The following is a 230,686-nucleotide window of genomic DNA, read 5'->3' on the forward strand; positions in this document are numbered from 1 at the left end:
AAGCTTTTTGCTAAATCGCTCATGTCATTAATATCAGCTACACCACGTTGGTGTATCCACTGCATGAGTTGCTTCGCCCTAAAAGGCTTTTCATTCAACCCCGCGACATACGCTGCCATTTGGTCAGCGTCAAAATCTAAGAGATTTACGCGCGGGGAAGTCACTGCGCCTACTTATAAATTAAATAGGTTGTTCGTTAGCAATCGTTGATTAACGATTGAAAACATTCATGCCAGGGAAGAAGAATGCAACTTCCACAGCAGCTGTTTCAGGAGCATCAGAGCCGTGAACAGCATTAGCATCGATGCTGTCAGCAAAGTCAGCACGAATAGTGCCTTTTTCTGCTTTCTTTGGATCAGTTGCGCCCATCAAGTCACGATTCTTAGCAATAGCACCTTCGCCTTGCAATACTTGAATCATTACTGGACCAGAAATCATGAAGCTCACCAAGTCTTTGAAGAAAGGACGGTCTTTATGAACACCGTAGAACTGCTCAGCTTCATTTTGTGACAAATGCGCCATTCTGGAAGCAATGATCTTCAAACCAGCTGATTCGAAACGGTCGTAGATTTTGCCGATGACGTTTTTAGCGACAGCATCAGGTTTGATAATAGATAGGGTGCGTTCAATTGCCATTCAAGACTCCAATAGTGATTTCAAAGGTATTTGCTAGGTGAGGACAATAAGTCACCCCACTCCAGCGACCCCCGAATTATACATTGCCTGACCGTATTTACCCCTATGTCTGTAGGGCTAAGCCCTTGAATTTACAAGGCATAAGCCTTTAATTTGTAGGTCTTTTCTGTGGGGGCTTGAAATTAAGGCGTTTTGTCTATACTTAACCTCAATAGCCCTTCATGGGCTCTTGTATTCACTATGAAAAAGAAGGAGTCAATATGAGTGATCTGAACTCTTACGGCTTTGGCCAAACCGGCTCAATTAGCACTGTCCAAGTACGCAATCGCGTACTACGCAATACTTACGCCCTCTTGTCGCTCTCCATGGTTCCCACTGTGATTGGCGCATGGCTTGGAGTTGCTATGGGCTTAAACCTGTTTTCTGGCAGCCCTTTTATTGGCTTCATCGTCTTCATGGCTGTAGCCTTTGGCTTCTTCTGGGCAATTGAAAAGAATAAAGATTCTGGCGTGGGTGTTCTCCTGCTTCTGGGTTTCACCTTCTTCATGGGCATCATGATGTCCCGCTTAATCGGCTTCACCCTGAACAGCTATAGCAATGGTGCAACCCTCATCATGCTGTCTTTTGGTGGTACCGCTGCAATCTTCGCTACGATGGCAACTATTGCGACTGTAAGTAAGAGTGACTTTGCTGGCATGGGCAAATGGCTCATGGTTGGCGTACTGCTTCTGATCATTGCTTCATTAGCGAACGTCTGGCTACAGTTGCCAGCCTTGATGTTGACTGTGATGGTATTGGCTATTGCAATCTTCTCAGCCTTCATCTTGGTTGACGTACAACGCGTCATCAATGGTGGTGAGACAAATTACATCATGGCTACTTTAGCTATTTATTTAGATGTGTATAACGTCTTCACCAATCTACTTGCCCTCTTGGGCATTGTTGGTGGAAACAGAGACTAAGCAAGTGATGTCACGCTGAAGAAGTGTGACATTCTCATAAGGCGCCTGCGGGCGCCTTTTTATTTACTACTATTCTGTCTGTTCGTTTTAGCTAAATAATTAAGCTGCTACAAACATACTTACAGCGTAAGACAGTGCCATCAAAATTAATAAAATGGCAAAACTATCTGAGGCTTTCATGGCGCACTCCCGAAGGTAGAAAGGATGGGCAGCAATAGATCACTGCACAAGTTCAATCTACTCTTCTATAAGACATGAGTTTCAGAGCACCGCACCATCAATAGGCGAAATGCACTAAATTAGCGCCCTTTTGGTGCAAATATTAGGCAATCGGGATTCTGAAAACTTAAGAACTAGAAACGCCAACCCAAAGAAACGCCATAGGTATTGATATTCACCTTATCGGTTGAACCATCGTTCCATTGAATAGTTTTATAGTTTTGTTGTGACACCTCTACTCTAGTAAAAAGATGCTTGGTGAGCAGGTATTCGGCACCAATCCCATAACTAGGCCCATTCAACCATTGATAGTAGCCAGGTGATGAGTACTTGGACCAAGACCATCCAAGCTTGATATAGCCTAATAAATTTTCAGTAAACGCATAAGCTACTTTTCCGCCTGCTTCGATGGGGTTCTTGGCGTCAGGATCAGAGCCCGAAGTATCTGTTGTAGCCAAATCATAAGTACCGTAGACGCCCACTAGCCATTGATCGTTAATAGCCTTATATGCGTCAGCAGTAATACTGGGAATTCCGCTTCGACTGGTTGCTGATCCGCCGGGTGTTGATATGTCAGTAATAGAATTTAATGCATAGTCCACAGACAAACCAAAACCTTCAAAGTTTTGCGATTGACCATAAGCAATAGGCACAGCAAAAACCCATAACAAAATGACTATTTTTTTCATCCAACTACCCCTCAACACTTATTTTTAATTATTACTGGCTACTATATCAAAAGGCTAGGCTTTATCAAAAACTGCCATGGACTCCACATGGGAGGTGTGAGGGAACATATTAACGATCCCTGCGCTGCTTAATGTATAGCCTGCCTGGTGACACAGGATCTCCACATCCCTCGCCAAGGTTTTAGGATTGCAGGAGACGTAAACGATACGTTGCGGCAACAATTCACTTTGGGCAATATGTAACTCTGCAAGCGCCTTACAAATCTCCATAGCTCCCTCACGCGGCGGATCCATTAACCAGCGCTCCGCCTTACTCCATGACGCAATAGTTTCTGTTGTAACTTTAAATAAGTCACTTTGCACAAAGCTGACTTTATCAACAAGTTCGTTATGTTCTGCATTGGCCTTAGCTCGAGTCGTCAAACTCTCTAATCCCTCGATACCCAAAACTTGCTTTGCTTTTCTGGCGAGCGGTAATGTGAAGTTGCCAATGCCGCAAAATAAGTCAAGCACACGATCTGTAGCTTGGACCTCTAGCAAGCGAATCGCCCTACTGACTAAAGCACGATTCATCATATGATTTACCTGCGTGAAATCCGCAGGCTTAAATGGCATCTCGATCTCAAACTCAGGCAGCCGATAACAAAGCTTGCCAGTCTCAGGGTAAAACGGTGCCACAGTCTCAATGCCCTTAGGTTGGAGCCATATCCAAACCTGATGCTGATCAGCAAACTGTCGAAGGAGTTGCTCATCTTCCGTAGTTAATGGCTTTAGATTCCGAAACACTAATGCAGTGACCGGCTTTGATTTTTGAGGATCATCCGATTGCGCATCCTCCGGTTCACCAACCGCAATCTCAATCTGCGGCATACGGTCAACGATCGATAAGCCCATTACTAACTTACGCATCTCCGGCAACAGATCGGATACATGCTTAGGCAAAATCTCGCATGCCAGCATGTCGGCTACATAGCCGCTCTTGCCCTCATGAAAGCCAATCAGCACCGTACCTTTTTTAATAGAACGATTTACAGCGCTTAGGCGTGCTCGGTGACGATATTCCCAGGTAGGACCTCCCATTGGGCGGAGAATTTCTTCGGGCTTTACTTTGGCGATATGTTGCAAGTCATCTTCAAGAACACGCTGCTTCATGGCTACTTGCGCACGAATATCCAAATGCTGCATGGTGCAACCACCACACACACCGAAGACTTTGCACTTAGGTTCAGACCTAAATACTGCGGGCTTCAGAATCTCGCGTACTTTGGCTTTGCTAAAGCGGGCTTTATCGCTTGTGATGGTGTAAGTCACCAACTCGGTTGGCAATGCGCCTTTAATAAAGATGACCTTACCACTTTGACCTTGGGAAGACTCTTCCTCATTGGGAGCTAGGCGTGCAATACCCTGGGCATCTAAATCCAGCGCTTCGACTTTAATTGGCTCAGTCACTTCAATATTGACTGGCTTATCCCCCCTACGCATCTAGTGCAAAACCTTGCAGATATTCTTGCCACTGAGAGCCGTTGGGCTCTTTAGATTCTTTTTCTAAATACGCTTTAACGAACTCAATTTCTTCTTGATATTCGGCGTGAGAAAAGCCACCACGCAGCAACTGAAATCGGCAGTACATGAGATAGGTATTGACCACATCAGTCTCACAGTAACGGCGGATATCATTAATCTTGCCACCTTGATACGCAGGCCATACCTGACTACCATCCATGCCCATCTTGCCCGGGAACCCGCAAAGCTTTGCCAATCCATCTAGAGGGGCATTCGCGCGGCCATTGAATTTAGCCAACAGATCCATCATATCGAGATGACGCATGTGATAACGACTAATGTAGTTATTCCACTTAAATTCTCGACTATCGGAATCCTGGCTCTCGCCCATCTCCCAATAACGAGGGGCCTGTACATGATTGGCTAAGGCCCGATAGTGCAGCACTGGCAAATCAAACCCACTGCCATTCCAAGAAACGAGTTGAGGGGTGTATTTTTCAATGAGATCAAAGAAGGCTTGTATTAAGACCTTCTCGTCATCCTGTGGAGTACCTAAGGTGCCTACTTTAATTTGTGGCAAGCCTTCTTTAGTAGTTCTACGAATCACGCAAGAGATAGCAACAATCTTTTGCAGATATAAGGGCAGGAATTCACTACCCGTCTTTTCTGCACGATCAGCCATCACTTTGCTAGCGACTTCGGCATCACTCATGGAGTCTGGAAAATCTTCCAGACGACGCAATCCAGCTACATCAGGAATAGTTTCAATATCGAATACCAGAACGGTCGCCATGGCCCCTACCCTAGACCAACAACATTACTGCAAGTACGGCGTTGGATTAACCGGTTTCCCGTTAACGCGTAACTCGAAATGCAGCTTAGCTGCAGTAGTGTCTGTATCACCCATCTCGGCAATCTTCTGCCCCTTACGAACGGCATCACCCTCTTTTACCAAGAGCTTGCTATTGTGGGCATAAGCAGTGAGATAAGTGTTGTCATGTTTAACGATCACGAGATTGCCATAACCACGCAAGCTATTACCGGCGTAGACAACCTTGCCATCAGATGCAGCGAGTACTGGCTCGCCGACCTTACCGGCAATATCGATACCTTTGTTAGTTTCACTGAACTCACCGGTAACCTTACCTTTTGCGGGCCAAGATAAACGAATGCCTGGTTCAGCAACCACTTCCGTTTTTACCGGCTCAGGAGTGGAAGCTGCTGAATCTAGCTTATCAGCCGAAGGCTTTTTATCAGCTGCTTTTATTGGTTTAGATCCCGCAGGTGCTTTAACCATGATCAAATCACCAACTTCAATCACATTGGGATTAAAGCTAGGATTAGCTGCTTTATTCCATTGCACCACATCACGTGGCGCCTGACCATAGTCCAAGGCAATACGCGCTAAGGTGTCGCCTTTTTTAACGCGATAGTAACCAGGAGGAGCGGGCTCACTTGAGCTACCACTACGGTCAGTCACGCTGGCAGGCTTAGTCCGAGGCGTCGAGCACCCAACCACCAACATCAATGATGAGGACATGAGCACAACGAGGAAAAGCTTCAATAAAGTGTATGGCATCAAATTAGGTTCTGAATTGGTGAATTCATCATAAATCTCATACTACCCCTGATTGTAAGGGTACAAAAAAGACCCCGTCCAGCACAGTTCTTTGATAGCGCTGGGAACTCATTCTTTCAACCATTACCAATTGCTGCTCTTTGTCATTTTTGGCGACTGGGGCTACTAAGCGCCCTCCAATGGATAGCTGATCTAGCAAGGCATCCGGAATACCCAAGCCAGCTGCAGCCAAAATAATCCCATCAAATGGGGCAGCCTGAGGCAAACCTAAAATACCGTCGCCATATATCAAACGTAGATTGTTGATTCGAAATGGACGTAACTTAGCTCTTGCCATGTCATGTAGTGGACGAATACGCTCTATGGAGTAAACCTCATCAGCCAATAAACTCAATACTGCCGCTTGGTAGCCGCAACCGGTGCCAATCTCCAATACTTTGCCGAGCTTATGTTTAGGCTTGTGAAGCAACTCAATCATGCGCGCCACTACCGATGGCTTGGAGATGGTTTGCTCATGCCCAATTGGTAACGCGGTATCTTCATAAGCTTGTGCGTGCAATCCTGCATCCATAAAAGCGTGCCGAGGAACAGTAGCAATCGCCTCCAAAGTTTTACCGTGCTTTACTCCACCAGCATGGACTTTCGCTGCTAGGGCCTGCCGATAAGCAGCGAAGCGTTCGGTCGGAGCCCTCAACCGCGATCCCAACCATTCGCACGCATCGCCGCTAAACGAGCGTGGTGCGTTAAATCCAATTGCATTGGCGTAATCGAAATACATCCATCAGCAATCGCATGAAAGTCCGTGCCCTCTGAACCCTCTTTAACATCGCCTGCAGCACCGATCCAGTAGATCTTCTCACCGCGTGGACTATCCTGCACTACCACTGGTTGAGAGTGATGGCGATTACCGAGGCGCGTTACACGCCAGCGATACAAGTCAGCATAAGGTCGATTAGGAATATTGACGTTGAGTAGCGTTGCTACGCCATCAGCGTGATTTTGGCTTAAAGCAGAAACCAGCATTTGGGCTACTACATCATGCGCTGCTTTGGCAGCATCTTCAATCCGATTCCAGCCACGATCAATTTGTGAGAAAGCAATGCCTGGTACACCAAACATGACGCCCTCGACTGCGGCAGCAACAGTGCCAGAGTAAAGCGTATCTTCACCCATGTTCTCGCCTTGATTGATGCCAGAGATCACCAGGTCAGGCTTCTCATCCAAAAATCCAGTCATGGCAACGTGCACACAATCGGTTGGTGTGCCATTAATAAAGAAAAAGCCATCACGTTCGCCACCCGCTACTCGATGTATCGACAATGGTCTTGATAATGTGAGTGAATTCGAGGCACCGCTATGGTTCTGCTCAGGAGCAATCACGGTAATACGGCCCAAGGGACGCACCGCACTCACTAAAGCCAACAGGCCAGGAGCCAAATAGCCATCATCATTTGAAACCAAGATATGCGGTTGTTTTGACATGATTAAACAAGTCCCTGTTTACGTTTGCCACGCGCTCTCATTGCTGCGTAGATCACTGGCAATACTAGTAAAGTCAAAATCGTAGTAGTTACCATTCCGCCCACAATCACAAGAGCCAACGGACGTTGCGCCTCGGAACCGATCGAATGTGACAAAGCTGCAGGTAGGAGACCTAAGCCAGCCAACATTGCTGTCATCAATACAGGGCGAACGCGCAATGCAGCACCATCTACCATCGCATCTTTCATGGCGCCATGCTCTTCAGCTACGGTTTTATTAATATACGAGATCAAAATCACACCATCTTGAATCGCAATGCCAAAGAGCGATAGAAATCCAAATAAAGCGGAAATACTCAAGGTCTCACCACCAAGATGCAAAGCAATGATGCCGCCAATGGCAGCGAAAGGAACGTTAATCAAAACAATCACTGCATCGCGGAAATTACCCAAGGCAGTTACAAGCAATAAGAAAATGGCAACGAGCGTTAATGGAATGATAACCATGAGCTTTTGTTGTGCAGCCTTCATTTGGTTAAATTGACCATCCCAAGCAATGGTGTAATTCGTTGGCAAAGCTACGTTCTTTTCAACTAAATACTTGGCATCCTCTACAGCACTTCCCAAGTCTCGACCGCGCACACTAAAGATCACAGCGATGTAGCGTTTACCGGCTTCACGATAGATAAAGAATGGGCCATCGCTTAAACGAATATTGGCCACCATGCCTAAAGGAACCTTTTGACCATTAGGAGTATCAATCAATAAATTGGTGACATCCGGAATATCGTTGCGACTAGCCTCATTTAAACGAACAGCTATGCCAAAGGTTTTTTCATCTTCTAGGAAGTTTGAAACTGGTGCACCGCCAATCGAATTTGCAACAACCGTTTGAATATCACTGACATTCACACCGTAACGTGCGGCCATATCACGATCGATCTGAATATTCAAAGTGGGCTGACCCAATTCCTTGAGAATATTCTCATCTTCAATACCGCGTACTTTTTTGAGCTGAGTCACCACCTCATGCGCTTTTTGTGCAAGAACTTCTAAATCAGAGCCAAAGATCTTGACAGAATTTTCCCCTTTAACTCCGGATAAGGCTTCATTCACGTTATCTTGGATGTACTGAGAGAAGCTGTAATTAATGCCTGGGATCTTATCAAGCTCAGCCTGCAGATGCTGCAGCAGAATATGCTTGCTTGTGCCTTTTGGCATCTCCTCAGGAGACTTTAAATACAGGCCATACTCTTGATTAAATACCCCTGTTGAATCTGTACCATCATCAGGGCGACCAATCTGAACGGCAACCTTTTCTAATTCTGGCTGCTTTAAGAAAGTCTCGCGCAACTGATTGGCGACTTTAATGGAGTAATCAAGATCCACCGTATTGGGAAGTGTTACGCGCAACCAAATATTATTTTCTTCTAGGGTTGGTAAAAATGCTGTTCCCAATCGAGTGGCACTTAATAAAGTTACACCCAAAATGAAAATAGAAATTGCAATCACGTGACGTGGATGATCCATCCAATTACGTAATATTGGGCGATAACGCTCCAACATCCACGTAATAAATTTCGGTGGCTCATGATGAAAATTATCCCCAAAGACATACGACATCGATGCGGGTAGGAAGGTCAAACTCAGAATAATCGAGGCCACCAAAGCAAAGCCCATAGTGAAGGCCATTGGCTTAAAGATAATACCTTCAACACCGCCCATTAAAAACAACGGTGAATAAGCCACAATGATGATGCTGGTGGAATAAATCATGGCACGCTGGACTTCGCTAGTGGCCAAAATAATGCTTTGATTGACCCGCTTACCACCCTCTTCCATATGGCGCATCACGTTTTCCGTAATGATCACAGCCGCATCCACAATCACACCGAAGTCAATTGCTCCTAGCGAGATCAAATTCGCTGGCACATTGAATATATACATCATGATGAAAGAGAAACATAGCGCCAACGGAATCACAGCGGCAACGACTGCGGCAGCGCGGAAGTTACCTAAAAATACATAGAGCAATACCAGAACCATGGTGATACCAAAGAACATGGTGTGCTTCACAGTGCCTACAGTGATGTCCAGCAACACCTGTCGGTCATAGAAAGGCCTTACCTGAATACCGGGTGGCAAGATGTGATTATTGACGTTGTCAATTTTTTCACGCACGCGAGCTAAGACTTCTGAGGCATTTTCACCGCGACGTAGATAGACTATCCCTTCAACAGAGTCTGGATTGCTATCGAACTGAAACAGGCCCAAGCGGGGTGCATTACCAATAAGAACAGTAGCAATATCGCCAATTCGAACTGGTACGCCCTTATTGACTGCAACAACTACTTGTTTGATATCAGCAATATTCTTCAGTAGGCCCACACCGCGCACGACAAACTGTTGCTCGCCACTTGGCAATATGCCACCACCCGTGTTGTCATTCGCTTTCGTTAGTGCATCGATCACCTGAGGCACAGTCACCCCTTTGGACTGAAGGCTTTCTGGGCTAACAATGACTTGATATTGGCGAACTTTGCCACCAAAGGAAGAAACATCAGCAACCCCTGGAGTTTGCTTGAGTTCTTTATAGATTTCGTAGTTTTGTAAGGTCTTAAGACGTGTAGGTGACGCGTAATCAGAAGTCACCTGGTAACGCAAGATTTCACCAGTCGCATCTGAATCTGGACTAACACTGGAACTTACCCCTGGCGGAAACGCCACATTGCCTAAATTGGTAATGAAGATTTGGCGAACTTTAAAGGGGTCGGCATTGTCATTGAACTTCAACGTAACAACGGACAAGCCAAACAGGGATACTGAGCGAAACGCTTTAACCCCCGGAATGCCAGCTAAGGCATTCTCAACTGGAATAGTGACTTGTTGCTCGACTTCAGTTGTACTTCTCCCTGGCCATTGGGAAATCGCCTGAATCGTCAGCGGCGCCACTCCTGGGTATGGCTGAATCGGTAATTGTTTTAAGCTAAATGTGCCAAGCACCAACAGCACAGCAGCGGCAAATAAAATAATGACGCGCTTATCTAAAACTCCCCGAATGAAGGAGGTTACAAAACTCAATTATTCCTCCTGCTTGGCAAAACGGTCGTTCAATAGAACCGCGCCATCAGTTAAGACCAACATTCCAGGCTCTAGACCCTCAGTTACTGCGAAACGCTTGCCATCAAGATCGTAGCCTTTCACAGAAAAACGGCGAAAGGTGTCTTTAGATGTTTTGATGATGACATAACGCATCTCACGTACCCGCACAATCGCTGACTGCGGAACGACAACAGCCTCTGCCTCGCCTGTCTTAAGTTTTGCACTGACATACATATCAGGACGTAAGAAACCATCGGTATTTTCAACATCACAGCGTATGAGCAAAGCATGTGTCTCTGGATCAATTGCTGGCGCAATGTAATTAGCTTTAGCAATAAATTCCTTATCAGGATAGGACTCGGAACGTAGCACCATGGTCTGCCCTTTTTGAATCTTCCGAATATCCTGCTCGTACACATTACCTAAGAACCATAACTCTTTAGGGTTTGCCAAGGTCACCAAGACATCGCCAGCATTCACTATCGATCCTGGCTCGATAGAACGCTTTACCACCACTCCCTGTAAAGGAGAGCGCATCACCAGGTTGTATTGGGTTTTTCCACTTTTATCTAAAGTCTTAATATCTCCATCACTCGCCCCTAGATTACGCATCCGGTTAGCTGCAGCTTGCTGAGTAATTTGAGCATCGCCCAGCAGATCACTCATTGTCTTGTTTGCTTCAAGCACTTTAGCGGTCTTAGACGACAATAAATACTCTTGTTGCGCAGAAAGAAACTCAGGGCTATAGAGCTCCACTACTGGAGAGCCGACTTCAACTGGTGCACCATCAAAAGCATAGATACGCTCAACCCTACCCGAGGCTCTAGCGGAGAGCACTTTAGATTTTTCAGCATTAAATGCAAGGCGACCCGGAACATTTAATTCAACAGGTACTTGAGTTTTAACTGCATCTTGGAAAATATATATGTTGGGATTGAGATCTACACCTGGGAGCTTTAACTCCATTGCACCGGTGTTTTCAATCGATAAAGTCTTAGCTGTTTTTTCCAGCTTAACCGGACGGTTCACGTTAACGAATAAACCAATCACAATACCCAGCATCAAAATAGAAACACAAATAATGACTAAGCGGAGGCGCGCACGCGTCTCTGGTGGAAGCGCCCAGTATGAGCGATGAATCTCATTGGTATTGGCGGCAATGCGAGCAGTAAATTTATCCCTTAGCTTCTGAATCTCTTCGGAAGCTCGCTTGAGGATATTGGTTAGCTTGTCCTTCAAAACAACTCCTTAAAAAGGTTCTTTGCCAGCAGAAACCAGCAAGACTGCCTGGGATTGCATCAAATTTGCTTCAGCCAAAGCCAGTTGCACCTCTAAATTACGCAACTGCGTCTGTGCCGTCAATAAATCATTAAAGCCTTGACCGTTATTGGAATACTGAATTAATCCTACCTTGTAAGCAGCATCTGCTTGTGGTACTTGGCGATCTTTCAAAAACTGGGTTTGATTCTTAGCCTGCTCATAAGCAGCATAAGCAGTATTCACAGCAAGCACGATTTGCTGACGATTAGAGATATTGCCCGCCTCAGCAGCTGCTTGATTGCGCTGCGCCTGCTCTACCCCGTACTTTTCCTTGGTAAAGAAATACAAAGGAATGATGAGATCCAACTCTAACTGGTAGAACAGTGCGCCATTGTTTGCGGAAAATGGACCACGCGGTGTGTAAGATGAACCAATCACTTGGAAGTCTGGCAAATAAGCTTTCTTAGCAAGATCCACACCCTTACGTGCAGCATCCAATTGCAGCGCGGAACTCTTTAAAGCAGGATGACTGCTTTCAGCATAGTCTTCAAGCTCAATTAATGTAGGTACACCATTCATAGCACGACGCACATCACCACGGAGTACAAGCTTCTCACGGGAGTGGCGACCCACTAAGGTATTAATACTATTGATAGCAACTTGAAGTTGACGGTCAACATTAAATTGATCGGCTTCAGCAGCACTTTGTGCCACTTGCGCATTCAGATACTCAACATAAGCTGCAGCATTATTCGCATAACGGGCCTTAGCTACATTCTTAATCATCTCCAGTCGGATGACAGACTCTTTAAGAACCTGTAGTTGCTTTTGTGAGGCGAGTGCGCCATAGTAAAGACTGGAAAGCTGCGCACCTAACTGCAAATAGGTCGCTTCTGACTGAGCCAATAAAGCCTCTGCATTTGTATCGGCAATATTCGCTGCTAAGCTTTTTTTGCCTGGAAACTGAAAAGGTTGCGCAATCGAAATAGCATTGTTACTGCTGATACCTCCAGGGTATTGCTGTGATGGTGCATTTGCCCCACCTAAAGCAAGCGGAGAATTCACCGGCATACCTGACCACACCAATCCTACTTGCGGATTGGCTGGCGCATTAATTTGTGGAACAGTCGCCTTAGCAGATAAGTAAGACTCACGCAATGAAGATAATTGCGGATTATTCGCCTTGAGCTCATTCCAAAGCTGGCGCAAATCCATCTCCGTTGGTCCAGATGCAATAGGCTTGGTATAAATTTTTGGAGTATTTGCTTTTGTGACTGGAGCAAACATTTCGGCTGCCTTAGAGCTAGCGCCAAGTTGCGCACCAATGGATGGTGGCGCTGCTAATGAAGTATCGTTAGACTGAATGGTCACGCTTGCTGGAGCGCTATCTGCAGATGACTGAGAAAACGCTGAAATAGAAAAAGTAGAGGCGCAAAGAACAAAGGCTGCCATTGCAAATGGAGTCACTCTTTTGAGCGGTGTAGCTACGCTAGTTTTGTGTTTGCCGAGAATCAACAAAAGCGGCTGCCTCTAAATCAATAAAAATGCTGTTTTTATAGCCCCAGATGCGGATTTAGAACTAGTCCAACACCGTTTCCGAGGGTTTTAAGGATTATAGGGGACAAATGCCAAAAGTCGAATTATTGACAATTGCTATCTTATTGATTCTAAACATAATAATTATGGCTAAAGTCATTAAAACTCCTAAAACTCGGCGTGGATCCTAAAAGAGAGGATATTTACAGGTCCACGGGCCGCGTTATAGGCCGGATTATTGATGTGCTGGAAGTTCAAACCTGCCAGAACATTTTTAATCACAGTCGCGTTGTAATACACCTCACCAATACGCTCTGGACGATAAGAAATTGTCTGTCCTGGACCGGCATAGTCACCAATAAAGTAGGACACTCCGCCAGACTGTAAGTAATTCTTCCGATAGCTTGATAAGCCGTTTTGCATCATTGAAATACCAACGGTATCTTTTGGACGACTCCAACTTTCGCCATTCAGTCCCATACCTACCGATAAAGAATTATCCGCTTCAGTGAAGGACATGGTTTCGGTATGCCCATCCGATGTAAATGCGCGGCCATAAATCCCGAGATCTTTGGTTAATGCTTGCTCACCATTAATGCCAATACCCGTTTTGTATTGATAGTTGGTGCGCACATTATTAATGGCTTGTGTACCTTGCGCATTGTTGGCAATTACGTAATTAGTCGCATCAGAAAAACGCGCCAAGATCATTTTATTGCGATAAGCAAGCACACTCACCTTACCAGGCAAGTCGGCAATTTGATGTTGGCGCTCAACCTCAACTTGATCGCCGTAAGTATTAAAGATTTGCCAATTGAGATCTCTACCATTCGGAGTCTTTGGAGCAAGCATACGTCCAGCACGCATCACCCAATTACCCAGGTACCACTCGCCCGCCAAGCCAGTACTGTAGCCACGCGCATCGGCTGCATAGTCATAGGCTAGATAGGTCATATTGCCCCAGTTCATAAACTGCACGCGAGGATCCTTAGCGTAACGACTGTCGTCAAAAATATCCAATGTAGAAAACTGACCGGCGGTGACTACAACGCGATTACTGCTTACTGTTTGGGTAATTTGATTGGCTTCGTTTTCCAGAACAATCTTATCGCCCTCCTGATTAAAAGTCTGACGCAAAAAAGCACGGGCAGAATAAAACTTTGCTTGAGCCCCAGTCGCTTTGGTTGCTTCACCGTTGGTAAAACCGGCGAGACCTACCAAGCCTGAAAACGGTACGCCAGAAACAACTTCGGGGTTGAAGTAGATGTCGGTATTAGGAGCTAAGCGTGCACCAAAAAATAAAGTGCCAGACCAGGTATAACTCATCGAATTTAAGTCAGATAAACTATTTTGTCCTGAATAAGAGGATGTGAAGTTGTTATAACGCTGGTTGATATAGGTTGTTTGACCATGCACGTTTACCGGCAAACCAAGGACCTCGCCCTCGGTTGGCAAGCCCTCAATAGCTTCTGCAAAACTCGCAACTTGGTCGGCACCTGACCCTGCCCGCTGTGCATACACAGAAGCAGTGACAAAACTTAACAAGAGAATGAGCAAAAGCTTGCGGGTCATTCACGATTTCTGATGAGGTTGCTAAACCTAGTGGTTATGGCAACAGATTGAAGGAAAAATCTGTGCTCTCACGGCCTGGGATTGAAGCCCAAGGGTGGTGCAGCCCAAATTATCCCCAAAAAGAGGCAATTTACCTAGTCTTTATGTCCTAGAGATGACAGATCGAGGATCAATCACTGATAGATTGGGCTCGAATTAGTCTTTGGGTGTGCCCCGAAAACAACTCACCACCCGGAACGAAGAAGAATTAGCGGCGATCCATTAAGGCGCGAGCCAAGGTGCCGGCATCCACATACTCTAGCTCACCACCCACTGGGATACCTCGCGCGATGCGAGTGACCTTGATACCTTTCGACTTGAGTACTTCACCAATGTAATGCGCAGTGGCCTCACCTTCACTCGTGAAATTCGTAGCCAAGACCACTTCACGAATCGGTACACCGGTATCGGGAATCTCAATGCGATTGAGCAATCGATCAAAGCCAATTTCGTTTGGACCCATGCCATCGAGTGGTGAGAGACGACCCATCAATACAAAGTAATTACCTTTGAAACTGAGTGTCTGCTCCACCATCACCTGGTCTGCAGGCGTTTCCACAATGCACAGCAATGAAGGATCACGGCGACCATCGGAACAAGTACTACAAACCTGGGTCTCTGAAAACGTATTGCAACGCGCGCAGTGTCCAACAGTTTCTACTGCTTCACCCAATGACTGAGCAAGGACTGCTGCACCATTACGGTCATGTTGTAACAAATAGAACGCCATGCGCTGCGCTGACTTGGGGCCTACCCCAGGCAGAACGCGTAATGCCTCGATCAATCGACCGAGTGCATCTTGAGGAGCTTCTATGCGTGCCATTAAATATTCAGGTTCTTATTTAGAGTGGCAACTTAAAGCCAGGAGGCATAGGCATACCAGCAGTGGCGCCAGACATCATCTGGGCACTTGCCGCTTCCACCTGTTTGAATGCTTCTGTGTAGGCAGTCACGATGAGGTCTTCCAACATCTCACGATCGTCCATTGCACCCGGATCAATCTGCACGCGTTTGAGTTCGTATTTGCCAGAAATGCTTACTTTAACCAGACCACCAGCCGCTTGGCCAGTCACTTCCAACGCAGCCAATTCGGCTTGCGCAGTTTTCATCTTCTCCTGCATCTGCTGAGCCTGTTTCATGAGGCCAGCAAGTCCACCTTTCATCATCGCTTTATTTCCTTAGTGGTATTACTTATGATTTATGAAAATTGATATTGAATTAAAGAGGTTTCACAGAACCGCCAACTACCTTGGCACCAAACTCTTTTTCTAATTGTTGAATAAATGGATCGGCCGCAATCATTTGCTCCGCATTCACTCTCTTCTCTTGATGAATCTGGGCATCAACTTTAGCAACAGTCTTGCCTTCTACTTCGCCCTTCTCAATCACGATCTTGACGGGCTTGCCAAAGTGAGTGGTGAGCGCATCAGCCAAACGGCCAACAGAAGCGTCAGAAGCTAACTGCGGCATTGGCGTAACGATGGTTGCACGCACTCCAGCAGGTGAATCGCTCCAATCTTGCAACTCTGTCTGGAATGCTAACTGCTGCACCATCCCTTTAACGGGTAACTGACGCATCAAGGCATGCCAATCAGGACGCTCGGCAGAACTGGCTGCGGAAATTTGTGCAGCCGGTGCTGACGGTGTCGATACTGGAGCGGCAGGCGCAGCTGCTCTTGCAGCAGGTGCTGGTGCAGATGCTTTTGGAGCCGGGGCCACTGGACGAGCAGTATTTACTGGCGGAGCCGATGGAGATGATGGTGCTGAAGGAGAATTGCCTCCTCCACTGCTATTGCTTCCGGGACGAAACGCCAACATACGTAACAGCGTCATGGCAAAGCCAGTTTGCTCATCCGGTGCCAGCGATAAATCTGGGCGGCTAGTAATCGTGATTTGATAGAAGAGTTGCGCTTCTTCTTTTGTGAGCTGGCCAGCTAAACGACGAATCTCGCCTGCTTCTGGCCAATCTTCTAAAACAGATTCTGGAACAACTTGCGCTGCTGCAATTTTTTGCAACAGGCTTGAAAGATCTTGCAATGCTAATGAGAAAGACATACTGCGCTCACCCATTTCGTTTGCGACTGCGAGCAGGCTTGCACCATCTTTAGCAATCAAACAATCCAAAATGCGGATGAGATAAGCATCATCTAATGTGCCGAGCATGCCACGTACAGATTCTTCGCTAACTTTGCCAGCCGCATAGGCAATAGCCTGATCAGTTAGCGATAAAGCATCGCGCATTGAACCTTGAGCTGCCTTGGCAAGAACACGCAAGGCATTGACTTCGCATTCCACTTTTTCTGCAGCAAGCACTTTTTCTAAATGCTCAACGATGAGTGGTACTGGCATTTGCTTGAGGTTGAACTGCAAGCAACGAGACAAGATAGTTACTGGGATCTTTTGTGGGTCAGTAGTCGCCAGAATAAATTTGACGTGCTCTGGCGGCTCTTCCAAAGTTTTGAGCATGGCATTAAAGGCATGATTGGTGAGCATGTGCACCTCGTCAATCATGTAGACCTTATAACGCGCATTGCTGGGTGCGTAAGCTGCTTTTTCTAGGAGCGCAGCAATATCATCAACACCACGATTGCTTGCAGCATCCATCTCTATATAGTCAACAAAACGGCCCGCATCGATTTCCATGCAGGCTGGGCATTTTCCACAAGGCTCTGAAGTCATCTTGCCGGAACCATCGGATCCCGTGCAATTGAGGGCTTTAGCCATAATTCGGGCAATCGTGGTCTTACCTACTCCACGGGTACCCGTAAAGAGCCATGCGTGGTGCAGGCGACCCTGATCCAAAGCATGGGTTAAGGCCTTAACCACATGGTCTTGGCCGACTAATTCAGAGAAGGTTTTGGGGCGCCACGAACGGGCTAATGCCAATGCTGTCATGTCTTACATTCTAACAAGCTAAAATGGAATTGGATGGGCCTCCCCGCATGGTGGGTTGGATAACCTGGTCAGGTCGGGAACGAAGCAGCCAAACCCAATTTCTGCCAGTGCCGGGGGTTTGGCTCATCCACCCTATTTATAAGTCTTTGTTTGTGTTGGTTTTTATTTTGACAACAAAGATTTGTGTCACTTTGCTGTGTCACCCAGAGGCATTAACTGCTTTTTACTGGGGTAATGCATGGCTCATTCAAATGGTATTTTTAAACGTGGAAGCTCTCACTATCTTCGGGTAGCACTACCGCTATCTCACGCACTGCGTCATCAATATAAAAGTGGCAAAGTCATTATTTCACTAGGAGCATGCAGCTATCGAGAAGCGCTCACGGCAGCGGCTATTAAACGAGCACAGATTCTTGAGGCCAAGGAGCCAATCACAAAAAACTTAGCACCACTAAGCGGCATCCCATCCACATACTACCTTCGCGATATCTATGACCGTTGGATTAAATCAAAACCCCTTAGTAATGATGCAATCAACACCTGTATGCGGGCACTTCTCTTATATGAGGAGCAGACTAATAACCCTCCACTTCATTTGCTAACTAGAGCACAAGGCGATAACTTTAGGGCGTGGCTTCAAGAACCAGAGCGAAAAACCTCCAGCAAAACAGCCTATGACCGATTTACATGGGTCAAAACATTACTTAAATATGCCTACAGAGATTTGGAAGTCATTAGCCGCCACCCATGGGAAGGAATCATTCTCTTCAAAGAAACGACAAACCAACGCCGACCATGGAGCAATGCAGAACTTCAGACTCTGTTTGGGCAACCGCTATTTCAGAAATATGAACTACCCAAAGACTGGCGATGTGGCAAAGATGCTGCGTACTGGATCCCGCTGCTTGGACTATATACAGGAGCTAGATTAAGTGAGTTAGCGCAATTACGCACAGTAGATATATTGAGTGCGGGTGAAATATCCTCGATCTGCATTACCAACCTAGGAATCAATCAGCAATTAAAGACTTTGGCAAGCAAACGAACCATCCCTATTCACAGCGCATTAATAGAGCTTGGATTTCTTGAGTATGTAGAAAAAATAAAAGCGCTCGGCAGGGATTCATTATGGCCAGAGCTAAAACAACGCAAAAACAAGCCTGGGGGATATTTTTCCAATTGGTTTGGGGAATACAAGGCACAGATTGGGCTAGCGGGTTACCCAGACTTTCATTGCTTTAGACATACTGTCAGAAGTCAGCTTGGTGAAGCAGAAGTTCCAGAACATGTGATTGACTCAATTCTTGGGCATGAAATTAAAGGTAGTACGGGGGCAAAAATCTATACACACAGAACACTAAACACCCTTAAAAACGCCATTGAAAAGCTAAATTATCAGAAAATTCCTTGCGCCATCCATGTTAACGAGCAAAAAAATTTGGGTAAAAGCAACACGTTGCACGCATTTCAGCATGGGTTATAAATGTAAATTAAAATGTGCATGTGCGGCGGTATTGCACAGACCGTTGTAGGGGATGGCAGTCCCAGAATGCAATGCGCATAGAAACAGGCCAGCATGCTAATGCTCCAACAAGCACAGCAGCTACAAAAAAATGGTCTCCAACAGCGTTGGGGGTCTGCTATTTGTATCTCGATCTCCAACATTCTTAATAGTGTTTTGGAGATTAAAAAATGTCTTTCCTATATTCCCGTGGTACTGATATGTTTGATAACGCACCGGCTCAAATGGTAGCGGATAGTTTTAGTAATTTTGCTGAAGCTATTGCCAACGATAAAAGCTCTCGCAAAGGGCTAACCTATATATGCTCTCCTCTCTCTGAAGGCATTCATTATGAAAAGCCAGCGGAATATTTGGGCATTGCTAATTGGCGCCTAAAAAACTATGGTTTGCCACGTCAGTTTTTACCCTTTGATTTCGATGGGTTTGAAAGCCCAGAGATATTTGACCAAGTCTGTGAGTTATTGCGCGCCTATGACTGCCTCATATACACAACTGCCTCTCACTCAGAGGGTGCGCCCAGAGCGAGAGCAATACTCGCTCTTAACAGAGCTACAGAACCCGAAGAAGGAGAGCAACTTGGACGAGCAATGCAAATGCATATTGAATCTGAGATAGGTATTGGCAAAATTAAGTTTGACACATCTGTTTATCGAGCAACTCAACCCATCTTCACACCTGTAACTACCTCCGAAATCATTCGTCACAATGGTATGCCTCTAGATGTGGATAAAGTTTTGAATGACTGCCCCGCTACGAGAAGCCGATCAACAGACACAATTATTGAGACCCTAACTTCAATAAACAGACCTACATTTCAGCTACCTAACTCCGCCATAAGTGAGGGCAACAGAAATGAGATGATGCTTCGATACGTTGGGCATTTACGTGGGCGGGGTTTTAAAGAAGATGAGATTGTGGCTCTAGCAATGGCGCTGAATAAAGCCCAATTTTCTCCTCCGTTAGATCACGCCGAAATCTTGGATATTTGCAGTCGATATCAACATCAAAGTCGAGAACTAGGTAATGAATTAGGAAGCACACAATCTCCAATTTCAATGTATACATTTTTCAAGCAATCAGAAGGTGACCTCGAAATACAAGCCATGCCACCCCCAAAGCGTAGCTATGTTTTTTCCGATCAAGTTCCCATGGGTACGATGTGCGTTCTTGGTGGCTCTGGTGGCGTATCTAAAACAATGCTCGCTTTGCAAATGGCCATTGCCTCTGCTTGCGGTAAAGATTTAGGGCATATTCAAGTTGCAGAAGGTACGTCATTGCTTTTTTTAGGCGAGGAAGATAAAGCCGAACGAGACAGAAGGATCGGAGCAATATGTTCTTATATGCACGCAGACCCTAAGCTTGTGCAAAAAAGAGTTAAATGCTTTGGTGCCGCTGGAATTGATATGCGTCTAACCCAAAAAACAGATGGTAATGTGCAAGCCACCATCTTAGGCAACAAAGTCACTCAGATGGCACAAGAACATGCAGCATGGTCTGGATCCCCTTTAAGAATTATTGTCTTTGACCATGCGCGATTGGTACTCGGTGGCGATCCAAATGATGCGGAGGATGTAACCCAACTTACACGGGTCCTAACGCATATCGCCAAAGAAACAGGAGCAGCTGTCTTTTTATTAGCCCACAGCCCTAAATCGGTCATGGCAAAAAAGGGGGATGAAATGAACTCGGGTGATATTGCAGGCTCTTCAGCATTTGTTGACAATAGCCGTGCAAGCTTCATGATGTGGACTATGCGTGATGACGAAGCAAAAACTCACCATGTACCCTCATCTGAACGCACTGAATATGTAAGATTGGAAAATGTTAAGGCTAACTATGCACGCACTGGGGGTGGGTATTGGCTGAAAAGAGTTTACATGCCAGATTGGGATGTAGCCTTACTAGAGCCTGTTTATCTTCACTCTAAGAGCCTATTTCAAGCTAAGGGAATTAGCGACCTCCAAGATAAGATTTTGCGTGAGTTACGCAAAAGACATGGGGGTATTTCTGAGCGCAGGTTAAGGGATATGGCAGGTAAAGATGGCGTACTAAATGCATCCGATACCAAAGTGCGAGCAGCTATTGATGCAATGCTTGAAGAAGGCCTTATCGAAAGACGTCCACCAACAACCGAAGAAAAGAATTTACACAAGTTAGCGGGTCAAGTTCGTGAGGTTCTGGTTGCCTGTACACCCTAACTAGATAGGCAGTGGGGTACACCACAAGACTGGTTGCCCCACACTTTTCTCAATCTTTTCAGCAACTTAACATATGCATAAGAAGTACATAAAATACCCCCGAAAACCCCACATTTTCCACAATAAAAACAATCACTTATGTGGGATAAATACCCTTACGTCCCTAGCGGGACGATTACCCCGCATAGGACAGGTATGTATTAGCTGCCTAGGGGGCAATACGGTCATGACTTTGACGAAACCCCGTCATTCCACCCTGAACGACCCCCTAAATGGTCTTGCCATATGAGTCAAATTCAAAACCCAGAACCTATATTGATAACTGCAGGCGGCAAGATTGTATGTCGCAGATGCAAGGCACGGTCATCCAGAACCAAACTCCAATGCTCAAAACCAGCCTTAAAAGGCAAAGCGGTATGCGGTCATCATGGTGGCTATAGCACAGGCCCTAAAACCCAAGAGGGCAAAGATAGAATTCGTGCCGCTCACTGGAAAGATGGCAGTGAAACCCTTGAGGCTAAAGCTGAGAGAAAAAAGAAGTTTGCCGAGTTGAATCAGTTAGCGGCCGCTCTAGGATTGAAGCCCTAGAAAGAGTCGTCGTAATCATTCCATGCTGAAGTATCAACCACGAAAGTGTCGTCCATTAAAGTCAAGCTAACGGGACTGGCTACATCGCTAAACAATTGGCATTTAAATGAAAATTCATCAAACATCAGAATTCCATCACCCTTACGCACGTTAGAGTTAGATCCCCATTGCAATTCAGCAGTAATTATCCCTGTCGCCTGAAAAATAAGTCTCTCATGATCAATGGAGACTATCTCCACCCCATCAACATAGAGCTCATCGATACTATGATGCGGTGCAAGTCTATCAATTGATTCAATAGTTTCAGATATGGTTTGGTTGATCAAAATCATATCAACTTTTTCAATCACTGATTCAATGAGCTCATATCGACACTCTGCAATAGCGGTACACCATCCATTAATTGCACCTTCAATCTCCAAAACTAAATCATTGACCCGATCACAATCTATTGAAAACGTCTCGGGCTGAATATGAGTAAATTTACTTAATTCATCAATCGCCTTTATGAGCCTTCTATGCATTGATATTGTTTGGATGCCCAATACATTTTGTATGTACTCATCCGAAATTCCACCCTGAACAATGTAGTAAGCTCGTTGACCCCTGCTTATGCCACACTTTTTTCCCGTCACATTTGCATACCAACTCGATTTCAACACATTTTGATCGGGGGCTAATCTCATATTGAGATGGCGAATCAATTCTCTCAAGGCATAAGAAAAATTATTAAAACGTAATGGATTAGAAAAATCCCTCAGATTTTTATATGCCGCCTCGTACAAGCGCTCCTCAAAATCACCCTTAAGTAGCTTGCATAGTTGAGCCGTCATATGGTCTAGGCCTCGGGATCAAAAGTATCCTCATCATAGTAGTTCATGATGGTGTAGACCTTTGGTTGACCTTTAATTGTTTGAACTTTTACGTCGACTATGTATGCCAATTCATGCCACGGCTTGGAAAATTTTTCACTTCCAGCCATCATTGCTCTTTTTACAGCATTATTCTCAAAGATAACTTTAATTGGGGAGTCTGAAATTGCTTCAATAATCGCTTTATTTCCTGTATCCGAGCTATTGTCAAACTTAGCTTGATACCATGTCATAACACACTTTCGGTGAACGCTATTATCAGGCTCATCCATCAATTCAATTTCACGACGAATTCTATTTTGCACGGCATTTGCTTCGGAAGAAGATACAAATATCTGTTGAATTTTATTGTTATCGCCAGATACCGAAAGCACCATCTGAGAGCCCTGATCTTTTGCAACCGGCTCTAAAATATCATTCCATTGGCGTAAATCTTGCTTGGTAATATTTTTGGGGGCGATAGAAGCTTTGCCACTCAGCCAATCAATTACTGATTTCGAATAATTTAACCATTCTCCCAGCGAGCCACTGGACCATAAAAGTGAAACTAATGGTAACGATTGAGCTACAAGCTCAACAACTATCGATCCAGATCTAACTTCTTTAACAAATAACCCGCTACCTATTTCATCGCCCTTGCCCACTTCATTTTCAATAAATTTCTCAAACTGTTGAGAAACCCCTAAAAGCGCAACAGTTAAGTCAGCAAGCATCACTGGTTGCTCATTATTAATTCGTATTTCAAGTCTTTTACTAAAATCCAACTCTAGAATTGGTGTTTTTATGTTCACTCGTAACTCCTTGAATGATGGGGAAATTCAAGGACATTCTATCTTTAATCAGACATTTAATTATAGAAATTAAAGCTTATGGAGACTTTATTTCAAATTCCCAATTGTTTGGAGTGATTTAAACCAAGCTGGGTATTGTTCTGGTTTCATGCCAAATCTTTTAAATGCATCTTCCTCGATCACAGGGTCAAAGGGTTTATCACTTAAAAAAGGGTATAAATCCATCGGTCTGGGCTCAGGTTTTACGCCAGTCGCCAACGACACAAAAGACTTCCAAGCGCCGTAATTTCTCCTGGGGTTATCTTTAATTCCAATATGCAGAAATTCACTCAATGGCATTCGAATTGAACATCGTTGACACACCACCATATCAACTGGCATCTGAATTTTTGGGACAGGGCCTCTAAGATCAATCAAATCATAAATTGGTTGAATATGTCCCTGCCCACATCTGGGGCACTCATAATATTTATATGAAGAGATTCGAGTCATATCGAGCTAATTTGAATGCACAACAATCTAGTTGCCAAATATACTCTTATGAATGTCGGACATTGTGGGTGTATCTCTAAAAAATATTCCGTGACTTGGCAGCTCCTTAACTAGCTTCGAGAATTCGAATTCATTAATTGATCCGTCATTATTAGTAATTTTCTTTAATGAATTACGCAATTCGCTACTGAGCGCCATTACTGCACAAGCAGACGTAACCGCCCTTTCCTGCGAAGGGGAAAGCTTAATCTTCCCAAGGCGCAGTGTCTCATTGATTTTTCCCAAAATACTATCCGCACTCATTGCTGATGATAGTCTTTTATTCATCTCTGCAGCAGAAGCAATAAAGACAAACTCTACATCCTCCCAACCCATCTCTTTTTTAAATAAACCAAACATCTTTTCCCCTTTAATGCATAAGCTTCAATCTACCAATAGGTGTTTTAAGTGCCATCAGTTAGTTACAGCTGGTGTAATTTCCCTGTGTTGTACATGTGTAATTCCTGCCCCCGATGTTGTAGTTTCTTATCGCAGGAGCTGAGCTACCACCCCCACTGCCCATCATTGAGGTACCCATACCCATTAAGGCCATCCCCTTTTGCTGCTCTCGATTAATTGCTGACACATAGCAAGACGCATATTCATTGGTACCAATCTGAAGTCCAGCATTTCTGCAAGTCCTCTGGGCAATTTCAGCATTTGAGGCGCACCCAAATAGCATCAACGAGAAAACTCCTATTAATAAGTTTTTTTGCATGACCATCCCTTGTAAGAAATATATTTATTTGGGTATCATCTCCCGTGGTTTTAAATACGTCAATAGGGAAATATCTCCCTTATGGCAAAACCCTCTCCGACCTATAGCGGCTCAAAGCAACTTGTTGCCCTAGGCAAAACCATCAGGGCAATTAGACTAGAAAACGGCCTCTCCCAAGAGGCATTAGCCAACGAAATTGGTATTGACCGTAGTTATATGGGTGGTATCGAGAGAGGCGAGCATAACGTAGCCATCATGAATCTAAGCAAAATTGCCAAAACCCTCAAAATTAAGGCATCGGAATTACTTGCCGCAGCAGGTCTTTAGCCTAGAGTCAAATATTTGACATGACCTCATGAATTTTGTGATGTGGTTACAAAATCCTGATCCATATATATTAGAGGTCTTATCTGTATTTAGGCGGGTGCGGGATGGGTGGGGGTTCGATATTCCAATATGAAGAAGCAAAACCGCTTTGTGGGGATAAAAAGATTTGTCTGCCTGTGTCACCTAACTGTGTCACTTATCAACGAAATTTAGGTCTTTGAGAGATTAAAATTGCCTTTTTAAAAAAACTTAATTAACATATAAGCCCTATGCTGTATGGGTTTTCACACAAATTCGGGAACGAAGCAGCCAAACCCAATTTCTGCCAGTGCCGGGGGTTTGGCTCATCCACCCTCCTCCAGGAATTCAGAAGATCTTCAGAACCCTGAAAATTCCCCAAATTATCCAAATAATCAGCAAAACCAGAACAGTTCGTGCATCCAGCGAGATTCTGAATAACTGCAGCTGTTTATGGGAACACTCAATAGACACTCGCAAAGCTGATCCCCTCTATGTAGAAAGATTCAGCGTAGAGGTTTTAGATGACGATAAATAGTGAGTCCGGATGATTTAAGCGTAAGAAGAGAGCAATCTTGGTGCAGCATTACCTCCACCAAGAATTGAGCCTCTATTTAAATTGCATCAGTTGTTTTTATTTTTTAAAGCCTCTTCTAGCTGATTGATTTTATTTTGCATTGCAGTCATCTTTGCATTAAGCGCACCAACGTTTAAGAAAGTCTCATCGGCAACTGGCGCTTTGAGGTTGTTACCCCAGCCCAGCCATGAAGAGTCGTATACCTTGACCTTCTTAAAGCCCAAAGACTTCAGCACTGTGGCAGTCTCAGAAGCCCGCACACCACTTTGGCAATAGACCACGGTTTCTTTATCAGGATCGAGATTGGCATACAGTTTTTTTAGATCTGTTTGATTTTTTAGCGCCATGCCAGAGTTATCGGCAACTTGTTTCTTGCCTAGCTTGATCGCAGTTGCTGGGTCTTGCCAATTGTCCTCGAAGGGGATATTGGTGGCATTGGGAATATGGCCACCCCGAATCGTCCGCACATCCTTACCCGAGAACTCGTCGGGCGTTCTGGCATCAATGATTTGCACGGATTTCGACTGGGCAAGCTTGAGCATCTCCTCATTACTAACAACCAATTGAGGCTGCGGTACTAGCACTACCGATACTGGTGGTAAAGTTTGGCGCTCTTTTTGAATTGGTAGGCCAGCTTGTTTCCAGCCATCAATACCATCATGGTAAATCTGCGCGTCCTTTCCACCAAAATAATTAATGGTGTAAAGGCCAAAATAAGTATATGGATTGCCGCGTGCGCCATAAACCACAACATCTTTATTTACATCTAAACCAGCAGCGTTAAAAATCTTTTGAATTTGTTCTGCAGGGATGTAGTCTTCTTTATTTGGGTCCCGCAGTACATTACCGATCTCACCAATATTAATCGCACCTGGGATGTGGCCATCTAAGTAACTTTTTTCATCGCGTACATCCCAAATAATCGCACCGCGAGCAATTGCCTGCTGCATTTGATCTGTTTGAATGATGGCTATTTTTTGCTGGGCAAATGCCATGGAAAAAATGGACGCTAATACGATTGCCAATAGTGATTTCACGATACTTCCTTGGATTAAATATGAGTGAATAAGCGATAAATTGATGATAAACCAACGCCTACCCACAAGCGATCTCCGTAAAAAACGAGCAATTAATATGGTTTTGGGTATGTGGCTTTTATTCAATATCAATTGAGCAACTTAATTCGAGGCACAATAGTATGATTCAATCCCAATAGACCCCTATGCCCCAAGCCATTATTTTTGATGTAGAAGCAACCGATAAAAACGATGCCGTCATTATTGAAGCTGCTTCATTAGATGTCACCTCCCTTAATCCATTTGAAGTGGGCAATCCTTGGGTTCAACGTTACAACCCAGGTAAGCCTATTAGCCTAGGTGCACTTGCCACTCATCACATCATGGATGAGGAATTGATCAACTGTCCCGCAAGCAGCTCTTTTAGATTGCCGGCCGGAACTAAATATCTCATTGGCCACAATATTGATTTTGATTGGGTTGCGATTGGCAGTCCTGAGGTCAAGCGCATTTGCACTTTGGCACTGGCGCGTAGTCTGTGGCCTGATTTAGATAGTCACACGCAAAGCGCTCTGCTCTATTACTTTGAACGCAATACTGCTAGAGATCAACTGCGCAATGCGCATAGCGCCTTAGCCGATGTATGGATCTGCTCAAAAATTGTTGCTCAGATTATCGATAAGTTACACCCCGTTTCTTTGGATGCTTTATGGGAGATGTCCGAGAAAGCCAGAATTCCAAAGACCATGCCTTATGGCAAACATAAGGGTGAGCTCATTAGCCAAGTGCCCAGTGATTACAAGCAATGGCTACTACGCCAAGACAATGTCTCTGGTTATTTGCGCAAAGCTTTAGAAGCCAATTAATCAAGCCTTGTAGCACCCCATCAACCCGCCCATTTGACAGGCTAAATCTTCCTACATCAAATTCAGTAATTCCTGATGTAATATGTGTATCATTATTGGTACGCTATATGGATGAAGACCCCCATACTAGAAGTGCGTTTTTTTAAAACAGAAACAAATAACGAGCCCGTTAGAAATTGGCTTCAATTGCAGACTGTCAAGGATAAAAAGCGAATAGGTGAGGATATTAAAACCGTTCAATTTGGCTGGCCTCTTGGAATGCCTCTTGTCAGACACATTGATGGCGAAATTTGGGAGATTCGGTGCAGACTCAGTGGTGGTATTGCGAGAGTTCTTTTTGTACTAGAGAACAACATCATGATATTGATTCATGGATTTATCAAGAAACAGCAAAAGACACCCAAGCAAGATTTAGATTTAGCAAAAACTAGAGTAAAGCAGTTAAGGAGATCGGTATGAAGAAAAAGCATATTGGCAGCAATTTTGACGAATTCTTAAAAGAAGAATCCCTGCTCGAACACTCAACTGCCGTAGCAGTAAAACGTTTCATAGCCTGGCAAATTGAGCGTGAAATGGAGAAACAACAAATCACCAAAACCTCTATGGCTAAGAAAATGCATACCAGTCGCGCAGCTTTAAATCGCCTGCTTGATGAAAGCGACACCAGCCTCACATTAATTACACTAGCCAGTGCAGCGACTGCCCTGGGAAAGAGAATTAAGCTTGAACTAAAGGCCGCCTAAAAAGAATAAGGGAATAAGGAATCCGTGATTTCCTTATTCCCCTTCCAGGCCTACTGCTTGTTCTTTACTGATATTTACGATTAAAGACTTGTTTTGTTGCGCTTTCATGACGCTTAGTATTTTTCAATACTGCGCAGTAAGACAAAACCATGATAGCTACGAGAGAAATTCCGTTGAAGTTGTTTAGTAAGTCCATTTGCTTCTCCTTTATGCGTTATTACTTGTTATTTGCTAATTAATTTGTTACTGAATTTTTTACCTGGCTACCGGTAACTCATCCCACCTCGTGGTGTAGTTCGGCGACCGATTGTTTGATCTCATCTGCCACTCTTCTTTAGTGCCATTGGTTCCTGCGGCCGCAGATCTGATGAATGCATTGCCAAAGCGCGTGTTGATCTCATCTACCGCTTTCATCAAATGAGCAGACTTACCTTTAGTCTCGATATCCTCAAACAAGGATTGCTGAGCTGTTGGCTTATCGCTAATCAGATTGAGGATGACGCCCGCCTTCTTGTAGCGGAAGTTGGCTTGATAGATTTGCTTGAGGCCTGCCAATGCTGCATTGGTTAAGGTCAGAGTGTTATCTGTTGGATCCGCTAATGGAATCGTGACGCTTTGATGATACTGTGGCTCGTTTTGCTTAAACGGATTGGTCTGAATAAACACAGTGAGCGCGCCCGTAGTGCTATTTTGGGTTCTGAGCTTTTCAGCGGCACGTGCTACATGGGTAGCAACCGATTCAGCCAACTCTGCTTGACTAGTAACCAGCTTTCCAAAACTACGTGAGGCAATAATTTGCTGTTTGGCTGGCGCCACTTCTTCTAGTTGCAAGCAGGATGTACCGCGCAACTCATAACAGAGACGCTCCATCACTACCCCAAACTGTTGACGCATGGTTTGTGGTGAGGCTTGCAAAAGGTCAAACACACTCTGAATGCTTTGGGCTTTAAGTTTTTTGGCGATTTGTTTACCAACACCCCAAACTTCACCCACTTCGGTCTCACTCATCCACTGGTAGAGCTCTTCTTTGGCCATAGCATTGACATCACACACGCCAGCGAACTGCTTGTGTTTCTTGGCCAGATGGTTGGCAAGTTTTGCTAAGGTCTTGCTGGCACCAATGCCCACACAGACTGGCAAGCCAGTAGTATCTTTCACTTGTTGCTTGATCTTTTGACCCAGTTCAATTGTGTCCTGATACTGTTTTAAGACGGTTTCGATTTGCAAGAAACTCTCGTCGATGCTGTAAACCTCTAGGTTTGGGGTGAACCCTCTGAGTACCTGGACTACGCGACTACTCATATCGCCATATAAGGTGTAATTGGATGAGTAAGCCTGAATGCCATGCTTCTTAGCAAGATCTTTCATCTGAAACCAAGGTGTTCCCATCTTCACGCCAAGCGCCTTGACTTCAGCACTACGCGCTACAGCACAACCATCGTTATTGGAGAGCACCACCATCGGCACCTCTTCTAGCTTAGGCTGAAATACACGCTCACAAGAAACATAGAAGTTGTTTACATCCACCAGTGCGAAGAGAGAATTTGAAGTGTTTTGGATATTCATCTCACTTCCCATTTCTGCCACTGGCATTGCTGTACTTGCGCACTACCCCGACCACTACACCCCAGATTTGCAGCTCGCTGCCTTCATTAAAGGTAATGGGTTGATAGTTTGGATTTTCCGGTTGAAGCTCAATGCGGCCACGCAACTGATAAAGGCGCTTGATGGTGTACTCGCTATCCACTACAGCAACTACGATATCTTTATGTTTTGGCTTAAGGGCCTTATCGACCACGACCTTGTCGCCATCGCAAATCCCCGCACCCAACATTGAATCCCCTTTCACGGTAAACATGAAGGTGGCTGGCTTGTTCTGGACGAGGTAATGGTTTAAATCTAGGCCATCTTCGGCGTAATCTGCCGCTGGACTAGGGAACCCAGCTGATATCCGGTGGCTTAGGAGCTTGAGCTCATAGGCGGCAAAATGACCGGCCAAGGCTTGTGGTGCCTGGCTTAGGGTTGCTTTTGCGGAGTTCATTGCTTGCGTCATAGTCATTAATATACTGTATGTTTATACAGTATATGTAAAAACCGCAGAAATGAGGCTATTTTTGTTGTTTTGGGGCTATAAGCCCCCTCTCAACCCCTCTTTTTTCTCCCCCTCCCTAGTCATAAACCCCGAGTTCACCCCACTCATATTGAGCCCTAAGGAATTGCATAATGGCTCTAGAAGTTGCTGCGGAAATGATCCAGTAGTTCATATAAAAAGAACAGTAGGAGACACATGAAGACGTATAAAATCGCATCCGTCCCAGGCGACGGCATTGGCAAAGAAGTAATCCCAGAATGCGAAAAGGTATTGAATGCCTTAAGCAAAAAACATCCTGAGGTCGCTTTCCAATTCGAGCACTTTGATTGGGGTGGTGATTACTACCGCAAGCACGGCATCATGATGCCCGAGGATGGTCTTGAGCCCTTGCGTTCCAAAGATGCCATCTTATTCGGCTCTGCTGGCGACCCCAAGATTCCAGATCACATTACTTTGTGGGGCTTGCGCCTCAAAATCTGCCAAGGCTTTGATCAATATGCAAATGTGCGCCCCACTCGCATTCTTCCTGGCATTGAAACACCATTACGTAATTGCAAACCAGGCCAGCTCGATTGGGTGATCGTGCGCGAGAACTCCGAAGGCGAATACTCTGGTGTAGGCGGTAGAGCCCATCAAGGTCATCCCATTGAAGTGGCCTCTGATATGAGCATCATGACTCGCGTTGGGGTTGAACGCGTCCAACGTTTTGCTTTTAAGTTAGCACAGTCACGCCCTCGTAAGCACCTCACTGTCATTACTAAATCCAATGCACAGCGTCATGGCATGGTGATGTGGGACGAGATCGCCAACATCGTTGCTAAAGATTTCCCGGATGTCACTTGGGATAAGGAGCTGGTTGATGCTGCTACTGCACGCATGGTCAATCGTCCCGAATCTTTAGACACTATTGTCGCCACCAACTTACATGCCGATGTTCTGAGTGACTTAGCGGCTGCACTAGCCGGCAGTTTAGGCATCGCTCCTACTGCCAACTTGGATCCAGAGCGTCGCTATCCATCGATGTTTGAACCGATTCATGGCTCTGCTTTTGACATCATGGGCAAAGGGCTTGCCAATCCGATTGGCACCTTCTGGTCAGCAGTGATGATGCTCGACTTCCTGGGTGAGAAAGCCCTTGGCGCAAAGTTAATGGCAGCCATTGAAAAAGTGACAGCCAATCCAAAGTTGCACACTCGTGATTTAGGCGGTACGGCCATGATGAGTGATGTTACCAATGCAGTCATTGAGGAGATCTCCAAATGAAGCGATTTAAATTACTGAATACCTTGCTGTGTGCATGTTTAATTTCCTTTGGATTACTATCGGGCGCAAATGCTCAACCTTTCCCCGATAGAACTATTCAGTACATCATCCCCTTCCCGCCCGCCGGGGAATCTGATTTAGTAGCGCGCTATCAAGCCGATATCTCCGCCAAGAAGTTCAAGCAGCCGATGGTGGTGATGAATCGTGCTGGCGCTGGTGGCGCATTAGTATGGAGCACCCTCAACACCTACCCTGCCGATGGCGCAACAGTAGTGGGCGTCAATATTCCGCACACTATCTTGCAACCACTCCAAGAAGGCATTCAGTACAAGACAGAAGACATTAATGCCATCTACTACTACCACTTTACGCCAGACGCCTTAATGGTATCTGCAGATAGCCCTTACAAGACCTATCAAGAATTTATTGCCGCAGCTAAAAAGGATCCCGGCAAGATGACGCTTGCTGGATCCGCACAATTCTCAGCTAACCATATGGCAGTCGAGCGCCTCAATAAACTGGCTGGCGTCAAAATTACATATGTGCCCTTTAAAGGCACAGGTGATTTAATTACCGCTTTGATTGGTATGCACGTTGATGGCGCTATGGGTTATCTACCTTTGGCGATCCAGCAAAAAGGCAAGGTACGCACGCTAGCGATTGCAACCGAGAAACGCAATCCCGCCCTGCCAGATGTTCCAACCTTTAAAGAGTTGGGCCTGAACTGGGTGGATGGTGCATATCGTGGCGTTGCTGTGCCTAAAGCAACCCCACTAGTGCTCCAACAAAAGATGTCTGACTACTTTGCGCAACTCAATGCCGATCCCGAGACTAAGAAGAAGTTAGAGGACGCTGGATTTATTTTGGTGGATGTTCCTCTGGCAAAGATGCCGGCATTCATGAAAGAGAAAACGGCTCAAGCCATGGATGATGCCAAGAATGCTGGGATGATTAAGTAAAGCTTTTGAGGCTTTCTGATTCTTTTACCTTTTTAGCCTCAAATAAAAAACCACCGAATGCGGTGGTTTTTTATTTGGCGCTTACTTTCTGTTTTAGCAAAAAGCAAAAGCGAGAATTGCCGGATCATCCAGAAAAGCATTGGATAGGTAAATGCTGGCGCGGTAAAGCCAAGGATTCACTTCATTAATGATTTGTGAAAAATATTCCATAAGCCTATTGTAAGGGCTATTTAGCCGCCTAGGTAATCCGACTTGCCAACCTCTACCCCGTTATGACGCAGGATGTCATAAGCCGTAGTCACATGGAAATAGAAATTAGGGATGATCCAGGTCAATAGATATTGCTCGCCGACAAACTCAAATTTCCATTCTTGAATTGAAAACTTAATCTCTTTCGCTTCAGTGCCATCAATCTGTTCTGGCTTGAGGCTATTGGCAAAAGCAAGCGTTTTGGCAATCCGGTCTTGTAGCTGAGCAAAAGTAGTTTCGCTATCTTCAAATTTAGGCGGCTCAATGCCAGCTAAACGAGCCATACCATTTTTCACTTGATCGCAAGCAATTTGGACTTGCTTGGATAGCGGAAACATATTTGCAGCAAGGCGACCTTCTACCAATGCTTTGCTATCAAGGCTCTGGGCGCTTGCAAACTCTTCCCCCTTTTTGAGGATATTGGAAAGATTGGTGAGCATCTTTGTCAATTGTGGAATTGACGCTTGGTACATTGAAATGGCCATGGGATCTCCTAAAGAGTGAAGTAAGGTGCGATTGCTAACCTACTCAGGTCAGTTTACTGGATCTCTTTGATCTTGCCTTGTGCAGAAATCAAGTAAGCCTTGTTTGGCTTATCTTTTCTGATGCGTGTGAGTTCAGCCTGGTAGCCTTGTAATTGCTTGCGGTACTTTTCGTACTTCTCGCTACCTAACTCTGGAATGGTAAGTTTGTAATCGATAATTGCCAGATGGTCATCTAGCTCTACTAAGCGATCCATCCGATAGCTCTTACCCTCCTCGCTAGCAACATCCAACTCATTCCAAGCCTGCACCCACTCTCCCGAGGTGAGATAGCGTTTTAGCTCTGGAGCTTCTAGCACCGCCTTAGCGCGTGCCATTAAAGTTTTCGCCTGTTCCTGATCAACACCAAGCCAGTTCATGAGCTCTTGCTCACTTGGCATGGGTGGCTTTACTGAATTACTGGAGTCTGGAGTGAGGAACTCGAGTAACTGATGGAAGTTCGTACCCTCTTCTAGAATTTCTGGATCAGGAGTGCTCGCTTGCTCATCTTCGCCTGCAAACACTTCAACTGTCACGCCGCTTTCGATGTCAGATAGCATTTGCCTATGACTTTCTTGCGCAGGACTCCAGTCCAAGACAAAATCTTCGACTGCGTTTGCTTGTATAGGCTTGATAGCCTCAACCTCTTCTGTGGCTACCACCAGCTGATTTAATTGATACACAGTCAACCCAGCATTCCTCGCCTTCCCATACCAGGAGGCCTTATCTAAGCCGCTAGGATTATTGGCGGTTGGTTTCTGAGAATCACCGCTAATCCACAAGCCTTGACGGGCACGGGTCATTGCGACGTAGAGCAAATTCCAGTTTTCTTTTTCGCCGATTTGCTTCTCCGCTTCATTGATTTCGCTACGCGGGCTTGTCAATGTTTTGGATGTAAATAGCGATAGATGTGATGGCTCCTCTTCTTGTGGCGCCCAATCTATCAATACTCCGCTGTAATCCACATTGGTATCAGTGTTGTTTGCATCGAGAATAATGACAAAAGGTGACTCCAATCCCTTGGCGCCGTGAATCGTCATGAGGCGCACACGCTTATGGCGATCCTCCTCTGACATCTCACTCTCTTCATCTACTTCGGCCAAATTGTCATCGCTTGCCGCATCTACATCACCTTCGTCGGGCGTTTCATCATCATCCCCACGGCGCTTAATATTGATTTCCTGAATAAAGCGACTCAAGCTTGGGTACTGACCGCCATCTTGATTGAGTGCCACCTCCAAAAAGGCGTCTAAATTTGCCAAGACCTGAGGTCGGTCGAGATCCTGACAGACTGCAGCGTATTTCAGGCGCACATCACCCTCTTGGTAAATACGATCGAGCAAGTCATGAACCGGCAAGCGCTCACCCAAAAGATGCCAATGTTTAAGATAACGCGCAGCCACTTGTAGCTTTGCGTCCTTACTATCTTGCAATGCATCCCACCACGAACGATATTGGCCCGAAGTCATTGCTACCGCTAATTGCTGCATTTGTTTTTCTGTAAAACTAAAAATCGGGGTTCTGAGAACCTGTGCTAATGGCAAGTCGTGACGAGGCGTTACCAGTACAGTAAGTAAAGCAATCAGGTCATCTATCTCAAGGGTGTTGAGCAAACCACCTAGGCGGGGACTCTCATAGGCAAGCTTCACATCACGCAAAGCCCTTTCGTATTGAGGCAAGTATTTGCGGCGCTTTACTAGCAACAGGAAATCACTCGCCCTGGCCTCACGCCATATTTCCTTGCCACCCTCTTTGTCAGCGACCTTTCGGGTTGCGATCACCTCTTGAATGAGGCGTGCCACTAACTCGCCCTCATGCTGGCGCTGAATCACCCCAACAGTTGCGCCGGTATCAGCAATGGCTCCATCAAAAGCACTTCCCTCTCGTAACGCATGCATCCGCTCTTCATAAGGTATCAGAGGTAATAAATAGATCTCACCTTGCTGGGCATAAGCATCGGCAGGTTTACCCTGTTCAGGAGCGGTCCAAAGTGTTTGCTGTTCTGAATACGGGTAATCGGGGGGAACTTGCTCGCCCTGAAAGATCGCATTCACTGCTTGGTTAATTTCACCCGCGTTACGGCGTGTTTTGTCTTGCTCAATGTAAGCAGCTGCATGGTATTGATGCAAAAACTGGGCTGCACTCACAAATAATCTTGGATCAGCTCGGCGGAAGCGATAAATCGACTGCTTGGGGTCGCCCACAATAAAGACTTTTGGTCTTTCGTCACCATCGCTATAGCCCGCTAACCAAGCTCGCAGAACTTGCCATTGCAGCGGATTGGTATCTTGAAACTCATCAACCAATATTTGCTTGTATTTAGCATCTAAGCGAGATTGGAGGTAGGCGGCATTAGCAGCATCGTTCATCAGCAAACTAACACCAAGCTCTAGGTCATCAAAATCACGTACACGCATATTTTCTTTTTGAGCATTGGCGTGCGCCATCATGGATTGATTTAGAGCAAACCAGGCTTCATTGATTGCAAAGATATCCTGCTCCGCTTGCCAGAGTAGGTATTCCTCAAAAGCGTGACCCCAGTTTTGTTTAATAGAGATATGCTCATCGATACGATGAGTTTCATTCATCTTCTCGAGATATTTCTTCGCCTCACCTAAGGCCTTGTCGTTATTGCTACGATATTTTGGCTCTTTAGTTAAGAAAGTAGTTTGAAAGTTACTTGCGATCTCCATCACATCGCCGGCATGCTCTTTGCAGGCGATGGCAGGTAGCAAGTATTTCAAAAGATCGCTATCTTTTACGCTGCTATTTTCAAAACAGCGTGCTAAGAACTGCAAGTCTGCCAGCGCATTAGGCGCATTCCACCGAGCGAGCAATGGATTTGGTGTGTTTAGCTTATGCAAGGATTGCTTTAAGCATTCTATTGGGGTGATACCCGTTTGATTGCATTTCTTTGCAAAGAAGGTCCATGCACCTCTTTGCTTAAAGAGACTACTTTTACCCATTAAGAGTTTTTGCGTTTCATGTGAACCCAAATACTTCAACAAGACGTCGTAGTGCGCTTTTAGATCTGGAGTGAGATCGCCCCACCAATCATCAAGGCACTCATCTTGCAGACGCTTGGCATCTTCGCGCAGCTTAAACCCTGGTTGGACGCCCATTGATACCGGAGCAGCGCCCAGTAATCTGCCAAACCAACCATGAAAGGTATCAATCACAATCGGCTGCGGATTTGCCAGCACCTGCTCATAAAGTGCTTTAGCCTTAGGCAGACATTTTTCAGCCTGCTCTTTTTCCATACCTCGAGCGATGAGCTCTTTTATCAGAGAGACATCGTCACTTTTTGAAAATTGCTCGAGCAATCCATATAAGCGGTCACGCATTTCTTGCGCCGCTTTACGTGTAAACGTTAATGCGAGAATCTCTTGCGGTTTCACATCATCGAGCAATAAGCGTACCATTCGCGCAACTAGCAACCAAGTCTTGCCACTTCCTGCGCAAGCCGAAACAATGACCGAGCGCTGTGGATCACAAGCAAGCCGTTCTGAATAGGGTTGCCTCTCTGGAAGCTTATTCATCTGATCGCTCACCAAATCCCCTTTCTGCAAATGCCTCTTGCTTCGCAATATTGACATACCCCCTCAGGAGCAAATGCTTGCATGGGCTTTTTAGCCCAAAGCTGCTCTACATCTTTTGTAATTTGTTCAGAAAATTGTTGCATCATTTCTGGCATATCAACCACCTCTTGGCTGCGCAGTGCTTTTTGCTCACCCTTAGAAATATCTGCCTTCAATGCTACCCACTCCGCTTGCTGCACACGATGCCCAGCCAGCTTATGGTTTTCTTGGCCTTCATTGGCGGCCCGAGCGTAAATTAATAACTGCGGGTCATCCAGGAGATGCTCAGCCCTGACTTTGACTCTCTCAAAGCGTTGATTTTTGTAGTCAATCACTGAGGCAAGATTGATGTTATCTATATTGACGTCATAGCGATCGGCATAACCCTCAATACGAATGATCTTGGGATTGCCATCCATATCCTTGAATGGCAAATCAAAGCCAACTTTGACTTCGCCATCAAAATATTCCCAACCCGCCATCTCACGTTGCAACTGCCAATCGACAAAACTAGGGATTTGTTTTTGCCAATCCCTTAATGCGCCCATCACTCTTGCGTCGCCCTCAATCAAGGCAGCAAACTCTTGCTCCGAATAAACACTTAAGACTTGCTCCATCCAAGCACGTCTTTGCTCTGAATTGGTTTTTAGCGTTGGATTAGTATGTTCTTGAGTTTTGAGTGCTTGGTAGAAGCGCTTGAGTAGTTTGTGTAATGTCTGTCCTGCCAACGAAGCATCAAAGCCCTCATCAAACTCTTTGTTCTTGCGTAAACCCAGCAGACTGCGGACGTAATAACGGTATGGGCAATCCCGCAGGGCCTTATAGGCACTGGGGCTCATTGATAACGGCATGGGCAAATCTTCTTCAAAATGCGCAACCGCCATCTTCATTGGCGCAGCTTCAAAAATACGCTTGCTTAATTGAGTCGAAATCGCTTCCCACTCCGTTTGATTTTGCAAACGCTGTATCCAGGCGGAAGGTCTCAGCGGCTCACCATTATTACTTTTACTTTGCCAGAGTAAGTCAACATCACTACATGAGACTAGAAGCTGCGAGAGATCTCTAGCCTGCTGTACAAACTGCATTGCTATCGTGGAAGTCTTTAATAGCTGATTGAGTGCATCTGAGAAAAATAATGGTGGCTCAGAATACGCTGGTAACTGCTGTTCGTCACAACCTACAACAACTACAACTTCAAAGTCACGCATACGTGTAGAGCTTAGTGGCAGAATGCTCAGAGTGGCCTTGGCTTCTTTGCCAGCCTCTTGATAACTAGCGCCCTCAATGACGGTTTTAAGCAAACTGAGCCACTCACTCAAACGAATGGGCGCCTCCTGATACTGCGTCTTACTTAAATCAAATGTCTTGAGTACTTCTAATAACTGTTTGCCAGCGGAGTCTTTCTCAAGGCTTTGCGCCATACCAGTCGACTGAAGATTAGTCTGCAGTTGGGCATACGCTTTACTGCAATCCACCTTAAGTCTTAACCACTCATGATGACGCTCTCTGACAAACTGCAATAACTCAAACAATGCAGCGCTGGGTAGTGCGCTAGATGTTTTTGCAGCATTTTCTTGCGCACCCTCGATGGCTAGATGAAAAGTTTTCCAACCAGACTCCGCCTTGCTACCAACCAAGATATCTTCAAGCTCTGCAATCAGCCCAATACAGACTTCTGCATCACGATTCAAAATCTTTCCAAGATCTAAAAAAGGATTTTGCAAAAACTCAAGTAAGGTTTTTGCACTAGGCCCATCTTTTGGCGCCTTAATGAGTTCTAGCCAACTATTGAGCGCAGCTGCAGCGCGCGTAGTGGATAACTTCCAACCGGTTTCATCTCGAATGTTAAGCGCTGGCCCCAATCTTGAAAGCAGTGCACGCGCCCTTCTGGCCACTAGACGATCTTGCGCAACAAGTGCTAAATTGGTTTTGCCATCAACCAAATGTTGCTCTACTGTTTTGGCAGCAGCCCACGCCAACTCTTCAAAACGTTTAGCGGCAATCAGGCGCCAACCCTTGCTATCAGCTTGTTTAACATTGCTTAGCGCCTTTGCCTGTGCATCACTTGTGCCAATAGCCTCTCCCCATAAGCCCACATTACTCCAGCTCATTCTTGCTTCTACAACAGGCGCATATTGAGCATACTCGGCCAATAGGGTGCCGATGATCTCTTGATCGATCGGGGTCGGATCAGCAGTCTCTACCCAAATCAGAGGTCTTGCGGGAGTTGCATTCTTAGCGGCCTCGAGATGAGCGGCCATTGCAAATTGATTGCGAAACGCAGAATCGCTCACGCTCGCGGTATAGCGCCAAAAGGTTAGCAAGACCTTAGTCTCTTGATCAACTACCTTGCGCGCCATTCCCGAATAGACTTTAGCAACAGCACCATCTAATAAAGTTTGCGCTCTCTGAAGACAGATCTCGCCGAGATTGTTTTGTTCACTCTGATGAGTTTGAATGAGTTCATGAATCTGTTTTTGCAGTTGTGGACTCACAGCAGTTGATAAGGTGTCACATGCCTCAATGATTGCTTGCGCCAAACCCCATGCGCCAGATTCAGTTTCGGCTTTAAACCATGACTGCAGATCTCTGTGCTTGCGCAAAGTGGCATAGACGCCCAACCATCTCTCTAAATCACTGTGCTTTTTCGGAAACTTCCATGCACCTGGTGCAGCTTCTAACCAATCGGTAAAACTAATGACTTGGGGCAGGAATGCAATGTTGCTTGATAGATCCTTTGGCCGATTGAACTCAAGAGCCGCCCTGACACCGATGAGCGGTCCCGCTGTACTCAGAACCACCAAAGGGCGCTGATTGGTTTGCACTGCACAATCCCAGATACCTTTTGCCAATTGGGTAAGCGCACCAGCATTGGGCGTAATCGCCCACTGTTGCACTTGCTTTTGGTCAGAAAGAATAGGGAAAGACTGGGACATTAATGAAGTAATTTATCTATTTTGAGCAGAACGTTCCGCTTATTGCTAATATAAGCGTTGTAACGTAATAACTAAATAACTCGCTAAATAAGTCTAAATAAGGAATTTTCATGAGTGCCGGCATTAAATATGTAACTGACGCCTCTTTCGAACAAGACGTCCTCAAGTCCGATAAACCTGTTCTGCTCGACTTCTGGGCTGAGTGGTGCGGTCCTTGCAAAATGATTGGCCCGATCCTGGAAGAACTCTCCGGCGAGTATGGCGATAAGCTACAGATTGCAAAAATGAACGTAGATGAGAACCAAGGCGTTCCTGCCCAGTTCAATATTCGCGGCATTCCTACCTTAATCCTCTTTAAAAATGGCACAGTGGCTGCTCAAAAAGTAGGCGCTTTGGCCAAATCCCAGTTGACTGCATTTATTGATAGTCATCTGTAAATAGTCTCAAACCACAGGTTCACCAGCTGAGCCTGTGGTTTTTACTGCTTTAAACGCTTGTCACACCCGTTTTTTGGTGTAGTATTACTCAAACGCACTAGTCAGTGCTCCGATTTTCAGCAATTTATCCCCCCCTTCTTTTAGCAAATCTCCCAAATTCTGTTTTTCCACATCTGCGTGATCTAAATCAGCGCAGCGATACCCCAAAACAAATTCCCAAATTCAAATTTATCTTCATCAACACCCGAGAACCACATGCAATTAACTGAACTCAAAGTCCTCCACGTATCCGCTCTGCTTGAAATGGCAGCTAGCTTGGAGATTGAAAATACTCAACGGATGCGCAAACAAGAATTAATGTTTGCCATTTTGAAAAAACGTGCGAAGGCTGGTGAAACCGTTTTCGGCGACGGAACCTTAGAGGTGCTGCCTGACGGCTTTGGTTTCTTGCGCTCCCCCGAAGCCTCTTACATGGCTTCTCCCGATGATATTTATATCTCCCCTGCGCAGATTCGTCGCTTTAACTTGCATACTGGTGACAGCGTTGAAGGTGAAGTACGTACACCTAAAGATGGTGAGCGTTACTTTGCATTGGTAAAGGTAGACAAGATCAATGGTTTGGCTCCAGAAGCCCTCAAGAACCGCATCATGTTCGAGAACTTAACGCCGCTGCACCCGAATCGCGTGATCAGCCTAGAGCGTGATATCAAGGCTGAAGAAAACCTCACTGGCCGCATCATCGACATGATCTCCCCTATTGGTTACGGCCAGCGTGGTCTGATCGTGGCTTCACCAAAATCCGGTAAGACCGTGATGATGCAGCATATTGCCCACGCCATTGCAGCCAATAATCCTGAAGCGATTTTGATCGTGTTGCTCGTTGACGAGCGTCCTGAAGAAGTGACTGAGATGCAACGTTCCGTTCGCGGTGAAGTAGTTGCCTCTACTTTTGATGAACCAGCAGTGCGTCACGTTCAAGTTGCCGAGATGGTCATTGAAAAAGCAAAACGCTTAGTTGAGATGGGCAAAGATGTGATCATCTTGCTTGATTCGATTACTCGTCTTGCGCGCGCATACAACACGGTTGTTCCTTCATCAGGCAAAGTACTCTCTGGTGGCGTGGATGCCAATGCATTGCAACGTCCGAAACGATTCTTTGGTGCCGCTCGCAATATTGAAGAAGGCGGTTCATTGACCATCATCGCTACTGCCTTGATTGAAACTGGTAGCCGTATGGATGACCTAATCTATGAAGAGTTCAAAGGTACCGGCAATATGGAAGTTCACCTTGAGCGTCGCCTGGCTGAACGTCGTGTTTACCCATCCATCAACCTCAATAAGTCTGGCACCCGTCGTGAGGAACTCTTGGTTAAAGCTGAGAACCTCCAGAAGATCTGGGTATTGCGTAAATTGCTGGCCGATATGGACGATATCGAGGCGATGAACTTCATCGTAGATAAGCTCAAATCAACCAAAAATAATGGTGAATTCTTCGACTTAATGCGTCGCGGAGGCTAATGAAGTCACTCTTAGGAGTGCTTTAAAGCAAGAATTAATGCAAAAGGGGCTGTTTTAGCCCCTTTTTGCACACCTAAACAGCGCTTTGTTGTTGATTTCATGGCATAATTTCGCCTTTACTGCTTTTAAAACCTGGGAAAGTATTTCAGCCAATTTGGCTCAAACGGCTCCCCGCTCATAGGACTCAACATGAAACCTGGCATTCACCCCGAATATCGCGAAATCGTCTTTGTAGACGTTTCCAATAACTTCAGCTTCAAGACTCGCTCCACTATGTCTACTAGAGAGACAATCAAGTGGGAAGATGGCAATGAATATCCATTGGCCAAGATCGAGACTTCATCTGAATCACACCCTTTCTACACTGGTACCCAGAAAATTATGGATACCGCTGGTCGTGTTGAGAAATTCCGTCAGAAATTTGGTACTAAAGCTGTTGCTAAAGCTACCGGTGATGGCGCTGCTAAAACAGCTGAGAAAAAAGCTGCTGCTGCAGAAGCTAAAGCTGCTGAAAAGCCAGCTAAGAAGAAGGCTTAAACCACTTCTATTCGCGGGGTATGTTAAGTACCTGCTCTGCGAGATAATCAAGGCAGCGTTTGCTGCCTTTTTTATTTTGAACTTTACACATGGTCAAACTTACTGCCGCCGCCACTAAATCGATTCCGCGCATTATTATTTTTGTGCTGACCTTGGTTTATGGTTTTGCTGGCCTCTTCTTTCGGGACCCCTGGAAGAATGAAGATGCCATTGGCTTTGGTGGTATGTGGACGCTCTTTCGTGGCAACTCTATAGACTGGATAGTTCCTCACTTAGCTGGACGTGATGCCTCCCTTGGCGCGCCTCTGCCGTATTGGATGGGTGCCACACTCATTGAATGGTTTGGTCCATTCATTGGCGCTGCAAATGCTGCACGTTTATATGCAGCCATCTGCTTCTTCTCTGCCGCACTGGCAATTTGGTACGCTACTTATTTGCTAGGTCGTCGTCGTGAAGTTCAGCCAATGGCATTAGCTGTTGGTGGACAGCCAGATCTGAAGAGTTACGGCATGACCTTGGCCGATGGTGCACTGCTGATTTTCTTGGCGTGCGTGGGTCTAGCTCAACGCGCTCATGAAACAACGCCAATGATGGCGCAGCTCATGGGTATCAGCATCGTTCTTTACGGCACAGTGCGCGGCTTAGATAAGCCTTGGCAAGGCGGCTTATGGACCGGCCTTGGTATTGCCATCGTCGCGCTCTCGAGCAATCTCACTCTCAGCCTAATTATTGTTACCTCCACCATTATTGCGGTCATTGCTAGCAATGCAAAATTGCGCTTTCGCTGGACACTGACTAGTACTGTTTTAGGTTTAATCGGTTTTGCTATTTGGCCTCTGATTTGGTATGTAACTGATCTTCCATTGCAGTGGCGTCATATCGCAGAAGAAGGCTGGCGCAATGTACCCGAAATGCGCGCCACCCCTTCTATCGAATCACTGGGTTTCTTGAGTGTGAACTTTTGGGCATATGCGTGGCCGGTTTGGCCGCTCGCAATAGTTTCTCTAGCACACTGGGGTCGCATTAAAGAATCGGGCGCATGGCGCGCACCACATCTTTGCATTCCTCTGAGCTTATTCATTGGTAGCTTAGTTTATGTTCTGTTCCGCCTCGAAGCTAACGAACATGACTTAATGATCTTGATTCCGAGCCTTTCGATCATTGCCGCATTTAGCTTGCCTATTCTCAAGCGGAGCGTCATTAGCTTCATTGATTGGTTTGCGATGTTCAGCTTTACGCTGATCGCTTTGGCTATTTGGATTATTTGGCTCGCAAAAGTGACTGGCTACCCAGAATCTACGGCCGCCAATATTGCACGCCTACTACCTGGATTTACAGGTCAATTTAATGTCTTAGCCTTTATCGTGGCCCTTGCTACTACAGGCGTATGGCTTGCAGTAGTCCGCTGGAGAACTTCTCGGGCCCCGAAAGAAATTTGGCGCTGCCTCATCATCTCGGCATCAGGGACTACTTTGATGTGGGTGCTGCTGATGTCTTTATGGCTACCAACTATTAACTACGCCAAAACCTATCGCCAGGTTTCTGGGCGATTGGCGCAAGTGATCCCTACCGGCGGTGGCTGCATAGATACCAGCAATCTAGGTCCCGCACAGCTAGCCTCTTTTGAATACTTCTCTAAACTCAATTTGCGAGATGACTCTAATTGCCCATGGATGCTGACCCACAGCCAATCCGAAGCAAAAGCATACGCAGAGCTGAATAATAAAAAGCTAACACTGCTTTGGGAAGATCGTCGTGCTGCTGACCGCGATGAACGCCTGCGCCTCTACGAAGTTATTCCGGAATAATTTGTGCTGCACTTTAAACTATCGCGCCTGCGCGAGGACATCCCCTCTTTACTAAAATTAGCTGGCCCTCTATTAGTTGGTCAGCTTGCTGTAATTGCATTTGGCGTACTAGATACCGCGATGACTGCGCGGTATTCGGCTGATGATTTAGCGGCGCTGGCAATGGCTTCAGCCATCTTTATCAGCATTTACGTAGGCCTCACTGGAGTGATCTCGGCACTTGCACCAATCGCAGGACAACTCTTTGGTGCCAGGCGCTTTGGAGAAATCGGCGAAGAAGTACGGCAAGCAGCTTGGCTTGCCTTAGGTCTCACTATTTTGGGCTGTTTCATTTTGCTCAATGCAGATCACTTGCTAGCCATTTCCAGAGTCAATGATCTTATTGAAGGTAAAGCAAAGTTATATCTCAACATCCTGGCAATCGGCTTACCAGCTAGCATGGCTATGCGCGTGTTGATGGCCCTACACAATGCGGTCTCACGACCTACTGTTATCACCGTTGTGCAAATTATTGGTTTAGGACTCAAGCTGCCCTTGAACCTACTCTTCATTTATGGGGGCTTAGGTATAGAGGGCATGGGTGGACCAGGCTGTGCTGTAGCTACCGTCATCATTAACTGGTCGTGGCTACTAATGACTCTAGGTTTTGTTTTGTTTGATCGTTTTTACAAGCCATTTAAGATCTTTGCTCGCTTTAGCATGCCGGATTGGCATCGCATCTGGACATTATTAAAGCTTGGCGCGCCGATTGGCTTTAGCTACTTGATTGAAGTAACCTCTTTCACGTTTATGTCCCTGTTTATTGCTCGCCTTGGAACTACGGCCTTAGCTGGCCATCAAATCGTAGCCAACATGGGAACTGTCATCTACATGGTGCCGCTATCCATCTCAATTGCAACCATGACCTTGGTGTCTCAATCTATTGGCGCCAATAAGCCTGAGCGCGCTGAAGAGATAGGTTGGTCATCGGTATTTTTTACCACCACGCTTTGCATCACCATTGGTATCGCAGTTTGGATTTTCAGAATACAGCTATTGGATTTATACGATCCGCCGGCAGAGGTGAAGGCGTTCTCTATTCCGCTCTTCTTATTTATTGCCTTCTATCAAGTATTTGATGCGCTACAAGTTACTGCTGCATTTATCCTGCGAGCCTATCGCATTGCTTTTTTACCTATGGTGATTTATGCAGGCTCGCTCTGGGGCGTAGGTCTTGGTGGTGGCTATCTCATGGGCTTTAACGTATTTGGCAATACGCCAGCATTCCTACAAGGCGCCAATGGCTTTTGGGCTGGCAACAGCTTAAGCCTAGGGCTGGCAGCGTGCTTTTTGCTCTATCTATTTAGAAGAACAGCGGAGCGCTATGAGAAGACGCATCCGCCGGTGCGGGTTTAAGACAAACTACTTTGAGCCTATTACTTGTAGACCTTCAAGGTAGCGGCATCATCATTTAAACGGGTTTTGAGGTTACGCAACTGCCCTGCCGAACCGGGGTTATTGGTGATGAAGTTTTGATCAGCCAAGTGCTTGCGTACATCTTCAGCCAAGTCCAATGAAGCCAACTTCATTAGCTTTGCATTGCTTGGTTTATAACCAGTATCCCTGCCATCGATTTGGACATCCTTGCCTTCACCCGAAGCTACAAATGAAGCAATGATTTGCGTGGTCTTGGTATCAACAATATTAAAGTCTACCGTTACTTCAAGCGTCATTTGCTGCGAAGTAGATTTGGTTCCAGGAATATCAGAGACGTTATCTGTGCTGGAAACTTCAGCTAACACCCCATATAGAACATAGTCTGCATCACCAAAATCGCCAGACTTAATCCGCTTGACGATATCAAAGTACTCGTCGCCCTGGTTAGGCGCAGCAACACTAGGTTTCGCTTGAACCACCTTATAGCCAGACTTAATCAATAGGCCGCGAATCGGGTTGGCAAGGTAACGCAACTCGCCATACTCATTATTGGCTTGATATCCTGACCTCTTCATGCTTTGGGTATTAGCGCTTGAAGAGCTGTTACTTGGGCTAGTAGCTTCTACTATAGGTGCCGGAGCTGCGCCCGGGCTAGTTGCTGTGGGATCGGCCAAATTAGTGAACTTCACTGGATAAGCTGAAGAGTTTGCCCCGCCAGTAAGGGCCGATGCATTGGCTTTATCAGCATCCACCTCAATCGTCTTCGGCACAATCGTAGAAGAAATATTGTTATCCGTTGTTGTTCTAGTTTCTTCGACAAACGTTAAGTTTTTTCCCTCTTTCTTAAAGTAGATATCAGTCACTGCAATTGACTTTGAATCCGCTTTTAAGCCCTCCGCACTGATCACGGGGTTTTTTGGTGGATCTGCTGGAACTTGTCCAATAAATGCGGACTCCACTGGGGCAGGCGGCTTGCTAGCGCAGCCAGCCAAGAAAATCAGACTCAGCCCCGCGCAAGCTAATAATGTTTTTTTCATGTGTTACTCAATTCTTTATGGTGTTGATTTGCGTATTAGCGTGTAGCAGTTTTACGAATCTCTTTTTCATCAGCCCACTCGAGCAAACCAGATTCGTTGTTAATGAGATTTAGATTAAATACGTAATAAACGTCTTTAACATCCTTGGTATTTTTGACAATAGAAGCAATCGATCCTTCGATACGATATTGAGCTCCCTGCATATTGCCTGTCTTGGCAATCGTGCTGTTTTTATACAAACCCGACTGATTCTGGCGCTTGAGCTCTTCGGTTTGATTTTGCATTTCAGAAACGCTCACTGCGAATCGTACTTGCCCACTCTTCATTAACTGCGTACGAATCTTGTCGGTAATCACACGCGTATCAATATATTCAGAAGTCTTATTCTTCACATCTGCGAGCGTCACAATCGGCGCATCCTTGCTTCCAGAGATAGCCTTAGACTGGAGCAGAGATCTTGTCATTGCTTCGGCGATCATCTGGAGATCAGTAGATCCATAGTTAGCATTAACGGTCTCCACCGATTTGGCATCGCCATAACGTACCTGAGGGCCAGAGCATGCGGCAAGCGCTGCCACAGCTAATGCAATAGCAGATAAGCGAATAGTTTTAGTGTTCATGATCATCCTTAATAAGCCTAAATCTTTTTAATATTAAATAGTTGATTAATTTTTATTTGTATTGATTTAATTCAAAACGAAAGTCAGTAGCATCTGGTGTTGGGGCGATTCCCATAATAACGGTCGACTGCCCCTTGCCCACGGTTACAGGCTTCCATGCCTCTTCATCTGTTACCGCCATACCGTTTTTACCGATCCACTTGAATCGATAAGAAACAAGATTGGATTTGCTGTCATTCTGAATAGTTACCTGCGCTGTCAACACACCATTGCGCATCAAACTACGCATATCAGTAATTTGAATGCTATCTGTATCACCCATACGCACCGTCATGTCCTTCATGGATGGCGTTGAGCTGCATGCCACAATGGCAAGTGTCGTCATCAGGATTGCGAGGTATTTTTTCATCTGGGTCTTTCTTAATTAAAAAGCTGTTGAAAGCTATTCAACAGATTGGGTGGCTCGTAAGGCTTCACCCCTTCCATATTACCGCTAGCGGGGATGGTATTGGGGGTAGTACTGGAGCTTGAAATTGGTGCCGCAAGCACGGGGGTCGCCGGAACGACAACCGGCACAGGCGTTGTGACTGTTGGGGCAGACTCTTCGGGCTGTGGTTCCTGAAATCCTCCCCATAGCTTCTTCAATCCAGCAAAAGCGCCTTCAGATGGCTTAGGCTCAACGAGAGCAGGCAATGGGCTCACTGGTGAGATGAGTGTCGTAGATAGAGTGGCCGGGGATACGGCTATTGGGATACTTACGACAGGATCTTTAGGGGGAAGTGCCGCAGGATCATTCGAGGTCAGTACAGTTGCCCTGTTTCTGAACATGCGGATATAAACCACGTTGTACCCGCCTACTAAGTTAACGGTTTGAGATGCAGTTACTCCCGATGGCAAAGTATATTTGAGAACAGTAGGCCCAATCGGCAAACCCATTCTGGCCATGTATGTCTGTGCGGGCAAGGTTGACCAATGGCGCACATCAGTCACATTGATTGCTTGCAAACTATATCCCGTAATCATTCCTGCAATAGCACCAATCAGAGCAGCGCTACCATTATTCTGATTGTTCTGGTTATTTTGACTCCGCTTATTAGCCGCTTGCTGTGCAGCTCGATCTGCTGCGTATTGCGCAGCGAGAGAGACTAACGCTCTAGAGGATGCTCTTAATACATAAGCTGGCATCTCATCACGTAAGTTCTTGCGCGCCATAGCATCAATGTTGGCAACCAACTCTGGGTTAGCCACCCTGTCGCCTAACTGCACCATGGTTGGCCTGAAACGCTCAGTAGACTTTTCGATCACCGGAAAAGTTAAGGTCACTAACTTTGGGTTGCCGCCTAGATTAAAAGACTGGCTGATTTGATAAGGGGTAATCTTGGGCATGTAACCCGTATCAATAATGATCAGGGTATCGGCAAATGATTTTTTACCTTGATTGGCAATATTGGAGTCCAACTTAGCAATGCTAGTTTTAAAGAAGTTCACTTGTGGACGCAACTCAATGGCCAAGCGATAACCGGGCGCTGCTAGACTAGCCTCACCTTGCGACTCATGAATAAATCCAGACAGATAATATGCCGCAGGGTTCTGATAAGAATTCTTAAGGCTACGCGTTTCCTCATCATCCAATAGATTGATTGGATAACCGCTGATATTTTCAATGCGACTAGATGCGCCTTGAGTATTTGGGTTATTTTGTTGCTCCTGTTCTACCTTAGAAACTGCGGCCACCCTACTCTGAATAAGCTCTTCAATGACCTTCTCACGCTGGGCCATCTTTTTGGCTTCCACCATGGCATCATTCCAGCGTCCTTGAGAGATGTGGTTTAAAGCGATAGTCTGACTTAATAAACTCACTTCATAAGGCTTAGGGTCATACTCACTACTAAAACCTTCAGAGAGAACATAGGCGCTCGCACCTGAAAAAGAGCGTCTGAGTTTGTCGCTGGTAGTTACCTCCCAACGACTCACCAATTGATCTGCAGCTAATAAGTTTTGGGTGCTATTGGGAATCCGGGCGGGACCTTGTAGCCTTTGCACTTCACCCAACTCCATGTAGTACAGCGTATTTTTATCCTTGAAGGCGCCCTGAATGGCAGCTGTTGTATTTTGCAGATCACCATTTTTAAACTGCTCCTTAGACTCATTCATCTTCAGTTGCTGGGTTTGCGTAGCGCAACCTACCAACAAACAGACAGCCAAAGTCATGCCGAATTTAGAAAAGTCTAATGCTGAAAATTTAGGCAAATTGAGGGGTTTATAAAGAAGGGAGAGAAATGAGGGCCACACACCTTTAACGCTTAAAAATATGCTTGGGCTGACAAGAAAATAAGGATTTATTAGTCTAATTTTGCACCTGATTGCTGTACTACCCTTCCCCATTTGCTGGCTTCGGAGGCAATCAACTTGGAAAGGTCTTTTGGGCTGCCTGGAGCGGGGTCTAGAGCACCAGCCAAGAGCTTCGATTTGACCTCGGGATTGCTCAAAGTTTGGCGAACCATTTGATTTAAGCGTTTTTGGATATCAGGCGGCAAGTTTGCTGGTGCCATTAAAGAAAACCAAGATACCGCCTCAAAACCCGTTAAACCTTGCTCAGCTAAAGTCGGGATCTCAGGAGCGGCATGTGAGCGCTTCAGCGTGGTCACACCCAAAGCCTGCACCTCTCCCGCCTTAATTAAGGCCAAGGAAGAAGAAAGGTTATCAAAAAGCATAGAGATGCGACCACTGAGTAAGTCAGGTAAAGATTGCGCACGCCCCTTATAAGGAATATGACGGATTTGAACGCCGGCCATCTGTTTAAATAATTCACCCGACATATGCAATGAAGTGCCAATACCTGAAGAACCGAAGGTGAGTTGATCTGGTTTTGCCTTTGCCAATTCAATTAACTCATGAAGATTATTAACACCTAGTTTTTTATTAACGATTAATACATTTGGCGTGCTTGCCAAAAAACTAATGGGTGTGAAATCTTTCACGGGATCGTATGAGATCTTTTCATACAGCACGCCATTAATCGCATGAATGCCTACCGTACCAATTAATAAGGTGTAGCCATCAGGATCACTCTTGGCAACCAGGTCAGCGCCAATATTGCCGCCATAGCCTGGACGATTTTCTACTAGCACTGGCACACCTAAATTCTGCTGCCAACTTTCAGCTAAAACGCGCGCCAATATATCTGGAGCCCCGCCTGGTGTAAAGGTAACGATGATGCGAATAGGTTGCTTTGGCCAGGTAGCGTTTTTCTGGGATGTACTTTGCGCATAAACAGGAAAGACAATGGCCCACAACACAGATACCAGCAGAAAGCTCTGTAGAACTTTAGAGAATTGCATGCTTAAAAATGAAGAACTAGACCAGGCGGTCTAAGTTAGAAACCAAAGCGAGAGCGTAGCCACAACCAGCCCTCATACTTCACTGGGTCGTCAGCGCAGGGGCCGATACCGCATTCCAATAGTGTAGATACAAGGTTGCCCAAAACCAAGAGAATGAAAGCAATAATCAAGGCATTAGCAAACCAGGAGCGAGATCGAACTTCACGGTTTGGCAGCATTAAGAGAATTGCCAAACCCATTAATAGCCCTGTGTAACCAACATAAGCCCAGGTATAAAAATGCAACTCCAAAAATGTTTTTCCAAATCCTTTATCACCCGGCAGAATATGCAAGAACACCTGGCGAAGAGAAACCATCATTCCGACCAGGCCGCCAATGATGCCCCAGCCATAATGAGCTGAGTAAGCGCCACAACGAATATTGAGTACTAAAGCAAAACCAATGATGACAAATCCAACGCGCTGCATTAAGCACAAAGGACAAGGTAGCTCACCAAAGTAGAGTTGATCTACAAATGCATAAGACAGCATGCCAACAACAGCTAGCAATGCAAGCTGATTACCAAGCGCAGCTAAGGAAGGTAGAGAATGTTTGCTCACAATCAATTACAGACTGATGTTGAGATGGTCGGTTGCATGAAAACGGAACCAAACCAGAAGAATGGCAACGGTAATTGCCAAAACTGTCAGCCCCGCAAGACGCTTCTCAAACCAGACTAAGACAAGTCCGATAAAAGCCGTCAGGAAAGGTAGAAACATATACATAAATGAATTCTAGCGCAGGACACTTTGCTTGTGGTCAATTCTGTAAATTCAGGGCCCGGGGAAAGGTCTTTTGTTTAGAATGTGCTCATGACTACCAGCTACTCCCCGCCCCGCTTAGATCTTCAGATGGATGGGAATGTGGCACGGGTTACCTTTAATAACCCCGCTGCGCGTAATGCGCTCACTTGGCCAATGTATGAAGAGCTCAAAAGGATTTGTGAATCCTTAGCCAAGAATCCTGAAATTCGAGTCGTCATTTTTCGAGGGGCAGGAGATAAAGCATTTGTCTCTGGAAGTGACATTCAGCAGTTTATTGACCTCAAAGAGAATGAGGCATATGAAGTTGCAGTTGATTATATTTTCTCCTCGCTGCAACAACTACCCATGCCGACTATTGCCATGATCGAAGGTTTGGCTGTGGGTAGCGGTTTATTGATGGCAACTTTCTGCGACTTTCGCATCTCAACGCCGGATGCGCGTTTTGGTATACCTGTAGCAAAGACTTTGGGGAACTGTTTATCACCAAGTAATCTATCTTGGATCGCAGCGCATCTTGGAGTTCCGACAGTCAAGAGGATGCTACTTACCGCAGAACTCATTAAGGCACCAGAGTTATTAGCATCAGGCTACTTGCATCAAACAGCAGAACCTTCCGAGATTGTTTCCGTGACAAATGCACTAGCGCAAAAGTTAGCCGCATTAGCGCCAATCACGCAAAAAGCCAGCAAGATTGCTTTGGCACGCTTGCTCCAAAGCAATCTTCCAGACTGCACAGAGCTCATGCGAGAAACCTACAACAGCAAAGACTTTAGAGAGGGTGTGAACGCCTTCCTGGAAGGTCGTCCACCCCAGTGGATTGGGAAATAAGTAAGGCTGCTGGACTAGCCCTTAGAGTTTAAAAACTCAACCACGATTTTCAAAAACTGATCGGGCACTTCAACGTGAGGTACGTGCCCAACATTCTCAATCGGAACTAGCTTTGCATTCGGAATAGCCGCTTGCGCTTTCTTACCTAACTCCGGGAAGTTACCCAATGCCTTCACTGCCTCTGGTGGAGCAAAGCGTCGACCAAAGACCGTACGGTCCTTTTGGCCAATCACCAATAGCACCGGCATCTTCAATTGCGGCAAATCATTGACCACTGGTTTCTCAGCAATCATTTGGTAAGTCAGAACCGAAGTCTTTGCATAAGCAGGATAGTCCGGACCCTTCTGAACGCGCACGTAGACCTCTACAAACTTTTCATAGCTGGGTTGCCAGTTTGGAAAATAACTCTGTAGAAAACGGCGATAGCTCGCTTCAGTTTGGGCCATCTCTAGCTTGAGCAATTCATCATTCTGCTGCGGAGGAATATCCTTGGAGTAATCCTCAAGTCCTAGAGGATTCTCTAGCACTAGCTTTTGGACAGCTTGCGGATATAGGCGGGAAAAACGAATACCCACCATACCGCCCATTGAGTTAGCTATAACTGAAACCTGCTTGATATTAAGTGACTTCAATAATGCCTGGGTATTGGCAGCCAGATCGTCAAAGTGGTAAGCCACATCTGGCTTGGAAGACTTGCCGAAGCCAATCTGATCGGGAGCAATCACTCGATAGCCAGCCTTAGAAAGACCGGTAATCGTTGTGGCCCAGTAATCGCTGGAGAAATTCTTTCCATGAAATAACACCACAATACCTTTTTGCTTCCCTAAGGCAGCAACATCCATATACATCATGCTGGCTGGCTGCCCTTGCAAAGAAGTTTTAAATTCTTTGAGCGGGTATGGGTAAGGCAATTTACTTAAGTGCAGATCCAAGGGAGCAGCATCGGCATAAAGACTTGCGGGTGGAGTTGAAGCGGTTTTCTCAGTGCTAGCACATGAAACCAAAAAAATGGGTGCAGCTATTGTTACAGCAACCAGCAATATTTTCTTGATAAAACTTGTCATCAATCCGACCTTCTTTTTTATTTAGAGAATTTTTGTTTTTAAGTTTGGTAAGCCGGCAACACTACCCTCGAGTACATCGCCCTTTTTAACTGGCCCGACTCCTGCTGGAGTGCCAGAGTAAATTAAGTCGCCCGGTTCTAAGGTAAATAAGGTAGATAAATATGCAATCGTGTCAGGAACATTCCAGATTAGCTGATTGAGATCGCCCTCTTGACGAACTTCACCATTCACTAAAAGCTTAACGGCACCACTGGCAGGATGGCCGCATTGACTCGCTGGCGTGATCTCACCACAAGGAGCGGATTGATCAAATGCTTTACCAGTGTCCCAAGGGCGCCCCATCTTCTTGGCCTCGCCCTGTAGATCACGTCGAGTCATATCCAAGCCAACTCCGTAGCCATACACATGCTCTAGGGCTTTATCTGCAGCAATATTTGCGCCGCCTTTACCAATGGCAACCACCATTTCAATTTCGTGATGAACATCCTTCGATAAACTTGGGTAAGCCATATCTTTACCATCGGTCACGATCGAATTGGCAGGCTTCATAAAGAAGAATGGCGGCTCACGATCGGGATCATGACCCATCTCACGCGCATGATCGGCGTAATTTCTACCAACGCAGTAAATGCGATTCACGGCAAAGCGACGAGTATCGCCAGTCACAGGCAATGAAATCACTGGAGGTGGATCAATCACAAATGCTGAAGACATAAAAACCTTTCTAGGAATTTTGATGAATAAGGGGTTTATTTCTGATGTTTAGAAGTATGACGCAATTTCAACGATAGGATGCTGAGCGCCAAGGCAAAGGTCAGCGCATTGGCCAAAATGAGGGGCCACTTTTCAATAATGAGGCCATAAACCAGCCACAAACCCACTCCCACCGTAAATAAGGAATACATCCCCAAGGAAATGCCCGAGAGGTCTCTGGTGCGCCAAGACTGTATTGCCTGCGGCAAAAAGGCAATGGTGGTCAAGAATGCAGCGCAATATCCAATAATCTCTATTTGGTGGGGCTCTAGGTTCATTTCTTCATTGTAATAAGGGAAATTTGCAGTTCATTGACGCAGCGCATGAATTTTTAATCTGTAGATAATAGAAAATCGTAACTCAACCCACCACTAAAAATACAAAATGAGACAACACCTAATTCGAGGCTTTGGCCTACTACTTTGCAGTAGCCTGATTTCTGCTCCACTGCTAGCGCAAACTAATAGCTCTGCAATTAAAAACTACCCTGACAAGCCTATTAAGCTGGTCATTCCATACCCACCAGGTGGTGCTACCGATGTGATTGGACGCATCATGGCACAAGAACTCTCTAAGTCACTAAACCAGCAAGTGGTTCCTGATAATCGCGCAGGCGATAGCGGCAATATTGGTGCCGATATGGTTGCCAAGTCTCCTGCTGATGGCTATACGCTGTTAATGGGCGCCCTGACCTCGCACTCTATCAACGCAAATCTTGATAAAGATAAGATTCGATACAACCTTGAAAAAGATTTCACACCAGTGGACGTGGTAGGAGTAGTGCCTCTGGTTTTTGTAGTGAACCCTTCAGTACCCGTCAAGAATATGAAAGAGTTCATTGCCTACGCAAAAGCAAACCCAGGAAAACTCACTTTCGCCTCATCCGGAGCTGGTGCCCCACAACGTCTTGCAATGGAAATGTTTCGTTATCAACTAGGCTTGGACCTGTTGCATGTGCCTTACAAAGGCAGTGGTCCTGCTATGACCGATCTAGTGGGCGGACAAGTGCTCACAATGTCTGAGACGGTTCCAGCGGCTCTGCAATTTATTCAAGCAGGCCAGTTAAGACCACTAGCTGTGACAACTGCTAAGCGCATTAGTCAATTGCCGGATGTGCCAACCGTGACTGAAGCCACTGGCCTTCCTAACTTTGATGTGGTGAGTATGTTTGGTATTTTGGCTCCAGCAGGAACACCTAAGCCAATCATCGATAAGCTCAGCGCAAATATTAAGGTTATTTTGCAGCGTCCCGAAGTACAAGAACGTATGCTGGCAGCAGGCGTCTATGTGAACTACCTTTCACCTGCAGATTCCAGCAAGCGCATTACACGCGAAATGAATATGTGGAGCAAGGTCATTAAAGACGCCAACATTAAGCCTGATTAAGGCTAATGGCGTTAATTGAATGGAATGGAAAAAATCGCTTTAAGCGTTAACGAATCCGTACTGTTAGAGAAGCCCTTACCTACCCCAGCCTGAAAAGAAATTGGTTTGCCTTCGTAGTACATCATCAAAAAACCCAGTTGCTGGGTATTTTGATAATTAATGGGCTGACCAAGTTGATTCAGGTTGGAGTAATACTCCACCCCCAACGCTAACTCAGGCATCACTTCTCTAGACAAGCGAGTTGCTGTAGAAAAATATGGCGATTGATGTATGTAAGGCTGCGAGAGCGGCATTTCCACAATTGGATTAAACGAGAAAAGCCACTCATCAAAATGCTTACCAATAATGAAACGTATTTCGCTGTTGTATCTAGACTCATCAAACTGTGGTTGTACGTTGGATAACTCTAGATTTGCACCAGCAAAGAAAGAATCCCCTTTATCTTCGCGAATTGGCAACCATTTCATGCGCACCTTAGTGGCAGCATATTGAAACTTGTTGTCGTAGCTCACATAAGAGATATATAAGCCAGCTTCTAAATCGTGGCCTAGCCCATATGCAAACTCTGGGGTCACCCGCACACCGTTGTTGCTCATCACCTCTCCTGGATAGGAGGGGCTTTGAATGCCTCGTGGAGTGCTGTTTAAATGCACCTCTAAACTTGCTTCGCCCTTGGCATTAATTTCATCGTCGTAAACCTGAATCTCATCCTGCAGAGCCGCTATACCGATCGATGGCGAGAGGATTAATGCGGTTAATAGAAGCCCCTGAGCGAGCGTTTTCTTGAAGGGGCGAGCTTGCATCTGCATGATGCGTGAGTTTAACAAGGATTAGGGTTTTTTGACGCGCTCACTCCAAAGCTGCCATGGGCGTCCAATGGTTTTCTCAATCGTTTCCTGCGAAGCGATAGCCTCACCAGGACTAAGGTACTGCACCTGCCCCATCTTCATTGCTTCAGACTGAATGCTCGCATTCTGAATTGCGTACACCGTCCTAAAGACTGCTTTCTTGATGGAGTCTGCGCCTGCAGCATATCCGTGGCCACGCATCAAAACAAAATATTGCAAACCCATGGTTTTGGATAAAGCATCGCCCAAATCTCCACTGCTAACAAACATATCCGTATCAGGATTTGGCTTAGCAAAATTTCGGATTTCGAAGACAGGTGCACCCTCACCCAAAAATGCACTCATGTGATAAACAGGCTTGAGTGTGATACCTGTTAATCCATACGGCAGAATGGGTGCGGCATGACCATGGATAACTGAATTAATATCTGGGCGATTTTTTAGAATGCCGCTGTGAATAAAGCGCTCTCCATATGCCACTCGCGTATCGCCATTTAAAGCTTTGCCATTCATATCAAATTCCATGATGTCTTCAACTTTAACAACCGATGGAGCAACACTTCTTGCCAGAAAGAAGGTGTTGGGATTAACTGGATTACGAACACTAATGTGGCCATAGCCATCTACTGCATTTTGGTCATACAAAATATGGTTTGCTAAAACAAGCTCCTCAATCGCGGTCTTGACTGCTGGATTTTGATCCATTTGCTCCTGAACGGTTGCGGCATTTACTTGGGAAAAAAGTAGAATCAGAAAGGACGAAAATAATTTATTTTTCATTACTCAACCTTGCCAATTTTTCTCACAACTTCACCCATCTGGGTGGATTCCTTATCCCAGTAAGTCTTAAATTCAGGCGCATCCATATATTGAATTGGACTTCCCGCTCCATTGATCACAGCGCGCACCCGCTCATCATTCGCAGCCTGCCTTGCAGCTTCACGCAACTTATTAGTAATGTAGTCAGGGGTTGCGCTGGGCACAAATAAACCAGCCCACTGAGAGAACTCAACCTTGACGCCCATTTCCTTAAAACTAGGTACTTCAGGCATGCTGGCTAACCTGCCATCACCCCAATGAGCCAATGCGCGAACTTTGCCCGCCTTCATTTGCTGAACGATTGATGAAGGTCCAGTTGCAATCGCATCTACTTGCCCACCTAATAAACCCACAATCGCTGGCCCTGCACCTGTATACGGAATATGAACCATATAGAACTTCTCGGAAGACTTGAGCATCTCCATTGGTACATGCATTGTTCCGTAATTACCCGACGATCCAAAATTGTATTTGCCAGGATTGGCTCGCATGGCCGCTACAAAAGATTTGTAATCTTTCCACGGGCTATCTGCCCTCACTACTAAAACTGTTGGATCCGCAGTAAAGCGTGCAATCGGCTTAAGTTGATTGAGCTGAAAAGATTGGTCTCTGCCCACCACTTTATCTGCCTCTGGAATAATTGAAATAGACGATAGGGCCATCAAAATCGTATACCCATCAGGTTTTGCTCTAGCTACTGCTGCCATGCCAATGCCACCACCGGCCCCAGCTTTATTTTCTACAATCACTGGCTGACCCAAGCTACGAGAAAGTGCCTCAGCAACGGGCCTGCCTACCGTATCAGCAACCCCACCCGGTGGGAATGGCACAACCATAGTGATGGGCTTTGTAGGCCAGGGTTCTGGTGCCTGCGCAAAAGCGCCCAGAGAGGCCAAGCAAGCGCATAAAAAGGCTAAGGCAGTGGCAAATGAATATTTTTGTCTCATTTTTTGTCTCAAATACGTAAATTAGTTATTATTTATGCTCTTTATCCTACTACAAGATTCATCACAATAAACAGGGGTTAGCGTAGACAAAACCCCAGCCGGAGATAGTAATCATGAGATATGCCGCATTTGTTTTAGCCAAAGAACCCGCCAAAACTCGCGTCGGAATTGTGTCTGCTGATGGTGAGACAGTTCAAGAGCTCGATTTAGGCGTTGACGTTAGTGAAGATGGCATTGTTGCCATTCTCAAATCTGACCTCGCGGGCAAGCTCCCAAAACCTACTGTCACGCATGCATTTAGCGATATCCGTCTGCTCGCTCCAGTGCCTAGACCGCGCCGCAATATTTTCTGCGTCGGTAAAAATTATCACGAGCATGCTAAAGAATTTTCCAATAGCGGATTTGATGGTAGCGCCAAACCAGGTGAAGATATTCCAAGCCATGCAATCTTCTTCACAAAGCCACCTGAGTCTGTAACTGGACCCAATACTAACGTCATCATTCCCACTGCCGTATCAACCTGCATTGATTACGAAGCGGAACTCACTATTGTGATTGGCAAAGGCGGCAAAGGTATTAGCGAAGCGGATGCCATGAAGCATGTCTGGGGCTATACCGCCATCAATGACGTAACTGCGCGCGATTGGCAGCATAGACATAAACAATGGTTTTTAGGTAAAAGCTTTGACACGTTTTGCCCTATGGGCCCCTGGGTAGTGACAGCTGATGAAGTTGATGCTGAAGATATTGCCGTTAAGTGTTGGGTCAATGGTGAATTACGCCAAAACTCTAATACCAAAGATCTAATTTTTGATATCCCTAATATGATCGCTACGGTCTCTGCTGGTATCACCCTATACCCAGGAGATCTGATTGCCACTGGAACTCCGGTCGGCGTTGGTATCGGCTTTAAACCCCCCAAGTACTTGGTGAATGGCGATGTTGTAGTGGTTGAGATGGGCGGCATTGGAAAGCTGGAGAACACTTTTATTGCTGAGTAAAGCGGGTTAAGCATTTTAAAAACACTAGCCACTGATAAGAAAAGCCACCCTAGGGTGGCTTTCTTTTTGATAAAAAAACTCTAGAGTGATCAAGCCAGCGTGAACTTTAAATCTCCAAGCTTTTCTACTGAACTTACGATCTTATCGCCCTTCTTCAGCCATACCTGCTTGTCTTTTGGCATACCAGCAATAACGCCTTGCGGTGTGCCGGTGAAGACGATATCTCCCGGCTCTAATGTCCAGTAGGTGCTAATGTAAGACAACATTTTTTGAGTGTTGTGAATGAAGTCTGCAGTATTGGAGTTCTGTCGTAACTCGCCATTAACCCAAGTCTTCACCTGAAGCTTATTAGGATCACCTACTAAGTCAGAGGTCACAAAGTAAGGCCCAATTGGCGCGTATTGGTCTAAGGTCTTACCAATCATCCATTGACCGCTTGGCAATTCCAGTTGCAAATCACGTGATGAGAAATCATTTGAGGTGCAATAACCCGCCACATAATCCAAAGCAGCGGATTCAGGAACGTTACGCATCTGCTTACCAACAACAATCAGTAACTCAGTCTCATAATCTAACTTATAAGAAACTGATGGCGGTGGAATTTGCAATAAACAGTTGTGAGCCGTAAGACTATTGTTGTACTTATTAAATAGTGGCGGCACTCGTGGGTGTGCCATACCTACCTCGTCCGCATGTGCGCGGTAATTTAAACCAACGCAAACAATCTTTCCAGGGTTTTTAAACAAACACCCGAAAGTAATGTCAGATTCTTTTAAGTAGGGCACGCCAGACTTATCGGCACTTGCAACCACCTTATTGAATCCTGCAGCATTACCCTCTTGCAATAATTGATCTAAGGTAATCGGTGCTGCAATCTTCATTTTCTTAGCTACAGCACGAACATCGATGATGCCTTTGGGGGTAACCACACCCAGGGTTTCCGTCCCATCCGCATTTTGGATCGAGAGAACTTTACTGTTCCTCACCATTTCGCGTGGACCGGTGTAAACCTCCCCTCCCCATACCGAGGTAGGATGAGCTGAAGCTTCCTTCATCACGCCCATAGCAGAGGCAGCTACTAAACCAGCCCCAGCAGCTGAAGCAGTCTTCATAAATTGGCGACGAGAACCCATCTAAATCTCCTTTTGTTGTTATCTATTTTTTAACTACAAAAGGAATACTACCGCACCCATTTATGCGGTGCTGCAGCAAATATAGACGCCAGTAGATTTAACCTAGGCCCAGAAAAATAGCCAGGCGATAGGTAATAAATGAGGCGATATAGGCCAAGCCAAATAAGTAGCTCAGCATGATGATTGGAATCTTCCAGCCGCCAGTCTCGCGCTTCACTGCAGCAATGGTAGATAAACACTGCGGAGCAAATACAAACCAGGCTAATAGAGATAAAGCTGTAGCCAAGGACCAGCCACTAGAAATTAAAGGAATCAAAGCATCAGCCGCGTCGACACTTGAGCTAGATAGCGCATATACCGTTGCCAATGAACTCACCACAACCTCACGAGCAGCCATCCCTGGTACTAGAGCAATGCTGATTTGCCAGTTAAATCCAATGGGTGAAAAAACATGAGCCAATGCTTGCCCCATCATCCCAGCAAAACTATATTGAATCGGTGATCCTGTGGCGCCCTCAGGAGGAAATGGAAAGCTAGATAACACCCACAAAGCAATGGTCATTAGCAAAATAATTCCGCCAACACGGCGCAAAAAGATTTCTGCTCGTTGCCACAAGCTAATAGCTAAATTACTTAAGCGAGGCAAGTGATAGCTCGGTAATTCCATCATGAGCGCGTTCATCCTAAATTGCTCACTCGTAAAGCGCTTCAGAATCCAGGCCACTGCCATCGCGCCCAAAATTCCAGCGAGATAAAGTAAGAATAAAACCAGGCCCTGCAAATCAATACCAGCCCATAGCTTGCGCTCTGGAATGAATGCTGAGATCAATAAGGCATACACCGGCAGGCGTGCAGAACAAGTCATCATCGGCGCAATCAGAATCGTCACCATACGATCGCGTGCATTAGAGATACTTCTGGTGGCCATAATTCCAGGGATGGCGCAAGCAAAACTAGAGAGCAGTGGAATGAAGGATCTACCAGATAAGCCAACAGACCCCATCACTCTATCTAACAAATAGGCAGCTCTCGGAAGATAACCAGACTCTTCCAACAGAAGAATGAAGAAAAACAAAATCAGGATTTGCGGCAAGAAAATCACTACACCACCCAAGCCCGCCAAAATTCCATTGATTAATAAACTACGTAGCCATCCATTTGGCAATACTTCAACAATCTGGGCGCCAATAAAATCTACTGCAGACTTAATCAGATCCATGGGTACCGTAGCCCAACTGAATACGGCTTGAAAAATGCAAAAGAGCAAGGCCACCAAAATAATGGGGCCAACAACCGGATGAAGCAATACCGCATCCAAACGATCACTCAATTGATCGGGAATAATTTGATCAAGCTTGAGGTTTTGCAAAATTCTTTGAACTTGAATATTGTCAGATTCTGTATGTGCAATATGAGAGGCAACATTCTCTAAGGTCGCATCGCTAGTGCCCGTGCGAAGTCCATTGAGATTACGCCAGTCCAGATTCGATAAGAACCGCTTAATGTCATCCGCACCATCAGACTGAATACCAATGCTGGTAAGCACCGGCAAACCCAATTCATTAGAAAGTGCGGCGGCGTCTATTTTTAAGCCTTGACGCTTAGCAATATCAAGCATGTTGAGCACCACAATGCAAGGCAAGCCCAAGCGTTTTGCGGCCAATACTAGGCGCAAGTTACGACGCAAGTTCATGGCACTCAATACGCAAACGACAAGGTCAGGCCGCTTTTCACCTTCAGCTCGACCAAGCAGTACATTGCAGGTCACGCGCTCATCCAAGGATCTTGGATAAAGACTATATGCACCAGGCAAATCGAGTATGCGAATATTCTTGCCAGACTCGAGGGACAGACGCCCTTCTTTGCGCTCTACAGTGACGCCTGAATAGTTCGCTACTTTTTGACGGCTGCCAGTCAGCAAATTGAATAACGCAGTTTTGCCACAATTGGGATTACCCAATAAAGCTACGAGTGGCTCACTCGAGAAAAAATGAACTTTAGATTCAGGCATGTGAAATGGCATCGACCGTAATCATGCGCGCCTCTGATTGACGCAATGCGAATGTAGAGGCTCCGACGCGAACCATATATGGCCCCTTACCAAGCAAACCTTTACGCAAAACCGTTACTTGTTCACCAGGTAAAAACCCAATATCTTCCAGTTGCCCTTTTATTTGAGGGGCGCCCTTAGGCGCGTTAACCGCGCTCACTCGGTAAAGAACTTCCAAATCAACCTGGTCCAAATGCATGGAGGATTGTCACTTTTATCAATAAATAGGAACGATTCTCATTATATACCTTATACTTGAGAATAGTTCTCATTTATATATACCCTAATACATGAAAAATACTCATACAAAACAGTTACTTATCGGATTTTTCTTGTTGTTAAATTTGACAAATATCTCCATTGCAGCAAGCAATGACATCCAGATTTCAATTAAAAATGGGCGATTTTCACCATCAGAAATCGATGTCCCTGCCGACACCAAAGTAAAACTGACGATTGAAAACCTGGATGACACTCCAGAGGAATTTGAAAGCTACGACCTCAACAGAGAAGTATTAATCAAAGCCAACAGCAAAGCCTCTTTCTACATCGGACCTTTAAGTCCTGGCGTATATAAGTTTGAAGGTGAATTTAGCCCTGAAACCGCTCAAGGCGTAGTGAGGGTTAAATAATGAAGCATCAATATTTACTGTCGCGATATTTATGGATCGCCCTCTTCTGCGCAAGTACTTCTGTTTACGCTGGCGAGTACTTAAGTGGGCCAGCAGATTACATCTACACCCCAAGAGTGGAAGAAGGTGAAAGAGAGATAGATACGAAGTTTGGAACTCAAACTCCAAGAAGCGGAGAAGACAACAGACAATCAGGCGCCTCCATTGGCTTTGGTTATGGCGTGAACTCATGGTGGTTCACTGAGATCTATGGGAAAGTTATTTGGGATGGCACTAACTCCCAATTTGATGCAGTGGAATGGGAGAATAAATTTCAGTTAACAGAAACTGGAAAATACCCAGTCGATATTGGCTTCCTGCTCGAGCTAGAGCGCCCCCAAAACCGCAATGAAGGCTATGAAGCGAAATATGGATTCTTATTTCAAAGCGAATGGAAAAAGTGGGTTGCCAACCTGAACATCCTAATGCAAGGACATTACACAGGCACCGAAAATCAAGGCACCTATTTCGGCTATCAGGGTCAGGTGAAGTATCGCCTTCAGCCAGAGCTTGAGCTTGGAGCACAGATTTATTCGTGGCTGGGACAGGTTAACAACTGGAATACCAATGAACAACAACAATCTAGTGCGGGGCCAGCCATTTTTGGGAAAACCAAACTGGGTCGCAAGGAGGCCTTGAAATACAACGTAGCCTACCTTTGGGGAACCACCACAGCATCACCAAAAAACACCATCAGAATGCAGGTAGAGTACGAATTTTAAGAAAAAGGCCTCAATCTCTGCTATGTTCTTATTAAATACAACCATTTACCCATTCTGCTTAAACCCTTATGTACTTACCAAAACATTTTTTAGTTGAAGATCAAACCGTATTAGCGCAGCTGATTTCTGAATACCCATTAGCGACTATCGTTGCGAATCTAGATGGTCATTTTGAAATTAACCACCTGCCCCTCATGTTAAGCGCAGACAAAACTAAGCTTTATGGACATGTCGCCAAAATGAATCCGCTCGTTAAAGTTGCGAGCAGCAGCAACACATCTATTACAGCAATTTTTAATGGGCCGAACGCTTATGTGACCCCATCTTGGTATCCATCGAAACAAGAAAGCGGGAAAGTGGTGCCTACATGGAACTATGCTGCAGTTCATGCAGAAGGTAGCATCAAACTGATTGAGGATGCGCAGTGGCTAAGAAGCCATGTCTCACAAATGACCAATCTTCATGAGCCTACATATCAATCGACATGGAAGCTAGATGATGCCCCAGAAGAATACGTGCAATTGATGCTCAAAGCCATTATTGGCATCGAGATTGAGATCAGCAGTTTGGTTGGCAAATTTAAGCTAAGTCAGAATCGTCCAGCCCAAGACTATGATGCCGTGGTGGAGCAGCTAGAGAAGTCGCCAAAAGAAGCTTTACAAGAGATGCTCCAATACATGAGGGCACCTAAGTAATCAGCAACTAAGGTGTGGTGTAGCCATACCTTAGTAAGATAGATTTGGCCTGAGGCCCTTGTATAAAACGATACAAGTCCACTGACTCTTGAGGCGCGCCCTTTATTAACACCATGCGCTGTTTAATGGGCTCATACAGCCTTGTATCAACTAAAAAGAAGCTCGTTTGCTTCGCCACCTCAGGCGACTTAGCTAGAGAAAGTGCAGTAAAACCAATATCCGCTGCACCGCTCATTACATAAGCTGTAGCTGCACCAATATTGTCTGCATAAACCAGCTTATCTTTAGCTAGCCCCCAAAGTCCCTCCGCCTTTAAATACTCAACTGCCGCCTTACCGTAAGGTGCAAGTTCAGGCTTTGCGATAGCTATCTTATTTGCCTTTCCAATAGCCTTGGCAATTTCTGTCTTGCTATCTAGCAAACGAATATCAGAAGAAGTTTTAGTGATGATGGCCAACTTACCAATAGCGTAAATTACCCCTTCATCTATTGTTCTGCCATTCCTAAATAGCTCTAGTGGGAACTGCTCATCAGCAGCAATAAATAAATTAAATGGCGCCCCATTCATGATTTGTGTGGCGAAGTTACCGGATGATCCATAGACCACCCTGGGCTCGGACTTACCCGTGGCTCTGTATGCAGCAGCAATCTCTATAAATGCATCTTTCATATTGGCGGCGACTGCAATAGTGGAAATCTGCGCAAAGGCAGTGCCAATGGAAAAAAGGAATGCCGAAAATAAAGCCAGTAGGCGCGTGGTTCTCATGAAATCCATTCTAGTGGATTGATGTTTCTTTGACGGCCCAAAATAAAACTATAACCATTCCTGAATTTGTCTATTTAAACTGACCGCCTTATATCCCGGCGTCTCTCCAGAGGAACTTCGAATCTTACGAATCAACTTAGATGATTCCGATTGTGCGGCCATCTCCTTGTTCATGGCAATAAAGAAAATTTCATCCTTGAGTGGCACAAAACCAAGGCCATTTTCTAAGGCAATATTCTTTACCCCCAAACCTACATCCGCTTTTCCAGCCAAAATGGCATTAGCGACAGCAGAGTGAGTAAATTCTTCGGCCAGATATCCATCAATCTCCAATGGGTCAATGCCCTCTTCCATGAGCAAGGTATCCAATAGGAGTCTAGTGCCTGAGCCAATCTGGCGATTAATAAAGCGCACTTTTTTACTAACTAAATCTTCTATAGATCGAATATGCAGGGGATTCCCCTTCCTCACAATCAACCCCTGGGTTCGCTTCATTACCGGATAAATTTCAATACCATTTTTTGATAAGCGCTGATAAATTGCTTTTGAGCTCTTCTGATTAGAGACGTGGTAGCCAGCAATATGCGCTTCATTATTCAGCAGCCTTTCCAAAGATTCACCTGAACCGGCAATTTTTAGATCTATCCCACTTACTTCAGTAGCCGCCTTTTGAATCACCGAATCACTACTAGAGAAAAATTTCCAACGAAGACTTTCTGACTTTTGTATTTTCTTAATTTCTTTTTGCAGCACGTCATGGTATTGAGCTTCATGCTTTGAATATCCTGCCTGCATATCCCCAATAAACTGAATTAAAAATTTACCAAACTCAGTCAATATTGATCCATGACCCTTGGTTCTAACAATCAGCGGCATACCCAAAGCTTCTTCGGCCTGATTCAGCTTGCCCCAAGCACCCCTATAAGAGGTGCCCGATTTTTTGCTGGCAACCACCAAGGATCTGCCCCGACCAATGTCTTTTAACAACTGAGATAGCCATATCAGGTCAATGGAGCTTTTTCCATCAACTTTGGTTTTAACAATGAGAGTTGGTCGTACTTCGATTTGCATGTGTAATATTTTGCATATTCAATAAGTAATAATGTATACGATCATAAACCTTTAATCAACTACTTTGAGCCATGCTATGAACAACTTGATTCGCAAACTACTCCCCGCCATTTCCATTGCCCTCTCCATTTTTTCCGCCCAGGTTTGTGCCCAAGAAAAAAGTATTGTGGTCTCATCCACTACCTCCACTGAACAATCCGGTCTTTTCAATTACATATTGCCCATCTTTAAGATGAAGACAGGTATTGAAGTCAAGGTAGTAGCTGTTGGAACAGGGCAGGCATTAGATATTGGCCGTCGCGGCGATGCGGACGTGGTGTTTGTTCATGACAAACCTGCTGAAGAAAAGTTTGTTGAGGAAGGCTTTTCAACTAAACGCTACGAAGTGATGTACAACGACTTCGTCCTCATTGGACCTAAATCAGATCCAGCAAAAATCGGTGGTGGTAAAGATATTCAAGTAGCCCTACAAAAAATTTCTTCAGCTCAAGCCCCGTTTATATCGCGTGCAGACAAAAGTGGGACTCATGCTGCAGAACTTCGTTACTGGAAAGGTGTGGGCATCACCCCTTCCTCCAGTCAATCTTGGTATAAAGAAACAGGCTCCGGTATGGGCCCAGCCCTTAATACTGCTTCTGCCATGAACGGCTACATTTTGGCTGACCGCGCTACTTGGCTCAGCTTTAAGAACCGCGGTGATCTAGTCATTCTTGTTCAAGGCGACCCAAAGCTATTTAACCAATATGGTGTGATGCTAGTAAACCCAGCAAAGTTTCCTCATGTGAAAAAAGCTCAGGGTCAAGAATTTATTGACTGGCTCATTTCCAAAAACGGACAAGATGCTATTGCCAGCTACAAGATTGATGGCGAGCAACTCTTTTTCCCGAATGCCAAGAAATAATCCTGGCTCCATCAAGAAAAAAGCCCGCATCTGCGGGCTTTTTCATAACTAGCGTACTACCCAGTTATTCGTTACTTGAAGACTTATTTCTTTGGTGTTACGAAACCAATAGCTGTGTCGTCAACAAACTCAACCATGACGTCATCACCAGCTTTGAATTTCTCAAGACCTAAAACAGCTGGGTCTACCTTAACTTTTTGCTTCTCGCCGCTTGGCAATGTGAAAGTTACGATACGTGTCTTTTGATCAATTGTTGAGATCTTTACAGTTGCGTAAACAGTTTCTGTAGTCTCTTCGAAAGGCTTAGCAGAACCTTTGCCAGCGATCACAACAGAGCGCACACCTGAAACACCTGGCTTCTGATCTTTACCAACAGCAGTTAAGCCAACAGCAACTGCCTGTGCATGCTCAACCAAGAATACGTCGCCCTTCTTAACCTTATCTAAATCATTGATAGATTTAGCAACATTCATCTGCGCCAAATTACCATTAGCATCTTTCAATACAACGATGCGTTTTTTAGCATCTACTGAATCAACTGTTGCACTCAAAACTACAACATCAGCAGCTAAAGGCAACATCTTTGCGGGCAGTTGTGCAAAAACAGAACTTGCAAAGGTAACGCCTACTGCAGCAAACAAACTAGCTAATAAAGATTTCTTCAAGATAACTCCTAATTGAGTAAAAGGTTTTGGACGAGCTCAATCTAGAGCCACAATTCATTGTAACCATGGAATGGGGCAGTTTTTGTATGGAATCGAACCATCCTCACTCCCGTCGATATTTGGTAAATTAGGTTGAAATTGGCACTTGGAGGCGCTGGGAATCTTGGAAATACTGACTAAACCCTGGAAAGAAGCTGAGGAGGACGCCTTTTTGGTGCGTCAAGAGGTCTTCATACGGGAGCAAAAGGTTCCAGCAAAGCTTGAATTAGACGAATTTGACCCCTCTGCGGCCCATGCCCTAGCCTACCAAGCAGCGCACTGTATTGGCACCGGCCGATTGGTTGATTTAGGCGGCGGATTATTTCAAATTGGACGCATGGCTGTCTTAGCCCAATTCAGAAATCAGGGGGTAGGAAGGCAAATCCTAGAGAGGTTAGTTCATCTAGCCCGATCTCAAGGAGCGGAGTCTATCGTCTTGCACTCCCAAGTAAACGCTATACCCTTCTATGAAAAACTAGGCTTTCAGACACAGGGGTCTACTTACAGCGAAGCTGGGATTACTCATCGTAATATGATTCTCTTATTGCCCAACTAGTTTTACCGATCAATGACAACCATCCACAATCCAAATCCCGCCGTCTCTACTTATACCCATCGAGTCTGCTACTCGGATACAGATGCAGCAGGCTTTGTCTATCACGGCCGTTATCTAGAGATTTTTGAACGCAGCCGTGCAGAGTGGCTTGCACAAAGAGGCTTAAGCCCTACCAAACTAGTTAACGAACTCAATATCGTGATGCCTGTGCGTGAACTCACCATGAACTTCTATAAGCCAGGTCGCTTGGATGACATTCTTTACATTGATCAGGTAATTGAGCATCGCGGTCGCACTCAGATATCAGTAAAACAAACTGCGCAGAGAAAAGTTCTTGGGAGTGATGATTTAGAAACCATTGCCAGCGCGGTATTGCATATCGTCTGCGTCGATACCAATACCCTTAAACCTAAGGCATGGCCTGATGGATTATTTCTTGCTGAGTGATATTGGCAATGGAGAGCAATATGTCTAATGGAAAATTACTGACCTTTGTTAAAGAACTCAGCCTGCTACTTGAGCAAAAGCCAGGCGAAGAGATTATTTTTACGAAAGGCAAGAAATTATTAGAGAAACTAATTGCAGTGGATGATTGGTTACCAGAAGAGTTCACCAAACCCCATCCGCAGTATTACCAGCAATACCTTTTATATGCCGACCCCTTGGATCGATTCTCTGTGGTGAGTTTCGTTTGGGGACCAGGCCAAAAAACACCGCTACACAATCACACGGCATGGGGAATGATCGGTCAGTTGCGTGGCCAAGAAACAGGCACCCCATACTATCGACAAGCTGATGCCAGCTTTAAAGCGGGTAAGGCATGCGTTAGTTTGCCTGGTCACGTGGATACCGTATCTCCAGATACGCACGACATTCACGTAGTCGAAAATAGCTTAAGCGACAAGACTTCGATCAGCATTCATGTGTATGGAGGCAATATTGGCCGTATTCATCGCTCGGTATTTGATCCTGCAACTGGTGCAGAAAAGTCATTTGTCTCCGGTTATGCCAATACTCTCGTGCCCAACCTCTGGAATCCAGCGTAATTCTCTAATTAATCAGCTTTTGGGGTTGATGACTTAAAATAGGAGCTCTTACTGCAAACGCCCTAGCGTGGCAGCTCACCCCATTGACCGGGATAGTCGTTTAATTGAATACGGGTCAATACTTTATTGGCCCCTATGTTATTCACAGATCTTGGTTTATCAGAACCCATTCTTCGCGCTATTGCTGAAGAAGGCTACACCAGCCCCACCCCGATTCAAGCAAAATCGATTCCCGCTGTCTTAAAAGGCGGCGATCTTTTAGCTGCCGCACAAACGGGCACAGGAAAAACTGCCGGTTTTACACTCCCCATTCTGCAGCGCCTCACCTCTTCAAAGCCTAGCTCAGGCAAACGTCTGTTACGCGTACTCATTCTGACGCCAACACGAGAATTAGCCGCTCAAGTCCAAGAGTCTGTTGTGACTTATGGCAAATACACTGGCTTGAAGTCCACTGTGATTTTTGGCGGTGTTGGCGCTAATCCGCAAATTAAAGCGATTGCTGGTGGCTTGGATATTTTGGTAGCCACACCTGGTCGCCTATTGGATCTCATGTCACAAAATTGTGTCTCACTCAATGACATCGAAATTTTAGTGCTCGATGAAGCCGACCGTATGCTTGATATGGGCTTCTTACGTGATATTAAAAAGATCTTAGCCGCCTTGCCCAAGAAGCGTCAAAATCTTTTATTCTCAGCAACCTTTTCTACTGAAATTAAACAATTAGCAGACGGCTTGCTCAATTCGCCTGAGTTGATTGAGGTGGCTCGTAGTAATAGTGCTAATGAAGCCATTGCCCAATTGATTCATCCGGTTGATAGAACCAAGAAACACCCTCTACTAGCCCATCTCATTAAGACCAACGACTGGAAGCAGGTACTGGTCTTTACGCGTACCAAGCATGGCGCGAATAAGCTGGTTACTCAGTTAGAAAATGATGGCATCACTAGTATGGCTATTCATGGCAATAAAAGCCAAAGCGCTCGTACCAAAGCATTGGCTGATTTCAAGGCTGGTAAATTAACTGCATTAGTTGCTACCGACATTGCTGCACGCGGTATTGATATTGACCAACTCCCTCACGTAGTGAACTACGACCTGCCAAACGTTTCTGAAGATTACGTACATCGCATTGGTCGTACTGGTCGCGCAGGCTCAAATGGTGTAGCAGTCTCTCTGGTGTGCGTTGATGAACATCAGATGCTCAGAGATATTGAGAAACTCATTAAACAAAAGCTACCGCAAGAAGTGATTGCCGGTTTTGAACCAGATCCAAATGCCGTGGCTCAACCGATTCAGCTGCGCAGTCAGCAACACCAGCAATCTCGCAAACCAAGACCTGCTGGCGCAGGCGGAACTCAAGCGAAGAAAGCTCCTGCCAAGCGCAGCAGTCAACCCAAAAGAAGTTTTAGTCGCTAAAACAACTTGTGTTTAGCTTATTGACATGATCCAGACCTGATTTGGTTGATCTACGAAGGGTCTCATTATTTATTTTTTAAATTAAAGACGCTTGAGAAATCCAGCTGGCCATTACCTGCTTTGCTGTGATTATCGTAAAGTTGCTGCGCTAATTTTCCGAGGGGAATACTAGCATCGAGATTTTCTGCATTCTCTACCGCCAAGCCTAAGTCCTTAAGCATGAGATCCACACCAAAACCACCGGCGTAACCTTTTGAAGAAGGCACGTTTTCCATTACGCCGGGACAAGGGTTATATAGCTCCAAAGCCCAGTTGCGGCCCGAACTCTTGGACATGATGTCAGACAGTACTTTAGGATCCATGCCGTTCGCGATGCCCAAACGCAGCGCCTCACTCGTTCCTAACATCTGAATGCCTAACATCATGTTGTTGCAGACTTTGACGGTCTGACCCGCTCCATTGCCCCCGGCATGAAAGATATTCTTACCCATCTTTTCTAATAAAGGGCGCGCGCACTCAACAGCACTTTCTTCGCCGCCAACCATAAACGTTAAAGTGCCTGCTTGCGCACCTGCAGTCCCGCCTGAGACTGGGGCATCAATCATGGCAAAGCCTTTTGCCTTAGCAGCGATAGCAACTGCTTGAGCCACCTTAGGTGAAATCGTTGAGCAATCAATCAGTAGTGTTTTAGGATTTGCACTTGCCAATAAACCAGCATCACCAAGATATAAACCCTCGACATGGCGAGAAGCTGGCAACATGCTGATCAATACATCGGCATCTTTTGCGGTGTCATTGGCGTTAGTTGCAACACTACCCCCTGCGGCTGCAAAGACATCAAGCTGACTCTTCACTAAATCAAAGCCTGTAACTTGATGCCCTGCTTGTAATAAATTCAGAGCCATTGGTAAGCCCATATTGCCAAGCCCAATAAATCCAATTTTCATATCATTCTCAATTTCTTAATATTGTTTATTGTTTATTGTTTTCTAGAGGCCAGGTATTTCACTCCCTCAGGTCCATAGGACTCAGAATGCACCTCTTTAAATCCTAGCTCAAAAACATCACCAGTCTTGTAGGCACTACTCTTTCCATTAATGGTGATTTCAATACTACCCTCAATTACTAGCGCCCTCACTTCAAAAGGATGCTCGTGATTGCCAAGCTGACCGTTAGGGACTTGCTGCACCTCTACCGGCTCAGGAAATCCGTCCTGCTGAAGCAGCAGCTGAAATTGCTCAGTATTCATGTCCTAACTATAGCGTGGATATACTCTCTTAGCATTCGGCAATCTATTTAAGGAGTCGTGATGGTAAAAGTTATTGGATTAATGGAGCTCATGGATCAAGGCGCATTTGAACAATATCGCTCCCAAGTGGGTCAAACAGTTGAACTCTATCAGGGCTCCATCAAAAACCGCGGTTCAGTTGCGGAACAGTTTTGGAATGAATTGGGGATTGCACCCTTTAGTACTTTTGTGGAACTCGAGTTTCCTGAAGTACAGGATGCTCATGCTTGGGCTACTAGCCCTGAATATCAAGCGCTAGTACCCATTCGCAGCAAGGCAATGAAGCTAACCCTGTTTAGCGTTGTCATCTAAAAAGAATATTGAATATGTAATTTGCCAATAAAAAAGCCTAGCTCGAAAAAGCTAGGCTTATCAATCAGTCTGGAGTGAGAATTACTTCTTAGCTTCCATCGCTTCTTTAGCGGCCGTGATTTCTTTACGACGCTCCTTGCAGGCACCAGCGATTTCTTGCAAGGCCTTACGTGCGCGAGCAGCAGATGCCTTAATACCTTTTTCAATAAATTTTTCGTTTTCAGCTTTGTAAGTTTCAAAAGCAGCCAACAATGTATCGTGTTGTGACATCTCATCTCCTATTAACAAATGAATATTTATACTGACAGCCCGGTCAGTATATCCCTATAAAAACCATAGAAAATCGCTCCCTAAATCAGGGATAACTCTTATATTGCGGGGTTAAGCCAAAATAGACCTATAAATCTTATAAATACACTGGAGACACATAATGTTCAGAAATATCCTGGCAATACTGGTCGGGAGCCTCATTGGGCTGTCCGCTAGTGCCCAAACTAGCTCTTGGCCGGCCCCTAACAAGCCAATTACCTTTATTAACCCCTTCCCACCAGGCGGGGCTGTGGATGCCTTTGGACGCCCTTTAGCAAAGCAGCTCTCAACACAGCTAAATGACGCGATCGTGGTTGATAACCGGGGCGGTGCAGGTGGAACCTTGGGTGCCGCAGTTGCAGCAAAAATGGCACCGGATGGCTATACCTGGCTTCTTGGTGCAGTGCATCACTCCATTGCCCCAAGCATGTATACAAACCTCTCATATGACATCACCAAGGATTTTGAGCCAGTCGCAATGATTGCTAGCGTTCCTCATGTCATTGTTGTGAACCCAAACAAGTTTCCAAAAAATGATTTGAAATCCATCATGGCGGAGATTCGGAAGTACCCAGGAAAATATAACTACGCTTCTACAGGCAATGGCACTTCGCAGCATTTAACAGGCGAACTCTTTAAGCTGCAAAACAAATTATTCATCACCCACATTCCCTATCGCGGAACAGGTCCTGCCCTTCAGGATCTTGTTGCAGGTCAAGTGGATATGATGTTTGATACCTTGGCAGGTGCAGCACCATAAAAATGGTCAGCTTATTGCAGTTGCTGTTGCAACCCCCAAAAGAGTGGATGCATTTCCAAATGTCCCAACTGCTCAAGAGTTGGGAATCTCTAATTTCATCGTATCTAGTTGGTATGCTTTGTGGGCAATCAAGGGAACACCCAAAGACATTGTCGACAAGATGAGTGCCGAAACGCAGATAGCGCTTGCTTCACCTGATATTAAGGAGCGCTGGGCAGCTATGGGTGCAAGCGTGCCTAAGATGACGCGCCCTGAACTGGCCGCCTACATCAATCAAGAGGTGGTGCGCTGGGGTGAGGTAGTCAAAAAATCCGGCGCCAAGTTAGACTAAAAGATATTCATTAAATTAAAAATTCAAGAGACAGCATGACCATTCAAACCAAAAATTATTCCTTTGTTCGCAACAAACTTCTCAATAAAGAAGAGATTGCATTTTTAGATGTGCGCGAGGAAGATCCTCACGCACAAGAGCACCCCCTCTTTGCTGCCAACCTCCCCTTTTCTAGAGTAGAGATTGATGCTTATGCAAAGCTGCCGAAGAAAACCACGCCCATCGTCACTCTAGATGATGGCGAAGGTTTTGCTCAATTAGCCGCGCAACGCTTTATCAATCTTGGCTACACCGATGTATCTGTTTTCGATGGTGGCGTTCAAGGCTGGAAATCGGCTGGTGGTGAGGTATTTAAAGACGTTAATGTTCCCAGTAAGTCATTTGGTGAATTTGTGGAGTCCAAGCGTCACACCCCCTCCCTATCGGCACAAGAAGTAAAACAATTAATCGACAACAAGGAAGATGTTGTGGTTGTAGATGTGCGCCGTTTTGATGAATACAACACAATGAGTATTCCAACAGGCATCAGCGTTCCAGGGGCAGAGCTAGTGCTGCGTCTCCCAGAATTAGCGCCTAATCCAAAGACAAAGGTCATTGTGAACTGCGCAGGCAGAACCCGTAGCATTATCGGCACGCAGTCGCTGATTAATGCCGGCATTCCAAATGAAGTGAATGCCTTACGTAACGGTACGATTGGCTGGACACTTGCCGGCCAAGAGTTAGATAAGGGGCAAAGCAGAAAGTTTCAGGAAGTCAGCGACGACACTAGAAACGAAGCAGCGGTCCGCGCTCGCAGTGTTGCTGATCGGGCAGGTGTCAAGCGTGCCAGCCTTAGTGATGTACAGACATGGAAGGCGCAATCTGATCGAACTACTTATTTCTTTGATACGCGCACCCCTGATGAATATGAAGCAGGTCATCTTCCTGGCTTTAGATCAGTGCCAGGCGGGCAGCTCGTACAAGAAACTGAGATGGTTGCCCCAGTTCGTGGTGCTCGGGTAGTTTTAGTAGACCCTAGTGGTGGCGGAGTACGCGCCAATATGCCCGCATCTTGGTTGGCGCAAATGGCTTGGGATATTTACGTTCTCGATGGAGTCAATGTCTCCGATCTCACCGAAAAAGGAGTCTGGAAGACCCCCCTGCCCAATCTTCCAACAATAGAGAGTGTTGACGCAGTGACGGCATCCAATTGGCTTAAGAGCGATAGCAATACGATTGCAATCGATTTCAGCACACATGCCAACTACGTTAAAGGACATATTCCTGGAAGCTGGTATGCCCTACGCTCACAACTGGCTGAAGCAATGAAAAAAATTCCTCAGGTAGATCGCTATGTCATTACCAGCTCACCAGCTGAATTAAGTCTTTTTGCTGCCCAGGAAGTGCAAGCGTTGACTGAAGCCGAGGTACTCGTTTTAGAGGGTGGCAATGCCGCCTGGATAAAAGCAGGCTTAGATCAGGAGAAAGGTCCGAGTCATTTAGCATCCCCTCCTTTAGATCGCTATAAGCGCCCATATGAAGGCACTAGCGTAGATCCTGCAGCGATGCAGGCCTATCTTGACTGGGAGTTTGGCTTAGTGGAACAACTGGGCAAGGACGGAACCCATCACTTCTGGGTTCTTTAGGTCCTTGCTGTTGTTCTGAATGCCTACTGAGTTATCAGTTAAGCAATCTTGTTGCGGATGATGCCGATGCCGGTGATGTTTGTTTCCATGACATCACCCGGCTTCATAAACTCCTGAGGAGTTCTTCCTGCGCCAACCCCAGATGGAGTGCCGGTCGCAATGATATCGCCAGGTAGCAAGGTTAGGCCACGCGATAGCTCAGCAATAATTGCTGGGATCTTGAAATACATTTGCTTGTAACTAGCGTTTTGTTTTTCAACGCCATTCACACGGCAAATAATGCGAGTGTCCTCCAAATTGACGCCACCTGCAGTAACAACCCAGGGACCCATCGGGCCGTGACCATCTATACTCTTGCCTTTAAACCATTGACCGGACTGGCGTTTTTGCTGAATATCACGCGCTGTAGTGTCGTTGTAGGCAGAATAGCCAAAGACATAGTCCATTGCATTTTCTTCAGAAATATTCTTACCCTTTTTACCAATCACCACTGCTAGCTCAGCTTCCCAGTCAATCATGGTGGAAATGCCAGCGTCATAAGGAATGTTGTCGAATGGGCCATTCATGGTTTGCGTACCTTTAGTAAATAGCACGGGAACCTTTGGATACTCTTTTACAGCAGTATCAGCACGATGCTTGAGACCCTCTTCAAAGTGGTCAAGGTAATTCCAGCCCACACAATAAATATTGCTTTGTGGCTTGGGAATAGGTGACAACAAAATCACTGTATTTACATTTGCCAAATTACTACTACGACCTTTAAATAATGTCGCCAACTCTAGCAAGCCTTTGTTGCCAGAACTAGCTAATGAAATCATTGAAGTAGGATCAAATGAGAGCTGCACCTTTTGACGAGCAGCTTCCGCAGGGATATCAACCACCATGCCGTCATTGGTGACCAAACCCAATCTTGAGGTGGCGCCCATTTTTGGCAGATAGTTGGCAATTCTAAGGCCTGCTTTACCAGTCAACGGCTCCACCACAATCGGCGGCTGGCCATCAGCAGCAGCAAGTGCATTAGAAATAAACATGCCGCTCATAGCAGCAGATGCACCCAATTTAAGCGCATCTCTCCGATTTGTATCCACAGCGTCTCCTTCAATATTTTTTTTAATGTTTTATTAATACTAATACGTTGTTTATTAAACAATCTGCCGTAAATATTAATACCAAACCCAGTTCTTAGGCGAAATATTGGAAATATCGCTATCCTCTAGTGGTGAGACCCTTGAAAATCCCCTCCCTAATTCACCTAGTAATCTACTTTGCGACCCTTCTTGGGCTAAGCGCCTGTGGACGAGAGACGTATACCACTTGGAGCTGTAACTCCCCTTCTGAATCCAAGATTCCTATGGTGCTTCGAAAGGCCCAAATGGAATTTAAGGGGGCAGTACTGGATTATTGCGGCAGTTTGGGTGCTCAAAGCTACTTTGACGAAAAATGCTCAGGCCAAACCGATCAATCGAAGACTGTATTTACAACCTCCTCAGGACTGCTTCTGACCAAAGGTCAAGAATATCAGTGCACTGCCTTATAAAAAGCATAGGAATGCATCAACGATGAATCGACTCAGCCCCAAGAAATTACTCCTCACCAAATGGACTGCAGTTAAACCGATTGCCAAGCAAAAGCATTTTCTCGTCAGTAAAGTAATCCTACCCGAGCCACCAAACGAAAAAATTGAGTTCGTCGAAATTGAGGCGGTCTACTCTAAGCAAACTACGCAAATTGCTTGGCGTGATCTCACCAATAGCGAATTATGGTTGCAGGGCTGGAAATAAAAAACCGCCCCAATTCTGGGGCGGCCTTCTGTTTTGCAATATTAGAGATCGATACTATTCAGATTTCTTCTTGCCTCCGGATTTTTTAACTAAGTCATCGATATTCTTTTCAGCAGTCTCGGCAACTTGGTTAACAATGCGGCGCCCTTCTTTAAACATCTTCTGCCCGGTTGTAGACATTTCGTTTACAACCTTAGAGAGCTTATCTGCGTGACTTGGTAATTTATTTTCAGCATCCTCCAGCCAGCCCACTAAAGAACTGCGAACCTTTTCCAAATGCTTTTCAGTTTCATCGGCAGCACTCTCGCCAATATCTTTGAGAACTGACTTCACCTTCTTTTGATAGACTGCAGCACGCTTGGCGGTTTCTTTTGCTGCCTCTTCTTGTAGGTCTTTTAATTTAGCTAAATCGTTCTTAGCGGCTGACTTGGCGCTATCAAGGGCATTTTTCATGCCCCACTCCATTTCAGCAATATGATGCTCGCCCAACTGTTTGGCGGCATCCAGTAGCTTATGTGAGTATTCAAACAGCTCCTTAGCTTTTTCTTGTTGCCACTTTTGAAGATCTTTTGCATCCATTTTTACACTCCTGTAAACAAGGTTTAATAAGGCTTTGATGTTTAACTCTATACCGAAATAGATGAACTGCCAATGCCCCTAAATTCAGGCATTAAAATGAGGGTATGACTGAGAGACAATCCATTTATGACGCTATCGGCGGAATCGACAAGGTTGATGAATTAGTAGATCGTTTTTACGATTTAATGGCTTTAGAGCCCCATTTTCAGGATCTACGGTCCATGCACCCCCAGGATCTTTCAGGATCTAGAGAAAAGTTGAAATTTTTCCTTACCGGCTGGATGGGGGGTCCCGATATTTACTCTCCCAAGTATGGTCACCCTATGCTTAGGGCACGACATCTACCATTCAAGATTGGCTTAAAAGAGCGAGATCAATGGCTTGCGTGCATGTATAAAGCAATGGAAGAGTGCGGGATATCTGGCAATGCTGCGAAGCAACTCGAGGAGTCTTTTCTAAACACTGCAGATTGGATGAGAAACCAAGCCAACTAATCATTCGATTAGTCGAGCTTTGCTCCCGCTTGTTTAACGGCTTTTGCCCAGCGCGGCATTTCCGCCGTAAGAAACTTAGTAAATTGTTCGGCGTTTAAATAAGCTGGATCAGCACCCTGATCAATCATTTTTCTCTGAACCTCTGGAGATTCGAGTGTTTCCTTAAATGCTTGGCTCAGTTTATTTACAGCCTCCGGTGGCGTTCCCTTGGGCGCTAAGACCCCGTAAAACCCGACAACATCTAGATTGGCAACTCCAGTTTCAATTACCGTGGGGACGTTAGGTAAAGCAGGATTACGTTTCGCACTAGTTACAGCTAATGCCTTTACCTTCCCCTGTTTGGCGTAATTAGCTGCTTGCGGAACAGACTCCGCCATAAATTGCACATGACCTGCAATCAAATCGGTAAAGGCAGGGGCGCTTCCTTTGAATGGAATATGCACCATAAAAATTCCAGTCTCACTTTTAAGCATCTCTGGAACTAAATGAGAAATTCCGCCATTACCAGCGGAGCCATAGTTCAGTTTTCCTGGATTTGCTTTTGCATAAGCCACAAACTCCTTCAGGGTGTTAGCCTGAACATCCTTGTTCACAATTAAGGCAAGAGGTTGCTGAGCTGTTCTAGCAACAGGTTGAAAATCTTTTAAGGTGTCATAGGGTGACTTGGTGTAGATCGCAGGATTAATGACCATCGTTCCCGTATTTGCCAGCAGCACGGTATAACCATCAGCCGGAGATTGAGCAACAAACTGAGCGCCAACCGCACCCCCAGCCCCAGCCTTGTAATCCACAATGACGGTTTGACCTAAAGAAGATTGCAGCTTGTCAACCAAAAGACGAATATGAGCATCCAGGGGGCCGCCCGCAGGGAAGCCAATAATGATCTTGATGGGCTTATCAGGATATGCCCCATTAGCTGGATTAATTACTAAAAATGCGACTGCAATCAGCAAAAATATCCTGATAACTTGTATGGACTTGTACATAAAGGGCTGCATTGAATTTACTTGGATACACTTTACCTTAAGACCACATTTGTAAAGTAGAAAATGATTGAAAGTTCTATGCAACTCCTGAGTGATCCCAATACTTGGATTGCCTTTCTGACTCTCTCTGCCCTTGAAATTATTCTCGGCATTGACAACATCATTTTTATTAGCGTTATCGCCAACAGACTCCCCTCTGAAATTCGGGAGAAAGTTCGCCGCTTTGGCCTTTTATTTGCATTGGTCACCCGCATTCTTTTATTGCTTAGCTTGTCGTGGGTAATGGGCCTCACCAACCCCCTCTTCAGCATTTCTGACCACCTGATTAGCGGTAGAGATTTAATCCTATTGCTCGGTGGATTCTTTCTCATCTGGAAAGCCTCTAAAGAAATTTATATTGAAATAGAAGTGGGTGAGCATGGTGACGAGCAAAGCGACTCCCCAGGGAAGGACGGCGCCAAGTCAATGTTCTCTTTATTTATTGGCTCTGTTTTACAAATTGGCTTACTAGATATTATTTTCTCTCTGGATAGCGTGATTACAGCTGTAGGTATGGTTGATCAAATTAGTGTCATGATCGCAGCAGTCCTTGCTTCGGTACTTATCATGCTCATTGCCGCTAAGCCCATCGGAGATTTTGTTCAGCGCCACCCCTCTATTAAAGTGCTGGCCTTGTCATTCCTGACTGTTGTAGGCGTGGTACTCATCGCAGAAGGAATGGGTGTTCACATTCCTAAAGGCTATGTCTACGTTGCTATGGCATTTTCTTTATCGGTTGAGCTTTTAAATATCCGCTCACGTGAAAAGAAAAGACAGTCGAAGTAAGCCCTGATTTGCGGGCTTTATAGGGATTGTGCGCAAGCAAAACCGCTTGCCCAAGCCCACTGAAAATTGTGTCCCCCCAAATGACCAGTGACATCCACGCACTCACCAATAAAGAATAATCCTGGATGCTTGCGCGACATCATCGTTTGCCCGTCGAGCTCTTTGGTATCCACCCCACCCAACATTACCTCTGCTTTTTTCCAGCCCAGGGTACCTGCTGGCTTTACAGACCAGTTCGTTAGTAGCTCCTTAAGAGCTTGGCGATCTTTTTTGGAGACCTCAGCCCATTTACGGCCCATTAAATTACGCTGCTCTGCAAATGCTTTAGCTAATCGCTGAGGAAGTACAGAAGCCAAAATCGTTTCAGTTAGCTTTAAGCGATTCTCATCATTGTTAAAGAGCTCATCGCAATTAAATCCTCCAGGACGCTCAATTGCCCCAAGCCAATCAATATGAATGGGTTCGCCCTCTTCCCAATAACTGCTTGCCTGAAGAACCGCAGGACCTGATAGGCCTTTGTGCGTCAGAAGCAAATCCTCATTAAATCTACAGGCGCCGTATCGATGGCCCTTAGAGCCAGAGGCAATTCTGACTGGGACAGCTAGACCGGCTAATTCACTGAGATCGCCGAAATTATCCGCAGTAAATGAGAGCGGTACTAATGCGGGCCTAGGATCAATCACATTCATGGAAAATTGCTTGGCAATATCCAATGAATAGGGCGTTGCTCCAATGGCAGGCACCGGCAACCCTCCAGTTGCCATGACTACTGACTTGGATTTTTCAGTGCCAGCGTTCGTTTGAATTAACCAGCGATCGCCTTCTTGCTCAATTGATTGCACAGATACCGGATGACGAATAGTCACATTTCCTTTGGCACATTCTGCAAACAACATATCAATGATTTGTTTAGCAGACTCATCGCAAAATAATTGGCCTTGGTGTTTCTCATGGTAATTAATGCCATGGGATGTGACCAGTTTGATAAATTCGGATGAGGGATATCTAGCAAGCGCACTTTTAACAAAATGCTGGTTGAGAGATAAGAAGTTAGCCGGGCTGCTGTGTAAATTAGTAAAGTTGCAACGACCACCACCACTAATGCGAATCTTCTCACCCAGAACCTCTGCGTGATCCAGCACAAGCACTTTTTTTCCTAACTGTCCTGCAACTCCTGCACAAAATAAGCCGGCTGCTCCGCCACCGATAATGATGGCATCCCAAGTTTTACTCATAGATTACTCAAAACGATCAATGATGTCAGATGAGATATTGAGTTTTCTCATGTGAAGCTTGGTATAGGCTTGGCGAAAGTTCTTAGTCATTGAGATCATGACTGATGCAGTCCATGCAAAGGCAAACATTCCAGAAAAAGCGATGATAACTGCCAGCATCTTCCAGCCATCGGGCAGAATATCCTCCATGAACCCCATTGCTGTATATGTACTACCGCTAAATAGAATGCATTGCCCCAGTGCAGGTAGCAACTTGAATACATACAAAGCAATGCCCCAAATCAGTATTTCAGCGATATGAGTTAAGAATAAGCAGAAGACGCTCACGTAAAAACAGAAAGCTACTGCAGAGTATTTTTTCTCAGTCAAATATAGAAAAGTTTTGACTTCATAGCGCTTAGCAACCTGTAGCAGCACTACTCCATGAAAAACCATAACCAATGAGAGCATGACCCCACCCAAGAGATAGCCCGGAAGATCTAGAGATGTAGCGATGCTAGTTTGCGAAGGATTCATAAGGGGGATTTTACAGGGGAGCGTGTATTAACCCAATTGATACCAATCCCGAATTACCTGCCAAGCATCCTGGGCCGTCTCAGAGAAGTGAATGGTTTGCATATCCTCCTCATCAATCACTCCAAATTCCACCATATGATTGAAGTTAATCACATCATTCCAGTAGGCCTTACCCACCAATATCACCGGGATGCGGACCACTTTCTTAGTCTGCATGAGGGTGAGTACCTCAAACATCTCATCAAAGGACCCAAAGCCTCCAGGGTAAACAACGATCGCCCTAGCACGCAACATAAAGTGCATCTTGCGCAGCGCGAAGTAGTGAAAGCGAAAACTTAAGCCGGGAGTGAGGTATGCATTGGGTTGCTGCTCTCTGGGTAGGCTGATATTAAATCCAATGGTTTTATCGCCCGCCTCAAATGCACCTCGATTAGCGGCCTCCATAATTCCAGGGCCACCTCCAGTGCAAACATGAAGCTTATTAGCGCTGCTCTCTTGAGTGGCGTTGTAGTGAGCTACTAATGCCCCGAACTCTCGGGCTGACTCGTAGTACCTGCTGTGTAAGAATGCTTTGTTGGCAGCCGTAATCTCCTCCGGAGTCTTTGCTTTTTTCTTTAGAGTCAATGCCTCAGCATGACTAATAAATCGAGTTGAACCAAAGACAGTAATCGTATGCTCAATACCTTGCTCATTTAGCAGAACATTAGGCTTAAGTAACTCCAACTCAAAGCGAATGCCCATAGTCTCTCTTCGAGCTAAAAAGGCTTCGTCATCAAAAGCAAACTTATAAGAATCTTCTGAATCATCTTCTGCTATTTGACTCTTGTGAAGATTTAAAAAATCAGTAATGGTCTGTGAGTTATTAATCGGGAGTTTCGGACTCATATTCCAACCTTCGAGGGTATCTATAAGCTAATCTTAACCTGCACACTAAGTTAGTGTTAATACCTAGTTCTATCGAAGATAAGGTGCTCTAGGGATTATTGGGATTTACCTGGTGCTAAAGGCGAGTTACTATTGCTAGAATCTCAACTAAATCGAAGGAAAAGCAATGAGCAACCGTTCAATCATCATTATGGTACTAGTCTTAATTGGTGCCACTGCCTACTTACTCCTCAAAGGCGACGGTAACGTTGATATGGGCGGCGAAAAGCATGGTGCAGAAGCTGCTCATATGGAAGAAGCAAAGAAAGATGCTCCTGCAGCTGCTCCAGTAGCGCCTGCTGCGGCTCCTGCGGCTGACGCTAAGAAGTAATCTCTTCTTTTGCTTATAAAACCGCGGTCCGCCGCGGTTTTTTTATCGCCATATTTTAATGAAGCTGATATTTTCCTCGCTCCTATATTTTGCACTTTTGTGTGTATCGCAACTTGCTATTAGTCAATCATCTAAGACCATGAAAACTATTGATCAGCCCACTCTGTCTTCCTTTGCACCAACCGGTATTCTGCGTGTTGGCATTAATTTAGGCAATCCAATTCTTGCCAATGAAGATCCAAGCTCAAAAAATTTATATGGCGTAACGATTGATATCGCTAGTGAGATCGGGAAGCGCACTTCATTGCCTGTGCAATTAATTCCCTTCAAAACGGCGGGGTCAACAGTCGATGCCGTAAAGACCGGTGAAATCGATTTAGTATTTGTGGCGATCGATCCAGTTCGTGGCGCTGATATTAGCTATACCCCAGCCTATATTCAAATTGAAGGGGCCTATATGGTGAAAGTCTCATCCCCATTAAAGCTGAATGATGAAGTGGATGCCGCTGATAATGAAATCGTAGTTGGCAAAGGCAGCGCCTATGATCTCTACCTTACGCGTGAGATTAAGAATGCTGCCCTACTCAGAGCCGCAAGCTCACAAGCAGTGATTGATGACTTCATGTCTGGAGCAGGAAATGTCGCAGCGGGCGTAAAACAACAGCTAGAAAGTGATGCCAAGCGCTATGAGGGCTTACGCATGCTACCCGGTCGTTTCATGGTGATTAATCAAGCGATTGGCATACCGAAGGCTAGGCCCAACTATCAAAGTACTAGCGCCTACTTAAGCAACGTCATTACAGAGTTAAAGCAATCTGGCTTTATAGCGGATGCCATGAAACGTCATAATATCCAAGGCGCAAAAGTAGCCGACTAAATAAGCTAATTAGATTAGCACTGATAAGCATGTAAATGCTCAGGGATAATGACGTTTTCCCAATGCAATTCATCCCTGATGCATTTAGCCAATACAGAAGATGATTCAGGCTCACCGTGCACTACAAAAACGGTTTTTGGCGACCGCTCAAATCCCCTAAGCCAATCTAACAAGCCTGCTTGATCAGCATGGGCAGACAATCCACCAATCGTATGTATTGAGGCCTTAACAGGAACATCCTCACCAAACAATCGCACTTTCTGCACTTTGTCCACTAAACGCCTACCGAGACTTCCGTACGCCTGGAATCCAGTGATCACAATAGCATTTTGCGTGCGAGGTAAATTACTAGCTAAGTGATGAACTATGCGACCAGCATCACACATACCGCTCGCTGAAATAATGATTGCCCCACCCTTAACTTTATTCAGAGCTTTTGACTCTTCCACGTCCGCAATGAAGCGAAGATCTACAGCATCTTGGTTATTTTTAAACCAAGTAAAAGTTGCCTGTGAGCTCCCATCCAATTGCGAGAAAAAATGTTGGGTTAAATGAGTGGCTGCAGTAGCCATTGGTGAGTCCACCCAAATACTTAAATGAGGTAAACGCCCTCTTTTAACTAAGTCAATCAAGAGAAATAAAATCTCTTGGGTACGCCCTACCGCAAAGGCGGGCATCACTACATTGCCGTGCGCGGTCATAGTTGAGGAAATCACCTCAACCAACTCGTCTTCAGTATCTTGCAAACTACGGTGTAGACGGTCGCCATAGGTCGATTCAACAACAACTACATCAGCATCCTTAACCAAATCAGGATCAGGCATTAAGACCTTACCCTTCATACCAATATCACCGGAGAAGACGCAACGCTTTTTCTTGGCACCATCCTCCGAGATATCCATTATGGCGATGGCAGAACCTAATATATGACCTGCATTACGAAACTCTAGGGATACTCCCGGCGCCAATTCCGTCACCTGCCCATAATCGAGCGGCTGAAACTGATTCAAGGTCATTTCGACCTCTTCAATAGAATATAAGGCAACAGGAATCTCTCCATGCCACTTGCCTGCCCTGATCTTTCTCTCTGCCCTCTCTACATCTGAGCGCTGCAAATGGGCGCTATCCAGCAAAAGAATTTTCAATAATTCAAAGGTGGCATTTGTACAATAAATAGCGCCTGAAAAACCTTGAGCACATAGACGGGGTAATAAACCGCTATGGTCGATATGCGCATGTGTTAGCACCACGCAATCAAGATCCTTTGGCGAAAATGGTAATGGCTCAAGATTCTTATTTGTTGCCTCGCGCCCACCCTGAAACATTCCGTAGTCAACCATGAAATGTCTTAGCCTTCCAGACAACATGACCTCGACCGAATGGCGTGAGCCCGTTACCTCTCCTGCTGCACCAAAAAACTGGATCTTCATAGGTTTAGCATACTCTTTCCTATAATTAGCTCAATACCCCTGAAATCAGAGCGATACTATTTAAATGAATCCGCAACCTGTGACCTTAGACACCTTCAAGCAAGTGAAGCTGCTGCGGCGCCAGCCGTCAGAACATAAAGGTAGCGCAGGCAAAGTCGTTTTAATGGGCGGTGCACCAGGAATGGCTGGCGCCCTGATTTTGGCGGGCAATGCATGCTTACATCTAGGTGCCGGCTGGACGATCTTAGAAATATTAGATCCTGCCTCAGCACGCGCAGATCTTGATCACCCAGAGCTCATGATTCGCCTTGCTACAGGAGATGTTTATGAAACACTCAATGCTACTCAGCCTGATGTTGTTGCTATTGGCCCAGGTCTTGGCAAGTCAACTTTAGCAATTCAATGCTTGCGTGCTTCACTCTTGTATCCAAACACTCCATTGGTGATTGATGCTGATGCGCTGAATTTAATCAGCGAATCCACTGAGTTGCTCGAGCAACTACAAGCTCGTAATCGAGCGCTTCCAGAATTAACCGTACTTACCCCTCACCCCGGCGAAGCGGCAAAACTTTTGAAGACCACAACAGAAATTGTGCAATCAGATCGTGTGGGTGCAATTAAACAGTTGGTTGAGCACACGCAATCGATTGTGGTTCTCAAAGGACAACATACTTTGATTGCCTCCCCACAGCATTCACTGGTGGAATGTCTTGCCGGCAACCCCGGAATGGGCACAGGTGGCATGGGAGATATTCTGACGGGAAGTATTGCCGCTATCGCCGCTCAAGGAATTCGACATCAACTGGATCTATGGCAAGCCACTGGCATTGCAGTTGAGCTACACGCCAGCGCGGCAGATAGCTTAGTGAACAAAGGGATTGGCCCAATAGGCTTAACACCCTCAGAGACCATCTTGGAAATGCGAGCGCTACTCAATAAGCTGTTATAAATCGTTATGCATTCAGCAAGAGCAGCACATCTTCACCAACGCTACCTCTATGGCATTTTGATGGCCGGAGTGGGCTCAATGCTATTTTCCGGCAAAGCTATTTTGGTAAAGCTCGCTTTTGGTTATGGCGCAAATGCAGAGACTCTTTTAGCCTTGCGCATGCTTATAGCACTCCCCTTATTCTGGGGAATCTTCTGGTGGGAGTCCCGTCGTAAGGCGATGAACCCCATCACCTGGCTTGATAGGGCTAAATTATTTTTCCTCGGATTTTTAGGTTACTTTTTATCAAGCTATATTGATTTTTTGGGACTGCAATACATCTCAGTTGGCTTAGAAAGAATTGTTCTTTACCTCACCCCAACCATTGTTTTATTAATCTCTTATTTTGTTTTAAAGAAACCCGTATCTCAACTGCAGTGGTTCTCGCTCATCGTTGGCTACATTGGGGTTTTTATCGTCTTTATTCAAGATGCCAGCTCCACTGGCATTGGCGCCTGGTTAGGCATGGCCCTCGTATTTGGTAGTGCTTGCTCCTATGCGGCCTACATGATTGGTGCAGGAGAAATGGTTAAGCGTATTGGCAGCGTACGCTTGGTTGTCTATGCCAGTTCAGCCTCGGCATTTTTGAGCATCGCGCAGTCAACTATCCACAACCCACTAGCTATATTTGAGCAGCCCATACCAATTTATTGGTTTAGTCTACTCAATGCCAGCTTATGCACGGTCATTCCAATGCTGCTGATTATGATCGCAATCAACCGCATCGGATCTCCACTAGTGGCTCAAGCTGGAATACTAGGTCCAGTCTCCACTATCTTTATGGGATATCTCATTTTGGCGGAGCCAATCACTTGGACGCAAATTAGCGGTATGACTTTGGTGATGGCTGCAATGTGGTTGCTGGTACGCAATGATGCGCCAACAAAAAAGTCACCAGACCCCAAAAGATCTGATGACTTTGATGGTGCAGAACCTCTTAATTAAGAGGGGATGATTTCTGTGGCTTACTGAGCTGCAGCGTCAGCTGCTGCTTTAGTTTTCTTTTTAGACTTCTTTTTCGCTTTTTTCTCAGCCTTCTTTTCTTTCTTTGCTTTTTTCTTGGCTTTTTTCTCAGCAGACTTCTCAGCCGGAGTTGCGGCAGGGGCGGCCACTGGAGCGGCCACTGGAGCGGCAGCAGGTGCAGGAGCTGGATCAGCAGCCATCACAGAGATAGGGGCAATACCGATAGCAGCAGAAATCAGGGTTGCCAAGCTCAAGCGCGCGATACGAGAAATCATGTAATTCTCCAAAAGAGTTTGTGGATAATTTAATAATACTCAAATATTTGAGAAAAATGCTTCATTTTTAAAAGGTTGCTCATGAGTGATTTTCCGGACGACATCTTTACTGAGCCCCAAGGCTACTCAGTCAACACCCTGGAACAACTTGGGCCCTTGACTGGTATGGCTGGGATCTGGGAAGGTGTTCGTGGCCTAGACGTAAAGCCCAAAGCCGAAGGACCAAAGAAGCAAGCTTATGTGGAGAGAATTGAGCTCCAGCCAATTGATCCCCAAACCAATGGCCCTCAGCTTTTTTATGGCTTGAGATACCACACCCACATCACCAAGCCCGATCAAGTAAAGACCTATCATGACCAAGTCGGATATTGGTTATGGGAGCCCGCAACTGGCAACATCCTTCATACACTGAGCATTCCTCGAGGCATGATTACGATGGCTTCTGGTAAGGCCGCTGCAAATGCTAAACAATTTGAATTATTCGCAAAAGAAGATGATCGCTGCGCAGGTATCTCGTCTAATCCATTTTTAGATTACGCATTTAGAGCAGTAGAGTTTCGTATCCAGGTGTCGATCAATGATGATGGCACTTGGTCTTATGAACAAGACACGGTAATGAAGATTAAAGATCAAGCAGCGTTATTTCATCATGTTGATAACAACACTCTGCACAAGATCGGGGAAGCCACTCCCAATCCCCTTGCTAGATAGTTGCAGCAATGCCTTGTAATGTAATAAAGGCCATCAAATGATGGCCTTTATTACATAATGCTGCACTACTTGAGTTGATTACGCAGGCTGCGCTTCAGTCTCAGTAATTTTTTCTAATGCGGCAGCAAGAAGACCAACAGTGCGATCTACGTGCGCCAATTTTTCTAGGCCAAACAAACCAATGCGGAAAGTACGGAAGTCTGGTCTTTCATCGCACTGCAGAGGCACGCCAGCTGCAGTTTGTAAGCCCAGTGCAATGAACTTCTTGCCAGACTGAATATCAGGATCTTTGGTGTAGCTTACGACTACGCCAGGAGCCTGAAAGCCCTTTGCAGATACAGAGCTATAACCTTGAGAGACCAATAGGTTGCGTACTTTTGTGCCCAACTCTACTTGTTTGTCTTTTAATGCTGCGAAGCCAAGGGATTGCGTCTCTTTCATCACATTACGCAAAATCTTTAAGGCATCAGTCGGCATGGTGGTGTGATACACATGACCACCCTTTTCGTATGCCTCCATAATCTGAAGCCACTTTTTGAGATCCATAGAAAAGCTGCTACTTTGGGTTGCATCAATGCGCTCACGTGCACGATCGCCAAGAGCGATTAATGCACAGCAAGGGGAACTGCTCCAACCCTTTTGAGGCGCAGTAATTAATACATCAACATTGCAGGCCTTCATATCAACCCACATTGCGCCAGAGGCAATGCAATCCAATACAAACAAACCATTTACAGAGCGTACTGCCTCACCAACTGCTTTGAGGTAATCATCTGGAAGAATGATGCCGGCAGAAGTTTCTACGTGCGGCGCGAATACCACTGCTGGTTTTTCTTTCTTGATGAACGCAACCACTTCCTCAATTGGAGCTGGTGCAAATACACCCTGCGTTGAATCTTCTAACTGATGGCCTTTGATAACCGTCACATCTTTAGTAATGTTCGCTAAATCAAAGATTTGTGTCCAGCGATAGCTAAACCAGCCATTACGCAAGACCAAGCATTTTTCATTGTTGGCAAATTGGCGGGCTACTGCCTCCATGCCAAAAGTTCCACTACCGGGAACGATGACTGCAGAGCTAGCGTTATAAGCATCTTTAAGGATGCTAGAAATGTCGACCATCACGCGCTTGAACTCTTCAGACATATGATTCAAGGAGCGGTCGGTATAAACAACCGAGAACTCTAATAAACCGTCTGGATCAACATTGGGGAGTAAGCCTGGCATAGTAATTTCCTAGGGATTTCTGTGATTAGCCCTAAATGATACTGATTTAAGGCTTTCTTGGGGGCTGGAACCCAAAACCCTGCTTAAAAGGGCATTTTTGCCTGTTTTGCTGGGTTTACCTTCCTCTTTTAGAGGAGATCACTATGCCCGCAACAATTAGAGCAAAGGCGAGTCCATGAAACAGTTGGGGAGGCTCACCCAGCATGGCAGCCGATAAAAGTGCAGTAAATAAGGGTATGAAATTAGCAAAAAAGGCGGCAACTGTAGGCCCCGCTCCATTAACTCCTAGACCCCAGCAGCGATAGGCAATCAAGGAGGGTCCAATGGCCACGAAGACAATCAAAGAGCCAGTCCACCAATTGAGGTCCAGAAAAGCATGGCCAGCTGCAATTTCAAAACCATCAAAAAATCCCGTCCACAGCAGACCGACTGTTACTTGCGCCATTAAAAATTCAGCCCATGGCCATTGACGTTCTGTGCTGGATCCTGGGCGACTTAGCATCCAACTATAAAACGCCCACAAGATAGTGGCCAACATAATTAAAAGATCGCCCACTACCATTTGCATAGACAGCAAGGCCGACAGATCTCCACGGGTAAGCACAATGCCAACACCCAGCAAACTCACGACTGCGCCAATCATCTGCAAGATACTGGGCTTTACTTGATAAAACACCGCACCAATGAATAACATCCAGATGGGCATGCTGGCGCCGATAAGGGTAACGTTTATGGCAGTGGATGTTTGAAGAGCGAGGTATAACAGTACGTTGTAGCTGCCTACCCCGAATAAACCCAAAAGCAGGAAACGCTTCTTGTTTTGCCACAAGGCACTTCCCGGCATGAATACACGCCAACCCAAAGGAAATAAAAGCAAAGCAGCCAAGCCCCAGCGAACTGCGCTTAAGGTAATGGGGGAGATACTTCCCACCAATACCCTCCCAGCGATTGCGTTACCTGCCCACAAAGCAGTAGCAGTGAGCAAGTAGGCGATTGTGGCGAAATTGAGCTGGTGCATTCAGTGGCTTATTGGGGAAGCAGTAATTTGAGGTCCCCAAGCAAGGGATACCCTAGCATTGTAGAAACAAATCCCCGGTATTGCTAAGATAGAGCTTAAATTAAGCATTTGCTTCAACAAAATAGCATCAAACAGAAGGATACATCGTGGCAATCATTACCAATATAGAAGACTTGCGGGTCCTCCATCAAAAGCGTACCCCCAAGATGTTCTACGACTATGCAGACTCAGGATCATGGACCGAGTCAACATACCGTGCCAATGAATCCGATTTTCAAAAGATTAAATTGCGTCAGCGTGTAGCGGTCAATATGACTAACCGCACCACTAAGACAACCATGATCGGTCAAGAAGTTGCCATGCCAGTGGCACTTGCACCGACAGGTCTTACTGGCATGCAGCACGCCGATGGTGAAATTTTGGCAGCCAAGGCCGCTGAAAAGTTTGGTGTGCCATTCTGCTTATCCACTATGAGCATTTGCTCAATTGAAGACGTAGCAGAACACACTACAAAACCATTTTGGTTTCAACTCTATGTCATGAAAGATCGCGGATTTATTGAACGTTTGATTGAGCGCGCTAAAGCAGCCAAATGTTCTGCACTGGTTTTGACTTTGGATTTGCAAATCCTAGGTCAGCGTCACAAGGACTTAAAGAATGGCCTCTCTGCCCCTCCTAAGCTCACAATTGCCAATATGATCAACATGGCAACTAAGCCACGCTGGTGCTTGGGCATGGCTATGACGCCGCGTAGGACCTTCCGCAATATTGTTGGCCACGCTACTGGCGTTGGCAACATGTCCTCACTGTCCTCTTGGACTGCAGAGCAATTTGATCCAGGCCTCAATTGGGGTGATGTGGAATGGATTAAAAAACTCTGGGGTGGAAAACTGATTATTAAAGGCATCTTAGATGAAGGCGATGCACGCTTAGCAGCAAACTCCGGCGCGGATGCATTAATTGTTTCCAATCACGGTGGCCGTCAACTAGATGGTGCGATTTCTAGCATTCAGGCTTTACCTGGAATTGTGGATGCTGTTGGTAAAGATATTGAAGTGTGGATGGATGGCGGTATACGTTCAGGTCAAGATGTTTTAAAAGCATGGGCCTTAGGTGCGCGTGGCACGATGATTGGTCGCCCTTTCCTATATGGCTTAGGTGCTATGGGTGAGGCCGGTGTAACCAAGTGCTTAGAGTTAATTCACAATGAGTTGGACATCACCATGGCATTTACAGGCCATCGCGATATTCAGAATGTGACTAAAGATATTTTGTATCCAGGAACCTTTTAAATTTTCCCCCTCCTCAACCACCCTCTTGCTGTATTTGGCATCTCACTTATCGTATTTGCCTTCTCTGTTTGGTTTGGATATGCCGCACTGAGTCGCTATCGTACAAAAGATACCGAGACGTCTGCAGATCTCGGCATCATTCAGACGGCAACCTTAACCCTACTAGCCTTAATTATTGGCTTTACCTTCTCAATGGCTATTAATCGCCATGATCAGCGGGAGATCTTTGAGGAAGGCGAGGCAAATGCCATTGGTACTGAATTCTTAAGAGCTGATCTGCTACCCCCAAAAGCTGCTGCCGCCACCAAGGGTCTTTTACTGCAATATGTAGATCAACGTATTTTGTTTTATTCCAAACAGCCCCCAGAAAAGATTGAAGAGATTCATAGCAAAACAGATCAATTACAAACTGCCCTCTGGAACGAGATTCTGCCAACTGTTCGCACGCAACACACCGCTTCTATTGCCTTGGTTGCCTCCGGCATGAATGATGTTTTGAATTCTCAAGGCTATGTTCAAGCGGCATGGTGGAATCGCATCCCTCTGACAGCCTGGGCATTGATGGCAGCAATTGCTATTTGTGCCAATCTCTTGGTTGGATTTGGCGCACGGAATTTTGAGAAGAACATCGGCCTATTCATGATCTTCCCTTTTGTTATTTCAGTATCTTTCTTTTTGATTGCCGACATTGATAGTCCAAGGGGTGGCGTTATTCGTATTGAAGCTAGAAACTTAGTGGCGCTAAAAAATAATCTAAGCCAACAGATAAACATTGCCAACCCATCCATAAGCAATCAATAAGCTTCACCATAAAGGCGGTCCAGATGAAACGAGTAGTGGATGTTTTTAAAAACCGTGGTCGCGAACTGGTGTGGACTTATGTCATCCATCTCCAGAATGATGAGGAATTTCATCCTGGGCAGCTAGATTTTGAAGTTGAGGCTCTTAGACTCTCGCAAATCGATAAACGTGGCTTAGCAAACGAGCTGAGCGCCAAAGTAAGGCTCAATAACTGAGGCTGAATTACCATCTTAAAGGGTAAAGCCCCTGGCGTTAATGCTGTTAATGAGATTCATTATCATTTATGATGAATACTCATAACATTTAACCGCAATGCCGAAAACCAAATACCACACTGCCTCTATCTTCTTTCATTGGCTTGTTTTCTTCCTAGTTATTGCTGCTTTTGCAGTGATTGAGCTCAAAGGGCAATTCCCTAAAGGAAGCGAGCCTCGTGAGCTATGTAAAACGGTCCATGGCGTTATTGGTCAGCTCATTTTTATAGCCATGGCTCTTCGCTTGATAGTGCGCTTTACTTATGGCGTTCCTAAGCCTACAAATCCAAAACCTTTATTTGTCTCATTGGCTACGGCAATGCATTGGATGCTGTATGCCCTGCTCTTGATATCACCCATCTTTGGTATCTTATATTTCCAGTATGGTGGCAAAGAAATTCACTTCTTTGGTTTGGTATGGCCTCAGCTAGTCACCCCCAATCCAGAGATGAAAAAGGTGGTTGAGGGGATCCATGAGTTCTTAGGGAACTCGCTCTACTTTTTGATTGGCATTCATGCTTTAGCAGGCTTGTGGCAACATTACGTCCTAAAGGACGCTACACTTCGTCGTATGTTGAATAAAATTGTTATCTAAAATGAAACCTCTCTCCAAAAAAGCCAAGATGGCAATAGGCTGGACAGTCTTGATGACTGTCGTGGGCACTGCGATGCTTCATCAATGGCAATTTTTTGCCATGGGTTGCGCATCTCTTGCCATGTTGCTCGTAGCCAATCATTACGATCTTTTAAAAGATCCAGAAGACAAAAAATAATCCCGCTTTATTAAGAGCGGGATTTATTAGCAACCACCCCAGAATCTGGGGTTTCTATTACAAAGTTGGGTAATCTGTATAGCCTACTTCCTCGCCACCATAAAAAGTAGCGCGGTTATATGGATTTAGTGTGGCACCCTGCTGGAATCTCTCTGCTAGATCTGGATTAGAAATGTAGAGACGGCCGTAAGCAACTGCATCAGCCAGACCATCCTCTAACACCTTCTCACCCATTGCCTGGTCATAGCCACCAGCAGTGATGAATTTCCCTTGATAAGCGGCACGGAACAACTCTGAAGTAATAGGCGCATCTTCCAAGACTTGATCGCCACCACCAGCGCTAGTTGAGCGTGGCTCAATCATATGCACATAAGCTAAGTTATAGCCATTGAGCTTCTCAATTGCGGCAGTGAACAATGCCACTGGATTGCTATCCCCCATATCATTGAAGGTGCCGTATGGTGAAAGGCGAACTCCCACTTTATCGCTCGGGAATACTTTACTTACAGCTTCAATGACTTGACCCAATAAGCGCAAGCGATTTTCAATAGAGCCGCCATACTCATCTGTGCGCTGATTAGTTTTATCTTGCAAGAACTGATCCAGCAAGTAGCCGTTAGCTGAGTGAATCTCAATACCATCAAAGCCTGCAGCTTTTGCATTTTGTGCTGCCGCCTCAAACTCTTTGAGTAAGCGAGCGATATCTTCCAAACTCATTGCCGTTGGAGTCTCGTAGTTATGGAGCTTCCAATCTGCGCCATAGGTTTGACCTTCTGCAGCAATTGCTGAGGGTGCCTCAGGCGCACCCTGCTCTGGATGCAAGGAAGAATGGGAGATACGCCCAACGTGCCATAACTGCGCAACAATCGCACCACCCTTAGCATGAACTCCCTCAACAATCTCTTTCCATGCAGCAGTTTGTTGCGCTGAATAAATCCCAGGCGTCGCTGGGTAACCCTTACCCAACGGAGAAATCTGTGTTGCCTCAGTAATGATGAGTCCGGCACTCGCACGTTGCGCGTAATAGATCTTCGCTAAGGGGTTAGGCACATCACCAGCAATCGCACGCATTCTAGTGAGTGGCGCCATTACTAAACGGTTTTTTAAATGAAGTGCTCCGAGATTTACCGGAGTGAACATGATTTCTTTGCCTGACATTTGCTGCCTTTTAAATAAGTAAAAAGAGGGTTGACTGTAACAAGGATTGGTAAATTTTGCTGAATACGCGATTAGGCCGCTCCAAATTGTTCGCGTATGCAATCTGCTAGTGCGTTAAATTCCTGTGTGTGTGCGGTAGAAGGTCGCGCAACCAAGGCAATGACTCTTTTAGGCGCTGGTGAGGCTAACTCTTTTGCTACTAACTCAGAGTTATTTAATAGACTGCTTTTGACTGCCATTCCAGGAAGCAAAGCAATCCCAAGTCCAGACTCCACCATTTGCAATAAGGTCAACAAGCTTGTTGCTTCCATTCCTTCAGCTTTACGAATGTCGGTGCGCTTGCATGCTTGCAAGCTATGCTCTCGCAGACAATGCCCCTCCTCTAACAATAAAAGTCGCTCAGCCATCTTGGCAGGCAAGGTAACCTCTTTTCCTTTTAGAGCGGGATCACCTTCTTTCGCAACCAACCAAAAATGATCGTCAAATAATTCTTGTACCAGAAGACCCTCTACATCATATGGAAGCGCTATCAAAGCAAAATCCAATTTATGCTCAGCCAATCTAGACAGTAGATTAGCAGTGAGATCTTCTCTAAGAGTAATTTTAAGTTCTGGAAAACGACTGCGAATTTCTGGAAGCACTGTTGGCAATAAAAATGGTGCAATCGTTGGTATGACGCCTAAACGAATTGTGGCAGTCATGGGTTTGCCGGTTGCACCCGCATACTCCACTAAATCTTCAGATGCTGCCAAGATCAGCTTGGCACGCTCCAGAACTTCTAATCCCATTGGAGTAATAGATACATTCTGCCGATCACGCTCTACCAAATGTATTCCCAATGCTTCTTCCAACTCCTTCAGGCCCGCGCTTAAAGTCGATTGGCCGACAAAACAGGCTTGGGCTGCACGCGTGAAATTGAGCTCTTTGGCTAATGCGACGAAATACCCCAGCTGCCTTAAAGACGGTAAATAAGCCATTTTCACTCCATTATCGAATAATTAGATTAATACTATCATAATGATTCATTAGACTGATCAATAAATAAGGCGCACACTGCATTCATCGTTGAGAAAGCAGTAAAGAAGACTCAACAAACTGAATGTAATTTGAAAGGAATCAAAATGGCACGTCCAGAAATCAAAACCATCCAAAACTTAGAGTCCGCCTTTGCCGGCGAATCCATGGCTCACATTAAGTATCGTTACTTTGCCAAGTTAGCTCGCGCTGCTGGCGACGAAGAAACCGCAAGGATCTTTCAAGCTACCGCTGACCAAGAAGTGATGCACGCTTTTGGCCACTTAGACTTACTTTACCCTGCTGGCACCGTTACTCCAGCAAGAGCCTTAGAGATTGCTATTGAAGGCGAAACTTATGAATACACTGAAATGTATCCATCCTTTCGGAAAACAGCCGTAGAAGAAGGCAATGCTGCGGCCATACAAGAAATTGATGAGCAAATTGCGGAATCTAAAGAGCATGCTGAGCAATTTCAGGCGGTATTGACTAAAGCAGCAAAACGCTTCGCTGCGTTAGCAAACGTTGAAGAGCGTCACGCAAACCATTACAAGCAAGCTCTGGCAAAAGCGAAGGTTTTTGCAGCCCAATAAGACGGGCCCAGAAAGAATTAGAAATTAAATTTAAAATCAGCAGACTATTTAAGGAATCAAAATGAACACTTACCAATGTATCGTATGCGGCTATATTTACGACGAAGCAAAAGGGATCCCAGAAGATGGCATTCCGGCCGGAACACTTTGGGCTGATGTCCCAGAAGATTGGGAATGCCCTGACTGCGGTGTTGCAAAGGCCGACTTTGAGATGGTTCAAGTAAGCTAAGTCCACTTCTGCGTTCCTTACCACTTTTTTACCTACTCGTTATTTGGAGAGCCCAGCTTTGGATCAAACCACCCCCCAATCCCAATCCGCAATTGTCATCATTGGTAGCGGATTAGCTGGCTACACGGTTATCCGTGAAATTCGAAAATTGGATAAAGCAGCCCCAATTACGCTGGTGACACGTGAACCCGGTTATTTTTATTCAAAGCCCATGCTTTCTACCGCTCTTGCGAGCAAGAAAGAGGCGGTGCAATTAATCTCTACACCAGCTGATGGCATGGCAACGCAATTAGAGATGACTATCTTGGGTGAGTGTGATGTCATCTCAATCAATCCTGGCGCGCAAACCATTCAAACTAGTAAAGGTGAGGTTCCTTATGGAAAACTGGTAATGGCATTGGGTGCCGACCAAACTCGCCTCCCACTTCAAGGGAACGCTGCTAACGAAGTTATCACAGTAAATGATCTAGAAGACTATGTACGCTTTCGCAATGCAATCACTGGAAAAAAGAAGATTACCATCCTGGGTGCAGGCCTGATTGGCTGTGAATTTGCCAACGATCTTGTGCTGGGTGGTTATGAGGTAGATGTGATTGACCTGGCTCCACAGGCTCTAGGTCGCCTCTTGCCCGAAGCTGCAGCTCTAGAGCTGCAAGGAAAACTCAGTGCAGCTGGTGTACGTTGGCATCTTTCTACAACCGTGCAAGCGATTGATCGTCACGGAGATTCTTTACAGGTCATACTGGCCAATGGCAACACAATCTCTTGCGATGTATTTTTATCAGCTGTTGGCCTAAAGCCAAGAATTGAATTAGCTAAAGCAAGCGGCATTAATACGGAAACTGGTATTCAGGTAAACCGTGAACTCGAAACCAATATTAAAAACATTTTCGCAATTGGAGATTGCGCAGAGGTAGATGGTTTGGTTCTGCCTTATGTCATGCCGATTATGCAAGCGGCAAGAGCATTGGCGCCTACCTTAATTGGACAAACTACCTCACTTACCTATCCTGCGATGCCGGTGATGGTCAAAACCCCCGCATTAGCCACCATCGTTTCTCCGCCAGCTCAAGGCATAGAAGGTAAGTGGACCACAACACCTGTTGAAGGTGGCCTGGAGTCTCGTTTTGAATCTAGTGATGGCAAGTTATTGGGCTTTGTATTAATGGGAGCCGCCACTTCACAACGTGGCGCCCTCACTAAGGAGCTGCCGGCTATTCTGGCTTAAATTCCATGGATTCGTTTGATTTATCAAACATAAAAGGCCCGCGATGCGGGCCTTTTATTGATGCAACTAGTAGTGATTAAGAAACGATCACGAACCATGTAGTGTTGTGTGATTGAGCAACCATCAAGAACAACATTGGTACAGATAACAATGTGTTCAAACGGGATGTCAACATCGCAACGCGAGCAGATTTTGCTTTGATATCAGCTTCAACAGCAACGATACCAAGAGCGCGCTTTTGATTTGGCCAAATAATGAACCAAACGTTAAAGGCCATTACTAATGCAATCCACATACCTAAACCGATTGCACGGAATGGGGCTTGTAATGTGAAGGCTTGATGTAAGTAACCATTTAAAGCAGCAACAATCAAACCAGTTAGTACAGTAAACAAGGCTGCGTAACGGAACCAGAACAACGCTGCTGGAGCAATCACTTTGCCAATTGCTGGCTTTTGCTCATCAGGAATCTTTGGCATTGAAGGAATTTGCACAAAGTTAAAGTACCAAAGCAATCCAATCCACATCACACCAAACATCACGTGTAACCAACGGAAAACAAATGGTAGTTCAGCAGAACTAAAGTTGCCGCCTAAAGCCAAAATAATCAGGGCGAGGAGGACAAAACCGGCAAAAACGGTACGCCCTAAAGAGGTCAAGATTGATGTCATTAAATTTTCCTAAATAAGATAAATTAAGCAAAATTTTGGCTAGCAAAATCCCAATTCACTACGTTCCAAAAATTTTCTACATATTTTGGTCGCGCATTGCGTGTATCAATATAGTAAGCATGCTCCCAAACATCACATGTCATCAGCGGCTTAGCATCTGTGGTGATAGGAGTTGCCGCATTACTGGTGGATGCTAAATCAACGCTGCCATCTGCTTTTTTAACCAGCCATGCCCAACCTGAACCAAAAGTTCCAACAGCACACTTTGTAAATTCTTCTTTGAACTTATCAAACGAGCCCCACTTAGCATTGATCGCATCAGCCAATGGGCCACTAGGTGCTCCACCACCATTTGGCTTCATGCTTGACCAATAAAAAGTATGGTTCCAAACTTGTGCAGCGTTATTAAATACACCACCTGTAGATTTCTTAATAATGTCTTCAAGAGATGAATTTTCAAACTCAGTCCCTTTAATCAAATTATTTAAATTGGTGACATAAGTCTGATGGTGTTTACCATAGTGGTACTCTAAAGTTTCCTTAGAGATGTATGGGGCCAAAGCATCGAGGGCATATGGCAACTGAGGTAAGGTATGTTCCATTCGTATTCCTTTTAATTACATTAACCAAAATATAGGTTATTTTGCGATAACTATAGACTATTCTAGGTTTTTTGTTTGACCCAAGAAAAATGCCGGCAAAGTAGCCTACCGGCATTAACTTCAATGGCGTTAACAACGATTTATTGAGCCGTCCAACCACCATCCATATTCCAGGCTACCCCACGAACCTCAGAGGCATCTGGCCCACAGAGAAATACAGCTAAGGCTGCCAATTGCTCTGGACTCACAAATTCTCCAGATGGCTGCTTTTCGGATACCAAGGCGGTCTTTGCCGCTTCATTGGAAATGCCTTCACGTTCTGCGCGCGCATCTACCTGCTTCTGAACTAGCGGAGTTAAAACCCAACCTGGGCAAATTGCATTACAGGTAACACCAGTACGCGCATTTTCTAGTGCAGTTACTTTAGTGAGACCCACAATGCCATGCTTAGCAGCAACATAAGCAGCCTTCTGGGTAGAAGCAACCAAACCATGCACGGAAGCGATGTTGATGATGCGGCCCCAGTTACGTTTTTTCATACCAGGTAAGGCATGGTGCGTTGTATGAAATGCCGAACTTAAATTAATGGCAATGATGGCATCCCATTTGTCTGTCGGGAACTCTTCAATGTTTGCGGTGTATTGAATACCCGCATTGTTGATTAAGATATCAAGTGAACCAAAACGCCTTTCTGTTTGCTTAATCAGATCTTCGATCTCAGCGGGCTTACTCATATCCGCGCCATGGTAATCAACCTCTACTCCACAGGCTTTAATTTTGGCAATAGCTTCATCCTTCTCGCCAAAACCATTGACCATGATGTTGACACCTTGTTTAGCCAGCGCAATAGCCATTCCCAAACCAATACCACTAGTAGAGCCAGTAACTAGGGCTGTTTTACCTTTTAATGTGGACATATTATTTACCGTATCAAGTTAACTAAAAGGGCTTCCCGCTTCTTTATGAACCCCAAAACTTGATGTTACAGGATGTGCTGAACCACCCCTGAAGCCTATGCACCAGGGGCGACCAGAATCTATTCAAAGCTAGATTTTCTTGAGAGCCCGCAAGATCTTTTCACAGGTGAGAGGCTGATCAAAGACCGCTGCATTCAATGGTGCCAAGGCATCATTGATAGCGTTTTGAACTGCGCCTGGCGCTCCAGCAGTACCAGCCTCACCCGCCCCTTTAGCGCCCAATTTTGAAGATTGGGTGGGCGTCTCTACGTGGGCAACCTCAATATCCGGCATTTCATTGGCCATCGGCACTAAATAATCTGCCATGCTGCCATTGCGCAACAAACCACTTTCGTCATAGAGACACTCTTCGAACAGAGCGCCGCCAATACCCTGAACGATTGCACCACGCACTTGTTCATTGACTAACATCGGATTGATAACGCGTCCACAATCCTCTACCGCCCAATGCTTCAATAACTTTACAAAGCCTGTGTCTGGGTCAACCTCAACATAAGATGCTTGGACCCCATTCGTAAAGATAAATGGGTATTCCTTTTGAGTGTAGTGACGTGTCACCATGAGATCTGCAGAAAATCCAGCTGGCAAAGTATCGGTACGGAAATACCCCACTCTACCCACCTCACTGAATGGTAGTAATTGCTCGCCGGTCGCTTTGTCTAAGATATGGCCACGACGTGCAGTGAGTTCTGCAACAGGTCGATTCAAAATTGCGCCCGCAAGTTTAATAATATTTTCTTGTAGGGCTTGAGAAGCTAAAAGAACCGCTTCACCGCCAACACCCGCTCCACGTGAAGCCCACGTGCCACCGCCGTAAGGAGTCACATCGGTATCACCAGTAATAACGCGCACTTGGTCGATTGAAACACCGACAGCATCAGCCGCAATCTGGGTATAGATACCTTCAGTACCTTGACCTTGTTCACCAACACCAATCAAGACTGAAACCACACCACTAGGATCCATGCGAACGGTAGCGCCATCCTGAGAGGCAATACGAGCACCTCCTACGCCATAGAAAGCAGGGCTTGGATTGGTTAGCTCAATTAATGTTGCAAACCCAATGCCGCGATAAATCCCTTTTTTGCGCAACTCAGCCTGCTCTTTACGCAATGCAGAATAATCCATCATCTTTTCGATGGTTCGCAAACATTGCTCATGTGAGAGAACTTCCAACTTAATTCCAGAAATTCCGGAGCAAGGATAAGCATCATCCGGAATGACGTTACGTTTACGAAACTCGAGCGGATCCATTTGTAATTTTTGCGCAGCCAAATCCACCAAACCTTCGGTCACAGCGCAAGCAATCGGATGGCCTACGCCACGATACTGACAGGTAGGAGTTTTATTCTGAAAAACTACATTCAATTTAGCGCGATAGTTTTGATGCTTATAAGGGCCGCCGACCAGGTTCACTACCTGATTGCCCTCAATGGCGCTGGTCCTAGGGAACATAGAATAAGGGCCAATTGCGGTCAGATCATCGATCTCAAAGGCCAAGATATCGCCTGCCTTATTGGCCGCAATGCGGCCTTTAATGCGATGCTCGCGCGCATGAATATCACTTGTAAATGATTCAAGACGGTCTGCAACAAACTTCACAGGGCGCTCAAGCATCATTGAGAGACCTACGGTAGCGAAGTCATCTGGATATGCGTGAACCTTAATACCAAAAGATCCGCCCACATCCTTACAAATGACATGCACATCTGATTCTGAAAACCCAAATTGACGGCAATACAAATCTTGCATCATATGTGGTGCTTGCTGAGAATGGTACACAGTGAGACGGCGATCGCCTGGGCTGTAATCCGCAATTTGACAGCGTGGCTCGAGCGTTACTCCGGTATGACGCCCAAATCCAAAAGTAGCTTCTGCAACTACGTCAGCCGTTGCAAATACCTCATCCACATTACCAACATCCAGGCTGCGTGTAAAACATAAGTTATCGCCAAGATCCGGATGAATCACCGGAGTATCTGCATCAAGCGCGGTTTCCATGGAAACGACTGCTGGCAGCTCCTCCCACTCAACATCGATATGCTGTAGAGCATCTTCTGCCTGCGCTCTTGTTTCTGCAACCACCGCTACCACCGGCTCACCCTGCCAACAAGCACGATCAATTGCTAATGCGTGTTGAGGGGCGGATTTCATACCGGCTAGGTGACCTAAGGTTGCCACCCAAGGCTTACAAATTTTTGCCATTTGCACACCATCAACTACTGCAAGTACTCCAGGCATCTTGCTGGCATGCTCAGTATGAATTTTGCCGATTTTCATATGCGCAACCGGGGAGCGCCAGAACACCACATGAGCCATACGAGGCAATTGAATATCATCAATATAAGTGCCCTGACCTTCAAGCAGACGACGAGCGCCATGTCTTGGTTCGCTATGACCGATATATCGCTGATCGTTTGTTACAGGATCCAGCACCATTCCCTTCAAATCACTTGGCTTATTCATAATGCGTTTCCCTTAAGCGTTAGCAAGGACAGGTTTAATTTTTTGGCCCTTAGCACGAGCATCTAAGACGTCGACAATCGCATCGACAATCGAGTGGTAACCAGTGCAGCGACAGTAATTACCGGAGATCCATTCGCGTACTTGTTCGCGCGTAGCTTTTGGCTGCTTCTCAATCAATTCCGCTGCAGCCAACAACATGCCAGAGGAACAGAAGCCGCATTGCATAGCGTTGTGACGCATAAAAGATTCTTGCAGATCCGCCAAGACACCGTTTTTAGTAAGGCCTTCCACTGTCTCGACCACGCTGCCATCTGCTTGAACCGCCAGAAATAGACATCCGCGAATGATTTGACCGTCTACCTTGACGGTACAGGCTCCACACGCGCCCTGCTCACAACCCAAGTGAGGGCCTTTTAAATGCAAATCTTCACGTAAAAAATCCACCAGGTGTCTACGCGGCTCAATCTCTGCGTTGACGAGTCGACCATTCACGGTCATTGAAATTTTTTTCTTCAAACTCATTTTGATCTCCGAATTCTTTTACCGATGCTTGCTGTTTGAGCGTTAAGCAATCATGTGCTTGAGTCCGCGCTCAAGTAATACACCAATTAAATGCTGTTTCGCTTCCGCGCTATTAGTAATGTCTGCAATCGCCTCGATTTCATTACGCGCTTCAGCTACAGCTTTAGCAATTAATTCATCGTTGAGCTTTTGCCCATTGATTAAATCCTGAGCCTTGCTTGCCATTACTGGTGTAGCACCAACTGAGAAGAATGTAAAAGCACAATGCGTTAAAACATCGCCTTGCTTTTGTGCAACTGCAGCTAGACCCGCAACTGCATAGTCGCCATGTCTTCTAGCTAGCTCATGAAAATAAAAAACTTCTTGCTTGCTAGCCAGTGGAATCTCTGTAGCAACCAAAATTTCATCGGGCTCCAAAGAGGTCGTATACAAGTCAATGAAAAAATCGTTTGCAGAAATTCGGCGTTCGCCCGCTGGGCCATGAATTACCATAGTGGCACGCAAGGTCAAACTAGACGCAGGCCATTCAGCAGCCGGGTCGCCATATGCCAGCGAACCTCCCCAGGTACCAAGATTACGAATGGCGCGATGGGCAATATGTGGTGCTGCTGCTTTTAAAAGTGGGGCATGCTTTGCAACTAATTCTGAATCTTCAATTTCGGTATGGGTCACTAGAGCGCCAATACGCAAACTATCGCCAACCACTGAAATGCCTTTGAGTTCGGAGATATCCGTGATATCTATTAACACTTTTGGCTCAGACAAGCGCATATTCAAAGTAGCTAATAAAGTTTGCCCACCCGCAATTAATTGCGCATCATCGCCGCCCTGTTCAAGTAAAGATAGGGCTTCCTGTAATGCCTTGGGCTTTACATAATCGAATGCTGCAGATTTCATTAAGTCTCCTCCACCACCAATGTATTAAGCTTTTTAGCTTTTTATTTTTTGCGCTACTTTTTTATTACCGCTTTTTTATTTACCGCCAGCGTCTGACTCCAACGCCACTGTCTCCCCGCCTAATTCCTTTGCAAACTTCTGAAAAAAATCGTCTGCAATCTTTTTTGCCGATGCGCTAATTAAGCGACCGCCAATTTGACCTAACTTGCCGCCAATCGAGGCTTCAGTTGTATACGAGACCAAAGTGCCACCCTCAGCCTGCTTTAGCTCAACCCGTGATTTACCTTTAGCAAACCCTGCCGCCCCACCCGACCCCTCAAAGGCCATAGAGCAGGACTGGTCCGGAATGATGTCGCTTAGGAGCAGTTTCCCAGCAAAACGGGCTCTAACAGGCCCAATCTTGAACATCACCTTGGCGTGAATCTCTTCCGGAGAGATGCGGCTGATCTCCTCGCAACCAGGAATGGACTTGGCCAACACGTCAATATCGTTCAAACCCTTCCACACATCAGGGATTGGAGCGGATATGAGTTGCTCACCATTTAATTCCATTTGATCTCCTTGGGGTTTGTACGAATAGAGTCTTATCTACCAATTGTTCAACAATGTACCATTATTTAACTTTTGGTCAATAAGTCCAAATTCGGATAAACCCTGAGAATCCATGCGTTTTACTGAAGATAGCGTTACCAGCCCAAACACCGCTGAAATTTCAGAAGGCTCCATGGCGCCTACCCGAAAAAGAATGGGTACAGCCGAGCGCAAACGCCAAATATTGGATAGCGCTATTCAGTTCTTTGCTAGAAATGGCATCGATGGCCAGTTAAGAAATTTATCTAAAGAATTAGGCATCACCCACACCCTGCTCTATCACTACTTTCCTACAAAAGATGCGCTGATTCAAGAAGTTTATAAAGAGGTCTTTGAGTCTCGCTGGAAGCCAGAGTGGGAAGAATTGCTGGATGATGAGTCCCTCACCCCTGAAGAAAAATTCAATGCGTTCTATTTGGACTACTCCAACACAGTCTTAACTTATGACTTTGTGCGCATTTTGATTTTCTCTGGCTTAAGTGATCACTCCATCAGCGATCGCTTCTTCGAACTCTTGCGCACACGCTTATTACCAAGGCTCATTCGTGAAACGCGCAAATATTGTGGTAGGTCTGATACATCAAAGCCCACGCAGCGTGAGCTTGAATTCCTGATGGGATTACACGGTGGCGTCTTCTATATCGGCATGAGACGCTGGATCTATGGACAAGCCATATATGCCGCCGAAAGCCCCAATACAGAACAAGAAATCATTCGCGACCGAGTGCAGTCTTACCTCCATTCCGCTAAATCACTATTTGCTTAATTGAAAAGGTCACCATGTCTAACTTAAGCCTTAATCACTTCTCTATCCGCAGTCTCGAGATTGAAAAAACCACTGACTTCTACAGCAAATTACTTGGCCTTACAGTCGGCCCTAGACCAGAGTTTCCATTTCCAGGTGTCTGGCTCTACAACGGTGATGAGAGTAGCTGGGCTAATGCAGTCTTGCACCTGATTGCGATTGACAAGAATGATCCTAATGGACTGAAAAAATATTTAGGTGAACGCGACCCTAGCACGCTGCATGGATCTGGCGCAGTTGACCACATTGCCTTTTTTGCGACCGGCCTAGAAGAAAAAATTGCGCTCCTCAAGAAATTAAATGTTGCCTATCGCGAGCGAACCGTACCAGTAATAGGGCTGCATCAAATATTTCTCGATGATCCAAATGGTATTGTCATTGAGTTGAACTATCCAGCAACAGAAAAAACCGCCCTAGATGCGAAAGTTGCATAGGAGTTATTAATGGCAAAAATTCTAGTCATTGGCGGCTCTCTTGGCGGTTTATTCGCGGCAAATATTTTGCTGCGTCAAGGGCATGACGTTACTTTGCTAGAAAAGACCGTTGGATCTTTGGATGGGCGTGGTGCCGGCATTGTGACCCATGATGCTTTAGCTGAAGCACTGCGTGCAGCTGGAGTCACTGTTGATGAAACACTCGGCGTACCAGTGACAAAACGCATCACTTTGGGTGCTGATGGCGATAGCTTAGGTGAAATGGAGTTGCCTCAAGTATTGACCTCCTGGAGTCGCCTCTATCAAATGCTGAAGGAAAGCTTTCCAAGCGAACGCTACCTTCAAGGCAAGACAGTAAATTCAGTTACACAAGACTCGAATGCTGTGCAGGTGCTTTGTGAAGACGGCAGTCAATATGATGCGGAGCTACTCATCGCCTCCGATGGCATACGCTCCGCAGTACGCGCACAAGTTGCACCACAGATTCAACCTGAATACGCTGGCTATATAGCTTGGCGTGGCGTGTGCGATGAAGCATGTTTATCCAATTACACCTTAGAAACTCTATTTAATCGCTTTGGCTTTTGTTTACCCAATGGCGAGCAAATGCTGGGTTACCCAGTTGCTGGCTCTGGCAATGACACTCGCCCTGGAAAACGTCGCTATAACTTTGTTTGGTATCGCCCGGCATCAGAGCATGAAGAGTTAGCCAGCCTATTAACTGATGACAATGGTCGTTACTACCCTACTGGCATTCCCCCGCTAAAAGTTTCTTGGAAGCATATTGCTCACATGCGCAAAGTGGCACGAGAAATTCTAGCTCCTCAATACGCTGAGATTCTGGAAAAGACAGCGGCACCATTCTTGCAGGCAATTTATGACGTTCGCTCTGAGCAAATTGTCTTTGGCAGAATCGCATTAATGGGTGATGCCGCTTTTGTTGGTAGGCCACACGTAGGCATGGGTGTCACCAAGGCCGCTGATGAGGCAATAGTGATTGCAAAACATATTGCCGCACTTGGTGCCTCTCCTGCAGCGCTCAGTGCATATGGCGAAGAGAGATTAAGACTGGGTCAACAAGTAGTGGCTAGAGCCCAATATTTGGGGCGCTATATGCAGGCCCAAGGTAGTAAGGGTAATAGGGATAACGAGAAGCTAAAAAGAAATGCCGATACTGTAATGGCGGAAACCGCGATTGATATCAGCGATCTATTGGCTCAAGGGAAAGCAGTGCCTGAATCTGCGCATTAAAAGGCGCATTCAGTTAAGATTTAAAAAAATAAAAAGTATTCTTATTTAACAAAGTTTTATATGGAGGAGACAACCATGAAACAAAAAGTAACGAATCAAACAAGACGCAAGATGTTGATTGGTGGAGCTGCGGCAGCAAGCACCCCACTTTGGTTAAACGTAGCAAATGCTCAAGCTGACACTATTAAGATCGGCTTTCCGACACCATTGACAGGCCCCTTCTCGGCCGAAGCTCAGGACCAGGTGAAGGCCGCTGAATTAGCCATCAAAGAATTTAACGATGCAGGTGGCTTCAATGGACGCAAAGCAGAGCTCTTGGTACGTGATGACAAACTCAATCCCGGTGAAGCGGCAACACGCACATTAGAGTTGATTGAAAAGGACAAAGTGAACTTTGTGGTTGGTTCACTTTCCGCAGCGACACAACTCTCGATCAATGCTGTTTGCAAAGAGCGCAAGGTTCTCTTTAACTCCATTAGCCAATCTGATGCGATTAACGAAGCAAAAGACTGGAGTGTCTATACATTCCATGAAGCACTAAATCCAACGATGACTGCTGGCGCTGTAGCGCGCTACTCTATTCCACGTTTTGGCAAAAAGATTGTGTTCTTAACAGCTGACTATGCATATGGCCATGAAATGGTACGTGCATTTGAACGTGCCGGCAAAGAAATGGGTGCTACTACCTTGGCCGATATTCGCCATCCACTAGGTGCCTCCGACTACTCTGCTTTCTTGCCACGCATCAAAGCTTTGAACCCAGATATTTTGGTGCTCTGTAACTTTGGTCGCGACTTAGTCAATGCAGCAAAACAATGTACTGACTTTGGACTGAAGTCCAGCATGAAGATTGTTACACCAGTACTCCTCTATACCTCACGCCTTGCAGGCGGCCCTGAAGCCTTCGAAGGCATTATCGGCGGAACATCCTATTACTGGGGTCTGGAAGATCGCATCCCTACTGCGAAAACATTTAACGATGCATTCCGTAAAATGTACAACGGTTCCGTGCCATCAGACTACGGCGCATTAGGTTATGCGGGTGTTAAGAGCGTATTGGCCTCTATTAAGGTAGCAAAGTCTACTGAAACCTTGAAAGTAGTTTCTGCGATGGAGAACCTTAAGTACGACTGGTACAAAGGTCCCGAGTACTATCGTAAGTGCGACCATCAGGCCGTACAAACCGTCATTATCGTAGAGTCCAAATCCAAGAATATGAAAGATAAGTACGACGTCTTCAATATTCTGACAATCGAACCTACTACTGAGAAAAATATGCGTTCTTGCGCAGAGCTAGGCCACAAAGCCTAATCTTAAAATTTCAGGGCGGATGACTCATTCACCCTGATCCACTCCCCCGCACCATAAGGTAACGGGGAGTTTTTTCTGAGTATATTTATGACCGGTCTTACATTTGAACTTCTTTGCATGCAGCTGCTTACAGGCATTGCCTTGGGCAGTATTTATGCACTTTTAGCCCTTGGCCTATGCCTCATTTTTGGCATGCTGAACGTGGTGAACTTTGCGCATGGTGCCTTCTTTATGGTGGGCGCATTTTTAGGCGTCTACTTCCTGGGCATCACTGGAAGCTTTTGGTTTAGCTTAGTACTAACGCCATTACTTACAGGTGGCATAGGTCTTGTCACTGAGCGCTTTTTGGTCAGGCCGCTCTATGGACGCGGTCTTGACTACCCCTTGCTACTGACCTTCGGACTTTCATACGTTCTGATTGAAGTGATGCGAGTTACCTTTGGTATCGAAGGCTTACCTTCGATCACCCCTGAGGGTCTGGGCGGAACAGTGAATGTAGGTATCGGCTATTTCCCCAAATACCGCCTCTTCTTAATTGCAGCAACTGCCGTTGTTATTTTGGGCGTTTGGTTCTTCATTCAAAAGACCCGTTACGGCCTCATCATTAAAGCGGGTGCTGCCGACCAAGAAATCGTAAAGGTCTTGGGTGTCGACATTGCCAAGGTTTGGCTTTTGGTTTTTGGATTAGGCTGCGCAATTGCCGGTCTTTCCGGAATCCTTGCCTCTCCAACACGCTCAGTGAATCCAGAGATGGGTATTCCGATTTTGGCTGAATCTTTTGTGGTGACTGTTGTAGGCGGCATGGGCTCACCTGTAGGCGCAGTCGTTGCAGGCTTATTAGTGGGCATTGTCTACAGCATGACCTCCCTCTTCTTCCCTGACTTAGCTGAACTCTCTATCTTTGTATTGATGGCTGTAGTGCTGTTAATTCGCCCACAAGGTTTATTTGGTAAAGCAGGAGCGATGGGCTAAGGCTCTGTATATTTATGAATTCATTTTTCCAACTCATTGCACGTCATCGCGTACTAGCAAGTACGCTGTTCTTGGCAATCTTCCCATTCATCATGCCGTACGAAGCATTGGCGATCAATATTTTGATCTTTGGTTTATTCGCCATGGGCTTTAACTTACTGTTTGGTTACATGGGTCTACTATCCTTTGGTCACGCAGCCTTTCTAGGTATTGGTAGCTACATCACTGGCATTGCCATTGTTCACTATGGGGTACCTTGGGGTGCTGCTATTTTGGCTGGCATTATTGGTGCCGCTATTGGCGGCCTCATCATGGGTTACCTCGCCATTCGCACTCGTGGCATTTACTTCTCCATGGTGACTTTAGCGCTTGGTCAAATTGTGTATTACATCTTCTATAAGGCAGAGAGTCTTACTGGTGGGGAGAATGGCTTACGCGGCGTCCGCGTAGATGAATTCAATATTTTGGGCATCCCAGTTGATTTCTTAAACCCATTGGTGAAGTACTACATCATTCTTTTCTTTGTGGTGATTGCCATTTGGCTTATTTCCCGCATCCTGAGTTCGCCCTTAGGTGCTGTGATGGAAGCAATCCGCGAGAATGAGAAACGCGCAGCAGCCTGTGGGTTTGACGTAGCACGCACCAAACTATTGGTCTTTGTATTGTCAGCGGCGATTTGTGGCCTAGCAGGCTCATTACGCGCCCTCCACCTCTCTATCGTGCCAATTGATTCCCTGCACTATCTACAATCTGGCCAGGCAGTCATGATGAGTATTCTCGGCGGAATGGGCACCTTCTTTGGTCCATTCATCGGCGCAGCAGTCATGCTCTACCTGGAGGATGTCGTAACCACCTTCACCAAGCATTGGATGGCTGTCGTTGGTTTAGTGTTCATGTTCTTTGTGCTGTTCTTCCCTAAAGGTATCTGGGGAACCATTCTGAGCAAGCTACAAATTAATCAGGATTCGAAATAATGAGTAGCGCAACTACAACCCCTATTCTTGAAGCACGTCATGTCAGCAAAAGCTTTGGCAAGTTCAAGGCATTGCAAGATGTATCTACTAGCTTTATGCCCGGAACGCTTACGGCAATTATTGGCCCTAATGGTGCCGGCAAAAGCACCTTCTTTAATGTCTTAAGTGGGGCGTTCCCACCATCTAGCGGCCAGATCCTATTTAATGGCAAAGATATTACTGGTATGCAACAGCATGAATTTGCTCGCATTGGTATTTCTAAAAGCTTTCAGATTACTAACGTCTTTAAGCAGTTGAGCGTTCATGAGAATGTCCGCGTTGCTGCACAGATGGAAACGGCGCGTTATAACTTCTTCCGTAATGCTCAAAGTTATCCAAAACCAATTGAGATCGCTGATGAATTACTGCATCGAGTCAACCTAGAACACTTACGCAATAAGAAAACGGGTGACTTAGCGCATGGTCAGCAGCGCGCTCTGGAAATTGCGATGGCATTGGCCTGCAACCCCAGTCTCCTATTGCTTGATGAGCCTACTGCCGGCATGTCTCCAGAAGAAACTTTAGTGATGATGGAATTGATTCGTACACTTGCCAGCGAACGGACAGTGATTTTGGTTGAGCACAAGATGAAACTCATTATGGGTCTTTGCAAACGCATCATCGTTCTTCACCATGGTGAGTTCTTGGCAGAAGGCACTCCAGAAGAAATCCAGAATAATGCTGAGGTACGTCGCGTGTACCTAGGTCAAGGTTAAACAGAAAGCAAACTATGTTGCGTGTAGAAAACTTAAACGCTTGGTATGACCGTAGTCACGTATTGCAAGGCGTCTCACTTGAAGTAAATAAAGGAGAGATCGTGACGTTGATGGGTCGTAATGGTGCCGGTAAAACCACTACCCTTCGCTCTCTGATGGGGTTGCTATCCAAACGTCAAGGTAAAGCATCTATTGATGGCACTTCATTTTTAGATTTACCTGCTCATGAACGCTTTCATCTAGGTCTGGCATATGTTCCAGAGGATCGCCGCATTGTTCCTGGATTGACTGTCAAAGAAAACTTGGAGCTTGGAGTCATCGCCAAGAAGAATTCTGGCGATATGAGTGCCCTGGTGGATGAAATCGCTGAAACCTTCCCTAGACTAAAAGAGCGTTTACATCAGGACGGCACTTCAATGTCTGGCGGTGAGCAACAAATGCTTGCCATTGCTAGAGCAATGATTGGTAAGCCTAAAGTCATTTTGCTCGATGAACCTTCGGAAGGCATCATGCCGGTCTTGGTTGAAGAGATGTTTGAACTTTTTGCCAAACTAAAGCAGGAGGGTCTAACCATTCTGCTGGTGGAGCAAAACGTACAGCAAGCGCTTAAGATTTCTGACCGGGCTTATATCTTGGACCAGGGTGAAATTGTGTTTCATGACACTGCACAGAATCTCTTAAGCAATGATGAGATTCAGCAGAAGTATTGCGCCGTTTAGATGAGATGTAACCAGTGACCCAACTGGAGCCAAAAACCGCTTGGGATCAAAGTGAGCAACCAGGTAAGCGTAATAAAGCGCAAGAGCTTACCAAGAAACATATAAATCAGGCATGGCTGCCATGGGAGCTTTAACCAACCCGCTGCCAGGCACAGGGGGTCACCTAATCCAGGCAGCCAGGCGAGCAGTAGCAACTTAGGCCCCCACTCCTCAAGCCAACGTTTGAGGCGGGTATTACGTGGCTCATCCATTGCCTTAAACCTATTGCGCGCTAACGCTCCAAGCCACCAATCTAGCATTCCCCCTAATGTATTACCAATGGTGGCAACAGCAATCGCCGCCCAAAATAAGTGGGGATTTAAGGTGATATAGCCAAACAGAATGGGTTCGGAACCAGCCGGTATCAATGTTGCAGAAATAAACGCACTGATAAATACCGCCGGCAAGCCAACCGATGGCATTTCAAACCATCCAAAAAAATGCTCGAACATGGGGTCCATTAAGTAATGACCTCTAAGGCGCTGTCATACGAGTGGATTTCTTTGGTTTTCATTTACCCTATTTTGCCCTGTTTTAAGCAATAGCCAAGATTTTCAAATCTTGCTTAAACTAGTGTCTAAATCAGTAAATAAACCATAAAACCTATAAGTTGAGACTTTTATGAATCACCCCACTCCTAAGCCAGACCAATACCAAGAAATGCGCGAAGCATTGCGCGATCTCTGCGGGTCGTTTGACTCCGTCTATTGGCAAAAAATTGATCATGAACGAGGCTATCCCGAGGCTTTTGTAGATGCCATGACTAAGGCTGGTTGGTTGGCTGCATTAATTCCAGAGGAATATGGTGGCTCCGGATTAGGGCTTGCTGAAGCCTCCGTAATCATGGAAGAGATTAACTTTTCTGGAGGTAACTCCGGCTCATGCCATGGGCAGATGTACAACATGGGCACCCTATTACGCCATGGCTCAGACGCGCAGAAAAAAATGTATCTGCCAAAAATTGCCACAGGTGAACTACGTCTTCAAAGCATGGCTGTTACAGAACCAACTACTGGTACCGACACCACCAAACTGAAAACGACTGCAGTGAAAAAAGGTGACAAGTATGTAATCAATGGTCAAAAGGTATGGATCTCCAGAATTCAGCACTCTGACTTAATGATCTTGCTGGCGCGCACCACTCCGCTCAGCGAGGTACAACGCAAATCAGAGGGCATGTCGATTTTTATCGTCAATCTTGCTGATGCCATTGGTAAAGGCATGGAAGTGCGACCTATTGCGAACATGGTGAACCATGAAACTAACGAAGTGTTCTTTGACAATCTGGAAATCCCTGCAGAGAACCTCATTGGCACCGAAGGTCAAGGATTTAAATACATTCTAGATGGCTTGAATGCCGAGCGAGTCCTGATTGCCGCCGAATGTATTGGTGATGCCTACTGGTTTATCGATCGCGCCCGCCGCTATGCCAATGACCGAGTTGTTTTTGATCGCCCAATTGGTAAAAATCAAGGGATTCAATTTCCGATTGCTGATAGCTATATAGAAACAGAAGCTGCCAATCTCATGCGCTTTAAAGCTTGTGAGTTATTTGACAATCACCAACCCTGCGGCCCAGAGGCCAATATGGCTAAATACCTGGCAGCTAAAGCATCATGGGAAGCGGCAAACGTCTGTTTACAAACTCATGGTGGCTTCGGTTTTGCCAATGAATATGATGTTGAACGAAAGTTTAGAGAAACCCGCCTGTATCAAGTGGCGCCTATTTCCACGAATTTAATCTACTCCTATATTGCTGAACATGTTCTTGGCCTCCCAAGATCCTTCTAAGAAGACTTTAATATGAGCATTCGTCCATTGGATGGCATTACTGTTGTTTCTTTAGAGCATGCTATTGCAGCTCCCTTCTGCACGCGCCAATTAGCAGACTTAGGTGCGCGAGTTATCAAGGTTGAAAGGCCTGGCGGGGGTGACTTTGCTAGAGGCTATGACACCCAAGTGGATGGACTCTGCTCTCACTTTGTTTGGGTCAATCGCTCCAAAGAAAGTTTGACCTTAGATCTTAAACAACCGTCAGCAATTGCAGCACTCAAGACATTACTAAAGACGGCTGATGTCTTAGTACAAAACCTCGCGCCAGGAGCGGCTGCTCGTATGGGACTCACAGCTGAGATTTTGCAAAAAGACAATCCTAAACTCATCCTGTGCGATATCTCTGGCTATGGCAATAACGGCCCTTATCGCGATAAAAAAGCTTACGACTTACTTATTCAAAGTGAAGCCGGATTCTTGTCTGTTACCGGAACCCCTGAAACACCCAGCAAAGCCGGAAATTCGATTGCTGATATTGCAGCGGGTATGTATGCCTATACGAATATCTTAGCGGCTCTATTGCAAAGAGGAAAAACAGGCAAAGGCTCGGTCATTGATATCTCTATGCTCGAATCCCTCGCCGAATGGATGAGCTTTCCTCTGTATTACGCCTACAAAGGTGCGGAACCACCACCAAGAAATGGCGCCTCTCACGCCACCATCTATCCATACGGTCCTTTTAAAGCAGGCGATGGCAAGACTGTCATGTTGGGATTACAGAACGAACGTGAATGGGTTCAGTTTTGCGAAACTGTTTTAGAAAACCCTGCACTCGCCCAAGATGAGCGCTTTGATCGTAACTTCAAGCGCAATGAAAAGCGTATTGAGCTGTTAAAAATTATTGATGCCTGCTTTAGTCAGCTCACTTCAGAACAATTGATCGCGAGACTCGAAAAAGCGCAAATTGCAAATGCCCACCTTAATGATATGGAAGGTCTTTGGAAGCATGAACAGCTTAAAGCACGTAATCGCTGGACTGAAGTAGACACTCCTAACGGCGCCATTGCTGCCTTACTCCCCCCGGGTTTAAATAGTAGCTATGACTATCGCATGGATCCCATCCCTGCGGTTGGAGATCATACCGACTCCATCCTTAAGGAATTGGGGTTAGTAGAGTCAGATATTGCTAGCATGAAGGCAAGCGGCGCGATTTAAAGTAGTGGCGAAGTGAGGTGTGCTGCGTTCTCAAGATAGCGATGCCAGCGCGGGCGCTTTGCCCAGGCCTTAGGATCGACATAATCAGATTTCTCTAAATAGGACTCAATTAACTTCTCAAGATTGGCGCAGAAGTCATCGTTATACACAATCAAGCTAATTTCAAAGTTCAGACGCAAACTACGTTGATCAAAATTTACCGAGCCAAAGATTGCAATCCGCTTATCAATCAACAAACTCTTGGTATGCAAGAGTCCGCCTTTAAACTCAGCAATCTTTACTCCGGACGCTAATAAATCCTGATAAAAGCTTTTACTACTCCACGCAACCAAAGTGGAGTCGTTCAGCTTTGGCAAAATCAAAGTCACGTTCACACCGCGCCTTGCAGAGGCCATCAATGCTTGCATGAGGCCATCATCCGGACCAAAGTAAGGAGTGGTAATAGTAAGCTCCTCACGTGCATCGATGATGGCCGAGAGCATTACTTGATACAAAATATCGTCACGATATACCGGCCCTGAAGCAAATTCCTGGGCGATGACCCCACCCTCCTTTGGCGCCACTGGAGGGGAGCAATCATTAAAGTGGGTGATCTTAGGATTATCAACGCTCCAGTCAAAGGCAAAGGTCAATTCAAATTGGGCTGCCACTGGACCCTCAATGCGAACCATGGCATCTACCCACTCTCCCACTCCAGAGTCCTGCTTAAAAGTGCGAGGGTCAACCATATTCATACTACCCGTCCACACTACAGAACCATCCACTACAAATATTTTTCGATGCAAGCGCAAATCTGCACGGCGGAACTGAAAGCGGCCAATCTGAATCGGCAATGCTTCAGTTACTTGAATGCCTGCATTTCGGAATCGGACAGGCCAAGATGACTTAAACCAGTCTTTGCTACCTAAAGAATCCAATAGAACGCGGCAATCTACGCCGCGCTTTGAAGCAGCGATAACAGCCTCACCCACTCGATCGGCATCACCACCCAAAGCCCAAATATAGAACTCTAGATTCAGGCTTGTTTTTGCCTGATTAATCTCATCAATTAAGAGTTGCAGAATTTCTAGTGAATTTGTATGCAGCTCCACTTTATTTCCATCCACTACTGGTGTGCCATTCTTGGATTGGGCCAATAAACTTAAAGCCCTAGACTCAATAGGTAACTTCTGTCTCTCACTTGCAAACTCTTGACATAGCTGTTGAGTAATTTGCGCATACTCTAGATTCATGCGTTTAATTTTTCGCGTCAAACTTCTTCCCACGGGACGTTCGCCAATCAGTACGTAAAGAGCAATTCCCATTAGCGGGAAGGTCATCACGATAAAAATCCAAGCAAATGCAACCCCAACAGGTCTTCTTACAGAAATGATGGCGCCAATAAAATACGTTACCAATAAGAAGTGAATTAGCAAAATCAATCTCAAATTGAATGCAGATTGTGTATTGATAAAAAAGCCTAATAAATCATTCATTCAAGTTCCAATTCAGCGGTAATACCTAGGTGATCTGACAGCTTTAACCATTCATGCAAAATTTCTGCTGAATGTACTTTTATTCCTCGAACATAAATCCTATCCATTGGAAGCAATGGTTTCACACTGGGAAATGTTTTTGCTGGGGAGCCGGTGAGCAATTCAAATACCTCATCAAAGCCAGCAGCCTTCATGGGGGCGCTCACACGATTACGCCAATCGTTGAAGTCTCCCGCTACGATCGTGGGTCCATTTTGAGTTAGATCCTGGATATGCCTAATGATCGCCTCTAACTGCCGCTCCCTGCCCCGCTCAAAAAGCGCCAAATGCACACAGAAACAATGAATAGGCAGATCCATCCCTTCCAATCTTGTAACGCTATGAAGCAGGCCACGACTCTCAAAGCGATACGCTGAAATATCGTAGTTATTTCCCTTTTGTTGCGGATGCTTAGAGAGGATGGCATTACCATGATGTCCATCGCGATACTCCACATTTTTCCCATAATGCCAATCATGCCAAAAATCTTCCGAAAGGAAGTGCGTCAACTCCGTTAGCGGCCATTGACTAAAGCGACGGGCTCTACCCCGATGCTCCTGTTGCAACTCCTGCAAGAAAAGAAGATCTGGATGATGGCTGCGCATTTTTTCACGCAACTGATAAATCGTGGAGTAGCGATGCAAGGGGGATAAGCCCTTATGGACATTCATACTCAATACCGTGAAACGGATAGCTTTATTAGGGCTCATTAAAACTGACCCGCAGCACGCTGGCGTCGAACGCGCGCCAAGTAGATTTCGCCTTCGACTAATTCCTGGCACTGCATGCATTTATTGCAAATGGATGCCTGCTCCCGCAACTCATCAATCGAGTCTATTGGGTGAGCATCCAAATATTCGCGTAAATCCACGTCGAGGACCTCATTACAGAGGCAAACCACTTCAGCCATAGGTCAAAAATAGGGGAATCAATCTCATTACAGTCATTTTGCCATTGCCTTGATAGAATCAAGCGCATGTTAAAAGCTTTTCAAGACGCCCTTTCCTTGCTTACCCACCTTGATGGCAGCGTTCTGGGGATCGTCTGGGTCTCCCTGCAGGTCAGCCTTACTGCCCTTCTAATTGGAACCCTCTTGGGCCTGCCGATTGGAGCCCTGCTGGCAACAGAACGTTTTACAGGCAAAAAGACCATTATTGTGACCCTGAATACCCTCATGGGGGTTCCTACAGTCATTGTTGGCGTGTTGGTATACCTAATGCTGTCACGCACAGGGCCTCTTGGCGTCTGGGGTTGGCTGTTTACCGTCAAGGGCATGATCGTGGCTCAAACGTTGCTCACAACCCCTTTGATAGCCGCCCTCAGTCGTCAAATATTAGAGGACTCCTGGAAAATACACCGCGATTCCTTTCTGAGCCTCAAATTGCCATCCCTTTCCCGCTTTAAATGGTTAATTTGGGATTGCCGCTTCTCGCTGACCATTGCCGTGCTTGCCGGCCTAGCTAGAGCCATATCAGAGGTTGGAGCGGTCATGATTGTTGGCGGGAATATTGATCATTCAACCAGAACAATGACAACTGCGATTGCGCTAGAGACTAGCAAAGGTGATCTACCTTTAGCTCTCGCCCTTGGCATCATCTTGCTTACCATTGTCCTTCTGGCCAATTTATTTACGTTTGCAGTTCGTCAAATTGCGGAGCGTCGATATGGCTAATCCAATGGAGCATTTTGAAAAGTTCATTGAGCTCAAAGACATTATTGTTAAAAGCAATGGCAGAACCATCCTAAATATCCCTCATGCGCTGATTCCAGCAGACAGAATTACCGCCTGCATTGGCCCCAATGGCGCTGGCAAAACTACCCTACTCAAACTTCTAGACGGACTCATCAAGCCAGATAGTGGAACAGTAAGCTACTCGTTTAAAACAAAAACGGCTTTGGTTTTACATCACACACCAATGATTAAAGCTTCAGCAAAAACAAATCTAACAATAATTTGTGATGCAGATGCATCCATTAAGAATGCTGATGTAGACCGCGTGATTGAACAAGTGGGTCTAGGCAAGTTCGTCAACAGCCCAGCTCAAAAATTATCCGCAGGTGAAAGACAAAAGCTTTGTCTTGGAAGAGCCATTCTTCAAAAACCCAATTTGGTTTTGCTCGATGAGCCTACCGCCAACCTTGATCCCAAGACTACCGAGCAAGTTGAAGAGTTGATCCGTCAATTTGATCGGCAGGGAGCAGATGTGATTTTTTCATCTCATCAACTTGCCCAAGTACAAAGGCTGGCTGAACATATTATCTTTATTGACCAAGGTGAGATAAAAGAAAAGGGACCCGTAGGCCCCTTCTTCAACAATCCTCAAACACCAGCAGCTAAACGCTACTTACAGCAAGAGTTGCTCAGCGATTAATTACTTAGATGCTGGTGCGGCTGGTGCTACTGGAGCAGCCGGCGCAGCAGCTGCGGCAACCACTGGCGGAACAAATGGTGGTGGAGCGACACATGCAGCTGGCGCTGCAGTCCCAGCTACCTTAAAACGATCGGCAACCCGATTTTGCGCCTGGCATAACTGATAGGCGCCAACTTTATCGCCGTAAGCAGTTTTAGCTTTAGCTAAATCTGCTGCTGCCTGAGCTTCTGGCGTCAGCGGTGGAAGAGTCGCAAAAACTGCGGCAGAGGCAAATGCGCCGAATGTAAAAGCAATGATTTTTTTCATGGCCTTGTCCTTATTTATTAACCTTGTTGTACCAGAGCTCATGGTGCTCTTTCGCCCAAGTAGCATCTACATAGCCTGTCTTCATACCATCAAGAGAACCTTGCATACCTATTGAACCAATATAAATATGCCCCATAGCCATAGTAGTCATCAAGATAGAAGCTGAACTGTGAATGATATTTGCTAACTGCATAGTTCCACGAATATATTGAACTTCCATGAAAGGAACGATCATGTCGAGCACAAAACCAGAGGATGAAATTACCAAACCTAAGAAAGTCATGCCAAACCAGAACCAAATTTTCTCACCGAAGTTAAAGAAGCCCGCAGGAGGATGCTTTCCGCCGAACATCCCACCAAATGACTTGATCCAAGTAAGGTCGCCTTGACCTGGGATATTTCTGCTTGCAAAGAGCAGGAAGAAGATAACAACGCTCAGTGTAAATAACGGCCCAGTGTAATTGTGAATATTTTTGCAAACCATTAAGAAGGAGCCATAAGCAACACCACCCATTAAAGGCATTGCAAAATACTTGCCATATAAAATTAACAAGCCTGTAAATGCAAGAGCCAAGAAACTGAATGCCATCACCCAATGTGTAAAGCGTTCAAAGCCATTAAAACGTTTGACTTTTTGGCCAGACATCGGTGCATGTAACTTAATTGGGCCTTTAATGATGAAAAGAGCAGCAATACCAAAGAAGCCAATGGCCAACAACCAGCCACCGAATACCGTGATAACACCATTGCGAATTAAGCGCCATTGTTGACCAGAGCGCTGAATTAAAACGCTAGCCTCTTTATCAGGGATGCTGACGAAGTTGTATGGATCGCTATTTGCTGTTGTAAAAATGGAAGGGTTTGCTGGCTGCGATTGTGCTTGAGTGCCGTTAGCCAAAGCATTTGGATTTGCCGGTACTGACGAAGGCGGAATATCTACTCCGCTAGCAGATGGCAAAGGCAACATCGGTGCGCGCTCCGCGAAACTGATTCCACTTGCCATAGTCAGCGACAAACCAGCAGCCACTACCAAAGTGCGTAGAACTTTAGAAAATGATCGTTTCATACACATGTCCTTAAACGTTTTCGTTTTATTTATTATTATTTAGTTGATCACTTAACGCGACTGTATTCGTTTTGACCTTGATTGCGCTTGTCAATCGACTCAGTCCAACTAGCCTGGTTTCCTGGTGTCCAATTCTTGGTCATAAATCCATTATTGGCACCCATATAAGGGGCCACATCAGGACGCTTAGCAGCTTTCGCAGCAATTTCTGGTGGCTCAGAGCAGGCGGCCAACAACAATGCCGCTGCAAAACATAAACCGAGAGATTTGAAATTAACTTTCATTATTTAGCTCCTGGAATTTTTGCAGCAGGTGTTGGCGTAGGCGCTGGCGCGTCTGGTCCACCGTACGCAGTGTTCCAACCAAAAGCCTTAGATCCTGGGTACTTGCCATTCTTCTCACGTGTCGCAACACGATTATTAAAGATGCCGGAAATAATATCGCTATCACCGCCGATCAATGCTTTGGTTGAACACATCTCAGCACAGAGTGGCAACTTGCCTTCTGCCAAACGATTGCGTCCATATTTCTCGAACTCTGCAACACTGCCATTTTCTTCAGGGCCACCACTACAAAATGTGCACTTATCCATTTTGCTACGGGAACCAAAGGCGCCCTTACTTAAGAACTGCGGCGCGCCAAATGGGCAAGCAAAAGAGCAATAGCCACAACCGATACAGATATCTTTATCGTGCAGTACAACACCCTCGTCTGTGCGGTAGAAACAATCTACTGGACACACCGCCATACAAGGAGCGTCGCTACAGTGCATACACGCAACTGAAACTGATTTTTCTTGACCGATGATGCCATCATTTACCGTAACAACACGGCGGCGATTAACACCCCAAGGCACTTCATTATCATTTTTACAGGCGGTGACACAACCGTTGCATTCAATGCATCGCTCTGTGTCGCAAATAAATTTCATTCTTGCCATTGTGTTCTCCTGACTTTATTTTTTGACTTAGGCAAATTTTTCGATTTGACACATGGTGGTTTTAGTCTCTTGCATCATCGTCACTTGGTCGTAGCCGTACGTTGTTGCAGTATTGACCGCTTCACCCTGAACTACTGGAGCAGCACCTTCTGGGTAGTACTTCCGAATATTTTCGCCCTGCCACCAACCTGCAAAGTGGAAAGGTACAAAGGCGGTTCCTTGATCAACACGCTCTGTAACCATTGCGCGCACTTTGATCTTGGCGCCAGTTGGCGACTTCACCCAAACATAATCCCAGTTCTTGATGCCGCGGTCCGCTGCAGCCTTTGGATTGATCTCCACAAAGTTTTCTTGTTGAAGTTCTGCCAACCATGGATTGGAACGGGTCTCATCTCCACCGCCCTCGTACTCAACCAAACGACCAGAGGTCAGAATGATTGGGAACTTCTCATATAACTTCTGATTCAAGTTTTGATCTTGAACAGTCTTATAGAGGGTTGGCAAGCGCCAGAAGTTCTTCTTATCAGCAGAAGTTGGGTATTTGCGCATCATTGGCGCATTTGTACTGTAAAGCGCTTCACGGTGAGTTGGAATCGCATCAGGGAAGTTCCATACCACTGCACGTGCTTTGGCGTTACCAAATGGATGGCAACCGTTCTTCATTACAACGCGTTGAATACCACCAGACAAGTCAGTCTTCCAGTTCTTACCTTCAGCTAGCTTTTTCTCGTCATCAGTTAACTGATCCCACCAGCCTAATTTCTTTACGAGCACGTGATCAAATTCCGGGTAACCAGTGGTGATCGCTGAACCCTTAGAGTATGAACCGTCTTCAGCCAACAAGCTCTTACCCTCACGCTCAACACCGAAGTTAGCGCGGAAGTTTCCACCGCCCTCCATGACGCTCTTACTGGTGTCGTACAGATTTGGCGAACCTGGATGCTTAATTGCTGCTGTACCGTAGCAAGGCCAAGGCAAACCATAGTAGTCACCTGTTGTGTCGTATCCCGTTACCGGGTCAACACCACCACGAGACTTCAGGGTCTTAGGATCGAATGTAGCAACCATTCTCATGTGTGCTTTTAGACGCTCAGGGGTTTGACCGGTGTAGCCAATGGTCCAGCACGAGCGATTGATCTCACGCAAGATGTCTTCAATTTGTGGCTCTTTCCATTGCTTACCAGCAAATTTAGAATTGAGTATCTTGTAGTTCTTAGACAACTCTTCGCCGAAACCTAAGCGATCAGCAAAAGCTTGCATGATCACGTGGTCAGGAACAGACTCAAACAATGGGTCGATAACTTTCTCACGCCACTGCAATGAGCGGTTCGATGCTGTAGCAGAACCACAGGTCTCAAACTGCGTTGCCGCTGGCAATAAATACACATTACGATTCTTATTAACCGCCTGACCTTCTGCGGCGGGCATTGCAGCCATTGCAGCAGTAGCACTTGGATATGGATCCACAACAACCAAGAGATCCAATTTATCCATTGCGCGCTTCATATCGAGGCCACGAGTTTGGGAGTTAGGCGCATGACCCCAGAAGAACAAACCTTTCACGTTAGTCTGCTGGTCGATCATGTCATTCTTTTCGAGAACAGCATCCACCCAACGAGAAACAGTAGTGCCTGATTTCTCCATCATGTCGGGCGCATAGCGGCCTTTAATCCACTCGTAGTCAACACCCCAAACGGTTGAGAAATGTTTCCATGAGCCCGCAGCCAAGCCATAGTAACCAGGTAATGAGTCTGGATTAGGACCAACGTCAGTTGCACCCTGAACGTTATCGTGTCCGCGGAAAATATTCGTACCGCCGCCAGACTTACCTACGTTACCCAATGCCAGCTGCAAAATACAGGAAGCACGCACAATCGCATTACCAATAGTGTGCTGGGTTTGACCCATACACCAAACAACGGTACTAGGACGATTCATTGCCATGGTTTTGGCAGCTTGGTAAACCTGAGCCTCTGGAACACCACAAGCTTCTTCAACTGCTGCAGGAGTCCACTTCTCCATTACTTCTTTACGAATCTCTTCCATGCCATAAACACGGTCGTTGATGTACTTCTTATCTTCCCAGCCATTTTTAAAGATGTGATACAGCATGCCAAACAAGAAAGGAATATCAGTACCAGAACGAATACGGATGAACTGGTCAGACTTAGCAGCAGTACGGGTGTAGCGCGGATCAACCACAATCACCTTACAACCATTTTCTTTTGCATGTAAAAGCATCAACATCGAAACTGGGTGTGCCTCAGCAGCATTTGAACCAATGTACAAAGCAGCTTTGGAATTCATCATGTCGTTGTAGCTATTAGTCATCGCACCATAGCCCCAGGTGTTTGCAACACCCGCTACCGTTGTGGAGTGACAAATACGAGCCTGATGGTCTGTATTGTTTGTACCAAAGAAAGAGACCCACTTACGAAGTAAGTAGGACTGTTCATTATTGTGTTTGGAGGAGCCGATAAAGAACATCGCATCCGGAGAGTATTTCTCTCGAATGCTCTTCATCTGCGCAGTAATTTCAGTTAAGGCTTGGTCCCAAGAAATACGTTGGTACTTTCCATCAACCAACTTCATTGGGTAACGCAAACGATAATCACCGTGTCCATGCTCACGCAAGGCGGCGCCTTTAGCGCAGTGGGCACCCATATTGATTGGGGAATCAAATACTGGGTCTTGACGAACCCATACACCATTCTCAACGGTGGCATCTACTGCGCAGCCTACGGAGCAGTGAGTACAAATAGATCTCTTGACTTCAATCTTACCCTTGCCATCTAGCATTGCCTTGCTTTGCTCGGCTGAGGCCTTTTGCACAAAGCTCAATTGACTAGCAGCGATACCAGCACCAACTCCTACGCCTGAACGCTTTAAGAATGTGCGGCGATCCATCGTTGGTACAGCAGCCTTTAAGCCGCGTGACAGACTACCAATTAGACGCGATGTGGAGCGACTGCTTTGTGGGGTAGCGGATTTACGAGTCAGACTCATATGATTTCCCTGAGAAAGTTTTTTTAATTATTTGGAAACAGTTAAAGCAATAGTGAAACTATGATGGTTAGATCAGAGTAGATTCGTAGTACTTGCGCATGTGAGCAGTCATTGTTTGACCCGCATCTTTCACAGCTTTTGCACCACTAATTTCTTGGATAACAGCCTTGCCAACTGGAGTTTGACTTACTACAGCAACAGCTCCAACCGCAGCGCCTGCACCAATAAAGAACTTACGGCGCGATGGCTTGTTTTCTTCGCTTAAAGCAACTTTGGATTTGGTGGTCATTGCATGCTCCTCTGGAATTATTCTTGATTTGGGTCAAGTGTAATAGGAAATCGCATTTTTGACATATTGGTGTAACTATTCGTTATTAAGACAATATTTATATTGCGATGCAACATCAAATCATGTCGAAACCCTGTCCTTCAATTGCCAGGAATTCTCGGGTTAGCGCGGCGATTGGGTGATACAGATGCATCTCCGGAATACCCTCTATTGCATCGCAAAATTCGTCATACCAAGGGCGGATATGCTCATTGAAAAAAACCCTTTGATTTGTAAGGTTTGAGATCTCCACGTCATCCCCCGCAATAAGGTAGCGCATGACCTCACTCAGTGCTGAGATATGGTCTTCGGTTTCAGTCATTTCTTCCGCGGCCTCAAGCCCAAAACCCTCCAAAGCCTTGCGTATATTCACCAAGGGCTTTTCGTTCAAATGGCCGGCCATATAAAAGGAGCCATTCAAAACGACATTAGGCTTACCAACACTGATGAAATTCAAATCAAACTCTTCATGCCAAGCCTTGGCAGGATTATTTTTAGCAACCTCCACTACATCCATCCAAACCTTAGCCAAGGGCGCTTCGTCTGCCGCGTCTTGTTGATCGGCAGTAGCGGCAATTTGATCTAAAAGCTCTTGATCAGGCGGCATCTGAAAAAAACGGGCGATCAAGCCATACAAATCTGCTCTAGCCAGATCTTCTGGCAGGCCAACATCCCCCACTTCGGCAGATAAATTCTCTTTTGCTGCTTCTTTAGTAATTTCGCTCATGTTTCTTTTTTCACCATATCTACCACTCGACAATCACTACACATCTTCAATCGATCCATTGCAGCGCCAGCAAATGCACCATGAGCGCCCAGCTTGGTAAGCATGAGATCAACCATCTTGAGTGTTCCGAAAGGCTTGCCACAACTAATGCAATGGAAAGCCTGGGTTTCATTCAGGGTGGTCCGCTGCTTGCGCTGCTCAACTGTTTGCAAACGAGGCGCAAGAGTTAATGCCTTCTCGGGACAGGTTTGCACACAGATACCGCACTGAACGCACTGCTTTTCAATAAAAGAAAGAATGGGTTCATCGGGATTATCTAAAAGAGCACCTTCAGGACAGCCGCTGACACAAGACATACACAAGGTGCAAGAATCTTTGTTAATGGTCAGACCACCCAACAAGGAAGACTTTGGAAGTATGACTCCCGCCTCAGGTAATGGCGTCTTAGCTTGTTTTTGTAAATGCTCTAGCGCTGCCTCTAGCGTTTCGCGCTTCTGATTTGATAAACCAATACTTGCAGGAGTGCAGATAGGGCCAAGTGATCCTCGCTGACGTAAAGCTCCCATTGCTTTAGATACCGTCGATAGATCCTGAACAGAACTCGCTAAGATCAAGTGAACGCGCTCATCAAAGCCATACGCTTTGAGAATGCTATTTGCTAAATCCGCTTGCTCTTCCAGCGCTGCACGATACGCAGGATCCTCGTCTCCGCTCAATAACAAAGTGACTTCAGCAAAACCATATGTCAGTGCACCTAACCATAAGTCCAAACCAGTAGAGGCGATATGCTCAATACCATAAGGAATAACAAATGATGGAAGACCTTCAAATTGTTTTGGCATGACATGCGCAGACCTGCCCAAGCCATCAATCATTTGCGTACCGGCTTTTAAGGTATGCAATAGCAAGCTGGGAGCCATCGCTTGATTCAACTTTTTAGCTTCGGCAGTAAAGACGCTCGCTACCGTTTTCAGCTCCTTGCCCTGATGGGCAACGCTTGGGTAGTTGTAACGCATTGCGCCGGATGGGCAAGTGGTAGCACAGGCACCACAACCCATGCAAAGATTTGGATTGACCTCTACAGATCCTTGGCCATTTTTAAAGATCGAGCCAATAGCGCCAGTTGAGCAAACATCAATACAGGCATTGCAGCCTACTTTGCCATTACGACCATGCGCACAAATTTTTTCGTTATAGGAAAAATATTTAGGCTTCTCAAACTCCCCCACCATCTCCGAGATTTGATTGACTGCCAGCGCCTGCTCTAGGGGATCAACACCAGGGGCAAAGTATCCCTGCGGGGTTTGACTCATGCGCATTTTGGGGTCTACACGCAGGTCCAAAATTAAATCGAACTCAGAACTACGCTCGCGCTCTTTTCGGTCAAAAGAAATGGCACCAATGCTGGCACATGCAGTAACGCAATCGCGATGAGATTTACATTTACCTAAATCAATCTGAAAGGAGAGATCAATGGCGCCCTCAGGGCAAACCTCAACACAGGCCCCACAGCGAGTACACATCTCTGGGTCAATCGGATTTTGCAGCTCCCAATTTACAGAAAAGTTTCCTAGATAACCATCCAACTTATTGACCGCACCAGTAAAGATTGGATAACTGCGACTAAGCGGCAAGTCACCAGGCTGCGTACATAAGACAGAAACATCTAAAGATGGGCTTAATTTTTCGACCCAAGGAATAGCTTGGGAGCCAGCGCCGATAATTAACAACCTACCCTGACTTTCGTAATTCACAACAGGAACAGGTTCAGCCTCCGGCATATCAGCTAAAGCCAATAAAGCGGCAATTTTAGGTCCGGATGTTTTGGCTTCTTGAGTCCAGCCAGCTACTTCACGAATATTGACAAAACGTAGTGGCGCAACTAACGGCTTTTCAGATTGGTCCGCTAGCTCACTAAAAAGTGCCCCTTCTTGCGTACACGCTATCACCAGGGAATCAGAACCGTCTAGTGCCTTTAAAAAAGAGCCGACCTCTTGTCTACACAAGGATGTGTGAATCGGAACCCCGATAGCTTTTGCATCCAAAGGCATGGTGCCATTGCAATTACAGACTAATTTTTGACTCATGCGCTATCTTCTTAGGTTTTTTTCTGTTCGGGCTGAATTGATGACTCATTGAGAACATTATTCGGCACTTCATCCAATGGAGCTGGTATTTCTTGTGTGGATGTTAAATCACTTTGCTGCTGGGTTGCCAATGTGTTCCCCTCAAGCTGAGAATCGGAGGCTTGGCTTGCGCTTTGCTGAGATTTCTGAACATTCTCTTCGCTCGACTTACTGAATAAATTGAGCATATCGCTCTGAACCATTCTCTCGAGCATTCCAGGCGGCAATGGGTCTGGCTTACTGTAATCATCAATATAGATATCCAATCCATCCATGATGTTGAAGTGAGGATCGGTAAACATTTTCTTTAAAGCGGCCTGCTGAACTGAGGGATCTACATCCGGCTTCATAAAGGCAGAAAAGTCTGGATCAAAACGATCGATCTTAGCTACATCTTCTAAGGTAGCAGGTGGAGGTGCAGGCTCTTGGGCGCCCTCAACTATTGGAGTCTGAGAAACTTCTTTAGGAATCTCTACTTTTTTTTCTGGTGAGACATCCTCTTTGCCAGCTTTACGCTTAGACCAGCGCCCCAGAAATCCATCGGCCATCATTCCTCCATAGGGCGTTCTGCGCCCTTGAATGAAGCGGGCTTATGGCGTTTTTTGGGTTCGGGCCGGTAGTTGTCATTGACATACTCCTGCAACCAAGCAGCATGCTCGTCAATCATGGGAACCGTATCAACTGACTCACCACCATCAAGCAAGCGTGCAGCCTCGTTATAGCTGACACAAATACGGTGTGGAATTGCAAAAGATGGCTCGGCTTTAGCCAAGGCAATAGATTGTTCGTCGATGTAACGCTCAACATCTTCCTCTAGACGCCACATCACAAACCAACTTGGGATTGCAGCTGAAACATTGAGATAGTATCCCTCAGCCTCATCCAGAAAAAGATCAAGCTCATAGCCGGTAAACATCCAAGATTCACCATCCTCATCTCGCCCCAGAAACTGACCCACAATGGATTTAGTTTGTTGGCTGTTGAATTGCCCAAAATCAGGCAATACCTCCTGAGGCACCCAGCGGTAAGAGACCCATGGGTTATCAATATTCTGTTTACGCATTAGCACTGCAAAGCGCATAAATGTTCAGAGCCTCAGGTGTTTTGAACCACAATGTTCGGAAATTTACTGCTCATATCCTTGGATAAAGTAGCAACACGGATGGCGACCTGTCTAGCAATACCTTTATAGATTGCGCTAATTGCGCCGTCTGGGTCGGCCACTACAGTTGGACGCCCGGCATCAGCCTGCTCACGAATCGAAAGATTTAGAGGTAGTGAGCCCAAGAAATCTACTGCGTACTCTTTACACATTTTTTCACCACCGCCAGCACCAAATACATGCTCTTCATGTCCGCATTTGGTACAAACGTAAGTACTCATGTTCTCAATAATGCCGATGATGGGTACGCCCACCTTCTCGAACATCTTGAGGCCCTTACGAGCATCTAGCAAAGCAATATCTTGAGGTGTAGTAACAATGACTGAGCCTGTGACAGGAACCTTTTGCGCCAAAGTCAGCTGAATGTCACCCGTACCAGGCGGCATATCCACAATCAAGTAATCTAGATCACGCCAACGGGTTTGACGAAGCAACTGTTCAAGCGCTGAAGTCACCATAGGACCGCGCCATACCATGGGGGCGTCATCATCAATCAGAAAACCAATTGAGCTTGCCTGCAAACCATAGGCCTCCATTGGCTCAATCGTGTTTTCTTCAATAGAGTCTGGTCTACCAGTAATGCCCAGCATCATTGGCTGGCTTGGGCCATAAATATCCGCATCCAAAATACCGACCTGCGCACCTTCAGCAGCAAGAGCTAAAGCGAGATTCACGGCCGTTGTGGACTTCCCTACTCCACCCTTACCGCTAGCCACGGCAATAATATTTTTTACGCCAGGCAATAATTTCACGCCACGTTGAACGGCATGCGCAACGATTTGACTTGAGATATTGACGCTCACATTTTTGACGCCTGACAATTCACGTAAAGCATTAATTACCGATTTACGAATCGAATCAAACTGACTTTTAGCGGGATAACCCAGCACGATATCTAAAGAAATATCGCCATCTTCTACGCGAAGATTTTTAATATTTCTGGCTGAGACAAAATCGATCTTCGTATTGGGATCAACTAAGTTTTTTAGCGCTGCCTGTACCAACTCTGGTGTAACCGACACTACATTCTCCTAATATGAATAAACCTAGAATGGACCTCTAGGTTTTTAGTATTTTCTTAATTAGCGCTAGCTTACTCGTAGCTGCCAATATTTGCTGAAAGTGACTTTGATCACCTTCTATTTATCGCATTAGAAAATCAGCAGACTCAGATAATAGACTGCCATCGACATCAAAGCAGTGGCTGGGATGGTGAAGATCCAGGCCCAGACGATGTTTCCGGCGACCCCCCAACGAACTGCACTAGCCCTTTGGGTCGAGCCAACACCAACAATAGCCCCAGTGATTGTGTGGGTAGTCGAAACGGGAACGCCCAAGGCTGTTGCCGCAAACAAAGTGATGGCGCCACCAGTCTCGGCGCAGAAACCGCCCACCGGTTTGAGTTTTGTCAGTTTTTGACCCATGGTTTTTACAATCCGCCAACCACCGAACATCGTACCCATCGCAATGGCGATATAGCAGCAAATAATGGTCCAGGTCGGAGGCATCTTTGCGCCAGCTTCCGCGTAACCCGTAATGATGAGCAAGAGCCAAATAATACCGATAGTCTTCTGAGCATCATTGCCGCCATGACCCAAACTATAGGCGCTAGCAGAAACTAACTGCAGCCGGCGGAACCAACGATCTGTTTTTGCTAGGTTAGCGTTTTTGCAAACCCATGCTACTAATAACATCATTAAGGAGCCAAGCAAGAAACCCACCAACGGAGAAATAAGAATAAAGGAAACGGTTTTGATGATTCCGGACCAGACCAAGCCATCTACCCCAGCCTTTGGTAATGCCGCTCCAACTAAGCCACCGATCAAAGCATGGGATGAACTGGATGGGATGCCGTAATACCAAGTAACCACATTCCAAATAATCGCTCCTACCAAAGCACCAAAGATCACATGCAAATCAACCGCAGCTGGATGAACAATACCTTTACCGACGGTAGCAGCTACGCTTAAGTGAAAAATGAAGATGGCAAGAAAGTTAAAGAAAGCAGCAAAAACTACCGCCTGCTGTGGCTTTAAAACACCAGTAGAAACTACAGTCGCAATAGAGTTAGCAGCATCATGAAAGCCATTCATGAAATCAAATGCAAGAGCAAGCACCACTAATAGTGCTACAACCCAAAAAGCTACTTCTGTCGCTGGCAACTTAATTCGCCTTAAGAGTTTTCAAGAACGATGCCTTCAACCAAGTTGGCAACGTCTTCACATTTATCGGTAACTTCCTCGAGTAGCTCATAGATACGCTGGCACTTAATGAGCTCACGCACTTCGATGTCTTCACGAAACAATCTAGTAATAGCAGTAGATAGAAGGCGGTCAGCCCCAGACTCCAAGTGATCAATTTCATCACAAGTCTTTAACGCCGCTTTAGCTACTTCTGGATCAGAGATATCTTTTAATGTAGCAACGGCATTCTTCATGCTGATGCAGCACTGATTACAAAGCTCTGCCATTTGCAACATCTCTGGCGTCATTTGCTTAACGTCATACAAATGCATTGCTTCGGTGCCGTTTTGCAACAAATCAGCTACATCATCCATCGTATTGATGAGTGAAAAAATTTGGTCACGATCGATAGGCGTGATGAAGGTCTTATGCAAACGACGATGCACTTCTTTAACAACATCATCACAAGCATGCTCTGCTGTATCAACCTCTTGGGTGTACTTAGCGCGTAATGTTTCATCGCTGTAATGCTCAACGAACTTCAAAAAAGATTCGGAGGCGGAAACGATATTGCTAGCGTGCTCATTAAATAGCTCGAAGAAATTACCATCGTGAGGCATTAACTTACTGAAGAACATAAATCACGATCCTTTAGGAACAAAAACTACGGGTTTTGCTAGGTTTGCCGACATTCTAAACAATTGCTATTGAACAACTGGAAAGCCAGCATCTGTTATAAGCTGGCTCGCCTGCGCGGCAGATAAGGTGGTTTCGAGTGTCACTATTTGACTTGCCAGATCGGCCTGAACTTTTGCCTGAGGGTCCTCAGCTTGGACCGCCCGAGTTACGGCATTAATACAGCCTCCACAGGTCATTCCAGATACTTTCAAACTCAACATATAGGCCTTTTTGATTTGAATATAGCTTGTATAGAGTAGATTATCTTCTATATGGACCCCCAAAAAGACACTAATTCAGAGCTATTTACTCTTGATATCGGCGGGATGACCTGCGCCTCTTGCGTTGGTAGGGTTGAAAAAGCCTTAGACAAGATTCCAGGGGTTGAAGCTGCTAGTGTGAATTTGGCTACTGAACAGGCCAAAATACGCATAAATACCGATTCTGGGCTCAAAATCAATGAAATCATCGCTTTGGTACAAAAAACGGGTTATGAAGCCAAAATCAGCGCGCCCCACGGCATACCAGAGTTAGCCCCCTCTAAATTGTTCTGGGGAGCCGATGGTCTGGGTCGTGTCATTCTAGGCTTTGGTCTTTCAGCCCCACTCTTTTTGCCCATGCTCCTCATGCCTTTTGGCATTCATTGGTCACTATCGCCGACATGGCAGCTATTGCTTGCTACTCCAGTGCAATTCTTCTTGGGCTGGCGTTTTTATAAAGCAGGTTTCAAATCGCTGATGTCAGGTGTTGGCAATATGGATTTGTTAGTGGCACTTGGTACAAGTGCAGCATACGGATTGAGTGCGTATCAAATGATTGCGTCACCTCATGCAAGTCACGAGCTCTATTTTGAAGGATCAGCCGTCATTATTTGCATGGTCATGCTTGGTAAATGGTTAGAGGCCCGAGCCAAACAACAAACTAGCGAAGCGATACGCGCATTACAAAAACTATGGCCTGAGCATGCCAAAGTCATCGATCGCAATATTGTCATCACCGAAGGCTTCGCATTAGATCAATTTCGTGACCTGCCGCTAGATCAAGTATTCCCTAAAGATCGCGTCTTAGTATTACCAGGTGAACGTATACCGGTAGATGGAATCATTCTTCTTGGCAACAGCCATGTTGATGAGTCTCTTCTCACAGGGGAAAGTAATCCCGTCAAAAAACATGTTGGCGAAAAAGTCATTGGCGGCTCACTGAATGGCGAAGGCTTATTAGCCATTGAGGCCCAGGCGGTGGGCGTTGAGAGCGTCCTCTCAAAAATTATTTCATTAGTGGAAGACGCGCAAACCCAAAAGGCGCCCATACAAAAATTAGTCGATCAAGTCAGCGCGATCTTTGTTCCTAGTGTGATTGTGATTGCGCTTATTACCGGATTGGCGAATTGGTTTTATTTAGACTCCACATCAGTAGCCATATTGCGGGCGGTCTCAGTTCTCGTCATTGCATGCCCATGTGCGCTTGGTCTTGCCACACCTGCAGCCATTATGGCGGGAACTGGCGTTGCAGCGCGCTTTGGAATCCTCATTAAAGATCCGCAGGTTTTAGAGTTGGCGCACCGCTTAAATGTGGTGGCCTTCGATAAAACGGGAACGCTCACCATTGGCAAGCCAAGACTACTGGAGATTATTACTTTTGATGATTCATATGCAATCGATGACATCCTCGCGAGTGCTGCAGGCTTACAACTCGGTAGCGAACACCCTCTTGCAAAAGCACTGCTAGATGCCGCTAAACAACAGGGTCTAAACCCTATTACCCCGACTGACAGTAAAGCCCTTCCTGGTATTGGCATCAGTGGCAAACCAAGCGCTGGAGCTTTCTTGGGTCTTAGCCTAAGCCTACAAAGTATTGCATCGCTAGAAGACAACCCCCAACACCCCACAATACTTGCAAAGGCGCAAGCTTGTTTTGATGCTGGCCAAACAGTCTCCGTACTAATGAATAAGGAAAATCCCTCATCACCCATTGCCATCATCGCCTTTGGAGATGAGTTAAAGAGCAGCGCCAAGGGGGCCATTTCCTCATTACATGATTTACGCATTCGTGCAGTGATGCTTTCTGGTGACAATATTGCCGCCGCCAATCGCGTTGCCAAAACCATTGGCATTCAAGAAGTATTTGCGCAAATTATGCCAAGCGATAAAGCAGAAATCATTCGCCAACTCCAATCAAAAGATGGTGTGCGTCAATTTGTTGCAATGGTGGGGGATGGCGTGAATGATGCGCCCGCTTTAGCAACCGCAGATGTTGGCATGGCAATGTCCACCGGAACTGATGTAGCCATGCAAGCCGCTGGTATTACCCTCATGCGAGGCGATCCTACTCTGGTGGCGAATGCTATTGATATCTCCAAGCGGACTTGGAAAAAGATTCAGCAAAACTTATTCTGGGCTTTTATCTTTAATGCTACCGGCATTCCCCTGGCCGCACTAGGGTATCTATCACCGATGTTAGCTGGTAGCGCAATGGCGCTATCAAGCTTCTGCGTTCTCAGTAACGCACTACTACTCAAGCGTTGGCGCCCTGCACACTAATCAGTAACCGGCATTACTTACTAGAGCGTTACTGATGATTTACCTTTTGTTTATTTTTGATTCTTGCGGATGAGTTCAATATCGCCGTAATACGCACGCGTTTCTGATTTGGTATTGTCAGTGTCAGTGAGTAAGGCGATACCAATAACTTGACCAGGGCTCTCGCCATAGGCACGCTTGAAGTCAGCTGCTAAATCACGCTGATGTTTGTGCCATTGATCCAAATTATCCCAACCGGAATCCACCACAATCATTTTGATGCGGGAAGTATGTGCATTCGGAATGATGGCATCAACAGGGGACCTTCCAGACCAGATATACATCAGTGTGGCATATGGCATTTCTTGCCCGCTAATGAGATTAGCCATCTCAAAAGTCATTTTTTCTTTTAAAGGTAGCTTTGACTTATTACCATCAAATGCAACCAAAATACGTAGCGGAGCATCGTCCGCATAAGCATCAGCATTATCAGCATTAACAATCGGATTGATTGCCTTCCATTCCCACTGCAGCCACAAATTATTTGCCTGACGAGGGCGTAACTTGACAGCCAACCCGGAGGCAGATGTTTTGGAATTAGCGCTCAACACTGTTCTGCCCTGATAGTTTTCTAGGCGATAAACCGTATTCTTTTTAAAGGGTGCAATGCGATAAAAATTCCAACCATTGGGCATACCAGCGCGCGCAGTCTCGGCAGAGAATTTAGGCAAGTCCTCTTGGGCCGGCAATTGATCCACATTAAATGCCTGTCCTGCCTCGTTTTGTACGGAATCGCCGCCCAGCCCTGCACATCCAGTCAAAAATACGACTGCGCCAAGGATTAAAAGTGAGAAGGCTCGCTTAAGCATGCCCTAATTGTCCCAAAGAATGATCTCTGTGAGTCTAAAATCATCGTATGCGCCAACAATCACCTTCCAGCTGGGCTGCAATCTGCATCCTCATTGCCGCGGCAGTGCACCTAGCTTTAGGCTTTTCAATAGAGTTTTCAGTTGATGAGGCCCACTATGCGTTATATGCCCAACATTTAGCCTGGAGTTATTTTGATCATCCGCCTTTGGTAGGTTGGATACAGTGGCCCTTGGTGGCGCTCACCTCTTCGGAGGGCATCATTCGCTTCATTCCAGAGTTGCTATGGATTCTCTCTAGTTACCTAGTTTATGAAGTAACCGTTGAAGTGCACCACTTTATTCGTGGGCGCAACGCAGGCTATCTCACGAGCGCACTGCCATCAGCAAACTTATGCGGGCTAATGGCGGTCCTAACTGTTATCGCAGCACCGATGCTGCACATTCTGGCAATTGGTTTACTACCAGATACCTTGCTTGCGCCATTAAGCCTTGGCCTGATGTGGATGGCTTTACGTTGGCTAAGCAAAAACCAATTTAGTATTGGCGATTGGATTATTACTGGCGTCTTATTAGGCCTAGCAGGTTTAAGCAAATACACGGCTGCTTTTACTGCGCTTGCATTGTTATTGGTATTGCTGAGCGCGCCAAGAAAACCATGGATTACAAAAGTGGGTTTTTGGATTGCTGCACTAAGCGCTCTAGTATTGATCACTCCCGTCCTGTATTGGAATTGGGCTAATGATTGGATTTCATTTAAATATCAGCTTGCCCATGGCGGTGGCGGAGAATGGCTCTGGCGCAGGCTGGGCGCTTATATCGGCATTCAAATACTAGTGTTTGGTCCTCTTTTTATTTTAGGATCTGTTGTGTTTTTAAAAGATTGCATGCACGCAACAAAACTATCATTGCTTGCGCTCTTCGGATTCTTTCTGATTCCATTCGCAATCTTTGTCAGCCTCTCTGGTGGAGGTGGACTTCCTCACTGGACTTCGCCTGCATGGTTTTGTCTCGCGCCATTTGCCGGAATTGGTTTAGCAAAAGCTTGGGCTACGCAACATCGTTATTGGATTCGCATTTTGTTTTTTATCCAAATTGCTCTGTGTTGCATCGGCTTTGGATATGTATTGTCAGGCGGTATTAACTCAGCTTCTATCAAATCCAATCCGATTGCTGATTTATACGGCTGGAAGGCGGCAGGTCAAAAAGCAGCCGATCTCAGCAAAGCGACTAAAGCTGATGGTATCGCCGTTCAAAATTGGACTTTAGGTAGTCGGGCTGCTTGGTATGCATCACCCATTCCGGTCTTTGTTCTAGACCAGAGACAGGATCAGTTTGATCTCTGGTTTGGAGACCTTGCCCCAGGCGCAAATGTGCTCCTAATTAACTGGTCTGGTATGTCATTCCCTTTGCCCGTGGGCAATAAATCAGGATTTCAGGCCTGCGAACCCTTGGATAGCCTAGAAATCGTCCGATTTGGCCGAGTTTTATCTAAATTTGACTTTAGCCTTTGCAGTCATTGGCAAGGCCCTGGCCGCGCGGAGTAATTCCCCCAAATTCAAGACCTTAGGCGCCTGAGGCATTATCCTTACGCTTATGAGTTCACCAGCCAAGCCCAACCCCAAAATCCAATCGGGGTGGAAATCCATTCTGAAGAAGGCTTGGCCTACCATTCGCGTTCTACTCTCCGTCGCTTTGCTTTGGAAAGCAACGAGCGGGATTGATTGGCGCTCACTATTTGACACTCATATTCAGATGCAGCCTCTATGGTTCTTGGCGGCCCTAGCAAGCATGATGTTTGCATTTATTTGCGGCGGATATCGCTGGGGATTGTTTATGCAAACAGTAGGATTTCCTCGCCGTATTCGCTCTTATATTGGCCTCTACTTCGCAGGCGGCCTCATTAACCAAGGTCTGCCGAGTACGTTGGGTGGAGATAGTTATCGCGCCATTACTGCAACGCATTTAACTAGCGCCGGCAATCTCACCGAAACCAAAGAATTAGACAGTGAACTTCATCACTCAGTAGACCTTGAGCACGCCACTCCTAAATTACGTTTAAGTTTTTCGATGGTGCTTGTCGACCGTCTCCTCGGTTTAGCTGGTAACAATTTACTAGGCGGAATTGGCTTGATATTGGGTGGCGCCACCCTTGCGGCATGGGGTCAGGACTTAGGCTATGCAGTAATGGCAGTAATGCTGTTAGCCGGTGTAGCAATTGCCCTCATTCTTGCCTGGGAGCCTAGCAAGCAACTTCTGGAAAAACTCTTAGAGCGCTTCAATATGAATAACGCCATGCCTGGTATACAGCTAGCGTTTTCGTGGCCTAACAATATTGCCCAAGCGTGCCTGGCAATTGGCATTCACTTCCTCACTATTTTGACACTACTCTTTTGCCTTAAGGCTTACGGTGTAGATGCGCCTATCGAAGGCTTAATGATTGGCTTGCCTGCGCTTAGCCTGTTACTTATGTTGCCGATTAGCATTTCGGGATGGGGCTTGCGTGAAGCCACTCTTTCATCAGTCCTGGCCTTATGGGGTGTGAACCCCTCACTAACGGTATTAGCCTCTATTAGCTACGGAGCAATTACTGTTTTATCGGTGCTGCCAGGCGCTTATTTTTTATTAAAACGTAAATAATTTTTTAGAGCCAAACTATGACTATTAGTGTCAACACTATGCGGGCGATTGATCATTGGGTCGGTGTGCCTCTTTGTGCAATCGTTAGCCCTTTTATCGCCTTGATTGATCGCATAAAAAATATATTCAATCACGGCCCAGAGACTCCAAAAAAATTACTCTTTATTGAGCTCTCAGAAATGGGAAGCGCCATTCTAGTAGATCCTGCAATGCGCAATGCGAAAGCTCGTGGGGCGGAGTTATTTTTCTTGATCTTCAAAAGCAATCGCGCGAGCCTGACATTGCTCAACACTGTCAAACCAGAAAATATCTTCACCATTGATTCATCTAGCTTGGGTGGATTAATCAAAGATACGCTACGCTTTCTGATACTTGCTCGCAAGCACCGCATTGACACCGTCATTGACTTAGAGCTGTTCTCCCGCTTTACCGCCCTGCTGACTGGTATGTGTGGTGCGCGACGTCGCGTGGGATATCACATATTTCATGGCGAGGGATTGTGGCGTGGCTTCATGCTCACTCGCAAGGTGCATTACAACCCGCACATTCACATTACTAAAAATTTCTTGTCATTAATTCATGCGGCATTTGCCCAACAAATTGAAGTTCCATTTAGTAAGATTGAGATTCCAGACTCTGAAGTACGCCTAGAGCAAGCCATTATTAATCCAAGCGCCCTAGAAAAAGTGCGTGAGCGTATTGAAAAAATGGCTAAAGAGGCACGTATCAATTACACACCTGAAAAAGATCGCCTCATTCTGATCAATCCGAATGCAAGTGACCTGCTTCCGCAGCGCCGTTGGGCTCAACAACGTTTTTCTGAACTCATTCAAGCAATCCATCAGCAATATCCAAACGATCTCATCTTGATTACCGGCTCACCTGCTGAGTTTGTGTATGTTGAAAAAGTTCGGGCCGTTGCCAATGTTAAAAATGCGTTGAATTTTGCTGGACAGGTGAGCTTTGCTGAACTTCCACCTTTGTACACGCTATCGGATGTCATGGTTACTAACGACTCTGGTCCCGGTCACTTCTCTGCGGTGACACCATTAAGAACAGTTGTTCTGTTTGGACCCGAGACTCCAGCCCTATACGGCTCTGTTGGCAATTCTATTGCGATCACCGCCAATCTAGCTTGCTCGCCCTGCGTAAGCGCTGCCAATCACCGTAAAACCCCTTGTCAGGACAACGTGTGCATGCAGGCCATCACCGTTCCACAAGTCCTGGATAAAGTCATCAAGCAATTACAAGATGCTGATACGGCAAAGGCTCGCTAAGCTGGATGAGTAAAAAAGTAATTTCTACCTATGCTTGGTTCATTCCATTAGCCCCTCTTGCGCTCGCTTGCGCAATTTATTTTGGTGAATTTCAAAGCGGTACTTTTTTATTTATTAACCGCTTTACACAATTACTGCCGGACACGTTTTGGGCTTGGCTTACTTTTTTAGGGAATGGTTGGGGGGTCTTTGCATTTGCCTTTCCATTACTGTTGCTTGCACCAAGGATGCTGACTGCTGGAATTTTTGCCGGCGGGATTGCTGCATTAGCAAGCACTGCTTTAAAAGGTTTCTTCGATCTACCGCGCCCTGCAGGCGTGCTGACCGATGGCAGCTTCTATCGCATTGGTGAAGCCTTACTTCACAAAGCCTTTCCTTCTGGACACACACTGACTGCATTTGCTATTGCAAGCGCTTTATATTTTTCCGCAGATAAAGAAAAACGTACTCCATTCATGCCGTTATTTCTACTTGCAGCCTTAGTAGGTCTTTCACGTAGCGCTGTAGGGGCTCACTGGCTTACTGATGTTTTAGGTGGTGCGGGTGTTGGCATTTGGTGCGGAATGCTCGGGGCTTTAGCGGCCAATCAATTTCCAGAAACCCAGCTGGGGCCAAGAAAAATCTGGTCGCATCTGATTGCGCTTGGCGGCGTTATCGCAATGTACGCCCACCTTACTCAAATCATGGATCTGGAGTTAAATCTGCCAATGCAGTATCTCTCTATTGCCATTGTGGCTTTCACCCTAGTCTTTTATGTAAAGGCGCAATTTACTCAAGCGCCTCGCAAGGCAGAATAATTCAAGATGTTTAGTTATCGACATGCATTTCATGCGGGAAGTCACGCAGACATCCTCAAGCACCTCACCTTAATTCATTTAGTTCAGTATCTTCAAGAAAAACCTGTAGCGATCACCTTTGTTGATACTCATGCAGGCGCCGGCATCTACAGCCTGCAAGATGGCTTTTCGACAGTGAGCAAAGAAGCTGACGGTGGAATCTTTCGCCTCAAGCAATATGTGGAAACTTGCCATCGTGCAAATACTCCAGTCCCTGAGAGCATTCAAGAGTATCTGAAGTACATTGATGCTGAGAATATTGAAGGTCAACTGAACACCTATCCCGGCTCCCCCTTTATTCTGGCCCGCCTGCTTCGACCACAAGATCGACTCAAGCTATTTGAACTACACCCTAAAGAGATTGATATTCTGCGCCACAATATTGGCGAGCTAAAGCAGTCTAGACAGATTGATATTTATGCCGAGGATAGCTTTGCCAGACTCAAAGGACTACTCCCCCCTCCCAGTCGTCGCGGCCTTGTATTAATTGATCCTTCTTACGAAGATAAGCAAGACTATCGCTATCTTGAAGTCGCCATGGAAGAGGCACTGCAACGCTTTGCCACAGGTTGCTATGCGATTTGGTATCCAGTACTACCTAGAAGAGAATCGGCAGCCCTGCCTGATCGTCTGAAAAAAATTGCTACAGCACATAAACGCTCTTGGTTACATGCAGAATTACGTGTTGAAAATGCGCCAGGTGAGCGCCGTTTACAAGCTAGTGGAATGTTTATTATCAACCCACCATGGACTCTAGAAAAACATCTAGCGCAGGCTCTACCCACTTTGACCAAGGCTTTAGGAATTAATGGCGGCGGCCAGTTCTTACTGAAGAGCTTTGAGGCCAAAAACTAGTCACGCAGGTTAATCAAAACCTCGTTGCGACGCATGAAGGGCAAAGTCCAAGGCGGGTTGTAGCGTGCAAAATTAGGGTTACCTGCACCCATTAAATGGCGAGTCTTGAGCCACTGCTCTAGCTCCAATGTTTTTTCAGCTACTTTCTGATTGTTATAAAAACCACTAAAGCTAATCACTGCCTTTTTACCGCGGGAATTTGGCGCAATTGCACCTTTGAATTCATGGGCTTGGGTATTGATTCCATCGTATATTCAGCCGGCATCACAAATGACACTGTCCATTTGCCCGCATTTGACTCAATTCCTACAGGTGCAGTCATTGCAATCTTTTCGCTCTTTACTGATTGATCTTCAATTGTCACAGGCGCAGTCATTGCGATTTTTTCACTCACTTGATTCTGACCAAAAATATATGCAGCAATCAAACGAAACCCTTGGCTCGAGGCCTCATCTAAATCACCTTCAACCTGCACCTCAGCCACAATCATTGGCGCATAAGAGCGAATTTCAAAAGGGGGCTCTTTTTCGAGAACAGCATATTTTGGCTCTTCGGTTGCCATGACTGCTCCTGTAAAGGTAAGTGCAATGAAAAATAAAACACTTTTAAAGAAAGAGCTATCCATACGGACTTCAATAAACATTACCACTGCGCTTTAAGTTCAAATCCATTTGAATTGAAATGTAAACTAGCTTTGGCGCCAATAGGCAAAGTTAATTTATTAGCCTGATGTCCGAATGGCAGCCCAGTCAAGATTGGAATTGCTTCTGGTAAACGCTTGCGAATCGCTTCAATTGCACGCTCGAGCGAATACCCCTTATCGTTATCATAAAGACGATAAGCGGAAAAGCCGCCTAACAATATAGCCGCTTGATCTGAAAGAATGCCCGCATCCAACAGTTGCATCAACATTCTTTCAATCCGATAAGGATGCTCATTAACATCTTCCAAAAACAAGATGCCGCCTTGCGTTTGCTTGGTACTTGGAAGGTATGGCGTACCAACCAAACCAGCTAGAACCGTTAAGTTACCGCCCCACAATAAGCCCGTGGGTGAATTTTCTATAGCTTTACCAAGGAAGGACTGTGGAATTGATACCTGACATTCCAGTTTGCGATTCTGAATAGCCTCCTGGAAATGCTTCCACATAAATTCATCCGGCACTACCGGAGCACCATTATCACCCAACCTTCCAAAGTCGTAGTTCAGCATCGGACCAGCCAAAGTGATGGCACCAGTTTTCGCTAATAATCCCAACTGAAAGACGGTGAAGTCACTGTGACCACATACTTGCAAACCATTTTGAATGGCCTTTGTAATTGCATCCCACTCAATACCTGGTAGCAAGCGATGGAGCCCATAGCCCCCACGCATAACCATAACTACAGTTTGAGACTCTAATTTACTTAAATGATTTAACTCAGCAAGACGTTCGTCATCACTACCAGCAAAGCGCTCATAGGCACGATGTACGCAATCTGCATTATGGATGGCGATACCTTGGCGTCCTAACCAATCAATACCGGCCAATGGACTTTTGCTATCTAAGCTTGCCCCGGAAGGAGCAATGATGTGAATGGATTTCAACGTCGCCCCTTAAAAAAATCACGTAGCAATTGACCGCACTCTTCACTCATGATGCCACCCTCAACACTTGTCTGGTGATTAATCCGCTTTGAAGAGAATAAATCTAATACGCTGCCAGCCGCACCAGTTTTAGGATCTGGCGCCCCATACACCACTCGATCAATCCTAGCATGGAGCATGGCTCCAGAACACATTGCACAGGGCTCAAGGGTGACATATAGGGTGCTACCAGGGATGCGGTAATTTTCTTCGGCTAGAGCGGCTTGTCGCAAGGCCAACATTTCAGCATGGGCGCTCGGATCATGATTTGCAATCGGCTTATTAAATGCCCTCGAGATTACCTGACCATCCCGAACTAGCACCGCACCTACAGGAACCTCGCCTGATTGCGCTGCCAACTGAGCTTGCTCAATTGCCATGCACATATATTGCTGATCAAGCTCTGTTTGCGTCATTTAGACAGGATGCACATCAGCCCAGCAATTGGGCGTCTCATAAAGACGAATGGAAGAGAGCTCTAAGCGGCCACTAAAAGCTTTGCTGAAAACGGGTTTCAATATTGCAAAGGCAGCGTTAGCTAAGTTCTCGACAGTAGGAACGTGTTCCATGACGACTGTTTTGTGACCAGGTAAGGTCGACAAAAAAGCGACTAAACCTTCATCCTCTTTGGCCACTAAAAATGCATGATCCCAAAGATCGACTACGTGTTGGTTTGTTAAGCGCTTGATATCACCAAAGTCGAGCACCATGCCATCATCTGCTTTACCAGGATGATCGGCTACCTGGCCAGTCAGCGTGACTTCAATTGCATAACGATGTCCATGCAGATGGCGACATTGGCCATCATGATTAGGAATACGATGCCCGGAGTCAAACTCAAGGCGGCGGGTAATGGAGATGGCAGGTTGTTTATTTGTCATTAGGTGCTTATTTAATCCTGTTTGAGCTTAGTCAACTATCGAATCCCAATCAGTTTATGAGATTGCAGACTCAACCTCCACAAAGGACGCTTTTGGCATAAGCTTACTGCTAACTCAGTATTGCTTTTGAGGTTTTGCCCATCCATGGGCTGCAAGAAACGATTGCGATAATCCATCCCCTCAAAGCGGGCCATGAGTTTTTCTAATGCCTGATGGTCATTTTGCGGGATCACTAGCTTTAATTCATCGGCTTGAAGAACGATCAGGTCAGAACCAGCTTTAGGACTTACGCAAACCCAATCCACTCCTTTGGGAACTTTGATGGTGCCATTCGTCTCAATTGCCACTTCAAAACCTTTTTGATGAAGTGCTGCAATCAACTCTTCGTCTAATTGCAAGAGCGGCTCTCCGCCCGTGAAAACCACATAACGCTGCTGAGGACCGGCCGAAGTGCTTCGCCATGAAGCCTCGATGGCATCAGCAAGTGAAGCGGCAGTTTCAAACTTGCCACCGCCAGCACCATCGCTACCTACAAAATCGGTATCGCAAAACTGGCAAATAGCTGTTGCGCGATCCTCTTCACGACCGCTCCAAAGATTGCATCCAGCAAAACGACAAAATACGGCCGCCCTACCAGTGTGGGTGCCTTCGCCTTGGAGCGTGGGAAATAGTTCTTTTACGGTATACATAGCAATGCATCTATTTTAAGCGCTTTGCTTATTTCCAGGAGATTAACTCCCACTCCAGATAGTCTTCCCAGTAGGCATTAGCCCAATACACGCCAGTAGTGATATAGCGGCCTGAACTGCGTCGAATAACCCAGCGTCCGATTTCTGGCGCAAACCACAAGTCCTCTTGCCGTTGATTGCCAACCCTAAACAGGTCATTACTTACAAAATTCGGCATTTCGTTATGAATCCGCAACACTAAAAATTGCCCAGCGGGGGTATTAATCCGCTCCCATTGCGATGCAGTCATACTAAGCCCCCAGTAATAAGCTCCATCGGGGTATCCGAGCACTTGATATTGGGACGTAAAAAATCCATCCCAGCCAGCCTGTAATTTTGGGGGCCACATCGGGATAGGCTTTATGAATTTCTGAGTTGGCTTCCAATGGGGGTCTTGTACAACATAACCCCAGGGGGATTGAACTTCATCTGGAAGGGGTCCAGACTTAATGCTCGTGCGAGCAATGCGCACTTCATTGCCAACAGAAACTACTTTTTCGGTGACGGTATCTACGATCTCTTGATTAAATACATTCCGAACTTGATAAACCCATTCTTGACCTATCTTGGGCGCTCTGACTACTGGAGCTGGTATGGGCTGAGATTCAAGGATGCCCCGTGGGTAGGGTTGAGAAGAGATGCATGCGGCCAGTAAGACTGGCAGCATCAATAAGATAAAGCGACGCAAAGAGCCTACTTGTAAGAAGTCAGCTGCCATTGAAAACTATCTTCTAAATTGGGCATACCTAGCTGGCCTTGAATCATGTACGAACCAGAGGACTCTCGTGCTACCCAGCGTCCAATGCTCGGCGCAAACCAAACGGTTTCTTTGCGAATGCAATTTACTTTATTGTCATCATTGCTCTCATAGTTGATGAGGTTTTGATAACGCAAGGTTAAGAATGTTCCGGCAGGCACAGTAATCTGCTCCCAGCCATGCGCACTCATAAATTCCTGCCAGCCATAGGCCGAATCTGGATAGCCCGCTATTTTGTATTTGGTGTTGAGCTGCTTATTCCAGCTGGAAGACAACTCTGATGGCCATAAAGGGATAGCTGGAGTAAAGCTAATCGTACGCGACCACTGCGGATCAATCTGCACTACACCCCATGGGCCCTGCACTTCGTTCGACAGCTTGCCACCGCTTTCATCTGTACGCTCAATCACAATAGTCGAGCCAACGCTAGCAAGACGCTCGGTAATAATTCCTAAGTTTTTCCCATCGAATACATTGCGCTTGATATAAGACCACTCCTGGCCGACTTGAGGGGCTCGCACTAATGGGAGAGGCTTTGGTTGTGCAACCGGTGTCCCGCGCTCATATGAAAGAGGAACCCCGCAAGCTACTGGGGCTAATGCGGCTGATGCAATAAAAGTACGACGCGATAAATTCATTGATTTCTCCTGCGTTAATTGGGAGCTTTGCAAATAATTGTAAGTCTGATTTATACGGGTGGGCTAGCGATATAAAGCATTTTGTATGAAATTCTTAGGGATCGTTGTCTTTGGTACAGCAATACCCAAACCATCAAACCAAGACTGTGCTTTGATCTCAAAGCCTACGCCATGCATATAGTTATAAATGGCCTTTTTTAGCCCCTGGCCGAGCGCGTCATGATCAACTCCAGTAGGATCAATGAAGGCTACATCATTCTTGGCGAAAGTGATTTCCGGCAATGGAATGAGTTCAATGCCGTACTCTTGAGGATTCAGGCCGACAGGAGAATGCACGGTACAAATAAAACGATGGAAGAAGCCACTTTGTATACAGCCATTCTCAAATAACTGCCTTACATACTCCAAAGCATCCACCGTCTCCTGGACGGTTTGTGTAGGGAAGCCATACATTAAATAAGCATGAACCAAGATGCCGGCATCTGAGAAACCTTTAGTAACTTGAGCAACCTGCTCAACCGACACACCCTTTTTCATGAGATTGAGCAGGCGATCAGAGGCTACTTCGAGGCCTCCAGACATCGCAATACATCCACTTTTTGCCAGCAACTCTGCCAATTCAGGTGTGAAGGTTTTCTCAAAACGAATATTGCCCCACCAAGAGATCAGCACCTTGCGGCGAATGAGCTCCTCAGCTAGCGCCTTTAATATCTTAGGTGGCGCAGCTTCATCTACAAAATGAAATCCTGTCTGCCCAGTCTCGTGAACAATTTGCTCAATGCGGTCCACCAATAAACTGGCTGACGCAGTTTCATAGCGAGAGATGTAATCAAGAGATACGTCACAGAAGCTACATTTTTTCCAATAACATCCATGCGCAACAGTTAGCTTATTCCAGCGGCCGTCGCTCCATAAGCGATGCATGGGGTTGAGCATATCCAAAAGGGATAAATAAGAATCCAGCGGCAACCCATCCCAAGTGGCAGTTCCAACTTCTTCAAAAGGAACATCTAGCTCTTGCCAATTCAGATATTGCACTTGGTTTTTGGAATTCCGAATAAAGGTGCGCACCAATCTTTCTGTGGAGCGTTTGCCGCCGAGGTGCTCGAGCAAAGCAAGCAGTGGTCTCTCACCAGAATCTAGCGTAATGAAATCAACATAATCAAAGATGCGAGCATCTGATAGCTCTCGAAGCTCTGTATTGACATAGCCTCCACCTAAGGCAATCTTGATTTTGGAATGTGATTTTTTAATCACCTGGGCTATACGCAAGGCCGCATACATTGCCCCGGGGAAGGGTACCGATAGAAGCACTATCTCCGGCTGGTGGCGCTCAATCGCTTTGCCGGCTAAATCTTGTAAATGCAGATCCATGAGTGTTGGCTTAGCCTGGAGAGCATCAGCCAAAGGCGTAAATGTAGGCTGACTGCTTGCTAAAGACTCTGCATAGCGCACGAATTCAAAGCGATCATCAACTGCATCACGTAATACATCGGATAAATCATTGAGATAAAGAGTGGCTAAATGACGCGCTCTATCTTGCGACCCCAGGGCACCAAAGGCCCAAGACAAAGAATCGCCTGCCTCTTCATCATCAAATGCATCAAGAGAGGCAAAGCGTGGCCCCTCAGGTAAAAAATCACGGGTATTGATGCGATGACTTAAAGTGCTATCGCGCCCCTGTAAGAAACTAATGGTCGGAGCAATGGTGGATTGATATGAATCAAAGTAATCCAGAAAGAAATTGACGCTGGCACTGCGACCCTCTTCGGGAACAGTGAGCGCTTGAGTGCGAATCTCCACCATACCCTCTGGAGTAAAAAAACTCAGCACCAACGCCAAGGCGAGATCCTCTTGAACAGCATCAACACCACGCGATCTCAAGAACCCCGTGAGATAGGCCGTAGAAGGATACGGCGTATTCAGCTGGGTCATGGGTGGAATGAGACTTAATACCTTCATCTTTATTTACTACGCACCAAGAAGAGTTAACTCTTCAGTTGTAAAGCCAGCTTGCTTGCGGGCCTCCATATTGAATGGGGGCTTTAAAACAGGTGCACGATATTTGGCAGCCAACTCTCTATAAGCGGTGATTGGAGAAATATTATCTTGAGCGCACAAGAAATTAAACCAACGATTGCCAATCAGAACATGGCCAATTTCATCATTGAGGATAATTTCCAGAATCTCGACCGCCCTAGTTTCTTTAATTTGCTTGAAGCGATCACGAATCGCTGGAACTGCGTCTAAGCCTCGAGCCTCCATCGTTCTGGGAACCAATGCCATTCTGGCAATCACAGAATCGATTGTTCGCTCGACCATCTCCCACAAACTATTGTGCGCAGGGAAATCTCCATAAGAAAATCCAAGTGCGTGCAAATGCGCATTCACCAAACTGAAGTGGTAAGCCTCTTCTTTAGCGACCTTCAGCCAATCCTCATAATATTCCTTGGGCATATCTGGGAAGCGCCAGATAGCGTCTAAGGCAAGGTTCATCGCATTAAATTCAATATGCGCAAGTGAATGTAATAAGCCCGCCCTACCTTCAGGCGAATCCATTCTTCTTTTGGGAACCAGTTTAGGAAGTACCAACTCAGGCTTTAATGGGCGACCAGGCAGAGAGACGTCTTGAGCATCAAGCTTACGAGCAATATCCAGCGTAATTTTTTGATTTTGATACTCGGCAAACAAACTGAGTAACTGACTTACCTTGCTTTGAGCATCAGCGCTTGCTAGGATAGCGAGCGCTACTTCGCGTAACTCAAGCATGGCTGTTGGGTAGGCTTAGATCGCCTACTCCTTATTCCCACTCAATCGTTGCGGGCGGTTTTCCGCTGATATCGTACACGACTCGATTGATGCCGCGAACTTCATTGATGATGCGATTAGAAACCTTGCCGAGTAATTCATGCGGCAAGTGAGCCCAATGCGCAGTCATAAAGTCTTGGGTTTGAACTGCCCTGAGAGCAACAACATATTCATATGTTCTGCCGTCGCCCATTACACCAACCGACTTCACGGGCAAGAAAACAGCGAACGCCTGACTAGTAAGGTCATACCAAGATTTTTGACTTGCCTCATCAATTGTATTGCGCAACTCTTCAATGAAAATGGCATCAGCACGCTGCAACAAGCTAGCAAATTCTGCCTTGACTTCACCCAAGATGCGCACTCCAAGACCAGGGCCTGGGAATGGGTGGCGATATACCATCTCACGAGGAAGACCTAAGGCCACTCCAAGCTCGCGGACTTCATCTTTAAATAGTTCGCGCAATGGCTCGAGCAATTTGAGATGCATGTCTTCAGGTAAACCGCCAACGTTATGGTGGCTCTTGATCGTGTGCGCGCCCTTCTTGCCCTTGCCTGCAGACTCAATTACGTCTGGGTAGATCGTTCCCTGTGCAAGCCACATCGCATTCTGAATCTTCCCAGACTCAGCCTGGAAAATTTCTACGAATTCTTTACCGATGATTTTGCGCTTGGCTTCTGGATCAGCTACACCAGCCAACTCGCCCATGAATTTCTCTTTAGCATCAACGCGGATGACCTTCACACCTAAATTACGTGCGAACATTTCCATTACCATGTCGCCTTCATTTAAGCGAAGTAGGCCATGATCCACAAATACGCAGGTGAGCTGATCGCCAATCGCGCGATGGATTAAGGCTGCGGCAACACTAGAGTCAACACCGCCAGACAAGCCTAGAATGACTTCTTCATTGCCGACTTGTTTGCGAATATTCTCAACCGCTTCTGCAATGTAATCACCCATTACCCAATCAGGCTTGCAGCGGCAAATCTCGTGCACAAAGCGCTCAATGATTGCAGTGCCTTGAATGGTATGAGTGACTTCAGGATGGAACTGGAATGCATAGAAGCGACGTTCTTCATCTGCCATGCCCGCAATTGGGCAAGACTCAGTAGAGGCCATCAACTTAAATGCAGGAGGCATTGAGGTGACTGAGTCGCCATGACTCATCCACACCTTCAAAATGCCATGATCCTCGCTAGTGGAGAAGTCCTGAATGCCTTTGAGTAAATTTGTATGCCCATGAGCACGCACTTCAGAGTAACCAAACTCACGCGCCTTCCCTAAAGACTCCGCAGAGGCAACTGCACCACCCAACTGGGTAGCCATGGTTTGCATGCCATAGCAAATACCCAGAACAGGAACGCCAAGCTCAAAAACAATTTGGGGTGCGCGGGGGCTGCCGTCTTCAGTTACTGAACTTGGGCCACCAGAAAGAATGATGCCTTTGCCGCCCCGCTCTTGAATGAACTTGCGAATGAATTCTGGATCGCAATCGTAGGGATGTATTTCTGAATACACGCGTCCATCACGCACACGCCGAGCAATGAGTTGAGTTACTTGTGAACCAAAGTCGAGAATCAGTATTTTGTCGTGCACGAAAGGAACAGCCCTAATTTAAGTCTTAATCAATATGGTAATTTGGCGCTTCTTTAGTAATCTTCACATCATGAACGTGCGACTCACGCACGCCAGCTGAGGTGATTTCTACGAAGTTGGCTTTTTCATGGAGCTCATCAATAGTCTTGCAACCGAGATAACCCATAGAAGAACGAATACCACCAGTGAGCTGATGCAAGATTGCCAACACACTACCTTTGTATGGGACTTGACCCTCAATACCTTCTGGCACTAACTTTTCTGCATTCGCAACAATGTCGCTTTGGAAATAACGATCAGCAGAACCATCGGCCATCGCGCCCAAAGAACCCATGCCGCGATAGCTCTTGTAAGAACGTCCTTGATATAAGAACACTTCGCCTGGAGCCTCTTCGGTTCCAGCAAACATACCGCCCATCATGACTGAACTAGCGCCAGCTGCCAAAGCTTTTGCAACATCGCCGGAGTAACGTATGCCACCATCAGCAATCAATGGAATACCGGTACCCTTAAGTGCAGTTGCTACATTCACAATCGCAGTGATTTGTGGAACGCCGACGCCTGCAACAATACGAGTAGTACAGATTGAACCTGGGCCGATACCTACCTTGACACCATCAGCACCATGATCAGCCAATGCCTTAGCAGCATCGCCAGTAGCAATGTTTCCACCAATCACTTGTACGTGAGGATAGTTTTTCTTAACCCATTTCACGCGATCTAATACGCCTTGGCTATGGCCATGAGCAGTATCAACAACGATCACATCGACGCCAGCGCGCACTAATAGCTCAATACGCTCATCGTTATCAGGACCAACGCCTACTGCTGCGCCGACACGTAACTTACCTTCGCTATCTTTACAAGCATTAGGGTGTTCAGTTGCCTTTAGGATGTCTTTAACAGTAATCAGGCCACGCAATTCGAACTTGTCATTGACAACCAGTACGCGCTCTAAACGATGCTGACTCATCAAACGTTTTGCTTCTTCTAATGAGCAACCTTCTTTCACAGTAATCAGGCGCTCACGAGGAGTCATCTTCGTTTTTACTGGAGCATCTAAATCTTCTTCGAAACGCAAATCGCGATTCGTAATAATGCCGACCACTTCTTTACCAACGAGCACTGGGAATCCTGAGAAACCATGTTCACGAGAAAGCTGAATTACCTGACGCAAAGTGACATCTGGACTAATCGTGATCGGATCGCGCAGAACACCAGATTCATACCGCTTTACTTTGGCCACTTCACGCGCTTGCTCAGCAGGCTTTAAGTTTTTATGAACGATACCAATACCACCTTCACTAGCCATGGCGATTGCCAAACGACCTTCAGTGACGGTATCCATAGCCGCGGACACCAATGGTGTATTGAGTGAAATATCTCGAGTTAACTTACTTGCCAAGCTGGCATCTCGAGGGAGTACCGATGAATAAGCCGGTACGAGGAGCACATCGTCAAAAGTGAGTGCTTTTTGAATGAGTCGCATGCAAAACCCCTAGTCGCAAAACAAGATTATAGCCTCCTAGCCTTTCTTTTAGCTGCAGCAGCCTGGAATTTGGCATCCTGGTTCTGATTGGCCTTCTTGCGTCGAACTGTTTTAGGGTCAATTAGAAGCGAGGAATAGAGCTCTAGGCGATCTCCAGCATAAATGGGGCTACCCCAATCCTTACGCCTGCCAAAGACCCCGAAGCAGCCTTTTCTGGCTAAAACAGGGTCATCTGGGCCAACTGCGATCCCAGCCCTAATGAGGGCCAAGCCCACTGTAGGCAACTCTTCCGCTGACAGAAGGAGCTTGAATGGCTTCAGCTCTGGCTCACCCTGCCTGGCATCACAGAGCATGAGATCAAGTGAGCGCTCAGCCATAGAGATCCTCGGCACGCTTTACAAAGCAATCAACAAAAGTGCCGGCTATATGGCCAAATACTGGACCAATAATCTTGTCCAGAATGGCGCTCTTAAACTCCCAGTGCAGCTTGAACTCCACCTTACAGGCATCTTCCCGCAGGGGGATAAAGTTCCATTGCCCAGAAAAGTGCCTAAACGGGCCATCTACAAAGACCATATCAATTGTTTCAGGGCGGTGATTCACATTCCGAGTATGAAAATACTGGGTAATGCCCTTGAAATGAATATTGATTTTGGCGTCGAGCACGGTTTCAGTCTGCTCAAAAATTTCTATCCCACCACACCAGGGCAAGAACTCGGGATAGCGGGCGACATCGGTCACCAAGCCATACATACGGTCGGCTGATTGACCAATTAAAACGGTCTTGTAGACGTCTGCCATAATCGTTCTTGAGAGCTAAATAAATATGAGTATCGTCGATAACAAAAAAGCCTTCTTTGATTATTTTATCGAGGAACGCTTTGAGGCAGGGCTTGTGTTGGAAGGTTGGGAAGTGAAAGCCATCCGCGCAGGTCGCGTGCACATCAAAGAAGCGTATGTCGTCATTCGCAAGGCGGAGCTATATTTAATTGGCTGCCATATCACCCCCCTGCTCTCAGCCTCCACCCACATCGTTCCAGACAGTACGCGCACTCGCAAACTCCTTCTGAATGCGATCGAAATTAAAAAACTCATCGGCAAAGTAGAGCAAAAAGGCTACACCCTGGTGCCGCTTAACCTACACTTCTCCAAAGGCAACGTGAAGTGCGAGATTGGTCTGGCCAGAGGTAAAAAGCAGCATGACAAGCGCGCAGCCACCAAAGAACGTGAGTGGGAAGTCCAAAAAGGTCGCATTGCCAGAGGCGATTTAAACGCCTGACCCCATAAAAACTGGGGTAGACTGGCCTGAGGGCAAATATTTAAGCATTTATGCACTTTAATGGTGCATTCCAGCACCAAGCCGCTTCAAATCGTTCCTTCCAGAATTTATAAAGGCATTAGTTTGGTAACTATGAAATTGCCTTTTGACGAAATGCTCGACGCCGCAGGCAAAGCGCGTCCCCACTACCAAATCTTTCACAACTGGCTGAAGCAGCAAAGTGACACCCTCATGGGTCTCAAGCGCGCTGAAGCGGACCTAATCTTTAGACGGGTGGGAATCACCTTTGCCGTCTATGGAGATGACCTGGGGTCAGAAAGAACCATTCCCTTCGATCAAGTGCCGCGCATCTTTACCGCCAAAGAGTGGGAACAACTGGAAGCCGGATTACGTCAACGAGTCAAAGCACTCAATCGCTTCATCTATGACGTGTATCACGACGAAGACATCATTAAAGCAGGCATTGTTCCGGCTGAACAGATTTATAACAACGCACAATACCGCCCTGAGATGCGCAATGTCAGCATACCGCGCGACATTTATGCGCAAATTGCCGGGATCGACATCGTGCGCGCTGGTGAAGGTGAGTTCTATGTATTAGAAGATAACCTTCGCGTTCCATCTGGCGTGTCTTATATGGTTGAAGACCGCAAGATGATGATGCGCCTCTTCCCCGATCTCTTTCAGAAATATCGCATCGCTCCGGTAGAGCATTACCCCGATCTTTTATTAGAATGTCTCAAGTCCGTGAAGCCCGATGACGTTAAAAAACCAAACGTCGTTGTACTAACTCCAGGTATGTATAACTCTGCTTACTTTGAGCACAGCTACCTCGCACAGCAGATGGGTGTTGAGTTAGTGGAAGGCAAAGACTTATTTGTAAAGAATGAGCAAGTCTTTATGCGCACCACTCAAGGACCTGAGCGCGTTGATGTGATCTATCGTCGCGTTGATGATGACTTCTTGGATCCATTGGCATTCCGCTCTGACTCCACTTTAGGTGTTGCGGGGCTCTTATCGGCACACCGCGCTGGTAACGTGACACTGGCAAATGCGATTGGTACCGGTATTGCCGATGACAAATCCATCTACCCATATGTACCCGAGATGATCGAGTTTTATCTTGGTGAGAAACCGATTCTCAATAACGTTCCTACTTTCCAGTGCCGCAAGGCGGATGACTTAGCTTATACATTAGCTAATCTGGATAAGTTGGTGGTGAAGTTGACCCATGGTGCCGGTGGTTACGGCATGTTAGTTGGTCCAGCTTCAACTAAAGCAGAGATTGAAGAATTTAGAACTCACCTTATCGCTAATCCAGATAAATATATTGCCCAACCTACTCTGGCGCTATCCACCTGCCCTACCTTTGTTGAGTCAGGCGTTGCACCAAGACATATCGACTTAAGACCCTTTGTTCTCTCAGGCAAAACGATCAAGATGGTTCCCGGCGGATTGACTAGGGTTGCACTCAAAGAAGGCTCTTTAGTAGTGAACTCCTCCCAAGGTGGCGGAACTAAAGATACTTGGGTATTGGAAGAGTAAGGGAAATAAGAAAAATATGCTAAGTCGTACCGCTGATTGTCTTTATTGGATGGCCCGTTATACCGAGCGCGCAGAGAATACTGCCCGCATGCTGGACGTAAACCATCAAACTTCCCTACTTCCGCAGCCAGCAGAATTTTTAGAGCAGAGCTGGAAAAAACTACTCACGATTTCTAAACTGGAAGAAGCTTTCCTCAGTAAATATGATGTGGTTAATCGCGAGAATGTTTTGGACTTCATGATTTATGAAACCAGTAATCCTTCTAGCATTGTTTCTTGCTTGTTTGCCGCTCGTGAGAATGCCCGCGTTATCCGCGGCAAGATCACTTCCGAAGTTTGGGAAACCCAGAACACCACTTGGCTGGAGCTACAGCGCATCCTCGAAGCAAGACATCAGACCGATCCAAGTCGTTTATTGGAGTGGGTGAAGCACCGCTGCCATCTGTTTAGGGGTGTACTTTATGGAACGATGCTCAAGAATGAATCCTTTGACTTTATCAGCATTGGAACGCTGCTCGAGCGCGCAGATAATACTGCCCGTATTTTGGAGACCAAATATGAAGATCAGGCGGCTTTGAAGATTCTCGGCGCCAAGAAATCCTCAGATGACGGCACTCATGGTGAATTCTTTGACTTCTATCACTGGGCAGCCCTGCTTCGGTCAGTCTCCGCATTTGAAATCTATCGTCAAATCTATTCTGACCAAGTTACACCAAAACAAGTTGCACAACTACTGATCTTCAATAAACAGATGCCGCGCTCCTTAGTGTGCTGCATCAATGAACTCATTCCCCTTATTTCGGAAGTAAAGAATCAACAATCTAAGGAAATAGAACGTTTACTTGGCAAACTCAAGGCTAGCCTAGATTATTCAGACATTGATGAGGTTTTTGAACAAGGCCTAGAAGAATTCATTGAGAGTTTCTTGGAGCGCATCAATCATGTGGCTGATGAGTTCAGTAGCGCCTACCTCATACCACTAGCTGTTGCCTAAGAAATCAACTATATGCATCTTAAAATTCGCCATCGCACGGAATATCGCTACGAAACCCCGGTGCGTTACTCCATTCAAGAGCTGCGCTTGACACCACCCGCTGTTGTAGGGCAGCAGGTCGATAAGTGGAAGATTAGCACCCCAATTAAAGCCTCGAATTCAATAGATACATTCGGTAATGTCTGTAGCGTATTCGTCCAAGAGAGTCCTTACACCTCAATGATGATTGAGGCAGAGGGCGAAGTGCATACACAAGATGCATTTGAATTTATTGATGAGGCTAAAGCAGTTTCGCCCTATTATCTTTTACAGCAAACCAACCTGACCGAGCCAACAGAAGAAATGTTGGAATATTTTTCTTACAGCCTTCCTAAGAAAAATTCTGTCGATCAAGTGCTTAAACTTGCGGAGGCGGTTCAGGGCTTAATTGTGTACTCCCCAGGACAAACTAACTTTGCTACAACAGCCACTCAAGCCTTTGCCATGAAATCTGGCGTATGCCAAGATCATGCGCACATTATGCTCAGCCTCTGTCGCGCCTCACAAATTCCTGCCCGTTATGTCAGCGGCTATTTCTTTGCGGAAGAATCTCCAAACCTTGCCAGTCATGCCTGGATAGACTTTTGTAGTGATATCGAAAAAGGTATTTGGATTAGCGTAGATATCACCCATGCCTGCTTAATCGATTCACGCCATATCCGACTAGCCATTGGTCGCGACTACTACTCAGCGGCTCCCGTAAAGGGAGTGCGCACCGGTGGCGGTGGCGAAGAACTCAGCGCCAACATCTCCATCCAGCAACTAGAGTAAGTCAACCTGCCTTTTAAGAGATAATCTCAGGAAATAATGAAGAGGGTTTAGGTATGACGTATTGCATTGGGCTTTGCCTTAACGATGGTCTTGTGTTTCTATCAGATACGCGCACTAATGCTGGTGTAGACCAAATTGGCACATTTAGAAAAATGACCTTGTTTCAAAACAAGGATCGCTTCTTTACATTAATGAGTGCCGGTAATCTCGCTATTACTCAGTCCGTTAAAGAAATTCTGCTTCAAGGACAGCTTATTAAGGGCAAGAACCTCTGGACAGCTCAAAATTCTTACGAAGCCGTGGTCGTTGTAGGTGATGCAATCAAACAAGTTTATGAACGCGACCATATAGCCCTTGAAAAAGCTGGGCTCGAATTTAATTGCAATATGATTTTTGGTGGCCAAGTGAAAGGTGAAAAACCTCGCTTATTTAATGTTTACTCGGCGGGAAACTTTATTGAAGCCACCCCGGAAACCTGTTACTTCCAGATTGGCGAATCCAAATACGGAAAGCCAATCTTGGACCGCGTACTCAATTTCAATACGCCACTTAACCTGGCAACCAAGTGCGCCCTCATCTCCATGGACTCCACTCTGAAAAGTAATATTTCTGTTGGGTTGCCTCTGGATATGCTGGTTTATGAAAAAAATTCTCTAAAAGCCACTAAGCTAGTTACTCTAGATGATGCAAATCCTTATTTCGCAATGATTCATCAAGCATGGGGCGAGAAGCTGCGCGAGGCTTTTAACTCTATAGCTGAACCAAGTTGGAGCGGTGCAAATAAATCGCGAGACATCTCTACTCCCGCTAAAAAAATGGGGATTGTTCCCATCAATCATCCGCCATCTAAAACAAGAGCCTTAAAGGCTGCAAAAACAACTAAGGCTTCTCCCGTAAGGAAGGTGGCCGTAAAGAAAAAGTAAGTCTCCAATAATGAAGTGCTGGATACATTTACAAACAAAAAGGCCTAGAAAAAATCTAGGCCTTTTGCTTTGCTGCTATCCGCTTTGCTTTAGGCTTTTAAATTCTTACCTAACATTTCCCAAGTAGCTACTACGCTATCTGGATTTAATGAGATTGAGGTAATTCCCTTCTCAACCAACCAACGAGCAAAGTCTGGATGATCTGAAGGGCCTTGACCGCAAATACCAACGTATTTATTTTGCTTACGGCACGCATCAATTGAACGGGCGATCATGAACTCTACCGCTGGATCACGTTCATCAAAGTCGATAGCCAACAATTCCATACCGGAGTCACGATCTAGACCCAAAGTTAATTGAGTCATGTCGTTTGAGCCGATTGAGAAACCATCAAAGTACTCGAGGAACTGATCCGCCAAAATTGCATTGGATGGAATTTCGCACATCATAATCAGACGCAAACCATTGACACCGCGCTTGAGACCAAACTTCTCCATCATATCGATGACGCGCTTAGCCTGATTAATAGTACGTACGAATGGAACCATGATTTCTACGTTATCCAAGCCCATGTCTTCACGAACACGCTTCATAGCTGCGCACTCAAGAGCAAAAGCCTCGCCGAAATCTTCAGATACATAACGTGATGCACCGCGGAAGCCCAACATTGGGTTTTCTTCATCAGGCTCGTAGCGTGATCCACCAATCAACTTCTTATATTCATTGGACTTGAAGTCTGACAAACGAACAATCACTGGCTTTGGATAGAAAGCAGCAGCAATCGTTGCTACACCCTCAACCAACTTATCCTCGTAGAACTGACGTGGGCTAGCATAGCCACGAGCAACGCTCTCCACTGCACGCTTGAGGTCAGGATCAATATTTGGATACTCCAATACAGCACGTGGATGTACACCAATGTAATTATTGATGATGAACTCAAGACGAGCTAAGCCAACACCAGCATTTGGAATCTGACAGAAATCAAATGCCAATTGAGGATTACCGATATTCATGGTGATCTTCACTGGAATCTCCGGCAATACACCACGAGATACTTCAGTGACTTCGGTCTCGATCAAGCCATCATAAATATGACCCTCGTCACCTTCGGCGCATGAAACCGTCACCATCATGCCATCTTGTAAATGCTCAGTTGCATCACCGCAACCAACGACAGCAGGTACGCCTAATTCACGGGCAATAATCGCTGCGTGGCAAGTGCGTCCACCACGATTGGTCACAATCGCAGAAGCACGCTTCATGACTGGCTCCCAATTCGGATCAGTCATATCGGCAACCAATACGTCGCCTGGCTGAACACGATCCATCTCGCTTGGGTCACGAATAATACGCACAGGACCAGCGCCAATCTTTTGACCAATTGCACGGCCTTTTGCCAATACCTTTGAGCTACCTTTTAATTTGTAGCGCATCTCCACTTGACCAGCCGCTTGACTCTTTACAGTCTCAGGACGTGCTTGCAGAATATAGATGCGGCCATCTTGACCATCTTTACCCCACTCGATATCCATTGGACGACCGTAGTGCTTCTCAATGATCACCGCATATTTAGCCAACTCAGTGATATCGGCATCCTCCAAAGAGAAGCGGTTGCGCTTTTCTGGGGTGACATCAACAGTTTGTACTTTTTCTGCAGAGCCTTTAGGGGCAAATTGCATCTGAATTAACTTGGAACCCAAGGAGCGGCGAATAATTGCCTTCTTATCTTGAGCTAAGGTGGTTTTGAAAACATAAAACTCGTCCGGATTCACTGCGCCCTGCACTACAGTCTCGCCCAAGCCATAGCTTGAGGTAATGAAAACAACATCCTCAAATCCAGACTCGGTATCCAGAGTAAACATTACGCCAGCAGCTCCCAAGTCAGAACGTACCATGCGCTGAATACCGGCAGATAAGGCTACTTCAGCGTGGGCAAAGCCTTTGTGAACACGATAAGAGATCGCACGATCGTTATACAAAGAAGCAAATACTTCACGAATCTTCTTCAAAACATCATCAATACCCTCGACGTTCAAGAAAGTTTCTTGCTGACCAGCAAAAGAAGCGTCTGGTAAGTCTTCAGCAGTAGCTGATGAACGTACCGCAAATGAACCTTTACCGGAATCATCTAATACTGCAAATGCCTTACGAATTTCTTCGTCCAACTTTGGCTGAAATGGCGCGGTTTCGATCCAGTTACGGATTTCCGCACCAGCTTGCGCCAATGCACGCACATCATCAATATTCAAACCTTCTAAACGCTGCTGAATGCGCTCAGTCAGATTGTTGTGCTTTAGAAAGTCACGGAATGCTAATGCAGTAGTTGCAAAACCCGTAGGAACACGAACCCCAGTAGACGCTAACTGAGAAATCATCTCCCCTAATGAGGCATTCTTACCGCCGACTGATTCAACATCAGTCATTCGGAGTTGTTCAAAAGGCAAAACATAGGCATCAGCCATACTGCTATTTTGTTGCTGTTGGTTGGACATAAAATACTCTCAAAAGATAAGGAAACTAGTCTAGCGGCCACCCTAAATGGGGCATGCTTTAATATGATTCTATTGTAGTGCTGACCCTGACTTTTGAGCTAAATCCATGTCTAACGAAACCCGCATTGTTTTTATTGTCTCTGACGGTACCGGCATTACCGCCGAGAACTTCAGCCAGTCGATTTTGGCGCAATTTGAGGCCACTTTTAAGCATATTCGAGTACCTTTTGTAGATAGCGTGGATAAAGCGCACGATGCCGTTAGCAGCGTCAACCAGGCAGCCGCTAAATATGGGGTGCAACCCATCGTTTTCACCACTTTGGTGAACTCTGAGCTCAATGCGATCGTGGCCAAGGCAAATGGACTGATTTTGGACATGTTCCAGACCTTCGTGGCCCCTTTGGAAGAAGCTTTAGGCATGAAATCCACCCATGCCATGAACCGCCTTCACCATAATGCCGATACCGAGGCCTATAAGAACCGGATTGAGGCAATCAACTATTCCCTGGCCCACGACGATGGTCAGTCCAATCAAAACCTAGCTGAAGCCGACGTTATCCTCATAGGAATCTCCCGGGTTGGCAAGACACCAACCAGCCTTTACCTAGCAATGCAGTATGGGCTCAAGGCGGCAAACTACCCCCTCATTCCAGAAGACTTTGAACGAGGACAGCTCCCGAAAGATCTTGTGCCTTACCGTCAAAAAATCTTTGGCTTAATGATTGATGCTGAACGACTCTCAGAGATTCGTAATGAGCGCAGACCTGGTAGTAACTACGCCAAGCTCGAAAACTGTCGTTATGAAATCAATGAAGCAACGGCGATGATGAAAAAGCAATCCATCCCATGGGTGCTCACTACCAGCAAATCCATTGAAGAGATTGCAACCACAGTACTACAGGCAATTAAGTCAGATAAAACAATACTGGGGTAAAGAAGTATTGCGTAATGTCTGCTTTTGGGCCTTAGCAGGCAGTCGGCAATTACATGCCAATCGTATAAGTCGCCATTACAGTGGTTGTGGATACTGCTTGGAACGGCTCCTGCCTATAAATACCGGTTACTCCGAGTCGCTGGTTCTTGGCCACATCATAGTAAGCACCCAACATCGCAGTAGGTCTTGTCTTCACAGGAGTGGCATTGAAGTTTATTGGCGTCAGGCCACTAAATCCAGTGGCTGAGTAAGTGCCATTAGCTGTGTTGGCATCTGTTTCAACACCAACGCTACCAAAGGCCCCTGCTTGAGAAACAAACTTATAGGAAGCACCGAGGCCTGCTAATGCAGTCGTAGCATTCGTATTAAGCGCTGAGTAAGTTAGTGGCGCAGTGACTGTCGCACTAGCGCCTTCGGTATAGCCACCCATATTGTTTTGTGTGTAGCGAATGCCAACGTATGGAGCAACGATTACGTTTTCCACAACCCCAAAACCATATTTAGCTGTTACTTGTGCGCCTTGGCTATTTAGTTGGGATGAACCAATACCCGGCTCTGAAGTATTAACCACTTGCCTTGAGATGGTAGCGTTCTTTTGGCCATAAGCTGCAGAGATCTTCACTTCGGTGCCCGTACCATCTACACGTCCATTCCAAACGCCAAACAGACCAATCAACGGAGTGTTGTTGCCAAGGCTAACTGTTGACCCGGCATTATTTACCGAAAGATTCTGGTCAACATATGCGCCGATGTGATAGTTTTGATGAGGCCGATAGGCTGCAATCAATAAACCACTCATGTTATTCAGACCATTGGCAGCAGAAACGGCAGTGTTGCGACCGCCCACTGAGATACAGATACTGTTAGCACCAAACTGATTGCAGTCATACGAGAAACTATTTGCAAGAACAGAGTTCTGCAAGGCATAAGTGTTCTGCAAGGTGGCTGCCGTATTTATAAGAGACTGCTGAGTATCGATTAAATTTACAGGTGCAGATAAAACATCCAGATTCCAAATGCCACTAGTAGGGTCTATTTGAGTAAGTACATATGTATAGCCATTTGATGCACCAGTTACCCGAGAACCAACAGCATTATTAAGATTGCTTGCCGAGAAGCCCTGAAGAACGCCCGAATAAATATGATTTAACGTTGCATAAGAGCCAGCAGCAATACTAAAAGTGGTTGCGCCAGACAATCCAGAACCAACCAATTGTCCATAATGGGTTTGGCTAGCTAAGAAGATGCTGTAATTTGTCGGCAATGCGCCGCCATAAGTTAACGCAGTGGTTACAGGAGAATTGCCGTTGCCCCCCTGGGCGTTAGTGAGGCTAGTAATAATGCCAGCACTTTCGTTATAGATTCCATATCCACCAATACCGCTCGAGATTGAGCCCATATTGGTTAACGTGTTGATGGTACCCGTACTAGCATTATAAATTCCATATCCGCCATCGCCACTAGCTATAGTGCCCGTATTAATTAATGTGGTTATTGAACTACCATTGCCATTATTAATAATCCCATACCCAGCAGTCCCGCTCGTAATGGAGCCTGTATTTATCAAAGAGTTAATGCTGCTGAAGTTCAGAATTCCAGCGGCAGAATTTATAGTATCGCTATTGCCAACAATGATGGAGCCTGCATTATTCAGCGTATTGATGTCACCTTGATTGCTGATGCCAATTGAATTTCCCACGCCCGTCACGATTGAGCCTGAATTAGTTAACGTATCCATACTACCGTTATTAATGATTCCATAGCCATTATTGCCAGGCACTATTGAGCCTGTATTGACTAAGGTTGTAATTGCGCTACCGGTCTCGTTAAAAATACCGGTCGCAGTATCAGGGCCGCTAATTGTGCCCGCATTGGTTAAGGTGGTAATGGTGCTATTGCCGACGTTATAAATTCCAATCCCGCTGGCCCCACTTGTGATTGAACCAAAGTTATTAATAGCGCCAATAACCCCGCCACTATTTATAATTCCGTTTGCCCCAGCTATAACACCTGAATTATTGATTACGGATATTTGGCCGTAGTTTGCAATGCCGCTGCCGGTGCTGGAGCTGATGACTCCAGTTTGGTAATTAGTAATAGTTCCAATAACAGAATTTAATCCATTAAAGATACCGCTCGATGCCACAAACTCTCCAGGATTTAGAGTCCCACTCATCGTTCCAAAATTATTTAAAACATTAATGGCTCCCAAGTTTTCAACACCATAATAAAGGCCGCTAATGGAGCCTCCCTTGCCATTGGATAAAACATTAAACTGCCCCTGAAAGTTGACAATACCTGCGTTGTCTTTGCCATCATCGATAGTATTGGTAGCGGCTATCGATCCTAAATTCATTAGACCCAAAGATGAACCTGCGTTATTGTAAAAACCAGACCAGCTACCATTGATAGCTCCGCTAGCTCCATTAATAAACACATTATTAGAGCCGAGGTTATTTAGGCCAATCGTACTTGCACTAAAGCTGTCAATTAACCCTAAATTATTCAATGCCGCATTTGATGCGCTAACGCTAACTGCCGTCTGAGTTACACCAGATACGGTGACGCCATTATTAATCGCTGTGCTAACGGCGGCATCAATAGTTAAATCAGAGCAATCAGAGCTAATTACTGCACTATTAGCAATGCAAGTAGCTCCATTTGCGAACACAGGTACGGTTGCGCTTAATACTAATACGAGCGGGAATAAATAATTCGATATCTTTTTCACTTACTAAAAACCTTTACAAATAAATTCCACATAACACTATATTTAATGAAATACCTTGATCGTTTGCGCCATGAGAATTAGGCCAAGCTGGATTGACTGAAGTCGCAGGTAACGCGTAAGAACACTGCATTCGCTCCCCAGCTAGTATTAGCAAGTCTACTCCAGCCATTAGCCTCATATTGGGAAAATAAATTTAATTGGAATTATTTTGGAGTCCTAATGAAGGTTGCCTAATTTCCTGTCTCATATCTAGGAATTTCGCAAAAATTAACGGGCTAATTAGAGCCCCTGTATCTTTTGAAGCAATTAACGAGGCACTAAATTAAAGTAGCATTGACCTTCTAGAAGTGAATTAGCAGTTTAAGGCCTTAAAAAAACTACATCCACCCCCATAAGCGTCTTCTGCTAACCGAAAGCAGACCATCAAGAAAAGACTGCTAGCTAACCACGTCTCGTCCGCAGAGTCTCGAATAGACATACAGCCGCTGCAGTAGATACATTGAGAGATTCCACTCTTGGATCAATCTGTATTGATACCCCTTTGGCTTGAGCAAGCAAATCATCTGATACACCCTGCCCTTCACTACCCATTACCCAAGCAACTGGGTGCAGTAGCTCTTTTTTAAGAGAGTAAAGATCTTGCTCTGCATCTGCTGTAGCAGCAAGTAATGGCGCCGTGACTGCACTCAGTAATTGTTGGTTAGACCAGCCCTCATATAAATCTAGAAGTTTGTGAGCGCCCATACCTGCACGTAATACTTTTGCAGACCACAAATGGGCGCAACCAGATAAAGCGATCACTTGAGTAAATCCTGCTGCAGCAGCAGTTCGCAATATAGAGCCAACGTTACCCGCATCCTGCACCCTATCCAATATCACTACATCACCCTCTAAGGTTGCAATAGATTGAGGTGTTGCGAGCGTGGATTTTGGAAGATCAAGCAAGCCTGCAATATGCGGCGCATTCACTAAATCAGAAAGCAAGTCCCAGAGTGCGCTATCCAACTGGAATACCTTAGTCTCAGGACATATTTCGAGATGTTCGTAGACGGCTTGTGAGATCTCTACATTCTTCAAACCAACCTCTGAAGTGAGCAATGTCTTCAAGGCTGGATCACCTATCCAAGTTTGGACTAGATGAATGCCCTCCAATAAAGCTTGGCCGCTAGCAAGTCTAGCCTTTTGCCCTTTAGAACCTGTGGCCTGCAGGTTGCGAATCTCCTTAAACAGCGGATTTTCTTTGGAGGTAATAAGATCAAAGTTCATAGCTTAGTGGTTTTGGTTTTCTAGAACTCGGCGCACCGGTGAAAAGCTTCTTCTGTGTTGATCGCATGCGCCGTATTGTTTAAGGGCCGCAAAGTGGGCTTCTGTTGGATAACCCATATGCTGTGCGAAGCCGTATTCTGGATGGCGCTCATGCAATATTTGCATCTGGCGGTCACGCGTCACTTTGGCGACTATCGATGCCGCTGAAATTGCAGGCTCCTTAGCGTCACCCTTCACAATCGCTTCTGCAGCAATTGGCAACTCTGGGCAACGATTGCCATCAATCAATGCTTTATCAGGCCAAGTGCCTAAGCGAATTGTGAGATCTTCGATTGCCCTGCGCATTGCCAACATGGTAGCCTGCAAAATATTAATGCTATCAATTTCTGCTGGACTGGCTTCACCAACACCCCAAGCTTTTGCCTTTTCCATGATCTGCTCATAGAGATATTCGCGTCGAACAGCGGTTAACTTCTTAGAATCCTTTAAACCTTCTATCGGATTATCGGGATCAAGAACTACGGCACCAGCAACCACCGCACCAACTAGTGGTCCGCGCCCTGCTTCATCCACACCACAGACCCAAATCAGACTCATACACTTGTTTTATTCTTGCGTTGATTGGTAATCGTTTGTGCTATTGCTTGCGCAACCAATAAACCAGTGGGACGACGTAAAGTTTCATGCATCTGCGCAAAACGCTCTTTTAGTTTGGCAACCTTAGTTGGGTGCTCTAACCAAGCTTGTACAGCATCAGCTAATTTTTCTGGAGTGGCATCATCTTGTAGGAGCTCGGGTACAACAAACTCGCCGCACAAGATGTTTGGCAGACCTACATAAGGCATGTAGCCTTGGCGTTTCATGATCTGCGCAGTCAACCAAGGCACCTTATAAGAAATCACCATGGGCTTTTTCCATAGGGCGGCTTGTAAGGTAGCTGTGCCGCTTGCAATCAACACTACATCTGAAGCTTCTAGCACTTCATCAGCCATGCCATCTAGCAGATGAATCTGAATATCAGGATTACTATTTTTTGTCTTGAGTAAAAGCTGCTCAAGAGGCTCACGTAATCGTGGAGTTGCCACCGGAATTAAGAAATGGAGCTTCTGACCTTTTAATCTCTCCGCCAATAACTGCATCGTTTCAAAAAAGACGGGGGCTATGAGCTCAATCTCTGATCCACGGCTTCCAGGTAAGACAGCAATTACTAATCCTTCAAGTGAAGTAGTGGGAATTTTGAGGTGTTTACTTAATTTTTCTCGCGCTTGCTGAATATTAGGTTCAAGCGGAATCTCGCTGGCCAAGGGATGCCCCACATAAGTGGACGCCACACCAGCTTTGTCATAGATTTCTGTTTCGAAGGGAAAGATGCAAAGCATACGTTCCACTGCTTGGGAAATCTTCTTGATGCGCCCTGCTCGCCAAGCCCAAATAGAAGGAGAAACCAAATGCAAAGTCGGAATACCCGCTTTACGTAATTGCAACTCAACACCCAAATTAAAGTCAGGCGCATCAATTCCTAGATAAACATCTGGGCGGCCTTCATTGAGGAGGTTTTGAATTAGCTCTTTACGAAGTTTCAGAATGGCTGGAAGCTGCTTAATAGCCTCTACATAACCTCGCACACTTAAGGTTTCCATGGGCCAATTGGAGCGCATGCCCTCGGCTTGCATGCGAGGACCGCCGATTCCATAAACCTCAAGACCGGCCATATCCGGTATTTGATTTAGCGCACTAAGTACTGGCGCCGCTAATAAATCGCCAGAAGGTTCGCCAGCTACACAAGCTAACTTTGGCAAAGTGATTCCGTTACCGAATAATGCCGCGCGTTGATGCGGCAATAAAGTCATGGAACTGCGCGAGCCTCTCAGCTGTAGCTGCATCTGCTGTAGAAGCAACAACCATCTTCTGAATCTCTACTTTGGCATCTTCAAAACTGAGGCCATCCTTATAAAGTACTTTATAAGCTTGACGCAAGGCAGAGATAGTTTCACTTGAGAAACCACGGCGCTTTAAACCTTCTACATTAATACCATGAGGAGAAGCTTTGTCTCCTGCAGCAATAACGAATGGCGGGATATCTTGCACTAAGGCAGATGCACCACCCAGCATAGCATGCTGACCAATACGAACAAATTGATGCACACCAGACATGCCGCCCATAATTGCCCAGTCTTCAACTTGCACGTGGCCCGCTATTTGGGCATTACTTGAGAAGATTGTGTGATTACCGACCTGACAGTCATGAGCAATATGCACATAAGCCATGATCCAGTTGTCATTACCGATGCGAGTAATGCCTTCGTCTTGCGCTGTACCCGTATGAATCGTCGTGAACTCACGAACAGTATTGCGATCACCAATAATCAACTGAGTTGGCTCACCACGGTATTTCATATCCTGCGGCGGACCACCAATGGCTGCAAAGTGGGCAAAGGTATTTTGTGCACCGATAGTGGTGTAACCCTCAATCACCGTATGAGAGCCTACTTTAGTACCAGCGCCAATCTTGACGTTAGGGCCAATGACTGAATATGGACCAACCTCAACATCACTAGCCAGCTCAGCCTTACTGTCAACTACAGCAGATACATGAATCCGAGTCATTACGCGCCTTTCGTACGAACCGCACAAGTAATATTGGCTTCTGCTGCAATCTCACCATCCACGGTTGCCTTAACGGCAAACTTGTAAATACCAGCACGACCGCGCTCTAATGTGGCAGTCATGATTAACTGATCGCCAGGTAACACAGGCTTTTTAAAGCGCGCGCCATCAATACCAGCAAAGTAATAAATTGCATCTTCCGCACGCTCTTCGGAGAAAGTGAGCAATGCAGCTGTTTGAGCTAAAGCTTCAATAATCAATACACCAGGCATTACCGGGAAATCTGGGAAATGGCCCTGAAAGAAAGGCTCATTCATAGTGACGTTTTTTAATGCAGTAATACTCTCACGTGGCGTAATTTCCAATACGCGGTCTACCAATAGGAATGGGTAACGATGCGGTAGCAATTGAAGAATCTTATTGATGTCGATTGCTATTGGTGTGCTCATAAATGACCCGCTAAAAAGTAAATAATAATTTTGGTTTTACAGAATCTCAAGACTCTGTGTTTTTGTTTTTATCTAACAAGCGCAAGCGCTGACGTATTTTATCCAGCCCACGCAAAATGGCAGCATTTTTCTCCCAAGCGCCGTGGAGCATTGATGGATAAACACCTGTGTAATGCTGCCCAGGCTCCGCAATAGATCGAATAATGGAGGTATTACCAGAAACTGTCGTTCTGTCAGCAATCGTGAGATGACCAGCAAAGTTTGCTGCGCCACCAATGATGCAGAAATTACCAATCTTGGTGCTACCAGAGATTGCGGCACATCCTGCAACGACACAGCAATTTCCAATCACGACGTTATGCGCTATTTGCACTTGATTATCAATCTTGGTTCCGGAGCCAATCACGGTGTCACTCATCGCACCACGATCAATCGTGGTTGAGGCGCCAATCTCAACATCATTGCCAATCGCCACTCGACCTGTCTGCGGAATCTTGACCCACTCTCCACCGGTAGCAGAAAAATCAGGAGCAAAACCAAATCCATCTGCGCCGATGACTGCGCCGCTATGAATAATGCAGCGCTCACCAATCTGAGTGTTGTAATAAATAGAAACGGATGGATAAATCAGCGTATCGCTTGCAATAAAGCTATCCCTAGCAATGCTGGAATTTCCTAAAACAGCAACGCGCTCGCCGAGCTTTACACCAGCACCAATTTGCACAAATGGGCCAATATGGCAGGAAGATGGAATACTTGCAGTGGAATCGATGACTGCACTAGGATGAATTCCGGGGGCATAGCTTGGACTACCCGCTTTTGCAAAGTGCTGCGCCATTCTGGCAAAAGTGGCGTATGGATTTTTAGAAACAAAGTACACCCGCTTTGCGGAATTTGCACTTGGATTAGCCTGCAAAAACTCTAAATCAGACTTGCCAACAATCAAGGCGCCAGCAGCACTGTCGCTAGCTTGCTGTCTGTAAAGCGGATTGGAAAGGAAGGATATCTGATCTGACCGAGCCCGCTCTAAGGGAGCAAGGCCAGTAAATCCGTGGGAAGCCTCCCCCACCAAGCTTGCTTGAAACTGTTCGGCCAGCTCAATGGCGGTCGGCATAAAGCTTACTTCTGGCTATTTAAAGCCTTGATAACATCATCGGTTACATCTGCCTTAGGGCTGACATAAGCTGCTTCTTGAACAATGACATCAATTTTTCTTTGTTCCGCAATTTGCTTCAACACTGCATTTGCTTTTTCCGCAATCTTGGCGCGCTCTTCGAAAGTACGCTGATTGAGATCTTCAGTAAATTCGCGTTGCTTACGTTGCAGTTCACGATCCTGGTCAGCCAACTCACGTTGACGACGAACACGCTCAGCTTCGTTCATCACAGCAGCATCACGATCTAACTTCTCAGCAGCTGATTTAATTTTTTGAGCGCTGTCACGCAAGTCGTTTTGGCGCTTAGTAAATTCGTTTTGCAAGCGAGTTTGCATTGCTTTAGCCAGATTGGACTCGTTGAAGACTTTCTCAGAGTTCACAACAGCAACGCGCGTTCCTGCATCTTGAGCAAAAACTTGAGGGGCTGCGATTACTGTCATTGCAGCAATCACGCCAACTTGAATCCATTTAGAAGATTGATAAAGCTTCATAAAACTTTCCTTAAACAATTAAAACGCTGTACCCACTTGGAACTGCAAACGCTGGATATTGTCCGTTGGTTGTGACTTGTACGGAATACCGTAGCTGAATTTCAGAGGCCCTAGCGGTGATATCCATGATAAACCCAATCCATAGGAATATCGCAGAACCAGGTTGATGTTTTCCCCAAAGGCATTACCACCGTCTACGAAGGTAAATAGACGCAAGGTCTTGTCAACGCCAGATCCTGGAACGGGGAAGGTATATTCCACGTTGGAAACAATTTTAGATTGACCGCCAGTTGGCTGAAAGGCGCCAATCTGGGTGTTGTAGTACTGGGGCCCTAAAGATCCAGGAGCATAGCCGCGAACGGATCCAATGCCGCCAACATAGTAGTTTTTAGTAATTGGGAATGGTTTTGTGCCATAAGCCTCACCGTAGCCAACTTCACCGTTAAAGGACAAGATATTGCCCTTCGAGAAGGAGTGATACTTCTGGTATTGGCCATAAAGACGGTAAAAAGTGAGGTCGCCGACCGGAGTGCCCACTTCAGCAGATAACTGCTGCAATGAACCATCGGAAGGAATCAACGTGCTATCACGACCATCACGCGCCCAACCCACGGTTAACGGCACGTTATAAGTCTGCAAGCGGCCTGGCACTGTCCCACCATAGCTGGTTACATAATTCTGATAAGGGATCGGCGTATTAGTGGTGGCATAAATACTAAATACCTCAATACCCGTTCCGAAGAACACGCGGTCAACCTCGGTGTACGGAACGCCAAACTTAATGTTGGAACCAACTGACTTAATTTGATAATCAGGATCGCCAGCGTAGTACAAAGGCTTGGATGAACGATAGTACAGATCGGTATAACGACTAATTCCATCTTCCGTAAAATACGGGTCGTAATTTGAGAGCGTTAGATTCTGGGTAATCTTACCTAGCGATGCATTCAAGCCAATCGCAGTACCAGTGCCAAACGCGTTATCTTGATTAACACCGGCCGACAAAATCAACTTCTCAGTTGAGGAGAAACCTGCACCGACGGTAATTGCTCCTGTTGGCTTCTCAGTGACTTTGACATTGACATCCACCTGGTCAGGGGATCCAGGGACATCTTCAGTAGTGATATCGCTTTCAGTAAAGTAGCCCAAACGACCTAAACGCTTTTTGGATAAATCGATCTTGTCGCTATCAAACCAAGAGCTTTCAAACTGACGAATTTCACGACGAATCACCATATCGCGCGTTCTAGCATTTCCAGAAATCGCTACTTGGCGAACATAAATACGACGTCCAGGATCTACAACCAAGGTTAGGTCTACCTCAGCTACGTCGCGACGGATATCTGGCTGAGGGTTAATGGTTGCAAATGCGTAACCATAAGAACCTAAGATTTCAGCAATTGCCTTGGTGCTCTCGGTTAATTTAGCTGATGAGAAGGTGTCGCCAGGCTTTAAAACAATCAACTGCATCAGCTCGGCTTCTTTACCTAAAGTTTCGCCCGCTAAACGTACATCCTTAACGGTGAATTTTTTACCTTCGCGAATACTGATGGTCAGGTAGATGCCTTTTTTATCCGGAGTAATCGATACCTGAGTAGACTCAATTACAAATTCGAGATAGCCACGATTGAGGTAATAGGATCGAATGGACTCCAAGTCGGCAGTTAACTTTTGCTTGGAATAAAGATTATCTTTACTGTACCAAGATAACCAACCGCCAGTTTTTAACTGCATCTCGCTTTTTAAAGTGCTCTCACTGAATACTTCGTTACCAATGAAATTAATCTCTTGAATTTTGGCAACAGGGCCTTCGTCAATATTGAAATAAACAGCTACCTGATTGCGCTCAACTGGGGTAACTGTAGCAACAACTTCCGCTGCATACATACCTTTACCAACGTATTGGCGCTTTAATTCTTGTTCTGCTTTGTCAATAAGTGCCTTGTCGTAAAAACGCGCTTCCGCAACGCCAACCGTCTTTAAAGACTTACGCACGATCTCGGGATCAAACTCTTTCATCCCTGTAAATTCAATACGAGAAATCGTGGGGCGCTCTTCTACGATCACAATCAGAACGTTGCCCTGCTCTTGAATTTGCACGTCCCTAAAAAACCCAGTGCTATACAAGGCCTTAATCGATTCCGCGCCTTTTTCTTCAGTAAAAGTGTCGCCTACCTGAACGGGCAAATAACTAAATACCGTTCCAGGCTCTACACGCTGCAAGCCTTCAACACGAATATCTTTCACCACAAATGACTCGGCCGCAGAAGCATTCAAACTCAACCCAAGCGCAGAAAATACCAAGATATGGGCAATGAAGCGGGCAAAAATACGGAAAGAATGTGTCAGAGGATTCAAGGCGAAATATAGCGTTGTAAATCGTTAAACAAGGCCAGTAGTGACATAGAAATCAGCAAAATAAAGCCCACTTTTTGGAGCCGCTCCTGCATTGATGTCGAAATCCGCTTACCGGCGACCAACTCCCATGCATCATACAGTAGCTGACCCCCATCAAGCATCGGAAAAGGGAGCAAATTTAGCAAACCAATGCTAATACTCATAAGTGCCAAAAAGGCTAAAAATGGCTGCCACCCTACCTGAGCGGATTTACCTGCCATGTCTGCAATGCTGAGGGGTCCACCCAGTTGTTTTAAGGAGGTATTTCCGGTAAACAATCCAGCCATTAGCCTTGCAGAAACCTTCGTAATTACCCAGACCCTCTTTGAGGCAAAAATGAGCGCATCTACTGGCCCTAATTTCAGGTCATGCCACTTTGCCAAGGGTGTTAATGCAGGCAGAATGCCGAGAGCCAATATCGGATCCTGTTTAGGGCTAATTTTGGGTAAATCTTTGGCATTAAAGGATTTTATTGAGCTTCCACCAGTAGATGTTTCTAGCTCTAGAGCGAATCCGTCTCCTCCAGTGAGCGCATCCATCAAGTTCCAACGCAAGGCATTCCAGCTCGGGACAGGGTCAAAATCCCCAGAAAGGGACGCCCCACCCTCCTCAGAACCCAAATTTTGCCAACCAATCACCCGATCACCTTCCATTAGCCCCAGCTTGGCAGCAACAGAGTTTTCAGGAGGATTTTGTAAGACGGCAGGCAATTGCGGGGCGCCGGAAATATAGATCAGGGCAAAAAAGACAATCGCTAGAAAGAAATTGGCTAATGGGCCCGCAGCCACAATCAATGATCTCTGCCATAACGGTTTTTTATCAAATGCTTCAGACTCATCAGCCGGAGCAATCATTTGCTGACGGTCTCGACCATCGAGCAATTTGACATAACCGCCCAATGGAATTGCAGCCAATACCCACTCTGTTTTATTTTTGGCACGATAGGTCAATAACGGTTTACCAAAGCCAATTGCGAAGCGAAGAACTCGAACTCCACAACAGCGAGCAGCAAAAAAATGTCCGAACTCATGGAAGCTAACCAACACACCCAGGGTTAACAAAAAAGCCGCAAGAGTAATCAATGCCTGCAAAGAATTTCCTTAACGACATCTTGCGCCGCTTGACGAGCGCGAGCATCCACATCCAAAATCAATTCTAGTGAGTCTGCATTGACGGAAGAAATGGCGTTCAACACACTCTCTACCACACGCGGAATTTGCAAATACGGCAAGCCATCATCTAGGAATGCTGCTACCGCAATTTCATTGGCAGCATTCAGAACTGCTGGTGCAGTACCACCAGTTTTAGCGGCAGCAAATGCCAAAGAAAGACACGGGAAACGCTCTAGCTCTGGATCAGTAAAACTTAAATTCGCTAACTGCGTCAAACTGAGTGGAGCCACACCCGCCTCAATACGCTCCGGCCAGGCCAGGCCGTAAGCAATAGGAGTTCGCATATCAGGCTGACCTAATTGAGCAAGCACAGAACCGTCACGATAACGAACCATAGAATGCACAACGCTTTGCGGATGTATTAATACTTTAATTTTTTCTAATGGCAAACCAAATAACCAAAACGCCTCAATTACTTCAAGACCTTTGTTCATCATCGTCGCAGAATCAACTGAAATTTTTCTGCCCATCACCCAGTTAGGATGTGCGCAGGCTTGTTCAGGAGTAATGCCAGCCAATTGATCAAGCGGTGTCTTTCTGAATGGTCCGCCTGAAGCAGTCAACCACAACTCTTCAACCCCTAGACCAGGATTGGGAGCTTTAGAAAATTGACTGGGCAGACATTGAAAGATGGCATTGTGCTCACTATCGATTGGTAGCAACTCACCGCCACCCATCTTCATCGCCTGCATAAATAAATCGCCAGACATCACCAAGGCTTCTTTATTTGCGAGCAACACTCTTTTGCCGGCTTTTGCAGCAGCTAAGGCGGGCACCAATCCTGCGGCGCCCACAATGGCCGCCATAACAGTATCGCAGTTGGATTCAGTAACGGCGCTGACTAAAGCTTGCGGTCCATACAAGACCTGCGTATTGATTCTTTTCTCTAGCAAAACCTTGCTTAAGCGAGCAGCGCCATCAGCATCCGCCACTACCGCAATGGCTGGCTTAAATTCAGCACACTGCTCAGCGAGTAAATCTACCTGCTTTGCTGCGGTAAGTGCGACTACCTTAAAGCGATCTGGGTGGGAACGAATCACATCGAGCGTGTTAACGCCAATGGAGCCAGTTGAGCCTAGGATCGCAACCTGCTTGACCGACATTACACAAATCCCGCTAAGAGTGCTGCAATTGGCATTGCCGGAATCAAGGCATCCACCCGATCCAACACTCCGCCATGCCCTGGTAATAAATGGCTTGAATCTTTGACACCAGCTAAACGCTTCAACTGAGACTCAAATAAGTCCCCAAAAATACTGAAGGCTGTTAATACCGTCACCATCAGGAACATTGGAACCCAACCAAAACGGATAGCCCATGCGCCAAACAAAGTTGATTCAAAGGGTAAAAAGTAAACACATAAGAATGCATATACATAACAAAGTACTAAGCCACCGATGGCGCCCTCAATTGATTTTCCCGGGCTGATTTGCACAGCAAGCTTGTGTTTGCCAAACGCTTTACCAATAAAGTAAGCACCAATATCGGCAACCCATACGAGAGCCATACTGCTGAGCAAAAAGATCAGACCTAACTCGCGCAAGAACACTAATGCAAACCAAGTGGCTGGCAACAAAATTAAGCCAAGCACCACATAAAAAGGTCGCAGTTTTTCCAGCGAAAGGTTCATTCCTTTGGCCAAAATAAATGGCGCAATAAAGAACCAGAAAATGACAGCAAGAAGCAATAAGGCAAATTGCCAGGAAGAATTTTGCATACCCAGCAAAAACAAAATAATAGCTAAGCAAAATAAAGCGTACAACCAAGCAGCGCGCGCCGCCTCAGGCGCTAGTAAGTGACTCCATTCCCAAGCTGCGGCCATTAAGGCCACCAAAAAGAATGCGCCTATATACATTGCAGGCAGCAAAAATAGAATAGGCAGCAATACCGCCAATAGAACAAGGGCGGTAATGACTCGGGTTTTTAACATGGGGAATTGAACTTAGAAATTAGCAGTGTCACACTGCATCGCTCATTGCTTGAGATGCAAGCTGAGCACTGGTACGACCAAAACGGCGCTCGCGCTGGCTAAACCAGTCGAATGCCTTATGCAATTCTTTCTCATCAAAGTCAGGCCACAAAACATCTGTGAAATACAACTCGGTGTATGCCAGTTGCCATAATAAGAAATTGCTGACACGCTGCTCACCACCAGTACGAATAAACAAATCTGGCTCTGGCGCGTAAGCCATCGAAAGATGGGGCTGAAGCAATTCTTCAGTAACCTGTTCTGGCTTCAAGTTGGGATTAGTAGCTATACATTGACGCATTGCCTGCAAGATATCCCAGCGACCACCATAGTTAGCGGCGATCGTAAAAGTTAAACCTTTGCAGCCAGCAGTCTTTTGCTCGGAGAATTGAACCATCTCCTGGATAGCAGAATCAAAACGGCTCAAGTCGCCAATCAATCGCAAAGCAATATCATTTTCAGCCAGGCGAGAAACTTCGCCTTTTAGCGATTTCAGAAATAACTTCATCAAGAAACCCACCTCTTCTGGTGGGCGACGCCAGTTCTCTGAACTAAAGGCAAATACGGTGAGGTATTCAACACCAAGCTTACGGCATTCTTCAACGATTTTTCGTACCGCGCTTAAACCTTCTGAATGCCCCGCAACACGAGGCATCATGCGCTTACTAGCCCAACGCCCATTACCATCCATGATAATCGCCACATGGCGAGGTATAGCACTTACCTCCGGGATGGCTAGGGTTGAACTAGAGTGTTGAGTCATGAGAGGCTAAAAATTCAAGGCGGTTTTAAACCGTCATGATCTCTTTTTCTTTTTCAGAAATAATCTTGTCGACATCGATCACTGCTTTATCCGTCATCTTCTGAATTTCATCAGTAGCGCGACGCTCTTCATCCTCGGAAATTTCTTTATCCTTAGTGAGGCGCTTTAAATGCTCATTCGCATCGCGACGCAAGTTACGAACAGCAATCTTAGTTTCTTCACCCTCATTCTTAACAACCTTCGTGAGGTCGCGGCGGCGCTCTTCAGTCAAAGCAGGCATTGGTACACGGATTACCGTGCCCTGAGATGCTGGGTTTAAACCTAAATCAGAATCACGAATCGCTTTTTCAATAACTGCAACCATCGTCTTTTCAAATGGTTGAACGTTAATGGTGCGCGCATCCGCTAAGCCTAGGCTGGCAACCTGACTTAATGGAGTGGGATTACCGTAGTAATCCACCTGAATGTGCTCCAGAATTCCTGGGTTAGCACGGCCAGAGCGAATCTTGGCTAAATTGGTCTTCAAAGCCTCAAGAGACTTTTGCATCTTTTGATCGGTATTAGTTTTAATTTCTGCTGCAGACATCAGGCCTCCTATTAAACGTGTACTAGAGTACCTTCAGGTTCACCTTGCACTACACGCATTAATGCGCCTGGCTTGAGAATTGAAAATACTTTGATTGGTAATTTGCGATCACGGCACAATGCGAATGCAGTTGCATCCATGACTTGTAGATTCTTGATTAACGCTTCGTCAAACGTAATGGTTTTGTATAAAGTGGCAGTTGGATCTTTTACTGGATCGGCGCTATAAATACCATCGACCTTAGTTGCTTTGAGCATGATCTCAACACCCATCTCAGCCCCACGCAGAGCTGCAGCAGTATCAGTAGTGAAGAATGGATTGCCCGTACCGGCTGCGAAAATAACGACTTTGCCCTCACCCATCGCGCGAATTGCGCGAGGACGAATGTAGGGCTCAACCACTTGGTCCATACGGAGTGCAGATTGCACGCGCGCTTCAACACCCTTTTGACGCAATGCGTCTTGCAAGGCCAGGGAATTCATCATGGTTGCCAACATACCCATGTAGTCGGCAGTTGCACGATCCATGCCAGCTGCGCCACCCGCAACACCGCGGAAGATGTTTCCGCCGCCAATCACAATCGCTAACTCCACTCCGATATTCACAATAGCGGCGATTTCCTTAACCATGGAATCGATAGTGACTGGATTGATGCCAAAAGCATCATCACCCATAAGGGCTTCACCAGATAGTTTTAGGAGGACTCGTTTGTAGGCTGGCATGTTTTTTATTTTCCGTAATTTGCTAAGTAATTAACTTACTTAGCTTATTGATCTTTAAGCACTTTTTAATATCTCTGCCAAATTATAAAGGGCTTGGGAGGGATCAAAGAAAAGGGCACAGAAACTGAGGTTTCTATGCCCTTTTGGGTATTACTAACCAGCGGGGAAAGCCCCAAACTAGCCTATTAAGCTGTTGCTTTAGAAGCGGCAGCTACCTGTGCAGCTACTTCAGCCGCAAAGTCATCTTGACGCTTCTCAATGCCCTCACCTACAACAAACATGGTGAAACCCTTGATTGTTGTATTTGCAGCCTTGAGCATTTGCTCTACAGATTGCTTGTCGTTTTTAACGAAAGTCTGGTTCAACAAAGAAACCTCTTTGAGGTACTTCTGAATAGAACCTTCAACCATCTTTTCAACGATTTCCGGTGGTTTGCCAGATTCAGCAGCCTTTTGAACGGCAACGCTACGCTCAACCGCAATTGCTTCAGCAGGAACGTCAGCCATCGACAAGGCCACTGGCTTCATTGCAGCAATGTGCATTGCAACGTCTTTAGCAGCAGTTTCATCACCTTCGAACTCAACCATTACACCAATACGGGTGCCATGGAGGTAAGAAACTAACTTGTTGCTACCAGCAAAACGCTTGAAGCGACGCGGCATGATGTTCTCACCGATCTTACCGATCAATGCGCTACGAACTTCATCAACAGTTTGACCGTTCAATGGCAATGCTAACAATGCAGCAACATCAGCCGGATTCTGCTCAGCAACCAACTTCACGCAGTCATTAACAAATGCCAGGAAGTCGTCGTTCTTAGAAACGAAATCGGTTTCGCAGTTCACTTCTAACAAAGCACCAGTAGTGCCATTGATAGAAGTAGCAACGATACCTTCAGCTGTTACACGAGAAGCTGCTTTACCAGCTTTGCTACCCAGCTTTACACGCAGAATTTCTTCTGCACGAGCCATATCACCATCAGCCTCAGTCAAAGCCTTTTTGCACTCCATCATCGGAGCATCAGTTTTGGCGCGTAACTCGCCAACCATTGCAGCGGTAATAGCGGCCATTATTCAGCTTTCCCTTCTTCAACAAACTCTTCTTCGCCCTCTTTAACTGCTGTCAAGATTTCTTGAACAGAGCTAGCTTTGCCTTCGAGGATTGCGTCAGCAATGCCACGTGCATAAAGGAGAACAGCTTTGCTGGAGTCGTCGTTACCAGGGATGATGTAATCAACACCTTCTGGTGAGTGGTTGGTATCTACAACAGCGATTACTGGAATACCAAGCTTGTTAGCTTCAGTAATGGCAATCTTGTGATAGCCAACGTCCACTACAAAAATAGCATCAGGAACGCCATTCAAATCTTGAATACCGCCAAGTGCTTTTTGCAATTTGTCGAGATCACGGTCATTAGTCAAAGCTTCTTTCTTAGAAAGCTTTTCCCAGTCGCCAGCTTCTTTAGCAACTGCCATGTCTTTCAAACGCTTAAGGGAACCTTTAACAGTTTTGAAATTGGTAAGTGTGCCACCCAACCAACGGCTGTCGATATAAGGCATACCAGCACGAGCAGCTTCTTCAGCAATGATCTCGCGTGATTGACGCTTAGTACCAACAAATAAAATCGTGCCACGATTAGCAGCAACTTGTTTTGCAAATTTCAGGGCGTCCTGAAACATTGGCAATGTTTTTTCCAAGTTGATGATGTGGATTTTGTTGCGATGACCGAAAATAAATGGGGCCATCTTTGGGGACCAGAAGCGAGTTTGGTGACCAAAATGGCAACCGGCTTCCAGCATTTGACGCATAGTTACTGACATAACTTCTCCTAAGGGTTGTTTCTAAAGTTGAGTCCTAGCTGCGCTAAAAAACGCCACCCTGGAAGGCTCAACTCGCGATTTCAAGTCCAAAATAGACCTGGAAACGAAATTATAGCTTAAATATCAATGCTCTAGCCACCCTCACCCCCAAGCATAAAAGGGGGCTTGCCCTCAAAATGACCTCCAGAAGCCCCAAAAATGGGATATTTGCCTAAATTTTAGGCAAATTGACCAAGCTAAAACTATCCAAGTCGTTGATAATCAAGGCATGAATAGTGTATTTACCGCAGAAAAAGACATCCTTGGGATGCGAGAAGCTGGCCGCTTAGCTAGCGAAGTGATTGATCATGTAGCCCCTCACGTCAAGGCTGGGGTTACCACTGGAGAGCTGGATCGGATTTGCCATGAATATATGCGCGATGTCCAAAAAACCATTCCAGCTCCACTGAACTATCAGCCACCTGGCTACCCACCTTTTCCAGCATCGATTTGCACTTCCGTAAATGATGTGATTTGCCATGGAATCCCGGGAGACAAAGTTCTCAAAACTGGTGATGTTGTGAACCTCGACATCACAGTGATTACTCCTGATGGCTACTACGGTGACACCAGCCGTATGTTCATGGTGGGTGAAGTTTCCGTCATGGCAAAACGTCTCACACAAATTACTTTTGAATGCATGTGGCTGGGTATTGCTCAAGTGAAACCAGGTGCATCACTCGGTGACATCGGTCATGTGATTCAAACTCATGCTGAAAAAGCAGGCTACTCAGTAGTACGCGAATACTGTGGTCACGGCATTGGCAAAGTGTTCCACCAAGATCCACAGATTCTTCACTATGGCAAACCGGGTACTGGCGAAAAACTAGAAGTCGGCATGACCTTTACGATTGAACCAATGATCAACGCAGGCAAAAGAGATATTCGCACCATGCCTGACCAGTGGACTGTAAAAACAAAAGATCGCAGCTTGTCTGCCCAATGGGAACATACACTTCTAGTAACTCCGACTGGCGTTGAGGTGCTGACTTGGTCAGAAGGCAGCAATCCCCCTCCTGATTGCGTTAAAGGCCTTTCATTTAGATCTGCATTAGTAAGCGCTTAAGCCTATGAGTAAGTCGCAGGCAATCGGCACTATTATTGATGCAGCTAGCCTGCGTGCGGCACGAGAAATTGTTTACGCTGAGTTTCGTAATACACAATCGGTTGGTAAGTTAACCAAGCAACTTTCTAAGCTAAGCGATGAACTACTCTCCCATCTATGGAATAGCTGTGGCTTAAATAATGAAGCCACTTTAGTCGCAGTTGGCGGATTCGGTAGAGGTGCACTATTTCCCTACTCTGATATTGATATATTAATTCTGCTTCCAGCGGATGAAGGTCAAGCCAGAGCCTTATCAAAGCAAGTTGAGCAATTTGTTGCCAGCTGTTGGGATACTGGATTAGAAATTGGTTCCTCAGTCAGAAATGTTGCAGAATGCATCTCTGAATCTGAGCAAGACATTACCGTGCGCACCTCCCTCTTAGAGGCGAGACTGATTTGCGGTAAAAAACAATTATTCAAAGATTTCGCCGAAGCGTTCGAATCGGCAATGGATCCAAAAGCCTTCTTTCAGGCCAAACAGGCAGAGCAGATTCAGCGTCACTACAAGTATCAGAACACCCCCTACTCCTTAGAGCCTAATTGCAAAGAGAGTCCTGGGGGTTTACGCGACTTACAGGTCATCTCCTGGGTTAGTAAGGCCGCATTATTGGGCGACACCTTCAAGGACCTCAACGAAGCTGGCCTTGTGACACAGCGCGAACTCACTGAGCTCAAACGCAATCAACGTTTTTTGGAAACCCTGCGTGCCAATCTCCATTTATTAGCAGGGCGCAGGCAAGATGTTCTTGCATTTGATTTGCAAGCAGCATTAGCAGCATCCATGGGAATTAAAGAGGAATCATCACGTCAAGCTAGCGAAGCCATCATGCGTCGCTATTACTGGGCAGCTAAAGCAGTGACCCAATTGAATGACGTTCTCTTACAAAATATTGAGGCGCTCCTCTTTCCGCAAGAGTCCAAGACAATTCTTGCTATTCCCGGAGAAGGAAACGAGTATTTTATTGAACGCCAAGGGGTATTGGATATTACTGACCCACAGCTCTTTCAAAAGCATCCAGAGCAGATTCTGAGAACCTTCTTGGTATTTGCCCAAACATCAAATGTGAAGAGCCTGTCAGCAACTATTTTTAGAGCTCTATATAACGCTCGCCAAACAATGGATAGCAAATGGCGCAAAGACCCCATCAACCGGGCACTCTTTATTGAGATATTGAAGCAGCCTGAGGGCGTAAGTCGTGCCTTCCATCTCATGAATCGCAGTAGCGTTCTAGGTCGCTACCTCCCAGCCTTCCGTAAAATTGTTGGACAAATGCAACATGATTTATTTCATGTGTATACAGTCGATCAACATATCTTGATGGTGTTACGTAATGTGCGCCGCTTCATGGTGGTTGAGCATACCCATGAGTTCCCATACTGCAGCAGCCTCATCGCTCATTTTGAAAAACCTTGGTTACTTGTCATTGCCGCACTCTTTCATGACATCGCCAAAGGACGTGGCGGAGATCACTCGCAGCTGGGTAGAGCTGACATGCGCAAGTTTGCAAAAGATCATGGCCTGGATAAAAAAGATACCGAGCTATTGGTATGGTTGGTTGCCGAGCACCTCAATATGAGTCAAACAGCTCAGAAACAAGACATCACAGACCCCGATGTTGTGAAGGCATTTGCCAAAAAAGTGGGTGATGAGCGTCACCTTACTGCACTCTACTTATTAACCGTAGCAGATGTTCGCGGTACCAGCCCTAAAGTTTGGAACGCCTGGAAAGGCAAGCTCTTAGAAGATCTGTATCGCGCAACACTCAGGGTATTGGGTGGGGCAAAACCAGATGCCTCCTCAGAATTAGCGCAACACCAAGAAGAATCTAAAGCCAAGTTACGTCTGTACGGTATCAATGATGAATCTTATGAAGATTTATGGAAGCAGCTAGATGTCGCCTTCTTCTTAAGACAAGACTCATCTGACATTGCTTGGCTTACGCGCCATCTATATAACAAAGTTAATGGTGATCAACCGATTGTGAGGGCAAGACTCTCCCCAATTGGCGAAGGCTTACAAGTGGCTGTTTACGTTAAAGACCAGGAAGATCTCTTTGCCAGAATCTGTGCTTACTTTGAAAGACATGGCTTCTCCATTTGGGATGCCCGTATTCATACGACGCGTCATGGCTATGCGCTAGATACCTTCCAAATCTCCGGCAGCAACTTGGTAGATGAAGGTGGCAGCTATCGCGACCTTATCCAGCTCGTTGAATTTGAGTTGACCGATGCTTTAACGAATGCGGAGCCACTTCCCAACCCAAGCATGGGCCGTCTTTCCAGACAGTCGCGCACTTTCCCGATTCAACCACGCGTTCACATGGTGCCAGATGATCGTGGCCGTTATTACACGCTTGCGCTCTCTGCGAGCGACCGCACTGGCTTGCTTTACACAATCTCTAGAGTATTGGCGAAGCATCAGGTATCCATTCATACCGCCAGAATTAATACATTGGGTGAAAGAGTGGAAGACGTTCTATTGCTGGATGCAGCAAACCTGGGTAAGAATCCAAAGCTCCAAATCCAGCTTGAAACAGAACTGCTTGAGGCTTTAGGGGCTTAAGCTAATTTATCTAAGGCGCGTTGAATGCGTATACTTTCAACGTCGCCAAAAGAGAACCACTGAAACTCAATATCTTCGACAGATTTCTCTTGTCGCAAGACACGCAAGCGATAGAGCAGATCAATATGTAAATGGGCGCCCTCGCTTTTTTTGGGATTCTCAGGGATCTCATGAATATCAATATCAATGGGATCTTGATTATCAGAGTCTAGCTCGCAGAAGTATCCCGTTTCCTCATACACCTCTCTAATGGCAGCTTCAATTGGGGAGTCTCCCTCTTCAATATGGCCTCCAGGTTGAAACCAACGCTTGATATATGGATGAAAGATCAACAGAACTTTGTCATCTTTGATAACCAAGCCACTGGCGGTAATATGTCCCTCCTGATTTTTTCTTGAAAAAGGGTTATCGGAATTCAAAATGGTTTTAATGCGAAAATCCTCTTCAATCTTGAACATGTTATTTATTTAACCAAGGGATTAAAGCCAATAATTTGTGTGCGAATCTCATGCTGCTTATCGTAAATACAAAGCAGAACAATTCCAGTAGCTGCAGCCAGCATTATTAGTGACGTAGAAATCCAGGTCACATCGCCGATAGAAGAAAGGATATACCCGCAAACGGCGCCAAAGAACATCTCAATTGAGTAGAAAAGACCGGAAATGAGTCCAATATTATTTTTAAAGGGTCTAGTAACACCGGCTTGAGCGGCGGGAAAAATAATACCAATACCGAATAATGCAAAAAAGACAAATATCAGCCGAACATGAAGAGACTTAATCTCAAGCGCAGCTAATGTATACACAATTAAAGTAGCGATAAAAATAATTGCTCCAGCCAAAAAAACTAGGCGTCTTAAATTTAAGCTCGCCAATTTCCAGCGAATAAAAATTGTCCCAAAAATGAAGCCACTAATTGTTACCGAAAAAATATAGCCGTATTCAATAGTGGTGGCTTGGTAAATACCTTGAATTAGCACTGGGGATGAAGAAAGAAACGCAAAATAAACCGTCCAGGCAAGGCTAATTGCGAGGGTATAAAACACAAATTCGCGATGCCCCAGCAGGCGATAGTATTGGGAAACAACAGACCTGACCCAAAAAGATTCCCTATCCCCACGATTCACAAGACTCTCTCTCATAAAAGCATACAAAAAAATAAATACCAAGAAAGATATAGCTGACAATGCAAGAAATATTGATCGCCAGCCAAAGTAATTTGCGATGTAAGCCCCCAGGACTGGTCCAAAAATAGGAGAAATCACCATTCCCGCAGCCAAGTAACTTAATACCCCAACCTGGGATTGCTGGTCATATACATCCCTAACAATAACCCTTGCAATTAGCGTGCCACAACCCCCTCCGAGCGCCTGAAAAAAACGAAAAGCAGTTAATTGCTCAATCGTTGAAGCTAAATAACATCCAATACTTGAAACACAAAAAATCGATAAACCAGCGATACAAATAATTCGACGGCCATATAAATCGGCCAATATGCCCCCAAGCAGCAGACTTAAAGAATAGCCAAGCATGTATGAGGTTAATGTATTGGTGATATCCGAGCTCATTGCACCTAATTGTAGGCCCATGGCAGGCATTACTGGAAGATAGATATCTGTAGCAATCATTGGCAAAATTACCAAGGCCATAAGAATTGGTATTAGAAATTTACTTTTATGGGACATATAAAGGCTCGTCTTGAGTTTTCTTATATATTTCTTTCTGGTCTTGTCGCAACCCAAGTGACTCAACTATGTGTCTAGCAACATTTTTTGCTCTCATGGAGACCATATCAAGCGAACTTACAAAATAGTACGTTCCTGAAGTAAGCTGTCCTATTGCATAAAAATAATTAAGACTCCGATGACTTACGCTTTTGACAGTTGAAGTCTCATAATCCAACATAATTCCACCATGTGGGTTTTTGACAATAACCCCTGATTTAAGCAAGTTTTTTATCAACAGCAACTCTGTGCTACCACCAACATCCTTAGCCGGACCCGTTGCATTAATTATCCAATCGCAATGAACTTCGATACTTGATTTAGATTCTCCAGATTCCCCAACAAGGGCCGTGAACCTATTTCTTCCGGAAACATTAATCATCCTTAAGCACGGGTAATGCGTAAGAATCCCCGCCTGAAATAAAGAATGTAGCTTGAGCGCAGTATGCATGGGCAGAGGGACTCTTTTAGCAGCCCATAATCGATGAAATTTACTCATAAATAGGTCTTTCTCTGAGCTGGAGAGCGCATTCCAAAAGTCACCGATAACGTCATCGGTTTTGATTGCTAAATTTTGCCAAGAAGAGAAATCCCTATCCCCGCCTAACAAGGACTTGATCCAACGGCTATATTCAATATTTGAGGGGCTAAAGAATTTATTCCAAGTAATTCCCGCCCATAAAAACTCCTTCCTTGCTAGCCTCAATAGCTGACGCACAGATATCCCTTTGTTATTTTTACTCTTTAAAATTTCAAGATTATCTAAAGTCAAATATTTCAACTCATATTTTTGCTGTTGATATCTTGCCAATGGAAAATTTGAGTCTCTTGTAAAGAAATTGATTGGCCCTTGATGATCTTGGTTGGCTAGTACAACTGCGATATCAGCTGCAGTAAGCTGGCCACCAATAATGCCAACGCTATCCGTCTTTGCAATAAGCCTCAAATAATTGTTTACTGGATAAGGGTTATTGATATATTGGCCCTTACCAACCAACTTAAAGATGTCCTGCGGGGAGTTATTGCCTATGCATAAAATTACACAATCAAATTCTTTGGGCTGCCCTCCAGAGGCTATTACATTGAATTTAGTGCCACCTAACACCGTAATATCGACCACCTCTAGATTAACCAAGATAACCTCAACACCCAACTCCTCAAGAGCAAGGATTGCGTCCTCTAAACGACTTTTTAGATACAAACCAAAGAATTGTCGAGAGATATAGCCGTATGGAGCCACCCCTGATCGAGACATGACATGATCGCTACCGATCCCGCATCCACCCTTAAAGGTCCACTCCCAAAAATCTGCTGCATGATGAGCAAAAATTGATGTGGTTGAACTTGTCATATTCATCAATAACTCATTGCTATCACACTGATATGCATAGCCCGGACCAAAACCAAAACTTTTCTCAAAAATAGTTATTTGTAATTTTTTATTGAAATTAGAAGGCAGATACTCCAGTAATCCAAATAGCGTCGCAACAGCTGCAGCACCAGAGCCGATAATTGCAATGCGAAAGATTGCCTGAGTCTCGGAAGAAACTGTGTCATCACTTGATCCAGTGTGATGATTTAGAGATTTTTCTGTTAACTTGCTACTCATATTCCCCTTTCAAAGCTTCGAGCTTATCTAGAGGATGGAAAAATGACTACCTGATATTTTTGTAGGAAATTGACTACTTCAATAAATCCATCATTGCCACTTCATCAATCACTGGAACGCCTAGCTCTTCTGCTTTAGTAAGCTTGCTACCGGCATCAGTACCAGCAACGACATAATCTGTTTTCTTGGAGACTGATCCAGCAACCTTTGCGCCCGCTTTTTCAAGGAGGTCTTTAGCCTCATCACGGGTCATTGTCGGTAATGTACCCGTCAGAACAAATGTTTTACCTACAACAGCTGCGCTAATGACTTTCTCTTCTACGGAGAGCTGCATTCCCGATGCTAATAGTTGCTCAATCACTTCACGGTTGTGCGCTTCTTGCATAAAGCTGGTTATGGAGTCTGCAACAACCGGGCCTACATCTTTTACCGTGAGTAGATCTTCGAGATTTGCATCCATTAAGGCATGCATCGATTGGTAATGATTGGCTAGATCCTTGGCTGTGGTTTCACCCACATGACGAATACCCAAAGCAAAGATAAATCTAGCTAAGGTGGTATTTCTGGAATGGTTAATTGCTTGAATGAGATTGTCTGCAGACTTCTCACCCATACGCTCTAGATTGGCTAGTGCTGTGAAGCCCAATCTGTAGAGATCAGCCGGGGTTCTAACGAGATTGTGATCTACCAACTGATCAACTATCTTCTCGCCCAGACCCTCAATATCCAGCGCTCTTCTATGTGCAAAGTGAATTAATGCCTGCTTGCGCTGCGCGCCACAGAAAAGACCACCGCTACAACGAGCCACCGCTTCATCTGCCAAGCGCTCAATATGAGATTCGCATACAGGACAACGGGTTGGCATTTGAAACTCTTGGGTATTTACAGGACGACGATCCTTGATAACTGAAACCACTTCTGGAATAACATCGCCTGCTCTTCTTACCGAAACAGTATCACCTACACGCACATCCTTGCGCCTCACCTCATCTTCATTGTGTAGCGTGGCATTAGTAACGGTTACACCACCTACTTCTACTGGCGCCAATCTGGCTACTGGAGTAATCGCTCCTGTGCGTCCTACTTGGACGTCAATACCCAAAACAGTAGTGAGGGCTTCTTGCGCTGGGTACTTATGTGCCAATGCAAATCTGGGGGCTCTTGATACAAAACCTAACTTAGCTTGCTCAGCAAATGAATTTACCTTGTAGACAACACCATCAATGTCATATGGCAGTGCATCCCGTTTAGCACCTATCTCGTTATAGAAGGCCAAGATCTGCTCTACAGAATGCAGCACTCTACGCTCCGAGCATACCGGCAAGCCTAGTTCAGCGTAAGTATTAAGTAATTCTTCATGGGTTTGAGGCAACCAAGAGGCTGGCTCTAGGGCGCCTAAGCCATAAGCAAAGAAAGATAAAGGTCGCTTAGCAGTAATCTTAGAATCTAGTTGACGAAGACTACCTGCTGCAGCATTGCGAGGGTTGGCGAATTCTTTCTCACCCAACTCTGCCGCTTGTCGATTCATCTTCTCGAAGTCTTTGAGGTACATAAAGACTTCACCGCGCACTTCTAGGACCTGCGGAATATTTTTTCCAGTGAGTTTGAGTGGAATGGCACGGATCGTTTTAATGTTGGCAGTGACATCCTCGCCACTAGCACCGTCACCCCGGGTTGCTGCTGTTACCAGCGATCCGTTTTCATAACGAAGTGAGATTGCTAGACCATCAAACTTGAGTTCACCGGCATAGCTTACGTGATCTGTATGCAAGGCTTCGCGACAACGACGATCAAAAGCAATCAGCTCAGCATCTTCAAACGCATTATTTAAAGAAAGCATTGGTACCGCATGGGTAACCGAATCAAACTCTTTTAATGCTGTTCCACCTACCCGCTGAGACAAGGATTCTGGAGTAATCCATTCTGGATGAGCAGCCTCAATGTCAATCAACTCTCTATAGAGGCGGTCGTATTCAATATCAGGAAGAAGTGGATTATCTAAAACGTAATAGGCATGCTCGAGGCGGGCAAGCTCTACTTGCAAGAATACGTAACGCTCCGCTAAATTTGTCGGACTAGAGGACGACAAAGTGATTTCCTAGCTAAATAGTCTACTAGCTGTAGAAGACCCAGCAGGGATGCCGGATTTCTCAAGGTTCGAATAGAGAACATCGAGATGCTGACGAATGCTGATGACCGCAGCCTCGCTGAGGTTGATGCCATTGTCATCCACTAAACGTCCATGAGCTGCTTGTGCAATCTCCACACCCTCAGCCAACATTCTTTCAAATGCACGCTCTTCTTGCGGGACCAGGGGAACTTCAAGCAATAAGGTCACTTGGGTTACGGACTTGTTTGGATCAAAATCAGTGCTACTAAAAAGCACTATGCCTTTGCTGAGATATTCATATTGACGGCCATTGCGAGATAACTTAAAGCCACGTTGACGCATAAGCGCATCAAAGTTACCCCATGGACATGGCTCATCAAAGAGCACATTGATACTCAATTGAATATCGCTTTCAGCAGCCATGACATCTAATTCATTAGCACTTTCCAACATCGTGCTCACGCTCGGCATATCAATTTGTGAACCCAAAGTCTCAGCAAGCGCTTGAGCACGAGAGCAAAAATCAGATAGCTCTAGAACACCAATAGCGCCTTTGCGGCTTGCCAGCTGAATAGCAAGCTGTAAATCAGAATATCTCGAGTCGGGATGGAGTTCTTCCCAGTCTTCAGCAACGTCTAGATTGGCATTTAAACCTTCGCACATCCAGCGTGCAGTCGACTGAGCCTCCAGATCCGCCCAAGCATTAATTTCTTCCAGAATTTCTGCGCCACTAATGCTCTCGTCAAAACGAAGCGTGATCACACAGTCAATCCGAGGATCAATAGCGAACTTTTCTGGGGCTGAAATGGTTGTTATCACCTCACCGAAACTAGGTTCGGTACGTGCTGCATCGCCATCAGCAAAGCCCTGAGTAAAACTAGGCTCTTTACCAAAACGATCATCCAAAGAATATATGCTTTGCTCTTTTGCCTTACGGCGTGCACGAGCATACTTAATATTCAGAATGGCTACAGCTATCAGGATTAATAGCCCAATAACTGCCAGCGCAAATTGCAAATCAGACAAACCCAACATCGTCATGATTTGTTCTATATACACTTAGGCGGCCTCCACCATTGAAACAGCAGAAGAGATATCCACCGCAACAATGCGGGATACGCCCTGCTCTTGCATCGTGACACCAATCAATTGATGCGCGATTTCCATAGTGATCTTGTTATGAGAGATAAACAAAAACTGTGTCTTATCTGACATTTTGGCAACTAGATTTGCATAACGCAAGGTATTTGCATCGTCCAAAGGAGCGTCAACCTCATCAAGTAAGCAGAATGGGGCTGGGTTCAAGAGGAAGAGCGAGAACACCAAGGCAATTGCAGTCAGTGCCTTTTCACCACCGGAGAGGAGGTAAATAGAACTATTCTTCTTGCCAGGAGGCTGAGCCATTACCTGTACGCCAGAGTCTAGGATCTCTTCACCAGTCATTACCAATTCAGCATGACCACCACCGAACAACTCAGGGAATAGCTTGCCAAAGTGGGTATTGACCTGATCAAAAGTACCTTGCAATAGATCACGTGTTTCAGCATCAATCTTGGCAATGGCATCTGTCAAAGTCTGCATTGCTTCATTCAAGTCAGCAGACTGAGCATCCAAGAACTGCTTACGCTCACGGGAGCTTGATAACTCATCCAAAGCAGCCATATTGACTGGACCCAAAGACTGAATCTCAGTATTTAAGCGATTTACTTCGCTCTGCAATGCGCCTACTTTTAAGTCAGCACTGAAATTTGCCTCAAGCGCAGTGAGGTCGGCTTCCGCATCCGATAACAATGTAGCAAATTGCTCAAAATTCAAACGAGCAGCCTGCTCACGCAATTGCAAATCAACTACTTTGTCACGCATTGGCTGTAAGCTGCGCTCTACCTGCATACGAGACTCATCGGCTTCACGCAATTGATGCAATAAAGCATCCTGCTCAGTGCGCGCATTAGCTAATGCAGCTTCACGTGCGCTGCGGGCTAGCAATAAGCCTTGTAATTTATCTTGCGCCTCTTCATCGCTCAAAGTTTCTAGTTCTTGAGCGGCAGCATCATGCTTATCTTGAATTTCCATGATCTGGGTACGGGCAGTACTTTGATCACGCTGCAAGTCAGCAATACGTTGTTGTAATGAACGTGTTGCAAAGGCCGCTTCTTGAGCAGCCATTTCAGCGGAACGGAGTGACTCACGCAAACGATCACGCTCTTCTGTGGAACGCTCCAATTTTTCTTGCGCCACTTGCAAAGCCTCTTGCAAGCCTTCTTTAGATTCTTCGGATTCTAGCAACTCGGCAGCAGATTGCTCTTGAGTTTGACTTACCTGCTCCATCTGTTGGCGCAACTCGCTTAACTCACCCTGAATCTGTGCTGCACGTTGACTATATTGCTCTTCAGCTTGAGTCAACTGCATTCTTTCCACTTCAAAACCATGCGCCTCTTGAACAGCATGCTCAGCATTTTCACGAGCCTGCTCAGCCGCTTGATGCGCTGCCTGGTAGTTCGCTACACACTGATCCAACTCACCTTTGAGTTCGCTTTGCATAAGTTGTTGAGCGCGCAATTGCTTCTCGAGACTTTCCATCTCTTGAGCACGGGCCAACATACCAGCTTGCTCAGAGTCAGCAGCATAAAGCTGTACCCCAACACGACTTACTAAGTGGCCTTGTTGAGTAACAAATGCACCACCAGCTGGTAATTTTTCACGGCGATGCAAAGCATCTTCAAGGCTGCTAGCAATGTAAATATTGTCTAACCATTCTTGTAATACTGAAGTGAGTCTTGGCGCACCAGCACTTTGCACACGGCTCAACAATGCTGTGAAATCGGCTGGAGCAGAGGTATGCGCCGGCGTAATTTCTTCTGTGAGCAAAATTGCTAAACGGCTTGGAGGCGCATCGTTAGCCAAAGCCAATGTTTCTTGCACGCTCTTTGCAGTAACAGCAGCTAAACGCTCACGCAGCACGGATTCAAGCGCAGTCTCCCAGCCGCTCTCAACTTTGAGTTCTTGCCAGAGACGCTTGCTCTCCTTAAGGCCCTTACTTTCAAGCCAAGGTCCAATCTTGCCTTGGGCTTGAACACTTGCTTGCAAGGCGGTCAATGCCGTCAACTTGGCTTCAGTTTGAGCGAGGTCTTGATTGGCAACTTGAATCTGTTGTTGGGCAGTATTACGGGCTTCATCAGCAGCTGGAACGCGTTGTTGCGTTTCAACAGCGCGCTGCTTCGCTTCTTCAACTTTACGGGCAGCCATTACTTGACGATCCATCGCTGTTTGCAAAGCTTCAGCATCTGGGCGACGTAAGCAGTCGAATTCACCAACTAGGCGAGTCTCGCGACCCTTTAATTCATCTGACTGAGCTGACATGGAACGAAGGCGCTCACCCAGACTTGCTAAGCGCTGCTCAATAGAGGCCAGTGAATCACGTGCACTATTGAGTTCACGTGAAGCGATTTGATACGCCTCTTCACGACTTGGCATTTGCTCTTGTAAACCATTTAAATCGGCTAATAAGGTTTGTTCTTTTTCAGCGGCTAATGAGAGTTCATGCTCAGTAGTTCGTTGGGCTTGCGCTGCATCAGTTTCTTGCACAGTCCAGCGCTGTAACTGCGCTTGTAAATCCTGAGTTTGCTGTTGTAAACGTTGACGCGCTTCTTGCACATAAAGAATCTGTGACTCAACCTGACTAACGTCAGAGTTGGTTTGATACAAGTCGCCTTGCGCTTGAGAAACTTTATCTTGTAATGCGTACTGTTGCGTGCGCATTGTCTCAAGCTCGGCTTCGACGTGGCGTAGCTTAGCAGTCTGTTCTTCTAGACTAACTTGAGTGTCACGGATACCATTGGCATGACGCTCTTGCTCTTTACCAGCCTCGGTCTGGCGCACAAACCAAAGTAGTTGTTGCTGAGACTTCATCTGTGTAGAAAGCTCGGCATGACGCTCTGCAACAGTTGCTTGTTTTTCTAAGCGAGTTAATTGTTGATCAAGTTCACGCAAGATATCTTCAACACGAGTTAAATTTTCTACCGTATCTTCTAAACGTGAAGCAGTTTCTTTGCGACGCTCTTTGTATTTAGAAACACCAGCAGCTTCTTCCAAGAACACGCGCAACTCTTCTGGCTTTGCTTCCAAAATTCGATTAATCGTACCTTGACCAATGATGGCGTAACCTCTTGGTCCCATACCGGTACCCAAGAAAATATCCTGAATATCTTTACGACGAACTACTTGGTTATTCACGTAGTAGCTAGAATTTCCATCGCGAGTTAAAACGCGTTTGATACCCAATTCTGTAAAAGCGCTCCACTGCCCTTGAGCACGTCCTTCAGTGTTATCAAAAATGAGTTCAACACTGGCGCGACCAGATGGTTTACGTAAACCTGAGCCATTAAAAATAACGTCCTGCATCGATTCACCACGCAATTCACTGGCGCGGGATTCACCCAAAACCCAGCGGACGGCATCGATAATGTTCGACTTTCCGCAGCCGTTAGGTCCCACAACGCCAATGAGTTGGCCAGGCATTTCAAAATGGGTTGGGTCTACGAAAGACTTAAAGCCGGAAAGTTTGATGGATTTCAGTTGCACGGCGTACTTTGCAGGGAAAAAAGGGGTTCAAATAAAGGGGTAAAAATTAAAGCTAAAGTGGGAAGATGATAGCAAGCTCTAGCCTGCTTGGACCCGTTTTTGCCCCATCTATATAATGATAAATCTACCTCCCGGGACAAAATCCCTTAACAATCTGATAGTTAACTAAAAAGCATGAGCCAATCACCACAAAACATCATTGAACAAGCCTGGGAAAACCGCGCAAACCTTTCTCCAGATAGCGCCCCTGGGGATGTCCGTAATGCCGTAAATGCCGTATTAGAAGGCCTCAATGCCGGCACTATTCGCGTGGCTGAGCGCCGCGATGTCGGTAAGTGGGAGGTAAATCAATGGGTTAAGAAGGCAGTTTTGCTCTCTTTCCGCCTAGAAGACAATAAACCTATGGGTGCTGGGGGCTATACCCAGTTCTACGACAAGGTGCCTAGTAAGTTTGAAAACTACACAGCAGCCGACTTTGCTGCAGGTGGTTTCCGTGTAGTTCCCCCTGCCGTAGCCCGCCGCGGCTCATTTATCGGCAAAAACGCCGTTTTAATGCCCTCCTACGTCAATATTGGCGCTTATGTAGGTGAAGGCACGATGGTGGATACCTGGGCAACAGTTGGTTCTTGCGCTCAAATTGGTAAAAACGTACACCTTTCTGGTGGCGTTGGTATTGGTGGTGTTTTGGAGCCAATCCAAGCTGGTCCAGTCATTATTGAAGATAACTGCTTCATCGGCGCCCGCTCTGAGGTGGTTGAAGGTGTTGTAATTGAAGAAAACGCCGTTTTATCGATGGGCGTCTACATTGGCCAAAGCACCAAGATCTATGACCGTGAAACTGGCGAAGTGCATTACGGTCGCGTTCCAGCTGGCTCGGTAGTTGTTCCAGGCTCACTTCCTTCCGCCTGCGGTAAGTACAGTTTGTATGCCGCAATCATTGTTAAGAAGGTTGATGCTCAAACCAGAGCAAAGACAGCTATTAACGAACTACTCCGCGACTAAGTTAAATCCATGAGCGCCACACTTGAGCTCACTGAAGCTCTCATCGCCTGCCATTCCGTAACCCCAGCTGATGGTGGCTGCCAAGATTTAATTGCCAAACGCCTTCAAGCGATTGGTTTTCATACCGAGAGTGTGGTGAGTGGTCCTGAAAATTTCCAGGTCACCAACTTGTGGGCAATCAAAAAAGGCAAGGCCGGCGATCAAGGTAAAGTATTGGTGTTTGCAGGTCATACCGATGTGGTACCTACAGGCCCATTAGAGAAGTGGACCAATAACCCCTTTACCCCAACCATTCGTGACGGCATGCTCTATGGTCGTGGCGCAGCGGATATGAAGACATCCCTCGCGGGCTTTGTGGTTGCCACAGAAGAATTCGTCACTACGCACCCAGATCATGAGGGCTCTATTGCATTCTTGATCACCAGCGATGAAGAAGGTCCTGCTAACGATGGCACAGTCATCATGTGCGAGCGCCTACAAAAACAAGGACAGCGTTTAGACTACTGCGTCATTGGCGAACCTACTTCTGTAGATAAGCTTGGCGACATGATTAAGAATGGTCGTCGTGGATCCCTATCAGGTAAGCTCAAGGTGAAAGGTATACAGGCGCATATCGCCTACCCTCACCTTGGCAAGAATCCGATTCACCTGTCTGCACCAGCAATTTCTGCTCTAGTAGAAACCGAGTGGGACAAAGGTAATGAATATTTCCAACCTACTAGTTTTCAGATTTCCAATGTACATGCTGGCACCGGTGCAAATAACGTTATTCCTGGCGAACTGGTGATCGACTTTAACTTCCGATTCTCCACCGAGAGTAAGCCAGAACAATTGCGTGAGCGTCTAGAAAAGATTCTGAAGGATGCCGGTTTAGAGTTTGAGATTGATTGGGTATTAGGCGGTAGCCCATTCATCACTGGTGACGGCGACCTGGCTGGAGCCCTACGAAAGGCCATCAAAGCAGAAGCCAATATTGATACAGAGCTCTCCACTACCGGTGGGACCAGTGATGGCCGCTTTATCGCCAAGATTTGCAAAGAAGTAGTGGAGTTTGGCCCTCTCAATGCGACTAGCCACAAAATCGACGAGTGCGTCATCGTCGATGATGTAGTGCCACTGAAAAATATCTATCGCAAGACTCTTGAACAATTAATCGCTTGATCGATCAATTGCACCCCTGCCTTTTCTCCTAAAGAACCTCTCCATCATGGACCCTGAGCCTCAGCAACACCTTACCGTAAACCAGTGCATCAATCAGGTTGCACAAAAACTTGAGGCAGCAAACTTGCATTACGGTCACGGGGCAATTGATGCCCATAGTGAAGCTCTGTGGATTGTGAGCAAGCAGCTCAATCTCAGCCCAGCAGAGGCGTTGGATCACCTAGATGATGCAATCCCTGATAATCAACAGCAAAAAGCATCCGCTATTGCCGACACCAGAATCCTTACACGTAAACCACTTGCCTATATTTTGGGTGAAGCGTGGCTGATGGGAGTCCCTTTTTTCTGCAGCGAGCAAAGCATTGTTCCCCGCTCTTGGATTGCAGAGCTCATCGTAGATGGCTCACTAGAGACCTGGTTGCCAGCCGATGGTAAAGCGCTTGATCTTTGCACTGGTAATGGCTCGCTGGCAATTCTCTTGGCTCTGTCATGCCCAGATATTCATGTGAGCGCCTGCGATATCAGCATGCCAGCCCTCTCTGTAGCAGCCCGTAACGTCGATCGTCATGGCCTAGGCTCTCAAGTAGAGCTATTGAATGGCGATCTTTGGGATGCCTTGCCAGAACCCAATGAAGACAACCTCTTTGATCTCATCATCTGTAATCCACCATACGTGAATGCGGCTTCAATGAATGCGCTTCCTGCTGAATATCACGCTGAGCCAGAATTAGCTTTAGCCGGCGGAGAGGATGGCATGGATATCATCAGACGCATCATTGCGTCAGCGCCTGATTACCTATCTGAGCGTGGCGCTATCTTGCTCGAGATTGGTAATGAGTATGAGCACTTCAAAAAGGCTTTCCCACAAATTCCGGCAATCTGGATGGAAGTATCCGCAGGAGAAGAGCAAGTCTTATTAATACAAGCAGAAGACTTGCGCTAAGGAGTTAACTGAGTTCCGCAGCAGCAGCAATTGCTTGATCAATTCGCTCTACCGGAATTACCTTTAATCCCGGAATTTTGGTCTTCGGCATATTGGCTTTTGGGATGATTGCTACAGTGAAGCCTAATTTTGCAGCCTCTTTCAAGCGCTCTTGCCCACGCGGACATGGGCGAATCTCACCTGCCAAACCAACTTCACCAAATACGATCAACTCTTTTGGTAATGCGCGGTTTCGAATAGATGATTGAATGGCTAGAAGAACAGCTAAGTCAGCGGCTGGTTCAGAAATCTTGACGCCGCCTACCGCATTTAAGAAAACATCTTGATCAAAGCAGGCTACGCCAGCATGGCGATGTAGTACTGCTAAGAGCATAGCTAAACGAGCTTGCTCTAAGCCAACAGCTAAACGACGGGGATTAGGTACATGCGCTGTATCAACTAAAGCCTGAATCTCCACCAACAAAGGTCTACTACCCTCTTGCGTAACCAATACACAGGCGCCCGGAACCATTTGCTCATGTTGCGACAGAAAAATCGCTGACGGATTAGTTACACCGCGCAGACCTTTTTCAGTCATCGCAAATACGCCCAGCTCATTGACTGCGCCAAAACGGTTCTTAATCGAACGCACTAAGCGAAAAGAGGAATGGGTATCGCCCTCAAAATACAAAACAGTATCGACAATATGTTCTAAGACTCTAGGGCCAGCAAGATGACCATCCTTGGTAACGTGCCCGACCATCAGCACACAGATACCACTTGATTTAGCAGCTCTAGTGAGTTGCGCCGCACACTCTCGCACCTGCGCTACAGAACCAGGAGCTGAACTTAATACCTCGGAATACAAAGTCTGAATAGAGTCCACCACCAATACTTGTGGCTTTACGGTATCCATAATAGAAATCAGTTTTTCCAACTGAATCTCCGCCAACACTTCAAGCTGAGGTGCATCTAAAGCAATGCGCTTTGCACGCAGAGCAATCTGCGCAGCGGACTCTTCACCACTGCTATAGAGCACATTCATGCCAGCAGAGCTCATCTCCGCTAATGCCTGGAGCAACAAAGTAGATTTGCCAATACCAGGATCGCCACCTAGAAGCACAACTCCACCCGGAACCAATCCGCCACCCAGCACGCGATCAAACTCTTCGACCCCTGTACTAAATCTTGGCAAGTCTTCAGCGCTAATAGCGGATAACTTTTGTCTTGGCAGTGATTGCGCTAAACCCTGGAAACGAGCATTGGATGTCGTCTCAGGCAAACCCTCTTCTAAAGTATTCCAGGCTTGGCAAGATGGGCACTGGCCCTGCCACTTAGCAGAGGTGCCACCACAAGACTGGCAAATATAAATCGTTTTGACTTTAGCCAAGAGTTACCTAATGAAATGTAAAAGTAAATTAGAAGAAATTAATCGAGCTGAGTGCCCGCTTTATTTTCTTTTGCGCGCTTAGGTGCATCCTTACGTCGCTGCTCTAAGTCAGCAGCTCTTGCCGCAGCATCTTTCTGCTTCTGATCAAACTCTCCTTGATTAGCCGCTCGCTCAGCAGCCTTTTCAGGTGAAGCCCGCTCAGCAGCACGTTTAGCATCTTCTTGAGTCTTGAGGCTTTCACGAAGCTTGCGTTGCACTTCATGCAAAGCCACCTCTTGCTCGCGAATCGGATCAATTTCCTTGCGATAGTCCGCGCGAGCACTTCTCAAGCAAGAATTAACCCAGTAATTTTGGTAACACTCAGAAGATGCTTTACCCCAACGGTATTTAGCCCAGTCACGCTGCAACTCCAACTCTTGCTCGATCTTATTAAGCTGATCTAGTTCAGCCTCTTCGGCTGGAGAAGCCAGCGCAGGCCCACCCAAGGAAGTGGCAAACAATATTGAAATCAATATTGTTGAGCGGATAGAAAGCATTTTCCTCAAATCTCTACCTTCGCGCCCAACTCAACCAAACGGTTCGCAGGTATCTTGAAGAAATCCGACTGACGTCCAGCGTTTTGATACATCCAGCAGAACAATTTTTCGCGCCAAATAGCCATACCAGGTATTTCAGTAGAGACAATGGTATCGCGCGACAAGAAGAATGAGGTGTTCATCAAATCAAACTTCAGATCGGAGGCTTTTTCAATTAACTCAATAATTTGACCCATGTCTGGCGTTTCATTAAAGCCGTAAACCGCACGCACGACGTAGATGCCATTACCAAGATCGCGCAAGGTAATGCGCTCGCTGTCTTTTACATAAGGTACATCCCAAATACTGACCTTGAGGAAAAATACTCTTTCGTGCAATACATGGTTGTGCTTCAGGTTGTGCAAGAAAGAAACGGGTATATAGTCGACATGCGCCGTCAAGAAAACAGCTGTGCCCTCTACACGATGCGGAGGATGCTGCATTAATGCCTCAATAAAGCCCTTAAGCTCAATACCGTTATTCATTGCGTTCTGACGCAAAATCTTACGACCTTGATACCAAGTCATTAGCAATAAGAAGCATGCGGCACCGAGTAGCAGCGGGAACCAGCCGCCTTCCATAATTTTCAAAAGATTAGCAGTTAAAAAGGCTAAATCCACCACCAAAAAGGCGCTAATAACTAACGTTACCAACAGCGTATTCCAACGCCACACTACGCGCATAACAATAGCAGCTAAGAAGGTCGTTACGATCATGGTGGTGGTAACAGCGATACCGTATGCAGCTGCTAAATTTTCAGATTTCTTAAAAGCCAAGACCACAGCGATCACCAGAATCAACAGAGCCCAATTCACCAGCGGCATATAGATCTGACCAATCTCCCTATCGGATGTGTGTCGCACTTTCATGCGCGGGACAAAGCCCAATAGGATTGCTTGGCTTGTCATTGAGAAAGCGCCAGAGATCACCGCTTGCGAAGCAATCACCGTTGCAGCAGTAGCCAATATCACCAACGGAAATACCAAGAATTCAGGAACCATCAAAAAGAATGGGTTAGTAATAGTCTCTGGGTTATTTAAAAACATTGCACCTTGACCAAAGTAATTCAGGAGCAAGCAAGGCATGACAATAAAAAACCAACCCATACGAATAGGCTTCAATCCAAAGTGACCCATATCTGCATATAAAGCTTCAGCACCAGTCAACACCAGGAAGACCGCACCCAAAACAATAAAGCCTTGTAGCGAATGCTCAATCAAGAAGCGGATAGCAAACAGAGGATTAATAGCGGCAAAAATTGCTGGATTAAGAATGACTTGATGTACCCCCATCAATCCGATAGCAATAAACCAAACCATCATGATTGGGCCAAAAAGTTTGCCAACTAAATCAGTTCCTGTCTTCTGAATAAAAAAGAGGATGACTAGAATAAAAATAGTAATCGGTATGACATATCGCGTTAAATCACTTGATATCACCTCAAGACCTTCAACTGCAGATAAAACTGAAATTGCCGGCGTAATGATGGCATCGCCATAGAACATACAGGCACCGAACACACCCGCCATAATGATCAAAAGTGAACGCTTTGAATTCACAGGAGCAGTTCTTAAAGCCAAGGCCATCAGGGCCAGAATTCCGCCCTCACCATGATTGTTTGCACGCATCACGAATAAAACATACTTCAGCGAAACCACAATCGCAAAAGCCCAGAACACCATAGAGATCACACCATAGACCGCATCTGGTGAAAACGGAATTCCGTGCTCAGGACTAAAACATTCTTTTAATGCGTACAAGGGGCTGGTGCCTATGTCACCGAAAACCACGCCAATAGCAGCAAACATTAATGAAATTGAGGCGCCCTTCTTGTGAGGATGATCCTCTCGAGAAATCTCTACGGGCCGTAATAAGGATGATTCTGAAAACTCAGGATTGCTAACTGACATTAATAAACCTTAGCGTGATGTTGCGTGGCAATATGTTACTCCTTGCCGGCAGTGATTAAAACGAGAATTTCCTCAATAAAACGCCTTATTTATGCGTTATTTACAGGAATACCTCGACAGAGACCCCCAATAAATGGTAGAATTCCAGCTTCAGACGCGGGGTGGAGCAGTCTGGCAGCTCGTCGGGCTCATAACCCGAAGGTCGTAGGTTCAAATCCTGCCCCCGCAACCAAGATTTACGTACTAAGCCCTTAATTTTTAAGGGCTTTTTGCTTTTCTGGGCATTAAAAAAGCCTGATTTCTCAGGCTTTTTAGCTATTTCAGGGTGGATTTAGTTCAACACCTTGTAACCGCGACCACTCAAACACCTCTTCACAACTGCCTCTTGAGCCTGATTACCGGTAAATGCACCTCCTGCTCCACCAATGACAGCTCCTGCTCCAGCAGTCTGCAGGATGCCCGTCTTATTGCCACCAGTAACGAGCCCCAATAGGCCACCAACAACAGCACCAGCGCCAGCGCCTTTGGCCGCAGTCTCACCCATGCCTGATTGCTGTTGAGCATAAGCTTGGCACTCGCTTAAATCTTTCTCATAGGCAGCCTCATTGACACCCTTCATATCCACCAAAGGGCGAACGTTCGCACCAGCGCAACCGACTGTTACAGCGACAACCAAAGAACATAGAGTGAGTAGCTTTTTCATATGCGAATCCTTTTATTCAATTTCACATCGATCGATGCCATATCCGTTTTATATCATGCCGCAAAAACTGTGTCGAAGATTTTGAATTATTTTTAAATATCCAAGTTTGGGCACCTGTTTTCGGCGTTTGATAAAAAGGTATCTCCAAACCTTGATAGCGCGCAGTGACATCTGGATGTGGGTGTCCATAACGATTGCGATAGCCATTTTGCGCGAAAGCCTGACTAGGCTCCAATCTTTTGAGGAGCGCCAAAGAGGAGGAGGTTTTGCTACCATGATGTGGCGCCATAAATATTAGTTCCCTATCGCTAATTTCTTGCAACATTTCTTCATCTAAGCGCTCGGTAATTTCGGATTCGCCCTGCTTTTCAACGTCACCCGTTAACCAAAGAGAGCTTTGTTGATTTCGTACCTCCAGCACGCAACTCATTTCATTAGGCTTACCGGGATATTGTTCGGCAAACACCGTTTCTTCATGAGGATGCCAAATCACAAAGTCCACACCATCCCATGACCAGCGCTGACCAAAGCGACAAGGAACGGCTGGAATCTTCCTTGCCGCTAAATTGTGAAGCAGTGGATTGTTGCTAGGCAATGACCCCATCATCAAATTAAATTGAATATGCCGTAGAAGTGTTGCAGCGCCACCAACGTGATCGCTGTCGCTGTGGCTGATAACCATGCGATCAACCTGATTGATTCCTCTGCCACGTAGGTAGGGAAGAATAATTCTCTGCCCTGCATCATCTTTCTTGCCTTGAATGGGTCCCGTGTCGTATAGCAATCTCCTATTGGCTGTCTCAATCAGAACTGCGGTGCCCTGACCAATATCTAAAACAATTGCTCTAAATTCTCCTTGAGCAAGATGTGTCTTCAATTGGGTTGGCCAAATAAATAGGGGTACAGATAAAGAGACGCTAAGTAACCGTCTCTTCCATGATTCATCAACAGCACCAGGACGAATCGCATACACAATTCCGCACCCAGCTATCACAAGCATCCACCACTCAGGCTGTTTAGACCAAGCCACTGACCAACTCCAGCCCGCCATCCATTCCAGAATGATTGCAAGATATTCCATAGATGCATGCGCTGGCAATAAGAGCCAGCGACCGATAAATTCCGGAAGCAAAGCACCTGCAATTGCCAGCGGGGTCACGATATAACTTACTAGCGGAATAGCAAATGCATTAGCCAATGGTGAAACAATGGAAACTTGGTAAAACCAATACAAAGTAAAAGGCAACAGCGCCAGCGTGACAACAGCTTGCACGCGACATGCCTCACGAAGGGCTTGCCCCATACGATGCACCCAATGCATCTCCAATTCTTTTTCCGTAGGGATACCCAATAGGCCAGAAGAATCCCCCATGGCATAAAGAATGGCAGCCACTGCGCCAAAAGATAACCAAAAGCCTGGCGTATAGGGGGCCATGGGGTCAATCAATAATACGAATGCAAGAGCCCACCACCAGATATCAAAAGAACGTGGATTTCGGCCAGTCCATAAAGCAAATGCCACTACCCCAACCATATACATCGTTCTTTGAGCCGGAATCTGAAAGCCCGCTAACCACGCATAAATAAACGCAGTCACGAATCCTGAGACTGCAGCTACCTTGCTGACTGGGGCAATCAGAGGCCAAGTTCGTCGACGCCACAAAAATGCAGCAAATGAAGCGCCAACGCCTGCCAACATAGTTACATGAAGTCCAGATATCGATATGAGATGCCCAATACCCGTTGCATTAAATACTTGCCAGTCATCTTGATTGATGGCGTTCTGATCGCCCATTACCAAGGCAATCAAAACACCCACGTACCTCGCATCATTCGGCAACATAGACTGAATCTTTTTTCGTAGATGCCATCTCGCAAGCTCCATACGCAACTCAAGCTCTGTCCAGGCGATATCTTTATCCAGCAATAACTCACCGGACCTTACCGATCCGCTAGCCCCAAAGTCTTGGTGGAAGGACCAGCGCTCAAAATCAAAGGTATAAGGATTTAAGGAGCCATAAGGACGCTTTAGCTTTGCCCTGATCTTCCAGCGTTGTCCGGGAATAACTTCAGGAATTGCCTGGGGATTTCTCCAGGCCGGCTGCCAACTCAAATAAATTCTTTTTGGAAAGCGCTTAAGGACTGCTTTTCCAGAGACGATGTCATCAACCTCAAAAGCAAACTTGGCGCCAGATGAATTACTTTGTGACAATGCTGCAACCCTACCCTCAAGCATTAACTCCTTACCCTCCAGCTCTGTAGCAAGAACATTCTCCAAGCGGTTTTCTGCATATAAGGCATTCCATGCAAACCCCGCCACAAACAGCAAACCAATCGCTGCAAATTTTTTAAGCGGGGATTCATTAGGAATAAAGCAGCTAGCTAATAAACAAGAGATACCAACACCCACGCATGCATACACCCAATATTCCGGTAGTTGTGCCAAAAAGAGAAGGAGCGATCCCCCGGCAATAAATGCCGCAATAGCTAATCGCAAGAAATTAAGAGGCTAAGTTGAGGCTTGGATAGTCTGCGCAGAGGGCAGACCAACGTGGCAACACTTGCTGTGCATTAGCCCATATCGCTGAAGCAAATTCAGCGTCACTCACACCTCTAACCAAGGCAAGTTCCTTTGCAATCCGCGGCAAAAAAGCAGGCTCATTAAATGCAATACCCTCTCCCCTGAGCCATGCCGGCGGAATATCAGGTGAATCCGTTTCAGTCACGATACTGTCAAGCGGAAGTTCTTTTAAGAGTCTACGGATTTGCAAGGCACGCTCATAAGTCGCTGCGCCACCAAATCCTAATTTAAATCCGAGCTCAATAAATTGCTCGGCCTGCTGAAAGCTACCATTAAAAGCATGCGCTATTCCGCCAGGGATATTGTGGCGACGTAAGGCCTTCAAAATCGCATCCTGAGAACGACGCACATGCAAAATGACAGGCAATTGATACTTCTGAGCCAAATCTAATTGCGCATTGAAAAAGAATTCTTGTTTATGGGGATCTAAATCCTCTACAAAATAATCTAGCCCAATTTCACCAACACCAACAAAGCGTGGATCAGGAAGCGCCTCGATTATTTGCCTCTCAAGAGTGTCGATATCCCCTTCTTGAGCTTGATTTGTATACAGCGGGTGTATTCCCAAGGTATAGACCAAGCCAGGAATCTCTTGGCTATATTGATGGGCCAATTCTTTTACATTAGAGCAATCTGCTACCCGTACGGCAGGCAACAGAATTGCCTTGACACCTTTATCGGCAGCTCGTTGAATAACTGCATCTAGCGAGTCTGCAAACTCAGGGGCATCTAGATGGCAATGGGTATCGATCCACATGGGATGTCTACTCATGCCGAAAATGGCTTTAGTACTCCACGCTCTAAATGCAAGATCCGATCACAACGTTTAGCACGTACCGGGTCATGCGTCACTATCACAAAGGCTGTGCCTTGATCTCGAGCGATGTCCAACATCAAATCAAATACGCCGTCTGCAGTCTCGGTATCGAGATTACCCGTTGGCTCATCCGCCAGAACGCAAGCAGGATTGCCAACCAAGGCACGAGCTACCGCCACACGCTGACGCTCTCCCCCAGATAGCTCTCCTGGAGTATGGAGTTCACGTGCGGCCAAGCCAACTGCTTTGAGCATCTTGCTTGCGCGATCCATTGACTCATCGTTGCTGAGGCCGCGAATACGTAAAGGCAAAGCCACATTCTCTGCAGCACTAAATTCATCCAAGAGATGATGAAATTGATAAATAAACCCAAGACTATGGTTGCGAAGTTGATCTAACTTTTTAACCGATAAGTTGTTCAAATGAGATCCAGCCAAAATAACGGAGCCAGCGCTTGGGGTGTCTAAGCCACCTAACAAATGAAGCAAAGTGCTCTTGCCAGAGCCTGAAGAACCAACGATAGCCACCTTCTCCGATGGTGAAATATCCAGATCAATCGCCTTCAGAACCTCTACCGCAGTAGGTCCTTGACCATAGGTCTTGGCTAAGCCTCTGGCCTTTAGTACCAGGCTATCTACATTACTCATAACGTAAGGCCTCCGCAGGCTGTACCTTCGCAGCACGACGACTTGGATAAAGCGTCGCCAACACAGAGAGGCCAAACGCCATTAATCCCACAGTCAGCACATCACTAGCCCGAACATCGGAAGGTAGCTCGCTAATGAAGTACACCTCACGCGGCAAGAACTGTACGCGGAAGATAGCCTCAATGACTGGCACGATGACATCAATGTTCAGGGCAATTATTAGGCCTAATGCAACACCAACTAAGGAGCCCAGAAGACCGATCGACAATCCCTGAATTAAAAATATTCTTTGAATGAGTCCAGGACTTGCGCCCATAGTTCTCAGAATGGCAATGTCAGCTTGCTTCTCGTTCACCGTCATGACTAGAGTGGAGACTAAATTAAATGCAGCCACGGCAATAATCAAAGTCAGAATAATGAACATCATTTTTCTTTCAGTCTGTACTGCCGCGAACCAATTACGATTTGATCTTGACCAATCAGTCACCCAAAGCGCCTGAGGAACAATGCCCGCTAACTCATTAGCAACTTCTGGGGCCCGCTGCATATCATCCACCTTGATACGCAAGCCAGACGGATCATGTAGACGCAGCAGGGCAGCGGCGTCCTTCCAGTGCATGATGGCTAAGGAGCTGTCGTACTCATAATGGCCACTATCAACAATGCCGACTACCTGCAGTGTACGCATGCGTGGCATAGCACCTGCTGGAGTTAAATCACTCTCGGGAACAATTAAATTAATACGATCACCTACGTGCGCACCAACAATCGCCGCAAGTTGTGCGCCCAGAGCAACACCGAAACTGCCCGGCTTCAGGTCGTCAATATTGCCAGCAACAAATTGTTTTGGTAAATCCGATACCTTACCTTCTTCGCTAGGCAAGATGCCACGAATAGCAACTCCGCGCATCACTCCTTCACGGGTCAATAAGCCTTGCGAACTTACCATGGGCGCTACACCAATAACGTGTGGTTGAGCCGCAACCTTCAGTGCAAGTGGCTCCCAATTTGCCAAGCCATCAGGAGCGGTAATTTCCACATGAGAGAGCACCGACAACATGCGATCCCGCACTTCCTTTTGAAAACCATTCATTACCGATAGAACCACTATCAGCGCGGCAACCCCTAAAGCGATGCCAGCAGTAGAAATTCCGGAGATGAACGATAGGAAGCCATCACGCTTCCCCACCGTCTTACGACGCTTGGATCGGGTGTAACGCAGGCCAATTTCTAGCTCAATAGGAAGTCTCAACATAGCCACAGTTTAGTGAATCGCGCGGACAAACTGATGGAATATCTAAATGCCACCTAAAATCAGGGGAATGACTGCGAATCCCACCTCCCCCAAGGCCCCGCTACGCCGCTTCACCCTGATGCTTTCAGGGGAAGATGCGCTAGATGAGCTTGACAGTAGAGATAGCCCCCATAAAGGACTGCCTCATGAGCGCTTTTTGCTCGGAGAGTTACTTCCTCTTGCCCCGGTCTTGCTTCTTGGGCAATCGAATCAAGAAATTAATCCAAACGAAGTCATTGCCTGCTTACAGCCAGTTCATCTGCACGCCACTCGAGATCACCTCATTTTGATGGGGCAAAACCAGATTGATCTGACCTCTGAAGAGTCGGCTCAGCTACTACAAGCAGCTTTGCCTTTTATCGAGGAAGATTTTCAGGACTCTGTACTGTTTCATAACCAGCATTATTGGTTTGTTCCTGCTGGCCCATTTTCTAACTTAGTCACTTACAGTGTGGACCAGGCACATGGCCGGAATATTGATTGGTGGATGCCGCGTGATACCCGAGAAGAAGGTATCGCTAAACGTTGGCGCAAACTTCAAAATGAAATCCAAATGCTTTGGCATATCGGCCCCGTCAATGAAGAGCGCGGACAACGTGGCATGCCCAGCATCAACTCAATCTGGATTAGCGGTATCGGTAAGCTCAGTGATGTTCAAGCACCAGCATTATTAAAAAACTCACAGCGCCTCATCGGCACACACCCTATACTGGCTGGCCTTTCAAGGGTATTAAGCCTGCCACACGAAATCGTCCTGGATGAGAAAAACTTGCTTGGCACCTTCGCCTGGCTTGATCAGCCACAAGCGGCTTGGCCAAAGTTAAGCGCGGCACTACTGAATAAACAATTGGATGAAGTGATGATCATTGACTTTCCGAAGGGTAAAGTTCGTGAACGCATTTTCACAGCCAAAGATCTCAATAAAAAATCATGGGCCTTCTGGAAAAAAGCAGAACCCCTGACTTGGAAAGAAATTAGTCAGTCATGAGTTACGCATGAGTTTTATATGAATTTATTTTCTCAACGCCCCTTCTCGGAACGCACCGCTACCTGGTTAGCGCAGAGCGGTTTACATCCACTTCTAGCCAGACTCTATGCCGCTCGTGGTCTGCAATCACCGGAAGAACTCTCACTTGATTTAAAACAACTGCTTTCGCCAGTAGAACTGAAGAATTGCATTAGCACTGCCGCTTTACTCGCCGATATCCTTGAGAAAAAAGAGCCCATGCTCATCGTCGCAGACTATGACTGCGATGGCGCGACCGCATGTGCTGTGGGTCTGCGTGGCTTACGCTTGCTGGGCGGCCCCGAGACTCCAATTCAGTTTCTAGTTCCGAACCGCTTCACGATGGGCTATGGACTGACGCCTGAAGTTGTTGAGCTGGCAGCACAGCAATCCCCAAAACCCAAATACCTCATCACCGTGGACAACGGCATCGCTAGCGAAGCAGGTGTAGATCGCGCCCGCGAACTGGGTATGGAAGTGATTGTGACTGACCATCATCTTCCCGGCGATAACTTACCTAAGGCTTTAGCTATTGTTAATCCCAATCAACCCGCTTGCAGCTTTCCTAGCAAAGCACTCGCTGGTGTTGGTGTGATGTTTTACCTGCTTGTCGCGCTGCGCGCTGAACTTCGTAAGCGTGGAAAATTTACAAATGAGACTCAACCTAAAGTAGAGAACCTGTTAGATCTTGTCGCCTTGGGTACTGTTGCTGACGTAGCGCAACTCGACCGCAATAATCGAGTGTTAGTTTCCAACGGCTTGAAACGTATTCGCGCTGGGATATCTCAGCCAGGCATTCAGGCGCTATTTCAAGCGGCAACTCGAGACCCACGTAAAGCAAATACCTTTGATCTAGGCTTTGCTATCGGCCCTAGACTCAATGCTGCTGGGCGTCTAGCAGATATGACCTTAGGCATCCGCTTGCTACTCACTGACAATACGGATGAGGCACTCAATCTTGCGCATGAACTCGATCGCATTAATCGCGAACGCCGTGTGATTGAAACGGGCATGCAAGAAACTGCCCTCTCTCATCTTGCCGAAGATCAGCTTGACGGCACTATGGCTGAGCGCACCAGCATTTGCCTATGGAACCCAGAATGGCATCAGGGCGTTGTTGGTATTGTGGCTTCACGACTGAAGGAGCGCTTTAATCGCCCAGCGATTGTGTTTGCACCTGCAGACGGCAGCACGGGGGAAGAACTCCGCGGCTCCGGTCGTTCCCTTATCGGCTTTCATTTAAGAGATGCCTTAGATCTTGTTTCAAAGCGTGAGCCTGGACTCATATTGAAGTTTGGTGGTCATGCGATGGCTGCAGGCCTCACAATTCGGAAAAGTGATTTTGAAAAGTTTGATGCCTGCTTTCAGGAAGTAGCAAATGGCTTATTGACGGATGAGTTACTAGAACGTCGCCATGCCCACGATGGCGAATTAGAGCTCTCTGAATTTACCTCTGAAATTGGGGACCTACTGGCCGAAGAGATCTGGGGTCAAGGCTTCCCTCAGCCCGTTTTCTACGGGGAATTTGAGATTACCCAGCAAAGCCTGATGAAAGAAAAGCATTTACGACTGATGGTTCGCCCCATCGGCAGATCCGAACTCAAGCCGACGAACAAACCATTTACCGCCGTTTGGTTTAACCGCACTCAAAGCCTGCCAGCCAAAGCTAAATTAGCCTATCGCCTTGTAACCGACCGTTATCAGGGTCAAGCCCGTGTGCAGTTGATGATTGAGGCCCATGACGAGGCAGCCAGCACCTAAGGGTCCAGGGCAATAACCCCCTTATAATCAAGGGATGGAAGCTGAACAACTAAACACTATTTCGAATACCTTGTCTGATCTGCTCACTCGTGAGCAAGCTCTTCGGGGGTATCTTTGACTTCGAAGTAAAGTCACGTCGCCTTACCGAAGTTAACTCCATTCTGGAGGATCCCACCATTTGGGATGATCAAAAGAAAGCACAAGCGCTGGGCAAAGAGAAGAAATTGCTCGACGGTGTAGTTGCGACTCTTACCGATCTCAATACCAATATTACTAGCGCTCTTGAGCTGTTTGACATGGCCAAAGAAGAAAGCGATTTTGAAACCATTGCTGCTATTGCACAGGATGTTGAGGGCTACAGCAAGACTATCGGTGACTTAGAGTTCCGCCGCATGTTCCACAACGAGATGGATTCATGTAATTGCTTTATCGATATTCAAGCAGGTGCAGGTGGCACTGAAGCCTGTGATTGGGCCAGCATGCTGTATCGCCAATACCTGAAGTATTGCGAGCGCAAAGGTTACAAAACAGAAATCCTCGAAGAATCTGATGGTGACGTTGCAGGCATTAAGAGCGCCACTATCAAAGTTGATGGCGAATATGCTTACGGCCACCTCCGCTCAGAAACAGGTGTCCATCGCTTGGTGCGTAAATCCCCTTTTGACTCTTCAAATGGTCGCCACACATCCTTTGCTTCTATCTATGTGTATCCAGAGATTGACGACTCCATTGAGATTGACGTTAATCCTGCAGATATTCGTACCGATACCTACCGCGCCTCTGGTGCAGGTGGTCAGCACATTAACAAAACAGACTCAGCTGTTCGCTTAACGCATATTCCAACGGGGATTGTGGTGCAGTGTCAGAACGATCGTAGCCAACACCGCAACCGTGCTGAAGCGATGAGCATGCTCAAGTCTCGCCTCTATGAACATGAGATGCAAAAGCGCCGTGCCGAACAAGACAAATTAGAAGCAAGCAAGACCGATGTGGGTTGGGGCCACCAAATCCGCTCCTACGTTCTAGATCAAAGCCGTATTAAAGACTTGCGCACTAACGTCGAAATCTCTAATACTCAAAAAGTATTAGATGGTGATCTTGATGCCTTTATTGAAGCCAGCCTAAAACAAGGCGTGTAAAAACCAACTCCCATTACTGCACCACTATAGACATGAACGATAAAACCCATTTAGATACCGCCCCAGCCACCGAAGTAGTTGATGAGAATCACATCATTGCGGAGCGCCGTGAAAAACTGGCCAAGCTTCGTGCAGGTGGCGTTGCATTTCCGAATGACTTTGTTCCTACCCATTTAGCAGCTGATTTGCATGCTCACTACGATAGCCTCACTAAAGAAGAGCTAGCTGCGAAAAAGGTTCATGTCAAAGTGGCAGGCCGTATGGTTCTTAAGCGAGTCATGGGTAAAGCTAGCTTTGCCACCATTCAAGATCGCAGCGGACAGATTCAGTTCTACATCAATGATGAGCTGAGCGGCGCTGATGTTCATGGCGCCTTCAAGCACTGGGATATGGGTGACTTCATCTCTGCTGAAGGCAATCTCTTTAAGACCAATAAAGGCGAGCTGTCTGTTGAGTGCAGTAACTTACGCTTACTCAGCAAATCACTGCGTCCACTGCCTGATAAGTTCCATGGCCTATCAGACCTAGAGACTAAATACCGTCAGCGCTATGTAGATTTAATTGTTAATCCAGAAAGTCGTAATACATTCAAAGCACGTAGCAATGCAATCGCTTCATTACGTCGCCATATGTTAGATGCCGACTTCATGGAAGTAGAGACACCAATGCTCCACCCTATCCCTGGTGGCGCAGCAGCGAAGCCCTTCATTACTCACCACAACGCACTCGACATGCAAATGTTCTTGCGTATTGCTCCAGAGCTTTACCTCAAGCGTTTAGTGGTCGGCGGTTTTGAGCGTGTCTTTGAAATCAATCGCAACTTCCGTAACGAAGGCGTAAGCCCACGTCACAATCCAGAATTCACAATGATGGAGTTCTATGCAGCCTACACGGACTACCGTTGGCTGATGGATTTCACGGAAGGCTTGATTCGTGCAGCTGCAATGGATGCGCAAGGCACCGCCGTTTTAACACACCAAGGTCGCGAGCTTGACCTCAGCAAGCCATTCCAACGTCTAACGATTACGGAAGCCATCCTCAAGTACTGCGGCCAGTCAGGTAAGAGCTATGAAGCCGCTCAATTGGATGACATCAACTTCATCCGCACTGAGCTGAAAAAGGGTGGTGAGAACCCAGATGCCCCAACCCTCAAGAATGCCGGGATTGGCGCACTTCAATTAGCCTTATTTGAATTAGTGGCCGAAGAACATCTTTGGGAGCCAACTTACATCATTGATTACCCAATTGAAGTCAGCCCACTGGCTAGAGAGTCCGATACTCGCCCAGGCATTACTGAGCGCTTCGAACTCTTCATCACCGGTCGTGAAATTGCCAACGGCTTCTCTGAACTCAACGATGCAGAAGATCAAGCCAATCGCTTCCGCAAGCAAGTAGAGCAAAAAGAAGCGGGCGATGAGGAAGCCATGTACTTTGACCATGACTTCATCCGCGCTCTCGAGTACGGTATGCCTCCAACAGGTGGCTGCGGCATTGGTATCGATCGTTTAGTGATGTTACTGACTGATGCGCCCAATATTCGTGATGTGATTCTGTTCCCGCACTTACGTCGTGAAGAAGAGTAATCATTCTTGAAATAAACAAAAGGCACCCTAGGGTGCCTTTTTTATTGCCGAGCAGAGAGTGCTGCGTTACGCTGGCAAACCTTTTTCATCAAATACGCCTTCAAATAAAGCTGAGCTCAAGTAACGCTCGGCCGTATCTGGAAGAACCACCACGATCGTTTTACCCGCGTATTCAGGCTTCTTGGCAAGACGAACGGCAACTGCAGCTGCTGCGCCACAGGAGATGCCCACCAAAATACCCTCTTCTTTAGCAATGCGGCGCGCGAACTCAATCGCCTCTTCATTGCTCACTTGCTCAACTTTATCGACCACTGATAAATCCAGATTGTCCGGAATAAATCCGGCGCCAATACCCTGAATCTTATGCGGTGCCGGTTTAATTTCTTCACCATTCAATTTTTGTGTGATGACTGGACTTGAAGTTGGCTCAACAGCTACTACCTCAATATTCTTTTTCTTGGTGTTCTTGATGTAACGAGCGACACCCGTAATTGTTCCGCCAGTACCAACGCCCGCTACAAATACATCAATCTTGCCATCAGTGTCTTCCCAGATTTCTGGGCCGGTAGTCTTTTCATGAATCGCTGGATTCGATGGATTGCTAAATTGCTGTAGTAAGACATATTTAGAATCTGACTCAGCAATCTCCTTAGCCTTAGCAACAGCGCCATTCATACCCTTGGGACCTTCGGTCAAAACAATCTTCGCACCCAAAGCAGTGAGCAATTTGCGGCGCTCAATACTCATGGTTTCGGGCATGGTTAGCGTAAGTGGGATGCCACGCGCTGCTGCTACGAAAGCCAAAGCAATGCCAGTATTGCCACTAGTCGGCTCAACCAGTTCTTTACCTGGGCCTAAGATACCTTGTTCTTGCGCATCATTAATCATGGCCACACCAATACGACACTTCACTGAATAGGCTGGATTACGGCCTTCAATCTTGGCAAGCACAGTTGCTTTAGCGCCATCAGTTACGCGATTTAAACGTACCAAGGGAGTCTTGCCAATGGTTTGGGAGTTATCGGTAAAGTAAGTCATAGAAATTCCTAAAAAAGGGAAACCAGCTGAAATGTCCACATATCTTATGGCATGACCCTATTTTTGTAAAACAAGCTAAGCGCATAAGCTAATTACTAAAAACACTATTAATACCCTCTTTTCTGCCATCTTTAAGACTTAGAATCAATTACGTTACAAATCAATTACAGCCAAAGACTTAATGCACACCTCACGACGAAGCCTTCTCAAATCCCTGCTATCCATAGCGGTAATTTCAGCAATCCCGCTGACTACGAGGGCAAGCGCATTGTGGCCCAATAGACCTATCAGGTTAATTGTTCCGGCCGCTCCCGGCGGAAGTCTTGATATTTTGGCCCGCACCGTTGCAAAAGAATTAACAACCAGACTAAATCAAACTGTCATGGTCGAAAATATGCCTGGTGGCGGTAGCAATATTGCATTTGGATATGTTGCCAAAGCAAACCCTGATGGGTATACCTTGCTAGTGGGTTGGGATAGCCTTGCGATTAATCCAGCTCTTTACCCATCCCTTCCTTATAAGTTAGATCAATTTGCACCTATTTCACTTGCCATTACTGCACCGCAAGTATTGGTAGTGGGACCTAAACTCCCAGTGAAAAATCTAAAGACTTTTATTGAAGTTGCTAGAAGAGATCCTAGTGGAATCAGTATGGCGAATGCAGGAAATGGCAGCCCAGGCCATCTCGCCGCCGCACTTCTTGAATCAAAAGCAGAGATTAAATTCAACAATATCCCCTACAAAGGCGGCGCTCCAGCAGTAGCTGATTTACTGGCGGGACATGTTGATGCATTAATGGTTACCTTGGCAGCAGCTCTGCCACATATTCAGTCAGGCAGACTGACTGCTTTAGGTGTAAGTTCCGCAAAGAGATCCACAGGTGCACCAACAATACCTACCATTGCGGAAGCTGGGCTTGCTGGGTATGACTTGAACTCATGGCAAGGATTTTTAGCGCCTGCTGGCACGCCGAATGAAATTATTCGTTTGCTAAACAAAGAAATCGTTGCAAGTCTGAATAATCCAGAAACTAAAAAGAAATTAATCGCAGATGGTTTTGAGGTCGTTGCCAGCTCCCCAAAGGTCCTCGGAGAATATCTTGCTAGCTCCACACCTAAATGGGCAAAGTTGGTAAAAGATTCTGGCGCAAAGGTTGACTAATCTAAATACCGATTGAAGTCATTTCTATTGCTTGGTCTTTTTGAAGAATGTGATTACTAAGACCAACAAGATCAGTGCAAACCAAAGCAAAGACCACTCAGGAACTTGCAATCCTAAGATCGCAGGAAGTTGTGCTGAGCACAAGCCATCTGCTTTAAATAGCCAAGGCAAACCGTTGGCTAGTTGAAGCTGGTTAATCCAAATCTCTAAGGGATCTATTCCGCAGGATTCACCTGGGTGAGATAAAAGCCAAACATGGTGCCCAGCTACTGCTACCCCATATCCAGCAGCCAAGATAGCTAAACCATGAAATAGCTTTCTGAACATTGGAATACCAGCCGCAAAAAAGCAAGCAATCGCTATACCCAGGTATCCGACTCTTTGCAAAATGCACAAAGGGCACGGCAAGAAGCTAACTCCTTGATAACCCACCTGTTGCAATACCAGCGCAAAAGCTACCAAGCCTAGGCTTAGGAAGGAGAGGGATAAATATTGGGCTCTAGTCATCACACAATCATAGTGGCATCAGCTTTTAAAGCCCCAAATCTTGGCTTTATTACTAAAAGTGCATTGGATATGAAAAGTTAATCCGTCAATCCCCCGGAAATAGGGTGATTTTTGAGGATAATCAACGTTTTGCAAAATTAATTAAGCTTTCTATGGCCGCATACAATACCGAAACCGTTTTAACCGTTCATCATTGGAACGACACTCTTTTTAGCTTTACCACCACTCGTAATAAGGGCTTGCGTTTTCGTAGCGGCCACTTCTTGATGATTGGTCTTGAGGTTGAGGGCAAACCTTTGGTGCGTGCTTACAGCGTTGCTAGCCCGAACTATGAAGAGCATCTCGAGTTCTTGAGCATTAAAGTGCAAGATGGTCCGTTGACATCACGCCTTCAGAAGATACAAGTGGGCGATCCAATCTTGGTGAGCGAAAAGTCGGTTGGCACATTGGTGCTCGATGACCTGAACCCAGGCAAGCATCTCTACCTATTTAGTACCGGCACTGGGTTGGCTCCATTTATGAGCATCATCCGCGATCCAGAAACTTATGAAAAGTTTGAGAAGGTTGTTCTCATTCATGGTGTTCGTCTGGTCAGTGAATTAGCTTATGCCGATTACATCCGTGACGAACTCACTCAAGATGAATTCTTGGGCGATCTCATTCGTGAAAAACTGATCTACTATCCAACAGTGACACGCGAAGCATTCAAGCACACTGGTCGCCTCACTACCGCAATTGAATCAGGTCAACTTTTCAAAGATATTGGTCTTCCGCCGCTCGATCCAGCAGTGGATCGTGCCATGATTTGCGGTAGCCCCTCTATGCTCAAAGAAACCTCTGAGATGTTGGATGCCAAAGGCTTCAAAGTCTCACCAAGCCTAGGCCAGATGGGTGACTATGTCTTTGAACGTGCTTTCGTAGAGAAGTAATCGATTTGTCTCTATATATCTAAAAGTCATTTAGATATCGCTATATATTCCTTGTAGATATATAGACCCCTTGGTACATTGTCTCTAACGAGATATTTACCAAGGAATTGCAATGTCACCAGTCAGAGAGCACTTCAATCCAGTCATCACCAATTTACTGCGTCAGCATGATCGCCTAGCCCATGATCAAGTTGAAGAGCGCAAAAGCTTTCAGCGTCAAATTTTGTTTCTCATGAACGCAATAAAGCTCGAAGAATTCGAGCAATCATTTGCCTAAGTAAGAGAGGCAAATATCATGATCCAATTTTTCATAGACTCTTCACAATTTATTATTTCTGGCGCACTAGTCGGTCTATTGGTGGGAATGACTGGCGTTGGCGGTGGCTCATTAATGACCCCTTTGCTCACGATTATCTTTGGTGTAGCACCAACTACGGCCGTTGGAACAGATTTGGCTTTTGCAGCAATCACCAAAGGCTTTGGTACGGCTGCTCATAGACTTCATGGCAATGTTCGCTGGGATATTGTTCGCCTTCTTTGTGCAGGCAGTCTTACCACTGCAATCTTCTCTATCCTTGCCCTCAAATTTGTTGGTCCAGTTTCAAAGAACTTCAATCATTTGATTAGTATTTCAATTGGCATTTCTGTCTTGCTTACAGCGGCTTCACTTTTTTTTAGGGCTAAGATTTTGAAATGGGTACAAGACAACCCTAACTTTTTGCCTAGCGGTACTAATTTAAAAATAGCAACCACTACTGTTGGTGCCGTGATTGGCGTATTAGTCACTGTATCCTCAATCGGGGCAGGTGCAATTGGCGCAACGCTCATTTTGGTTCTGTATCCATACCTCAAGCCTGCGCAAGTTGCCGGCACTGATATAGCCTATGCAGTACCGCTTACGGCCTTAGCTGGTGCGGGTCACTGGTGGCTTGGTAACGTGCACTTTGACTTGTTATTCGGCCTTTTGCTAGGTTCAGTACCTGCAATTTGGCTCGGCGCTAAGTTATCCAGCACCTTATCAGAACGTGCAACCAGGACCACCCTTGCGGCAACCTTATTTTTAGTCGGAATTAAATTAGTTACCTCATGATTACTCCTGATTTTTGGTCTATTCCACTAAGCACCCTTAGTACTGCAGAGCTTGCCGAGAAATCCGCCACCCTTCAGCAACGCTTAGTAGATATTTCAGAACGTTTTTCAGATGTTCGCTTTGCCACCAGTCTTGCCGCTGAAGACATGGTGATTACAGATGCCATTAGCAAGACGGCTGCCAACGTCAAATTGTTTACCCTGGCTACCGGCCGCCTTCATCAAGAAACCGTAGATATGGTCAAAACTACTGAAGACCGCTATGGCGTATACATTGAAAAAGTCTATCCACAAGAAAGTGATGTTCAGGCTTTTATTGATCAATATGGTATGAATGGTTTTTATGATGGCGAGGAGCCCAAGAAAGCATGTTGTGGTGCACGCAAGATTAAACCGCTAAATGCTGCATTACTTGGCGCAGATGCCTGGATTACTGGCCAACGTCGCGAGCAATCTACTACCCGCACCGAACTCAATTTAGAAGAGCTTGATGATGCGCGAGGCATCGCAAAGTTCAATCCTTTATTTGATTGGGCTGAGGCAGATATCTGGGCTTACATCAAACAAGAGAATGTGCCGATTCATCCATTGCACCTTAAGGGCTATCCTAGCATTGGCTGCGAACCCTGCACCCGTCGGGTGAAGAAGGATGAAGACATTCGCGCTGGCCGCTGGTGGTGGTTGCAAAGCGATAGTAAAGAATGTGGCTTGCACGTTAATAAATAATTCAAATTGATCATTAAAACTTAGTAGAAATAATTTATATAATGTCAGAACAAAAATTGCTGGATGATCACTTAGATTGGCTTGAAGCCGAGTCAATTTATATCATCCGCGAAGTGGTCGCTCAGTGCTCCAACCCAGCCATGCTTTTTTCTGGCGGCAAAGACTCCATCGTGATGTTTCACTTGGCGCGTAAGGCATTTCAGTTTGGCGACCGCCCCGTAAAATTACCTTTCCCCATTTTGCACATTGATACCGGTCATAACTATCCAGAAGTAATTGCCTATCGTGATGCTGTAGTGGAAAAGACTGGCGTAAAGCTGATTGTGGGTCACGTTGAAGACTCAATCAAAAAAGGAACTGTTCGCTTACGTAAAGCAACTGATTCTCGCAATGCTGCCCAAGCAGTGACTTTGCTCGAGGCAATTGCTGAATATGAATTTGATGCCTTGATGGGCGGCGCCCGTCGTGATGAAGAAAAAGCTCGCGCTAAGGAGCGTATCTTCTCTTTCCGCGATGAATTCGGCCAATGGGATCCCAAGGCACAACGCCCTGAGCTTTGGAACCTCTACAACGCACGCATTGCTAAAGGTGAAAATATGCGTGTTTTCCCAATCTCGAACTGGACTGAACTCGATATTTGGCAATACATTGCTCGCGAGAATCTAGAGCTCCCAAGCATCTACTACACACACCAGCGTGAAGTGGTGAAGAAAAATAATTTATTAGTTCCAGTCACTAACGTAACGCCAAAAGCAGCAGATGATATCAGTGAGGTCCTGAGCGTGCGTTTCCGCACTGTGGGTGATATTAGTTGCACTTGTCCAGTACTCAGCACTGCATCAACTCCACTAGAGATCATTGCTGAAACTGCTATTTCTGAAATCACAGAGCGTGGCGCTACTCGCATGGACGATCAAACCAATGAGGCCTCAATGGAGCGCCGCAAGAAAGAAGGTTACTTCTGATGATTAGCATTCAAAACCAGCACCAAAATGTAGTTCGCTTCATTACCGCAGGTAGCGTAGATGATGGCAAGAGCACTTTAATTGGACGCTTACTCTATGACACTAAGTCTATTTTGGTAGATCAGTTGGAGTCACTCTCAAAGACCAAGCATGCTCGCGTTACCTCATCTGATGCGGGAGTTGACTTAGCCCTTTTAACTGATGGCTTAGAGGCTGAGCGTGAGCAAGGGATCACGATTGATGTTGCCTATCGCTACTTCTCTACCCCAAAGCGTAAATTTATTGTTGCTGATGCCCCAGGCCATGAGCAGTACACCCGTAACCTGGTTACTGGCGCCTCTCAATCGGATGTGGCCGTGATCTTGGTGGATGCAACCCGTGTTGATCTCAACACCTCTCCCGCAACTTTGCTAGCGCAAACGAAACGTCACGCCGCCATTGTGCATTTATTAGGCTTGCGCCATGTTGTGTTTGCCGTTAACAAGATGGACTTATATGAGTTTGATGAGAAAGTATTCAATACCATCAAGACTGCTATTGAGGATCTCACCCAGAAGATTGGCCTACCTAGGCCAACTTTGATTCCGATCTCTGCATTGCTTGGCGCCAACGTGGTTACTGCCAGTAAAAATACTCCTTGGTACAAAGGCCCTACCCTGCTTGAGTGGCTCGAGAATTTAGACGCCAGCCCTGAGTCTGAAAAACTGTCACTACGCTTCCCTGTTCAATATGTAGCCCGCCAGGATGGTAGCGCTTCAGATGACTTCCGCGGTTACCTTGGAGAAATTGAGTCAGGCAGTATCCGTAAGGGGCAAAAGATTAAAGTATTGCCAGGAGGCTCTGAGGCAACTGTTGCTGAGATTTATCTAGGCAATCGCTCCAGAAGCAAACAAACCGATGGCAATAATGCTGTGGATTTTGCTCAAACTGGTCAAGCTGTAGCGATTCAATTATCAGAAGACATTGATGTATCTCGAGGCTCTTTATTTGTCAGTGTGGAAGATAGCAATCTGCCAGTACTGAGCAAACAACTATCGGCCGACTTATGCTGGTTGGATAGTGAGCCGCTTTCCTTGAGCCGTAAATATGCTTTACGTCACACCACCAATACCGTTGGCGCAAAAGTAAAGAACATTCAACAAGTCCTGGATGTACAAACATTGTCTCAAGCAAGTAATGTACATACACTATCAACCAATGAGATTGGCCGTGTTGATTTTATTTTGCAAAAGCCAATCGTTGCGGACTTCTTTGATCAGTCTCAGCGTACTGGCGCCTTCATATTGATCGATGAAGCCACCAACCATACTGTCGCTGCAGGCATGATTCGTGAAGCAGTTGCGCAGTAAGCCGATGGGTTTAGAGCAACTTACTCACAGCAATATTGATCACCATCCCACCAATCACCAGCCATGCAAACAAAATGGCTGCTAGCTTTAATGGCTTTATTCCCGCCTTGGCTACAGCAGAAAGATGAGTGGTCAACCCAAGAGCTCCCATAGCTAAAGCCAATAAAAAGTTATCTAGATAGGTAAGGCCGGCGCGAATGGGCTCGCTAATATAGCCTGTTGAATTAATTCCAATAGCGATCAAAAAGAAGATTGCAAATACCGGGAAAAATTTACCAATCGATTTTTTTGCATCCCTACTGGCCTTACCACCAATAGCAGAGTTCTTGCTTGCCTTTTCAGAAAAAGACACAAAAGTTGCAATCACAATTAGAAATGGCGCCAACATCATCACCCGCACCATTTTGGCAATCACGGCAATGTTAGTAACTTCGTCACCAATAGCATCGGCTGTTGCGACTACCTGAGCTACTTCGTGAACAGTTGAGCCAATAAAGATACCAAATTTTTCTGGGCTGCAATACTCGGCGTAATGAAGTAAAGCATAAGAATAAATAATGGGATATATAAAAATTGAAATTGTGCCAAATATAACAATAGTGGAGATTGCAACAGCAACACGCTCATTACTTGCTTTCAGAATGGGCTCAGTCGCCAAGATTGCAGCAGCACCACAAATTGAGCTGCCCGCACCAATTAAGAAAGAAGTATCTCGGTCTAATTTGAAATATTTCATACCTAGATAGACTGCCAAGACGAATGTGGAAGTCAGCATAATCACATCAATCACAATGCCGCCAATACCCACATCGCCGATATCTTGGAACGTCAGCCTAAAACCATACAAAATAATACCCAAGCGCAGTACTCTTTGCTTAGAAAAGTTAATTCCAGAGCCACAATAAGAAATTAAAAATTTGTAAATTGGCATATTGCCAATCGCAATCCCAATCAAAATAGCTAGAGTAAGAATACTTAAGCCATTTTTTCCTAATGCAGGATACCTGCTGGACATTTCTATGGCCACCAAGGCAACTACAGTTGCAAAAAGTATTCCTGGAATATTTTTAATGAATGGCATTGTAGGGGTGCGGAAAATTAAACAATCAACTCACTTTAATACTGGCGTTGATCTTGATCTGCTCTCGTAAAATTAATTACCGCTAAAAATAAAACAAGGGGAAAGGTAAAAAACTTTATGAATTTGCTTAACTCGATTTAGTGATTTTCTTTAGCATGATTAATGGAGTATTTTGGAATCTCAATCACCAAGTCTTCTTTGGCAACAATCGCCTGACATGACAAACGGGATTGTGGGTTTAACCCCCATGCACGGTCAAGCATGTCTTCCTCATTCTCATCTGGAGGATTAAGACTGTTGAAACCTTCCTTCACAACCACATGGCAGGTAGTGCATGCGCACACCATATCGCAAGCATGCTCAATCGGAATGTCATTCTCTAACAAGGCTTCACAAATTGAAGTGCCTGGGGCAACCTCAACAACTGCACCCTCAGGGCAATATTCACTATGCGGTAGGACAACGATTTGAGTCATGATTCTTTTCTATTGGTATTCGGTTTGTATTTTGTTTACTTAAATTTCAGCAACGTTCTTGCCAGATAGAGCTTTTTGAATACTAGCGTTCATGCGTTTTTGCGCAAAGTCATCAGTCGCTTTGGCGGCATGATCAACGGCCTTGCGAACAATGGCACTATCAGTTTCTTCATTTAAGATTTTTTGCAGGGTTGCCATTTCTTGATCAACCTCTTTTTGCTCTTTTGAGTTCAATAAAGAGCGATCACTTGCTAACGCTGTTTGTACTGCATCTAGTAAGCGCTGCGCATTAACCTGCTCTTCACGCAACGATCTAGAAAGTAAATCCTCTTTAGCAGATGCAAAGCCATCTTGCAGCATGCGAGCAATTTCTGCATCGGTTAAGCCGTAAGAAGGCTTGATATCAATGGATGCTTTCACGCCAGAACCTTGCTCTACGGCGCTTACAGACAATAAACCATCGGCATCCACCTGGAAGGTGACCCGGATGCGCGCTGCACCTGCAGCCATTGCTGGTATGCCGCGTAATTCAAACTTGCCTAATGAACGGCAGTCTTGCGCAAGTTCGCGCTCGCCCTGCACCACTTGAACGGCCAATGCAGTCTGGCCGTCTTTAAAGGTCGTGAAGTCTTGTGCTCTTGCCACCGGAATTGGCGTATTACGCGGAATGATTTTTTCTACTAGGCCGCCCATAGTTTCAAGACCGAGCGATAGCGGAATGACGTCCAATAAAAGCCATTCATCGTCTTTACTCTGGTTGCCGGCCAATAAGTCAGCCTGCATTGCAGCACCTAATGCAACGACTTGATCAGGATTTAAATTATTTAAGGGTTGTGTACCAAACAATTCACCTACGGCACGTTGCACATTCGGCATACGGGTTGAACCGCCAACCATCACAACACCTTTAACGTCTTCCGCTTTAAGGCCGGCGTCGCGCAAAGCTTTTTTACAAGCCATCAAGGTCTTTGTAATTAGGTTTTGAGTTATCTCAAAGAGCTGCGCCTGACTGACTCCAACATTTACCACCGTGCCATCCGCGAGAGTCTCATGCACACGCGCTAGGGGGTTGTGACTGAGCAGCTCTTTGGCATGCTTACAGGCCTGCAGAAGCGTACGATGATCGTGTATTGATAAAGGGGGAAGCTTGGCTTGCTCAATCACCCAGCAATACAAGCGGTGATCAAAGTCATCGCCCCCTAGAGCAGAATCACCACCAGTAGAGAGCACCTCAAATACACCGCGACTCATGCGCAGTATAGAAATGTCAAAGGTGCCGCCACCTAGGTCGTAAACGGCATAAATACCTTCAGAGGCATTATCTAATCCGTAAGCAATCGCAGCAGCAGTCGGCTCATTCAATAAGCGCAGAACTTCAATGCCAGCTAACTTGGCGGCATCTTTGGTTGCTTGACGTTGCGCATCATCAAAATAAGCGGGCACTGTGATCACAGCGCCAACAATCTCATCAGATACAGAGTCTTCCGCTAGTTGGCGCAAGCGCGCCAAGATTTCTGCGGAGACTTCAATTGGACTCTTATCCCCAGCAACTGTTCTGAGTTTAAGCATACCGGGTTGATCAACAAAGTCGTATGGGGCGCTTTCAATATTCTCCACATCCAATAAGCCACGACCCATAAAGCGCTTCACTGAAACAATAGTGTTTTTTGGGTCAATCACCACGCTCTCAAGCGCCTCAAAGCCAGCTTGAGTTCTGCCATTGGGCAAATAACGGATTACGGATGGAAGAAGTTCACGCCCTTGGGCATCAGGCAGAACCTTAGGCAAGGCATCACGCACAATTGCCACTAATGAATTGGTGGTTCCCAAATCTATACCCACGGCAATGCGGCGCTGATGGGGCGCCAGCGATTTACCAGGTTCAGAGATTTGTAATAAGGCCATAGGAGGTAGAGTTTAGCTTGAGTGAGAACTAGATTAAGGCTGCGATGGTGTCGTCAAGCTCAACCGCAAACTTATCGATAAAGAGTAAGCCGCGAAGTAGCTCAGCGGCGCGTGCGTAGTTCTTGGCACCATCAATCGCTTGGGCAATTTCTGCAAGCGTATCTTGTTTAGATTGCTCAACTTCAGCCATCAAAGTCTCTAAAGCAGGCAAGTCTTCTGCTTGCTCATCTAAATTCTCACGCCATTCCATTTGCTTCATGAGAAAAGCAGCGGGCATGGCAGTATTGGTTTCTAACTTGGCATCAACGCCATGAAGCTGGCAAATATAGAGGCCGCGTTGAATAGGACTCTTCAGTGTTTGCACAGCAGTGTTAGCAAAGGTAGCCATCTGCATGGCAAGGCGCTGTTCAGCATCGCTACCACGCGCATGGCGATCGGGATGCACTTCCTTCTGAATCGCGAGGTATGCCTGATCTAAAGCAGGCAAATCGATTTTGAATTGCTGATGTAGCCCAAAGAAGCGGAAGTAATCGTCAGACGCGGAAGGATTCGCCACAACCACACTCATCTTTTACGTTTGGATTTTGAAACTTAAATCCCTCGTTCAAACCCTCGCGCACAAAGTCTAGCTCCGTACCATCCAAATAAGCCAAGCTTTTTGGATCTATAAATACCTTAACACCATTGGACTCAAATACTTGATCTTCAGCAGCAGGCTCATCAACATACTCGAGCTGATACGCCAAGCCAGAACAACCTGTTGTGCGAACACCCAAGCGCAAGCCACAACCCTTGCCGCGCTTCTCAAGATTGCGGTTTACGTGTGCAGCTGCTTTGTCAGTTAAGGTAATTGCCATAGTTATCTGCTTCTTTTTCTTTTTTGCTCTTACTTTGCTGGATGCTTTTCTTTGTAATCCGCCACTGCTGCTTTGATAGCATCTTCAGCCAAAATAGAACAGTGAATTTTTACAGGAGGCAAAGCCAACTCTTCAGCGATGAGTGAATTCTTAATCTCTAGAGCTTGATCCAAAGTTTTACCCTTAACCCACTCTGTTACCAGAGAAGATGAAGCAATCGCAGAGCCGCAGCCATAAGTCTTGAACTTTGCATCTTCGATTACGCCTTGATCATTCACGCGAATCTGTAACTTCATTACGTCGCCGCAGGCTGGGGCTCCAACCATGCCGGTACCTACACTGTCGTCGCCCTTTTCAAATGAGCCAACGTTGCGGGGATTTTCGTAGTGGTCGATGACCTTTTCGCTATATGCCATGGTGTTTCCTCTTTAATTTCTTTATCTTTAAATATCTTTTAGTGTGCAGCCCATTGAATCGTACTGATATCGATTCCATCTTTATACATTTCCCAGAGTGGCGATAACTCACGCAACTTGGCAATCTTTTCTTTTACCAACTTGATAGTGAAATCCACTTCTTCTTCAGTCGTAAAGCGACCCAAGGTAAAACGAATAGAACTATGTGCCAACTCGTCGTTGCGACCCAGGGCACGCAATACATAAGAAGGCTCTAGGGATGCCGAGGTACAGGCTGAACCAGAAGAGATCGCCAAATCTTTCAGCGCCATCAACATGGACTCACCTTCAACATAGTTAAAACTAATGTTGAGGTTGTGCGGAACACGATCATCCATGTCACCGTTGACATAGACTTCTTCAATATCTTTCAAACCATTGAGCAAGCGATCACGCAGTCCACGAATACGCCTATTCTCTTCGATCATCTCAACACGAGCAATGCGGAAGGCCTCACCCATTCCTACGATCTGGTGAACTGCGAGAGTTCCGGAACGCATACCGCGCTCATGGCCGCCGCCATGAATCTGCGCTTCAATACGGATACGTGGCTTACGACGCACAAACAAGGCGCCAATACCTTTAGGGCCATAAGTCTTGTGCGCAGAAAAGCTCATCAAATCCACTTTGATCTTTTCTAAGTCAATATCTACTTTGCCGGTTGCTTGTGCTGCATCCACATGAAAAATCACGCCACGTGAACGGCACAACTCACCAATTGCAGGAATGTCTTGCACAACACCGATTTCATTATTGACGTACATCACTGAAGCCAAAATCGTACCCGGCTTCATTGCAGCCTCAAGCTGTGCAAAATCAATTAGGCCATTAGGCAATACGTCTAAATAAGTAACCTCATAACCTTCACGCTCAAGCTCACGACAAGTATCTAAAGTTGCCTTGTGCTCAGTCTTAACGGTAATGATGTGATTACCGCGATCTTTGTAAAAATGCGCCGCGCCCTTTAATGCCAAGTTAATACTTTCAGTGGCGCCACTAGTAAACACAATCTCTCTTGGATCGGCATGTACTAATTGAGCAACTTCTGAACGCGCCCACTCAACCGCCTCTTCTGCAGCCCAGCCATAAGCATGACTACGGGAAGCCGCGTTACCAAACTGCTCACGCAAATAAGGCAACATTTTGTCAACCACGCGAGGATCAATCGGCGTGGTAGCTGAATAGTCCATGTACACAGGAAAGTGTTCAGGACTAAACATTGGAACCGGTTGTTGCGGTAAAGCTTGTGGTGCGTTCATGGTTTATTTATCGGTAGGTAATGTGTTGTTAACTTTGGCGCGCCAAATTGAATACGGAATTCACTAATGGCGCTTTGGGTGCTACTTCTTTTTTGGCTGCAAGCGCCGAAGCAGGCTTATCTGCTTTTGTACTTTCAACTTTAATTTTCTTTTGGCGCATATCTTGAATCACAATGCCGCGCCCTTCTTGCTGGTGAACCAAATCTTTTAAGCTCACTGAACTCAGGTACTCAACCATTTTGGAATTGAGATTACTCCAGAGATCATGCGTCATACAACGACCATGATTTTCTTCATCGGCGTGACAGTTGCCTTTACCGCCACATTGGGTTGCATCGAGAGGCTCATCGACTGCAACAATGATGTCAGCCACACTTACCTCAGAGGATGGACGTGCCAAGGTGTAACCACCACCAGGACCACGAGTACTCTCCACGATATTGAAACGGCGTAATTTACCGAACAATTGCTCGAGATAAGAAAGGGATATCTTTTGTCTTTGGCTAATTCCGGCCAAAGTTACGGGGCCATGCGTTTCACGCAGGGCTAAATCAATCATTGCGGTTACTGCAAAACGACCTTTGGTTGTAAGTCTCATATGTCACCTTGGTAATGGATTGTTATGGACAGCTAACAGTCGGGCGGGTAATACCCGACCATTCCACTCAACTTTACCATATTCCCCATTAAATTGCTCGGGAGTTATCCCAAAAAACCTCAATACAAACCAGGAATTAGCTGATCGATCCTTAGACAGAGTCCCTAGACCTAGCCCCAAAAGCCATTTCCTTGACCTTGGTCAGCCTATCGCGGGTGCTGGCAGCCTTTTCAAACTCCAAATTCTTAGCTTCAGCGTTCATTTGCTTCTCCAGACGCTTAATTTCGGCTGCCAAGTCTTTCTCACCCATATCTTCATAGTGAGCCCGCTCCTGCTCCACCTGCATCTCCTGGCGCTTCTCTTTAACGTCGTAGACACCATCAATGATGTCCTTAATGCGCTTTTGAACCCCTTTGGGCTCAATTCCATGAAGCTTATTAAAGGCAATTTGCTTGATGCGACGCCTTTCGGTCTCACCCATTGCACGCTTCATGGAGTCGGTAATGCGATCAGCGTACAAAATGGCTTTGCCACGAACGTTACGAGCAGCGCGACCAATGGTCTGAATCAGACTGCGTTCTGAGCGTAAGAAACCTTCTTTATCGGCATCCAAAATTGCCACAAGAGATACTTCAGGAATATCCAAGCCTTCGCGCAATAAATTAATACCAACCAGTACGTCAAAGACACCCAAACGTAAGTCACGCAAAATTTCTACACGCTCTACCGTATCGATATCGGAGTGAACATAGCGTACCTTGACACCATTATCAGAAAGATAGTCTGTTAATTGCTCAGCCATGCGTTTGGTCAATACAGTTACCAGAACTCGTTCATGCACTTTGACGCGTGCATGAATTTGGTCCAACAAATCATCAACCTGTGTACTTGCTGGCAACACTTCAATTTCTGGATCAACCAAACCGGTTGGTCTTGCTACTTGCTCGACTACTTGACCTTGATGTGTTTTCTCATAATCAGCCGGTGTTGCAGAAACGAAAATGGTTTGACGCATTTTAGTTTCAAACTCAGTAAATTTAAGTGGGCGGTTGTCCATCGCCGAAGGCAAACGGAATCCAAATTCCACCAAAGTATGTTTACGAGATTTATCTCCGTTGTACATCGCGTTCAGCTGCCCAATGAGGACATGACTCTCATCCAAGAACATCAATGCATCGTTGGGCAAATAGTCAACCAGCGTAGGCGGGGCGTCGCCAGGAGCGGCTCCGGAGAGGTGGCGAGAGTAGTTCTCAATGCCCTTACAGAAGCCCAATTCATTGAGCATCTCTAAATCAAATCGCGTACGTTGCTCGAGGCGTTGTGCCTCAACTAGTTTTCCATCCTTCACAAACTCATCTAAGCGAGTACGCAATTCTGTCTTGATCGTTTCAATCGCCTTCAATACAGTATCGCGAGGTGTGACGTAATGAGAACTTGGGTAAACAGTGAAGCGCGGAATCTTTTGACGAATCTTGCCAGTGAGAGGATCGAAAAATTGCAAACTCTCCACAACATCATCAAATAGCTCTACCCTTACTGCCAGCTCGTTATGTTCGGCTGGAAAAATATCGATGGTATCGCCACGCACTCGAAATACACCGCGCTTGAAATCGGTTTCATTGCGGTCATACTGCATAGCAATGAGGCGCATCAATATATCGCGCTGACTCATCTTGTCGCCAGGACGTAAAGTCATCACCATGCTGTGATAGTCGCCAGGATTACCAATGCCGTAAATTGCAGATACGGTCGCAACAATAATGACGTCTCGTCGCTCTAACAAACTCTTGGTTGCAGACAAACGCATCTGTTCGATGTGTTCGTTAATAGAAGAATCTTTTTCAATAAAGAGGTCGCGCTGCGGAACATAGGCCTCTGGCTGGTAGTAATCGTAGTAACTGACGAAGTACTCAACCGCATTTCTTGGGAAAAACTCCCTAAATTCACTATATAGCTGGGCGGCTAGAGTCTTATTTGGGGCAAAAATGATGGCGGGACGGCCTGTTCTGGCGATGACGTTAGCCATCGTGAAGGTCTTACCGGACCCTGTAACCCCCAAGAGCGTCTGAAAGGTCAATCCATCCTCAACCCCCTCAACCAGGGCATCAATAGCCTGGGGTTGGTCCCCAGCGGGAGGAAATGGCTGATAGAGCTGATAAGGGGAGTCTGGGAAGCTTACAAACTTGGCTGGATCGAGGTCGTGGCCAGCCTCACCCAAGGGATCTGCCACAGGGGTTTTTTGCACTTCTTTTACTTCGGCTTTTGAACCAGTTTTGGGCAACTTAGGGGGCATCTCGGCTATCATTTCACCTGTGAGACTTCTTCACAGCGAATTTTGTACAAACAATGATTTTGCCGTTTTTCTTAGGAAATAGTTGATTCTGGCTTCAAAAACCGACAATTAAACTGAATTTAACGTCAACAACACATAAAACCACCCCCAATTACCCTCTAACCATCACTTTCGACCTCAAATGACCCTGTTTGCCTCAGTCCAGCTAGCCCCTAAAGATCCTATTTTTGGCCTCACAGAAGCCTACGTTGCAGACCAACGCGCTGACAAAGTGAATTTAGGTGTTGGTGTGTATTACACCGACGAAGGTAAGGTTCCACTTCTCAAGGCCGTGATTAAGGCTGAAGAGGCGATTGTTGCAAAGCACTCACCACGCAGCTACATCCCAATCGAAGGTCCAAACCCATACAACAGTGCAGTGCAAAACTTATTATTTGGCGCTGACTCTGCACTCATCAAAGATGGTCGCGTTGTTACTGCCGAATGTCTTGGTGGCACTGGCGCCTTGCGCGTTGGCGCTGACTTCATTAAGCGCTTGAACCTCAATGCACCTTGCGCAATTAGCAACCCGACTTGGGAAAACCATCGCGGCATTTTTGAATCTGCTGGTTTTGATGTTGTCGAGTACACCTACTTTGACGGCAAAACACGTGGCGTAGATTTTGACGGCATGGTGAAGTCCTTAGAGTCTTTCCCAAAGAACACAACTGTCTTGTTGCACGCTTGCTGTCACAACCCAACCGGTGCAGACATTACAGAAGCGCAATGGCGCCAAGTGATTGATATCTGCAAGAACAAAGGTCTAATCCCCTTCTTGGATATGGCCTACCAAGGCTTTGCCGATGGGATTGAGAAAGACGGTATTGCAGTTCGCCTCTTTGCTGACTCAGGCATGTCTTTCTTTGTATCAAGCTCTTTCTCAAAATCATTCTCGCTCTATGGTGAGCGTGTTGGCGCCCTGTCTATCGTGACACAAAGCAAAGATGAATCCACGCGCGTCCTTTCACAATTGAAGCGTGTTATTCGTACAAACTATTCCAACCCTCCAACTCACGGCGCTGCCATTGCTGCCGCTGTTTTAAATTCACCAGAATTACGCAAGCTTTGGGAAGATGAGTTGGCAGAAATGCGTGACCGCATTAAAGCAATGCGTCATGGTCTGGTTGAAAAACTCGCTGCTGCTGGTGTAAAGCAAGACTTTGCTTTTATCGAGAAGCAACGTGGAATGTTTTCTTACTCAGGCTTAACAGCTGAGCAAGTTGATCGCTTACAGAAAGAGGACGGCATTTATGCCCTTTCTACTGGACGCATTTGTGTTGCAGCCCTTAATACAAAAAATATTGATAAAGTGGCTAAAGCAATCGCCCGCGTATTGGCGTAATAAGCGGATACACTGAATTACCGGAGGTACCATGCTATATCAGTTACATGAGTTTCAAAAAGCCTTACTTCAACCCGTTAGTTCTTGGGCACGCGCTGCTTCAGAAGCTTTTATTAATGCTTCTAATCCAGCCTCTAAGGTCCCGGGATCAGATCGATTGGCTGCTAGCTATGAACTCCTCTATCGCTTAGGCAAAAACTACAAGAAGCCAGAGTTTGGTATTCGCTCAGTACAAGCCCATGGCAAAGAAGTTGCCATTCACGAAAGAACTGCGGTTGCAAAGCCATTTTGTAACTTAGTACGCTTTAAGCGCTTCTCCGATGATGTCGAAGTCATCAAGAAACTCAAAGAAGATCCAACAGTATTGGTAGTTGCTCCATTATCTGGGCACCACTCCACTTTATTGCGCGACACAGTTCGCACCCTATTGCAAGACCATAAGGTTTACATCACCGATTGGATTGATGCGCGTTTGGTGCCGACAGAAGATGGTGAATTTGGTCTTGATGACTACGTTCATTACGTACAAGAATTCATTCGCACGATCGGCGCCAAAGACTTACATGTGATTTCTGTTTGCCAACCTACAGTCCCAACCTTAGGCGCAATCTCATTGATGGCTTCTGCTGGTGAAGCAACGCCAGCCTCCATGATCATGATGGGCGGCCCAATTGATGCACGCAAGTCACCAACCGCAGTCAATAACTTAGCTGATCAAAAGTCTTTTGAGTGGTTTGAGAGTCATGTGATTTATAACGTACCGCCTAACTATCCAGGCGCTGGGCGTCGTGTTTATCCAGGCTTCTTGCAGCACACTGGCTTTATCGCCATGAACCCACAGAACCATTTACAGTCTCATTGGGATTACTTCCAAAACTTAGTACGCGGCGACGAACAAGATGCGGAATCACATATCCGCTTCTACGATGAGTACAACGCCGTTCTAGACTTGGACTCCAAGTTCTACTTGGATACCATTAAGACTGTTTTCCAAGACTATTCATTGCCAAACGGCACTTGGGAAGTGTCTGGTGAACTTGTTAAACCACAAGACATTAAAAAGACCGCTCTCCTCACTATTGAAGGTGAGTTAGATGACATCTCTGGAAGTGGTCAAACACGCTCTGCACATGCTTTATGCGCAGGCATTCCAAAGCAAGATAAAGATCACTACGAAGTAATGGGCGCAGGTCACTACGGCATCTTCGCTGGTCGTCGTTGGCGTGAGAAAGTGTACCCAAAGATCAAATCCTTTATTCGCGACCACCAACCCGCGCAAAGAAAGACTAAAGCGCGTTTACCCAAACTAAACGCAAAATAAACCCGACAAAATGAGAGACCACAGCGTCTCTCATTTACTTAGGAACTAGCAATTCAATGAAAATCAATCAGGCGAATGAACTCACTAATCGCCTAGAAGATCTTCTTCCACAAACGCAATGCACTAAATGCGGATACCCAGACTGCAGGGGGTATGCAGAAGCAATGGCTAGTGGGGATGTCTTGCCGAATCGCTGCCCACCTGGTGGGGTTGAAGGTATTGAGCGTCTGAGCAAGGTGCTAATGCCTATCTACCCACAAGATGCTTTTGAGCTTCACCCCACCATTGATCCAGAATGTGGAGTTGAACGCCCCAGGCCAGTTGCTTTTATCGACCCACAAAAGTGTATTGGCTGCACCTTATGCATTCAGGCATGTCCCGTCGATGCGATTGTTGGCGCCTCTAAACAAATGCACGTGGTGCTGACTGAGTGGTGTACTGGTTGTGATCTCTGCATTCCGCCATGCCCAGTAGATTGCATCAGTATGATTGATGTCACTGAAAATAAAACTGGCTGGGATGCCTGGTCTCAAGACTTGGCAGACATTTCTCGCACTCGTTATCACGATCGAGAAAAACGACTAGATAGAGAGCAAAAAGATAATGATGATCGCTTAGCCAGGAAAGCTGCGACTAAATTAGAGGCGGTCAATGCAGAAAGCCCATCATCAATAGATGAACTAAAAGAGCAAGAACGCAAACGCGCCATCATTGCAGCAGCGATTGCACGAGCCCAGCAAAAGAAATGATGAATCCAGAAAAGCGTCGTGCTTTTTTTGAGCAGCTTAAAGCCAATAATCCCAAACCAGAAACTGAGCTGGAATATAGCTCGCCATTTGAGTTATTAATTGCAGTATTACTATCGGCACAAGCAACCGATATTTCAGTCAACAAGGGAACGCGCAAACTCTATAAAGTTGCCAATACCCCGCAAGCCCTTTTAGATCTTGGTGAAGAAGGTGTTAGACCTTTTATTCAGCATATTGGATTATTTAACTCTAAAGGTAAGCATATTCAGGAAACCTGTCGACTACTCCTTGAGAAACATGGTGGAGAAGTACCGCAGACCCGCGAAGAATTAGAAGCTCTACCAGGTGTTGGCAGGAAAACAGCCAATGTCATACTGAATACTGCCTTTGGACAAATCGCCATGGCTGTTGATACTCACATTTTTAGAGTCTCTAACCGAACTGGCCTAGCGCCAGG

Annotated in this window: 228 protein-coding genes, 1 tRNA gene, 1 other RNA gene and 3 pseudogenes (2 of these 233 only partly in view); 91 read left to right on the forward strand and 142 right to left on the reverse strand. The window is 46.0% G+C overall.

Going from position 1 to position 230,686, the window contains the following annotated elements:
• Both rlmN and ndk read right to left on the reverse strand, forming a co-directional pair.
• On the reverse strand, window positions 1-119 hold the beginning of the coding sequence (rlmN, locus tag ICN39_RS03540) for a 23S rRNA (adenine(2503)-C(2))-methyltransferase RlmN (protein WP_216860959.1). It extends 1,057 nt beyond the left edge of the window; 119 of the gene's 1,176 nt are visible here — the first part of the coding sequence; its start codon is at window positions 117-119; its stop codon lies beyond the left edge, outside the window.
• 91 nt (window positions 120-210) lie between these two features.
• Window positions 211-636 carry a nucleoside-diphosphate kinase gene (gene ndk, locus ICN39_RS03545; protein WP_071465494.1) on the reverse strand — a complete coding sequence of 142 codons (426 nt, stop codon included), beginning with the start codon at window positions 634-636 and terminating at the stop codon, window positions 211-213.
• A 260-nt stretch (window positions 637-896) separates the two neighbouring features.
• Between ndk and ICN39_RS03550 the strand changes: the two genes are divergently transcribed.
• The gene (locus ICN39_RS03550; RefSeq protein ID WP_216232722.1) at window positions 897-1,598 is read left to right on the forward strand and encodes a Bax inhibitor-1 family protein; all 702 of its coding nucleotides are present in this window, start codon (window positions 897-899) and stop codon (window positions 1,596-1,598) included.
• Window positions 1,599-1,951: 353 nt separating this feature from the next.
• On the opposite strand, the gene ICN39_RS03555 is transcribed toward ICN39_RS03550, so the two are convergent.
• The 13 genes and pseudogenes from ICN39_RS03555 to dnaX form a co-directional block, all read right to left on the reverse strand.
• Window positions 1,952-2,506 (reverse strand): outer membrane protein, encoded by a 555-nt coding sequence (locus ICN39_RS03555; RefSeq protein WP_216232723.1) that lies wholly within the window; start codon window positions 2,504-2,506, stop codon window positions 1,952-1,954.
• A gap of 54 nt (window positions 2,507-2,560) precedes the next feature.
• Complete coding sequence (gene rlmD / locus ICN39_RS03560) at window positions 2,561-3,988, reverse strand: 23S rRNA (uracil(1939)-C(5))-methyltransferase RlmD (RefSeq protein WP_216232724.1); 1,428 nt, start codon at window positions 3,986-3,988, stop codon at window positions 2,561-2,563.
• Window positions 3,981-4,802, reverse strand: a complete 822-nt coding sequence (locus tag ICN39_RS03565) for a 3'-5' exonuclease (protein WP_216232725.1) — start codon at window positions 4,800-4,802, stop codon at window positions 3,981-3,983. The genes rlmD and ICN39_RS03565 overlap by 8 nt, the downstream gene beginning before the upstream one ends.
• Before the next feature lie 24 nt (window positions 4,803-4,826).
• Entirely contained in the window at window positions 4,827-5,549 is a 723-nt protein-coding gene (locus tag ICN39_RS03570; RefSeq protein WP_255532274.1) for a peptidoglycan DD-metalloendopeptidase family protein, read from the reverse strand.
• A gap of 76 nt (window positions 5,550-5,625) precedes the next feature.
• Window positions 5,626-6,249 (reverse strand): annotated as a pseudogene (locus ICN39_RS03575) (protein-L-isoaspartate(D-aspartate) O-methyltransferase); the annotation flags it as partial.
• A 29-nt stretch (window positions 6,250-6,278) separates the two neighbouring features.
• A complete protein-coding gene (gene surE, locus ICN39_RS03580) occupies window positions 6,279-7,070 on the reverse strand; it encodes a 5'/3'-nucleotidase SurE (RefSeq protein ID WP_216232728.1) in 792 nt (263 codons plus the stop codon).
• 2 nt (window positions 7,071-7,072) lie between these two features.
• Complete coding sequence (locus ICN39_RS03585; RefSeq protein WP_216232729.1) at window positions 7,073-10,150, reverse strand: efflux RND transporter permease subunit; 3,078 nt, start codon at window positions 10,148-10,150, stop codon at window positions 7,073-7,075.
• A complete protein-coding gene (locus ICN39_RS03590; RefSeq protein WP_216232730.1) occupies window positions 10,151-11,410 on the reverse strand; it encodes an efflux RND transporter periplasmic adaptor subunit in 1,260 nt (419 codons plus the stop codon).
• Window positions 11,411-11,419: 9 nt separating this feature from the next.
• Complete coding sequence (locus ICN39_RS03595) at window positions 11,420-12,883, reverse strand: TolC family protein (RefSeq protein ID WP_255532275.1); 1,464 nt, start codon at window positions 12,881-12,883, stop codon at window positions 11,420-11,422.
• Between the two features lie 252 nt (window positions 12,884-13,135).
• On the reverse strand, window positions 13,136-14,539 hold the full coding sequence (locus ICN39_RS03600) for a carbohydrate porin (RefSeq protein ID WP_216232732.1): 1,404 nt from the start codon (window positions 14,537-14,539) through the stop codon (window positions 13,136-13,138).
• A 247-nt stretch (window positions 14,540-14,786) separates the two neighbouring features.
• Window positions 14,787-15,401, reverse strand: a complete 615-nt coding sequence (gene recR, locus ICN39_RS03605) for a recombination mediator RecR (RefSeq protein WP_215321826.1) — start codon at window positions 15,399-15,401, stop codon at window positions 14,787-14,789.
• A 19-nt stretch (window positions 15,402-15,420) separates the two neighbouring features.
• Complete coding sequence (locus tag ICN39_RS03610) at window positions 15,421-15,744, reverse strand: YbaB/EbfC family nucleoid-associated protein (protein WP_216232733.1); 324 nt, start codon at window positions 15,742-15,744, stop codon at window positions 15,421-15,423.
• Window positions 15,745-15,796: 52 nt separating this feature from the next.
• On the reverse strand, window positions 15,797-17,473 hold the full coding sequence (dnaX, locus tag ICN39_RS03615) for a DNA polymerase III subunit gamma/tau (RefSeq protein ID WP_216232734.1): 1,677 nt from the start codon (window positions 17,471-17,473) through the stop codon (window positions 15,797-15,799).
• 32 nt (window positions 17,474-17,505) lie between these two features.
• On the opposite strand from dnaX, the gene ffs reads away from it, so the two are divergent.
• The 4 genes from ffs to ICN39_RS03635 all read left to right on the forward strand — a co-directional run bounded on the left by ffs (window position 17,506) and on the right by ICN39_RS03635 (window position 21,781).
• Window positions 17,506-17,604, forward strand: an RNA gene (gene ffs / locus ICN39_RS03620) — signal recognition particle sRNA small type.
• Window positions 17,605-17,711: 107 nt separating this feature from the next.
• Entirely contained in the window at window positions 17,712-18,956 is a 1,245-nt protein-coding gene (locus tag ICN39_RS03625; RefSeq protein ID WP_216232735.1) for a site-specific integrase, read from the forward strand.
• Window positions 18,957-19,165: 209 nt separating this feature from the next.
• Window positions 19,166-21,193: an AAA family ATPase gene (locus ICN39_RS03630; RefSeq protein WP_216232736.1), complete on the forward strand. Its 2,028-nt coding sequence runs from the start codon at window positions 19,166-19,168 to the stop codon at window positions 21,191-21,193.
• Between the two features lie 285 nt (window positions 21,194-21,478).
• Window positions 21,479-21,781: an HGGxSTG domain-containing protein gene (locus tag ICN39_RS03635; protein ID WP_216232737.1), complete on the forward strand. Its 303-nt coding sequence runs from the start codon at window positions 21,479-21,481 to the stop codon at window positions 21,779-21,781.
• Here ICN39_RS03635 and ICN39_RS03640 read toward each other — a convergent pair.
• From ICN39_RS03640 to ICN39_RS03655, 4 genes are all read right to left on the reverse strand, one after another.
• Complete coding sequence (locus ICN39_RS03640) at window positions 21,778-22,614, reverse strand: hypothetical protein (RefSeq protein ID WP_216232738.1); 837 nt, start codon at window positions 22,612-22,614, stop codon at window positions 21,778-21,780. The two genes, ICN39_RS03635 and ICN39_RS03640, sit on opposite strands and share 4 nt — an antisense overlap.
• Window positions 22,615-22,619: 5 nt before the next feature.
• On the reverse strand, window positions 22,620-23,444 hold the full coding sequence (locus ICN39_RS03645) for a hypothetical protein (RefSeq protein ID WP_216232739.1): 825 nt from the start codon (window positions 23,442-23,444) through the stop codon (window positions 22,620-22,622).
• A gap of 87 nt (window positions 23,445-23,531) precedes the next feature.
• Complete coding sequence (locus ICN39_RS03650) at window positions 23,532-23,936, reverse strand: hypothetical protein (RefSeq protein WP_216232740.1); 405 nt, start codon at window positions 23,934-23,936, stop codon at window positions 23,532-23,534.
• Window positions 23,937-23,963: 27 nt separating this feature from the next.
• Window positions 23,964-24,335, reverse strand: coding sequence for a hypothetical protein (locus tag ICN39_RS03655; protein WP_216232741.1), 372 nt, complete (start codon window positions 24,333-24,335; stop codon window positions 23,964-23,966).
• A 439-nt stretch (window positions 24,336-24,774) separates the two neighbouring features.
• Here ICN39_RS03655 and ICN39_RS03660 point away from each other — a divergent pair, with 439 nt between their 5' ends.
• The gene (locus tag ICN39_RS03660; RefSeq protein WP_216232742.1) at window positions 24,775-25,020 is read left to right on the forward strand and encodes a helix-turn-helix domain-containing protein; all 246 of its coding nucleotides are present in this window, start codon (window positions 24,775-24,777) and stop codon (window positions 25,018-25,020) included.
• A gap of 642 nt (window positions 25,021-25,662) precedes the next feature.
• On the opposite strand, the gene ICN39_RS03665 is transcribed toward ICN39_RS03660, so the two are convergent.
• Window positions 25,663-26,652 (reverse strand): sulfurtransferase, encoded by a 990-nt coding sequence (locus tag ICN39_RS03665; RefSeq protein ID WP_215363097.1) that lies wholly within the window; start codon window positions 26,650-26,652, stop codon window positions 25,663-25,665.
• 185 nt (window positions 26,653-26,837) lie between these two features.
• On the opposite strand from ICN39_RS03665, the gene ICN39_RS03670 reads away from it, so the two are divergent.
• The 3 genes from ICN39_RS03670 to ICN39_RS03680 all read left to right on the forward strand — a co-directional run bounded on the left by ICN39_RS03670 (window position 26,838) and on the right by ICN39_RS03680 (window position 28,240).
• Window positions 26,838-27,497 carry a putative quorum-sensing-regulated virulence factor gene (locus ICN39_RS03670; protein ID WP_215363095.1) on the forward strand — a complete coding sequence of 220 codons (660 nt, stop codon included), beginning with the start codon at window positions 26,838-26,840 and terminating at the stop codon, window positions 27,495-27,497.
• A gap of 132 nt (window positions 27,498-27,629) precedes the next feature.
• Complete coding sequence (locus tag ICN39_RS03675) at window positions 27,630-27,956, forward strand: type II toxin-antitoxin system RelE/ParE family toxin (protein ID WP_370623669.1); 327 nt, start codon at window positions 27,630-27,632, stop codon at window positions 27,954-27,956.
• Window positions 27,953-28,240 (forward strand): XRE family transcriptional regulator, encoded by a 288-nt coding sequence (locus ICN39_RS03680; protein ID WP_216232744.1) that lies wholly within the window; start codon window positions 27,953-27,955, stop codon window positions 28,238-28,240. Before ICN39_RS03675 ends, ICN39_RS03680 begins: the two co-directional genes overlap by 4 nt.
• Before the next feature lie 64 nt (window positions 28,241-28,304).
• Here ICN39_RS03680 and ICN39_RS11160 read toward each other — a convergent pair whose 3' ends face one another.
• From ICN39_RS11160 to ICN39_RS03690, 3 genes are read right to left on the reverse strand one after another with little or no spacing between them, the layout of a single operon-like run.
• Entirely contained in the window at window positions 28,305-28,436 is a 132-nt protein-coding gene (locus ICN39_RS11160; protein ID WP_255407106.1) for a hypothetical protein, read from the reverse strand.
• A 59-nt stretch (window positions 28,437-28,495) separates the two neighbouring features.
• Entirely contained in the window at window positions 28,496-29,833 is a 1,338-nt protein-coding gene (locus ICN39_RS03685; protein WP_255532276.1) for a Y-family DNA polymerase, read from the reverse strand.
• Entirely contained in the window at window positions 29,808-30,299 is a 492-nt protein-coding gene (locus ICN39_RS03690; RefSeq protein WP_216232745.1) for a LexA family transcriptional regulator, read from the reverse strand. Before ICN39_RS03690 ends, ICN39_RS03685 begins: the two co-directional genes overlap by 26 nt.
• A 228-nt stretch (window positions 30,300-30,527) precedes the next feature.
• On the opposite strand from ICN39_RS03690, the gene ICN39_RS03695 reads away from it, so the two are divergent.
• Together ICN39_RS03695 and ICN39_RS03700 are read left to right on the forward strand one after the other, a co-directional pair.
• Complete coding sequence (locus tag ICN39_RS03695; protein WP_216232746.1) at window positions 30,528-31,595, forward strand: tartrate dehydrogenase; 1,068 nt, start codon at window positions 30,528-30,530, stop codon at window positions 31,593-31,595.
• Window positions 31,592-32,554 (forward strand): tripartite tricarboxylate transporter substrate binding protein, encoded by a 963-nt coding sequence (locus ICN39_RS03700; protein WP_216232747.1) that lies wholly within the window; start codon window positions 31,592-31,594, stop codon window positions 32,552-32,554. Before ICN39_RS03695 ends, ICN39_RS03700 begins: the two co-directional genes overlap by 4 nt.
• A gap of 230 nt (window positions 32,555-32,784) precedes the next feature.
• Here the strand turns inward: ICN39_RS03700 and ICN39_RS03705 are convergent, their stop codons facing one another.
• The 3 genes from ICN39_RS03705 to ICN39_RS03715 are packed head-to-tail and all read right to left on the reverse strand — an operon-like array spanning window position 32,785 to window position 39,838.
• The gene (locus ICN39_RS03705) at window positions 32,785-33,288 is read right to left on the reverse strand and encodes a DUF1993 family protein (RefSeq protein ID WP_216232748.1); all 504 of its coding nucleotides are present in this window, start codon (window positions 33,286-33,288) and stop codon (window positions 32,785-32,787) included.
• Between the two features lie 53 nt (window positions 33,289-33,341).
• The gene (locus ICN39_RS03710) at window positions 33,342-36,863 is read right to left on the reverse strand and encodes an exodeoxyribonuclease V subunit beta (protein ID WP_216232749.1); all 3,522 of its coding nucleotides are present in this window, start codon (window positions 36,861-36,863) and stop codon (window positions 33,342-33,344) included.
• Between the two features lie 8 nt (window positions 36,864-36,871).
• Entirely contained in the window at window positions 36,872-39,838 is a 2,967-nt protein-coding gene (locus tag ICN39_RS03715) for a PD-(D/E)XK nuclease family protein (protein WP_216232750.1), read from the reverse strand.
• A 110-nt stretch (window positions 39,839-39,948) separates the two neighbouring features.
• On the opposite strand from ICN39_RS03715, the gene trxA reads away from it, so the two are divergent.
• The 5 genes from trxA (at window position 39,949) to ICN39_RS03740 (ending at window position 45,533) form a co-directional block, all read left to right on the forward strand.
• Window positions 39,949-40,275, forward strand: coding sequence for a thioredoxin TrxA (gene trxA, locus ICN39_RS03720; RefSeq protein WP_068948270.1), 327 nt, complete (start codon window positions 39,949-39,951; stop codon window positions 40,273-40,275).
• A gap of 255 nt (window positions 40,276-40,530) precedes the next feature.
• Entirely contained in the window at window positions 40,531-41,793 is a 1,263-nt protein-coding gene (rho, locus tag ICN39_RS03725; RefSeq protein ID WP_011903147.1) for a transcription termination factor Rho, read from the forward strand.
• A gap of 189 nt (window positions 41,794-41,982) precedes the next feature.
• The gene (locus ICN39_RS03730; protein WP_072582141.1) at window positions 41,983-42,330 is read left to right on the forward strand and encodes a type B 50S ribosomal protein L31; all 348 of its coding nucleotides are present in this window, start codon (window positions 41,983-41,985) and stop codon (window positions 42,328-42,330) included.
• A gap of 89 nt (window positions 42,331-42,419) precedes the next feature.
• Window positions 42,420-44,138 (forward strand): glycosyltransferase family 39 protein, encoded by a 1,719-nt coding sequence (locus ICN39_RS03735; RefSeq protein ID WP_216232751.1) that lies wholly within the window; start codon window positions 42,420-42,422, stop codon window positions 44,136-44,138.
• A 3-nt stretch (window positions 44,139-44,141) separates the two neighbouring features.
• Window positions 44,142-45,533 (forward strand): MATE family efflux transporter, encoded by a 1,392-nt coding sequence (locus tag ICN39_RS03740; RefSeq protein WP_216232752.1) that lies wholly within the window; start codon window positions 44,142-44,144, stop codon window positions 45,531-45,533.
• 20 nt (window positions 45,534-45,553) lie between these two features.
• Here ICN39_RS03740 and ICN39_RS03745 read toward each other — a convergent pair whose 3' ends face one another.
• The 7 genes from ICN39_RS03745 to ICN39_RS03775 form a co-directional block, all read right to left on the reverse strand.
• Window positions 45,554-46,591 (reverse strand): hypothetical protein, encoded by a 1,038-nt coding sequence (locus tag ICN39_RS03745; RefSeq protein WP_216232753.1) that lies wholly within the window; start codon window positions 46,589-46,591, stop codon window positions 45,554-45,556.
• 35 nt (window positions 46,592-46,626) lie between these two features.
• Complete coding sequence (lpoB, locus tag ICN39_RS03750) at window positions 46,627-47,211, reverse strand: penicillin-binding protein activator LpoB (protein WP_370623670.1); 585 nt, start codon at window positions 47,209-47,211, stop codon at window positions 46,627-46,629.
• 52 nt (window positions 47,212-47,263) lie between these two features.
• On the reverse strand, window positions 47,264-47,620 hold the full coding sequence (locus ICN39_RS03755; protein WP_216232755.1) for a YcfL family protein: 357 nt from the start codon (window positions 47,618-47,620) through the stop codon (window positions 47,264-47,266).
• Window positions 47,621-47,631: 11 nt separating this feature from the next.
• The gene (locus tag ICN39_RS03760; protein ID WP_255532277.1) at window positions 47,632-49,422 is read right to left on the reverse strand and encodes a COG3014 family protein; all 1,791 of its coding nucleotides are present in this window, start codon (window positions 49,420-49,422) and stop codon (window positions 47,632-47,634) included.
• A 131-nt stretch (window positions 49,423-49,553) separates the two neighbouring features.
• A complete protein-coding gene (locus ICN39_RS03765; RefSeq protein WP_216232756.1) occupies window positions 49,554-50,552 on the reverse strand; it encodes a tripartite tricarboxylate transporter substrate binding protein in 999 nt (332 codons plus the stop codon).
• Between the two features lie 35 nt (window positions 50,553-50,587).
• On the reverse strand, window positions 50,588-51,151 hold the full coding sequence (locus ICN39_RS03770) for a disulfide bond formation protein B (RefSeq protein ID WP_216232757.1): 564 nt from the start codon (window positions 51,149-51,151) through the stop codon (window positions 50,588-50,590).
• Between the two features lie 6 nt (window positions 51,152-51,157).
• Complete coding sequence (locus tag ICN39_RS03775; RefSeq protein WP_158009030.1) at window positions 51,158-51,316, reverse strand: DUF5993 family protein; 159 nt, start codon at window positions 51,314-51,316, stop codon at window positions 51,158-51,160.
• Between the two features lie 87 nt (window positions 51,317-51,403).
• On the opposite strand from ICN39_RS03775, the gene ICN39_RS03780 reads away from it, so the two are divergent.
• Window positions 51,404-52,183 (forward strand): enoyl-CoA hydratase/isomerase family protein, encoded by a 780-nt coding sequence (locus tag ICN39_RS03780; RefSeq protein WP_216232758.1) that lies wholly within the window; start codon window positions 51,404-51,406, stop codon window positions 52,181-52,183.
• A gap of 14 nt (window positions 52,184-52,197) precedes the next feature.
• Here the strand turns inward: ICN39_RS03780 and ICN39_RS03785 are convergent, their stop codons facing one another.
• From ICN39_RS03785 to ICN39_RS03795, 3 genes are read right to left on the reverse strand one after another with little or no spacing between them, the layout of a single operon-like run.
• The gene (locus tag ICN39_RS03785; protein ID WP_216232759.1) at window positions 52,198-53,247 is read right to left on the reverse strand and encodes an alpha/beta fold hydrolase; all 1,050 of its coding nucleotides are present in this window, start codon (window positions 53,245-53,247) and stop codon (window positions 52,198-52,200) included.
• A gap of 21 nt (window positions 53,248-53,268) precedes the next feature.
• Window positions 53,269-53,961 carry a fumarylacetoacetate hydrolase family protein gene (locus ICN39_RS03790; protein WP_216232760.1) on the reverse strand — a complete coding sequence of 231 codons (693 nt, stop codon included), beginning with the start codon at window positions 53,959-53,961 and terminating at the stop codon, window positions 53,269-53,271.
• A 35-nt stretch (window positions 53,962-53,996) separates the two neighbouring features.
• On the reverse strand, window positions 53,997-54,278 hold the full coding sequence (locus tag ICN39_RS03795) for a SemiSWEET transporter (RefSeq protein WP_216232761.1): 282 nt from the start codon (window positions 54,276-54,278) through the stop codon (window positions 53,997-53,999).
• A 106-nt stretch (window positions 54,279-54,384) separates the two neighbouring features.
• On the opposite strand from ICN39_RS03795, the gene ICN39_RS03800 reads away from it, so the two are divergent.
• Window positions 54,385-55,386 carry a tripartite tricarboxylate transporter substrate binding protein gene (locus ICN39_RS03800; protein ID WP_216232762.1) on the forward strand — a complete coding sequence of 334 codons (1,002 nt, stop codon included), beginning with the start codon at window positions 54,385-54,387 and terminating at the stop codon, window positions 55,384-55,386.
• 11 nt (window positions 55,387-55,397) lie between these two features.
• On the opposite strand, the gene ICN39_RS03805 is transcribed toward ICN39_RS03800, so the two are convergent.
• From ICN39_RS03805 to ICN39_RS03815, 3 genes are read right to left on the reverse strand one after another with little or no spacing between them, the layout of a single operon-like run.
• On the reverse strand, window positions 55,398-56,195 hold the full coding sequence (locus ICN39_RS03805; RefSeq protein WP_216232763.1) for a hypothetical protein: 798 nt from the start codon (window positions 56,193-56,195) through the stop codon (window positions 55,398-55,400).
• A 21-nt stretch (window positions 56,196-56,216) separates the two neighbouring features.
• Complete coding sequence (locus tag ICN39_RS03810; protein WP_216232764.1) at window positions 56,217-57,014, reverse strand: class II aldolase/adducin family protein; 798 nt, start codon at window positions 57,012-57,014, stop codon at window positions 56,217-56,219.
• Entirely contained in the window at window positions 57,014-58,000 is a 987-nt protein-coding gene (locus tag ICN39_RS03815; protein WP_216232765.1) for a tripartite tricarboxylate transporter substrate binding protein, read from the reverse strand. The genes ICN39_RS03810 and ICN39_RS03815 overlap by 1 nt, the downstream gene beginning before the upstream one ends.
• Window positions 58,001-58,113: 113 nt before the next feature.
• On the opposite strand from ICN39_RS03815, the gene ICN39_RS03820 reads away from it, so the two are divergent.
• A complete protein-coding gene (locus ICN39_RS03820; protein ID WP_216232766.1) occupies window positions 58,114-59,001 on the forward strand; it encodes a fumarylacetoacetate hydrolase family protein in 888 nt (295 codons plus the stop codon).
• A gap of 89 nt (window positions 59,002-59,090) precedes the next feature.
• On the opposite strand, the gene ICN39_RS03825 is transcribed toward ICN39_RS03820, so the two are convergent.
• From ICN39_RS03825 to ICN39_RS03835, 3 genes are all read right to left on the reverse strand, one after another.
• Window positions 59,091-60,134 (reverse strand): fumarylacetoacetate hydrolase family protein, encoded by a 1,044-nt coding sequence (locus tag ICN39_RS03825; protein WP_216232767.1) that lies wholly within the window; start codon window positions 60,132-60,134, stop codon window positions 59,091-59,093.
• A 97-nt stretch (window positions 60,135-60,231) separates the two neighbouring features.
• Complete coding sequence (locus tag ICN39_RS03830; RefSeq protein ID WP_216232768.1) at window positions 60,232-62,145, reverse strand: ferrous iron transporter B; 1,914 nt, start codon at window positions 62,143-62,145, stop codon at window positions 60,232-60,234.
• Window positions 62,138-62,383: a FeoA family protein gene (locus ICN39_RS03835; RefSeq protein WP_216232769.1), complete on the reverse strand. Its 246-nt coding sequence runs from the start codon at window positions 62,381-62,383 to the stop codon at window positions 62,138-62,140. Before ICN39_RS03835 ends, ICN39_RS03830 begins: the two co-directional genes overlap by 8 nt.
• Before the next feature lie 91 nt (window positions 62,384-62,474).
• On the opposite strand from ICN39_RS03835, the gene ICN39_RS03840 reads away from it, so the two are divergent.
• From ICN39_RS03840 to ICN39_RS03850, 3 genes are all read left to right on the forward strand, one after another.
• Window positions 62,475-62,816, forward strand: coding sequence for a cupredoxin domain-containing protein (locus tag ICN39_RS03840; protein ID WP_216232770.1), 342 nt, complete (start codon window positions 62,475-62,477; stop codon window positions 62,814-62,816).
• Window positions 62,816-63,577 (forward strand): hypothetical protein, encoded by a 762-nt coding sequence (locus tag ICN39_RS03845; protein WP_216232771.1) that lies wholly within the window; start codon window positions 62,816-62,818, stop codon window positions 63,575-63,577. The genes ICN39_RS03840 and ICN39_RS03845 overlap by 1 nt, the downstream gene beginning before the upstream one ends.
• A 68-nt stretch (window positions 63,578-63,645) precedes the next feature.
• A complete protein-coding gene (locus ICN39_RS03850; RefSeq protein WP_216232772.1) occupies window positions 63,646-64,272 on the forward strand; it encodes an FMN-binding negative transcriptional regulator in 627 nt (208 codons plus the stop codon).
• 7 nt (window positions 64,273-64,279) lie between these two features.
• Here the strand turns inward: ICN39_RS03850 and modA are convergent, their stop codons facing one another.
• Both modA and ICN39_RS03860 read right to left on the reverse strand, forming a co-directional pair.
• A complete protein-coding gene (gene modA / locus ICN39_RS03855) occupies window positions 64,280-65,038 on the reverse strand; it encodes a molybdate ABC transporter substrate-binding protein (protein ID WP_216232773.1) in 759 nt (252 codons plus the stop codon).
• Between the two features lie 48 nt (window positions 65,039-65,086).
• Window positions 65,087-66,109: a substrate-binding domain-containing protein gene (locus tag ICN39_RS03860; RefSeq protein ID WP_216232774.1), complete on the reverse strand. Its 1,023-nt coding sequence runs from the start codon at window positions 66,107-66,109 to the stop codon at window positions 65,087-65,089.
• Between the two features lie 76 nt (window positions 66,110-66,185).
• On the opposite strand from ICN39_RS03860, the gene ICN39_RS03865 reads away from it, so the two are divergent.
• Complete coding sequence (locus ICN39_RS03865; RefSeq protein ID WP_216232775.1) at window positions 66,186-67,010, forward strand: substrate-binding domain-containing protein; 825 nt, start codon at window positions 66,186-66,188, stop codon at window positions 67,008-67,010.
• Window positions 67,011-67,093: 83 nt separating this feature from the next.
• On the opposite strand, the gene ICN39_RS03870 is transcribed toward ICN39_RS03865, so the two are convergent.
• Window positions 67,094-67,675, reverse strand: coding sequence for a hypothetical protein (locus ICN39_RS03870; protein ID WP_255532278.1), 582 nt, complete (start codon window positions 67,673-67,675; stop codon window positions 67,094-67,096).
• Between the two features lie 163 nt (window positions 67,676-67,838).
• Between ICN39_RS03870 and ICN39_RS03875 the strand changes: the two genes are divergently transcribed.
• The 4 genes from ICN39_RS03875 (at window position 67,839) to ICN39_RS03890 (ending at window position 70,732) form a co-directional block, all read left to right on the forward strand.
• Window positions 67,839-68,270, forward strand: a complete 432-nt coding sequence (locus ICN39_RS03875) for a GNAT family N-acetyltransferase (RefSeq protein WP_255532279.1) — start codon at window positions 67,839-67,841, stop codon at window positions 68,268-68,270.
• A gap of 12 nt (window positions 68,271-68,282) precedes the next feature.
• Window positions 68,283-68,717, forward strand: a complete 435-nt coding sequence (locus ICN39_RS03880) for a YbgC/FadM family acyl-CoA thioesterase (protein WP_216232776.1) — start codon at window positions 68,283-68,285, stop codon at window positions 68,715-68,717.
• A gap of 20 nt (window positions 68,718-68,737) precedes the next feature.
• Window positions 68,738-69,316 (forward strand): hypothetical protein, encoded by a 579-nt coding sequence (locus tag ICN39_RS03885; RefSeq protein WP_304609621.1) that lies wholly within the window; start codon window positions 68,738-68,740, stop codon window positions 69,314-69,316.
• Window positions 69,317-69,451: 135 nt separating this feature from the next.
• Window positions 69,452-70,732 carry a DEAD/DEAH box helicase gene (locus tag ICN39_RS03890; RefSeq protein WP_216232778.1) on the forward strand — a complete coding sequence of 427 codons (1,281 nt, stop codon included), beginning with the start codon at window positions 69,452-69,454 and terminating at the stop codon, window positions 70,730-70,732.
• A gap of 65 nt (window positions 70,733-70,797) precedes the next feature.
• Here the strand turns inward: ICN39_RS03890 and mmsB are convergent, their stop codons facing one another.
• Window positions 70,798-71,679 carry a 3-hydroxyisobutyrate dehydrogenase gene (gene mmsB, locus ICN39_RS03895; RefSeq protein WP_216232779.1) on the reverse strand — a complete coding sequence of 294 codons (882 nt, stop codon included), beginning with the start codon at window positions 71,677-71,679 and terminating at the stop codon, window positions 70,798-70,800.
• A 32-nt stretch (window positions 71,680-71,711) separates the two neighbouring features.
• Complete coding sequence (locus ICN39_RS03900) at window positions 71,712-71,981, reverse strand: cupin (protein ID WP_216232780.1); 270 nt, start codon at window positions 71,979-71,981, stop codon at window positions 71,712-71,714.
• Window positions 71,982-72,041: 60 nt separating this feature from the next.
• Here ICN39_RS03900 and ICN39_RS03905 point away from each other — a divergent pair, with 60 nt between their 5' ends.
• Window positions 72,042-72,332 (forward strand): DUF1330 domain-containing protein, encoded by a 291-nt coding sequence (locus tag ICN39_RS03905; protein ID WP_216232781.1) that lies wholly within the window; start codon window positions 72,042-72,044, stop codon window positions 72,330-72,332.
• A gap of 81 nt (window positions 72,333-72,413) precedes the next feature.
• On the opposite strand, the gene ICN39_RS03910 is transcribed toward ICN39_RS03905, so the two are convergent.
• Window positions 72,414-72,602, reverse strand: coding sequence for a hypothetical protein (locus tag ICN39_RS03910; protein ID WP_028819023.1), 189 nt, complete (start codon window positions 72,600-72,602; stop codon window positions 72,414-72,416).
• A 160-nt stretch (window positions 72,603-72,762) separates the two neighbouring features.
• On the opposite strand from ICN39_RS03910, the pseudogene ICN39_RS03915 reads away from it, so the two are divergent.
• Both ICN39_RS03915 and ICN39_RS03920 read left to right on the forward strand, forming a co-directional pair.
• Window positions 72,763-73,732, forward strand: a pseudogene (locus tag ICN39_RS03915) (Bug family tripartite tricarboxylate transporter substrate binding protein).
• A 35-nt stretch (window positions 73,733-73,767) separates the two neighbouring features.
• Window positions 73,768-75,357 (forward strand): rhodanese homology domain-containing protein, encoded by a 1,590-nt coding sequence (locus ICN39_RS03920; RefSeq protein ID WP_216232782.1) that lies wholly within the window; start codon window positions 73,768-73,770, stop codon window positions 75,355-75,357.
• A 38-nt stretch (window positions 75,358-75,395) separates the two neighbouring features.
• On the opposite strand, the gene ICN39_RS03925 is transcribed toward ICN39_RS03920, so the two are convergent.
• A complete protein-coding gene (locus tag ICN39_RS03925) occupies window positions 75,396-76,445 on the reverse strand; it encodes a fumarylacetoacetate hydrolase family protein (RefSeq protein ID WP_216232783.1) in 1,050 nt (349 codons plus the stop codon).
• 471 nt (window positions 76,446-76,916) lie between these two features.
• On the opposite strand from ICN39_RS03925, the gene ICN39_RS03930 reads away from it, so the two are divergent.
• Entirely contained in the window at window positions 76,917-77,138 is a 222-nt protein-coding gene (locus tag ICN39_RS03930; protein ID WP_072582941.1) for a TIGR02450 family Trp-rich protein, read from the forward strand.
• Between the two features lie 54 nt (window positions 77,139-77,192).
• Here ICN39_RS03930 and ICN39_RS03935 read toward each other — a convergent pair whose 3' ends face one another.
• Window positions 77,193-77,717 carry a hypothetical protein gene (locus ICN39_RS03935; protein WP_216232784.1) on the reverse strand — a complete coding sequence of 175 codons (525 nt, stop codon included), beginning with the start codon at window positions 77,715-77,717 and terminating at the stop codon, window positions 77,193-77,195.
• Between the two features lie 104 nt (window positions 77,718-77,821).
• Here ICN39_RS03935 and ICN39_RS03940 point away from each other — a divergent pair, with 104 nt between their 5' ends.
• Window positions 77,822-78,211, forward strand: a complete 390-nt coding sequence (locus ICN39_RS03940; protein ID WP_216232785.1) for a group II truncated hemoglobin — start codon at window positions 77,822-77,824, stop codon at window positions 78,209-78,211.
• 8 nt (window positions 78,212-78,219) lie between these two features.
• Here the strand turns inward: ICN39_RS03940 and ICN39_RS03945 are convergent, their stop codons facing one another.
• Entirely contained in the window at window positions 78,220-79,164 is a 945-nt protein-coding gene (locus ICN39_RS03945; protein ID WP_255532280.1) for a tripartite tricarboxylate transporter substrate binding protein, read from the reverse strand.
• A gap of 96 nt (window positions 79,165-79,260) precedes the next feature.
• Here ICN39_RS03945 and ICN39_RS03950 point away from each other — a divergent pair, with 96 nt between their 5' ends.
• A complete protein-coding gene (locus ICN39_RS03950; protein WP_216232787.1) occupies window positions 79,261-80,022 on the forward strand; it encodes a TerC family protein in 762 nt (253 codons plus the stop codon).
• A gap of 17 nt (window positions 80,023-80,039) precedes the next feature.
• Here ICN39_RS03950 and ICN39_RS03955 read toward each other — a convergent pair whose 3' ends face one another.
• The 3 genes from ICN39_RS03955 to ICN39_RS03965 are packed head-to-tail and all read right to left on the reverse strand — an operon-like array spanning window position 80,040 to window position 82,658.
• Window positions 80,040-81,257 carry an aminoacetone oxidase family FAD-binding enzyme gene (locus ICN39_RS03955; protein ID WP_216232788.1) on the reverse strand — a complete coding sequence of 406 codons (1,218 nt, stop codon included), beginning with the start codon at window positions 81,255-81,257 and terminating at the stop codon, window positions 80,040-80,042.
• Between the two features lie 3 nt (window positions 81,258-81,260).
• On the reverse strand, window positions 81,261-81,773 hold the full coding sequence (locus ICN39_RS03960; RefSeq protein ID WP_216232789.1) for a hypothetical protein: 513 nt from the start codon (window positions 81,771-81,773) through the stop codon (window positions 81,261-81,263).
• Between the two features lie 27 nt (window positions 81,774-81,800).
• Window positions 81,801-82,658 (reverse strand): TIGR00730 family Rossman fold protein, encoded by an 858-nt coding sequence (locus tag ICN39_RS03965; RefSeq protein WP_216232790.1) that lies wholly within the window; start codon window positions 82,656-82,658, stop codon window positions 81,801-81,803.
• Between the two features lie 166 nt (window positions 82,659-82,824).
• On the opposite strand from ICN39_RS03965, the gene ICN39_RS03970 reads away from it, so the two are divergent.
• Together ICN39_RS03970 and ICN39_RS03975 are read left to right on the forward strand one after the other, a co-directional pair.
• Window positions 82,825-83,028 (forward strand): hypothetical protein, encoded by a 204-nt coding sequence (locus ICN39_RS03970; protein WP_216232791.1) that lies wholly within the window; start codon window positions 82,825-82,827, stop codon window positions 83,026-83,028.
• Between the two features lie 139 nt (window positions 83,029-83,167).
• A complete protein-coding gene (locus ICN39_RS03975) occupies window positions 83,168-83,905 on the forward strand; it encodes an ABC transporter substrate-binding protein (RefSeq protein ID WP_216232792.1) in 738 nt (245 codons plus the stop codon).
• A 14-nt stretch (window positions 83,906-83,919) separates the two neighbouring features.
• Here ICN39_RS03975 and ICN39_RS03980 read toward each other — a convergent pair whose 3' ends face one another.
• The gene (locus ICN39_RS03980) at window positions 83,920-85,335 is read right to left on the reverse strand and encodes an MBL fold metallo-hydrolase RNA specificity domain-containing protein (protein WP_216232793.1); all 1,416 of its coding nucleotides are present in this window, start codon (window positions 85,333-85,335) and stop codon (window positions 83,920-83,922) included.
• A gap of 64 nt (window positions 85,336-85,399) precedes the next feature.
• Between ICN39_RS03980 and ICN39_RS03985 the strand changes: the two genes are divergently transcribed.
• Window positions 85,400-86,284: an NAD(P)H-hydrate dehydratase gene (locus tag ICN39_RS03985; RefSeq protein WP_216232794.1), complete on the forward strand. Its 885-nt coding sequence runs from the start codon at window positions 85,400-85,402 to the stop codon at window positions 86,282-86,284.
• A gap of 6 nt (window positions 86,285-86,290) precedes the next feature.
• Complete coding sequence (locus tag ICN39_RS03990) at window positions 86,291-87,268, forward strand: DMT family transporter (RefSeq protein ID WP_216232795.1); 978 nt, start codon at window positions 86,291-86,293, stop codon at window positions 87,266-87,268.
• Between the two features lie 20 nt (window positions 87,269-87,288).
• Here the strand turns inward: ICN39_RS03990 and ICN39_RS03995 are convergent, their stop codons facing one another.
• Complete coding sequence (locus ICN39_RS03995) at window positions 87,289-87,561, reverse strand: protein tyrosine phosphatase (RefSeq protein WP_216232796.1); 273 nt, start codon at window positions 87,559-87,561, stop codon at window positions 87,289-87,291.
• A gap of 81 nt (window positions 87,562-87,642) precedes the next feature.
• Between ICN39_RS03995 and ICN39_RS04000 the strand changes: the two genes are divergently transcribed.
• The gene (locus ICN39_RS04000) at window positions 87,643-88,272 is read left to right on the forward strand and encodes an FABP family protein (RefSeq protein WP_216232797.1); all 630 of its coding nucleotides are present in this window, start codon (window positions 87,643-87,645) and stop codon (window positions 88,270-88,272) included.
• Between the two features lie 78 nt (window positions 88,273-88,350).
• On the opposite strand, the gene ICN39_RS04005 is transcribed toward ICN39_RS04000, so the two are convergent.
• Together ICN39_RS04005 and ICN39_RS04010 are read right to left on the reverse strand one after the other, a co-directional pair.
• A complete protein-coding gene (locus ICN39_RS04005; protein WP_216232798.1) occupies window positions 88,351-89,499 on the reverse strand; it encodes an aminotransferase class V-fold PLP-dependent enzyme in 1,149 nt (382 codons plus the stop codon).
• 115 nt (window positions 89,500-89,614) lie between these two features.
• Window positions 89,615-90,517 (reverse strand): DMT family transporter, encoded by a 903-nt coding sequence (locus tag ICN39_RS04010; RefSeq protein ID WP_216232799.1) that lies wholly within the window; start codon window positions 90,515-90,517, stop codon window positions 89,615-89,617.
• A gap of 146 nt (window positions 90,518-90,663) precedes the next feature.
• Between ICN39_RS04010 and ICN39_RS04015 the strand changes: the two genes are divergently transcribed.
• The 5 genes from ICN39_RS04015 to ICN39_RS04035 all read left to right on the forward strand — a co-directional run bounded on the left by ICN39_RS04015 (window position 90,664) and on the right by ICN39_RS04035 (window position 93,637).
• A complete protein-coding gene (locus ICN39_RS04015) occupies window positions 90,664-91,809 on the forward strand; it encodes an alpha-hydroxy acid oxidase (RefSeq protein ID WP_072582955.1) in 1,146 nt (381 codons plus the stop codon).
• Between the two features lie 192 nt (window positions 91,810-92,001).
• Entirely contained in the window at window positions 92,002-92,610 is a 609-nt protein-coding gene (locus tag ICN39_RS04020) for a hypothetical protein (protein ID WP_255532281.1), read from the forward strand.
• A 23-nt stretch (window positions 92,611-92,633) separates the two neighbouring features.
• Window positions 92,634-92,825, forward strand: coding sequence for a hypothetical protein (locus ICN39_RS04025; RefSeq protein WP_216121852.1), 192 nt, complete (start codon window positions 92,634-92,636; stop codon window positions 92,823-92,825).
• Between the two features lie 97 nt (window positions 92,826-92,922).
• Window positions 92,923-93,459 (forward strand): cytochrome b, encoded by a 537-nt coding sequence (locus ICN39_RS04030; RefSeq protein WP_216232800.1) that lies wholly within the window; start codon window positions 92,923-92,925, stop codon window positions 93,457-93,459.
• A gap of 1 nt (window position 93,460) precedes the next feature.
• On the forward strand, window positions 93,461-93,637 hold the full coding sequence (locus ICN39_RS04035) for a hypothetical protein (RefSeq protein WP_216232801.1): 177 nt from the start codon (window positions 93,461-93,463) through the stop codon (window positions 93,635-93,637).
• Window positions 93,638-93,694: 57 nt separating this feature from the next.
• Here ICN39_RS04035 and ICN39_RS04040 read toward each other — a convergent pair whose 3' ends face one another.
• Together ICN39_RS04040 and ICN39_RS04045 are read right to left on the reverse strand one after the other, a co-directional pair.
• Window positions 93,695-94,795 (reverse strand): alkene reductase, encoded by a 1,101-nt coding sequence (locus ICN39_RS04040; protein ID WP_216232802.1) that lies wholly within the window; start codon window positions 94,793-94,795, stop codon window positions 93,695-93,697.
• A 71-nt stretch (window positions 94,796-94,866) separates the two neighbouring features.
• Window positions 94,867-95,772, reverse strand: a complete 906-nt coding sequence (locus ICN39_RS04045; protein ID WP_216232803.1) for a hydrogen peroxide-inducible genes activator — start codon at window positions 95,770-95,772, stop codon at window positions 94,867-94,869.
• 144 nt (window positions 95,773-95,916) lie between these two features.
• On the opposite strand from ICN39_RS04045, the gene ICN39_RS04050 reads away from it, so the two are divergent.
• The 3 genes from ICN39_RS04050 to ICN39_RS04060 all read left to right on the forward strand — a co-directional run bounded on the left by ICN39_RS04050 (window position 95,917) and on the right by ICN39_RS04060 (window position 97,859).
• The gene (locus ICN39_RS04050) at window positions 95,917-96,402 is read left to right on the forward strand and encodes a rubrerythrin family protein (RefSeq protein ID WP_216232804.1); all 486 of its coding nucleotides are present in this window, start codon (window positions 95,917-95,919) and stop codon (window positions 96,400-96,402) included.
• A 61-nt stretch (window positions 96,403-96,463) separates the two neighbouring features.
• Window positions 96,464-96,631 carry a rubredoxin gene (locus ICN39_RS04055; protein ID WP_216232805.1) on the forward strand — a complete coding sequence of 56 codons (168 nt, stop codon included), beginning with the start codon at window positions 96,464-96,466 and terminating at the stop codon, window positions 96,629-96,631.
• 58 nt (window positions 96,632-96,689) lie between these two features.
• A complete protein-coding gene (locus ICN39_RS04060; RefSeq protein WP_216232806.1) occupies window positions 96,690-97,859 on the forward strand; it encodes an NAD(P)/FAD-dependent oxidoreductase in 1,170 nt (389 codons plus the stop codon).
• 76 nt (window positions 97,860-97,935) lie between these two features.
• Here the strand turns inward: ICN39_RS04060 and ICN39_RS04065 are convergent, their stop codons facing one another.
• The 7 genes from ICN39_RS04065 to ICN39_RS04095 all read right to left on the reverse strand — a co-directional run bounded on the left by ICN39_RS04065 (window position 97,936) and on the right by ICN39_RS04095 (window position 104,545).
• A complete protein-coding gene (locus ICN39_RS04065) occupies window positions 97,936-98,529 on the reverse strand; it encodes a urate hydroxylase PuuD (protein WP_216232807.1) in 594 nt (197 codons plus the stop codon).
• A 23-nt stretch (window positions 98,530-98,552) separates the two neighbouring features.
• On the reverse strand, window positions 98,553-99,131 hold the full coding sequence (locus tag ICN39_RS04070) for a superoxide dismutase (protein ID WP_216232808.1): 579 nt from the start codon (window positions 99,129-99,131) through the stop codon (window positions 98,553-98,555).
• 140 nt (window positions 99,132-99,271) lie between these two features.
• Complete coding sequence (locus ICN39_RS04075; RefSeq protein WP_216232809.1) at window positions 99,272-100,048, reverse strand: 3-hydroxybutyrate dehydrogenase; 777 nt, start codon at window positions 100,046-100,048, stop codon at window positions 99,272-99,274.
• A gap of 129 nt (window positions 100,049-100,177) precedes the next feature.
• A complete protein-coding gene (locus tag ICN39_RS04080; protein WP_216232810.1) occupies window positions 100,178-102,574 on the reverse strand; it encodes a xanthine dehydrogenase family protein molybdopterin-binding subunit in 2,397 nt (798 codons plus the stop codon).
• A 12-nt stretch (window positions 102,575-102,586) separates the two neighbouring features.
• Window positions 102,587-103,096, reverse strand: a complete 510-nt coding sequence (locus ICN39_RS04085; RefSeq protein WP_216232811.1) for a (2Fe-2S)-binding protein — start codon at window positions 103,094-103,096, stop codon at window positions 102,587-102,589.
• A 42-nt stretch (window positions 103,097-103,138) separates the two neighbouring features.
• Window positions 103,139-103,993: a xanthine dehydrogenase family protein subunit M gene (locus tag ICN39_RS04090; RefSeq protein WP_216232812.1), complete on the reverse strand. Its 855-nt coding sequence runs from the start codon at window positions 103,991-103,993 to the stop codon at window positions 103,139-103,141.
• A gap of 75 nt (window positions 103,994-104,068) precedes the next feature.
• Window positions 104,069-104,545 (reverse strand): CoxG family protein, encoded by a 477-nt coding sequence (locus tag ICN39_RS04095; RefSeq protein ID WP_216232813.1) that lies wholly within the window; start codon window positions 104,543-104,545, stop codon window positions 104,069-104,071.
• Window positions 104,546-104,657: 112 nt separating this feature from the next.
• Between ICN39_RS04095 and ICN39_RS04100 the strand changes: the two genes are divergently transcribed.
• The 8 genes from ICN39_RS04100 (at window position 104,658) to ICN39_RS04135 (ending at window position 111,805) form a co-directional block, all read left to right on the forward strand.
• Window positions 104,658-105,350 (forward strand): TetR/AcrR family transcriptional regulator, encoded by a 693-nt coding sequence (locus ICN39_RS04100; RefSeq protein WP_216232814.1) that lies wholly within the window; start codon window positions 104,658-104,660, stop codon window positions 105,348-105,350.
• A gap of 14 nt (window positions 105,351-105,364) precedes the next feature.
• Window positions 105,365-105,823 (forward strand): VOC family protein, encoded by a 459-nt coding sequence (locus ICN39_RS04105; protein WP_216232815.1) that lies wholly within the window; start codon window positions 105,365-105,367, stop codon window positions 105,821-105,823.
• A 9-nt stretch (window positions 105,824-105,832) separates the two neighbouring features.
• Window positions 105,833-107,074 (forward strand): FAD binding domain-containing protein, encoded by a 1,242-nt coding sequence (locus ICN39_RS04110; RefSeq protein ID WP_216232816.1) that lies wholly within the window; start codon window positions 105,833-105,835, stop codon window positions 107,072-107,074.
• A gap of 75 nt (window positions 107,075-107,149) precedes the next feature.
• Window positions 107,150-108,385 (forward strand): ABC transporter substrate-binding protein, encoded by a 1,236-nt coding sequence (locus ICN39_RS04115; RefSeq protein WP_255532282.1) that lies wholly within the window; start codon window positions 107,150-107,152, stop codon window positions 108,383-108,385.
• Between the two features lie 87 nt (window positions 108,386-108,472).
• The gene (locus ICN39_RS04120) at window positions 108,473-109,357 is read left to right on the forward strand and encodes a branched-chain amino acid ABC transporter permease (RefSeq protein WP_216232817.1); all 885 of its coding nucleotides are present in this window, start codon (window positions 108,473-108,475) and stop codon (window positions 109,355-109,357) included.
• Window positions 109,358-109,371: 14 nt separating this feature from the next.
• Window positions 109,372-110,331: a branched-chain amino acid ABC transporter permease gene (locus ICN39_RS04125; protein WP_216232818.1), complete on the forward strand. Its 960-nt coding sequence runs from the start codon at window positions 109,372-109,374 to the stop codon at window positions 110,329-110,331.
• Window positions 110,331-111,086, forward strand: coding sequence for an ABC transporter ATP-binding protein (locus tag ICN39_RS04130; RefSeq protein WP_216232819.1), 756 nt, complete (start codon window positions 110,331-110,333; stop codon window positions 111,084-111,086). Before ICN39_RS04125 ends, ICN39_RS04130 begins: the two co-directional genes overlap by 1 nt.
• A 14-nt stretch (window positions 111,087-111,100) precedes the next feature.
• Window positions 111,101-111,805: an ABC transporter ATP-binding protein gene (locus ICN39_RS04135; RefSeq protein ID WP_216232820.1), complete on the forward strand. Its 705-nt coding sequence runs from the start codon at window positions 111,101-111,103 to the stop codon at window positions 111,803-111,805.
• On the opposite strand, the gene ICN39_RS04140 is transcribed toward ICN39_RS04135, so the two are convergent.
• Window positions 111,802-112,296, reverse strand: coding sequence for a YqaA family protein (locus ICN39_RS04140; protein WP_370623673.1), 495 nt, complete (start codon window positions 112,294-112,296; stop codon window positions 111,802-111,804). The two genes, ICN39_RS04135 and ICN39_RS04140, sit on opposite strands and share 4 nt — an antisense overlap.
• Window positions 112,297-112,465: 169 nt before the next feature.
• Between ICN39_RS04140 and ICN39_RS04145 the strand changes: the two genes are divergently transcribed.
• Both ICN39_RS04145 and ICN39_RS04150 read left to right on the forward strand, forming a co-directional pair.
• Complete coding sequence (locus tag ICN39_RS04145) at window positions 112,466-113,635, forward strand: acyl-CoA dehydrogenase family protein (RefSeq protein ID WP_216232822.1); 1,170 nt, start codon at window positions 112,466-112,468, stop codon at window positions 113,633-113,635.
• A gap of 12 nt (window positions 113,636-113,647) precedes the next feature.
• Complete coding sequence (locus ICN39_RS04150) at window positions 113,648-114,832, forward strand: CaiB/BaiF CoA-transferase family protein (protein WP_216232823.1); 1,185 nt, start codon at window positions 113,648-113,650, stop codon at window positions 114,830-114,832.
• Here ICN39_RS04150 and cls read toward each other — a convergent pair.
• The 3 genes from cls to ICN39_RS04165 are packed head-to-tail and all read right to left on the reverse strand — an operon-like array spanning window position 114,829 to window position 117,256.
• Entirely contained in the window at window positions 114,829-116,307 is a 1,479-nt protein-coding gene (cls, locus tag ICN39_RS04155; RefSeq protein ID WP_216232824.1) for a cardiolipin synthase, read from the reverse strand. The two genes, ICN39_RS04150 and cls, sit on opposite strands and share 4 nt — an antisense overlap.
• Window positions 116,304-117,056 (reverse strand): endonuclease/exonuclease/phosphatase family protein, encoded by a 753-nt coding sequence (locus ICN39_RS04160; RefSeq protein WP_216232825.1) that lies wholly within the window; start codon window positions 117,054-117,056, stop codon window positions 116,304-116,306. The genes cls and ICN39_RS04160 overlap by 4 nt, the downstream gene beginning before the upstream one ends.
• Entirely contained in the window at window positions 117,056-117,256 is a 201-nt protein-coding gene (locus ICN39_RS04165; RefSeq protein ID WP_068321724.1) for a (2Fe-2S)-binding protein, read from the reverse strand. The genes ICN39_RS04160 and ICN39_RS04165 overlap by 1 nt, the downstream gene beginning before the upstream one ends.
• A 66-nt stretch (window positions 117,257-117,322) precedes the next feature.
• On the opposite strand from ICN39_RS04165, the gene ICN39_RS04170 reads away from it, so the two are divergent.
• Window positions 117,323-118,018, forward strand: a complete 696-nt coding sequence (locus ICN39_RS04170; protein WP_216232826.1) for an ABC transporter permease — start codon at window positions 117,323-117,325, stop codon at window positions 118,016-118,018.
• Window positions 118,011-118,718, forward strand: a complete 708-nt coding sequence (locus ICN39_RS04175; protein ID WP_216232827.1) for an ATP-binding cassette domain-containing protein — start codon at window positions 118,011-118,013, stop codon at window positions 118,716-118,718. Before ICN39_RS04170 ends, ICN39_RS04175 begins: the two co-directional genes overlap by 8 nt.
• Here the strand turns inward: ICN39_RS04175 and ICN39_RS04180 are convergent, their stop codons facing one another.
• The 14 genes from ICN39_RS04180 to ICN39_RS04245 all read right to left on the reverse strand — a co-directional run bounded on the left by ICN39_RS04180 (window position 118,719) and on the right by ICN39_RS04245 (window position 131,461).
• Window positions 118,719-119,024, reverse strand: coding sequence for a hypothetical protein (locus ICN39_RS04180; protein WP_216232828.1), 306 nt, complete (start codon window positions 119,022-119,024; stop codon window positions 118,719-118,721).
• Between the two features lie 10 nt (window positions 119,025-119,034).
• A complete protein-coding gene (locus tag ICN39_RS04185) occupies window positions 119,035-120,090 on the reverse strand; it encodes a formate dehydrogenase subunit gamma (protein ID WP_216232829.1) in 1,056 nt (351 codons plus the stop codon).
• Between the two features lie 47 nt (window positions 120,091-120,137).
• Window positions 120,138-120,374 (reverse strand): hypothetical protein, encoded by a 237-nt coding sequence (locus ICN39_RS04190; RefSeq protein ID WP_216232830.1) that lies wholly within the window; start codon window positions 120,372-120,374, stop codon window positions 120,138-120,140.
• The gene (gene fdh3B, locus ICN39_RS04195; protein WP_215392297.1) at window positions 120,374-121,030 is read right to left on the reverse strand and encodes a formate dehydrogenase FDH3 subunit beta; all 657 of its coding nucleotides are present in this window, start codon (window positions 121,028-121,030) and stop codon (window positions 120,374-120,376) included. Before fdh3B ends, ICN39_RS04190 begins: the two co-directional genes overlap by 1 nt.
• A 27-nt stretch (window positions 121,031-121,057) precedes the next feature.
• Entirely contained in the window at window positions 121,058-124,036 is a 2,979-nt protein-coding gene (locus ICN39_RS04200; protein ID WP_216232831.1) for a formate dehydrogenase subunit alpha, read from the reverse strand.
• Between the two features lie 67 nt (window positions 124,037-124,103).
• Window positions 124,104-124,325 carry a formate dehydrogenase gene (locus ICN39_RS04205; protein ID WP_216232832.1) on the reverse strand — a complete coding sequence of 74 codons (222 nt, stop codon included), beginning with the start codon at window positions 124,323-124,325 and terminating at the stop codon, window positions 124,104-124,106.
• Between the two features lie 115 nt (window positions 124,326-124,440).
• Window positions 124,441-125,091, reverse strand: coding sequence for a molecular chaperone (locus ICN39_RS04210; RefSeq protein ID WP_216232833.1), 651 nt, complete (start codon window positions 125,089-125,091; stop codon window positions 124,441-124,443).
• Complete coding sequence (locus ICN39_RS04215) at window positions 125,088-127,178, reverse strand: 4Fe-4S binding protein (RefSeq protein ID WP_216232834.1); 2,091 nt, start codon at window positions 127,176-127,178, stop codon at window positions 125,088-125,090. The genes ICN39_RS04210 and ICN39_RS04215 overlap by 4 nt, the downstream gene beginning before the upstream one ends.
• Before the next feature lie 11 nt (window positions 127,179-127,189).
• The gene (locus ICN39_RS04220; RefSeq protein WP_255532284.1) at window positions 127,190-127,765 is read right to left on the reverse strand and encodes a DUF3306 domain-containing protein; all 576 of its coding nucleotides are present in this window, start codon (window positions 127,763-127,765) and stop codon (window positions 127,190-127,192) included.
• Window positions 127,765-128,280 carry a DUF3305 domain-containing protein gene (locus ICN39_RS04225; RefSeq protein WP_370623674.1) on the reverse strand — a complete coding sequence of 172 codons (516 nt, stop codon included), beginning with the start codon at window positions 128,278-128,280 and terminating at the stop codon, window positions 127,765-127,767. Before ICN39_RS04225 ends, ICN39_RS04220 begins: the two co-directional genes overlap by 1 nt.
• Before the next feature lie 32 nt (window positions 128,281-128,312).
• Window positions 128,313-129,401 carry an iron-sulfur cluster carrier protein ApbC gene (gene apbC, locus ICN39_RS04230; protein ID WP_216232837.1) on the reverse strand — a complete coding sequence of 363 codons (1,089 nt, stop codon included), beginning with the start codon at window positions 129,399-129,401 and terminating at the stop codon, window positions 128,313-128,315.
• Window positions 129,402-129,530: 129 nt separating this feature from the next.
• A complete protein-coding gene (locus ICN39_RS04235) occupies window positions 129,531-130,472 on the reverse strand; it encodes an anion permease (protein WP_370623687.1) in 942 nt (313 codons plus the stop codon).
• Between the two features lie 80 nt (window positions 130,473-130,552).
• Window positions 130,553-131,200: a DUF47 domain-containing protein gene (locus ICN39_RS04240; RefSeq protein ID WP_216232839.1), complete on the reverse strand. Its 648-nt coding sequence runs from the start codon at window positions 131,198-131,200 to the stop codon at window positions 130,553-130,555.
• Between the two features lie 66 nt (window positions 131,201-131,266).
• Window positions 131,267-131,461 (reverse strand): heavy-metal-associated domain-containing protein, encoded by a 195-nt coding sequence (locus tag ICN39_RS04245; protein WP_216232840.1) that lies wholly within the window; start codon window positions 131,459-131,461, stop codon window positions 131,267-131,269.
• A gap of 51 nt (window positions 131,462-131,512) precedes the next feature.
• Here ICN39_RS04245 and ICN39_RS04250 point away from each other — a divergent pair, with 51 nt between their 5' ends.
• On the forward strand, window positions 131,513-133,780 hold the full coding sequence (locus ICN39_RS04250; protein ID WP_216232841.1) for a cation-translocating P-type ATPase: 2,268 nt from the start codon (window positions 131,513-131,515) through the stop codon (window positions 133,778-133,780).
• Window positions 133,781-133,830: 50 nt separating this feature from the next.
• On the opposite strand, the gene ICN39_RS04255 is transcribed toward ICN39_RS04250, so the two are convergent.
• Window positions 133,831-134,628 carry a DUF3047 domain-containing protein gene (locus tag ICN39_RS04255; protein ID WP_216232842.1) on the reverse strand — a complete coding sequence of 266 codons (798 nt, stop codon included), beginning with the start codon at window positions 134,626-134,628 and terminating at the stop codon, window positions 133,831-133,833.
• Between the two features lie 47 nt (window positions 134,629-134,675).
• Between ICN39_RS04255 and ICN39_RS04260 the strand changes: the two genes are divergently transcribed.
• The 5 genes from ICN39_RS04260 to ICN39_RS04280 are packed head-to-tail and all read left to right on the forward strand — an operon-like array spanning window position 134,676 to window position 140,233.
• Window positions 134,676-136,172, forward strand: coding sequence for a glycosyltransferase family 39 protein (locus tag ICN39_RS04260; protein WP_216232843.1), 1,497 nt, complete (start codon window positions 134,676-134,678; stop codon window positions 136,170-136,172).
• 49 nt (window positions 136,173-136,221) lie between these two features.
• Window positions 136,222-137,265, forward strand: a complete 1,044-nt coding sequence (locus tag ICN39_RS04265) for a lysylphosphatidylglycerol synthase transmembrane domain-containing protein (RefSeq protein ID WP_216232844.1) — start codon at window positions 136,222-136,224, stop codon at window positions 137,263-137,265.
• 17 nt (window positions 137,266-137,282) lie between these two features.
• Window positions 137,283-138,542: a glycosyltransferase family 9 protein gene (locus tag ICN39_RS04270; RefSeq protein ID WP_216232845.1), complete on the forward strand. Its 1,260-nt coding sequence runs from the start codon at window positions 137,283-137,285 to the stop codon at window positions 138,540-138,542.
• A gap of 5 nt (window positions 138,543-138,547) precedes the next feature.
• Complete coding sequence (locus ICN39_RS04275; RefSeq protein WP_216232846.1) at window positions 138,548-139,339, forward strand: phosphatase PAP2 family protein; 792 nt, start codon at window positions 138,548-138,550, stop codon at window positions 139,337-139,339.
• Between the two features lie 6 nt (window positions 139,340-139,345).
• Window positions 139,346-140,233, forward strand: coding sequence for a 23S rRNA (adenine(2030)-N(6))-methyltransferase RlmJ (locus ICN39_RS04280; protein ID WP_216232847.1), 888 nt, complete (start codon window positions 139,346-139,348; stop codon window positions 140,231-140,233).
• On the opposite strand, the pseudogene ICN39_RS04290 reads toward ICN39_RS04280, so the two are convergent.
• The 13 genes and pseudogenes from ICN39_RS04290 to ICN39_RS04350 form a co-directional block, all read right to left on the reverse strand.
• A pseudogene (locus ICN39_RS04290) lies at window positions 140,230-140,876 on the reverse strand (heme-binding protein). The gene ICN39_RS04280 and the pseudogene ICN39_RS04290 sit on opposite strands and share 4 nt — an antisense overlap.
• The gene (locus tag ICN39_RS04295; protein WP_216232850.1) at window positions 140,876-141,820 is read right to left on the reverse strand and encodes an LD-carboxypeptidase; all 945 of its coding nucleotides are present in this window, start codon (window positions 141,818-141,820) and stop codon (window positions 140,876-140,878) included. Before ICN39_RS04295 ends, ICN39_RS04290 begins: the two are co-directional and overlap by 1 nt.
• Complete coding sequence (gene tadA / locus ICN39_RS04300; protein WP_216232851.1) at window positions 141,817-142,275, reverse strand: tRNA adenosine(34) deaminase TadA; 459 nt, start codon at window positions 142,273-142,275, stop codon at window positions 141,817-141,819. Before tadA ends, ICN39_RS04295 begins: the two co-directional genes overlap by 4 nt.
• Window positions 142,276-142,740, reverse strand: a complete 465-nt coding sequence (queD, locus tag ICN39_RS04305; protein WP_216232852.1) for a 6-carboxytetrahydropterin synthase QueD — start codon at window positions 142,738-142,740, stop codon at window positions 142,276-142,278.
• Between the two features lie 35 nt (window positions 142,741-142,775).
• Window positions 142,776-143,429: a 7-carboxy-7-deazaguanine synthase gene (gene queE, locus ICN39_RS04310; protein WP_216232853.1), complete on the reverse strand. Its 654-nt coding sequence runs from the start codon at window positions 143,427-143,429 to the stop codon at window positions 142,776-142,778.
• Window positions 143,430-143,457: 28 nt separating this feature from the next.
• The gene (locus ICN39_RS04315) at window positions 143,458-144,186 is read right to left on the reverse strand and encodes a hypothetical protein (RefSeq protein ID WP_216232854.1); all 729 of its coding nucleotides are present in this window, start codon (window positions 144,184-144,186) and stop codon (window positions 143,458-143,460) included.
• Window positions 144,162-144,863, reverse strand: a complete 702-nt coding sequence (locus ICN39_RS04320) for a hypothetical protein (RefSeq protein WP_216232855.1) — start codon at window positions 144,861-144,863, stop codon at window positions 144,162-144,164. The genes ICN39_RS04315 and ICN39_RS04320 overlap by 25 nt, the downstream gene beginning before the upstream one ends.
• Before the next feature lie 63 nt (window positions 144,864-144,926).
• Window positions 144,927-146,798 carry a radical SAM protein gene (locus ICN39_RS04325; RefSeq protein ID WP_216232856.1) on the reverse strand — a complete coding sequence of 624 codons (1,872 nt, stop codon included), beginning with the start codon at window positions 146,796-146,798 and terminating at the stop codon, window positions 144,927-144,929.
• A 36-nt stretch (window positions 146,799-146,834) separates the two neighbouring features.
• Window positions 146,835-147,632 (reverse strand): ferritin-like domain-containing protein, encoded by a 798-nt coding sequence (locus ICN39_RS04330; RefSeq protein WP_216232857.1) that lies wholly within the window; start codon window positions 147,630-147,632, stop codon window positions 146,835-146,837.
• Window positions 147,633-147,663: 31 nt separating this feature from the next.
• Window positions 147,664-149,271 carry a glutamine-hydrolyzing GMP synthase gene (guaA, locus tag ICN39_RS04335; protein ID WP_216232858.1) on the reverse strand — a complete coding sequence of 536 codons (1,608 nt, stop codon included), beginning with the start codon at window positions 149,269-149,271 and terminating at the stop codon, window positions 147,664-147,666.
• A 25-nt stretch (window positions 149,272-149,296) separates the two neighbouring features.
• A complete protein-coding gene (gene guaB / locus ICN39_RS04340; protein ID WP_216232859.1) occupies window positions 149,297-150,760 on the reverse strand; it encodes an IMP dehydrogenase in 1,464 nt (487 codons plus the stop codon).
• A gap of 26 nt (window positions 150,761-150,786) precedes the next feature.
• Entirely contained in the window at window positions 150,787-151,137 is a 351-nt protein-coding gene (locus tag ICN39_RS04345; RefSeq protein WP_216232860.1) for an RnfH family protein, read from the reverse strand.
• A complete protein-coding gene (locus ICN39_RS04350; protein WP_216232861.1) occupies window positions 151,130-151,561 on the reverse strand; it encodes a type II toxin-antitoxin system RatA family toxin in 432 nt (143 codons plus the stop codon). The genes ICN39_RS04345 and ICN39_RS04350 overlap by 8 nt, the downstream gene beginning before the upstream one ends.
• Window positions 151,562-151,586: 25 nt before the next feature.
• Here ICN39_RS04350 and smpB point away from each other — a divergent pair, with 25 nt between their 5' ends.
• The 5 genes from smpB (at window position 151,587) to ICN39_RS04375 (ending at window position 156,311) form a co-directional block, all read left to right on the forward strand.
• The gene (gene smpB, locus ICN39_RS04355; RefSeq protein WP_216232862.1) at window positions 151,587-152,039 is read left to right on the forward strand and encodes an SsrA-binding protein SmpB; all 453 of its coding nucleotides are present in this window, start codon (window positions 151,587-151,589) and stop codon (window positions 152,037-152,039) included.
• 132 nt (window positions 152,040-152,171) lie between these two features.
• Window positions 152,172-153,584, forward strand: a complete 1,413-nt coding sequence (locus ICN39_RS04360; protein WP_215322276.1) for a circularly permuted type 2 ATP-grasp protein — start codon at window positions 152,172-152,174, stop codon at window positions 153,582-153,584.
• A 16-nt stretch (window positions 153,585-153,600) separates the two neighbouring features.
• Window positions 153,601-154,578: an alpha-E domain-containing protein gene (locus tag ICN39_RS04365; protein ID WP_216232863.1), complete on the forward strand. Its 978-nt coding sequence runs from the start codon at window positions 153,601-153,603 to the stop codon at window positions 154,576-154,578.
• Window positions 154,579-154,590: 12 nt separating this feature from the next.
• Window positions 154,591-155,388: a transglutaminase family protein gene (locus ICN39_RS04370; protein ID WP_216232864.1), complete on the forward strand. Its 798-nt coding sequence runs from the start codon at window positions 154,591-154,593 to the stop codon at window positions 155,386-155,388.
• A 53-nt stretch (window positions 155,389-155,441) separates the two neighbouring features.
• Window positions 155,442-156,311 carry a peptidase gene (locus ICN39_RS04375; protein ID WP_216232865.1) on the forward strand — a complete coding sequence of 290 codons (870 nt, stop codon included), beginning with the start codon at window positions 155,442-155,444 and terminating at the stop codon, window positions 156,309-156,311.
• Between the two features lie 89 nt (window positions 156,312-156,400).
• Here ICN39_RS04375 and ppsA read toward each other — a convergent pair whose 3' ends face one another.
• The gene (ppsA, locus tag ICN39_RS04380) at window positions 156,401-158,806 is read right to left on the reverse strand and encodes a phosphoenolpyruvate synthase (protein ID WP_255532287.1); all 2,406 of its coding nucleotides are present in this window, start codon (window positions 158,804-158,806) and stop codon (window positions 156,401-156,403) included.
• Between the two features lie 106 nt (window positions 158,807-158,912).
• On the opposite strand from ppsA, the gene ICN39_RS04385 reads away from it, so the two are divergent.
• Complete coding sequence (locus ICN39_RS04385) at window positions 158,913-159,740, forward strand: pyruvate, water dikinase regulatory protein (RefSeq protein ID WP_072583021.1); 828 nt, start codon at window positions 158,913-158,915, stop codon at window positions 159,738-159,740.
• A 49-nt stretch (window positions 159,741-159,789) separates the two neighbouring features.
• On the opposite strand, the gene ICN39_RS04390 is transcribed toward ICN39_RS04385, so the two are convergent.
• From ICN39_RS04390 to rpsB, 17 genes are all read right to left on the reverse strand, one after another.
• Window positions 159,790-162,471, reverse strand: coding sequence for an autotransporter outer membrane beta-barrel domain-containing protein (locus ICN39_RS04390; protein ID WP_216232866.1), 2,682 nt, complete (start codon window positions 162,469-162,471; stop codon window positions 159,790-159,792).
• A gap of 441 nt (window positions 162,472-162,912) precedes the next feature.
• Window positions 162,913-163,737: an RNA methyltransferase gene (locus tag ICN39_RS04395; protein WP_216232867.1), complete on the reverse strand. Its 825-nt coding sequence runs from the start codon at window positions 163,735-163,737 to the stop codon at window positions 162,913-162,915.
• Window positions 163,738-163,740: 3 nt separating this feature from the next.
• On the reverse strand, window positions 163,741-164,334 hold the full coding sequence (rnhB, locus tag ICN39_RS04400; protein ID WP_216232868.1) for a ribonuclease HII: 594 nt from the start codon (window positions 164,332-164,334) through the stop codon (window positions 163,741-163,743).
• Entirely contained in the window at window positions 164,331-165,542 is a 1,212-nt protein-coding gene (lpxB, locus tag ICN39_RS04405; RefSeq protein ID WP_370623688.1) for a lipid-A-disaccharide synthase, read from the reverse strand. Before lpxB ends, rnhB begins: the two co-directional genes overlap by 4 nt.
• A 4-nt stretch (window positions 165,543-165,546) precedes the next feature.
• Window positions 165,547-166,344 carry an acyl-ACP--UDP-N-acetylglucosamine O-acyltransferase gene (gene lpxA / locus ICN39_RS04410; protein ID WP_216232870.1) on the reverse strand — a complete coding sequence of 266 codons (798 nt, stop codon included), beginning with the start codon at window positions 166,342-166,344 and terminating at the stop codon, window positions 165,547-165,549.
• Window positions 166,344-166,793, reverse strand: coding sequence for a 3-hydroxyacyl-ACP dehydratase FabZ (gene fabZ / locus ICN39_RS04415; protein WP_072583028.1), 450 nt, complete (start codon window positions 166,791-166,793; stop codon window positions 166,344-166,346). The genes lpxA and fabZ overlap by 1 nt, the downstream gene beginning before the upstream one ends.
• Before the next feature lie 46 nt (window positions 166,794-166,839).
• Complete coding sequence (gene lpxD, locus ICN39_RS04420; protein WP_216232871.1) at window positions 166,840-167,907, reverse strand: UDP-3-O-(3-hydroxymyristoyl)glucosamine N-acyltransferase; 1,068 nt, start codon at window positions 167,905-167,907, stop codon at window positions 166,840-166,842.
• A 5-nt stretch (window positions 167,908-167,912) separates the two neighbouring features.
• Entirely contained in the window at window positions 167,913-168,440 is a 528-nt protein-coding gene (locus ICN39_RS04425) for an OmpH family outer membrane protein (RefSeq protein WP_216232872.1), read from the reverse strand.
• Between the two features lie 18 nt (window positions 168,441-168,458).
• A complete protein-coding gene (gene bamA, locus ICN39_RS04430) occupies window positions 168,459-170,798 on the reverse strand; it encodes an outer membrane protein assembly factor BamA (protein ID WP_370623675.1) in 2,340 nt (779 codons plus the stop codon).
• A complete protein-coding gene (locus tag ICN39_RS04435) occupies window positions 170,795-171,928 on the reverse strand; it encodes an RIP metalloprotease (RefSeq protein WP_216232873.1) in 1,134 nt (377 codons plus the stop codon). Before ICN39_RS04435 ends, bamA begins: the two co-directional genes overlap by 4 nt.
• Window positions 171,916-173,112: a 1-deoxy-D-xylulose-5-phosphate reductoisomerase gene (gene ispC, locus ICN39_RS04440; protein WP_216232874.1), complete on the reverse strand. Its 1,197-nt coding sequence runs from the start codon at window positions 173,110-173,112 to the stop codon at window positions 171,916-171,918. The genes ICN39_RS04435 and ispC overlap by 13 nt, the downstream gene beginning before the upstream one ends.
• The gene (locus ICN39_RS04445; RefSeq protein WP_216232875.1) at window positions 173,112-173,939 is read right to left on the reverse strand and encodes a phosphatidate cytidylyltransferase; all 828 of its coding nucleotides are present in this window, start codon (window positions 173,937-173,939) and stop codon (window positions 173,112-173,114) included. Before ICN39_RS04445 ends, ispC begins: the two co-directional genes overlap by 1 nt.
• A gap of 28 nt (window positions 173,940-173,967) precedes the next feature.
• Window positions 173,968-174,741, reverse strand: coding sequence for an isoprenyl transferase (locus ICN39_RS04450; protein WP_216232876.1), 774 nt, complete (start codon window positions 174,739-174,741; stop codon window positions 173,968-173,970).
• Window positions 174,742-174,766: 25 nt separating this feature from the next.
• Window positions 174,767-175,327: a ribosome recycling factor gene (frr, locus tag ICN39_RS04455; RefSeq protein WP_216232877.1), complete on the reverse strand. Its 561-nt coding sequence runs from the start codon at window positions 175,325-175,327 to the stop codon at window positions 174,767-174,769.
• Between the two features lie 11 nt (window positions 175,328-175,338).
• Window positions 175,339-176,049, reverse strand: a complete 711-nt coding sequence (pyrH, locus tag ICN39_RS04460; RefSeq protein ID WP_072583036.1) for a UMP kinase — start codon at window positions 176,047-176,049, stop codon at window positions 175,339-175,341.
• A gap of 185 nt (window positions 176,050-176,234) precedes the next feature.
• Window positions 176,235-177,119 carry a translation elongation factor Ts gene (gene tsf / locus ICN39_RS04465; protein ID WP_216232878.1) on the reverse strand — a complete coding sequence of 295 codons (885 nt, stop codon included), beginning with the start codon at window positions 177,117-177,119 and terminating at the stop codon, window positions 176,235-176,237.
• The gene (gene rpsB, locus ICN39_RS04470; protein WP_216232879.1) at window positions 177,119-177,868 is read right to left on the reverse strand and encodes a 30S ribosomal protein S2; all 750 of its coding nucleotides are present in this window, start codon (window positions 177,866-177,868) and stop codon (window positions 177,119-177,121) included. The genes tsf and rpsB overlap by 1 nt, the downstream gene beginning before the upstream one ends.
• Window positions 177,869-178,073: 205 nt before the next feature.
• Here rpsB and map point away from each other — a divergent pair, with 205 nt between their 5' ends.
• Entirely contained in the window at window positions 178,074-178,973 is a 900-nt protein-coding gene (gene map / locus ICN39_RS04475) for a type I methionyl aminopeptidase (protein WP_216232924.1), read from the forward strand.
• Window positions 178,974-178,977: 4 nt separating this feature from the next.
• Window positions 178,978-181,575, forward strand: coding sequence for a [protein-PII] uridylyltransferase (locus tag ICN39_RS04480; RefSeq protein WP_216232880.1), 2,598 nt, complete (start codon window positions 178,978-178,980; stop codon window positions 181,573-181,575).
• Here ICN39_RS04480 and ICN39_RS04485 read toward each other — a convergent pair.
• From ICN39_RS04485 to smc, 6 genes are all read right to left on the reverse strand, one after another.
• Entirely contained in the window at window positions 181,572-182,033 is a 462-nt protein-coding gene (locus tag ICN39_RS04485; RefSeq protein WP_216232881.1) for an NUDIX hydrolase, read from the reverse strand. The genes ICN39_RS04480 and ICN39_RS04485 overlap by 4 nt on opposite strands.
• Window positions 182,034-182,038: 5 nt before the next feature.
• On the reverse strand, window positions 182,039-183,259 hold the full coding sequence (locus tag ICN39_RS04490) for a multidrug effflux MFS transporter (protein WP_255532293.1): 1,221 nt from the start codon (window positions 183,257-183,259) through the stop codon (window positions 182,039-182,041).
• Window positions 183,249-184,907, reverse strand: coding sequence for an FAD/NAD(P)-binding protein (locus ICN39_RS04495; RefSeq protein ID WP_216232883.1), 1,659 nt, complete (start codon window positions 184,905-184,907; stop codon window positions 183,249-183,251). Before ICN39_RS04495 ends, ICN39_RS04490 begins: the two co-directional genes overlap by 11 nt.
• A gap of 73 nt (window positions 184,908-184,980) precedes the next feature.
• Complete coding sequence (gene ligA / locus ICN39_RS04500) at window positions 184,981-186,996, reverse strand: NAD-dependent DNA ligase LigA (RefSeq protein ID WP_216232884.1); 2,016 nt, start codon at window positions 186,994-186,996, stop codon at window positions 184,981-184,983.
• 9 nt (window positions 186,997-187,005) lie between these two features.
• Window positions 187,006-188,076, reverse strand: coding sequence for a cell division protein ZipA C-terminal FtsZ-binding domain-containing protein (locus ICN39_RS04505; RefSeq protein ID WP_370623676.1), 1,071 nt, complete (start codon window positions 188,074-188,076; stop codon window positions 187,006-187,008).
• Window positions 188,077-191,598, reverse strand: a complete 3,522-nt coding sequence (gene smc / locus ICN39_RS04510) for a chromosome segregation protein SMC (protein ID WP_216232885.1) — start codon at window positions 191,596-191,598, stop codon at window positions 188,077-188,079.
• A gap of 174 nt (window positions 191,599-191,772) precedes the next feature.
• Between smc and dapD the strand changes: the two genes are divergently transcribed.
• From dapD to prmB, 3 genes are read left to right on the forward strand one after another with little or no spacing between them, the layout of a single operon-like run.
• A complete protein-coding gene (gene dapD / locus ICN39_RS04515) occupies window positions 191,773-192,600 on the forward strand; it encodes a 2,3,4,5-tetrahydropyridine-2,6-dicarboxylate N-succinyltransferase (RefSeq protein WP_216195730.1) in 828 nt (275 codons plus the stop codon).
• Between the two features lie 9 nt (window positions 192,601-192,609).
• Window positions 192,610-193,761, forward strand: coding sequence for a succinyl-diaminopimelate desuccinylase (gene dapE / locus ICN39_RS04520; RefSeq protein WP_216232886.1), 1,152 nt, complete (start codon window positions 192,610-192,612; stop codon window positions 193,759-193,761).
• Window positions 193,762-193,807: 46 nt separating this feature from the next.
• Window positions 193,808-194,704 carry a 50S ribosomal protein L3 N(5)-glutamine methyltransferase gene (gene prmB / locus ICN39_RS04525; protein ID WP_216232887.1) on the forward strand — a complete coding sequence of 299 codons (897 nt, stop codon included), beginning with the start codon at window positions 193,808-193,810 and terminating at the stop codon, window positions 194,702-194,704.
• A 4-nt stretch (window positions 194,705-194,708) separates the two neighbouring features.
• On the opposite strand, the gene radA is transcribed toward prmB, so the two are convergent.
• Genes radA through ICN39_RS04540 form a run of 3 tightly spaced genes read right to left on the reverse strand, consistent with a single transcriptional unit; the run spans window position 194,709 to window position 198,558 of the window.
• Complete coding sequence (radA, locus tag ICN39_RS04530; protein WP_072583050.1) at window positions 194,709-196,073, reverse strand: DNA repair protein RadA; 1,365 nt, start codon at window positions 196,071-196,073, stop codon at window positions 194,709-194,711.
• Window positions 196,074-196,111: 38 nt separating this feature from the next.
• Window positions 196,112-196,609: a hypothetical protein gene (locus tag ICN39_RS04535; RefSeq protein ID WP_255532288.1), complete on the reverse strand. Its 498-nt coding sequence runs from the start codon at window positions 196,607-196,609 to the stop codon at window positions 196,112-196,114.
• A 5-nt stretch (window positions 196,610-196,614) separates the two neighbouring features.
• Window positions 196,615-198,558 (reverse strand): potassium transporter Kup, encoded by a 1,944-nt coding sequence (locus ICN39_RS04540; RefSeq protein ID WP_216232889.1) that lies wholly within the window; start codon window positions 198,556-198,558, stop codon window positions 196,615-196,617.
• A 155-nt stretch (window positions 198,559-198,713) separates the two neighbouring features.
• Between ICN39_RS04540 and ICN39_RS04545 the strand changes: the two genes are divergently transcribed.
• A tRNA-Met gene (locus ICN39_RS04545) sits at window positions 198,714-198,790 on the forward strand.
• A gap of 99 nt (window positions 198,791-198,889) precedes the next feature.
• Here ICN39_RS04545 and ICN39_RS04550 read toward each other — a convergent pair.
• Genes ICN39_RS04550 through ICN39_RS04570 form a run of 5 tightly spaced genes read right to left on the reverse strand, consistent with a single transcriptional unit; the run spans window position 198,890 to window position 204,561 of the window.
• On the reverse strand, window positions 198,890-199,261 hold the full coding sequence (locus ICN39_RS04550; protein WP_216232890.1) for a glycine zipper family protein: 372 nt from the start codon (window positions 199,259-199,261) through the stop codon (window positions 198,890-198,892).
• Between the two features lie 22 nt (window positions 199,262-199,283).
• Entirely contained in the window at window positions 199,284-201,707 is a 2,424-nt protein-coding gene (locus ICN39_RS04555; protein ID WP_216860957.1) for a DNA internalization-related competence protein ComEC/Rec2, read from the reverse strand.
• Between the two features lie 55 nt (window positions 201,708-201,762).
• Window positions 201,763-202,599: a TatD family hydrolase gene (locus ICN39_RS04560; RefSeq protein WP_216232927.1), complete on the reverse strand. Its 837-nt coding sequence runs from the start codon at window positions 202,597-202,599 to the stop codon at window positions 201,763-201,765.
• 11 nt (window positions 202,600-202,610) lie between these two features.
• Window positions 202,611-203,306 (reverse strand): ABC transporter ATP-binding protein, encoded by a 696-nt coding sequence (locus tag ICN39_RS04565; RefSeq protein WP_216232891.1) that lies wholly within the window; start codon window positions 203,304-203,306, stop codon window positions 202,611-202,613.
• Window positions 203,299-204,561, reverse strand: a complete 1,263-nt coding sequence (locus ICN39_RS04570) for a lipoprotein-releasing ABC transporter permease subunit (protein ID WP_216232892.1) — start codon at window positions 204,559-204,561, stop codon at window positions 203,299-203,301. Before ICN39_RS04570 ends, ICN39_RS04565 begins: the two co-directional genes overlap by 8 nt.
• A gap of 46 nt (window positions 204,562-204,607) precedes the next feature.
• On the opposite strand from ICN39_RS04570, the gene ICN39_RS04575 reads away from it, so the two are divergent.
• From ICN39_RS04575 to lysS, 4 genes are all read left to right on the forward strand, one after another.
• Window positions 204,608-205,588, forward strand: a complete 981-nt coding sequence (locus ICN39_RS04575) for a hypothetical protein (RefSeq protein ID WP_216232893.1) — start codon at window positions 204,608-204,610, stop codon at window positions 205,586-205,588.
• An 18-nt stretch (window positions 205,589-205,606) separates the two neighbouring features.
• A complete protein-coding gene (gene recJ / locus ICN39_RS04580) occupies window positions 205,607-207,367 on the forward strand; it encodes a single-stranded-DNA-specific exonuclease RecJ (RefSeq protein WP_216232894.1) in 1,761 nt (586 codons plus the stop codon).
• A 34-nt stretch (window positions 207,368-207,401) separates the two neighbouring features.
• A protein-coding gene (gene prfB, locus ICN39_RS04585; RefSeq protein WP_216232895.1) for a peptide chain release factor 2 occupies window positions 207,402-208,506 on the forward strand; the annotation gives its coding sequence in 2 pieces (ribosomal slippage) (window positions 207,402-207,473 and window positions 207,475-208,506; 1,104 coding nt in all).
• Window positions 208,507-208,538: 32 nt separating this feature from the next.
• Window positions 208,539-210,089 carry a lysine--tRNA ligase gene (gene lysS, locus ICN39_RS04590; protein WP_216232896.1) on the forward strand — a complete coding sequence of 517 codons (1,551 nt, stop codon included), beginning with the start codon at window positions 208,539-208,541 and terminating at the stop codon, window positions 210,087-210,089.
• Between the two features lie 66 nt (window positions 210,090-210,155).
• Here the strand turns inward: lysS and cysK are convergent, their stop codons facing one another.
• Window positions 210,156-211,127 (reverse strand): cysteine synthase A, encoded by a 972-nt coding sequence (gene cysK / locus ICN39_RS04595; RefSeq protein ID WP_072583192.1) that lies wholly within the window; start codon window positions 211,125-211,127, stop codon window positions 210,156-210,158.
• A 181-nt stretch (window positions 211,128-211,308) separates the two neighbouring features.
• Here cysK and ICN39_RS04600 point away from each other — a divergent pair, with 181 nt between their 5' ends.
• Window positions 211,309-212,289: a tripartite tricarboxylate transporter substrate binding protein gene (locus tag ICN39_RS04600; protein WP_216232897.1), complete on the forward strand. Its 981-nt coding sequence runs from the start codon at window positions 211,309-211,311 to the stop codon at window positions 212,287-212,289.
• Window positions 212,290-212,313: 24 nt separating this feature from the next.
• On the opposite strand, the gene ICN39_RS04605 is transcribed toward ICN39_RS04600, so the two are convergent.
• Window positions 212,314-212,796 (reverse strand): disulfide bond formation protein B, encoded by a 483-nt coding sequence (locus ICN39_RS04605; RefSeq protein ID WP_216232898.1) that lies wholly within the window; start codon window positions 212,794-212,796, stop codon window positions 212,314-212,316.
• A gap of 152 nt (window positions 212,797-212,948) precedes the next feature.
• Here ICN39_RS04605 and ICN39_RS04610 point away from each other — a divergent pair, with 152 nt between their 5' ends.
• From ICN39_RS04610 to ICN39_RS04635, 6 genes are all read left to right on the forward strand, one after another.
• Window positions 212,949-213,725 carry a ferredoxin--NADP reductase gene (locus ICN39_RS04610; RefSeq protein WP_216232899.1) on the forward strand — a complete coding sequence of 259 codons (777 nt, stop codon included), beginning with the start codon at window positions 212,949-212,951 and terminating at the stop codon, window positions 213,723-213,725.
• A gap of 112 nt (window positions 213,726-213,837) precedes the next feature.
• Window positions 213,838-214,002 (forward strand): hypothetical protein, encoded by a 165-nt coding sequence (locus tag ICN39_RS04615; protein WP_216232932.1) that lies wholly within the window; start codon window positions 213,838-213,840, stop codon window positions 214,000-214,002.
• Window positions 214,003-214,020: 18 nt separating this feature from the next.
• Complete coding sequence (locus ICN39_RS04620) at window positions 214,021-214,815, forward strand: sulfite exporter TauE/SafE family protein (protein ID WP_216232900.1); 795 nt, start codon at window positions 214,021-214,023, stop codon at window positions 214,813-214,815.
• Window positions 214,812-215,540, forward strand: coding sequence for a phosphoadenylyl-sulfate reductase (locus tag ICN39_RS04625; protein WP_216232901.1), 729 nt, complete (start codon window positions 214,812-214,814; stop codon window positions 215,538-215,540). The genes ICN39_RS04620 and ICN39_RS04625 overlap by 4 nt, the downstream gene beginning before the upstream one ends.
• A 41-nt stretch (window positions 215,541-215,581) precedes the next feature.
• A complete protein-coding gene (cysD, locus tag ICN39_RS04630; protein ID WP_216232902.1) occupies window positions 215,582-216,505 on the forward strand; it encodes a sulfate adenylyltransferase subunit CysD in 924 nt (307 codons plus the stop codon).
• The gene (locus tag ICN39_RS04635) at window positions 216,505-217,854 is read left to right on the forward strand and encodes a sulfate adenylyltransferase subunit 1 (RefSeq protein WP_216232903.1); all 1,350 of its coding nucleotides are present in this window, start codon (window positions 216,505-216,507) and stop codon (window positions 217,852-217,854) included. The genes cysD and ICN39_RS04635 overlap by 1 nt, the downstream gene beginning before the upstream one ends.
• Before the next feature lie 10 nt (window positions 217,855-217,864).
• Here ICN39_RS04635 and ICN39_RS04640 read toward each other — a convergent pair whose 3' ends face one another.
• The 9 genes from ICN39_RS04640 to uvrB all read right to left on the reverse strand — a co-directional run bounded on the left by ICN39_RS04640 (window position 217,865) and on the right by uvrB (window position 226,790).
• The gene (locus ICN39_RS04640; RefSeq protein ID WP_216232904.1) at window positions 217,865-218,935 is read right to left on the reverse strand and encodes a YeiH family protein; all 1,071 of its coding nucleotides are present in this window, start codon (window positions 218,933-218,935) and stop codon (window positions 217,865-217,867) included.
• A 137-nt stretch (window positions 218,936-219,072) separates the two neighbouring features.
• Window positions 219,073-219,411, reverse strand: a complete 339-nt coding sequence (gene fdx / locus ICN39_RS04645; protein WP_216232905.1) for an ISC system 2Fe-2S type ferredoxin — start codon at window positions 219,409-219,411, stop codon at window positions 219,073-219,075.
• A 39-nt stretch (window positions 219,412-219,450) separates the two neighbouring features.
• Entirely contained in the window at window positions 219,451-221,316 is a 1,866-nt protein-coding gene (gene hscA / locus ICN39_RS04650; RefSeq protein ID WP_216232906.1) for a Fe-S protein assembly chaperone HscA, read from the reverse strand.
• A 28-nt stretch (window positions 221,317-221,344) separates the two neighbouring features.
• Complete coding sequence (gene hscB, locus ICN39_RS04655) at window positions 221,345-221,872, reverse strand: Fe-S protein assembly co-chaperone HscB (protein ID WP_370623680.1); 528 nt, start codon at window positions 221,870-221,872, stop codon at window positions 221,345-221,347.
• A complete protein-coding gene (gene iscA / locus ICN39_RS04660; RefSeq protein WP_072583082.1) occupies window positions 221,850-222,173 on the reverse strand; it encodes an iron-sulfur cluster assembly protein IscA in 324 nt (107 codons plus the stop codon). Before iscA ends, hscB begins: the two co-directional genes overlap by 23 nt.
• Before the next feature lie 29 nt (window positions 222,174-222,202).
• Window positions 222,203-222,589: a Fe-S cluster assembly scaffold IscU gene (gene iscU / locus ICN39_RS04665; protein ID WP_068322308.1), complete on the reverse strand. Its 387-nt coding sequence runs from the start codon at window positions 222,587-222,589 to the stop codon at window positions 222,203-222,205.
• Between the two features lie 38 nt (window positions 222,590-222,627).
• Entirely contained in the window at window positions 222,628-223,887 is a 1,260-nt protein-coding gene (locus tag ICN39_RS04670; RefSeq protein WP_370623682.1) for an IscS subfamily cysteine desulfurase, read from the reverse strand.
• A gap of 28 nt (window positions 223,888-223,915) precedes the next feature.
• Window positions 223,916-224,485, reverse strand: a complete 570-nt coding sequence (locus ICN39_RS04675; RefSeq protein ID WP_216232908.1) for a Fe-S cluster assembly transcription factor — start codon at window positions 224,483-224,485, stop codon at window positions 223,916-223,918.
• A 151-nt stretch (window positions 224,486-224,636) separates the two neighbouring features.
• Complete coding sequence (gene uvrB, locus ICN39_RS04680; protein WP_370623683.1) at window positions 224,637-226,790, reverse strand: excinuclease ABC subunit UvrB; 2,154 nt, start codon at window positions 226,788-226,790, stop codon at window positions 224,637-224,639.
• A gap of 169 nt (window positions 226,791-226,959) precedes the next feature.
• Here uvrB and ICN39_RS04685 point away from each other — a divergent pair, with 169 nt between their 5' ends.
• The 4 genes in view from ICN39_RS04685 to nth are tightly spaced (at most 32 nt apart) and all read left to right on the forward strand, a layout consistent with a single transcriptional unit that may run on beyond the window.
• Window positions 226,960-228,159, forward strand: a complete 1,200-nt coding sequence (locus ICN39_RS04685) for an amino acid aminotransferase (RefSeq protein WP_072583086.1) — start codon at window positions 226,960-226,962, stop codon at window positions 228,157-228,159.
• 31 nt (window positions 228,160-228,190) lie between these two features.
• Entirely contained in the window at window positions 228,191-229,480 is a 1,290-nt protein-coding gene (locus tag ICN39_RS04690; RefSeq protein ID WP_216232909.1) for a polyhydroxyalkanoate depolymerase, read from the forward strand.
• Window positions 229,481-229,512: 32 nt separating this feature from the next.
• The gene (gene rsxB, locus ICN39_RS04695; protein ID WP_370623689.1) at window positions 229,513-230,229 is read left to right on the forward strand and encodes an electron transport complex subunit RsxB; all 717 of its coding nucleotides are present in this window, start codon (window positions 229,513-229,515) and stop codon (window positions 230,227-230,229) included.
• A protein-coding gene (gene nth, locus ICN39_RS04700) for an endonuclease III (protein ID WP_216232930.1) crosses the window boundary here: on the forward strand, window positions 230,229-230,686 show its 5' portion. It continues 199 nt past the right edge of the window; the window shows 458 of its 657 coding nt (coding positions 1-458); the start codon lies at window positions 230,229-230,231; its stop codon lies beyond the right edge, outside the window. Before rsxB ends, nth begins: the two co-directional genes overlap by 1 nt.

Origin of the sequence: Polynucleobacter sp. AP-Reno-20A-A9 (assembly GCF_018882085.1) — a bacterium.
In the GTDB taxonomy this organism is placed as follows: domain Bacteria; phylum Pseudomonadota; class Gammaproteobacteria; order Burkholderiales; family Burkholderiaceae; genus Polynucleobacter.

Excerpts from the sequence above, each read along its gene's own strand:
- ICN39_RS04180 (WP_216232828.1), bottom strand. The coding sequence starts at position 119,024 with ATGAAAAAAATCATTGCTTTTACATTCGGCGCATTTGCCTCTGCCGCA.
- ICN39_RS04615 (WP_216232932.1), top strand. The coding sequence starts at position 213,838 with ATGTCACCAGTCAGAGAGCACTTCAATCCAGTCATCACCAATTTACTG.
- tsf (WP_216232878.1), bottom strand. The coding sequence starts at position 177,119 with ATGGCCGCTATTACCGCTGCAATGGTTGGCGAGTTACGCGCCAAAACT.
- ICN39_RS03820 (WP_216232766.1), top strand. The coding sequence starts at position 58,114 with ATGAGATATGCCGCATTTGTTTTAGCCAAAGAACCCGCCAAAACTCGC.
- ICN39_RS04250 (WP_216232841.1), top strand. The coding sequence starts at position 131,513 with ATGGACCCCCAAAAAGACACTAATTCAGAGCTATTTACTCTTGATATC.
- fabZ (WP_072583028.1), bottom strand. The coding sequence starts at position 166,793 with ATGAGCACACCAATAGCAATCGACATCAATAAGATTCTTCAATTGCTA.
- ICN39_RS04205 (WP_216232832.1), bottom strand. The coding sequence starts at position 124,325 with ATGACCACCAAATCCAAAGTTGCTTTAAGCGAAGAAAACAAGCCATCG.
- ICN39_RS04235 (WP_370623687.1), bottom strand. The coding sequence starts at position 130,472 with ATGAATGGCTTTCATGATGCTGCTAACTCTATTGCGACTGTAGTTTCT.
- ICN39_RS03670 (WP_215363095.1), top strand. The coding sequence starts at position 26,838 with ATGCCCCAAGCCATTATTTTTGATGTAGAAGCAACCGATAAAAACGAT.
- ICN39_RS04625 (WP_216232901.1), top strand. The coding sequence starts at position 214,812 with ATGATTACTCCTGATTTTTGGTCTATTCCACTAAGCACCCTTAGTACT.
- trxA (WP_068948270.1), top strand. The coding sequence starts at position 39,949 with ATGAGTGCCGGCATTAAATATGTAACTGACGCCTCTTTCGAACAAGAC.
- ICN39_RS04080 (WP_216232810.1), bottom strand. The coding sequence starts at position 102,574 with ATGAATAAGCCAAGTGATTTGAAGGGAATGGTGCTGGATCCTGTAACA.
- ICN39_RS04255 (WP_216232842.1), bottom strand. The coding sequence starts at position 134,628 with ATGCTTAAGCGAGCCTTCTCACTTTTAATCCTTGGCGCAGTCGTATTT.
- ICN39_RS04345 (WP_216232860.1), bottom strand. The coding sequence starts at position 151,137 with ATGGCTGAGCGCTCACTTGATCTCATGCTCTGTGATGCCAGGCAGGGT.
- ICN39_RS04115 (WP_255532282.1), top strand. The coding sequence starts at position 107,150 with ATGAAACAAAAAGTAACGAATCAAACAAGACGCAAGATGTTGATTGGT.
- ICN39_RS03840 (WP_216232770.1), top strand. The coding sequence starts at position 62,475 with ATGAAAAATACTCATACAAAACAGTTACTTATCGGATTTTTCTTGTTG.
- ICN39_RS03970 (WP_216232791.1), top strand. The coding sequence starts at position 82,825 with ATGAGCAACCGTTCAATCATCATTATGGTACTAGTCTTAATTGGTGCC.
- ICN39_RS04160 (WP_216232825.1), bottom strand. The coding sequence starts at position 117,056 with ATGAGCCCTAATAAAGCTATCCGTTTCACGGTATTGAGTATGAATGTC.
- ICN39_RS03795 (WP_216232761.1), bottom strand. The coding sequence starts at position 54,278 with ATGAACCTAGAGCCCCACCAAATAGAGATTATTGGATATTGCGCTGCA.
- rlmD (WP_216232724.1), bottom strand. The coding sequence starts at position 3,988 with ATGCGTAGGGGGGATAAGCCAGTCAATATTGAAGTGACTGAGCCAATT.
- ICN39_RS04570 (WP_216232892.1), bottom strand. The coding sequence starts at position 204,561 with ATGTTGAGACTTCCTATTGAGCTAGAAATTGGCCTGCGTTACACCCGA.
- cysD (WP_216232902.1), top strand. The coding sequence starts at position 215,582 with ATGTCAGAACAAAAATTGCTGGATGATCACTTAGATTGGCTTGAAGCC.
- ICN39_RS04265 (WP_216232844.1), top strand. The coding sequence starts at position 136,222 with ATGAGTTCACCAGCCAAGCCCAACCCCAAAATCCAATCGGGGTGGAAA.
- ICN39_RS03565 (WP_216232725.1), bottom strand. The coding sequence starts at position 4,802 with ATGGCGACCGTTCTGGTATTCGATATTGAAACTATTCCTGATGTAGCT.
- ICN39_RS03635 (WP_216232737.1), top strand. The coding sequence starts at position 21,479 with ATGAGTCAAATTCAAAACCCAGAACCTATATTGATAACTGCAGGCGGC.
- ICN39_RS04375 (WP_216232865.1), top strand. The coding sequence starts at position 155,442 with ATGACGTATTGCATTGGGCTTTGCCTTAACGATGGTCTTGTGTTTCTA.
- ICN39_RS04640 (WP_216232904.1), bottom strand. The coding sequence starts at position 218,935 with ATGCCATTCATTAAAAATATTCCAGGAATACTTTTTGCAACTGTAGTT.
- ICN39_RS04055 (WP_216232805.1), top strand. The coding sequence starts at position 96,464 with ATGAACACTTACCAATGTATCGTATGCGGCTATATTTACGACGAAGCA.
- recR (WP_215321826.1), bottom strand. The coding sequence starts at position 15,401 with ATGGCACGCATAGAAGCTCCTCAAGATGCACTCGGTCGATTGATCGAG.
- lpxA (WP_216232870.1), bottom strand. The coding sequence starts at position 166,344 with ATGACTCGGATTCATGTATCTGCTGTAGTTGACAGTAAGGCTGAGCTG.
- ICN39_RS03995 (WP_216232796.1), bottom strand. The coding sequence starts at position 87,561 with ATGATTTCTCGTATCGCGCGCTTGAGCTTGGCAACCCTGATTTCTGCT.
- lysS (WP_216232896.1), top strand. The coding sequence starts at position 208,539 with ATGAACGATAAAACCCATTTAGATACCGCCCCAGCCACCGAAGTAGTT.
- ICN39_RS04260 (WP_216232843.1), top strand. The coding sequence starts at position 134,676 with ATGCGCCAACAATCACCTTCCAGCTGGGCTGCAATCTGCATCCTCATT.
- ICN39_RS03640 (WP_216232738.1), bottom strand. The coding sequence starts at position 22,614 with ATGACGGCTCAACTATGCAAGCTACTTAAGGGTGATTTTGAGGAGCGC.
- surE (WP_216232728.1), bottom strand. The coding sequence starts at position 7,070 with ATGTCAAAACAACCGCATATCTTGGTTTCAAATGATGATGGCTATTTG.
- ICN39_RS03790 (WP_216232760.1), bottom strand. The coding sequence starts at position 53,961 with ATGTCTTCAGCATTTGTGATTGATCCACCTCCAGTGATTTCATTGCCT.
- queD (WP_216232852.1), bottom strand. The coding sequence starts at position 142,740 with ATGACAAATAAACAACCTGCCATCTCCATTACCCGCCGCCTTGAGTTT.
- ICN39_RS04110 (WP_216232816.1), top strand. The coding sequence starts at position 105,833 with ATGGCAAAAATTCTAGTCATTGGCGGCTCTCTTGGCGGTTTATTCGCG.
- ICN39_RS04050 (WP_216232804.1), top strand. The coding sequence starts at position 95,917 with ATGGCACGTCCAGAAATCAAAACCATCCAAAACTTAGAGTCCGCCTTT.
- ICN39_RS04395 (WP_216232867.1), bottom strand. The coding sequence starts at position 163,737 with ATGAACTTTGATCTTATTACCTCCAAAGAAAATCCGCTGTTTAAGGAG.
- ICN39_RS03830 (WP_216232768.1), bottom strand. The coding sequence starts at position 62,145 with ATGCCTGAATCTAAAGTTCATTTTTTCTCGAGTGAGCCACTCGTAGCT.
- ICN39_RS04495 (WP_216232883.1), bottom strand. The coding sequence starts at position 184,907 with ATGAGTAGCAAGTTAACAGAAAAATCTCTAAATCATCACACTGGATCA.
- ICN39_RS04275 (WP_216232846.1), top strand. The coding sequence starts at position 138,548 with ATGAGTAAAAAAGTAATTTCTACCTATGCTTGGTTCATTCCATTAGCC.
- ICN39_RS03800 (WP_216232762.1), top strand. The coding sequence starts at position 54,385 with ATGAGACAACACCTAATTCGAGGCTTTGGCCTACTACTTTGCAGTAGC.
- recJ (WP_216232894.1), top strand. The coding sequence starts at position 205,607 with ATGAATTTATTTTCTCAACGCCCCTTCTCGGAACGCACCGCTACCTGG.
- ICN39_RS03780 (WP_216232758.1), top strand. The coding sequence starts at position 51,404 with ATGACTACCAGCTACTCCCCGCCCCGCTTAGATCTTCAGATGGATGGG.
- ppsA (WP_255532287.1), bottom strand. The coding sequence starts at position 158,806 with ATGTCCAACCAACAGCAACAAAATAGCAGTATGGCTGATGCCTATGTT.
- ICN39_RS04325 (WP_216232856.1), bottom strand. The coding sequence starts at position 146,798 with ATGACCCAGCTGAATACGCCGTATCCTTCTACGGCCTATCTCACGGGG.
- uvrB (WP_370623683.1), bottom strand. The coding sequence starts at position 226,790 with ATGATAGCCGAGATGCCCCCTAAGTTGCCCAAAACTGGTTCAAAAGCC.
- ICN39_RS04600 (WP_216232897.1), top strand. The coding sequence starts at position 211,309 with ATGCACACCTCACGACGAAGCCTTCTCAAATCCCTGCTATCCATAGCG.
- ICN39_RS03555 (WP_216232723.1), bottom strand. The coding sequence starts at position 2,506 with ATGAAAAAAATAGTCATTTTGTTATGGGTTTTTGCTGTGCCTATTGCT.
- ICN39_RS03685 (WP_255532276.1), bottom strand. The coding sequence starts at position 29,833 with ATGCCAGTGGCAGAAATGGGAAGTGAGATGAATATCCAAAACACTTCA.
- ICN39_RS03760 (WP_255532277.1), bottom strand. The coding sequence starts at position 49,422 with ATGACTTTGGCTGTCTGTTTGTTGGTAGGTTGCGCTACGCAAACCCAG.
- ICN39_RS04090 (WP_216232812.1), bottom strand. The coding sequence starts at position 103,993 with ATGAAATCTGCAGCATTCGATTATGTAAAGCCCAAGGCATTACAGGAA.
- ICN39_RS04360 (WP_215322276.1), top strand. The coding sequence starts at position 152,172 with ATGAAATTGCCTTTTGACGAAATGCTCGACGCCGCAGGCAAAGCGCGT.
- ICN39_RS04560 (WP_216232927.1), bottom strand. The coding sequence starts at position 202,599 with ATGTGGATCGATACCCATTGCCATCTAGATGCCCCTGAGTTTGCAGAC.
- ICN39_RS04540 (WP_216232889.1), bottom strand. The coding sequence starts at position 198,558 with ATGTCAGTTAGCAATCCTGAGTTTTCAGAATCATCCTTATTACGGCCC.
- ICN39_RS04535 (WP_255532288.1), bottom strand. The coding sequence starts at position 196,609 with ATGCTTTCTATCCGCTCAACAATATTGATTTCAATATTGTTTGCCACT.
- ICN39_RS04635 (WP_216232903.1), top strand. The coding sequence starts at position 216,505 with ATGATTAGCATTCAAAACCAGCACCAAAATGTAGTTCGCTTCATTACC.
- ICN39_RS04280 (WP_216232847.1), top strand. The coding sequence starts at position 139,346 with ATGTTTAGTTATCGACATGCATTTCATGCGGGAAGTCACGCAGACATC.
- ICN39_RS03660 (WP_216232742.1), top strand. The coding sequence starts at position 24,775 with ATGGCAAAACCCTCTCCGACCTATAGCGGCTCAAAGCAACTTGTTGCC.
- ICN39_RS04610 (WP_216232899.1), top strand. The coding sequence starts at position 212,949 with ATGGCCGCATACAATACCGAAACCGTTTTAACCGTTCATCATTGGAAC.
- rpsB (WP_216232879.1), bottom strand. The coding sequence starts at position 177,868 with ATGTCAGTAACTATGCGTCAAATGCTGGAAGCCGGTTGCCATTTTGGT.
- ICN39_RS03950 (WP_216232787.1), top strand. The coding sequence starts at position 79,261 with ATGATTGAAAGTTCTATGCAACTCCTGAGTGATCCCAATACTTGGATT.
- ICN39_RS04005 (WP_216232798.1), bottom strand. The coding sequence starts at position 89,499 with ATGCCAGGCTTACTCCCCAATGTTGATCCAGACGGTTTATTAGAGTTC.
- ICN39_RS03755 (WP_216232755.1), bottom strand. The coding sequence starts at position 47,620 with ATGAAAAAATACCTCGCAATCCTGATGACGACACTTGCCATTGTGGCA.
- dapE (WP_216232886.1), top strand. The coding sequence starts at position 192,610 with ATGAGCGCCACACTTGAGCTCACTGAAGCTCTCATCGCCTGCCATTCC.
- ICN39_RS03990 (WP_216232795.1), top strand. The coding sequence starts at position 86,291 with ATGCATTCAGCAAGAGCAGCACATCTTCACCAACGCTACCTCTATGGC.
- ispC (WP_216232874.1), bottom strand. The coding sequence starts at position 173,112 with ATGTCGGTCAAGCAGGTTGCGATCCTAGGCTCAACTGGCTCCATTGGC.
- ICN39_RS03975 (WP_216232792.1), top strand. The coding sequence starts at position 83,168 with ATGAAAACTATTGATCAGCCCACTCTGTCTTCCTTTGCACCAACCGGT.
- rho (WP_011903147.1), top strand. The coding sequence starts at position 40,531 with ATGCAATTAACTGAACTCAAAGTCCTCCACGTATCCGCTCTGCTTGAA.
- ICN39_RS04370 (WP_216232864.1), top strand. The coding sequence starts at position 154,591 with ATGCATCTTAAAATTCGCCATCGCACGGAATATCGCTACGAAACCCCG.
- ICN39_RS04185 (WP_216232829.1), bottom strand. The coding sequence starts at position 120,090 with ATGAAACGATCATTTTCTAAAGTTCTACGCACTTTGGTAGTGGCTGCT.
- ICN39_RS03550 (WP_216232722.1), top strand. The coding sequence starts at position 897 with ATGAGTGATCTGAACTCTTACGGCTTTGGCCAAACCGGCTCAATTAGC.
- ICN39_RS04385 (WP_072583021.1), top strand. The coding sequence starts at position 158,913 with ATGTCTAACGAAACCCGCATTGTTTTTATTGTCTCTGACGGTACCGGC.
- ICN39_RS04150 (WP_216232823.1), top strand. The coding sequence starts at position 113,648 with ATGAGCATTCGTCCATTGGATGGCATTACTGTTGTTTCTTTAGAGCAT.
- dnaX (WP_216232734.1), bottom strand. The coding sequence starts at position 17,473 with ATGACAGCATTGGCATTAGCCCGTTCGTGGCGCCCCAAAACCTTCTCT.
- ICN39_RS04135 (WP_216232820.1), top strand. The coding sequence starts at position 111,101 with ATGTTGCGTGTAGAAAACTTAAACGCTTGGTATGACCGTAGTCACGTA.
- ICN39_RS03880 (WP_216232776.1), top strand. The coding sequence starts at position 68,283 with ATGACAACCATCCACAATCCAAATCCCGCCGTCTCTACTTATACCCAT.
- ICN39_RS04065 (WP_216232807.1), bottom strand. The coding sequence starts at position 98,529 with ATGACATCAATCTTGACCTCTTTAGGGCGTACCGTTTTTGCCGGTTTT.
- ICN39_RS04685 (WP_072583086.1), top strand. The coding sequence starts at position 226,960 with ATGACCCTGTTTGCCTCAGTCCAGCTAGCCCCTAAAGATCCTATTTTT.
- ICN39_RS03735 (WP_216232751.1), top strand. The coding sequence starts at position 42,420 with ATGGTCAAACTTACTGCCGCCGCCACTAAATCGATTCCGCGCATTATT.
- ICN39_RS03955 (WP_216232788.1), bottom strand. The coding sequence starts at position 81,257 with ATGAGTAAAACTTGGGATGCCATCATTATCGGTGGCGGAGCAGCCGGC.
- guaB (WP_216232859.1), bottom strand. The coding sequence starts at position 150,760 with ATGCGACTCATTCAAAAAGCACTCACTTTTGACGATGTGCTCCTCGTA.
- ICN39_RS04485 (WP_216232881.1), bottom strand. The coding sequence starts at position 182,033 with ATGTTCAAGATTGAAGAGGATTTTCGCATTAAAACCATTTTGAATTCC.
- ICN39_RS04140 (WP_370623673.1), bottom strand. The coding sequence starts at position 112,296 with ATGTTCGAGCATTTTTTTGGATGGTTTGAAATGCCATCGGTTGGCTTG.
- ICN39_RS04165 (WP_068321724.1), bottom strand. The coding sequence starts at position 117,256 with ATGGCTGAAGTGGTTTGCCTCTGTAATGAGGTCCTCGACGTGGATTTA.
- ICN39_RS04220 (WP_255532284.1), bottom strand. The coding sequence starts at position 127,765 with ATGGCCGATGGATTTCTGGGGCGCTGGTCTAAGCGTAAAGCTGGCAAA.
- hscA (WP_216232906.1), bottom strand. The coding sequence starts at position 221,316 with ATGGCCTTATTACAAATCTCTGAACCTGGTAAATCGCTGGCGCCCCAT.
- ICN39_RS04130 (WP_216232819.1), top strand. The coding sequence starts at position 110,331 with ATGAGTAGCGCAACTACAACCCCTATTCTTGAAGCACGTCATGTCAGC.
- ICN39_RS04085 (WP_216232811.1), bottom strand. The coding sequence starts at position 103,096 with ATGAGTTTGAAGAAAAAAATTTCAATGACCGTGAATGGTCGACTCGTC.
- ICN39_RS03625 (WP_216232735.1), top strand. The coding sequence starts at position 17,712 with ATGGCTCATTCAAATGGTATTTTTAAACGTGGAAGCTCTCACTATCTT.
- ICN39_RS03850 (WP_216232772.1), top strand. The coding sequence starts at position 63,646 with ATGTACTTACCAAAACATTTTTTAGTTGAAGATCAAACCGTATTAGCG.
- ICN39_RS04490 (WP_255532293.1), bottom strand. The coding sequence starts at position 183,259 with ATGTCCCATAAAAGTAAATTTCTAATACCAATTCTTATGGCCTTGGTA.
- ICN39_RS04350 (WP_216232861.1), bottom strand. The coding sequence starts at position 151,561 with ATGGCAGACGTCTACAAGACCGTTTTAATTGGTCAATCAGCCGACCGT.
- ICN39_RS03910 (WP_028819023.1), bottom strand. The coding sequence starts at position 72,602 with ATGTCACAACACGATACATTGTTGGCTGCTTTTGAAACTTACAAAGCT.
- smpB (WP_216232862.1), top strand. The coding sequence starts at position 151,587 with ATGAGTATCGTCGATAACAAAAAAGCCTTCTTTGATTATTTTATCGAG.
- ICN39_RS04040 (WP_216232802.1), bottom strand. The coding sequence starts at position 94,795 with ATGTCAGGCAAAGAAATCATGTTCACTCCGGTAAATCTCGGAGCACTT.
- ICN39_RS04425 (WP_216232872.1), bottom strand. The coding sequence starts at position 168,440 with ATGAAGCTTTATCAATCTTCTAAATGGATTCAAGTTGGCGTGATTGCT.
- ICN39_RS03700 (WP_216232747.1), top strand. The coding sequence starts at position 31,592 with ATGAAGCGATTTAAATTACTGAATACCTTGCTGTGTGCATGTTTAATT.
- ICN39_RS03730 (WP_072582141.1), top strand. The coding sequence starts at position 41,983 with ATGAAACCTGGCATTCACCCCGAATATCGCGAAATCGTCTTTGTAGAC.
- ICN39_RS03610 (WP_216232733.1), bottom strand. The coding sequence starts at position 15,744 with ATGATGAAAGGTGGACTTGCTGGCCTCATGAAACAGGCTCAGCAGATG.
- ICN39_RS03985 (WP_216232794.1), top strand. The coding sequence starts at position 85,400 with ATGAATCCGCAACCTGTGACCTTAGACACCTTCAAGCAAGTGAAGCTG.
- ICN39_RS04330 (WP_216232857.1), bottom strand. The coding sequence starts at position 147,632 with ATGCTTGAGTTACGCGAAGTAGCGCTCGCTATCCTAGCAAGCGCTGAT.
- cls (WP_216232824.1), bottom strand. The coding sequence starts at position 116,307 with ATGAATGATTTATTAGGCTTTTTTATCAATACACAATCTGCATTCAAT.
- iscU (WP_068322308.1), bottom strand. The coding sequence starts at position 222,589 with ATGGCATATAGCGAAAAGGTCATCGACCACTACGAAAATCCCCGCAAC.
- ICN39_RS03930 (WP_072582941.1), top strand. The coding sequence starts at position 76,917 with ATGAATCGACTCAGCCCCAAGAAATTACTCCTCACCAAATGGACTGCA.
- ICN39_RS04210 (WP_216232833.1), bottom strand. The coding sequence starts at position 125,091 with ATGAGCGAAATTACTAAAGAAGCAGCAAAAGAGAATTTATCTGCCGAA.
- ICN39_RS04215 (WP_216232834.1), bottom strand. The coding sequence starts at position 127,178 with ATGAGTCAAAAATTAGTCTGTAATTGCAATGGCACCATGCCTTTGGAT.
- ICN39_RS03815 (WP_216232765.1), bottom strand. The coding sequence starts at position 58,000 with ATGAGACAAAAATATTCATTTGCCACTGCCTTAGCCTTTTTATGCGCT.
- ICN39_RS03650 (WP_216232740.1), bottom strand. The coding sequence starts at position 23,936 with ATGACTCGAATCTCTTCATATAAATATTATGAGTGCCCCAGATGTGGG.
- ICN39_RS04675 (WP_216232908.1), bottom strand. The coding sequence starts at position 224,485 with ATGAGACTTACAACCAAAGGTCGTTTTGCAGTAACCGCAATGATTGAT.
- ICN39_RS04075 (WP_216232809.1), bottom strand. The coding sequence starts at position 100,048 with ATGTCCACATTAAAAGGTAAAACAGCCCTAGTTACTGGCTCTACTAGT.
- ICN39_RS03885 (WP_304609621.1), top strand. The coding sequence starts at position 68,738 with ATGTCTAATGGAAAATTACTGACCTTTGTTAAAGAACTCAGCCTGCTA.
- fdx (WP_216232905.1), bottom strand. The coding sequence starts at position 219,411 with ATGACTCAAATCGTTGTCCTACCGCATAGTGAATATTGCCCTGAGGGT.
- ICN39_RS03775 (WP_158009030.1), bottom strand. The coding sequence starts at position 51,316 with ATGTATATGTTTCTACCTTTCCTGACGGCTTTTATCGGACTTGTCTTA.
- ICN39_RS11160 (WP_255407106.1), bottom strand. The coding sequence starts at position 28,436 with ATGGACTTACTAAACAACTTCAACGGAATTTCTCTCGTAGCTATCATG.
- ICN39_RS04320 (WP_216232855.1), bottom strand. The coding sequence starts at position 144,863 with ATGAATTTATCGCGTCGTACTTTTATTGCATCAGCCGCATTAGCCCCA.
- ICN39_RS03835 (WP_216232769.1), bottom strand. The coding sequence starts at position 62,383 with ATGCATTTGGACCAGGTTGATTTGGAAGTTCTTTACCGAGTGAGCGCG.
- ICN39_RS03860 (WP_216232774.1), bottom strand. The coding sequence starts at position 66,109 with ATGCAAATCGAAGTACGACCAACTCTCATTGTTAAAACCAAAGTTGAT.
- ICN39_RS04565 (WP_216232891.1), bottom strand. The coding sequence starts at position 203,306 with ATGAGTAATGTAGATAGCCTGGTACTAAAGGCCAGAGGCTTAGCCAAG.
- ndk (WP_071465494.1), bottom strand. The coding sequence starts at position 636 with ATGGCAATTGAACGCACCCTATCTATTATCAAACCTGATGCTGTCGCT.
- ICN39_RS04480 (WP_216232880.1), top strand. The coding sequence starts at position 178,978 with ATGAGTAAGTCGCAGGCAATCGGCACTATTATTGATGCAGCTAGCCTG.
- ICN39_RS03705 (WP_216232748.1), bottom strand. The coding sequence starts at position 33,288 with ATGGCCATTTCAATGTACCAAGCGTCAATTCCACAATTGACAAAGATG.
- ICN39_RS04100 (WP_216232814.1), top strand. The coding sequence starts at position 104,658 with ATGCGTTTTACTGAAGATAGCGTTACCAGCCCAAACACCGCTGAAATT.
- ICN39_RS03845 (WP_216232771.1), top strand. The coding sequence starts at position 62,816 with ATGAAGCATCAATATTTACTGTCGCGATATTTATGGATCGCCCTCTTC.
- ICN39_RS04000 (WP_216232797.1), top strand. The coding sequence starts at position 87,643 with ATGAGTGATTTTCCGGACGACATCTTTACTGAGCCCCAAGGCTACTCA.
- prmB (WP_216232887.1), top strand. The coding sequence starts at position 193,808 with ATGGACCCTGAGCCTCAGCAACACCTTACCGTAAACCAGTGCATCAAT.
- ICN39_RS04670 (WP_370623682.1), bottom strand. The coding sequence starts at position 223,887 with ATGAACGCACCACAAGCTTTACCGCAACAACCGGTTCCAATGTTTAGT.
- ICN39_RS03680 (WP_216232744.1), top strand. The coding sequence starts at position 27,953 with ATGAAGAAAAAGCATATTGGCAGCAATTTTGACGAATTCTTAAAAGAA.
- ICN39_RS03745 (WP_216232753.1), bottom strand. The coding sequence starts at position 46,591 with ATGAAAAAAACATTATTAGCTTGCGCGGGGCTGAGTCTGATTTTCTTG.
- ICN39_RS04315 (WP_216232854.1), bottom strand. The coding sequence starts at position 144,186 with ATGGCAGCTGACTTCTTACAAGTAGGCTCTTTGCGTCGCTTTATCTTA.
- ICN39_RS04605 (WP_216232898.1), bottom strand. The coding sequence starts at position 212,796 with ATGACTAGAGCCCAATATTTATCCCTCTCCTTCCTAAGCCTAGGCTTG.
- ICN39_RS03960 (WP_216232789.1), bottom strand. The coding sequence starts at position 81,773 with ATGAATCCTTCGCAAACTAGCATCGCTACATCTCTAGATCTTCCGGGC.
- ICN39_RS04020 (WP_255532281.1), top strand. The coding sequence starts at position 92,002 with ATGGCTATTAATCGCCATGATCAGCGGGAGATCTTTGAGGAAGGCGAG.
- ICN39_RS03965 (WP_216232790.1), bottom strand. The coding sequence starts at position 82,658 with ATGAGTCCGAAACTCCCGATTAATAACTCACAGACCATTACTGATTTT.
- ICN39_RS03595 (WP_255532275.1), bottom strand. The coding sequence starts at position 12,883 with ATGGCAGCCTTTGTTCTTTGCGCCTCTACTTTTTCTATTTCAGCGTTT.
- ICN39_RS03690 (WP_216232745.1), bottom strand. The coding sequence starts at position 30,299 with ATGACTATGACGCAAGCAATGAACTCCGCAAAAGCAACCCTAAGCCAG.
- ICN39_RS03940 (WP_216232785.1), top strand. The coding sequence starts at position 77,822 with ATGACTGAGAGACAATCCATTTATGACGCTATCGGCGGAATCGACAAG.
- ICN39_RS03695 (WP_216232746.1), top strand. The coding sequence starts at position 30,528 with ATGAAGACGTATAAAATCGCATCCGTCCCAGGCGACGGCATTGGCAAA.
- ICN39_RS03785 (WP_216232759.1), bottom strand. The coding sequence starts at position 53,247 with ATGACAAGTTTTATCAAGAAAATATTGCTGGTTGCTGTAACAATAGCT.
- ICN39_RS04010 (WP_216232799.1), bottom strand. The coding sequence starts at position 90,517 with ATGCACCAGCTCAATTTCGCCACAATCGCCTACTTGCTCACTGCTACT.
- ICN39_RS04550 (WP_216232890.1), bottom strand. The coding sequence starts at position 199,261 with ATGAAAAAGCTACTCACTCTATGTTCTTTGGTTGTCGCTGTAACAGTC.
- cysK (WP_072583192.1), bottom strand. The coding sequence starts at position 211,127 with ATGACTTACTTTACCGATAACTCCCAAACCATTGGCAAGACTCCCTTG.
- fdh3B (WP_215392297.1), bottom strand. The coding sequence starts at position 121,030 with ATGGCAAGAATGAAATTTATTTGCGACACAGAGCGATGCATTGAATGC.
- ICN39_RS04225 (WP_370623674.1), bottom strand. The coding sequence starts at position 128,280 with ATGCGTAAACAGAATATTGATAACCCATGGGTCTCTTACCGCTGGGTG.
- ICN39_RS04445 (WP_216232875.1), bottom strand. The coding sequence starts at position 173,939 with ATGTTAAAAACCCGAGTCATTACCGCCCTTGTTCTATTGGCGGTATTG.
- ICN39_RS04105 (WP_216232815.1), top strand. The coding sequence starts at position 105,365 with ATGTCTAACTTAAGCCTTAATCACTTCTCTATCCGCAGTCTCGAGATT.
- ICN39_RS04175 (WP_216232827.1), top strand. The coding sequence starts at position 118,011 with ATGGCTAATCCAATGGAGCATTTTGAAAAGTTCATTGAGCTCAAAGAC.
- ICN39_RS03710 (WP_216232749.1), bottom strand. The coding sequence starts at position 36,863 with ATGAATAAGCTTCCAGAGAGGCAACCCTATTCAGAACGGCTTGCTTGT.
- ICN39_RS04120 (WP_216232817.1), top strand. The coding sequence starts at position 108,473 with ATGACCGGTCTTACATTTGAACTTCTTTGCATGCAGCTGCTTACAGGC.
- ICN39_RS04025 (WP_216121852.1), top strand. The coding sequence starts at position 92,634 with ATGAAACGAGTAGTGGATGTTTTTAAAAACCGTGGTCGCGAACTGGTG.
- ICN39_RS04170 (WP_216232826.1), top strand. The coding sequence starts at position 117,323 with ATGTTAAAAGCTTTTCAAGACGCCCTTTCCTTGCTTACCCACCTTGAT.
- ICN39_RS04045 (WP_216232803.1), bottom strand. The coding sequence starts at position 95,772 with ATGGCTTATTTACCGTCTTTAAGGCAGCTGGGGTATTTCGTCGCATTA.
- ICN39_RS03765 (WP_216232756.1), bottom strand. The coding sequence starts at position 50,552 with ATGCAATTCTCTAAAGTTCTACAGAGCTTTCTGCTGGTATCTGTGTTG.
- ICN39_RS04070 (WP_216232808.1), bottom strand. The coding sequence starts at position 99,131 with ATGGAACATACCTTACCTCAGTTGCCATATGCCCTCGATGCTTTGGCC.
- ICN39_RS03810 (WP_216232764.1), bottom strand. The coding sequence starts at position 57,014 with ATGAAAAATAAATTATTTTCGTCCTTTCTGATTCTACTTTTTTCCCAA.
- ICN39_RS04690 (WP_216232909.1), top strand. The coding sequence starts at position 228,191 with ATGCTATATCAGTTACATGAGTTTCAAAAAGCCTTACTTCAACCCGTT.
- pyrH (WP_072583036.1), bottom strand. The coding sequence starts at position 176,049 with ATGCCAGCCTACAAACGAGTCCTCCTAAAACTATCTGGTGAAGCCCTT.
- ICN39_RS03570 (WP_255532274.1), bottom strand. The coding sequence starts at position 5,549 with ATGTCCTCATCATTGATGTTGGTGGTTGGGTGCTCGACGCCTCGGACT.
- ICN39_RS04240 (WP_216232839.1), bottom strand. The coding sequence starts at position 131,200 with ATGTTCTTCAGTAAGTTAATGCCTCACGATGGTAATTTCTTCGAGCTA.
- queE (WP_216232853.1), bottom strand. The coding sequence starts at position 143,429 with ATGTATACCGTAAAAGAACTATTTCCCACGCTCCAAGGCGAAGGCACC.
- ICN39_RS03825 (WP_216232767.1), bottom strand. The coding sequence starts at position 60,134 with ATGGGTTCTCGTCGCCAATTTATGAAGACTGCTTCAGCTGCTGGGGCT.
- ICN39_RS03890 (WP_216232778.1), top strand. The coding sequence starts at position 69,452 with ATGTTATTCACAGATCTTGGTTTATCAGAACCCATTCTTCGCGCTATT.
- ICN39_RS04245 (WP_216232840.1), bottom strand. The coding sequence starts at position 131,461 with ATGTTGAGTTTGAAAGTATCTGGAATGACCTGTGGAGGCTGTATTAAT.
- ICN39_RS04575 (WP_216232893.1), top strand. The coding sequence starts at position 204,608 with ATGCCACCTAAAATCAGGGGAATGACTGCGAATCCCACCTCCCCCAAG.
- mmsB (WP_216232779.1), bottom strand. The coding sequence starts at position 71,679 with ATGAAAATTGGATTTATTGGGCTTGGCAATATGGGCTTACCAATGGCT.
- dapD (WP_216195730.1), top strand. The coding sequence starts at position 191,773 with ATGAGCCAATCACCACAAAACATCATTGAACAAGCCTGGGAAAACCGC.
- ICN39_RS03600 (WP_216232732.1), bottom strand. The coding sequence starts at position 14,539 with ATGACCCGCAAGCTTTTGCTCATTCTCTTGTTAAGTTTTGTCACTGCT.
- ICN39_RS03980 (WP_216232793.1), bottom strand. The coding sequence starts at position 85,335 with ATGAAGATCCAGTTTTTTGGTGCAGCAGGAGAGGTAACGGGCTCACGC.
- ICN39_RS03865 (WP_216232775.1), top strand. The coding sequence starts at position 66,186 with ATGAACAACTTGATTCGCAAACTACTCCCCGCCATTTCCATTGCCCTC.
- ICN39_RS03905 (WP_216232781.1), top strand. The coding sequence starts at position 72,042 with ATGGTAAAAGTTATTGGATTAATGGAGCTCATGGATCAAGGCGCATTT.
- ICN39_RS04620 (WP_216232900.1), top strand. The coding sequence starts at position 214,021 with ATGATCCAATTTTTCATAGACTCTTCACAATTTATTATTTCTGGCGCA.
- ICN39_RS04450 (WP_216232876.1), bottom strand. The coding sequence starts at position 174,741 with ATGACTCAACACTCTAGTTCAACCCTAGCCATCCCGGAGGTAAGTGCT.
- ICN39_RS03935 (WP_216232784.1), bottom strand. The coding sequence starts at position 77,717 with ATGGATGCAAAAGATCTTCAAAAGTGGCAACAAGAAAAAGCTAAGGAG.
- ICN39_RS04095 (WP_216232813.1), bottom strand. The coding sequence starts at position 104,545 with ATGGAATTAAATGGTGAGCAACTCATATCCGCTCCAATCCCTGATGTG.
- rnhB (WP_216232868.1), bottom strand. The coding sequence starts at position 164,334 with ATGAGTCTGATTTGGGTCTGTGGTGTGGATGAAGCAGGGCGCGGACCA.
- ICN39_RS04035 (WP_216232801.1), top strand. The coding sequence starts at position 93,461 with ATGAAACCTCTCTCCAAAAAAGCCAAGATGGCAATAGGCTGGACAGTC.
- ICN39_RS04145 (WP_216232822.1), top strand. The coding sequence starts at position 112,466 with ATGAATCACCCCACTCCTAAGCCAGACCAATACCAAGAAATGCGCGAA.
- ICN39_RS03805 (WP_216232763.1), bottom strand. The coding sequence starts at position 56,195 with ATGCAGATGCAAGCTCGCCCCTTCAAGAAAACGCTCGCTCAGGGGCTT.
- iscA (WP_072583082.1), bottom strand. The coding sequence starts at position 222,173 with ATGGCAATTACCTTAACTGACAAAGCAGCTGCACACGTAAACCGCAAT.
- ICN39_RS03655 (WP_216232741.1), bottom strand. The coding sequence starts at position 24,335 with ATGTTTGGTTTATTTAAAAAAGAGATGGGTTGGGAGGATGTAGAGTTT.
- ICN39_RS03920 (WP_216232782.1), top strand. The coding sequence starts at position 73,768 with ATGACCATTCAAACCAAAAATTATTCCTTTGTTCGCAACAAACTTCTC.
- lpoB (WP_370623670.1), bottom strand. The coding sequence starts at position 47,211 with ATGAACACTAAAACTATTCGCTTATCTGCTATTGCATTAGCTGTGGCA.
- lpxD (WP_216232871.1), bottom strand. The coding sequence starts at position 167,907 with ATGCCGACCGCCATTGAGCTGGCCGAACAGTTTCAAGCAAGCTTGGTG.
- ICN39_RS04190 (WP_216232830.1), bottom strand. The coding sequence starts at position 120,374 with ATGAAAGTTAATTTCAAATCTCTCGGTTTATGTTTTGCAGCGGCATTG.
- ICN39_RS04125 (WP_216232818.1), top strand. The coding sequence starts at position 109,372 with ATGAATTCATTTTTCCAACTCATTGCACGTCATCGCGTACTAGCAAGT.
- modA (WP_216232773.1), bottom strand. The coding sequence starts at position 65,038 with ATGAGAACCACGCGCCTACTGGCTTTATTTTCGGCATTCCTTTTTTCC.
- frr (WP_216232877.1), bottom strand. The coding sequence starts at position 175,327 with ATGTCTGCAGCAGAAATTAAAACTAATACCGATCAAAAGATGCAAAAG.
- ICN39_RS04030 (WP_216232800.1), top strand. The coding sequence starts at position 92,923 with ATGCCGAAAACCAAATACCACACTGCCTCTATCTTCTTTCATTGGCTT.
- ICN39_RS03715 (WP_216232750.1), bottom strand. The coding sequence starts at position 39,838 with ATGTCCCAGTCTTTCCCTATTCTTTCTGACCAAAAGCAAGTGCAACAG.
- ICN39_RS04365 (WP_216232863.1), top strand. The coding sequence starts at position 153,601 with ATGCTAAGTCGTACCGCTGATTGTCTTTATTGGATGGCCCGTTATACC.
- ICN39_RS03630 (WP_216232736.1), top strand. The coding sequence starts at position 19,166 with ATGTCTTTCCTATATTCCCGTGGTACTGATATGTTTGATAACGCACCG.
- ICN39_RS04200 (WP_216232831.1), bottom strand. The coding sequence starts at position 124,036 with ATGAGTCTGACTCGTAAATCCGCTACCCCACAAAGCAGTCGCTCCACA.
- ICN39_RS04270 (WP_216232845.1), top strand. The coding sequence starts at position 137,283 with ATGACTATTAGTGTCAACACTATGCGGGCGATTGATCATTGGGTCGGT.
- ICN39_RS03900 (WP_216232780.1), bottom strand. The coding sequence starts at position 71,981 with ATGAATACTGAGCAATTTCAGCTGCTGCTTCAGCAGGACGGATTTCCT.
- tadA (WP_216232851.1), bottom strand. The coding sequence starts at position 142,275 with ATGACGCAAACAGAGCTTGATCAGCAATATATGTGCATGGCAATTGAG.